We start from the raw sequence: 226,046 nt of genomic DNA on the forward strand, positions 1-226,046 counted from the left end.
TCCTAGCGGTGTTCTCGGAAAACCGCCTGGACGAGCCCGAGATGAAAGACATCCCCACGGCCAAGGAACAGGGCTACGACATTGTCTGGCCGGTGGTACGCGGTTTCTACCTGGGGCCAAAGGTGAGCGACGAGGACTACGCCTGGTGGAAAGCTTCGTTCGACAAGATGCTGGCCTCGGAAGACTTCGCCAAGCTGCGTGACCAGCGCGAGCTGTTCCCGTTCGCCATGACCGGCGAAGAGCTGGACGGCTATGTGAAGAAGCAAGTGGCTGACTACAAGGCATTGGCCAAGGAATTTGGCCTGATTCAGTAAGTCATCCACAACCTTTCTCAGATACCTGTGGGAGCGGGCTTGCCCGCGAAGCAAGCACCGCGGTGAATGGCACCGGCGTTGCCGGTGTTCGCGGGCAAGCCCGCTCCCACAGGGTCCGCGTTCAACGAGGACTCTGCAATGATCCTACAACGCATCTTCGCCCTGGCCCTGCTGGCGGTGTGCGCCGCCCTGGCCGTGATGGCCTTGCCCTACCAGGCGGCGTTTTCCTATGAGCCGGTCGGCCCACGCGCCTACCCGCTGCTGATGCTCGGCCTGATGAGCCTTGGCCTGCTGTACCTGGTGTTTCGCCCGACGCCCATCGTGCGCAAGGACGACGAACCGGAACTGGACCGCGAAACCCTGACCAAGATTGCCGCCTGCGTTGGCCTGCTGGTTGTTTTCGCCGCCACCTTCGAGCCTTTGGGCTTCATTCTCAGCGCCATGCTGGTCGGTGTGCCCATGGCCCGGTTGTACGGCGGTCGCTGGCTGCACAGTGCCATCGTGGTGGTCGGCATGAGCGTCTTTCTCTACTGGCTGTTCGACCGCGTAATGGACGTGCCCCTGCCCCTTGGCCTGCTGAGCGTACTGGAGAACTGACACATGGATACCTTGAGCTACCTGGGCCAGGGCTTCGGCGTCGCCCTGTCCCCCTACAATTTGGTCACCGCCCTCTCCGGCACCCTGATCGGCACCGTGGTCGGCCTGCTGCCAGGCCTGGGCCCGATCAACGGCGTGGCCCTGCTGATTCCCATCGCCTTCGCCCTGGGCCTGCCACCGGAGTCGGCGCTGATCCTGCTGGCAGCGGTGTACCTGGGGTGCGAGTACGGTGGGCGTATCAGCTCGATCCTGCTGAACATCCCGGGCGAGGCCTCGACCGTGATGACCACCCTCGACGGTTACCCGATGGCCCGCCAGGGCCTGGCCGGCGTGGCCCTGTCGCTGTCGGCCTGGAGTTCGTTCATCGGTGCCTTCATCGCCACCTGCGGCATGGTGCTGTTCGCGCCGTTGCTGGCGAAATGGGCCATTGCTTTCGGCCCGGCGGAGTACTTCGTGCTGATGGTGTTCGCCATCGTCGCCCTGGGCGGCATGGCCGGTGACAAACCCCTGAAAACGTTCATTGCCGCCCTGATCGGCCTGTTCCTGTCAGCGGTCGGCATCGACGCCAACAGCGGCGTCTACCGCTTCACCGGCGACAGCGTGCACCTGGCCGACGGCATCCAGTTCGTGGTGCTGGTGCTGGGCCTGTTCTCCATCAGCGAAATCCTCCTGCTGCTGGAAAAGACCCACCATGGCCACCAGGCGGTAAAAGCCACCGGCCGCATGCTGTTCAACTTCAAGGAAGCGGCTTCGGTGTTTGTGGTGAACATCCGTTGCGGTCTGCTTGGTTTCATCATGGGTGTTCTGCCTGGCGCCGGCGCAACGTTGGCCAGTGCCGTGGCCTACATGACCGAGAAGCGCCTGGCGGGTGAAAGCGGCAAGTTCGGCAAGGGCGATGCCCGTGGCCTGGCCGCGCCGGAAACCGCCATCGGTGCTTCGTGCTGTGGCGCCCTGGTGCCGATGCTGACCCTGGGTGTACCGGGCTCTGGCACCACCGCCGTGATGATCGGTGCCCTGACCCTGTACAACATCACCCCCGGCCCACTGCTGTTCGAACAGCAGCCAGACATCGTCTGGGGCCTGATCGCCTCGCTGTTCATCGCCAACATCATGCTGGTGATCCTCAACATTCCGATGATCCGCATTTTCACCCGCATCCTCGCCGTGCCGAACTGGGCGCTGGTGCCGGTGATCGCCATCATCACCGCCATCGGCGTGTACGCCGTGCATGCCACCACCTTCGACCTGTTCCTGATGGTCGGCATTGGCATCATGGGTTACATCCTGCGCAAGCTGGACTTCCCGCTGTCGCCGATCCTGCTCGGTTTCATCCTCGGCGGGCTGATGGAGCAGAACCTGCGCCGCGCACTGTCGATTTCCAACGGTGAGCTGGGCATCCTCTGGTCGAGCCCGATCAGCATGGCCGTATGGGCGCTGGTGGTGCTGATGCTCGCCTTGCCGCTGCTGCGCATCTGGCGCAAACGCAGCCAGCAGCGCCGGGCCCTGGCCGATGCCTGATCGCGCGTTGCCGTTGTTTGTCGCAACCGGGCTGGTCGGCCTTGCTGGCGGTTACATCGCCAGCAAGGTCGGCTGGCCTTTGCCGTGGATGGTCGGCTCGCTGCTGGCCATCATCCTGGTGCGCTGCCTGACGCCCTGGCAACTGTCAGAGATACCCAACGGCCGCAAGTGCGGGCAGTGCATCATCGGCATCGGCATTGGCCTGCACTTTACCCCGGCAGTGATCGAGCAGGTGGGCAGCCATTTTGCGCTGATTTTCTTCGGCGCCCTGTTCACGACCCTGTCCAGCGTGATCAGCGTGTGGCTGTTGCGAAAGACCGGTGAAGACCGCGCCACGGCGTTTTTCGCCAGCATGCCAGGAGGCTCGGGGGAGATGGTCAACCTCGGCGCACGTAACGGCGCGGTACTGAGCCAGGTGGCTGCGGCGCAGAGCCTGCGGGTGCTGGCGGTGGTGCTGTGCGTACCGGCACTGTTCAAGTTCTTGCTGGGTGATGGGGTACCGCTGAACCACGCGGGCAGCGTCAGCTGGAGCTGGCTGGCCTTGATCGCGCCGTTGGGCGTTGCCGTTGCGCTGCTCTGGCAACGCTTGCGCCAGCCCAATCCGTGGCTGTTCGGGCCATTGCTGGTAGCGGCCACGGTCAGCCTGGCCGGCAACCTGCAAATCGCACTGCCCAATGGTGCCAGCCAGATCGGCCAGTGGCTGATAGGCAGCGGCCTGGCTTGCCACTTCAACCGCGCCTTCTTCCGCCGCGCACCGTCGTTCCTGGGGCGCACGCTGTTAGCCACGGCGCTGTGCATGGCGATTGCCGGCAGTGCCGCGTGGGTGCTTAGCGTGATGACCGCGCTGGATTTGCGTTCGCTGACGCTGGGGATGATGCCGGGCGGGATTGCCGAAATGAGCCTGACAGCAGAGACCCTGCAACTGTCGGTACCGTTGGTCACGGCCTTGCAGGTGATGCGTTTGCTGTTTGTGCTGTTTCTGGCGGAGCCGTTGTTCAGGTATTGGGTAAGGGACCAGCACTAGGGGCCGCTGCACGGCCCCGGTAACCCTCAAAGCGGCGGCAATGCCCAGTTGATTGGTGCCATGCCACGCTGCTCAAGGAAGCTGTTGGTCCGGCTGAAATGCCCGCACCCCAGGAACCCACGGTAAGCCGACAACGGCGACGGGTGCACCGACTTCAGCACCAGGTGCTTGGTCCCATCGATCAGCTTCTGTTTGCTCTGCGCATGTGAGCCCCACAGCAGGAACACCACGTTCGGGCACTGCTCACTGACCACCTGGATAACCCGGTCGGTAAAGAACTCCCACCCCTTCTTGGCGTGCGATGCCGCATTGGCTCGCTCCACGGTCATGGTCGTGTTGAGCAGCAATACACCTTGCTCGGCCCAGCTTTGCAGGTAGCCATGGCTGGCAATCGGGATGTTCAGGTCGCGCTGCAGCTCCTTGTAGATGTTGACCAGCGACGGCGGCGTGGCCACGCCCGGTTGCACCGAGAAACACAGACCATGCGCCTGGCCCGGCCCGTGGTAAGGGTCCTGGCCAAGGATGACCACCTTCACCTGGTCCAGCGGTGTCGAGTTGAGTGCATTGAAGATCAGCGGCCCTGGCGGGTAGATCTCCTTGCCGGCGGCATATTCGCTGCGCAGGAACGCTCGCAGCTGATGCATGTAGGGCTGGTCGAATTCGGCGCGCAGTGCGGCCTTCCAGCCGGGTTCGAGTTTGATGCGATCGTCGTCAGTCATGGGGCCATCCGTAAACAATGGCGCGACACTAGGTAAGCCCTTCCCGCTTGTCAAACGATCCGACCGACAACCGGCATGTTCGGCCAGGCAGGCCATACTTGTGCGATGACTTGAGCGAGGTAGTCCATGGCCATTCATTGCGAGGTACTCACCGGCGCCGATGGCGCCCGCATCGGCATTGCCACCCTGGATGCACCCAAGGCACTCAATGCCCTGAACCTGCCCATGATCGAAGTATTGGGCGAACAACTGCATGCCTGGGCCCACGACCCGGGTGTTGTCTGCGTGCTGCTGCGCGGCAACGGCGCAAAAGCCTTCTGCGCCGGTGGCGATGTACGCGCACTGGTACAAGCCTGCCGCGACCACCCCGGCAGCGTGCCGCCCCTGGCTGCCACCTTCTTCGCCGCCGAGTACCGCCTGGACTTTGCCCTGCACACCTACCCCAAGCCGCTGCTGTGCTGGGGGCATGGCCATGTGCTAGGTGGCGGCATGGGGCTGTTGCAGGGGGCCAACGTGCGCATCGTCACACCCAGCAGCCGGCTGGCCATGCCGGAAATCAGCATTGGCCTGTACCCCGATGTGGGCGCGAGCTGGTTTCTGGCACGGCTGCCGGGCAAGCTGGGGTTGTTCCTGGGGCTGACGGGGGCACCGATCAACGCCCGCGATGCCCTTGACCTGGGCCTGGCCGACCGCTTTCTGGGCGAGCACCAGCAAGAGGCATTGATCGAAGAACTGCTGCAGTTGAACTGGCAAGAGCAGACCGCCCTGCAGCTGAACAGCCTGCTCAAGGCCGAACAGCACCGCGCCTGTGCCGAGTTGCCCGAAGCCCAGTGGTTGCCAAGGCGGCAGGTGATCGATGCGTTGCTCGACGTGGCCGATGCGGCGGCGGCCTGGCGTGCACTGGAAGGGCTCAAGCACCATGACGACCCGCTGCTGGCCGAGGCCGGCCAACGGCTGCATCAGGGTTGCCCACTGACGGCGCACCTGGTCTGGGAGCAAATCCGCAGGGCACGGCATCTGTCGCTGGCACAGGTGTTCCAGATGGAATACAGCATGAGCCTGAACTGTTGCCGTCACCCCGAGTTCAGCGAAGGCGTACGCGCCCGCCTGCTGGACAAGGACGACCAGCCGCGCTGGCACTGGCCCGATGTGGCGCAGGTGCCGGCGGCGGTGGTCGAGGCGCATTTTGCCAAGGTGTGGGAGGGGCGGCACCCATTGGCAGATCTGGGTTAGGCTTGCCGGCGATGGGGCGCAAAGCGCCCCCGCTTCACTTCACCTTACCGCTGCCAGTTGCCTCCTTGCCCCTGGCCACGCTGGCCATCCCAACGCCCGCCACCATTCCCCTGCCTGTTGGAATGCGAATCGCCACGCTGGTAGCGCTGGCTGCCATCACGATAGTCATGGCGATCCCGGTCTTGCCTGTAGTCTTGCCGTTGACGATTGCCATAGTCGTAGCGCGGGTTGCCATGCCACCGGTTCATCCCCGGCTGCGGATACGGCCGGTATTGCGGCGCGGGGGCTGGCCGGTAGTAATAGCGTGGCGCAGGCTGGTAGTAATAGCGCGGTTGCGGCGTGACGTAGTAACGGTCATAGCGATAATAGCCCGGCGAGACGTAACGGTCGGTGGAGTAGTAGTCCGAACGGTAATAGCCCCCGCTCTCGTAGTACGGGGCGCAGGCGGAAGTCATCAGCCCCAGCAGGGCGATCAACAGGATTCGATAGGACATGGCGGCCTCCTGGACCGCTGGAGTGCCCGAACAGCGGCGCTGGCGAGCATCGATGCGTGATGCGTTCATCGACACTGAATAAGACAGCGACGCCGAGGTGCAGTGCCATTTCTGCAACAATTTGATACAGGTGCGATAACCCCGAAAAACTTGCAGTCATTTATCGGTCATCTCACTAGAATGGGCGGCTCGGCACACATCATGGGAAGATCATGCCCTCACGTTCCGCTCTGTTCTCGCAGCGCTCGCTGATCGTTACCCTGCTGGTGCTGCTGGCCTGCGGCTTCCTTGCTACCTCGCTGCTCAGCTACTTCTCCTCGCGCAGCGCCATCCGCGACGGCATTATCAATACCGAATTGCCGCTGACCTCCGACACGGTCTACTCGGAAATCCAGAAAGACCTGATTCGCCCGGTGCTGATCGCCTCGATGATGGCCCAGGATACTTTTTTGCGTGACTGGGTACTGTCGGGCGAAAAGGACACCCAGCGCATGACACGCTACCTGGGCGAGGTCATGGGCAAGCAGGACACCTTCACCTCGTTCTTCGTCTCCGACCGCACCCTCACCTACTATCAAGCCAAGGGCGTGCTCAAGCATGTGCAAGCCGGCACATGGCGCGATGCCTGGTATTTCCGCCTGCGCGACCTCAAGGCCCCCTACGAGATCAACGTCGACCTGGACATGGCCAACCAGGACAGCCTGACCGTATTCATCAACTACCAGGTGCATGACTACCAGCACCGCTTCATTGGCGCTGCCGGGGTCGGGCTGAGTGTGTCCTCGGTGGTCAAGCTGATCGATCAGTACCAGCGTCGCTACCAGCGGTCGGTCTTGTTTGTCGATGCCAAAGGCAAAGTGTTGCTGACCGGTTCCGAAGGTGGCCCGCACGGTTTGCGGGTCGGCCAGCCACTGAGCGACAACCCCGAACTGAGCGATGTGCTGGCCGAACAGCGAGTGCCCGGCGAAGGCAGCCACGAGTACCACGACAGCGACAACCACAGCCACTTCCTCAACGTGCGTCACTTGCCCGAGCTGGACTGGTACCTGTTGGTGGACAAGCGCGAAACCGGCGCCCTCGACCGCATTCGCCACTCCCTGTACCTGAACCTGGCCATCTGCGCGATGATCACGTTGGTGGTGCTGGCGCTGGTGCATGCCATGGTGCGCCGCCATCAGGCCAGCACCGAGGCCCTGGCCACGCTCGACAGCCTTACCGGCCTGCCCAACCGGCGCAGCTTCGACTTGCTCGCCGCCCAGGCGTTGCACGAAGCCCAGCGCGACAGTGGGCCGCTGGTGGCGCTGCTGATCGACCTGGACCACTTCAAGGCGCTGAATGACACCCACGGCCACCTGGCAGGCGACGAAGTGCTGCGCCAGTTCGCCAATGTGCTGCAGGGCAGCCTGCGCCAATCGGATATACTCTGCCGCTGGGGCGGCGAGGAGTTCATCGTGCTGCTGCGTGAAGCCGAAGGTCGGCAGGCCATCGAGGTGGCGGAAAAGATCCGCCGCCGCACCGAACAGCTTACGTTCAGCTACGACGAACAACCCCTGCGCCTGACCACCAGCATCGGCCTGAGCAGCCTGCAACCGGGAGATACCCTGCACGCCCTGCTGACCCGCGCCGACCGAGCGCTCTATCGTGCCAAGCAGGCCGGCCGTAACCGCGTCTGCAGTGAAACCCAAGATGAATGACAGCCAACACTGCCCCGCTTGCGGTGCCCTCAACCAGTGCAGCCTGGCCGACCCACGCCGCGCCACCCAGGCCTGCTGGTGCTACAGCGTGAGTATCGACCCGGCCGTGCTCCAGGCCCTGCCCGCCGAATTACGCGACAAAGCCTGCCTGTGCCCACGCTGCGCGGCCGTTGAAGAACAACTTCGATCAACCACTTCTCACTGACCTGTTGCAATGCGCCTCGACCGCTTCCTTGCCAACCTGCCCAGCCTCAACCGCCAACAAACCCGCCTGATGCTGGTACAACGTCGTGTGCGGGTAGATGGACAGGTGGTCAGCGACCCGCTGACCGAGGTACGCGAATTCAGCCGCGTGGAGCTGGACGACCAGGTGCTGCAGGCTGGCCGACCGGCGCGCTACCTGATGCTGCACAAACCCACGGGCTGTGTCAGCGCCACCCAGGACCCGCAGCACCCTACCGTGCTCGACCTGCTGCCCGAAGCATTGCGAGGCGACCTGCACATAGCCGGGCGCCTGGACTTCAACACCACCGGGCTGATGATCCTGACCAACGATGGCCAATGGTCACGGCGCCTGACCCAACCTGCCACCAAGCTGCCCAAGCACTACCTGGTGGACACCGAGGACGAGATTGGCGAGCACTATGAGGCCAAGTTTCGTGAGGGTTTCTACTTCGCCTTTGAAGACCTCACCACCCTGCCCGCCCAGCTGGACATCCTCGGCCCGCGCCAGGCGCGACTGGCGATCGTCGAAGGGCGCTATCACCAGGTCAAGCGCATGTTCGGGTTCTTCGACAACAAGGTGGTGGGGTTGCACCGGGAAAGCATGGGCGCGATCCGCCTGGATCCTGATTTGGCTCCGGGGGCGTTTCGTGAACTGACGGCGGATGAAATCGCCACTGTCTAGGCTGCCCGTTCTGGCCCAAGGTGGTCATACGACCGCTCAGCGACAAAAGTCACAAAATCTCCCGAACGGCACTTGCAGGATCCCTGACCCACTGCTTGAATCCAAATCGTCAGTCTGCATGTGACTAACAAGTCACGCCCGCAGTCGAAGACGCCTTTTGCCGGCCACCCAGGGCCTCGATGCCTTGGGGCACGGCAAATTGCCCGCCAAAAACAATACCGTCGACGCATGTGCCAAGGATCGACACAGGGCCCCCCGGTTACTCTTCAGGCGAATGCCTACCTGTCATAAAGAACGTGCACCCTAGGTGACGCGAATACCCTTTTTGCGCCAGGAGTCGATGACATGAGGCCAGAAATCGCTGTACTTGATATCCAAGGTCAGTATCGGGTTTACACGGAGTTCTATCGCGCGGAAGCGGCCGAGAATACGATCATCCTGATCAATGGCTCGCTGGCCACCACGGCCTCGTTCGCCCAAACGGTACGTAACCTGCACCCGCAGTTCAACGTAGTGCTGTTCGACCAGCCGTATGCCGGCAAGTCCAAGCCGCATAACCGCCAGGAACGGCTGATCAGCAAGGAGACCGAGGCGCACATCCTCCTTGAGCTGATCGAGCACTTCCAGGCCGACCATGTGATGTCGTTCTCATGGGGTGGCGCAAGTACGCTGCTGGCGCTGGCGCACCAGCCGCGGTGCGTGAAGAAGGCCGTAGTGAGTTCCTTCTCGCCGGTGATCAACGAACCGATGCGCGACTACCTGGACCGTGGTTGCCAGTACCTGGCCGCCTGCGATCGCTACCAGGTCGGCAACCTGGTCAACGACACCATCGGCAAGCACCTGCCATCACTGTTCAAGCGCTTCAACTACCGCCACGTCAGCAGCCTGGACAGCCACGAGTACGCGCAGATGCACTTCCACATCAACGAGGTGCTGCAACACGACCTGGAGCGGGCGCTGGACGGCGCACGCAATATCAACATTCCGGTACTGTTCATCAACGGCGACCGCGACGAGTACACCACGGTCGAAGATGCGCGGCAGTTCGGCAAGCACGTGGGCCGAAGCCAGTTCAGCGTGATCCGCGATGCGGGCCACTTCCTGGATATGGAAACCAAGGCCGCCTGCGAGGACACCCGCAATGTCATGCTGGGGTTCCTCAAACCAACTGTGCGTGAAACCCGTCAACGCTACCAGCCGGTACAACAGGGGCAGCATGCATTGGCCATTTGAGCGCATCGGCGCCCTGTGGCTGATCCCGCAGGCTATAGGGTGCCGACAAGCTTTTTTATAACTTGGGCTTCTAATTCGTGGAGGGTTCTGGTAAAAAGTGCTGCGCAGACGCGGGTATAGTTTAGTGGTAAAACGAAAGCTTCCCAAGCTTTAGTTGAGGGTTCGATTCCCTCTACCCGCTCCACATTGCATCACCGCATGACGTTCCAGCAACGTCATCGCTGTCAAAAGGAGCCTCGGCTCCTTTTTTCGTTTCTGCCCTCCCGGTTTGATCTGGCCCATGGCCAATTGCCTGCCGATCCGCTTCAATGCGTAGATGGTTACGTGAAGCATTTCGAAAGGACGACGCATGTTTCTCTCCCGCTGGCTACCGGGCCTTGCCAACCTGCTGCACTACCGCCGCGAATGGTTCCATGCCGATTTGCAGGCAGGCCTCTCGGTCGCGGCGATTCAGATACCCATCGCCATCGCTTACGCACAAATTGTCGGTTTGCCGCCACAGTACGGCCTGTACGCCTGCGTCCTGCCAATGATGGTCTATGCCCTGATCGGCAGCTCGCGCCAGCTGATGGTAGGCCCTGACGCCGCCACCTGCGCGATGATCGCCGGTGCCGTGGCGCCGCTGGCCATGGGCGACCCGCAGCGCATTGCCGAACTGTCGGTGATCGTCACCGTGCTGGTCGGGGTGATGCTGATCGCTGCCGGCCTGGCACGGGCCGGGTTCATCGCCAGCTTCTTCTCGCGACCGATCCTGATCGGCTACCTCAACGGCATCGGCCTGAGCCTGATCGCAGGGCAGCTGTCCAAGGTGGTGGGGTTCAAGATCGAGGGTGACGGTTTTATCCTCAGCCTGATCAACTTTTTCCAGCGCCTGGGTGAGATCCACTGGATCACGTTGTTCATCGGCCTGGCCGCTCTGGGCCTGCTGATCTGGCTGCCACGGCGTTTCCCACGCCTGCCCGCCGCGCTGACCGTGGTGGCACTGTTCATGTTGCTGGTCGGCCTGTTTGGCCTCGACCGCTTCGGCGTCGCCATCCTCGGCCCGGTGCCCGCCGGCATCCCGCAGCTGGCCTGGCCGCACAGCAACCTGGCAGAAATGAAGAGCCTGCTGCGCGACGCCCTGGGTATCGCCACCGTCAGCTTCTGCAGCGCCATGCTCACCGCACGCAGCTTTGCCGCCCGCCACGGCTACGCGATCAACGCCAACCACGAATTCGTCGCCCTGGGCGTGAGCAACCTGGCGGCCGGGGTGTCCCAGGGCTTTGCCATCAGCGGCGCCGACTCGCGCACCGCCGTCAATGACATGGTGGGTGGCAAGAGCCAGCTGGTGGGCATCGTCGCCGCGCTGGTCATTGCCTTGATCCTGTTGTTCTTCACCGCGCCGATGGCGTGGATCCCGCAGGCAGCATTGGGCGCCGTGCTACTGATGGCCGGCTGGGGGCTGATCGACATCAAGTCGCTGGGGCTCATCCGCCGCCTGAGCCGCTTCGAGTTCTGGCTCTGCCTGCTGACCACGGCGGGCGTGCTGGGCCTGGGCGTGCTGCCCGGCATCGTGTTTGCCGTGACCCTGGCGATCCTGCGCCTGCTCTACAGCATCTACCAACCCACCGACGCCGTGCTCGGCTGGCTGCCGGGCACCGAAGGCCAGGTCGACATCCGCAAGCACAAGGACGCCCGCACCGTGCCGGGCCTGGTGGTGTACCGCTTCGACGACGCGATCCTGTTCTTCAACGCCGACTACTTCAAGATGCGCCTGCTCGAAGCGGTGCAGAGCCAGGACCAGCCCAAGGCCGTGCTGTTCGATGCCGAAGCCGTCACCAGCATCGACGTCAGCGGTATCGCCGCCTTGCGTGAAGTGCGCGACACCCTGGCCGCGCAAGGCATCTTCTTTGCCATCGCCCGCGCCCGGGGCACGTTCCTGCGCATGCTGGTGCGCTCGGGGATGGCACGGGAAATGGAAGACAAACTGCTGTTCGGCTCGGTGCGGGCGGGAATTCGGGCGTATCGGGTGTGGCGTAACCGCAACCGCAGCACGCTCATTACCGGAGAGGGCTGAACAGAACGCTATCGCAACCCATTCGGCCCCTACAGAGAAAAGGACTACCCGCCCCCCGGAAAAGGATGATCGCCCAGTGAAGAGCGGATTCGCTAGCCTCGCTGACCCGATCCTGAATACGGCCGGGCAATCCTTCTCTGTGGCGCTGGACCACCAGCAGCTACGCCAATGGCGTACAACCTGTTATGCTTTTTACCGAAACAGCCTTGTTCACCAAGCGAGTCAAGGAACTCCTTGATGAACAACGCAAGGCGCTGAGGTCGATCATTGAACACTGGAGGCACGCATGAACCGCTTTTTTGACGAACTGATGGAAAGCGTGCAACAAATGGACGACATCGTCCAAGGGAAGCAGGCGCCTTCTCGAGAGTTCGAGATCGATGCACTCCTGGTGCGTAACATCCGCAAGGCAACGGGACTCACGCAAGCACGCTTTGCCGAGATCATCGATGTTCAGGTAGCAACATTGAGGAATTGGGAACAAGGGCGGCGAGAACCTACCGGGCCTGCCAAGGCATTACTACGCGCAATACGTAATGATCCTGATCATGTATTAAAGGCCCTTGCGCACTGACAAGGGCCTGTAGGCGTCGCACACCCTGCACGACATGCTAAAGTCGCCCCCGCTCCCCGCTCCACCCAACGGACTCCAGCATGCCTGCACTTGACGCCATCCTCACCCCCTGGCCAGAACTCGCCGCCCGCCATCCCTGCGATGCCCTGCTACTGGGCAACGGCGCCAGCCGCGCAGTGTGGAAGCCTTTCGGCTATTTCTCGCTGTTCGAGGAAGCACAACGCGCAGGTCGCAAGAAAGGCCTGGCGGTCAGTGACCAGGCCCTGTTCAAGTCGTTGGGCACGGAACTGTTCGAGCCGGTGCTCAGCGCCCTCAACACCACCGTGCGTACCAACGCCGCGCTGGCCATCAACTCCACCGCACCGCTGAACCGCTATTACTCGATCAAGGAAGCGTTGATTCACGCCGTGCGCACGGTACACCTGCCATGGCCGCTGATGCCGTCAGCCACCCTCGCGACCCTCAACCAGGCCCTGCGTGGCTACCGCAGCGTCTACACCAGCAACTACGACCTGCTGCTACCGTGGGCTGTACAGCGCGCCCCATACGGCTTCGCCGAACTGTTCGACGAACAAGGCTTCTTCGACGTGCGTCGCACCCGCAGCGAAGGCACGCGGGTGATGCACCTGCACGGCGGCCTGCATCTGCTGAAGCTGCCAGACGGCACCACCCGCCAACGCAGTGCCGACAGCGCCGAACTGCTTGATGGCTTTGCCGTGAACATCCCGGGTGAAGTGCCACTGTTCGTCAACGAAGACCGCAGTGACGAAAAACTGCGCGCCATCCGCCATTCGGATTACCTCAGCTGGTGCCTGGGGCAGCTGGCCCAGGAAAGCCAAGGGTTATGCCTGTTCGGTCAGCACCTGGACAGCAGTGACCAGCACCTGCTCGAAGCCATCCGCCAGGCCCGACCGAAGCAGCTCTCGATTGCTATCCGGCCGGTGAGCGAAGCTTCGGTGATCAACCAGAAGCAGCATTTTGTTGATCGGTTTGGAGATTTGGCCGGGACGCAGGTGCATTTCTATGACGCCAGTACGCATCCGCTGGGGCTGTCGACATTAGCTATCGAAGTGCCGCTCCCCCGTAAATGAACGGGTCATGAAATACAGCTTCAATGCGCCAATGCAGCCCTGCCAAAGACCCGCTCATATGTACGCGTTACATTGACAGCCATCGCAGTGCGGGCAAGCTCCAAGGTACCCGGGCCTATCGAGTAACTACCTCGCTCCTGCAACCAGGCCAGAACGTCGGCAAGATGCCATAGAGAGGTAGTGCCATCGTGAGCAGGTGCTGGAAAACTGTTTGAATGTGCCAGCATGAGTTTGCGCATGTTTTGCCGAGATACGCCGATAATCTCCGCCACATCGGTAAGCCCTACCAGGTCAGGCGTCGCTTCAATGAGGCGGGCGCCTGGAACAACCCTGCCAACATCATTCAGTGCGCTCTCGATAGCCTGTTTCGCTGAGGCTGCCTCCCGGATGAATGCAAGTGCCTGTCGCCCCGGCTGGCCTACACCCACCAACACATCATCACACCCACCTTCGGCCAGACGCTCCAGTAGCGCATCGGGATCTTCGTTTTCACTCAATAAAAATCCAGCCATTAAATCAAAAATTTTCAGAAATTCGCTATATACAAGAAATTTCCTACGAGATTTTGAGACTTATCTGTAGTCCACTTTTTAAAATACAACACAAACTGCAGAAAACATTGACAAGCCATCAGAACCTCAGCTTTATTCAAGCACGGGAGCAGCTCAACTCCATCGCACTACGGGGAAGCACACCCATCACCTAGCACAAAAACAAAAACCCAGTCAGAGCATTAGTGAATGAAGATGATCATCATTGGTTACGGTGCAGTATCCTCAGCTTTTCTTCCCATTCTGATCAGCGAATTGAAAGAAGAAATAACATCACTAAAAATCATTGCCCCACACATTGAAAATAAATGTACGATAGAACATGGAATCACTATCAACTGGCACACTGAAACGCTGACAAGAGAAAATTATAAGAGCATTCTCAACGACCTGGATGAACAAACATTTCTCGTCAACCTGTCAGTGGATGTAGCCAGCCTCCAATTAATATCTCTTTGCCATGAAGCAGGGGCACTGTATCTAGACACTTGCATTGAACCATGGGCCGGACAATACACTGACAGCCGCATCGACCTCCAACACAGAACCAACTACTCATTACGAGACCGCGCACTCGCGAAAAAGCGACTTCTTCGAGATGGGCCTACCGCAGTCATCGCTCACGGGGCAAACCCCGGCCTGGTATCCCATTTCGTCAAGCAAGCACTACTCAACCTTCGACACGACGTGTACGGGACCAGCGACTATATCCCCGCTACGCGCCAAGAATGGGCGCGACTTGCGTGGCAATTGAATGTTAAAACCATACACATAGCCGAACATGATACTCAAACAGCCAACATCGCGAAAGAACCAGGCGAATTTATAAACACATGGTCTGTCGATGGGTTCATTGGAGAAGGCTGTCAACCTTCAGAGCTTGGCTGGGGAACTCATGAACTGACATTACCCATAGGCGCCTGCTTCCATGCGCCTGCCTATAGAAAGTCAATTTACTTTAACCGCCCAGGCGCCTCCGTTCGATTAAAAACCTGGACACCTGCTTGCGGGCCATGCCTAGGCTTTCTTATCACTCATAACGAATCGATTTCCTTAGCCGACTATTTTACATATGCAATAAACGACACGGATGATTATAGGCCCACCGTAACCTACGCCTATCACCCGTGCAATGATGCAGTTCTATCGCTCCATGAACTCAATGGAAATTCCTTGCAACCCCAGCAGCGTAAACGTGTATTGCAAGGGCATGAAATATGTGATGGAGCTGACTATCTCGGCGTACTTCTCATGGGGCACGAGAAAAATGCTTACTGGTACGGCTCCATACTTAATAACGCCACCGCCCAAAATTTGAACCCTGCAAGCTCAGCGACCACATTGCAAGTAGCAGCTGGCGTACTTGCCGGTGTGAAGTGGGCCATCAAACATCCAAGACAAGGCATTGTCGAGTCGGAGGAAATGGATTTTCAATTTGTACTGGACGTTGCTCGCTGCTACTTGGGCGACATGGTAGGCACTTACACGGACTGGACTCCGGTCGACAAAGATGGACGGCTTTTCCCACGAAGGTTCAATACCAGCGACATCTGGCAATTCGAAAACTTCTTAGAGTAAGTACAAGGAGTACCGACATGAGCTATACAAAAACAGCAATCGGCCTGAAATGCTATGATTGGTCATCTGTCGACCTGCTGAAAAATTTAAGCCCAAGAACAATTGTCGGCTGTAAGAAAAAAATCGAGGAGCGCCAACAACACTTCTGGCACGACATGAGCTCAGAATTCGACTCAAAGCACTTCCTTACCTACCTCATGAAACGAAGAGACTTGAGCTTCAGCGATGAATTCCTTGAGTTTGTTTGCTTATGGCATCTTGACGAGCAGAATCACTACCGGGGTCTTCGCAAAATAAATAGCGTACTTTACAGTCAAAGTGAAGAATTTATTGACCATGCAATAAAATCCAGAGAACCAGACTTTAGCTCAATATCACCATTCCTTCGCGATGAATTCACAATACTACTATCCATTGCGTTCGACGAGATCACCAGCACTAGAGCTTACAAGCAGGACTTTGATCTGTTTGACAGCCTTGGCCCCGACTGCTTGTCGACCTGGATAAGAAATGCAGCCCGCGACGAGGCAGCACATTATGGTAACGCCATGAAAATCTTGAAACTTCATCACACTTCAAGGTTCGGGGAAGCATCAAAATTTCTGGATGAAATCGTTAGCTTCGAGACCGCCCAGACGTTCCATTACCAAAACACCTTCATCTTCGACCATGACACCGACGACTTCTCAATCGATCTCTTGAATCGTAGTAGATGCACAATTCTTGAGATCCTGGGAAGACCATCATGACCTGGCTATACCTTTCACTCATGGCTCCATTATTGTGGAGCCTATCCAACATGATCGATAAATTCGCGATCAACAACATTACATCCAACTATATCTCATTCATATTCCTGCTCAGCATTGGGAATATTTTTTTCGCTGCCATAATTTATGCCGCAGTGCCACCAACTGATATAGCTCTGACAACGGCAACCCTAAACATCCTTTCAGGCCTCGCTATATTCATGCAATATTTTGCCTATAGCTATTCGCTAGAAAGCATGGACGTATCGATCGTGATCCCGATTCACCAATCGGAGCCACTGTTCGTCCTCATCGCGTCAGTATTTCTCTTCAATGCTATCCCTACGCTCTGGCAGGCAGGCGGCTTTTTCTTTATAACTGGTGGCATCCTGTTGCTATGTGTTTCGGGCAAGACCCTAAACGGGCTAGGCCAGAAAAAGCACATCTTGATGATTCTGGTTTCCGCCTTTTTCGGCGCAGCCTCAACAGTATTATCAGATGAAATACTTAGGCTAAAAAGCCTGGAATCCGTACTACTGTTCAACTTTCTTGGTTATGCACTCGGCGGTTTCTTACTACTTTTGATACCTCACTGCCGAAAGTTGATCGTACACGACCTAAAACAGCTGAATCTCAGACAATTTGGAGTATTTGGCGTCACCAACACCTTCGATGTTGGCGGTTATATATTTTTTATGGCTGCGCTGTCTGCTGGCGGTGGTGCTGCGCTGGTGTCCGTCGTCGTCAGCATACACCCATTATTTGTTCTACTGTTTGGGTTCATAGCCACACGCTATTTCCCATCCTTTTTGACCGAGGATATCGCGCCAACCAGCGTGTCACGCAAGATCACCTCCATCCTGGTGATCGTGGTTGGCGTTGTGGTCATATCCTTGCATGACGGCTGAAAAGAGAACTGGGACGAATCAAAGCAACCCATCCGCCCGCAACAACGTCTCCAGGCAATGCTCCTGCACCCCATAAAACGCTTTGAGCTGGCCAATCTTCTCCAGCAACTCGCCGTTAGCCACCGGCTGTCGCCGCTTCACCGCAAGAATCATCTTGTTCTTGTTGGTGTGCTCCAGCGAGATGAACTCGAACACCTTGGTTTCGTAACCGCAGGCTTCCAGGTACAACGCGCGCAGGCTGTCGGTGAGCATTTCGGCCTGCTGGCCCAGGTGCAAGCCGTATTGCAGCATGGGTTGCAGCAACCCCGGGCTGTGCAGTTGCGGGCGGATCTGCTTGTGGCAGCACGGCGAGCACATGATGATCGCGGCGTTGCAGCGGATACCGGTGTGAATGGCGTAGTCGGTGGCGATATCGCACGCATGCAGGGCGATCATCACTTCGATGGCCTCGGGCACCACGCTACGTACATCCCCGCACTGGAATTCCAGGCCCGGGTGCTCCAGGCGCGAAGCAGCGGCGTTGCACAGGTCGACCATGTCCTGGCGAAGCTCTACACCGGTGACCTGTGCCTCACGGCCCAGGCTGTTGCTCAGGTAGTCATGCATGGCAAAGGTCAGGTAGCCCTTGCCCGAGCCGAAGTCGGCCACCCGCAGTGCCTGTTTCGCAGGTACCGGCGCACTGGCCAGGGCGTGGTCGAAGACCTCGATGAACTTGTTGATCTGCTTCCACTTGCGCGACATGGACGGGATCAATGCACCTTGTGCGTCGGTCACGCCAAGGTCACGCAGGAACGGCCTCGACAAATCCAGATAGCGCTTCTTCTCGCGGTCATGGCCGCTGCTCGTCGTGGCCTCCCGTGGAGCCTGCGCGCCGTGACGTTGCAACATCGGCTTGCCCTTCTTGCTGAAGGTCAGTTGCACTTCGCCATCTGCGTCGAACAGGTGGGCATTGCGGAAGCTGTCCGGCAGCAGCTCGGCTACCAGCGCCTGCGCCTGTTCCAGCGACAGGTTGCGGGTAATGTCGCGGGTCTGGTGGCGGTAGACCAGCGACAGGCATGGCTGGCCCTTGACCTGCAGCGGCTTGGCGATGATCCGTTGCAAGGTCTGGTCGGCACCGACATGGCGCGCCAGCACCAGTTTGACCAAGGTGTTGCCGTGCAAGGCTGCATTCAGGAGGCCGAGAAACCGGGCGCGTGCATCTGACGCAGAGGGGGCGGAAGAACTGGCGGACATGGAGAAACGGTGCCTCGAATAGCGGGAACCGCATTCTACACCCTGCAGGTTCCAAGTCAGTCCAGGATCACCAACCGGTTGGGCAACTCGTTGCGCGCATGGGTAGGCGGCACATGCTCGCTCAGCAACTCGCCGCACGCATCGATGCACTCGACAAACCCCTGCAAGGTCCGCCCCTGACGCACCTGCTCGGCAAAGCGGGCGACAATGGCCGCCCGCGCATTGGTATCCAGATAATGCTCGATACCGCGGTCGACCAGGATCTCCACATGCCGTTCCGCCTCGCTGACGAAGATCAGCACGCCCGTGGCGCCTGCCGTGCGCTGCAAGTTCTGCTCGCGAAACTGCTGCCGAGCCAGCCGTGAAGCGCGCCAGCGACGCAAAGCACGAGGAATCAGCCAGCCGGCCAGAAGCGGGTTGCGCAGCAACAGGCACAACCCGACGAACAGCAACACGTTGGCCACCAGCAAGCCACGCACGCTGGGCCAACCCAGCAGCCAATGCAACAGCCCCGGCACAGCCAGCGCCAGCACGGCGGCCCACAACAGCGGCCAATACGCGTAATCGTCAGCACGGCGGGCCAGTACCGTCACCAGTTCGGCATCGGTTCGCTTTTCAGCACGGGCAATGGCTTCGGCAATCTGCCGTTGATGGTATTCGTCGAGGGGGGTCATGCCGTCGGTCTCTTGAGCGTTCTTATAGTTGTTGTCCCGGCATTCGGGGCTTCGTCCCCAAGCGACATATTCAGGCATAATCCGCCGCTGGAAAATGAGCGTGTCAATCGTACAACAATAGCCGCCTGAAAACTTCGGCCGCGCACGTATCACCGCTGGATACGGCAGAGGCCCCACAACGGAATTGATGATGAAATTGTCTTTGCTGGGCCTGGCCATGGGCCTTGCCAGTCAGGCGGCCCTCGCCGCCCCCACCGCCCCGCCCCTGCAGGACAAGCAGGCGTTCATCGACCATCTGATCAGCCAGATGACCGAAGCCGAAAAAATCGGCCAGTTGCGCCTGATCAGCATCGGCCCGGAAATGCCACACGAAAAGATCCGCGAGGAAATCGCCGCTGGCCGTATCGGTGGCACGTTCAACTCACGCACCGCGCCCGAAAACCGCCCGATGCAGGACGCGGCCATGCGCAGCCGCCTGAAGATCCCGATGTTCTTCGCCTACGACACCGTCCACGGCGAGCGCACCATCTTCCCGATCGGCCTGGGCATGGCCGCCACCTGGGACATGGACGCCGTGGCCAAGGTTGGCCGCACCGCCGCCATCGAAGCCTCGGCCGACGCCCTGGACATGACCTTCGCACCCATGGTCGATATTGCCCGCGACCCACGTTGGGGCCGCACCAGTGAAGGCTTTGGTGAAGACACCTACCTGACCTCGAAGATTGGCCAGGTGATGGTGCGCTCGTTCCAGGGCAGCAGCCCGTCCAACCCCGACAGCATCATGGCCATCGTCAAGCACTTCGCCCTGTATGGCGCCGTGGAAGGCGGGCGCGACTACAACACGGTCGATATGAGCCTGCCGAAGATGTACAACGACTACCTGCCGCCCTACCGCGCCGCCCTCGACGCCGGTGCTGGCGGGGTGATGGTGGCACTGAACTCGATCAACGGCGTGCCGGCCACCTCCAACACCTGGCTGATGAACGACCTGCTGCGCAAGGAGTGGGGCTTCAAGGGTGTGACCATCAGCGACCATGGCGCCATCCAGGAGCTGATCCGCCACGGTGTCGCCCGCGACGGTCGCGAAGCCGCCAAGCTGGCGATCAAGGCCGGCATCGACATGAGCATGAACGACACCCTGTACGGCGAAGAGCTGCCAGGCCTGCTGAAGTCCGGCGAAGTGACCCAGGGCGAGCTGGACCAGGCCGTGCGCGAAGTGCTTGGCGCCAAGTACGACATGGGCCTGTTCAAGGACCCGTACGTGCGCATCGGCAAGGCCGAAACCGACCTGAAAGACTACTACGGCAACGACCGCCTGCACCGCGAAGCCGCGCGTGATGTGGCCCGCCGCAGCCTGGTACTGCTGGAAAACCACAACCAGACCCTGCCGCTGAAAAAAGCCGGCACCATCGCTCTGGTCGGCCCGCTGGCCGATGCACCGATCGACATGATGGGCAGCTGGGCTGCCGACGGCAAACCCGTGCACTCGGTGACAGTGCGTGAAGGCTTGCGCCGCGCCGTAGAAGGCAAGGCCAAGCTGGTCTACGCCAAAGGCTCCAACGTCACCGGCGACAAGGCGATATTCGATTACCTGAACTTCCTCAACTTCGACGCACCGGAAATCGTCGACGACCCACGCCCGCCTGCGGTGCTGATCGACGAAGCCGTGAAGGCTGCCAAGCAGTCCGACGTGGTCGTAGCGGTTGTCGGCGAGTCGCGTGGCATGTCCCACGAGTCGTCCAGCCGTACCACCCTGGAAATTCCAGCCAGCCAGCGTGAGCTGATCAAGGCCCTGAAGGCGACCGGCAAGCCGCTGGTACTGGTGTTGATGAACGGCCGGCCGCTGTCGATCGGCTGGGAACGCGAGCAGGCCGACGCCATCCTCGAAACCTGGTTCGCCGGTACCGAGGGCGGCAATGCCATCGCCGACGTGCTGTTTGGCGACTACAACCCATCCGGCAAGCTGGCCATCACCTTCCCGCGTTCGGTCGGGCAGATCCCGATGTACTACAACCACACGCGCATTGGCCGGCCGTTCACGCCGGGTAAGCCGGGTAACTACACGTCGCAGTACTTCGAAGAGCCTAACGGCCCGCTGTACCCGTTCGGCTATGGCCTGAGCTACAGCAGCTTCGAGCTGTCCGGCCTGAAGCTGTCGCACAAGGACCTCAAGCGCGGTGACAACCTGGAGGCCAAGGTGACGGTGAAGAATACCGGCAAGGTGGCCGGCGAAACCGTCGTGCAGCTGTACCTGCAGGATGTGTCGGCCTCGATGAGCCGCCCGGTCAAGGAACTGAAGAACTTCCAGAAGCTGATGCTCAAGCCCGGTGAGTCGCGGACCTTGACCTTCCGCATCAACGAGGATGACCTGAAGTTCTACAATGGCCAGCTGCAGCGGGTTGCCGAGCCAGGTGAGTTCAATGTCCAGGTAGGCCTGGACTCCCAAGCGGTGCAACAGCAGAGCTTTGAACTGCTGTAACTGAAACCGGCCGCCTGTACCGGCCCTTTCGCAGGTAGACCTGCGCAAGGGCCGGCCCCGATCCCCAAATATTCCGGATCCGCCCCAATGCCCTTTTCCTTTCGCGCCCTGCGTCTGGGGCTGATCACCTTGCTCATCCTGCTGGGCACCGCCCTCAGTGCCGGCTGGGCCATGCACCAGGCCAAGCGCCAGGCCATGGAAGACGACGCCCGGCGTGCCAGTCAGCAACTGGGGCTGTACGCCAATGCCCTGCACACCCTGATCGACCGCTACCGTGCCCTGCCCGCCGTACTGGCGCTGGACCCGGAACTGATCGCCGCCCTGCGCGGCCCGGTCAATGAACAGGTGCAGGACGCCCTGAACCGCAAGCTGGAGCGCATCAATGGCGCGGCCAATTCCTCCACCCTCGAGCTGCTCGACCGCACCGGCCTGGCCATTGCCGCCAGCAACTGGCGGCTGCCCAGTAGCTACGTCGGCTCCAACTACGGTTTCCGCCCCTATTTCAAGCAAACCCGCAGCCAAGGCAGTGGCCGCTTTTACGCCGTGGGCGTAACCAGTGGCGTACCGGGCTACTTCCTCGCCAGCGCGGTAAATGACGAGCATGGCCGCTTTCTCGGTGCCATGGTGGTCAAGCTGGAATTCCCCGAGCTGGAACGCGAATGGCGCCAGGGCAGCGAAATCCTGCTGGTCAGCGACGCCCGTGGCATCACCTTCATCGCCAACCAGGACGGCTGGCGCTACCGCGAGCTCCAGCCGCTGAGTGGTGCCGACCGTGCCGAGCTGGCTGAAACACGCCAGTACGACAAACAGCCGCTGGTGCCCCTGCAGCACCAGGTGCTGACCCGTTTTGCCGAGTACAGCACCCTTAGCCGCGTGCAAGGCCCGCAGGGCAGTGCCGAGTACCTGTGGGAAAGCCTGCCGCTGGAAGGTGACCACTGGACCTTGCACCTGTTGCGCAAGCCACAGGTGGCCGCCGATGGCCGCAATGCCGCCCTGGGCGCCGCAGCCGTGTGGCTGAGCCTGGTGTTCGCCGCCCTGTTCGTCAGCCAGCGCCTGCGCCTGGCCCGCCTGCGCCAGCGCAGCCGACAAGAGCTCAAACGCCAGGTCGAAGAACGCACCCGTGAGTTGCGCACCGCCCAGGAGGGCCTGGTGCAGTCGGCCAAACTGGCCGCCCTCGGGCAGATGTCGGCGGCCATGGCCCACGAGATCAACCAGCCGCTGACCACCCAGCGCATGCAACTGGAAACCCTGCGGCTGCTGCTGGACCACGGCCGTTACGACGAAGCGCGCCAGGCCCTGGAACCGCTGGAGCAAATGCTCACACGCATGGCCGCACTGACCAGCCACCTGAAAACCTTTGCCCGCAACAGCCCGGTCGGCCTGCGCGAGCGCCTCGATCTGGCCACCGTGGTCGACCAGGCCTTGCACCTGCTGGAAACCCGCATCCGTAGTGAAGGGGTCGAGGTGGCCTTGTACCTGGCACGCCCGGCCTGGGTACGCGGCGATGCCATTCGCCTGGAGCAAGTGCTGATCAACCTGCTGCGCAATGCCCTCGACGCCATGGCCGACAAGCGCTACAAACGCCTGGAGGTGCGCATCGAGCCAGATGGCGAACTGTGGCGCCTGAGCGTGCTGGATTCGGGTGGCGGCATTGCCGAGGCCGACCTGGCCAAGGTGTTCGACCCGTTCTTCACCACCAAGCCGGTGGGTGAAGGGCTGGGCCTGGGCCTGGCCATTTCCTACGGCATCATCCACGAGGCCGGTGGCCAACTGCTGGCCGAAAACGTACCTGGTGGCGCACGCCTTAGCCTTACCCTGCCCCGTGACCTGGAGCCTGTATGTTGAATTCAGTGATCGTCGTCGATGATGAAGCCAGCATCCGTACTGCCGTCGAGCAATGGCTGAGCCTGTCCGGCTTCACTGTGCAGTTGTTCGCTCGCGCCGAAGAATGCCTGGCACACCTGCCACGGCACTTCCCGGGGGTGATCATCAGCGACGTGCGCATGCCAGGCATGGACGGCCTGCAATTGCTCGAGCGCCTGCAGGCGGACGACCCCGACCTGCCCGTGATCCTGCTGACCGGCCACGGTGATGTGCCCATGGCAGTAGAAGCCATGCGCAACGGGGCCTATGACTTCCTGGAAAAACCCTTCACCCCGCAGCACCTGCTGGGTAGCCTGCGCCGGGCACTGGAAAAGCGCCAGCTGGTCCTTGAAAACCGTCGGCTGCACGAACAGGCTGACCTCAAGTCACGCCTGGAAGGCACACTGCTGGGGATGTCCCAGGGCCTGCAGCAACTGCGCCGGCAGGTGCTGGACCTGGCCGGCCTGCCAGTCAACGTGCTGATTCGTGGTGAAACCGGCAGCGGCAAGGAGCGGGTCGCCCGCTGCCTGCACGATTTTGGCCCGCGCGCCGGCAAACCATTCGTTGCCCTCAACTGCGCGGCCATCCCCGAAGCGCTGTTCGAAGCCGAACTGTTCGGCCATGAAAGCGGTGCCTTCACCGGCGCCCAAGGCAAGCGCATCGGCAAACTGGAGTACGCCAACGGTGGCACGGTGTTCCTGGACGAAATCGAGAGCATGCCACTGGCGCAACAGGCCAAGCTGCTAAGGGTGATCCAGGAGCAGAAACTGGAGCGTTTGGGGGCTAACCAGAGCATCAGCATCGACTTGCGAATCATTGCCGCGACCAAGCCCGACCTGCTCGACGAGGCCCGTGCCGGGCGTTTTCGCGAAGACCTGGCCTACCGCCTGAACGTGGCCGAATTGCGCCTGGCGCCGTTGCGTGAGCGGCGCGAGGACATTCCGCTGCTGTTCGAACACTTTGCCCGTGCAGCAGGCGAAAAGCTTGGGCGCTGCGCACCGCCGCTGTCGGGGGCACAGCTGGCACAACTGCTGTCGCATGACTGGCCAGGTAATGTTCGCGAGCTGGCCAATGCGGCGGAGCGGCACGCGTTGGGGCTAGGTTCGCCGAACATCGAGGTAGCGCCTGCCGGGCAATCGCTGGGCGAGCAGATGGAGGCGTTCGAGGCGCAATGCCTGCGCGCAGCGTTGCGACAGCATGGGGGCGAGATCAAGGCGGTGATGGAGACCCTGCAGCTGCCGCGGCGCACGCTTAATGAAAAGATGCAGCGGCACGGGTTGGTGCGCGAGGATTTTGTCGAGCGAGAATGAGCGGATTTCCGCTTATGGATGACTGGAGATAGGCGGGTTTCCGCTTATTCCTGTGAGATTTTGGGGCTGCTTTGCAGCCCGTCGCGACACAAGGCCGCTCCTGTACGGGCCGTTCAAGGCCTTCTATTTCGGGGCTCAAGAAACTCGCAACGCCCTCAAATGAATCACCCTGCACCCATTTGGCACACCTTCTGCAATTGCCTTGGCAAGCTGCGCCACGGCGCACTCCACAAAAACAACGAGAAGGTATCCCTGATGGATAACGCCACCTCCCTGCCCGCCGGGGCGGCCACTGCGCCCGCCGCGGAAAAAACCACCGCCAGCCGCCTGAAGTCGATCTTCAGCGGGTCCATCGGCAACATGGTCGAATGGTACGACTGGTACGTCTACGCCGCATTCTCGCTGTACTTCGCCAAGGCCTTCTTCCCGGCCGGCGACTCCACCGCACAACTGCTCAACACCGCCGCGATCTTCGCCGTGGGCTTCCTGATGCGCCCGATCGGTGGCTGGTTGATGGGCCTGTACGCCGACCGCAAGGGCCGCAAAGCTGCATTGATGGCCTCGGTACTGCTGATGTGCGCAGGCTCGCTGGTCATCGCCCTGACCCCAGGCTACGAAACCATCGGTGTCGCCGCACCGATCCTGCTGGTGATTGCGCGCCTGATGCAGGGCCTGTCGGTGGGTGGTGAATACGGCACCTCGGCCACCTACCTCAGCGAGATGGCCAGCAAGGACCGCCGTGGGTTCTTCTCCAGCTTCCAGTACGTGACCCTGATCTCCGGCCAGCTCATCGCCCTGGCAGTACTGATCATCCTGCAGCAGACCCTGACCACCGAGCAGCTGTACGCCTGGGGCTGGCGCGTGCCGTTCGTGATCGGTGCGCTGTGCGCCGTGGTGGCCCTGTACCTGCGTCGCGGCATGGAAGAAACCGCCTCCTTCACCAAGAAGGAAAAAGCCAAGGAAAGCCTGATGCGCACCCTGATGCGCCACCCCAAAGAGCTGATGACCGTGGTCGGCCTGACCATGGGTGGCACCCTGGCCTTCTACACCTACACCACCTACATGCAGAAGTACCTGGTCAACACCGTGGGCATGAGCATCAGCGACTCGACCACCATCTCGGCCGCCACGCTGTTCCTGTTCATGTGCCTGCAGCCGGTGATTGGTGCGCTGTCCGACAAGATCGGCCGTCGCCCGATCCTGATCGCCTTCGGTGTGCTCGGCACCCTGTTCACCGTCCCTATCCTCAGCACCTTGCACACCATCCAGACCTGGTGGGGCGCGTTCTTCCTGATCATGGCCGCGCTGATCATCGTCAGCGGCTACACCTCGATCAATGCCGTGGTCAAGGCAGAGCTGTTCCCGACGGAAATCCGCGCCCTAGGCGTGGGCCTGCCATACGCCCTGACCGTGTCCATCTTCGGCGGCACCGCCGAGTATGTGGCCCTGTGGTTCAAGAGCGCTGGCATGGAAAGCGGCTTCTACTGGTACGTCACCGCCTGCATCGCCTGTTCGCTGCTGGTATACGCAACCATGAAGGACACCAAGCAGCACTCGCGGATTACTACTGAGTGAGTTTGAACCTGCCGCAATGAAGAAGGGCGCACCGTTTCGGGCGCCCTTTTTTCATGCATTGTGAATTCATTATGTGATTCGATGAGCCAATGAATAATCCTATTCGGCTCATCATGTGAGCCGAATAGCTCAATTAATCGGCTCACCAGCTCCTGAAACCTGGCTCAGGACATCTCCAACGCCTGACGCGGCTCACGGCGCTGGTACCAGCTGGCCATCAGCACCAGCACCAGCAACACCCCGCCCAGCACAGCCGAAGAGCCGACCGTGCCAAAGTCCAGGCCGCCCTTTTCATGGGGTTTGGTCAGGACATCGCCGAGCGTGGCGCCAAACGGACGGGTAAGCACGAACGCCACCCAGAACAGCACGACGCCTGGAATACGCGTCCAGTAGCGGGCCACCACTACCAAGGCAATGGCACTGCCGATCAGCAACGCGCCGCCAGCAAAACCGAGCCCCGAATCATCGGCCAGGTAATCGCCCAGGGCGGTGCCAAGCGTGTTGGAAAACAGGATCGCTACCCAGTAGAACAGCTCGCCTGTGCGGTTCTTGACGCGGGTGACATCCAGCGAGTTACCGCTCAGGCGCCACACCAGGAAGGTCAGCAGCAGGATGCCGATGAGCAAGGCCGACCCCGTGGCATAACCCAGGCCCAGGGTGCGGTCCATGAAGTCGGACATGGTGGTGCCGGCGGTACTGGTGGAGAGGATCACCAGCCAATACAGCATCGGGTGGTAGCGGCGCGAGTAGAGTTGGCCGAGCAAGGTCAGCAGGAACACGCTGATCAGCAGCAGCGAGCTGACGGCATAGCCAACGTTCAGCGTCATCGACAGTAAGTCGCCCGCCGTTTCGCCAAGGGTGGTAGCGCAGATCTTCATGACCCAGAAGGCCAAGGTGATTTGCGGGAGTTTGTTCATTGTTGTACCGCTCCAGTTTGAGGTGCGGCGATGGTGCTGATCAGCGTTTGAAAAATCGGTTGGTGATGCATGAAAAAAGCGTTGATAGATCTTTGAAACAAGATATTTCGTTCTTAACGTCCCATTAATTCCCACCCTTCAAGCTGAAATAGCTGACAGAACAACGACGCGAGGGCATGCGGCTCCTGAGTGATACCACAGCCTGATTCACGCGAAGCGTTTCTATATACATCGAATAATTAGATTTTTAATCGCTATTTTTTGCGCTTTTTAATCAAATTAATCGGCGTAGGATTAAACCCATAGAAACAAACAACCCCTGTAACCCTTGGAGCAACGACCATGAAAAACAAACTGATCCTTACCCTGGCCCTCTCGGTTTTCGCAGCTGGCGCTTACGCCGAAGATGGCTTCGACCGTACCAACGCCCACACGTTTGCAGCGGTACAGAGCCAGTCCGCTACCTACGCTGAAGACGGTTTCGACCGCACCGGTGGCCAACGCTTCGCCGAAGACGGCTTCGACCGCACCGGTGGCCAACGCTTCGCCGAAGACGGCTTCGACCGCACTGGCGGCCAACGCTTCGCCGAAGACGGCTTCGACCGCACCGGTGGCCAACGCTTCGCCGAAGACGGCTTCGACCGCACCAACGCCCACCGCATCAGCTGATCCCTGATGTGTGCACCCAGCCCGGCTTTGGCCGGGCTTGATCATTTGCAGACGGGCACAGGCTTGGCACACTAGGCACCTCGCAACCCAGGAGGTGGGCCAGCAAGCCCAGCACAGATGTATTACTACGAACCCGCCAAAGGCCACGGCCTGCCCCACGACCCGTTCAACGCCATCGTCGGCCCCCGCCCCATCGGCTGGATCTCCTCGCAAGACCGTGAAGGCCGCCTGAACCTGGCGCCCTACAGCTTTTTCAACGCGTTCAACTACATCCCGCCGATCATCGGTTTCTGCAGCGTCGGGCGCAAAGACAGCCTGAACAACATCGAACAGACCGGCGAATTTGTCTGGAACCTGGCCACCCGCCCGCTGGCTGAGCAGATGAACCAGAGCTGCGCACCGGTTGCGGCCGAAGTAAACGAATTTGAATTGAGCGGCCTCACTGCCACGCCGTCGAGCATCGTCAACGTACCGCGCGTGGGGGAAACACCCGTGGCCTTCGAGTGCAAGGTCAGCCAGATCGTGCAGCTCAAGCGGGCAGACCAGGCGCTGGTGCCCAGCTGGCTGATCCTGGGTGAAGTGGTGGCGGTGCACATTGCCGAGCACCTGTTGAAAAACGGCATCTACGACACCGCTGCCGCCGAACCGATCCTGCGTGGCGGTGGCCCGGCGGACTACTTCGAGCTGGGCAACCTGTTCAAGATGGCCCGCCCGCCGGCCTGATCACCAGATCAGCTCGCCCTCTTCGCTGACGCCTTGCAGGCGTTGCAGCTCGGCCGTAGCCGCCTCGTCGGCGGCCACGGCCCCCTTGAACACCTGCCCGTCCAGTACCTTGTGAAAACGCGGCGCGCCGCCCATGCCCAAGGCCTTGACCGCGATAGCCGCGTTGTAGCCGCCCCCCTCGACCGGGACCATTGCCGAAACCGCTTCGAAATGCGGGAATTCCCTACGTGCCATGTTGCTATCCACTTGGTTGAACAAGGCGGTCATTTTAACCCATCACTGATCAATCGAAGGTATGCAGGTCCAAGCTGCTGACCACCTGTGCCTGCACCAGCTCGCCAAACACCTCCAACGTTGGCGAAGCGAAGTAGCCACTCATCGCCTGCTGGTCCTGCCAGCTACCGCTGAGCAACCAAAGGTCGGCATCCGCCTGGGAGCGCTGTACCGTGAAACTCAGGCAACCCGGCGCACGTAGCGAGGGTTCGAGCAGGTCACGCAGTCGCGCACCCAACTCGGCCGAGCGCCCGCTGCTGGCACGGATGAAAGCAAGGTGGGTGACCGGTTGTTTTGAGGTCATTGCACAATCTCCTTGAAGCAGGCGGACGGAAAAGCCAGGCTGCCAAGGTTAGGGGCTACCTCGCGCGACGCGTTAGGCCATTACTGCATGCCGATTGCCTAATCCTGCAGCGCGGCAGGATCAGGCAATCGACGTGCAGCTTTCGACTAGCGCCCGCCATTGCCCAAACCTATGCTGCGTCGGTCAGCAGAGGAAATCCACCATGACCACACCGACACCCATCGACCCGCCCCTGGAATTGCAGCGCCAGGAGCTTGCGGAACTGATCCGCCGCCATGCCGGCGAGCCCCACGGCCCGGCCTCGGCCATCGATGGCTTGTTCCTGGTGCGCTACACCGAGAACGTGCGCTCGGTGCCGACCCTCGCTCAACCCGCGCTGTGCATCCTGGCCCAGGGGAGCAAAAGCCTGTTCCTCGGTGACGAACAATATGCCTACGACCCGCTGCACTACATGGTGGTTTCGGTAACCTTGCCACTGAGCGGTGTAAAGCTCGACGCCAGCCCCGAGCACCCTAGCCTAGGGTTGCGCATAGACCTGGACCCGGCAGAGATCAGCCAGCTGATTGCCGAGAGCGGGCCGATGCTGGTGCCCAACCGGCCTTCCGGCCGCGGTTTGTATGTGGACAAAACCGATGCGCCATTGCTTGATGCCCTGCTGAGACTGATCCGACTGCTGGACACGCCGCGCGATATCGCGATGCTGGCGCCGTTGTTCCGCCGTGAAATTCTCTACCGTTTGTTGCGCGGGCCGCAGGGTTATCGGCTGTACGAAATTGCCTTGGCCAACAGCCAGACGCACCGGGTTTGCCAGGCCATTACCTGGCTCAACAACAACTATCAACAGCCGCTGCGTATCGAGGACCTGGCCCGGGAGGTCAACCTCAGCACCTCGACCCTGCACCACCGCTTCAAGGCCGTGACGTCGATGAGCCCGTTGCAGTACCAGAAGCAGCTGCGCCTGCAGGAGGCGCGGCGGTTGATGCTCAATGACGGGCTGGAGGCGGCGGTGGCGGCTTATCGGGTGGGGTATGAGAGCCCGTCTCAGTTCAGCCGGGAGTACAGCAGGCTGTATGGAGCGCCGCCGATTCGGGATGTGGCCAGATTGAGAGCCACTGCTGTCTAGAACTTTTTGGTGGCTGTACCGGCCTCTTCGCGGGCTCGCCCGCTCCCACAGGTGCTGCACATACTCTGAAAGCTGTGCCGGATCTGGACTGCCCCCAAGAAGTTGGACACCAATCCAATTTCTTGGGGTGTCCACATGAGCAAGTATTCAGACCAATTCAAGCTTACTGCCGTTCAGGCTTACTTGGAGAGTGGTGAAGGCTTCCGAACAGTAGCCCGCCGATTTTCCGTGGATTTCAGCCTGCTGCGGCGCTGGGTCTCAAGCTTCCAGAAACATGGACAGTTCAGTCTGCGCAAAATAGGCCAGCGGTACAGTGCGACCTACAAGTGCTCAGTCCTTGAGTACATGCACAAGCATCAGCTTTCCTTGCGTCAGACCGCCGCCCATTTCGGTCTCGGCCAGTCCTCGCAGGTAGGCATTTGGGCGCGGCAACACTACAGTGGTGACCCTGCACTGCCTGCTCCCAAGAAAAGAAAACCTGCTGCCATGCCGAAAAAGCCTTATCCCATCAAACCTACGACTTCCGATGACACAGAGAAAAGCCGCGACCAGTTGCTGGCCGAGCTTGAGTGGCTGCGCATGGAGAACGCCTACCTAAAAAAGCTGGAAGAACTGAAGAAGCAGGAACGAAGGCAGCCCAAAAAGCCCTGATCGTCTCGGCGCTCAAGGACCGGTTTCCCTTGGCCGCCGTTCTACAGTTGGCGGATCTGCCACGCAGTACGTTTTATTACCAGCTTCAAGCGCAGGCCAAACCTGACAAGCATGCTGCTCTGAAGCAGATGATTCAGCGTGTCTATCACGAGGAAAAAGGGCTATACGGTTACCGGCGCGTTGCAATCGTGATCCGCAATGGCGGCACCTTGGTTAACAAGAAGGTGGTGGAGCGTTTGATGGTCGAGCTTGATCTTCGCTCACTAGTACGGCCAAAAAAGTACCGGTCGTACAAGGGGGTTGTCGGCACCATCGCGCCCAACCTGCTGGAGCGAAACTTCCTCGCGCAGCGCCCGAATCAGAAGTGGGTGACCGATGTTACCGAGTTCAAAGTGGCTCAGGAAAAGATCTATCTCTCCCCTGTGATGGACTTGTACAACGCCGAAATCGTGGCCTACGAAGTGGCCAGCAGGCCGTGCCTTGGGCTGGTTACCAACATGCTGGACAAGGCCTTCGAGCGCCTGGGAAACAAGCCGAAACTGGTGCTTCACTCAGATCAAGGCTGGCACTACCAACACTCGCAGTACCGCCACAAGCTGGCAGAGCAAGGGCTGAAGCAGAGCATGTCACGCAAAGGAAACTGCCTGGATAATGCGGCTATGGAGAGCTTTTTTGGTACGCTTAAGTCCGAGTTTTTCTACCCGAAGCGCTTCGAGAGCGTTGAAGAACTGAAAGCTGGTCTGGATGAGTACATCCACTACTACAACCATGACCGCATCAAGCTAAAGCTCAATGGCATGAGCCCTGTGAAATACAGGACCCATGCTGCGGCTGCTAGCTGAAACTGTCCAACTTTTCGGGGGCAGTCCAATCTGTGGGAGCGGGCGAGCCCGCGAAAGGGCCGGTAAAGGCAACAGCTTCAGTTCAACCCGAAACTGTCCCTTGCCACTGATTCTGGTCAACCTGAATCAAGGTCGGCCCCTTGCGTTCCACCGCCTGCCCCAGCGCCGCCTGCAACTGCGCCACATCCGCCACATTCTCCGCCGCCGCGCCCAACGCCCGCGCCACGCCGATGAAGTCCGGCGTATGAATGTCCACACCAACCGGCTCGATCGCCCGGTTGACCATGTACTTCTTGATTTCCTCGTACCCCTGGTTATTCCACAGCAGTACAATCAGCGGCACCTGCGCCTCCACCGCGCTGGCCAGCTCCGGCAGGGTGAATTGCATACCACCATCACCAATCAGGCACACCGCAGGCGCACGCTGGCCGATTTGCTCCGCACTCCCGAGCCAGGCGCCCATGGCCGCAGGTAGCGCATAACCCAGGGTGCCGTAGCCGGTCGAGGCATTGAACCAGCGACGTGGCTGATCCATGTCCAGGGTCAGGTTGCCGGTGTACACCGGCTGGGTCGAATCGCCCACCAGAATGGCGTTGGGCAGGCGCTCAAGAATGGCGCTCAGCAAGCGCGTCTGGCTCAGTGTCGGCTGGTCCCAGCCTGCCGCCAGAGCCTCGCGCAGGTTGGCCACCCGGGCCACACCCCAGGTGCTTTCATGCACGGGTTGCGGCTGAGTCTGCAAAGCACCGAGCAGCGCTTCGGCGGCCAATTCGGCATCAGCCACCAGCGCCAGCTCCGGCAGGTAATTGCGCACGGTCTGGTCCGGGTCGATATCGATGCGCAGCAGGCTTCCCGGGATCTCGAAGCCACCCTTGAAGGTCACGTCATAATCGGTTTCAGCCAGTTCGGTGCCGATCGCCAGCACCACGTCGGCCTCGGCGACGAGCGCCCGCGTGGCAGGCAACGACTGGGTCGAACCGATTTGCAGCGGGTGGCTGGCCGGCAGCAAACCCTTGGCATTGATGGTCAGCGCCACCGGTGCCTGAAGGTGTTCGGCCAGGCGTGCCAAGGCAACACCGGCTGCCAACGCGCCACCCCCTGCCAGAATCAACGGCCGCTTTGCACCGGCCAGGCGCTCGGCCATCTGTGTTACGGCTTGCGGGGCAGCCCCCGCACGGCTACCGCGCACGGGCCGGCCCGGCAGCAGGAAATCGGCCGGTTCGACCAGCACATCGAGCGGGATTTCGATATGCACCGGGCGTGGTCGGGCGCTGTCGAACACGGCAAATGCCCGGGCCAGCACCTGCGGCAGGTCTGCTGCACTCATCAAGGTGTGGGAAAACGCAGCCACACCCGACACCAGCGCTGCCTGGTTGGGCAGTTCGTGCAACTTGCCACGGCCACCGCCCAACTGGTCACGGGACTGCACGCTGGAAATCACCAGCATCGGGATCGAATCGGCATAGGCCTGGCCCATCGCCGTGGTGATGTTGGTCATGCCTGGGCCGGTGATGATGAAGCACACCCCGGGTTTACCACGGGTGCGCGCATAGCCGTCAGCCATGAACCCGGCACCCTGTTCATGGCGCGGGGTGATGTGGCGAATGGACGAACCCGCCAGGCCGCGATAGAGCTCCACGGTATGTACACCGGGAATGCCGAAGACATGGTCCACGCCATAGCCTTCAAGGAGTTTGACCAGTACTTCGCCGCACGTTGCCATCAGGGTTCACCATGAATCTGGTTGGGTTATGTGCTTATTGGACCCAACCCACGACTACCACCACAATGCAAAAAAACACATACTAGCCATGTCCTGTAATCATGGCTTATCGCAATGAAACGCCTACCGCCCTTACCCGCCCTGCACACCTTTCTGGTAACCGCCCAGCACTGCAACTTCACCCGTGCCGGGCAACAGCTGCACATCACGCAAGGCGCCGTCAGCCGCCAGATCGCGGCCCTTGAGGAGCACCTGGGGTATGCGCTGTTCCAGCGCCAGGCCCGTGGGCTGAGCCTGACCCGTGAAGGCCAGGACTGGCTGCCACGGGTACAGCAGGTGTTCGCACTGATCGAACAAGGCGTGAATGAGGTGGGCGGACGCAGCACGACCTTGCAGCTCAAGGCACCCACCTGCGTGATGCGTTGGTTACTGCCACGGCTGATGGAATGGCAAGCACTGCGCCCGGATGTGCCGGTGGAGCTGACGACCACGGTGCAGCACGGGGTGGACTTTCGCCGGGAGGGCTTCGATGCGGCAGTGGTCTATGGCGACACGCCGAACCACGGGTTACAGGTGCGCAAGTTGTTCGATGAACAGCTGACGCCGGTGTGTGCGCCGTCGCTATGCGACGGGCCAGTACCCTTGCGGCAGGTGGATGACCTGTCGCGGCACATGTTGCTGCACCCATCGAGGGACGAGCATGACTGGCGGTTGTGGTTGCAGGTGGCCGGGGTGACGTTGGCCGCTCATGGGCCCAAGCAGCACTTCGAGACACTGGACATGGCGATGGCCATGGCCTCGCAGGGGACCGGGGTGGCAATTGGCGACTGGTCGCTGATTGGTGATGACCTGCGCGGGGGGCGGCTGTGCATGCCGTTTGCGCTGAAGGTGATGACCGGTAAGGGGTACTACCTGGTGAGCCAGGCCAGGAGCTTGCCGCCGGGGTTGGTGGAATTGCTGGACTGGCTGGAGAGACAAGCCAGCCGGTGAGGGCCTTGTGGGAGCGGCCTTGCGCCCCTTTCGCGACACAAGGCCGCTCCCACAAAGAGCCGTACAGGTGACTCAGTAGCCGACGGTGAAGCGCTGGCGCGAATGTGCCGGCTTTTCCAGCTCATCGATCAAGGCAATCGCAAAGTCGGCGAAGGTGATCCAGCTTTTGCCGTCTGCACCAATCAGCAGATGATCCTTGCCCAGCGTGTACCGCCCACTGCGCTCACCTTCAACGAACTCCGCCGATGGCGACAGGAAGGTCCAGTCCAGGTTCGGCTCCCGCTGCAGCGCCTCCAAAAAGCGCACGCCAGCCGTGGCCTCGGCCTTGTAGGCTTCCGGGAAGTCCGGGCTGTCGATCACCCGGTGCCCCGACGGCAACAACAGGCTGCCCGCACCGCCTACCACCAGCAAGCGCTTGACCCCGGCCCGCTTGACCGGCTCGATGATCGCGTGCGGCTCGATGGTCGAGAAATGCGCAGCGCTCAGCACGGCATCCACGCCCGCGACCGCGGCTTGCAGGGCCGCGCTGTCCTTGGCATCCAGCGCCTTGACGGTCACTCCTTCCCGGCCCTCCAGTTTCGAAGGGTCACGGGCGATGGCCAATACACTGTGGCCACGGCGCAGGGCCTCTTCCAGCAACTGGCTGCCAGCACGGCCAGTGGCACCGATGATTGCGATCTTGCTCATGGGATACTCTCCATCAATTGAACGGAATTACCACTTCATCTCGCCCTTGGCGACCTTGGCACCCAGCTCCAGGGAGCTTTCATCGGCCAGGCCCGGGTAACGTTGCTTCATCGCCTCAATCAAGGCACCCGCGTCTTTTGCCTTGGCCGCTTCGGCATCGAAGTCACGAATGTAGTTCGCCGTGAAACGCACAGCCTCCAGCGAGCGGCTGCTGTCTCCCAGGTAATGGCCCGGGATGACCGTACGCGGCGCCAGCGCTTCGATGTGCGCCAGGGTGCCGAGCCAGTCGGCATGCGACTGGGCCGTCTGGGTATCGGCCATCCACACATGAATGTGCTCGGACACCACCACGCCGCCGACCACCGCCTTGATCGACGGGATCCACACAAAGCTGCGGTCTGGTTGCGGACCGTCAAGGCCAACCACTTCAAGGGCCTGCCCTTCCAGCGTCAATCGGTTGCCTTCCAGTACCTGTGGCAGCACCAGCCGTGCCGGTTTGTCCGCCCCCATCTGCGGGCCCCAGTACGCCAGCTTGGCGTCCATGGTCTGACGGATATGCGCGACAGTGGCAGCCGAGGCCAGCACCTTGGCGTCGGGGAAAGCGTTTGTCAGGGTGTCCAGGCCGAAGTAGTAATCCGGGTCACCGTGGCTGATATAGATGGTAGTCAGGTGCTTACCGCCAGCTCGCAGACGCTGCACCAGTTGCTGGGCCTGGGCCTTACCGAACTGGGCATCGACCAGCACGGCATCGTGCTCGCCACTGACAATCACCGAACTGACCGGGAAGATGGCCTCATGCCCAGGGTTGTAGACTTCCAGCTTCAAGGGTTCGGCGGCCAGCACCGGGCCGGCCAGGGTAACGCAGGCCAGCAGCAGGCCACGCAAGGGAGTGAACAGGGACATTGGCAACGCCTTCCAGATAACGATGGCCAACAGCTTAGTTGCCCGATCCATGACAAAAAATGCGATGCTCGAACATAGTTTGTTTCTGAAACCGGGCAAATCATGGACCGTCTCAACGCCATGCGCGTTTTCGTCACCGTCGTCGACCTGGGCAGCCAGTCGGCAGCGGCGGATCATTTGCAGCTATCGCGGCCGGTGGTGTCGCGCTACCTGGCAGAGCTGGAAGACTGGGTAGGCGCGCGCCTGATGCAGCGCACCACACGCAAGCTCAGCCTCACCGCCGCCGGTCAGGAAACCCTGCCACGCTGTCGGCAGTTGCTGGAGTTGGCCGGTGACCTGCAGGCGGCCGTGCAACAGCCGGATGACGCGCCCAAGGGCGCATTGCGCATCAGCGTCAGTACGTCCTTTGGCCAGGCGCAACTGGTGGATGCGGTGGCTGCCTATGTGCGGCGCTATCCAGCCGTGAAGGTGGAACTGCAGATGCTCGACCGTACCGTCAACCTGGTGGATGAGCGTATCGACCTGGCCATCCGCACCAGCAACGACCTGGACCCCAACCTGATCGCCCGGCGCCTGAGCATATGCCGCTCAGTGGTGTGTGCGTCCCCCGCTTACCTGCTTGAGCATGGCACGCCGCAGCGGGTCGAAGAACTGAGCCGGCATAACTGCCTGACCCATGCCTATTTCGGCCATAGCCTGTGGCATTTCGAGGTGGGCGGCCAACAGGTCGTCGTGCCGGTGACGGGGAACATCAGTGCCAACGAAGCCATGACATTGCAAAAGGCCGCGCTGGCTGGCGCGGGTATCGCCATGCTGCCAACCTACCAGGCCGCCGATGCCCTGCGCCGGGGCGAACTGGTGCGCCTGCTGCCCGAGGCAAAGCCCCGCGAACTGAACCTGAATGCGGTGTACACGTCACGCAAGCACATGCCGGCCACCTTGCGCAGCATGCTGGATTTTCTGGTGCAGCGGTTCAAGGACGAACCCGAGTGGGACCGGGATCTCTGATGTAGCGTGAGAAATGACCTACGATTAAAGGTATCACCTGTCGCTGTAACAGGAGGTGAGTACCATGGGCATCAAATCAAGAAGAGTCGCCCTTGTCATGGCCCTGACTGCTGTCGCAGGGCTGTACGGCTCAGCCTGTTGGCGCGCCGAGCTGCTACGCAGCCAGCCCAGTGCCGCCAACAGCTGCGAGCAGGCACATTGCGTGCCTCACACCGCCACCTTGAGCGCCGTTCGTTGAGTTGACGGCGCGCCGCCGGTCACTCTTCCACGCTCATGTATTCCTTGGCCCAGCGGATGTAGTCCTCGGGCTGGGTGTAGGTGTGCGAGAGTTCGGTCGCGCTGAGGTTTTCCGACTTGTTCTGCTGGCCGCGTTGCAGGCGCAGGCAGTCGTAGGTGGCCTTGATCGCGGCAAAGTAGGCCGCGTGGCCATCGACCACGATACGCACGCCCAGGCGCGCCAGGCGCTCGTCATCGCGCAGGTTCGGGTTGCCATAGGTGACCAGCATCAGCGGCACGGTCAGATGCTCGGCAATTTGCTCAAGCTGCTCGAAGTCCTTCACCCCCACCATGCAGATGCCATCGGCACCGGCTTTCTGGTAGCTCTGGGTGCGCACGATGATTTCTTCGGTGCTGAGCACGCCAGCGTTGGTGCGGGCAATGATCGACAACGACGAATCGACCCGTGCCTCCAGCGCCGCGCGAATCTTGCCAACGCCCTCTTCGACCGAGATCAGGTCGGTGGACTTGCGCCCGAACTGGGCGGGCAGCAGGGTGTCCTCGATGGTCAGCGCAGCCACGCCGGCGCGCTCCAGCTCGATCACCGTGCGCATCACGTTCAATGCGTTGCCATAGCCATGGTCGGCGTCAGCCAGGAACGGCAGCTGCGCTACCCGGCCAATACGGGTGGCCTGCTCGACGAACTCGCTGAGAGTAATGAGGGCAAAGTCCGGCGCGGCCAATACCTGCAACGAAGCAACGGAACCACCAAGGATACCGACCTCGAAGCCGAGGTCTGCGGCAATGCGCGCCGACATCGGGTCGAACACCGATGCAGTGTGGTAACAGGAACCTGAAGCGAGCAGCTCGCGGAAGGCAAAACGCAGATCTTGATGGGAAGCCTTGGGCATGATCACTCCGCAATTTAAGTTGAAATTTGAACGGTAACTACCGACCCCTGTAATCGGGTCTACCTGACCTGTTCCAACCGTCGCCATCTGGGCGGTCATGCTCGACATGCAGGCAGAGGAATAAAAGGTGTGGGAGACAGCACACTGAAAAACCTGCGGCAGAATGTTGCACCAAGCTGGTGCAGGCCGCGAATTTCAGCCTCTGTGGCATACCAACGATATCACGCAGCCATGCAGCACTGGATGAATGCGCCAATGCCGATTCGGCATAGGGGATGCAGATAGTACATAGGAAGCTACCTAACTCGGGTTACAATCCGACTTGCCCACAAAGAGGCCGTAACAGACAGACAAGGTATTCCCGTGACCGCCGCCCTGCCCCCCACCACCCTGCGCAACGTGCTCACCGCTCTCATGCTGGCCATTTTCCTCGGTGCACTGGACCAGACCATCGTCGCCGTCTCGCTGCCGGCAATCTCGGCCCAGTTCAACGATGTCGGCCTGCTGGCCTGGGTCATCTCCGGCTACATGGTGGCGATGACCGTGGCCGTGCCGATCTATGGCAAACTGGGCGATCTGTACGGGCGGCGGCGGATGATCCTGACCGGTATCAGCCTGTTCACCCTGGCCTCCATCGCGTGCGCCATGGCCCAGGACATGCAACAGCTGGTGCTGGCCCGTGTACTGCAGGGCATTGGCGCGGGCGGCATGGTCTCGGTCAGCCAGGCGATCATCGGCGATTTCGTGCCGCCGCGTGAGCGCGGTCGCTACCAGGGTTATTTCAGCAGCATGTACGCCGTGGCCAGCGTCGCCGGGCCAGTGCTGGGCGGCTGGCTGACCGAGTACCTGTCGTGGCGCTGGGTATTCTGGATCAACCTGCCACTGGGGCTGGTTGCCTTGTGGGCGATCCGCCGTGCCCTCGGTGGCATGCCGGCGCAACGCCGCGAGGCCCAGGTGGATTACCTCGGCGCCGTGCTGCTGATACTCGGCCTGGGCAGCTTGTTGCTGGGCATCACCTTGGTCGGTCAGGGCCATGCCTGGATTGATCCTGCCGTACTGGCCCTGTTCGCCTGCGCTGTACTGGGCCTGGCGTTGTTCATCGCACATGAGCGGCGCTGCCCGGAGCCGCTATTGCCCTTGGGCCTGTTCAGCAATCGGGTGGCGGTGCTGTGCTGGGGGGTGATCTTTTTCGCCAGCTTCCAGTCGATTTCCCTGACGATGCTCATGCCGTTGCGCTACCAGGGCATCACGGGTGCTGGCGCCGACAGCGCCGCGCTGCACCTGTTGCCACTGGCCATGGGCCTGCCCCTTGGCGCCTTCACCGGCGGTCGCATGACCAGCCGCACGGGGCGCTACAAGCCGCAGATCCTGGCCGGTGCGTTGTTGATGCCCGTGGCCATTTTCGCCATGGCGTTGACGCCGCCACAATCGGCTTTGCTCAGCGCGCTGTTCATGCTGCTGACCGGCATCGCCTGCGGGCTGCAGTTTCCGACATCGCTGGTGGGCACGCAAAGCGCGGTGGAAAGCAAAGACATTGGTGTGGCCACCAGCACCACCAACCTGTTCCGTTCGCTGGGCGGGGCCATGGGCGTGGCCTGCATGTCCAGCCTGTTGCTGGCGCTGCTGCATCAGGGCGGGTTTGAAATGCTGGGTAACCCGTTGCTGGGAAGCCTGAAGGCCGGTGAAGTGGACCTGGTGACACAGGCGCGCCTGACTGAAACATTCCGTCATTTACTGATGGGGAGTGCCCTGATTGCGGTGCTCGGGCTGGTAGCCGCCGTGGCATTGCCCGACCGGCAATTGCGGGGGCGCTGAGGCGCGGGGCCACCCGCCGCCCCGCCTTTAATCCCCGCTTAATACAAAGGGGAAACACTCCCTCACAATCCTTAACAAAGTGTCATTTGCGCAGCGCCGGGCTCAAGCGCAGCATATCCAACCCGGTGTCGACCCATTTTTCGACATCACCCAACAGATCGACACTGTCAGGCAGCAACAGCCAGCGCCCGATCAGGCCATCGACATAGGCAAACATGGCCACCGCCGCGCGCTCGACATCCAGCTCGCCAGGCAACTGGCCCCGGCGCACGGCATTGGCCAGCGCCAGGGTGATGCCCTTGTGGCAATCCAGCACCGCGCCCTGGCGCTGCTGGCGAATTTCACACATGTCATCGGTGAACTCGCACTTGTGATGCAGGATTTCATTGATACGCCGGGTTCGGGCATCGAGCACCAGCTCGTTGAACACCTGCAACAACAGCTTGCGCATGCAGCCAAGCGGGTCGACTTCGTCCTCGCTTTCGCTTGCCCGCGCCAAATGGTCATGGGTCTCGTGCAGGCTGTCGAGCAGCGCCTGCACCAGTTCGGCCTTGTTGTTGAAGTGCCAGTAGATCGCCCCGCGCGTCACACCCGCCAGTTCGGCGATGTCGGCCAGGGTGGTTCGCGCAACCCCGCGCTTGTAGAAGGCCTTTTCCGCCGCCTCGATGATCTGGGCGCGGGTTTCCTGGGCTTCCTCTTTGGTTCGACGGACCATGGCAGTACAACCTCATCTGGCCCGAACGCGCAGCGCGTACGGGGAACGCTCCGGGGGCACCTCTGCAGGGGGCCTCGCGGATGAGCTAATCAAGGGCTGTGGCGGTACCTAAGTACAACTCAGCGGTATTTACAAACAACCATGAATGTAAGTATATTCCTTAGCAAGCTATTTATCCACCGGATAGCAACTTTTCCAGATCAAGACACTTCCACTACTCTTGAGCGTCTCCCTGCTCCAGCGACCCGAGGATCCTCATGCAATTCAAGCCAGCCGTTACCGCTCTGGTTTCCGCCGTCGCCCTGGCAACCCTGCTCAGTGGCTGTAAGAAAGAAGAAGCAGCGCCAGCGGCGCAGGCTCCTCAGGTCGGCGTCGTGACCATCCAGCCCCAAGCCTTCACCCTGACCTCGGAATTGCCGGGGCGTACCAGTGCCTACCGCGTCGCCGAAGTGCGCCCGCAGGTCAACGGCATTATCCTCAAGCGCCTGTTCAAGGAAGGCAGTGAGGTCAAGGAAGGCCAGCAGCTCTACCAGATCGACCCTTCCGTGTACGAAGCCACCCTGGCCAATGCCCAGGCCAACCTGCAGGCTACCCGCTCGCTGGCCGAGCGCTACAAGCAACTGATCGACGAGCAAGCCGTTTCCAAACAGGAATACGACGACGCCAATGCCAAACGATTGCAGGCCGAGGCTTCGCTGAAAAGCGCCCAGATCGACCTGCGCTACACCAAGGTGCTGGCACCGATCAGTGGCCGTATCGGCCGTTCTTCGGTCACCGAAGGTGCGCTGGTGAGCAATGGCCAGAGCAACGCCATGGCCACCATCCAGCAGCTCGACCCGATCTACGTCGACGTCACCCAGTCCACCGCCGAGCTGCTCAAGCTGCGCCGTGACCTGGAAAGCGGCCAGTTGCAAAAAGCCGGCGACAACACCGCCTCGGTACAGCTGGTGCTGGAAGACGGCAGCCTGTTCAAGCAGGAAGGTCGCCTGGAGTTCTCCGAAGTCGCGGTCGACGAGACCACCGGCTCGGTCACCCTGCGCGCCATCTTCCCCAACCCCGACCACACCTTGCTGCCTGGCATGTTCGTGCATGCGCGGCTGAAGGCCGGTGTCAACGCCAACGCCATCCTGGCGCCGCAACAGGGCGTGACCCGCGACCTCAAAGGCGCGCCGACCGCGCTGGTGGTCAACCAGGAGAACAAGGTCGAGCTGCGCCAGCTCAAGGCCAACCGTACCCTGGGCAGCGACTGGCTGATCGAGGAAGGCCTCAACCCGGGTGACCGCCTGATCACCGAAGGGCTGCAGTACGTGCGCCCGGGCGTTGAAGTGAAGGTCAGCGAAGCCACCAACGTCAAGAAGCCGGCCAGCCCTGATCAGGCCAACGCGGCGAAAGCAGACGCCAAAGCGGAGTAAACCATGTCGAAGTTCTTTATCGATCGCCCGATCTTCGCCTGGGTGATCGCCTTGGTGATCATGCTGGTCGGCGCCTTGTCGATCCTGAAGTTGCCGATCAACCAGTACCCCAGCATCGCGCCGCCGGCCATCGCCATCGCCGTGACCTACCCGGGCGCCTCGGCGCAAACCGTGCAGGACACCGTGGTACAGGTGATCGAGCAGCAGCTCAACGGTATCGACAACCTGCGTTATGTGTCGTCGGAAAGTAACTCCGACGGCAGCATGACCATTACCGCTACCTTCGAGCAAGGCACCAACGCCGACACCGCGCAGGTGCAGGTACAGAACAAGCTGAACCTGGCCACCCCGCTGCTGCCGCAAGAAGTGCAGCAGCAAGGTATCCGCGTTACCAAGGCCGTTAAAAACTTCCTGCTGGTGATCGGCCTGGTGTCCGAAGACGGCAGCATGACCAAGGACGACCTGGCCAACTACATCGTCTCCAACATGCAGGACCCGATCTCGCGTACTGCGGGCGTGGGTGACTTCCAGGTGTTCGGTGCCCAGTACGCCATGCGTATCTGGCTCGATCCGGCCAAGCTGAACAAGTTCCAGCTGACCCCGGTCGACGTCAAGACCGCCGTGGCCGCGCAGAACGTGCAGGTGTCTTCCGGTCAGCTCGGCGGCCTGCCAGCGTTGCCGGGTACCCAGCTGAACGCCACCATCATCGGCAAGACCCGTCTGCAGACTGCCGAGCAGTTCGAAAAGATCCTGCTCAAGGTCAACAGCGACGGTTCGCAGGTACGTCTGGGTGATGTCGCCCAGGTAGGCCTGGGCGGTGAAAACTACGCGGTCAGCGCCCAGTTCAACGGCAAGCCGGCTTCCGGCCTGGCGGTAAAACTGGCAACCGGCGCCAACGCCCTGGACACCGCCAAGGCGCTGCGCCAGACCATCTCCGACCTGGAACCGTTCTTCCCGCCGGGGGTGAAAGCCGTATTCCCGTATGACACCACCCCGGTGGTCACCGAATCGATCAGCGGCGTGATCCACACCCTGATCGAAGCCGTGGTCCTGGTGTTCCTGGTGATGTACCTGTTCCTGCAGAACTTCCGCGCCACCATCATCACCACCATGACCGTACCGGTGGTGTTGCTGGGTACCTTCGGCATCCTGGCCGCTGCGGGCTTCAGCATCAACACCCTGACCATGTTCGCCATGGTCCTGGCCATCGGCTTGCTGGTGGACGACGCCATCGTCGTGGTGGAGAACGTCGAGCGGGTAATGTCCGAGGAAGGCCTGCCGCCCAAGGAAGCGACCAAGCGCTCGATGGAGCAGATCCAGGGTGCCCTGGTGGGTATTGCCCTTGTGCTGTCGGCGGTACTGCTGCCCATGGCGTTCTTCGGTGGTTCCACCGGTGTGATCTACCGGCAGTTCTCCATCACCATCGTCTCGGCCATGGGCCTGTCGGTGCTGGTGGCGCTTATCTTCACCCCGGCCCTGTGCGCCACCATGCTCAAGCCGCTGAAGAAGGGCGAGCACCATGTGGCCAAGCGTGGCTTCTTTGGCTGGTTCAACCGCAACTTCGACCGCAGCGTAACCGGCTACGAACGCAGCGTTGGTGCCATCCTGCGCAACAAGGTGCCGTTCCTGCTGGCCTATGCACTGATCGTGGTTGGCATGATCTGGCTGTTCGCCCGTATTCCTACCGCCTTCCTGCCTGAGGAAGACCAAGGCGTACTGTTCGCCCAGGTACAGACCCCGGCCGGTTCCAGTGCCGAGCGTACCCAGGTGGTGGTCGACCAGATGCGTGAGTATCTGCTGAAGGAAGAAGCCGACACCGTGGCCTCCGTGTTCACCGTCAACGGCTTCAACTTCGCCGGTCGCGGCCAGAGCTCGGGTATGGCGTTCATCATGCTCAAGCCTTGGGATGAGCGTTCCAAGGAGAACAGCGTGTTCGCCCTGGCCCAGCGTGCCCAGCAGCACTTCTTCACCTTCCGCGATGCCATGGTGTTCGCCTTCGCCCCGCCAGCAGTGCTCGAACTGGGTAACGCCACCGGCTTCGACGTGTTCCTGCAGGACCGCGGCGGTGTCGGCCATGAGAAGCTGATGGAAGCGCGCAACCAGTTCCTGGCCAAGGCTGCACAAAGCAAGATCCTCAGTGCCGTGCGCCCCAACGGCCTGAACGACGAGCCGCAGTACCAGCTGACCATCGATGACGAACGTGCCAGCGCCCTGGGCGTGACCATCGCCGACATCAACAACACCCTGTCGATTGCCTTGGGTGCCAGCTACGTCAACGACTTCATCGACCGTGGCCGGGTCAAGAAGGTGTACATCCAGGGCGAACCAAACTCCCGGATGAGCCCGGAAGACCTGCAGAAGTGGTACGTGCGCAATGGCGCTGGCGAGATGGTGCCGTTCTCTTCCTTCGCCAAGGGCGAGTGGACCTACGGTTCGCCGAAGCTGTCGCGCTACAACGGTGTCGAGGCAATGGAAATTCTGGGTGCGCCAGCACCGGGCTACAGTACCGGTGAAGCCATGGCCGAGGTCGAGCGCATTGCTGGCGAACTGCCAAGCGGCATTGGCTTCTCCTGGACCGGCATGTCCTACGAGGAAAAACTCTCCGGCTCGCAAATGCCGGCGCTGTTCGCCCTCTCGGTACTGTTCGTGTTCCTGTGCCTGGCAGCCCTGTACGAAAGCTGGTCGATCCCGATCGCCGTGGTGCTGGTAGTACCGCTGGGTATCATCGGTGCCCTGATCGCCACCAGCCTGCGCGGTTTGTCCAACGACGTGTACTTCCTGGTCGGCCTGTTGACCACCATCGGCCTGGCGGCGAAGAACGCCATCCTGATCGTCGAGTTCGCCAAGGAGCTGCACGAGCAAGGCCGCAGCCTGTACGACGCGGCGATCGAAGCGTGCCGCATGCGTCTGCGCCCGATCATCATGACCTCGCTGGCGTTCATCCTCGGCGTGGTACCGTTGACCATCGCCAGTGGCGCCGGCGCCGGCAGCCAGCACGCCATTGGTACCGGCGTGATCGGCGGCATGATCAGTGCGACCGTGCTGGCTATCTTCTGGGTACCGCTATTCTTCGTCGCAGTGTCGTCGCTGTTCGGCAGCAAAGAGCCGGAAAAAGACGTCACCCCTGAAACTCCACGTTATGAGGCTGGGCAATGACCAAGTCTTTGTTGTCCCTGGCGGTAACCGCTTTCATTCTTGGCGGCTGCTCGCTGATTCCCGACTACCAGACCCCGGAATCGCCGGTGGCAGCGCAGTGGCCGCAAGGCCCTGCGTACTCGCCGACCCAGTCGGCAGACGTTGCCGCCGCCGAACAGGGCTGGCGCCAGTTCTTCCACGACCCGGCACTGCAGCAGCTGATCCAGACCTCGCTGGTCAACAACCGCGACCTGCGCGTCGCCGCGTTGAACATCGACGCCTACCGCGCGCAATACCGCATCCAGCGTGCCGACCTGTTCCCGGCGGTTTCGGCCACCGGCAGCGGCAGCCGCCAGCGCTTGCCGGCGAACATGTCGACCTCCGGTGAGTCGAGCATCAGCAGCCAGTACTCGGCCACCCTGGGCGTCAGCGCCTATGAGCTGGACCTGTTCGGCCGTGTGCGCAGCCTGACCGAGCAGGCGTTGGAAACCTACCTGTCCAGTGAGCAGGCGCGCCGCTCCACGCAGATCGCCCTGGTGGCCAGCGTGGCCAACGCCTATTACACCTGGCAGGCCGACCAGGCGCTGTTCAAGCTGACCGAAGAAACGCTGAAGACCTACGAGGAAAGCTACAACCTCACCCGTCGCAGCAACGAAGTCGGCGTGGCTTCGGCACTGGATGTCAGCCAGGCGCGCACCGCCGTGGAAGGCGCCCGGGTCAAGTACTCGCAGTACCAGCGCCTGGTCGCCCAGGACGTCAACAGCCTGACCGTGTTGCTGGGCACCGGTATTCCGGCCGACCTGGCCAAGCCGCTGCAGCTCGATGCCGACCAACTGGCCGAAGTACCGGCCGGCCTGCCGTCGGATATCCTCCAGCGTCGCCCGGACATCCAGGAGGCCGAACACCTGCTCAAGGCCGCCAACGCCAATATTGGCGCCGCCCGCGCAGCGTTCTTCCCGAGCATCAGCCTGACGGCCAACGCTGGGAGCATCAGCCCCGACATGGGCCACCTGTTCTCGGGCGGCCAGGGCACCTGGCTGTTCCAGCCGCAGATCAACCTGCCGATCTTCAACGCCGGCAGCCTGAAGGCCAGCCTGGACTACTCGAAGATCCAGAAGGACATCAACGTCGCCAAGTACGAAAAAACCATCCAGACCGCCTTCCAGGAAGTCTCCGATGGCCTCGCGGCGCGAAAAACCTTTGAAGAGCAACTGCAGGCCCAGCGAGACCTGGTGCAGGCGAACCAGGACTACTACCGCCTGGCCGAACGCCGCTACCGCATCGGGATCGACAGTAACCTGACCTTCCTCGATGCTCAGCGCAACCTGTTCAGCGCCCAGCAATCGCTGATCACCGACCGCCTGTCGCAGCTGACCAGCGAGGTCAACCTGTACAAGGCGCTTGGTGGTGGCTGGTATGAGCAGACCGGGCAGGCCAACCAGCAGGCATCGGTAGACGTACCGAAAAGCTGACTCATGCTGTAACAGCATCAGGCCCACCCTTGCGGTGGGCCTTTTATTTGCCGGAGGAAATTAATTAACCAACCGGAACATTCCGTTCGATTATCGCCCCATTCCGTTTGCGGCGAATTGCCTCACCCCCGCACAACCCCGCACCATCCCCTCACGCAACGTTGCCCAAGTTCATCCAAAAGACCCGCACCTGCCGGCTCGATCTGGCAGTGCACCGGCTCGCCCCATAAAAACAAGAGATCCACGACAGATGAGCACTTTGCAACCCGCACGCCAGCTGCTGCCCGGCCTGTTGGCCATGTCCTGCGCCTTCCCGCTGTTCGCCGCCGAAGGCGGTTTCATGGAGGACGCCAAGGCCACCCTCAACCTGCGCAACTTCTACATCAACCGCAACTTCGTCGACCCCGCCCACCCGCAGGCCAAGGCCGAAGAATGGACACAAAGCTTCATTCTCGACGCCCGCTCCGGCTTCACCCAAGGCACCGTCGGTTTCGGCGTGGACGTACTGGGCATGTACTCGGTCAAGCTCGACGGCGGCAAAGGCACCACCAACACGCACCTGCTGCCCGTGCATGATGACGGCCGCCCGGCCGATGACTTCGGCCGACTGGGTGTCGCACTGAAAGCCAAACTGTCCGAAACCGAGCTGAAAGTCGGTGAGTGGATGCCGGTACTGCCCATCCTGCGCTCGGACGATGGGCGCTCGCTGCCACAGACCTTCCGCGGCGGCCAGCTGACCTCGAAGGAAATCGCCGGCCTGACCTTGTACGCCGGCCAGTTCCGCGGCAACAGCCCGCGTAACGACGCCAGCATGGAAGACATGTCGATGAACGGCAAAGGCGCGTTCACCTCCGACCGTTTCAACTTCGGCGGCGGTGAGTACACCTTCAACGACAAACGCACCATGATTGGCCTGTGGGATGCCCAGCTCAAGGACATCTACCGCCAGCAATACCTCAACCTGACGCACAGCCAACCGCTGGGCGACTGGACCCTGGGTGCCAACCTGGGCTACTTCATCGGCAAGGAAGACGGTGCCGAACGCGCCGGCAAGCTGGACAACCGCACCGCCTCGGCCATGCTCTCGGCACGCTACCAAGGCCACACCTTCTACGTCGGCCTGCAAAAGGTCAGCGGCGACGATGCCTGGATGCGGGTCAACGGCACCAGTGGTGGCACCTTGGCCAACGACAGCTACAACTCCAGCTTCGACAATGCCAAGGAACGCTCCTGGCAGGTGCGCCATGACTTCAACTTCGCCACCGTTGGCGTGCCTGGGTTGACGTTGATGAACCGCTACATCAAGGGTGACAACGTCACCGTGGGCAGCGTGGATGATGGCAAGGAGTGGGCACGGGAGACCGAACTGGCGTACGTGGTGCAGTCGGGCAGCTTCAAGGACCTGTCGGTGAAATGGCGCAACTCCACCATGCGCCGGGACTTCAGCACCAACGCGTTCGATGAGAACCGGTTGATTGTGAGTTACCCGCTGAATTTGTTGTGATCTGAACTGGCCTCATCGCGGGCAAGCCCGCTCCTACAGGGACCCACAATTCCCTGTAGGAGCGGGCTTGCCCGCGATGAGGCCAGATGCACCATCAAATAACTATAAGCTATAAATAAATCGATAAACCTTCTTTGACGACATAAGCTGCAACCGCTTGAATAGGCCCCTGATCCCCGCCCCAGAGCCGTGACATGGACCTCCGCCAGCTGCGCTACTTCATCGCCCTTACCGAATACCGCAGTTTCGTCCGTGCCGCCGAGGCCATGGGCATCACCCAGCCCGCCTTCAGCCGAGCCATCCAAGGCCTGGAACACACCTTCGGCTGCCCGCTGGTCGACCGCGCCAGCAAAGCCCTACCGCCTACCCCCGAAGGTCTGGTGGTACTGCAACATGCCCGCCGGTTGGTTCAAGGCGCTGCGCAGCTGAGCAACGAAGTGCTGCAAATGACCAAGCTCGACGCCGGCGAGTTGCACTTCGGCAGCGGCCCGGCCCTGGCCGTGCGCCTGGTGCCCGACGCCCTGCGCCACTTCATCGAGCGCCATCCCGGTATCCGCACTTCCCTGCTGGTGGACAACAGCGAACGCCTCGGTCAGGCCTTGCGCCGCGAACAGATCGAGTTTTTCGTCGATGATATCCGCCCGTTCGAAGCCGACCCCAACTTCCACACCGAGCCCCTGTCACCACGCCCAGGGCTGTTTTTCTGCCGCCCGGGCCATCCGCTGCTGGCCAAGGACAGCCTGTCGACCAACGACCTGTTCAGCTACCCACTGGCCAGCGCCCTGCTCGCCCCCGGCGTACGCAAGCGCCTGGCCAACCTCAGCGGGCGCAGCGATTTCACCCCGCATTTGCAAACCGAGCACCTGGCGGTGCTGCGCAGCGTTGTGCAGGCCAGCGATGCCATCGGTACCGCCAGCGAAGAGGCCGTGGCCGAAGACCTGGCCGCCGGCACACTGGTGCGCCTGCACTGGCGCAACTTACCGCCTGCGTTGGAAGTGTTGAGCGTGCGCTGTGGGGTAGTCAGCCGCAGTGGTTATCGACTGTCGCCAGCGGCACGGGCGATGATCGAGACGCTGGTGGGGCTGGATATGCCAGTGCGGGCTGCTGCCATTCGCTGAGCTGATGATGGTGGTGGCTGCGGGCTATCCTGTTCACTATCAGGCAAAACAACGCTGAACAGGGAGGCACAACAATGAAAAACCTCGTCGACCACCTGAGCCAGTACGCCAGCTACCACCGCGACCCACGCAACATCGCCACCCACTTCGTCGGCATCCCCATGATCGTGCTGGCCGTCACCATCTTGCTATCGCGCCCGGGCTGGGAAGTGGCCGGCATGTGGCTATCCCCCGCCCTGCTGGCCGCAGCGGCCTCGGTATGGTTCTACCTGCGCCTGGACCTGCGCTTCGGGCTGGTGATGGGGCTGCTGTTGGGGTTGTGCCTGTGGGTAGGCCAGGCGCTGGCAATGCAGACCACAATGCTGTGGCTAAGCGCCGGGCTGGGGGCATTCGTGGTGGGCTGGATCATCCAGTTCGTCGGCCATTACTACGAAGGCCGTAAACCGGCCTTTGTCGACGATGTCAGCGGCCTGATCATCGGGCCGCTGTTCGTGGTGGCAGAAGCTGCGTTCATGCTGGGCCTGTGCCCGGCCCTGAAGTCGGCCGTGGAAACCTCTGCAGGGCCGGTCAGGCTTCAGCAATAACGCTTACTGGCGCGATTCTACGCCCAGCTCATCCCACACCGACTCGGCCAGGTGGAAGGTGGCGTTTGCCGCCGGGATGCCGCAGTAGATCGCGCTTTGCATCAGCACTTCCTTGATCTCGTCGCGGGTCACGCCGTTGTTGGCCGCCGCACGCAGGTGCAGTTTCAGCTCGTCGTTGCGGTTCATGCCGATCAGCATGGCAATGGTGATCAGGCTGCGGGTATGGCGCGGCAGGCCCGGGCGGGTCCAGATATCACCCCAGGCATGGCGGGTGATCATCTCCTGGAACTCGCCGTTGAAGTCGTTGAGCTTTTCCAGGCTGCGGTCCACATGGGCATCGCCCAGCACCGCACGGCGCACTTGCATGCCGGCGTCGTAACGTTGTTTCTCGTCCATGGCGTTGTCCTCAGTGAGCCAGCAGGAAGTCGAGCACGCGGCGGCTGAAGGCCTCACCGATTTCGACGTTCGACAGGTGTGCGGCCGGGAAGTCGACGTACTCGGCACCGTTGATACCGGCCTGCATGAAGCGGCCATGCTCAGGGGTGGTCACCACGTCTTCGGTACCAGCAACGATCAGCGCCGGCACCTGGATACGGCCCAGTTGCTCACGGTAATCGGCATCACGCACGGCTGCGCAATTGCCGGCATAGCCTTGCGGGCTGGTTTGCGCCAGCATCTGGCAGATGCGCTGGGCCTGCGCGGGCTGGGCCTGGGCGAAGCCTGGGGTGAACCAACGGGCGATGGACGCATCGCGCAGGTCGACCATGGCCTGCTGGCCGCCTTTGAGCACGGTGTCGATACGGGTGTTCCACACCTCGTCGTTGGCGATCTTGGCGGCGGTGTTGCACAGGGTCAGGCTGTGCAGGCGATCACCGGCGTTGATGCCCAGCCACTGGCCGATCAAGCCGCCCATCGACAGGCCGACGAAGTGCGCTTTCTGGATGTCCAGGCCATCGAGCAGGGCCAGCACGTCCCGCCCCAGTTGCTCGATGCTGTAGGGGCCGTCAGTGACCAGCGAGGCACCGTGGCCACGGGTGTCGTAGCGCAGCACCCGGAAATGCTGGCTCCACAGCGGAATCTGGGTGTCCCACATGCCCAGGTCAGTGCCCAGCGAGTTGGACAGGACGAGTACCGGGGCGTTTTCCGGGCCATCGATCTGGTAGTTCAAAACGCCATCGGCCAGTTGCAAGTGCGCCACAGCGGTCTCCTTCAGGCAGTGAAATGTTGATGTTCGGTCACGGCGCGCGCCACCCAGACGCGCGCCTGGCCCAGGTAATGGGCAGGGTCGAGCAGGCGATCAAGTTCTTCGGCAGACAGCTCGGCACTGACCTGCGGTTCGTCACCCAGCACGGCACGCAAGTGGCGCTGTTCGGCCACGGCGCGCTGGCAGCATTGCTCCAGCAGGTGGTGGGCACGGTCGCGGCCCAGGCGCTGGGCCAGCACGATGCTCACCGCTTCGGCCAGCACCAGGCCTTGGGTAAGGTCGAGGTTACGGCGCATGCGCGCTGCATCCACTTCCATGCCTTCGGCGATGACCTGGGCCTGGCGCAGCGCGCCGGAAACCAGGCAGCAGATATCCGGCAGGGTTTCCCACTCGGCATGCCACAGGCCCAGGCTGCGCTCGTGTTCCTGAGGCATGGCGGCGAACAGCGTCGACACCAGGCCCGGCACACGGGTGGCGGCGCCGATCAGCACCGCAGCGCCCACCGGGTTGCGCTTGTGCGGCATGGTGGACGAACCGCCCTTACCCGGCGCGGAAGGCTCGAACACCTCCCCCGCCTCGGTCTGCATCAGCAAGCTGACATCGCGGCCGAACTTGCCCAGGCTGCCGGCCACCAGGCCCAGCACCGAGGCAAACTCCACCAGGCGGTCGCGCTGGGTGTGCCAGGGTTGCTCCGGCAACGTCAGCTTCAGCTGCTCCGCCAGGGCCTCGGCCACCGGCATCGCCTTGCTGCCCAGGGCCGCCAGGCTACCCGAGGCACCGCCGAACTGCAGCACCAGCAAGCGCGGGCGCAGTTCCTGCAGGCGCTGGCGGTGGCGGGTCAAGGCGCCCAACACGCCAGCCAGTTTCATGCCCAGGGTCACCGGGGTGGCATGCTGCAACCAAGTACGGCCTACCAGTGGGGTATCAGCATGCTTCAAGGCTTGCTGCGACAGGGTGTCGGCCAGCTTGCCAAGGTCGGCTTCGATCAGGTCGAGAGCATTGCGCAGCTGCAAGATCAGCCCGGTGTCCATCGCATCCTGGCTGGTCGCGCCCAGGTGCACATAGCGCTCGGCCTCGGGCACGCCGCTGGCAATCACCTTGCCCAACGCCTTCACCAGCGGGATTGCCGAGTTACCCGCGGTGGCGATGGCATTGGCCAGCGCGCCAACGTCATAGCGCTCGGCCTGGCAAGCTGCCTCGATGGCGGCCACGGCGCTATGCGGCACCAGCCCGGCAGCGGCTTCGGCACGGGCCAGCGCAGCTTCGAAATCGAGCATGCCCTGCAAGCGGCCATGGTCGGAGAAGATCTCGCGCATGGCCGGCGCGGTGAAATAGGCGTCGAACAGTTGGTTGGTCATGCCACGTCCTTAATCATCGTGGTGCAGGTACGCCGCCTGCTTCGGCAGGCGCAGGCTGAACAGGAAGGCAATCGCCATCATGGCCGTCACGTACCAGTAGAAAGTGTTTTCCATACCCAGGGTCTTCAGGCCCAGGGCCACGTACTCGGCAGAGCCGCCGAATGCCGCGTTGGCCACTGCATAGGCCAGGCCCACACCCAGCGCACGCACCTGCGGCGGGAACATCTCGGCCTTCACCAGGCCGCTGATCGAGGTGTAGAAACTGACGATACACAACGCCAGGCTGATCAGTACAAAGGCCATGAACGGGCTGGTCACCGTTTTCAGCGCCATCAGCAGCGGCACGGTGCACAGGGTACCGAGCGCCCCGAACAGCAGCATCGAATTACGCCGGCCGATGCGGTCGGACAGCATGCCGAAGAACGGCTGCAGCACCATGAACAGGAACAACGCACCGGTCATCACGTAGCTGGCGTTTTTTGCCGTCATGCCGGCCGTGTTCACCAGGTATTTCTGCATGTAAGTGGTGAAGGTGTAGAAGATCAGCGAGCCACCCGCGGTATAGCCGAGCACGGTCACAAAGGCCGCTGCGTGATTGCGGAACAGGCCCTTGATGGTGCCGGCGTCCTTGTCCTGGCGGGTCTCGGCGCTGCTGGTTTCGTGCAGCGAACGGCGCAGCATCAGCGAGATCAGCGCGGCAATGGCGCCAACCACGAACGGAATGCGCCAGCCCCAGGCACGCAGCTCATCTTCTGTGAGCAACTGCTGCAGGATCACCACCACCAGCACCGCCAGCAACTGGCCACCGATCAGGGTGACGTACTGGAACGAAGCAAAAAAGCCGCGCTGACCGCGCAACGCCACTTCACTCATGTAGGTAGCAGTGGTGCCGTATTCGCCGCCTACCGACAGGCCCTGGATCAGGCGGGCCAGCAACAGCAGCGCTGGCGCCCAGGTGCCGATGCTGGCGTATGTGGGCAGGCAGGCGATCATCAGGGAGCCGAAGCACATCATCAGCACCGAGATCATCAGGGAATTCTTGCGACCATGGCGGTCAGCGAGGCGGCCGAAGATCCAGCCACCGATGGGGCGCATCAAAAAGCCTGCGGCGAAAACACCTGCCGTGTTCAACAACTGCACGGTAGGGTCGTCGGAAGGGAAGAAGGCCGGGGCAAAGTAGATCGCGCAGAACGCGTAGACGTAGAAGTCGAACCATTCCACCAGGTTGCCTGATGAGGCACCGACAATAGCGAAGATGCGCTTGCTGCGTTCTTCGCCGGTGTAATAGGTTGAGGTCATGACGGTTTTACTCCAAGAGGGTCCCAGGTAAGTCTAGACATACCTGGTAACACACTCGTTCCGCTTGCTGGCTGGCAATTGGCCTTGTGTCTAACAAGACCGGCCTCTTCGCGGGCAAGCCCGCTCCCACGGGTTTTCGTTGTGCAGTGGGCAACAATCTTCCTGTGGGAGCGGGCTTGCCCGCGAAGAGGCCGGTACAGGTCAAACCCGCTCGATGGCCAAAGCCAGACCCTGACCAACCCCTACACACATGGTTGCCAGGCCCTTGCGCCCACCACTCTTCTCCAGCTGGTGCAGTGCCGTCAGCACCAGGCGCGCACCGCTCATGCCCAGCGGGTGGCCCAGGGCGATCGCACCGCCATTAGGGTTCACCTGCGGCGCATCATCGGCCACACCCAGCTCACGCAGCACCGCCAGGCCTTGGCTGGCAAAGGCTTCGTTCAGCTCGATCACATCGAAATCATTGACTGCCACACCCAGGCGCTCGGTCAGCTTGCGCACCGCCGGCACCGGGCCAACGCCCATTACCCGTGGGGCAACACCGCCACTGGCCATGCCCAGAACGCGGGCGCGTGGAGTCAGGCCGTGCTTCTTCACCGCTTCAGCCGACGCCAGGATCAGCGCCGCAGCACCATCGTTCACGCCCGAGGCATTGCCGGCGGTCACTGTCTTGTCCGGGCCGTTGACCGGCTTGAGCTTGGTCAGGGCTTCCAGTGTGGTGTCCGGGCGCAGGTGTTCGTCACGCTCGACGATGGTTTCGCCTTTCTTGTGCGCAATGCGCACCGGCACGATTTCTTCGGCGAAGAACCCGGCGGCCTGGGCGGCTGCCGCTTTCTGCTGGCTGCGCAGGGCGAACGCGTCCTGGTCAGCACGCGAAACCTGATAATCGTCGGCCACGTTGTCGGCGGTTTCCGGCATGGAGTCCACGCCGTACTGGCCCTTCATCAGCGGGTTGATGAAACGCCAGCCGATGGTGGTGTCTTCCAGCTTCATGTTCCGCGAATAGCCGCTTTCGGCCTTGCCCATGACGAACGGGGCACGCGACATCGACTCGACGCCACCGGCAATCGCCAGCTCCATTTCGCCGCTGGCGATGGCGCGGAAGGCAGTGCCGATGGCGTCCATGCCCGACGCGCACAGGCGGTTCAGGGTAACACCCGGGATGCTATCGGGCAGGCCGGCCAGCAGCAGCGCCATGCGCGCCACGTTACGGTTGTCTTCACCGGCCTGGTTGGCGCAGCCGAAGAACACTTCGTCGACTTGATCCCACTGTACGCTCGGGTTGCGTTCGATCAGCGCCTTCAGCGGCACGGCAGCCAGGTCGTCGGCACGCACGCCGGCCAGGGCGCCGCCGAAGCGGCCGATCGGGGTGCGGATGGCGTCACAGATAAATACGTCGCGCATTAAGCTTCTCCTGCGGTACGGGCTTCGAGGTCACGCAGGGCGGACGGCTCGACTTCAGTGGTTCGGGGGTGGTCTGCTGGAGGCTACTGGTCAGGGTGCTTCAGTGAGCTCAGATTAAGGAGACTGGCAGGTCGCTTACAATCCGATAATCGACTATTTGTGCGATTAACGAACCATTTGTTGCAAACCTACCGATCCCCTTCTTGCCCTTTACCGGCCTCAGGTCGCGTCTGCGTGGCTCACCAGCCCTTTCACGATCACGCCCACGGTCGCCAGCGCCGCCGGCACCAGCAATGCCGTCAGCACCTGCTCGAAGTTCCAGCCCAGGCCCAGCAGCGTTGCGCCACTCCAGGCCCCGAGAATGGCGCCAAAGCGGCCAATGCCCAGCATCCACGATACACCGGTGGCCCGGCCCTGGGTCGGGTAGAAGCGTGCCGCCAGCGAAGGCATTGCCGACTGCGCGCCGTTCACGCACATACCCGCAATCAGTACCAGCGTGGCCAACACGGTAATGTTGCCCAGGCTCTGCCCCACGGCGTAAGCAAACACCCCGGCCAGCAGGTAGAAAATGCCGATGACCTTGTGCGGGTTGAAACGGTCCATGGCCCAACCCACACCGACCGCACTGAGCACACCACCAAACTGGAACAGCGCACCGATGAACGCGGCCTGCTCCATGCTCGCACCGCTGTCTCGCATCAGGGTTGGCAGCCAGCTGGTCAGCAGGTAGACGATGACCAGGCCCATGAAGTAGGTCAGCCACAGCAGCATGGTGCCCAGGCCATAAGTGCCGGAGAAGATCACCGCAAACACGTTGCGTGCGGCCACGGCCTTTTGTTCCGGTACGGTGAAGCTGCCGGCCTCGGCCACTACTTGTGGCGCGATGGGCGACAGGGTCTTGCGCACCTTGTCGGTGCCTCGGTTGCGTACCACCAGGAACCGCGCCGACTCCGGCAGCCAGACCATCAGCACCAACGCCAGCAGCAGCGGCAGGACCCCACCGATAACCAGCAGGCTGTGCCAGCCGTAAGCCGGGATCATCTTGGCAGAAATGAAGCCACCACCCGCCATGCCCAGGTTGAAACCACAGAACATGCTGGTGACCAGCAACGACTTGAGGCGCTCAGGGGTGTATTCGGACAGCAGCGTGGTCGCGTTGGGCATACCGGCACCAAGGCCCAGGCCCGTCAGAAAGCGCAGTACCAGCAACTGGTCGACGTTGGTGGCATAGGCCGAAGCCAGGCTGAAACCGCCGAACACCAGCACCGCGCCCACCAGAACACCTTTACGGCCGAAGCGGTCAGCCAGCGGCCCGGAGCCCAGGGCGCCGAACACCATGCCGATCAATGCGGCACTCATGACCGGGCCGAGGCTGGCACGGTCGATCCCCCACTCCTGCGACAGGGCCGGGGCGATGAAACCCATGGCGGCAGTGTCCAGGCCATCGAGGAAGACGATCAGGAAGCACAACAGCACGACCCGCCACTGATAGCGGGACAGCGGCTGCTGATTGATGAACGACTGAACGTCGAGGCTTTTGCCGACGTTGTTTTGCGCTTGGTTCATTGTTGTTATCCAGAATGTAGGGCACAGCCAGACCACTGCACACGGGCAACCGGCACAGAGGGCGATGAGTGGGGAATATGGCCTGCGTCAGCCTGGATACAACGGTACTGCGCGCGGGTGCGGCCGCGGCAGCGAGGGGACAGTATTCATGTTATGTGCCTCTTATGTTTTTCTTGTTCGGTAGGCAGGGCCGACCGTTGCGAGAAACATTAATCAGCGGGCGCAGGTGAAGCAATTCACCCGGAACGACACTGTGCGTTTATCGCACAGGAAACGGTTTTGCCTGTTCTATTTTGGGGCCGCCTTGCGGCCCCGGCAATTTCAACCAAACAACTGATGGCAAAGGTCGCGGCTGGCAGCGAGCAAAATCGGCAAGAAGCGCTGCTCCAGCTCACTGCGCGTTACCCGCCCTACGTGGGTACTCACGTTCAACGCCGCCAACACCTGCCCCGAAGCGTCATACACCGGCACCGCAATCGATCGCAGCCCCTGCTCCAGTTCCTGGTCCACCACGCACCATCCCTGGGCGCGCACCTGCTGGATGCAGGCGAACAACGATTCAGGGTCATGCAGGGTACGGCTGGTGCGCGCTTTCAGGTCGGCACGCTCCAGGTACTCGCGCAGGCTGGTGTCGTCCAGGGCCGCCAGCAGAATGCGCCCCATCGACGTGCAGTAGGCCGGCAGGCGCCCTCCCACCGACAGGTCGACCGAAATCAGCCGCTCCACCGTGGCCGAACGGGCTATATAAAGGATGTCGTCACCTTCGAGCGTGGCCATGTTGGCCGCCTCGTGCAACTGGTCGCTGATGCGGTCCAGGTATGGCTGGGCAGAAATCGCCAGCGGTGTCGACGACAGGTAGGCATGCCCCAGGGTCAGCACTTTGGGCAGCAGCGAATAGGTACGCCCGTCGGTGGTGGCGTAACCCAGCTTGATCAACGTATGCAGGCAACGGCGCACCGCTGCACGAGGGATTTCCGTACGGTGGCTGATCTGGGCGATGGTCAGGTGGCGCTTGCGCTCCTGGAACGCCTGGATCACGGCCAGGCCACGTGCCAGGGAGGTCATGAAGTCCGGGTCACCGGTAAAGGCCTGGATGCGCTTGGCCGGAGAAGCCACGATCGGCGGCGCCATGGCAGCCGAAGCAGGCCGTGCCACCTCCGGATTGCCGGAATCGTTGCCCAGGGTTTCGTCACTCATCGCACACCTCAAAAAAAACGCCGGTTCGTGCGATTATCGAACAAACGGCCGATAATCGCAATTGACCGCCGACACTTTTGCTTATACCTTTCTCATGCCACTTGTGGCTTCTTTGGAGAGACTGGTCAGGTACCCACCGTAGAAGTCCCCAGGCAACGGCCTCGCCTTCTGGCGAGGCCGTTTTTCATTCGGGCCTCATCCCGGCGTTGCAGCGAACTTTTATCCGCCTTGCCTTTCAAACTTGTACGAAAGGTCCAAACTGTTTCCAGGCACATCCCACTACTTACGTCAGATGATGCCAGGGCCGGGTAAATAACGATGTTCGGCGAATTACCGGTTGCTATAATCGATTGCGCAGGCCGCCGACGCCAGCGTGGTCAAGGAACCTTCCGTTGTATCAAGCCTTGTATCAAGCCGTTGCGGCCCACATGGCCTGTGCATGCTGCACAGTGCATAACAACAGTCATTACTCTTAATTCAGGTACTGCATGTGACGAAAGATGAACTGCGCGCAGAACTCGAGCGCCAGGCTGAACGTTACAAGGATGTTTACGGCGGCGAAGTCACCACTTATGCCGCACAACCGGATCCGGAACGCAAACCTTGGCGCAAACGTGCCAGTGTGCGCGACCAGGCTTTCAGCCAGGAACTGGAACGAATGGAAAAGGAACTGCGCAGCGACACCCCCTGACCCCAGGACTACGCCAGCGCGTCGTCGCCCGGCCAGCCCGGGCGCGGTCAAAATTGCTTCGATCTTTACCGCCTGACCGATGATGAAATGGAATTACACAAATTTCATACGATCGTTTGAATGGTGGCAAACCAGCATTTTCTTGGCTTTTATGCCTGATTTCGCCAAGCTTTACGCTTTTTAGCCGATATTTCCCTGCGTGAAGGCCCCACCTTGCACGGCGCACCCACGCCATGAAGATTGCCATCGGTCTGTAGCAGGTGCATCGATTGCCAAGGTTTTCTGGCATAATCCCGCCCCCCTATGACCGCCAGACAACCTTCATGATCGATTTATTCAGCGGACTGGATGCCTGGGTGTTGGTGAGCCTGCTGCTCGCCTTGACCTTCGTACTCGCCTTCGAGTTCATCAATGGCTTTCATGACACCGCCAACGCGGTAGCTACCGTCATCTATACCAAAGCCATGCCGCCGCACCTCGCCGTGTTCTTCTCCGGCGTGTTCAACTTCCTTGGCGTTCTGCTCGGCGGTGTCGGGGTGGCCTATGCCATCGTGCACCTGCTGCCGGTAGAGCTGCTGATCAACGTGAACACCGGACACGGCCTGGCCATGGTCTTCTCGCTGCTGGCTGCGGCCATCACCTGGAACCTGGGCACCTGGTACTTTGGCATCCCCGCTTCCAGCTCGCACACGCTGATCGGCTCCATTCTCGGCGTCGGCCTGGCCAACGCCCTGATCAACGACATTCCGCTGGGTGACGGCGTCAACTGGCAGAAGGCGATCGACATCGCCATGTCGCTGGTGGTCTCGCCAATGGCCGGCTTCGCCGTTGCCGCCCTGGTGCTGATCGGCCTGAAGTGGTGGCGCCCGCTGTCGAAGATGCACAAAACCCCCGACCAGCGCCGCAAGCTCGACGACAAGAAGCACCCGCCGTTCTGGAACCGCATGGTGCTGGTGGTTTCCGCCATGGGCGTCAGCTTCGTGCACGGCTCGAACGACGGCCAGAAAGGCATCGGCCTGATCATGCTGGTGCTCATCGGTATCGTCCCGGCCAAGTTCGTCCTCGACCTGAACAGCACCACCTACCAGATCGAGCGTACCCGCGACGCCACCCTGCACATGAGCCAGTTCTATCAGCGCAACGCCGCCACCCTGGGCGAGTTCCTGGCGCTGGGCAAAGCCAAGTCCAGCGACCTGCCGGAGCAGTTCAGCTGCAACCCGCAGCAGACCGAGCCGACCATTGCCGCGCTGCAGGCCTCGCTGCAAGGCGTGACCGACTACCACAGCCTGAGTGCCGACAAGCGTGTCGAAGTGCGCCGCTACCTGCTGTGCCTGGATGACACGGCGAAGAAGGTTGGCAAGCTGCCAGGCCTGGAGGCCCGTGAAAAGGCCGACCTGGAAAAACTGCGCAAAGACCTCACTGCCACGACCGAATACGCCCCGTTCTGGGTAATCGTGGCCGTCGCCCTGGCCCTGGGCCTGGGCACCATGGTTGGCTGGAAGCGCGTGGTACTGACCGTCGGCGAGAAGATCGGCAAGCAAGGCATGACCTATGCACAGGGCATGTCGGCACAGATCACCGCGGCCTGCGCCATCGGCATGGCCAACGTGTTCGCCCTGCCGGTATCGACCACCCACGTGCTGTCGTCCGGCGTGGCCGGCACCATGGTCGCCAACAAAAGCGGCCTGCAAGGCGGCACCGTGAAAACCATCCTGCTGGCCTGGGTCCTCACCCTGCCGGCCTCGATGGGCCTGGCGGCCGGCCTGTTCTGGCTGGCGTCCAAAGCCATTGGCTGAGTGATACCGCAATGAATGAAGGCGCCCTCGTGGCGCCTTTTTCATGAGCGTCAGTCCTGTGCCGGCTACCTTTTCTTGCCCCCCAGCAGCGACCCCATCAACCCGCGCACCAGTTGCCGCCCCAGCTGATTGGCCGCCTGGCGCACCGCCGACTTGATCGCCTGCCCCGCCGCACTCTGCAAGAAGTCCCCCGCCTTGTCGGCAAAGCTCTCTTCATCCGCCTTCGGCTGCGGCGCCGGTTCCACGGCCTCGCCCTTGCGCTGGGTCAGCATTTCATAAGCCGACTCACGGTCCACCGGCTTGTCATAACGCCCCGCCAGCGGCGAGGCGGCAATCAGCGCACTGCGTTCAGTTGCAGACAATGGCCCGATGCGCGACTGCGGCGGCGCAACCAGCACCCGCTGCACCATGGCCGGCGTGCCCTTCTCTTCCAGCGTACCCACCAGCGCCTCGCCAATCCCCAGCTCGGTCAACACTGCCAGGGTGTCGAACGCCGGGTTGGGGCGAAAGCCATCGGCCACCGCTCGCAACGACTTCTGCTCCTTGGCGGTAAAGGCCCGCAAGCCATGCTGAATACGCAAGCCCAGCTGGGCCAACACCGCATCCGGCAGGTCGCCGGGCGACTGCGTAACGAAGTACACCCCCACGCCCTTGGATCGAATGAGCCGCACCACCTGCTCCAGCCGGTCCTGCAACGCCTTGGGCGTGCCGTTGAACAGCAAGTGCGCTTCATCGAAGAACAATGCCAGCACCGGTTTGTCGGCATCCCCACGTTCGGGCAACTGCTCGAACAACTCCGCCAGCAGCCACAAAAGGAAGGTGGCGTAAACCTTGGGCGCTTCGTGCACCAACCGGCTGGCATCGAGCAGGTGGATGCGCCCACGGCCATCCAGGTCCGGCCGTAGCAGGTCTTCAAGCTGTAATGCCGGCTCACCGAACAGTGCCTCGGCGCCCTGCTGCTCCAGGGTCGCCAGCCGCCGCAACAACGCCTGGGTAGAGGCAGTGGTCATCAGCGCGCTGTCTTCGCCCAGCAGTTGCGGGTTGTCCTTGAGGTGCGCGAGCAGCGCCTTGAGGTCATTCAGGTCCAGCAGCAACAGGCCCTCGCGGTCTGCAACCTTGAAGGCGGCGTACAGCGCGGCTTGCTGGCTGTCGGTCAGCTCCAGCAGGTTGCCCAGCAGCAGCGGCCCCATCTCACTGAGGGTGGTGCGCAAGGGGTGGCCGGACTGCCCCGCTATATCCCACAAGCTCACAGGATAGGCCCGAGGCGTATGCCCCAGCCAGGGCATGCCGGCGATGCGCTCGGCCACCTTGCCCTGTGGCGCACCGGCGGCCCCCAGGCCACAGAGGTCACCTTTGACGTCGGCCGCGAACACGGCCACCCCTGCGTCGCTGAACACTTCCGCCAGGTGCTGCAGGGTGACGGTCTTGCCCGTTCCCGTCGCGCCCGCCACCAGACCATGACGGTTAGCCAGCCGCATCGCTTGCCCTACTGGCTGGCCATCCGGGCCAGCGCCTACAACGATGGTCGAAGATTCCGACATCTCATTAATCCTCTGCTCAAGCTTTACCTTAATTCGGCCGATACCTTTGGGTGATATTCGCCTTAATAGAAAGGAACAACCGAAAAGGGATATTTCGGGATGTTGCACTGCCTTGCGCTCCCCCGGAGCGAACGCCTGATATAACACCTTAGCGGAACCGATTACGCCATGAACAAAAGCCTTCGTTTCAGCCACAAGATTCTTTTGGCCGCATCACTGATCGTGATGCTCGCCTTCAGCCTTTTCACCCTCTACAACGATTACCTCCAGCGTAATGCGATCCGCGAGGACCTGGAAAACTATCTGGCTGAAATGGGCGCCTCCACGTCGACCAACATTCGTAACCTGTTCGAAGGCCGTATCAAACTGGTAGAGAACCTGGCGCAGAACATTGCCCAGGACCCGGCCAACGCCGAAACACTGATGGGCCAGAATGCCCTGATTTCCAGCTTCCTTACCGTTTACCTGGGCAAAACCGACGGCGGCTTCAGCGTACGCCCGGACGCCAAGATGCCCGATGGCTACGACCCGCGCACCCGCCCTTGGTACAAGGACGGCATGAATGCGGCGGGCGCGACCCTGACCGAGCCGTACATCGACATGGCCACCAACAAGATGGTCATCGGCATCCTCAGCAAGGTGTCCAGCAGTGTCGGCGTGGTGGGTGGCGACCTGGCCCTGGACGGCCTGGTGCAGATCATCAACTCGCTGAACTTCGGCGGCATGGGCTACGCCTTCCTGGTCAACGATCAGGGCAAGATCCTGGTGCACCCGGACAAAGACCTGGTGATGAAGTCGCTGTCAGACCTGTTCCCGCAGCACACGCCAAAACTGACCGGTGAACTGACCGAAGTGCAGAGCGATGGCCAGGCCCGCCTGCTGACCTTCACCCCGATCACCGGCCTGCCGTCGGCCAACTGGTACATCGGCCTGTCGGTGGACAAGGACAAGGCTTTCTCGATGCTCAGCACCTTCCGCACCTCGGCGGTGATCGCCACGGTGGTAGCGGTGGTGATCATCATCGGCCTGCTGGGCCTGCTGATCCGCGTATTGATGCAGCCGCTGCACACCATGACGCGCGCCATGGAAGACATTGCCGAAGGTGAAGGCGACCTAACCAAGCGCTTGCGCATTCACAACCACGACGAGTTCGGCATCCTCGGTAACGCCTTCAACCGGTTCGTCGAGCGCATTCACAGCAGCATCCGCGAAGTGTCCTCGGCCACCGAGCAGGTCAACGAAGTGGCCCTGCGCGTGATCAGTGCTTCGAATTCGTCGATGACCAACTCTGACGAGCAGTCCAACCGTACCAACAGCGTGGCAGCCGCCATCAACGAACTGGGTGCCGCCGCCCAGGAAATTGCCGGCAATGCTGCCCAGGCTTCACAGCATGCAAGCTCCGCGCGCCTGCTGGCCGAGGAAGGCCAGCAAGTGGTCGAGCGCAACATAGCCGCGATGAACCGCCTGTCCAACCTGATCGTTACGTCCAGCGAGCATATCGAAACGCTGAACAGCAAGACCGTGAACATCGGCCAGATCCTCGAGGTGATCACCAGCATTTCCCAGCAGACCAACCTGTTGGCGCTGAACGCCGCTATCGAGGCGGCCCGCGCCGGTGAAGCCGGGCGTGGCTTTGCCGTGGTCGCCGATGAAGTGCGCAACCTGGCGCACCGCACCCAGGAGTCGGCGCAACAAGTGCAGACCATGATCGAAGAGCTGCAGGTCGGCGCCCGTGAGTCGGTCGAGACCATGGACCAGAGCCAGCGCCACAGCCAGGACAGCGTGCAGATCGCCAACCAGGCCGGTGAGCGGCTGGACAGCGTGACGGTGCGCATTGGCGAGATCGACGGCATGAACCAGTCCGTAGCCACGGCTACCGAAGAGCAGACCGCCGTGGTCGAGGCCATCAACATGGACATCAACGAGATCAACATGCTCAACCAGGAAGGCGTAGAGAACCTGCAGGCCACCCTGCGCGCCTGTTCGGACCTGGAGCAGCAGGCCGGCCGCCTCAAACATCTGGTGGGCAGTTTCCGCATCTGATCCCGCACCGCATCGCCTGCTTCGCGGGCGATGCGGCTCACCCGCCCAACCCCGATCGAACAAACTATCCTTCTGAAAGGTCAACCTTTAGGCGCGTCATCGCCGGCCCGTTACCGCCGGATGACAGACCCGAAGACGATCCCGGAGGGATGCTGATCGTGCACATCGCCGACATCACCATGTTCTACGCCCCGGCCAGCGGTGGCGTACGTACCTATCTTGATGCCAAACACCGCCGCCTCGACGCCATCCACGGCGTACGCCATAGCCTGTTGATTCCCGGCGCCAGCGCCCGGCATGCCGATGGCATCTTTCACGTACCCGCCCCACCCCTGCCGTTTGGCAAGGGCTACCGCTTTCCGGTACGCCTGGCCCCCTGGTGCAAGACGCTGCGCACGCTCAAACCCGACCTGATCGAAGTCGGCGACCCCTACCTGACCGCCTGGGCGGCACTGGAGGCAAGGCGCCAACTGGATGTGCCGGTGATCGGCTTCTACCATTCCGACCTGCCGTTGCTGGTCAGCAACCGCATGGGCAACTGGTTCACGCCCAATGTCGAGGCCTACGTGAGCAAGCTGTACGGCAATTTCGACCGGGTGCTGGCGCCGAGTCAGGTCATGGCCGACAAACTGCGCCGCCTGGGCATACGCGACGTGCATGTGCAACGCCTGGGCGTGGACCTGGCCACGTTCAACCCCAACCAGCGCGACCCGCACTTGCGTGCGCAGCTGGGCATTGCCGACACCAGCCGCCTGTTGATTTACGCCGGCCGCGGTTCGCGGGAAAAGAACCTGCCGGTGCTGCTCGACTGCATGCAGCAGCTCGGCGCCCCCTACCACCTGGTGTTGGTAGGTTCGAACATGCCCGCCAACGTGCCACACAATGTCAGCGTCATCGACCACTTCTGCCCGGCTGCAGAGGTGGCCCGGCTGATGGCCAGCGCCGACCTGCTGGTGCACGCGGGCGACCAGGAAACGTTCGGCCTGGTCATTCTCGAAGCCATGGCCAGCGCTACGCCGGTGGTGGCCGTGCGCGCGGGTGCCTTTGGTGAAATCATCAATGATCAGTGCGGCCTCCTGTGCCGCGCCAACGATGGCCGCGCCATGGCAACCGCTGTGCGCGAAGCGTTCGAGGCTGGCGTAGGCACGCTGGGGGCGCAGGCCCGTCTGCATGTAGAACAGCATTACTCGTGGGATAACGTGGTCGCGGGCCTGCTCCAGCACTACCAGGCCGTGCTCGGCTATCAGCCACAGGTGCGTGCCCATGCCTGAGCCTTCCTCCAGCCACCGCAGCCTCATGCTGGTACTGCATGATGTAGCCCCGGAAACCTGGCCGGACTACGAGCCGTTCGTAGAGGCCGTCGACGCGCTGGGCAATGTGCCCATGACATGGTTGGTGGTCCCGGACTTCCATCGGCGCAATCCGCTGCACCTGGCGCCCTCGTTCTGCCGTCTGCTGGACAAACGCCTGGCCAACGGGGACGAACTGGCGCTGCACGGCTACGCCCATGCTGACGAAGGGCCGCCACCGCGCAGGCCCATCGATTACTTCATGCGGCGCATTTATACCCATGAGGGCGAGTTCTACAGCCTTGATGAAGAAGAAGCACTTACCCGCCTGCAGGAGGGCCTGGCATTGTTCGAGGGCCAAGGTTGGCCTGTGGCAGGGTTTGTCGCACCGGCCTGGCTCATGAGCCAAGGCACTCGGCAAGCGTTGCGTCGCCTGCCGCTGAAGTACACCAGCACACCACAGCACCTGTACCGCTTGCCTGACTTCGTCCCCATCGATGCACCGGGCCTTGTCTGGAGCGCCCGCAGTGCATGGCGTCGCACGTTGTCCCGCGTGCTGTGCGACTGGCAATGCCGTCGCTGGAAAGGCGCGGCCACATTACGCCTGGGGCTGCACCCGGTAGACATGCGCCATCGCTCGTCCCGCGACTATTGGCTGCGAACACTGGAACAACTGCTGAAGGATGGCCGCGAACCGCTGACCAAATCGGCCTGGCTGGAGCGCCAGGTGGCAGCATGAACCGCTGGGCCTTGCTGATGCTGGCATTGCTGGGCGCAGCTCTGGTGCCAGCGCTGTTGGGAGGTAGCCAACTGCTTCCCAGACTAAGCCGGTTCGACCCGCAACTGCTGCTCATATTGTTTGGCATGATTCTGTCGTGCTGGGTCATCAACACGCTGCGCTTGCGCTTGTTGCTGGGTGAGCAGGCAAAACAGTTAAGCCATGCACGCAGCCTCGGCGTGGTCATGGCCACGGAGTTTGCCATCTGCACGACCCCCGGTGGCAGTGGTGGGCCATTGACCCTGATGGCCCTGCTGGCGCGTCATCGCATCGGCCCGGCACGCAGCGGCGCCGTGTTCGCCATGGACCAGCTGAACGATCTGGCGTTCTTCTTCTGCGCAATGCTCGCGATAGCCGGCTACGCCTTGTTCCACAGCCTGGGCCGCAGCCAGGAAAGCATGCTGCTGGGCAGCGCACTGCTGCTCTGCACGGCACTGGCCGGGGTGATCGGGCTGTTGCGCTACCGGCGCACGGTAATGCGCATGAACGGCAGGCTGCTGCAGCGCTTGGGCGTAGGCCAGCCGCGCCAGCGCCGCTGGGCGCGCAAACTGCTGCTCTTCATCGAAGCACTGGCGCAGACCTGGCGCCTGCCCAAACGCACCCTGAGCCTGGTATTCACCCTGACCTGCGCCCACTGGGGCCTGCGCTACAGCGTGCTGTACCTGGTATTGAGAGGGTTGGGTGTGGACCTGGCGTGGATCCCGAGCTTTCTGGTGCAGATGCTATCGCTCAGTGCCGGCCAGTTCAGCCTGTTGCCTGGAGGGGCGGGTGCCGCCGAGTTGACTTCAGCCAGCCTGCTGACGCCCTTGGTGGGCAGTTCGACCGCAGCGGCAGCGATCCTGATATGGCGGGCGGTTACTTACTACTTTTATCTGCTGGCGGGTGGGCCGGTGTTCGTGTGCCTGCTGGCGCGTCCGTTGCTGGAGCGCTGGCGGCGTCAGGCGGGTTGAGCTGCTGCCAGAGTTCGGCGGCGCCAGGGAAGTCGGTGCCGTCAGTGTCATCCAGGGCTTCGGGGTCGTAGCGGGCCAGGCAGCCTTCGCCGAGAGTGGGTGGAGGTGAAGCGGTGGGTTGGTTGCGTTGCTTGGCCATTGGCGTATGCCTCAAGTTTGCCGGGGGCGCTTTGCGCCCCATCGCGACACAAGGCCGCTCCTACAAGGGATCGCGTACCGACATTGCATCGCATATCTCCTGTAGGAGCGGCCTTGTGTCGCGATGGGCTGCAAAGCAGCCCCAAAATCCCACAGGCAACCAAGTAGTATCAGTCAAACACCACAGTCTTGTTGCCATGCACCAGCACCCGGTCTTCCAGGTGATAACGCAGGCCACGGGCCAATACCATCTTCTCCACATCACGGCCAAAGCGGACCATGTCTTCGATGCTGTCAGCATGGCTGACGCGTACCACGTCCTGCTCGATGATCGGGCCGGCGTCCAGCTCTTCGGTAACGTAGTGGCAGGTCGCACCGATCAGCTTCACGCCACGCAGAGCGGCCTGATGGTAAGGCTTGGCACCAACGAACGACGGCAGGAAGCTGTGGTGAATGTTGATCACCTTCTCGGCATAGTCCTGGCACAGTTGCGGCGGCAAGATTTGCATATAGCGGGCCAGCACTACCACGTCGGCAGCATGCTCATTGACCAGGCGCGACACTTCGGCAAAGGCCGGGGCCTTGTCCTTGGGGTCGACCGGTACATGGAAGAACGGAATACCGTGCCACTCGACCATGCTGCGCAGGTCGTTGTGGTTGGAGATCACGCAGGGGATCTCGCAGTCCAGCTCGTCTGTATGCCAGCGATGCAGCAGGTCGGCCAGGCAGTGCGACTCGCGGCTGGCCATCAGCACCACGCGCTTTTTCTGCGCCGAGTCGGTAATGCGCCAGGTCATGGAGAACTCTTCGGCAATGGGCGCAAACGCCTCGCGGAAGGCTTCGATACCGAACGGCAGCGATTCGGCGCGGATTTCATGGCGCATGAAGAACCAGCCACTGTGCTCATCAGAGTGGTGGCTGGCTTCGTTGATCCAGCCATTGTACAAGGCCAGGAAATTACTGACTTTCGCCACGATGCCTACGCGGTCGGGGCAGGCGATCACCAGACGATAGGTGCGCATGAATGAGACTCCAGAACTTCGCAAAGGCGCCTATTCTAGCGGTCCGACAGAAAAAACGCAGTATTGATCGCAGCCGCGTGGGTCAATGCTGGCCGGCAAACGCAGCAGCGCGCCTTGTCTGACAGACATGACGAAATAGCGGGCCTTTATGTAAATTTTTGTTCACGTGGAGAAATGTTGTCACAGCTTAATTAACAGTTAATTGCCCAATAGCATGTTTACTTGCGACTATCGCCTGTCTATTATTGCCCCACACATTTCTGAACACGCATTAAGGAACACTCCATGTCCCTGATCAACGAGTACCGCGCCACCGAAGAAGCCATCAAGGAACTTCAGGCCCGCCTGGCCAACCTGTCGCAGGATGACAAGCTGAAGAAAGAACTGGAGTTCGAAGGCAAACTGCGCGCACTGATGGGCGAGTACTCCAAGTCGCTGCGCGACGTGATTGCCCTGCTCGACCCAGAGTCGAAACTGAGCAAGGCACCTCGTGGTGCGGTCAAAGCTGTTGCCACCAAGCGTGCACGCAAGGTCAAGCAATACAAAAACCCGCACAACGGTGAAGTGATCGAAACCAAAGGCGGCAACCACAAAACCCTGAAAGAGTGGAAAGCCACTTGGGGTGGCGATGTGGTTGAAAGCTGGGCGACCCTGCTGGACTGATTGTCCATCTACGCCTTTTGCTTATCGCAACAAAAACGCCGGCACATCGCCGGCGTTTTTGTTTGTCTGGTCATCAGCCAACTGCAAATTGTGCCTGCAATTGCCGGGCATGCACTTGCCAAGCCTCCAGCACACGCCGGCCCGCTTCGTCAGCGCCCTCCCAGGCTTGCTGGCGTGCCTGCTCAAAGTCACCCAGCGTATTCGGTGCCCCCCATCGCGGGTCGCTCAGACGCTGCTGGCAGAAGCCATGCCAGCGCTGGCGTTCTTCGCTGTTCAAGGTGTCGGGGAAGTTACGCGCCCGATAGCGGAACAGCAGTTCGGGTAAGCGCGGGTCATCGAACATCCAGTGCCCATGGCTCAACTGCGCCGGTTCCAGCGCACGAACTTGCTCGCATAAGCGCCGGTCACGGTCGCCAATAAAACCATCGTACAATTGCTGTTCCGGGTCCTCACTCGGGGCAAACTCATCCTTGCCATAGATGTGCTCCAGCTTGTCTTGCCATTGCGCCTGTTGATTGGCCAACGCTTCACCGCGCAATTGTAACAACGTCAAGTCCAGGCCCAATCGTTGTTGATCGGCCGGGCGCAATACCGACAACGGCGCCAGTACCGGGCAGCGATTGATCTGCACCAGTTTGAGCGGTACCGGTAATTCACCCTCGGCCAATTCATCATGCCGGGTGTACAAACGCTGGCGCAAAACTTCAGCACTTTCCCGTAGTAACGGTAGGGTTTCCTGATGCAGGTCGCACACAATCAGTGCATTGCGATTACGCGGGTGCCAGGCCAGTGGCAATACGACACCCAGGTAATTACGCGCCGCCGAAAAGCGCCCGGATATATGCACCAGCGGCTGTAACAAACGGATTTGCTCCATCACTTTATGCTTACTGCGTAACTGGAACAGCCAGTCATACAATTTTGGCTGCTTCTGCCGAATCAGGCGGGCCAGTGCAATGGTTGCCCGTACGTCGGAAAGCGCTTCGTGGGCATGCCCGTGATCAATGCCATTGGCCTTGCTCAGCAGCTCCAGCCGCAGGCTGGTGCGGCCGTCCTGCTGCGGCCATTCAATACCGTCCGGGCGCAGGGCATAGGCAGTACGCACGATATCGATCAGGTCCCAGCGGCTGTTGCCGCCCTGCCACTCACGGGCATAAGGGTCGAAAAAGTTGCGGTACAGACTGTAGCGGGTCACTTCATCGTCAAAGCGCAGGGTGTTGTAGCCGGCACCACAGGTGCCCGGTTGAGCCAGCTGTGCATGTACCCGGGTCATGAACTCGGCTTCGCACAGCCCCTGCTCGGCCAGCAGCTGTGGCGTGATGCCGGTCACCAGGCAAGCGGCCGGATGCGGCAGGATATCGTCGGAGGGCCGGCAATAAAGGCTGATCGGCTCGTCAATCTCGTTGAGGTCAAAGTCAGTGCGCACACCGGCCACCTGCAGTGGGCGGTCGCAGCGCGGATTGATGCCGGTGGTTTCGTAGTCGTGCCAGAAAATGCTGGAGGTCACGGGGTCGTCCTGTATCGAGGTCGACCCGATTCTAGCGCAGCCTCAGACAGAAGCGTTGGCGGGGTGGAAACTGAAGTAATCACGCAACGAATGCACGAACTCGTCGTATTCGCGCGGGGCCTGCAGCAGCATGAAGCCCGAATCATAGTGCCCGGGCGTCTGGTCTTCGCGGCACCACAGGCAACTGGCGGTGAGGTTGACGAACTGATGCCCCCCGCCGACCAACGGCATGCGCAGTTGCAGCTCGTAATCCGGCCCGACCAGCACGGGCAGCTGGCTGATGACCATCAAGCCATCTTCGGAGGCATTGCCTAGCTGGCCGATTTCCTGGTTGGTAAACCGGTTGAACACCTTGAGGACACAAGGCAGCTGATGGCGTTCGATGTGGCGCTTGTTGAACATGATCGCAAGTGTATTCCGTACCTGATGCCAGGAATACAAGGAACTGGCGGTTGTTGTAACAGCTGAGTTACAGATTAGCGCAGCACGCGCTGCAAATCTCGTGAAATAAACCACACCTTGGTGTTAGCGCCAAGGTACGGTCGTCACCGGCTTGGCCACCGCCGTTTCACCGCCGCGCAAATGGCCCAGTTTCTCCAGCGTCTGCAGGCGGGCCTGGGCGCGATAGGCATACTCGTTGCCCGGGTACTGCTGGATCAGGTACTGATAGGTCTGCGCGGCATCCACATAAAGCGCCTGGCGCTCCAGGCACTGGCCGCGTAGCAGCGACACCTCGGGGTGGATGAATGGCCGCGCACGGCTGGTGCGGTCGACCTGCGACAGCTCCAGCATGACCCGGGCGCAATCGCCACGGTCGTAGGCACGGTAGGCATTGTTCAGGTGGTGGTCCATCGACCAGCGGGTACAGCCGACGACGCTGGCGGCCAGGGCTAAAACGATCAGGGCTCGCATGGGGATCTCCTTAGATGGGAAGTATATCGGCCGCTATCGGGTTTTCTTCAGCTGCAAGCTGCAAGCTGCAAGCTGCAAGAAAAAGCAGCGCCTGCGCCACTCGCGCTTTTACTTGTAGCTTGCCGCTTGTAGCTTGCAGCTGCCCTACCCGGAAGGTCGCAGGTAGTGCAACGGAACAATGACTACAGCGAGATTCAGGAGTAGCCTTTCGCTGCGCTTCACTATAGGAGTCTGTGCATGAGCATCCGCCGTACCAAAATCGTCGCCACCCTTGGCCCCGCCAGCAACTCGCCGGAAGTGATCGAACAGCTGATCCTCGCCGGCCTGGACGTGGCACGTCTGAACTTCTCCCACGGCACTCCGGACGAGCACAAGGCCCGCGCGCGCCTGATCCGTGACATCGCCGCCAAGAACGGCCGCCATGTAGCATTGCTGGGCGACCTGCAGGGTCCGAAGATCCGCATCGCCAAGTTCGCCAACAAGCGCATCGAATTGAAGATCGGTGACAAGTTCACCTTCTCTACCGCCCACCCGCTGACCGAAGGCAACCAGGACATCGTCGGTATCGACTACCCCGACCTGGTCAAGGACTGCGGCGTCGGTGACGAACTGCTGCTGGACGATGGCCGCGTGGTCATGCGCGTCGAAACCGCCACTGCAGATGCCCTGCACTGCGTGGTGATCATCGGTGGCCCGCTGTCGGACCACAAAGGCATCAACCGCAAAGGTGGCGGCCTGACCGCACCGGCCCTGACCGAAAAAGACAAGGCCGACATCAAGCTGGCTGCGGAAATGGACCTGGACTACCTGGCCGTGTCCTTCCCGCGTGACGCCAGCGACATGGAATACGCGCGCAAGCTGCGTGACGAAGCCGGTGGCAGCGCCTGGCTGGTGGCCAAGATCGAACGCGCCGAAGCGGTTGCCGACGACGAGACCCTCGACAAGCTGATCGCCGCCTCCGACGCGGTGATGGTTGCCCGTGGCGACCTGGGCGTGGAAATCGGCGATGCCGAGCTGATCGCCATCCAGAAGAAGATCATCCAGCACGCCCGCCGCAACAACAAAGCGGTGATCGTGGCGACCCAGATGATGGAGTCGATGATCCAGAACCCGATGCCGACCCGTGCCGAAGTGTCCGACGTGGCCAACGCCGTGCTGGACAATACCGACGCGGTGATGCTGTCGGCTGAAAGTGCTGCCGGTTCGTACCCGATCGAAGCCGTTCAGGCCATGGCCCGCATCTGCCTGGGCGCTGAAAAGCACCCGACCAGCCAGAAGTCCAGCCACCGCCTGCACACCACCTTCGAGCGTTGCGACGAAAGCATCGCCCTGGCGGCCATGTACACCGCCAACCACTTCCCGGGCGTGAAGGCGATCATCGCCCTGACCGAAAGCGGCTACACCCCGCTGATCATGTCGCGTCTGCGTTCGCACGTGCCGATCTTCGCCCTGTCGCCGCACCGCGCCACCCAGGCACGCGCCAACATGTTCCGTGGCGTGTACCCGATCGCCTTCGACCCGGCCTCGCTGCCGGCCGACAAGGTGAGCCAGGCCGCGGTCGACGAACTGCTCAAGCGTGGCTTGGTGGAGCAAGGTGACTGGGTGATCCTGACCAAGGGTGACAGCTACCACACCATCGGTGGCACCAATGGCATGAAGATTCTGCATGTCGGTGACCCGCTGGTAGGCTGATCCTGCTTTAGGGGGGCCGCTCCGCGGCCCTTCGCGGGTAAACCCGCTCCTACACTGTGGACTGCCCCCGAAAAGTTGGACAGTTTCAGCTAGCAGCCGCAGCATGGGTCCTGTATTTCACAGGGCTCATGCCATTGAGCTTTAGCTTGATGCGGTCATGGTTGTAGTAGTGGATGTACTCATCCAGACCAGCTTTCAGTTCTTCAACGCTCTCGAAGCGCTTCGGGTAGAAAAACTCGGACTTAAGCGTACCAAAAAAGCTCTCCATAGCCGCATTATCCAGGCAGTTTCCTTTGCGTGACATGCTCTGCTTCAGCCCTTGCTCTGCCAGCTTGTGGCGGTACTGCGAGTGTTGGTAGTGCCAGCCTTGATCTGAGTGAAGCACCAGTTTCGGCTTGTTTCCCAGGCGCTCGAAGGCCTTGTCCAGCATGTTGGTAACCAGCCCAAGGCACGGCCTGCTGGCCACTTCGTAGGCCACGATTTCGGCGTTGTACAAGTCCATCACAGGGGAGAGATAGATCTTTTCCTGAGCCACTTTGAACTCGGTAACATCGGTCACCCACTTCTGATTCGGGCGCTGCGCGAGGAAGTTTCGCTCCAGCAGGTTGGGCGCGATGGTGCCGACAACCCCCTTGTACGACCGGTACTTTTTTGGCCGTACTAGTGAGCGAAGATCAAGCTCGACCATCAAACGCTCCACCACCTTCTTGTTAACCAAGGTGCCGCCATTGCGGATCACGATTGCAACGCGCCGGTAACCGTATAGCCCTTTTTCCTCGTGATAGACACGCTGAATCATCTGCTTCAGAGCAGCATGCTTGTCAGGTTTGGCCTGCGCTTGAAGCTGGTAATAAAACGTACTGCGTGGCAGATCCGCCAACTGTAGAACGGCGGCCAAGGGAAACCGGTCCTTGAGCGCCGAGACGATCAGGGCTTTTTGGGCTGCCTTCGTTCCTGCTTCTTCAGTTCTTCCAGCTTTTTTAGGTAGGCGTTCTCCATGCGCAGCCACTCAAGCTCGGCCAGCAACTGGTCGCGGCTTTTCTCTGTGTCATCGGAAGTCGTAGGTTTGATGGGATAAGGCTTTTTCGGCATGGCAGCAGGTTTTCTTTTCTTGGGAGCAGGCAGTGCAGGGTCACCACTGTAGTGTTGCCGCGCCCAAATGCCTACCTGCGAGGACTGGCCGAGACCGAAATGGGCGGCGGTCTGACGCAAGGAAAGCTGATGCTTGTGCATGTACTCAAGGACTGAGCACTTGTAGGTCGCACTGTACCGCTGGCCTATTTTGCGCAGACTGAACTGTCCATGTTTCTGGAAGCTTGAGACCCAGCGCCGCAGCAGGCTGAAATCCACGGAAAATCGGCGGGCTACTGTTCGGAAGCCTTCACCACTCTCCAAGTAAGCCTGAACGGCAGTAAGCTTGAATTGGTCTGAATACTTGCTCATGTGGACACCCCAAGAAATTGGATTGGTGTCCAACTTCTTGGGGGCAGTCCACTGATCGGTGCAGCGGCACAGGCCGGTGTAGGAGCGGGTTTACCCGCGAATAGGCCAGCAGAATCAACACAAATGCCTCAGGCATGCTCTACAAACACATCCGCAAACACCTGCCCCCGCGGCACCCCGGCAATGAACAACCGCCGCGCAAACCGCTCGACACTCCCCGGCGCCCCACACACCAGTGCCACCGTCTGCCGTGACACCAGCCGCAGCCCGGCTAGCGCCTGCTCCATCTGCTCCGCCATCACCAACTCGACAGTCACACCTGCCATTTCCTGCAACGGCCCAGCCAGATAATGCCCGGCGCTGTCCCCCGCCACATGCAGCACCCGAATCTCGCCGCGATGCCCCTGTCGCACCGCCTCACGCAGGATGCCCCACAACGGCGCAAGCCCGGTGCCCGCTGCCAGCAGCCATAGAGGCCGATCCTGCCAGTCCGGATCGTAATGCAACGCCCCGCCTCTGAACTCCCCCAGGCGCAGCACATCACCCAGCCGCAAGCCACGGGCCTTGTCGCAGAAGGCACCAGGGCGCCGGCAATCGATGTGGAACTCCAGAAAGTCCTCTTCCCCCGGTAGACTGGCCAGCGAATACGGCCGTGCTACCGAACCATTCCACAACACCACATGCTGCCCCGCCTGGTAACGCACCGCCCGTTCAGGCCGCAGCCGCACGCGCAATACATCACCGAACCAATCCAGCGCACAGACATGGGCCGGCACGCCATCGCGCTGCGGGTCGAACAACGCCACCTGCAGGTCTTCGACCACCCGGCACTGGCAGGCCAGGCGCCAGCCCAAGGCATGCTTGTCCAGCGCCAGGGCCTCGGGCAAGGCATCCAGCGGTTGCCCGGCCAGGCAATGCACCAGGCAGGCATGGCAACTGCCGGCGCGGCAGCTGTAAGGCACGTTGAGCCCGGCATCGTTCAAGGCATCGAGCAGGTTGCTGCCGGTTGGCACCGCCCAGCGGCGCTCGCCCACGCAAAGTTCGGGCATGGTTGGTCGTTCTCCACAAATCACAGTCCACTGTAAGCCAAGCGCGCAACGGCAGCAAAAAGGATGCCCAACCACTGCCGACCATGGTCCAGACCGGCCGCAGGTGTGCCCGGCAAGGATGCGCGCTATACTGCCGCGCCTTTTTCCGTCGGCCTGACCTGCCGGCGCCTTGCAAGGCGCTTCGACATGCTGGTCGGCACCGTCGATGCGTCTTTTTGAATGTTCCCGTCTTTAAGAGGAGCGCGCTGCATGACCGTGATCAAGCAAGACGACCTGATTCAGAGCGTCGCCGACGCCCTGCAATTCATTTCGTACTACCACCCCGTCGATTTCATCCAGGCCATGCACGAGGCCTACCTGCGTGAAGAGTCGCCCGCTGCGCGCGATTCCATCGCCCAGATCCTGATCAACTCGCGCATGTGCGCCACCGGCCACCGCCCGATCTGCCAGGACACCGGTATCGTCACCGTGTTCGTGCGCGTGGGCATGGACGTGCGCTGGGACGGCGCCACCCTGAGCGTCGACGACATGATCAACGAAGGTGTGCGTCGCGCCTACAACCTGCCGGAAAACGTCCTGCGCGCTTCGATCCTGGCCGACCCGGCCGGTGCCCGCAAGAACACCAAGGACAACACCCCAGCGGTCATCCACTACTCGATCGTCCCGGGCGACAAAGTGGAAGTGGACGTGGCTGCCAAAGGCGGTGGTTCCGAGAACAAGTCGAAGATGGCCATGCTCAACCCGTCCGACTCGATCGTCGACTGGGTACTGAAGACCGTCCCGACCATGGGCGCTGGCTGGTGCCCGCCTGGCATGCTCGGCATCGGCATCGGCGGTACCGCCGAGAAAGCCGCCGTCATGGCCAAGGAAGTGTTGATGGAGTCCATCGACATCCATGAGCTCAAAGCCCGTGGCCCGCAGAACCGCCTGGAAGAAATCCGTCTGGAGCTGTTCGAGAAGGTCAACCAGCTGGGCATCGGCGCCCAGGGCCTGGGTGGCCTGACCACCGTGCTCGACGTCAAGATCATGGACTACCCGACTCACGCCGCCTCGCTGCCGGTGTGCATGATCCCCAACTGCGCCGCTACCCGCCACGCCCATTTCGTGCTCGATGGCTCCGGCCCGGCCGAGCTGGAAGCACCGTCGCTGGACGCTTACCCGGAAATCGTCTGGGAAGCCGGCCCGAGCGCCCGTCGCGTCAACCTCGACGACATCACCCCGGAAGAAGTCGCCAGCTGGAAGCCGGGCGAGACCATCCTGCTCAACGGCAAGATGCTGACCGGCCGCGATGCTGCGCACAAGCGCATGGTCGAGATGCTCAACCGTGGCGAAGAGCTGCCAGTAGACCTGAAAGGCCGCTTCATCTACTACGTAGGCCCGGTCGACCCGGTCGGTGACGAAGTGGTAGGCCCAGCCGGCCCGACCACCGCTACCCGCATGGACAAGTTCACCCGCCAGATCCTCGAGCAAACCGGCCTGCTGGGCATGATCGGCAAGTCCGAGCGTGGCCCGACCGCCATCGAAGCGATCAAGGACAACAAAGCCGTCTACCTGATGGCCGTGGGTGGCGCTGCCTACCTGGTGGCCCAGGCCATCCGCAAATCGAAGGTCCTGGCCTTCGCCGAGCTGGGCATGGAAGCGATCTACGAGTTCGAGGTCAAGGACATGCCGGTGACCGTTGCCGTAGACAGCAACGGTGAGTCGGTACACATCACTGGCCCTGCCCTGTGGCAGAGCAAGATTGCCGAGAGCCTAGCAGTCGAAGTGAAGTAAGCCTGATACAACTGCGGTGCGTTTTTCGCAATAAAGCGGCGAAGAGCGCACTGCAGCTTTTACCGGAAGCTACCAAACGGCTCCGGCCAGTCCCTGCAGGTAAGCACCTGCCCCTCCTACCCCTCCCTCTTCATATTGGCAGTTCCTTCAGCCAGTAGGACATCAGTTTGTCGGTGCTTTGCGTCTCATCCAGGTCTCGCCAGGCAAAGCTTGTGCGCAACGATGGGTCGTGCAGAAAACCACGGTTACGCCAGAAGCCGTGCAATGGTTTGTAGTCTGCTGGCCGTCTCGGGTGCACACCTGGCCGCTCGACCGCGCAGAATGCGCAGTAATCAAATTCGGCCAGCTTGTGCGCGTAAGATTCACGTTCAATGAAGAAGCGCACCCCCAGGCCCTGACCACGGTATTCCGGCAGTACCAGCGACCCACCGAAGTAGTACACGCTGGCCGGGTCACGCCCTTGGGCCAGGAACGGCTGCTGGAATTCGGGGGCGACATCTACCAGTGGCAGGCCAGTGGAAGCGCCGACCACTTTGCCGTCGTCCAGTGCCAGCACCGCCAAGCTGCGCCCGGAGCGGGCATAGGTAGCCAGGTAGTCGGCCTCGTACTCAGGGGTGCCATCGTAAAGGTAGGGGAACTCGCGGAACACGCTAAGGCGCAGGCGAGCGAGGTCATCGATGTAAGGCGCGATAGCGGCGCCGTGCAACAGGCGTATTTCCATGCTTGGCGGTCGTTTTGTCGATGTGGATGACGCGCTCGGCTAAGCCGGGCTTGAGGGGAAACCCTATCATCCGGGGCAACGACCGGCCTTTTCCCTACACGACAGGTATTGTTCCATGACCGCTACCGAACTGGTAAATGCTTACTATGCCGCCTTCAACGCCGGTGACATGCAAGGCTTTCTGGCGCTACTGAGCGAGGATGTGATCCACGACATCAACCAGGGCGAGCGGGAGATGGGCAAGGCCCGGTTTGCCGCGTTCATGGACAAGATGAACTGCTGCTACCGCGAGCGCCTGGCCGACATCGTGGTGATGCAGAACGCCGATGGCAGCTGTGCGGCGGCAGAGTTCACGGTGCACGGTGAATACCTGGCCGATGACGAAGGACTGCCAGCGGCCAACGGGCAGACCTATGTGCTGTCGGCGGGGGCTTTCTTCTATATCCACTGCGGCAAGATTGCCCGGGTGACCAACTACTACAACCTCAATGACTGGGTTGAGCAGGTTGCCTAAGCCTGTACCGGCCTCTTCGCGGGCAAGCCCGCGAAGAGGCCCGGTCAGGCAATACGAGTGCCTAACACCTTGAGGAATGCAGCCAGCCACGCAGGGTGCGCTGGCCATGCCGGTGCGGTCACCAGATTGCCATCCACATGGGCCTGGTCCACCGCAATATCAATGAATGTCCCACCCGCCAACCGCACCTCCGGCGCACACGCCGGGTACGCGCTGCATTCACGCCCTTCCAGCACACCCGCCGCCGCCAGCAATTGGGCGCCATGGCACACCGCTGCAATCGGCTTGCCGGCCTGGTCGAACGCCCGCACCAGCTCCAGCACTTTTTCATCCAGGCGCAGGTACTCTGGCGCACGGCCCCCGGGGATCAACAGCGCGTCATAACTCTCGGCCCGCACGCGCACGAAGTCATAATTCAGGGCAAAGTTGTGCCCCGGCTTTTCGCTGTAGGTCTGCTCACCCTCAAAATCATGAATGGCGGTGCGTACCGTCTGCCCCGCCAGTTTTTCCGGGCACACCGCATGCACCGTGTGGCCGACCATGCTCAAGGCCTGGAACGGCACCATCGCCTCGTAGTCCTCGACGTAATCGCCCACCAGCATCAGGATCTTCTTCGCCGTCATCGCACCCACTCCTTCGGTTAACAGATACTGCACGATAGCCCCTGTCAGTCACGGCGGTCGAGCAGGTTGACCACCAGCCGGTCGATCCATCCCCAGATCCGCTGCTTCACCCTGCGCCACAGCGGCCGGGCATGCCAGTGGTCGAGGTCGACTTCCTCGCTCAAGGCAAAGTCACGCTCGAAGCTGGCCACCACAGCCGCCGTCAGTGGCGGGTCCAGCGCCTCGATGTTGGCTTCAAGGTTGAAGCGCAGGTTCCAGTGGTCGAAGTTGCACGAACCGACGCTGACCCAGTCATCTACCACGGCCATCTTCAGGTGCAGGAAGCACGGCTGGTACTCGAAAATCCGCACCCCGGCACGCAGCAGCCGTGGGTAGTAGCGGTGCCCGGCGTAGCGTACCGACGGGTGGTCCGTACGTGGGCCGGTCAGCAACAGGCGCACATCAAGCCCTTTGCTGGCAGCACGGCGTAACGAACGGCGCACGCTCCAGGTCGGCAGAAAATACGGTGTGGCCAGCCATACCCGCTGCTTGCCACTGTTCAGCGCCCGCACCAACGAATGCAGAATGTCCTGGTGCTGGCGGGCGTCGGCATAGGCCACTCGCCCCATGCCTTGCCCTTGCGCTGGCAGTTTGGGCAGGCGCGGCAAGCCAAAGCCTTCGGCCGGGCGCCAAGCGGTGCGGCGGTTGTTGGCGGACCACTGGCGGTCGAACAGCAGTTGCCAGTCGGTAACTACCGGCCCCTGGATCTGCACCATCACCTCATGCCATTCGCTGGTCGCATCGCCCGGCGTCCAGAACTCGTCGGTAACACCCGTGCCGCCCACCACTGCCCAGCGTTCATCCACCAGCAGCAGTTTGCGGTGATCGCGGTACAGGTTGCGCAGGCCGCGCTTCCAGCGCAGGCGGTTATACCAACGCAGGTACACGCCGGCCTCCAGCAGGCGCTGGCGCAGGGCATTGTTGAAGGCCAGTGAGCCATAGTCATCGAACAGGCAGCGTACCCGCACGCCACGTCGGGCGGCCTGCTCCAGTGCTTCGACCACCGCCTCGGCACACGCGCCGGCTTCGACCAGATACAGCTCCAGGTCAACCTGGAACTCGGCACGCACGATCGCCGTGAGCATGCGCGGAAAGAACTCGGGGCCGTCGATCAGCAGTTCGAACTGGTTGCCATCCCGCCAGGGGAAGACCGGCCCCGGCATGTCAGCGGGCGGTGAAGATCAGCACCGCGCTAACCGGCACCGACGGGTTGATGGACTTGAGCCCCGCGAGCTTGCGCAGGGTTTGCAGCCCAGGCAGCAGGCCGAAATCCTCGGCACGTAACACCAGAGGTTCGAGGGTTACCACCTGAAAGCGTCGCTCATCCAGACGCGTGGCCAGCAGCAGGGCGTTGTAGCTGTGCGACTGGCCATGCAGGGTAACGGTAAGCGGCAGGCGCAGTTCGATCTGGGCACCGTTGGCCAGGTCGTTGATTGGCCGCAGGTCCAGTTGCGCCTGCACCTTGGCTTCGGCAAAACGCTCGACCTCGAACAGGTCGTCACGCATACGCTCGTCACGCAGCGGGATGCCGCTGCTGACCGAATCCATCTCGATACTCAACCCGGCCGCGCCCATGCGGTCGACCTTGCCATGCAGCACCAGAAAGCGATGCACCTCGGCCGTGTCACCGTTCTTGCCGGTAATGAACGACAGGCGCGACGATTCGCCATCGAGGTGCCAATTGGCGTGGGCGGGCAGGCACAAAGCCAGCAGCAGGGCGGGCAAAAGACGGGGCAGCTTGAACATGACAGATCTCGTGAAACCAGGCCGCCAACCTTACCCGCCCGCCTTCATGGCAGCAAGCGGCAGCCCTCGCGCGGGCCCAGCCAGGCAGCCTGGTTGCGCTGCCCCAGGCCCTCGGCAGTGATGTGCCGCTGCGGGGTGTTTTCTTCAAGCAGGCTCAGCGGCAGCCACTGCTTTACATAGCCTTGGCAATACGCCTGCTCGAAGCCCATGACGAAGCGGCACGAGCAGTATTCCTTGGCCGAGTAGGCCGAGAGGATGCCAGGAAAGTCTGCCAGAGCCTGACGCTCGTGCCAGGCCCAGAACACCAGCCCTGGCAACACCAGCAGCAGTACGCGCTTCATGCCCTCTCCCCGGCCAGTGCGGCCAGCACTCGCTTGAGCAGTTCGTCATGCTGGTAAGCGCCGTCCCGGTCATCGGCATAGCGCACGATCACCAGCTTTTGCGTGGGCAAGATGTACAGCGCCTGGCCCCAATGGCCCAGGGCGGCGAAGGTGTCTGCGGGCGCATTTGGCCAGGGCCGCGTAGCGCCGGCCAGCGGCTGGTTGAGCCACCAGTGGCCGCCTGGGTTGGCCTCTGCGGGGACAGGTTCGGCATGGGCAAACGGCGTACGGTTGAAGGCCACCCAGGCCTTGGGCAACAGTTGCCGGCCTTGCCAGCGCCCCTCGCGTTGCATCAGCAAGCCGATACGGGCCAGGTCACGGGCGCTGAGGTAGAGGTAGGAAGAGCCCACGTAGGTGCCCGCCTGGTCACGTTCCCACACCGCGCTGTCGATACCCAGCGGGGTGAATAATGCGTGCCAGGGGTAATCGGCGTACTGCCCGGCATCGAGCATGCCGCGCAGTGCGGCGGCCAGCAGGTTGCTGTCGCCACTGGAATAGAGGAACCGTTGGCCGGGGCTGGCCGTCGCCCCCCGTGCTGCCGTGTAGGCGGCCATGTCTTCGTGGCCACGGGTATACAGCATGGCCACCACCGAGGACTTGAGCGGGGCGTATTCGTAGTCTTCCTGCCAGTCCAGGCCACTGGCCCAGTGCAGCAGGTCGGTCATGCGCACGCCAGGGTGGGTGCGCATGGCGGGGTAGAAGCGCGAAACCGGATCTTGCAGTTGGAAACGCCCCTCTCCTTGGGCCACACCCATCAGCGTGGCAAGTACGCTTTTGCTGACCGACCAGGTCAGGTGTGCGGTGGCGGCAGTGGTGGGGGCGGCGTAGCGTTCGTGGAGGATGCGGCCGTCGCGGATGATCAGCAGGGCGTCGGTGCGGATGCCACTGCGGTCGGGAGTGCGGGTGGGAAAGGCGTAGGCGTCTACGGCTTGCCAGTTGAGGATGGCTGGCTCGGTCTGCCACTGCGGATCAGGCCAGTCCTCAGCCTTGGCGGGTGCCAGGGCCATGCAGAAAAGAAGCAGCAGACCTTTCAGCATCCGGTTCAAGGCTCGCAATTTTGGGGCTGCTGCGCAGCCCATCGCAGGCAAGCCAGCTCCTACAGGTACTGCGCAAGCCTTGGGCATAGTGCGGTCGATGTAGGAGCTGGCTTGCCTGCGATGGGCCGCAGAGCGGCCCCAGGATTCAGAAGTTCACACAACCCTATCAGGATTTCATGACAATCCCGCAGCAGCCCAGGCCTTGTTCAGCCGCTTCTCCCGGGCAGCCGCCGCCAGCGCCATCACCCCTTGGTCCCGCTGCCAGATCTGCGCCCAATGCGCCGGCCCCGCTGTCAGCGCCGCATCAATCTCCCCCCGCAACGCCTGGAACTGCGCAAACAACCCGCCCAGCAGCAAATGGCACCCCACACTGTCGGCACACTGCCGGCTGCCCTCGGCACACCCGGCCAGCAATCCAAGCAATTGCAGCCGCAACCCCTGCGGCCAGGCGCACGCCTGTCCGACGCCATATAACCAGGCCGTCAACGCCGCCAGCACATACAAGTCTTCCAGCGAGCGGAACGGTTTCACATAGGCATCCCAACCGTCACCGGCCAGCAACTCGCACGCGGCCTGCTCCAGCACCAGCCGACCATGGCCCACTTCCGGCATCAACGGCAGGGTTGGTAGCGGCTCCAGCGTTACCCCCGGCTCCCCGGGATAGACCACCGCCAGGTTCAACTGTGGCGCCGCGCCAGCCACCTCGCTACGCGCCGCCACCAGCAGCCACTCGGCATCCAGCCCGGCCGTGACGAAATCCTTGCTGCCCGTCAGCCGCAAGTGGTCGAGCCGCGTATGCATGTCCGCTGGCCGCACGCTGCGCCGCTCGGTGGCGCAGAGGGCGCCGAGGCTTGGCGGGGCACTGGGCCACAGCACGCGCAAGGCAGCCTGGTAACCCACCAGGAACGCCAGGCCCGGCGTGGCCATCGCACACCCGCCCAACACCGCCAGTTCAAAAGGGGCAACCGGGCCGAGGCGCTCAAGCAGCGCGGCGTAGGTTTCGCCCAGGGTGCCCGCCTGCGCTTGGCGAAGCGGGTCGTTCAGTCGTTGCAACCAGGCCATGTGACGGCTCCTTGCTGGGGCTTTCTGGTCAAGGTTTTAGGGGTGTCACGCAAGCATCACCAAAGATTCACAGGGGTGACACCGCGCCTACCTAGGCTGACTTTGCACAACAAAGCCGACCGGCCGCAACCCTTCATGGCTGGCTTATGGAGACTCGCAATGACTCGGATCGCTCTCTCTGGCGACAACAGCACTGAACGCCGTCTGCAAGCCGAACGCCTGGTTGGCGCCACGGCGCTGCAAGAGGCCCAGGCGCTGCGCTACAAAGTGTTCAGCGCAGAATTCAAGGCCAAGCTCAAGGGTGCCGAGCAAGGTTTGGACATGGACGACTACGACGTGCATTGCCGCCATATCGGTGTTCGCGACCTGAGCACCGGCGAGCTGGTCGCCACCACCCGTCTGCTCGACCACCAGGCCGCCAGCAGCCTGGGCCGCTTCTACAGTGAAGAAGAATTCCGCCTGCACGGTCTTTTGCAGCTGCAAGGGCCCATTCTCGAACTGGGCCGTACCTGCGTCGCCCCCGACTACCGCAATGGCGGCACCATTGCCGTGCTGTGGGGCGAACTGGCCGAAGTGCTCAACGAGGGCCGCTACAGCTACCTGATGGGCTGTGCCAGCATCCCCATGCAAGACGGCGGCGTGCAGGCCCATGCCGTGATGCAGCGCCTGCGTGACCGTTACCTGTGCACCGAGCACCTGCGCGCCGAGCCAAAGAACCCGCTGCCGAACCTGGCCCTTGCGGGTAACGTCATCGCCGAAATGCCACCGTTGCTCAAGGCCTACATGCGCCTGGGCGCAAAAATTTGCGGCGAGCCGTGCTGGGACGAAGACTTCCAGGTGGCTGACGTGTTCATCCTGCTCAAGCGCGACGAACTGTGCCCGCGCTACGCTCGCCACTTCAAGGCGGCAGTCTGATGCCGAAGCTGCGGGTAATGGCCCGCCTGGCTCGACTGCTGCTGGTGCTGTTGCTGGGCATGTTGATGGCCAGCCTGATCACCCTTGGCGAACGCCTGGGCTACAAGGCCCCCATCGAACGCCGCCAGCGCTGGACCTGCCTGTTCATGAAACGCCTGGTCGCCGCCCTGCCCTTCGACGTGCGTGTGGTGGGCGAACTGCCGCAGCGGCCGATGTTGTGGGTGAGTAACCATGTTTCCTGGACCGACATCCCCTTGCTGGGCATGCTGCTGCCACTGTCGTTCCTGTCCAAGGCCGAAGTGCGTCACTGGCCGGTGGCCGGCTGGCTGGCGGAAAAAGCCGGCACGCTGTTCATTCGACGTGGCGGTGGCGACAGCCAGCGCCTGCGCGAGCAGATCGCCGGGCAACTGGGCCTGGCCCGGCCGCTGCTGATCTTCCCCGAAGGCACCACCACCAGCGGTCGCGCCTTGCGCACCTTCCACGGCCGGCTGCTGGCAGGCGCCATCGACCGGGGTGTGGCGGTGCAGCCGGTGGCTATCCAGTACTTGCGCGATGGCCAGATCGACCCGATTGCGCCGTTCATTGGCGATGACGATTTGGTGTCACACCTGATGCGCCTGTTCGCCCAGCCACGGGGGGAGGTTTGCATTCACCTGCTGCAGCCGATTGGCAGTGTGGGCAAGGAACGGGCGGTGCTGGCGTTGCAGGCGCAGCAGGCGATTCACCTGGCGTTGTTTGGGGTTGAGGAAGTCGAGCTGGCGCCACGGCGGCAAGCGCGGGCTGCCTGAGCTTGGTGTAACGAGTGCGTCGCCTGTGAGATCGAGCGCCGCGCGGGCGGCGCTCGATCTCACAGACGCTGCAAATCCCCAGCCCTGCGCACCACCGCGAACGCTTGTAGTTGCGGGTAAAACTCCCGGAAGTCCGCCAGCAGCGGCTCATACAGCCGCTCCAGTTCCCCCATTACCCCGGCCATCCCCTCCGGCCGGGACAGTCTCCGGGCAATGCCGTTGAACACCTGCTCCAGCGTGGCAAACTCGCCATACGCCCCCAGCCAGTCATCTGCCGCCATGAACGGCGCAATCCGTGCCAGCCGCCCCGGCAGCTCGGGCTCCGCCAACAACACCCGATAAAAATCCCCGGTGAACTGCGCCAGCGGCTGCTCGGCATAGTCCTGCCAATGCCGCGCCAGGCAATGATCAAAAAACACGTCCAGCACAATGCCCGCAAAGCGCCGCCGCTCGCGCGGAAAGCGCGCCAGTGCCGCCAGCACCAACGGGTGCTGGTCGGTGTAGCTGTCGATATGCCGGTGCAACCGTATGGCCGCTTCCAGCGCAGGCGGGAAGCGCCCTTCCAGCGAACCTTTGACAAAGTCGCCATACAGGCTGCCAAGCAGTTGTTGCGGCGCCGGGCCGCCCAGGTGCAGGTGCGCAAGGTAGTTCATGCGCGCAGTCTAGCACCGCTCGCTCCTATATCGTCATAACGCGATATAGCGATTCGTGCTCAGCTCAGAACCTCTTCATATTTGTATATCGGGAACTGACGATTTACATTTCGTTCCATCGCGATATACCGCTACAACGAGCCTCAACCCATGCCTCTCGATCTCGACGAAATCATAAAAGCACTGGCCCATCCGGTCAGGCGAGAAATCCTCAGCTGGCTGAAAGACCCGGCAACGCAGTTCCCCGACCAGTACCACAGCACCGAAAACGGTGTGTGTGCCGGGCAGATCGACCAACGCTGCGGCCTGTCGCAGTCGACCGTCTCTGCCCACCTGGCCACCTTGCAGCGCGCCGGGCTGATCCGCAGCCAGAAGATCGGCCAATGGCACTTCTTCAAACGCGACGAAGCCACCATCGAGGCGTTCCTCGAACAACTGCGCCAAGCACTTTGACAAAGCAGGTAACCGCTATGACCACGCTTTTCGATCCGATCACCCTGGGCGACCTGCAACTGCCCAACCGCATCATCATGGCCCCACTCACCCGCTGCCGTGCCGACGAAGGCCGCGTACCCAATGCGCTGATGGCCGAATACTACGTGCAGCGCGCCAGCGCCGGGCTGATCCTCAGCGAAGCGACGTCGGTCAGTGCCATGGGTGTCGGCTACCCGGATACCCCCGGTATCTGGAACGATGAGCAGGTACGTGGCTGGAACAACGTCACCAAGGCCGTGCATGCCGCAGGCGGACGCATCTTCCTGCAACTGTGGCACGTTGGCCGTATCTCCCACCCCAGCTACCTGAACGGCGAGCTGCCGGTGGCCCCCAGCGCGATCCAGCCCAAGGGGCATGTAAGCCTGGTGCGCCCGTTGAGTGACTACCCCACCCCACGCGCGCTGGAAACCGAAGAAATCATCGACATCGTCGAGGCCTACCGCAGCGGTGCCGAGAATGCCAAGGCGGCTGGCTTTGATGGTGTAGAAATCCACGGCGCCAACGGTTACCTGCTCGACCAGTTCCTGCAAAGCAGCACCAACCAGCGCACCGACCGCTACGGCGGCTCGCTGGAAAACCGTGCGCGCCTGCTGCTGGAAGTGACCGATGCAGCCATCGAGGTGTGGGGCGCGAACCGCGTGGGCGTGCACCTGGCACCGCGCGCCGATGCGCACGACATGGGCGATGCCGACCGCGCCGAAACCTTTACCTACGTGGCCCGTGAACTGGGCAAGCGTGGCATTGCCTTTATCTGCTCGCGGGAGCGGGAAGCCGACGACAGCATTGGCCCGCTGATCAAGGACGCGTTTGGCGGCCCGTACATCGTCAATGAGCGGTTTGACAAGGCCAGTGCCAATGCGGCGTTGGCCAGCGGCAAGGCCGATGCGGTGGCGTTTGGCGTGCCGTTCATCGCCAACCCTGATTTGCCGGCGCGGCTGGCGGCGGATGCGCCACTGAACGAAGCGCGACCGGAGACCTTTTATGGCAGGGGGCCGGTGGGGTACATCGATTATCCGCGGTTGTAACTGAAATTGCCGGGGCCGCTTTGCGGCCCTATCGCGACACAAGGCCGCTCCTACAGGGGAACGCGATCTCCTGTAGGAGCGGCCTTGTGTCGCGATAGGAGGGCAAAGCCCTCCCATGCATTGTCACGGCCGAGCGTTAATCTGCTGTTGCAGGTTCTGTATCTGGCTTTGCAAGGTATTCAGGTTCCGCGTCATCTGCGCCCGGAAAGCATCGAATTCCTGCACCGAAGCACCACCGGACGCCGCCGCAGCCGGGCGGTTGTCGATCTGGCTCTTGAGCACCAGCATGTCCTGCTCCAGGCCTTGAATGGCAGCGCTCGGGTTCCCCTGCTTCTTCAGCGCCGCTATATCGCTGCCCAGGCTCTTGAGCTGCCCGTCCAGCTTGCCGCCATCCACCTGCGCGGCCTTCAGCGCGGCAACCTGCTCGTTCAACCCCTTGAATTGGGCATCCAGCTTGCCCCCATCCACCTGGCCCGAACGCAGCGCGGCCAGTTCGCCATTCACCAGCTTCAACTGCGCCTGCAACTGGCTTTGCAGCTCGGTCACAGCCTTCTGCTGCTCACGGGTATCAGCCAGCACCTGCTCCAGGCGTTTGCCCAGGTCGCCGGTCTGCCCGGCCACACCTTTCTGCAACTGGCGCAGTTGAAGCTTCAATGCCTCGCTGCTGGTGGTAGCGCCAGACTCACTGGCATCCACCTTGCCGCTGATCGCCTGCAGGCGCCCGGCCGCTTCTTCACTGATGCGGGCAAAACTTTCCTGGGTCGCCACCAGTTGCTGCTCCATCAACGAGATCTGCTGGAAGCTCCACCAACCCAGGCCTACCAAGGCGATGAACGAAGCACCGAGCAACGCCCACAACGGCGCCGTGCTTGGCCCGCGCGCGGCCTTCTGGCGGCTGCGCACGACGTGCGCCGGCATCAGTTCGTCATCATCAACAGTGCCCGCCCGCAAGGTAGGCACGTCATCGTAGTCATCGTGAGCATGGTTACGCATGGATACATTCAACCGCGGTAGTCGCAAAGAGGCACGAGTATAAACCGCCAGCGCGGCGCATTGATGACCATTGTCAGCCCTGCGGCTTCACTGCCCCGGCGGCAGGTGTTTCCACCAGCCACAGAATTCATCCAGCGCTGTCCACAGGCTGACCTTGGGCTGGTAGTCCAGATACTGCCGGGCGCGGCTGATATCCAGGGTGAAATCGCGGCTCATCACCTGCATCCCCAGGCGCGACAAGGTCGGTTGCGGGCGACCTGGCCACAGCATGCACGCCGCCTCGTTCAGCGCCGCCATGCTGTAGGCCAGGCCGTAGGAACGGTAGCGGGTAACCTGCGGCAGCTGCATCTGGCGCATCACGTAGTTGACCACATCCCACAGCGGCAGCGGCTGGCCGTTGCTGATGTTATAGGCCTGGCCCAGCGCCCTGTCGTCGGCGAACAAGGCGCTGAGCAGCGCCTCGTTAAGGTTGTGCACACTGGTGAAGTCAACTTTGTTCAGGCCATTGCCGATGATTGCCACGCGGCCTTTGCGCTGCATCTGCATCAGCTTCGGGAAAATGCTGCCATCACCGGCGCCCGTGACGAAGCGCGGGCGCAGCGCCAGCACTTCCAGGCCAAACTCCTGCGCGCCGAATACTTTCTGCTCGGCCAGGTGCTTGGTTTGCCCGTAGTGGTCGTGGAAGCGGCGCGGTACCTGGTCTTCACGGATATCCAGGCGCGAACGGCCATTGAAATAGATCGACGGCGACGACAGGTGCACCAGACGCCTTACATGCTCCTTCAGACAGCCCTCGACCACGTTCTCGGTAACCACCACGTTGCCTTGATAGAAGTCCTGGTAGCGCCCCCAGTTGCCCACCGCGCCAGCGCAGTGCACCACGGCCTCGACGCCCTGGCACAAACGACGGGCCAGCTCGGCATCGCTCAGGTCGCCAGGGATGAACTGGGCGCCGCGCTTGACCAGGTGCTCGACCCCTTCGGCGCGGCGGCCGCTGACCCGCACGTCCAGGCCCTGCTCCAGGGCAAAGCGCGCAAAGCGCCCGCCGATGAAGCCGCTCGCGCCGGTGACCAGAATTCGCATGTAAGACTCCGTCTTGCCAGATTTCAGATGCAACTGACGCCAGCCGTGGCTACAAGGGCACCAGCCATTGCCGTGCGGTGTACCGCAGGTGGTCGGTCAGTTGCGCGAGCAATTGCCCGCCATTGCGCCAATGATGCCAGTACAGCGGCACATCGATAGGGGTATCGCGGCAGATTTCCACCAACTGCCCGCTGGCCAGTTGCTCCCGGGCCTGCAATTCGGGCACCAGTCCCCAGCCCAGGCCGGCCTCGGTCATGCGCAGAAAGCCTTCGGAGGACGGGCACAGGTGATGCAGAAAACCGTCCTCGATGCCCAGCGATGCCAGGTAGCGATGCTGCAGGAAGTCGTCCGGGCCGTACACGATCGCCGGGGTACGGGCCAGACGGCTGGCGACAAAACCCTGGGGAAAATGCCGCGCCATGAACCCGGGGCTAGCCAGTGCCCGGTAGCGCATGGCGCCCAGTGGCTGGCTGCGTGCCCCGGCTACCGGGCGCTCACTGCCACACAGGCAGGCCGCCACTTCGCCGGCACGCATACGTTTGAGGCCCACTTCCTGGTCTTCTACCACCAAGTCGGTCAAAACGTTCTGCTGTGCGCAGAAATCCCCCACCGCGCCGGCCCACCAAGTGGCCAGGCTGTCGGCGTTGAGGGCGATGCGCAGGCGCTCCGGCATACCCTCTTCGTCCAGCGCCGGCACCTGGCGCTGCAAGTCACGTTCAAGCAGGCGCACCTGCTGCACATGGTTGAGCAACTGGCGGCCTACCTCGGTCGGGCCAGGCGGCGTGGCACGCACCAGCACGGGCTGGCCGACCCGCGCCTCCAACAACTTGATGCGCTGGGAAATGGCCGACTGCGACAAGCCCAGCACTTGCGCCGCACGCTCGAACCCCCCCTGTTCGATCACCGCAGCGAGGGCGGCCAGCAGCTTGTAGTCGAACATCGATTTCTCTAATGCCTTATCAGCTTTATTTGTTTTTCTTATACAGCGCCGGTCATCACAATAGCCAGCATCTTTTATGACCTTTCTGGAGAGCCCCACCATGTGGCAAAGCTATCTCAACGGCATGCTGGTGGCCTTCGGCCTGATCATGGCCATCGGCGCACAGAACGCCTTCGTCCTCGCCCAGAGCCTGCGCCGGGAACATCACTTGCCCGTGGCGGCGCTGTGCATCGTCTGTGACGCCATTCTGGTGGCTGCCGGTGTGTTTGGCCTGGCCACGGTACTGGCGCACAACCCGACCTTGCTGGCGGTCGCGCGCTGGGGTGGTGCGGTGTTCCTGATCTGGTACGGCGCCAAGGCACTGCGCAGCGCCTGCTCCAGACAGAGCCTGCAGCACCAGGAAGGCCAAGGCATGCGCTCACGCCGCGCAGTGCTGCTCAGCGCCCTGGCAGTGACGCTGCTGAACCCGCACGTGTACCTCGACACGGTGTTGCTGATCGGCTCGCTGGGCGCCCAGCAAACCGCCCCCGGCGCCTACGTGGCGGGCGCGGCCAGTGCTTCGCTGCTGTGGTTCTCTACCCTGGCCATCGGCGCAGCCTGGCTGGCACCGTGGCTGGCCCGCCCGGCAACCTGGCGCATGCTCGACCTGATGGTGGCGGTGATGATGTTCGCGGTGGCGGCGCAGTTGATCTTCAACTGATGTCAGGCCTGCAAGGACCGGCGTAACGCGCACCGCCTGAAAGCGACCACCATTGGTCGGCACCCGCCAAGCCGCTCTGGAACCTCTATTCCCTATGTTTGTTGCGTGGTTATGCGCCGGGGCTGGTGCTATGATCGGGCCCTTGCGTCGCAAAGAGTACAAACTCGCCGACGTACATAGGGCCGCCCGTGATCGGCCCTGCGCAAACCGCGAACTAGACCTGAATCAGGAGATCCACCATGGCTTTTGAATTGCCGCCGCTGCCGTACGCCCACGATGCCCTACAGCCGCACATCTCCAAGGAAACCCTGGAGTTTCACCACGACAAGCACCACAACACCTATGTCGTGAACCTGAACAACCTGGTCCCAGGCACCGAATTCGAAGGCAAGACCCTGGAAGAGATCGTCAAGACCTCTTCGGGCGGCATCTTCAACAACGCCGCTCAAGTCTGGAACCACACCTTCTACTGGAACTGCCTGGCGCCAAACGCTGGTGGCCAACCGACCGGTGCCCTGGCTGACGCCATCAACGCCGCTTTCGGTTCCTTCGACAAGTTCAAGGAAGAGTTCACCAAGACTTCGGTTGGCACCTTCGGTTCCGGCTGGGGCTGGCTGGTGAAGAAAGCTGACGGTTCCCTGGCCCTGGCCAGCACCATCGGCGCCGGTTGCCCGCTGACCAGCGGCGACACCCCGCTGCTGACCTGCGACGTCTGGGAACACGCCTACTACATCGACTACCGCAACCTGCGTCCGAAGTACGTCGAGGCGTTCTGGAACCTGGTCAACTGGGCCTTCGTTGCCGAACAGTTCGAAGGCAAAACCTTCAAGGCCTGAGTCATTCAGCCCTGAACATGAAGACCCGGCCCTGTGCCGGGTTTTTTTATGCCAGTACCGGCCTCCCGCACCCACGAAAGCCAACACGGTTTTGCTTGCTCAGCCCGCATAGCGCGCTAACATCAAACCTCTGGAAGATTGACACAGCGCATTCAAGTTGCGGGGTCAGGCAACCGATACACTGCTCATGATCGGCCGATAGTGTATCGTCATCGTTGATGGCAAAATGATGCCATGCGCATGGATTAAGGAAACCCCATTGAAGCTGGAATTGCGGAACAGCTTGTCGGTCAAGTTGCTCAGGGTCGTGCTGCTGTCGGCGCTGGCAGTCGGCGTGGTGCTCAGCTGTGCGCAAATCGTCTACGACACCTACAAGACCCGCCAGGCCGTTAACAACGATGCCCAGCGCATCCTCGACATGTTCCGCGACCCTTCCACCCAGGCGGTGTACAGCCTCGACCGCGAAATGGGCATGCAGGTGATGGAAGGCCTGTTCCAGGACGAGTCGGTGCGTATGGCCTCCATCGGGCACCCCAACGAAACCATGCTGGCCGAAAAGTCGCGCCCGCTGCAGGACATGTCCATGCGCTGGCTGACCGACCTTATCCTCGGCCAGGAACGCACCTACACCACACAACTGGTCGGCCGTGGCCCTTACAGCGAATACTACGGCGACCTCAGCATCACCCTCGACACGTCGTCCTACGGCGAAGACTTCCTGATCAATGCGGTAATCATCTTCATTTCCGGCGTGTTGCGGGCCTTGGCCATGGGCCTGGTGCTGTACCTGGTGTACCACTGGCTGCTGACCAAGCCGCTGTCCAAGATCATCGAGCACCTCACCCAGATCAACCCCGACCGCCCCAGTCAGCACCAGATACCGCTGCTCAAGGGCCACGAGAAGAACGAACTGGGCCTGTGGGTCAACACCGCCAACCAGTTGCTGGCCTCGATCGAGCGCAACACCCACCTGCGCCACGAGGCCGAAAACAGCCTGCAACGCATGGCCCAGTACGATTTTCTCACCGGCCTGCCCAACCGCCAGCAACTGCAGCAGCAACTGGACAAGATCCTCGTCGACGGCGGTCGCCTGCAGCACCGTGTGGCGGTGTTGTGCGTGGGCCTTGACGATTTCAAGGGCATCAACGAGCAATTCAGCTACCAGGTCGGCGACCAGTTGCTGCTGGCCCTGGCTGACCGCCTGCGCGCCCACAGTGGCCGGCTGGGGGCCCTGGCACGACTGGGCGGTGACCAGTTTGCCCTGGTGCAAGCCAATATCGAGCAGCCCTACGAGGCAGCCGAACTGGCGCAAAGCATCCTCGACGACCTGGAAGTGCCGTTCGACCTCGACCACCACCAGCAGATCCGCCTGCGCGCCACCATCGGCATTACCCTGTTCCCCGAAGACGGCGACAGCACCGAGAAACTGCTGCAAAAAGCCGAACAGACCATGACCTTGGCCAAGGCCCGTTCGCGCAACCGCTACCAGTTCTACATCGCCAGCGTCGACAGCGAGATGCGCCGCCGCCGCGAGCTGGAAAAAGACCTGCGCGAAGCCCTGCCACGCAACCAGCTGTACCTGGTTTACCAACCACAAATCAGCTACCGCGACCACCGTGTGGTCGGCGTGGAAGCGCTGCTGCGCTGGCAGCACCCGGAGCTGGGCATGGTGCCGCCAGACCAGTTCATCCCGTTGGCCGAGCAAAACGGCAGCATCATCAGCATCGGCGAATGGGTACTGGACCAGGCCTGCCGGCAACTGCGCGAATGGCACGACCAGGGCTTCAGCGAGCTGCGCATGGCGGTCAACCTGTCGACCGTACAGCTGCACCACAGCGAGCTGCCACGGGTGGTCAACAACCTGCTGCAGGCCTATCGCCTGCCGCCGCGCAGCCTGGAGCTGGAAGTCACCGAAACCGGCCTGATGGAAGACATCAGCACCGCTGCCCAGCACCTGCTGAGCCTGCGCCGTTCCGGGGCACTGATTGCCATCGACGACTTCGGCACCGGCTATTCGTCGCTCAGTTACCTGAAATCGCTGCCGCTGGACAAGATCAAGATCGACAAGAGCTTCGTCCAGGACCTGCTCGACGACGATGACGACGCGACCATCGTTCGCGCCATCATCCAGCTGGGCAAGAGCCTGGGCATGCAGGTGATCGCCGAAGGCGTGGAAACCGCCGAGCAGGAAACCTACATCGTTGCCCAGGGCTGCCACGAGGGCCAGGGCTACCACTACAGCAAGCCGCTGTCGGCCCGCGAGCTGACCAGTTTCCTGAAGCAGGCGCAGCGTAACCAGGTTTCGATGTTCTGAGGGTGCCTGCCCGGTTACACGCTGTGACCGGCATTTACATGAATTGCACGCCCGCCTCTTTACAGCAAATGCAAATCTTTCGCATGATGTTGCGGTTTCGCGTGCCACGGCGCACGGTCCACCCCTTGGTCCAACCACACGACGCAGGAAAACCAACAATGATTCGAATGCCTCTGGCCTCCGCCAGTCTGCTGGCCATTGCCATCGCTCTCGCCGGCTGCGGTGAAGGCAAGGACGACAAAGCCGCCGCGCCGCAAGCCCAGGCACCTGCTGCTGCCGCCACCACCGCTGCCGCGCCCGGGGCTGTCGACGAAGCCGCCGGCAAAGCCGTGGTCAAGCATTACGCCGAAATGGTCCATGCTGTGTACAGCGACTCGCTGAGCACCGCCAAAACCCTGCAGACCGCAGTGGACGCGTTCCTGGCCAAGCCCAACGACGAAACCCTGAAGGCCGCCAAGGAAGCCTGGTTCGCCGCGCGCGTTCCGTACCTGCAGTCCGAAGCCTTCCGCTTCGGCAACACCATCATCGACGACTGGGAAGGCCAGGTGAACGCCTGGCCCCTGGACGAAGGCCTGATCGACTATGTCGACAAGAGCTACGAGCATGCCCTGGGCAACCCGGCCGCCGGCGCCAACATCATCGCCAACACCGAGATCCAGGTGGGCGAAGAGAAGGTCGACGTCAAGGACATTACCCCAGAGAAACTGGCCAGCCTGAACGAACTGGCTGGCTCCGAGGCCAACGTTGCCACGGGCTATCACGCCATCGAATTCCTGCTCTGGGGCCAGGACCTGAACGGCACCGGCCCAGGCGCTGGCAACCGCCCGGCATCCGACTACCTGGAAGGCCAGGGCGCCACCGGTGGCCACAACGAGCGCCGCCGTGCCTACCTGAAAGCCGTTACCCAGCTGCTGGTTACCGACCTTGAAGAAATGGTCGGCAACTGGGCGCCGAACGTCGCCGACAACTACCGCGCCAAGCTGGAAGCGGAGCCTGTCAACGACGGCCTGCGCAAGATGCTGTTCGGCATGGGCAGCCTGTCGCTGGGCGAACTGGCGGGCGAGCGCATGAAGGTTTCGCTGGAAGCCAACTCGCCGGAAGACGAGCAGGACTGCTTCAGCGACAACACCCACTACTCGCACTTCTACGACGCCAAGGGTATCCGCAACGTCTACCTGGGCGAGTACACCCGCCCGGACGGTACCAAGGTGACCGGCCCAAGCCTGTCGTCGCTGGTAGCCAAGGTCGACCCGGCCGCCGACGCCACCCTCAAGGCCGACCTGGAAGCCACCGAAGCCAAGATCCAGGTAATGGTCGACCACGCCCTCAAAGGCGAGCACTACGACCAGCTGATCGCGGCCGACAACGCTGCCGGCAACCAGATCGTGCGTGACGCCATCGCCGCACTGGTCAAGCAGACCGGCGCGATCGAGCAGGCGGCTGGCAAGCTGGGTATTGCCAACCTGAACCCGGATACCGCGGATCACGAATTCTGATCTTGCTGTAGCGGTTCTGAAAAGAGGCGGCCTTCGGGTCGCCTTTTTTGCTTCTGGCCTCTTCGCGGGTAAACCCGCTCCCACAGGATCATGAAAGGGCTGGCGCCGAACATGAAAATGCTGGCATTTCACAACCTTTTCACCCAAGCAATTGCAAATTGCTCTTATTCAAAAAACGCTGGCCTGCTAAGCTTGCACGCCGGTTTTTCGTCCACGCCCAGGATTTTGCATGTCCTCGTCGCTGTCCCGACTCTCCCCGCTGCTGCTGGTCCTCGCCCTCTCTGCCTGTGACGACGCCCCGCGTTTCACCCAGGCCGAACCCGGCGAAGCATTGTCGGGCGGCAAGGCAACCGTGCAGCGGAGTGACCGCAACGCCTATTCCCTGCCCTCGGCCAACCTCGCAGCCGAACGTCGCGTGGATTTCGCCGTGGGCAACAGTTTCTTCCGCAACCCCTGGGTGATCGCCCCTTCCACCACCACCGCCCGCGACGGCCTGGGCCCGCTGTTCAACACCAACGCCTGCCAGAACTGCCATGTGCGCGATGGCCGCGGCCACCCGCCAGCGCCGGGCAACAGCAACGCGGTGGGCATGCTGGTGCGCCTGTCGATCCCCGACCAGCCCTATCTGGCCAAGGTCATCGAGCGCCTGGGCGTGGTGCCTGAGCCGGTGTACGGCACTCAGCTGCAGGACATGGCCATCCCCGGTGTGGCGCCGGAAGGCAAGGTCCGGGTGAGTTACACCCGCGAAACCGTGTCGTTCAAGGACGGCCATCAGGTCGAACTGCGCAAGCCGACCCTGCAGATCAGCCAGCTCGGCTACGGCGTCATGCACCCCGACACGCGCTTTTCTGCGCGGGTGGCACCGCCAATGATCGGCCTGGGCCTGCTCGAAGCCATCCCCGAAGCCGACTTGCTGGCCAACGAAGACCCCGATGACCGCAACCGCGACGGCATCCGCGGGCGGGCCAACCGCGTGTGGGACGACGCTTTGGGCAAGACCGTGGTCGGCCGCTTCGGCTGGAAAGCCGGGCAGCCCAACGTCAACCAGCAGAACGTGCACGCCTTTGCCGGCGACATGGGCCTGACCAGCACCCTGCAGCCCAAAGACGATTGCACCCCGGCACAAACCGACTGCCTCGCCGCGCCCAATGGCGACGGCGCCAATGGCGAAAAGGAAGTCAGCGACAACATCCTGCGCCTGGTCACCTTCTACACCCGCAACCTGGCGGTGCCGGCCCGCCGGGACGTCGGCTCGCCGCAGGTGCTGGCAGGCAAGAACCTGTTCTACCAGGCCGGCTGCCAGGGTTGCCATACACCGCAGTTCACCACCGCCGCCGATGCTGCCGAGCCAGAGTTGGCCAACCAGGTCATCCGCCCCTACAGCGACCTGCTGCTACACGACATGGGCCCAGGCCTGGCCGATGAGCGCACCGAGTTCGCCGCCAATGGCCAGGACTGGCGTACCCCACCACTGTGGGGCATCGGCCTGAGCGAAACGGTCAGCGGCCACAGCCAGTTCCTGCACGACGGTCGCGCCCGAAACCTGCTGGAAGCCGTGCTCTGGCACGGGGGCGAAGCCGAGGCGGCACGCAACTTCGTACTCACGTTCAATGCCGAGCAACGCACTGCGCTGCTGGCGTTCCTGAATTCACTTTAAAACGCGCAAAGGAGCCGGGCATGTTCCGACCCAAACTGTTGTTCACCAGCCTCGCTGCACTCGCCCTCGGCGCCTGCTCGCCGCAGGACCCGCAAGCCGTCACCTCCGCTGCCATCGCCAAGCAGGTCATCCTGCCCACTTACAGCCGTTGGGTCGAAGCCGACCGCACGCTGGCCGCCAGCGCCCTGGCCTACTGCGAAGGCAAGGAAGACCTGGAAAAGGCCCGTGCCGACTTCCTCAATGCGCAAAAGGCCTGGGCCGAGCTGCAGCCGCTGCTGGTCGGCCCGCTGGCCGAAGGCAACCGCGCCTGGCAGGTACAGTTCTGGCCCGACAAGAAGAACCTGGTCGGCCGCCAGGTCGAGCAGCTGGTCAACGGCGACAAGCCGGTAGACGTCGCTTCCCTGGGCAAGGCCAGCGTGGTGGTACGCGGCCTGTCGGCCTACGAGTACATCCTGTTCGACAGCAAACCGGACGTCGCCACTGCCGAGCAGAAAGCCCGCTACTGCCCGCTGCTGGTGGCCATTGGTGAACACCAGAAGGTCCTGGCCGAGGATATCCTCAAGAGCTGGAACAGCACCGACGGTATGCTGTCGCAGATGACCAAGTTCCCCAACCAGCGCTACGCCGACTCCCACGAGGCCATCGCCGACCTGCTGCGCTCCCAGGTCACCGCCCTGGATACCCTGAAGAAGAAGCTGGGTGCGCCGATGGGCCGCCAGAGCAAGGGCATCCCGCAGCCGTTGCAGGCCGAAGCCTGGCGCAGCCACTCCTCGCTGAAGAGCCTGGAAGCCACCCTCAAGGCGGCCGAAACCGTCTGGGTCGGGGTCGACAATCAGGGCCTGCGCGGCTTGCTGTCCAGCGATCAGAAAGCGCTGGCGGACAAGATCGACGCCGCCTACGCTACCTCGCTCAAACTGCTGGCCGACAACCAGAAGTCGCTGGGCGAGCTGCTGGCCGACGACGCTGGCCAGCAAACCCTGAACCAGATCTACGACAGCCTCAACGCTGTCCACCGCCTGCACGAAGGCGACCTGGCCAAGGCGTTGAACATTCAGCTGGGCTTCAATGCCAACGACGGTGACTGATCATGCTGCGACGCCAGGCCCTCAAACTCGGTAGCGTTTTGCTCAGTGCCCTGACCTTGGGCGGCTGGAGCCTGTTCCGCAACAAAAGCAGCGAACCCCTGCTGCTTTCGGCGCGTGACGATGGCGACGGCAAGCACTATGCCGTGGGTTTCCGCCTGGACGGCACCCAGGTGTTCAGCACCCAGGTCGCCCAGCGTTGCCACGCCATCATCCACCACCCCGAGCAGCCGATCGCCCTGTTCGTCGCCCGCCGCCCCGGTACCGAAAGCTACCTGGTCGACTTGCGCGACGGGCGCCTGCTGCAAACCGTGACCTCGCAGCCGAACCGGCACTTCTACGGCCACGCCGTGGTGCACAAAGAGGGTGAATGGCTGTATGCCACCGAGAACGACACGACCGACCCTGGGCGTGGCGTGCTGGGCGTGTACCGTTTTGAAGGCGAACGCCTGGTACACACCGGCGAGATCCCGACCCACGGCATCGGCCCGCACGAGGTCGCCTGGTTGCCCGACGGCGAGACGCTGATCGTGGCCAACGGCGGCATTCGTACCGAAGCCGAAAGCCGGGTAGAGATGAACCTCAATGCCATGGAACCGAGCCTGGTGCTGATGCAGCGCGACGGCACCTTGCTGAGCAAGGAAACCCTGGCCCAGCAGATGAACAGCGTGCGTCACCTGGCAGTGGGCAGCGATGGCACCATCGCCGCCTGCCAGCAGTTCATGGGTGATGCCGATGAAACGGCCGAGCTGCTGGCGATCAAGCGCCCGGGCGAGCCGTTCAAGGCCTTCCCGGTGCCGGAGCGGCAGTTGCAGGCCATGGCCCAGTACACCGCCAGTGTCGCGATCCACAGCGAGCTGCGGCTGGTGGCGCTGACTGCGCCACGGGCCAACCGGTTGTTTGTCTGGGACCTGGACACGGGTGCGGTGCGGCTGGATGCACCGATGCCCGATTGCGCGGGGGTTGGTGCGGTGAAGGATGGTTTTGTCGTTACTTCCGGGCAAGGCCGTTGCCGGTTCTACGATTGCCGCAAGGCCGAGCTGGTCGGGCAGCCGATGAACCTGCCGTCCGGTTTCTGGGACAACCACCTGCATCTCGTCTGATTTTTCTGTTGCCTGTACCGGCCTCTTCGCGGCTAAAGCCGCTCCTACACCGACCGCGCGAGCCTCTGACTACGCGGTCGGTGTAGGAGCGGCTTTAGCCGCGAAGAGGCCGGTACAGGCATTTCACCCCCCTCTCTGCGAAAAACAGTCAATACTTCCCCCATCCACACGTGGGCAGGATCGCCCGTTGTCGTGTCTGAACGAATAACAACCAAATCCAAGGAACCGGACTTATGCTGCGCCGCCGCATGCTCATCATGTTGGCCGTGGTTCTGCTGATCGTGCTGGCCCTGGGGGGCTACAAGGCGTTCTCGATCTACCAGCAGATCCAGGTGTTCACTGCCCCCAAGCCGCCCATCACCGTTGCGGCAGCCTTGGCCGAACAGCGCCAGTGGCAAGCGCGCCTGCCCGCCGTGGGCAGCCTCAAGGCACTGCAGGGTGTGGAGCTGAGCCTGGAGGTGGAAGGCATCGTCAAAACCCTGCACTTCGACTCGGGCCAGCAGGTCAAAGCCGGCCAGTTACTGCTGCAACTCAACGATGACCAGGAAACGGCCCTGCTTGGCACCGCCCAGGCCGACCTGGGTCTGGCCAAGGTCGATTTCGGCCGCGGCAGCCAGCTGGTCGGCGACTCGGCCATCTCGCGCGGCGAGTTCGACCGCCTCACCACTCAGTACCGCCGCAACCAGGCGGTGGTCGAGCAACTCAAGGCGCAGAAGATCAAAAAAAGCATCAACGCCCCGTTCAGCGGCACCATCGGCATCCGCCAGGTGGACATCGGCCAGTACCTGGCCGCCGGCACGGTGATTGCCACCCTGCAGGACACATCCAGCCTGTACGTCGACTTCAACGTACCGGAACAGGCCCTGCCGCAGTTGAGCCTGGGCCAGCAGGTACTGGTGCAGGTAGCTGCCTACCCAGGCCAGACCTTCCCCGCCAGCCTCAGCGCCATCAACCCCAAGGTCGAGGAAACCACACGCAACCTGCTGGTGCGCGCCACCCTGGCCAACCCCGACGGCAAACTGCTGCCGGGCATGTTCGCCAGCCTGCTGGTGCTGCTGCCTAATCCACAGCCACAAGTGGTGGTGCCGGAAAGCGCTATTACCTACACCCTGTATGGCAACTCGGTTTACGTCGCCACGCCGAAAAAGGACAAGGACGGCAAGCTGGAAAACGACGACAAGGGCCAACCCCAGCTAGTCGCTGAACAACGCACCGTACAGACCGGCGAGCGCCGCGACGGCGTGGTGGTGGTCAGCAAGGGCCTGCAAGCCGGGGAACAGGTGGTTACCGCCGGGCAACTCAAGCTCACCCCAGGCGCCGCGATCCGCATCGGCCAGGACAAAGCCCTCAAGCCCGAACAGGGCGCGCCGGGCAAGGACTGAGGAGGCAGGCATGGCGTTCACCGACCCGTTCATCCGCCGCCCGGTGCTGGCCAGTGTGGTCAGCCTGCTGATCCTGCTGCTGGGTTTCCAGGCCTGGAACAAACTGCAGATCCGCCAGTACCCACAAATGGAAAACGCCCTGATCACGGTGACTACCGCCTACCCCGGGGCCAACGCCGAAACCATCCAGGGCTACATTACCCAGCCGTTGCAGCAGAGCCTGGCCAGTGCCGAAGGCATCGACTACATGACCTCGGTGAGCCGGCAGAACTTCTCGATCATTTCCATCTACGCGCGCATCGGCGCCGACAGCGACCGGTTGTTCACCGAGCTGCTGGCCAAGGCCAACGAAGTGCGCAACAAACTGCCGCAGGACTCCGAAGACCCGGTACTCAGCAAGGAAGCCGCCGACGCCTCGGCGCTGATGTACGTCAGTTTCTACAGCAAGGAAATGAGCAACCCGCAGATCACTGACTACCTGTCGCGGGTCATCCAGCCCAAGCTGGCCACCTTGCCGGGCATGGCCGAAGCGGAGATTCTCGGCAACCAGGTGTTTGCCATGCGCCTGTGGCTGGACCCGATGAAACTGGCCGGTTTCGGCCTGTCGGCCACCGACGTGACCAACGCCGTGCGCCGCTACAACTTCCTCTCTGCTGCCGGCGAGGTAAAAGGCGAATACGTGGTCACCAGCATCAACGCCAGCACCGAGTTGAAGTCGGCCGAGGCGTTCGCCGCCCTGCCGGTCAAGACCAACGGCGACAGCCGGGTGCTGCTGGGCGATGTGGCGCGGGTCGAGATGGGAGCGGAAAACTACGACACGGTCAGCTCGTTCGACGGCACCCCGTCGGTGTACATCGGTATCAAGGCCACCCCCGCTGCCAACCCACTGGACGTGATCAAGGAAGTGCGACGCATCATGCCCGAGCTGGAGAGCCAGTTACCTTCGGCGTTGAAAGTGTCGATTGCCTATGACGCCACGCTGTTCATCCAGGCCTCGATCGACGAAGTGATCAAGACCCTTGGCGAGGCGGTGCTGATCGTCATCGTGGTGGTGTTCCTGTTTCTCGGTGCCTTGCGTTCGGTGCTGATCCCGGTGGTGACCATTCCGCTGTCGATGATCGGCGTGCTGTTCTTCATGCAGATGATGGGTTACTCGCTCAACCTGCTGACCCTGCTGGCCATGGTGCTGGCCATCGGCCTGGTGGTGGACGACGCCATTGTGGTGGTGGAAAACATCCACCGGCACATGGAAGAAGGCAAATCGCCATTCGATGCGGCCCTTGAAGGCGCCCGCGAAATCGCCCTGCCGGTGGTGTCGATGACCATCACCCTGGCTGCCGTGTATGCACCGATCGGCTTCCTCACCGGGCTTACCGGGGCCTTGTTCAAGGAGTTCGCCCTGACCTTGGCCGGGGCGGTAATCATCTCTGGCATCGTCGCCCTCACCCTGTCGCCGATGATGTGCGCCCTGCTGCTTCGCCAGGAGCAGAACCCCAGTGGCCTGGCCCACCGCCTGGACGTGCTGTTCGAACGCCTGAAGGTGCGCTACCAGCGCCTGCTGCATGCCACCCTCGACAGCCGCCCGGTGGTGCTGGTGTTTGCCGTGATCATCCTGTGCCTGATCCCGGTGCTGCTCACGTTCACCCAGAACGAACTCGCCCCCAACGAGGACCAGGGGGTGATTTTCATGATGAGCAGCTCGCCGCAGCCGGCCAACCTCGATTACCTCAACGCCTACACCGACGAATTCACCCCACTGTTCAAGGCCTTCCCCGAGTACTACTCATCGTTCCAGATCAACGGATTCAACGGCGTGCAAACCGGCATCGGCGGCTTCCTGCTCAAACCCTGGAACGAACGCGAGCGCACGCAGATGGAGCTGTTGCCGCTGGTGCAGGCCAAACTTGAGGAAATCGGCGGCTTGCAGATCTTCGGTTTCAACCTGCCCTCCCTGCCCGGCACCGGCGAGGGCCTGCCGTTCCAGTTCGTGATCAACACCGCGGGCGACTACCCGGCACTGCTGGACGTAGCACAGCGCATCAAGGCCCGCGCGCAGGCATCCGGCAAGTTCGCCTTCCTCGACATCGACCTGGCCTTCGACAAGCCCGAAGTGGTGGTGGACATCGACCGGGCCAAGGCCGCGCAGATGGGGGTATCGATGGACACCCTCGGCAGCACCCTGGCCACCCTGCTGGGCGAGGCGGAAATCAACCGCTTCACCCTCGAAGGCCGCAGCTACAAGGTGATTGCCCAGGTCGAACGGCCATACCGCGACAACCCCGGCTGGCTGAACAACTACTACGTGAAGAATGACCAGGGTCAGATGCTGCCGCTGTCGACCCTGATCACCCTCACCGACCGCGCCCGCCCGCGCCAGCTCAACCAGTTCCAGCAGCTGAACTCGGCGATCATCCAGGGCGTGCCCATGGTCAGCCTGGGCGAAGCGCTGAAAACCGTGCAGGACATCGCCCGCGAAGAGGCCCCGGAAGGCTTCGCCTTCGACTATGCCGGCGTGGCGCGCCAGTACGTGCAGGAAGGTAGCGCACTGTGGGTCACCTTTGGCCTGGCGCTGGCAATCATCTTCCTGGTGCTGGCGGCGCAGTTCGAAAGCTTCCGCGACCCGCTGGTGATCCTGGTAACGGTGCCGCTGTCGATCTGCGGGGCGTTACTGCCGCTGTTCCTGGGTATATCGAGCATGAACATCTACACCCAGGTCGGGCTGGTGACCTTGATCGGGCTGATCAGCAAGCACGGCATCCTGATCGTCGAATTCGCCAACCAGTTGCGTGAGGAGCGCGGCTTGAGCGTGCGTGAGGCCATCGAAGAAGCGGCGGCGATTCGACTGCGGCCGGTGCTGATGACCACGGCGGCGATGGTGTTCGGCATGGTGCCGCTGATTCTGGCGACCGGGGCCGGGGCGGTGAGCCGTTTTGACATCGGTACGGTGATTGCCACCGGGATGTCGATTGGTACGCTGTTTACCCTGTTTGTGCTGCCTTGTATCTATACCTTGCTGGCACACAAGGCGGTGGCCAAGCAGCCTGCTGTAGCCTGATCCGGCCTCTTCGCGGGCTCGCCCGCTCCCACAGGGACGGCACCGCTACTGAGACTGGTGCAGTACCTGTGGGAGCGGGCGAGCCCGCGAAGAAGCCAGCAAAGCAGACACAAAAATGCCAGAGGCCCCGCAATCGCGAGGCCTCTGGCTTTTCTAGCTAACGCAGGGTTCAACCAAATGGCCGCAACCCTTGACGCAGGCCGAACAGGAACAGCAACAGGTCCTGGTCCGGCGCGACCTGTGCCTGCTGCGGTTTCGCTTCCCGCGGCAGTGCACACTGGTCGGCCATCTCAGCCTTGCTGAACACTGTTGGCCTCGGCTCTTCCCAGGCAGCCACCGCCACGGTGGTCACCGCCAGGCCAGCTACCAGGAACAAAGCTCGAGCTATTTCTAGTTTCATTACTCTAACCCTTTGACAGCGCTGCCAAACGCCATCTTGTAAAAGTAGAGCAGCGTCTGCCATTCGGCGTCATTGATCGACGAATGGCGGCGCAGCTGGCGCAGGTCGTTACCGGCCGCACGCTGGCAGCTGATGCGCCGCCGGCACTTTTCCAGGTCGAGCAGTGCGACTTCGACCCGCGCCTGCTCGCCTTCGCCGATCACCTTGATGAATACGTGCTTGCCATACAGGCAGCCGTGCTGCCAGTGCCCCAGGTGCATACGCGCCAGGTTGTCCGCCAGGTCCTTGTACATGCGCTCATGCACCACCTGCGGGTAACGCTCACGGGCACCTTCGGCATGCCAGGTGTCGAGTTCGACAAAGCCGTCCAGCGCTTCGCTGACCAGCAGCGCACGCCATTGGTGGTCGGCATCGCGCTCGGCACCACAAAAGACGATGCGCGGGACGCGAACGCCCAGTTGCTCGAAGCTGTTCAGTGCATCGAGCTCACGCAATACGGTTGGTCGCCCAAAAGGGTGCATAAGGCTGCGGTAGATATGCCCGACCTGGCGCTTGGCATACAGCAGCTTGCCATTGGCATCGTTGAGGCGTTGCACGCCACTCTCGCCGCCACGGCGCTGGTTAGGCTCCTCGACCCACTCGCCCTGCTGGCGCCAGTAAAAATCGAACCGCGACTCCCCTTTCTGGGCTACAGCCATCAAACACTACCCCTTACGCAATACGTAGACCCGCCACATGGCATAGAACGGCAGGAAGTCGAGGCGTTCCTGGATTCTGAAGCCGGCGGCCCTGAATTCTTCTTCGACCGTTTCGGCTGGTAACACGAAACGGTTCTGGTAATTGTCCTGCTCGGCCTTGGCACTGCGGCGTTGCTCCAGTTTTTTCCGGCGCCAGGCCTTGAAGTTGCCATCCACCCACAACGACAGAATCACACTATCGCGGCTAACCCGTTGAAATTCCGAAAGTATGGTCTTTCTGTGCGCCGATTCGCCAATGTGGTGGAACAGGCGCATGCAGAAGATGCTGTCCACTGAATTATCCGGCAGGTCAATGGCGAACGCTGAAGTTTGCAAAGGGCGTACCCGCGCCACCACTTCTGGCGGTTGCGCGGCACAGGCTGTCTCGATCATCGCTTCGGAGTTGTCGGCACCGATGATCACCCGGTTGGGCTTTTCTGCCAGCAGTGGCCAGAAACGGCCGGCACCGCACGGCAGGTCCAGTACCAGGCCGGGCTCGCCGGCCAATGCCAGGGCGCGACGCGCCAGCTGCTCATCTCGCTTGTGGGAAAGGCGTCGCGCCAGGCCATCCTGGTGCTTGAGAAAGTACTCGCGGGCGTGGTCTTTGTCGTACTTCTCGGAAAATTCAAGCTTGATGGGGCTACGCATTGGGCATCTCCTGACTCCAGTGCCGCTCACCTTAGGTAAGCAAGCGTTGGAATCAGGTCATGCCAATGTGAAAAAAATGTTGCGCGTCCTTTAACCTGTTACAACAGATTACTCGGCCATGGCGTCCGGGCCGCCTTGGGCCTTGGTGTTGCTCAGGTCCACCTGGAAGCGGCAACCATGCGGCAGGGTCGATGTGAGGGTGACATGCCAGCCCTGGTCGTCGCAAATACGCTGCACCAGCGATAGACCCAGGCCCAAGCCTTCGCCACGCCGCTCGTCACCACGAACGAACGGCTTGAACATCGCCTCGCGCTGCTCTTCGGGAATGCCCACGCCACTGTCCTCCACACTGAAACCGTTGGCCTCCAGGCTCAGCCGGATGTAGCCGCTGTCGGTGTAGTGGGCAGCATTGCGCAACAGGTTACCCATCACCGACTGCAGGAAGGTAGCGTTGTACAGCACCGGGCTGGCGCTGACGCGGCCATCGAAATACAGGGTCAGGCCCTTCTGCTCGATGGTATCTCGCCACACACCGATGAGTTCGTCGGCCACTTCGCGCAAGGTCGCCCGCGACGCCACCGCGCCTTCGTCTCGTTGGGCGCGGGCCAGCATGAGGAAGGTCTTGACCAGTTCGCGCATCTCTTCCGTGGCACGCGCCACGCGCTCTACCTGGCTACGCGCGCGGGCGTCGAGGTTGGGGTTCTCCATCAGCAGCTCGCAGGAGGTGGCCAGCACCATCAACGGTGTGCGCAGCTCATGGCTGACGTCACTGGTGAACAGCCGTTCACGGGTCAGCGCATCGCGTAAGCGGCCCAGGGTATCGTCGAAGGCCACTGCCAGCTGGCCGACCTCGTCCGCCGCGTAGTCCGGTGCCAATGGTGGGGCCAGGCCCAACAGTTGATCGCGATGGCGCACCTGGCGTGCCAGACGGATCACCGGTGCCATGACCCGGCGCGCCACCAGCCAGCCGAGGATGACTGCCAGCACCAGGCTGAGCACGAAGCCCACCACCACCACCGCGAACAGCACGCGCTCGCGTTCTTCGAAGTCGCTCTGGTCCTGCAGCAGCACGTAACGGCGGCCATCGACGATCTCGACCATGGCGTGGTACGACAGCTGGTCGCGGAATACTTCGTGGAAACCCCGGTCAAGGTGGCGCAAGTCCTTGGGCAGTTCGAAGTCGTCACGCCCGCCACTGAAGTAGAACAGCTGGTCGGGGCGCGGCCGGTGGCTCCAGTCGCTGACGCTGTCCATGCGCAGCAGGCGCTGCAGGTCGCCACCCAGCACAGAGGAAATCAGCCGTTCTTCAACCAGGTGCACGGTGGCGACGATGCCGAAGGCGAAGGCCCCGGCCACCAGCGCACTCATCAACGCAAAGGCGATGATGATGCGCTGGGCAAGGCTTTGCTTAAACTCCATCGCGGCCCTCGGCGAGGCGATAGCCGACGCCATGGACGGTATGCAGCAAGGGTTTTTCGAACGGCTTGTCGATCACCTGGCGCAGCTGGTGTACATGGCTGCGCAGGCTGTCGCTGTCGGGGCAATCGTCGCCCCACAGGGCTTCTTCCAGTACTTCGCGGCGCAGTACGTGCGGGCTTTTCTGCATCAGCACGGCCAACAGCTTGAGGCCGACCGGGTTGAGCTTGAGCAGGCGGCCCTGGCGGGTAACTTCCAGGGTGTCGAGGTCGTAACTGAGGTCGGCCACCTGCAAGGTCCGGCGCCCTCCACCCTGGGCGCGGCGCAGCACTGCTTCGATGCGCGCCGCCAGCTCAGACAGGGCGAACGGTTTGAGCAGGTAGTCGTCGGCCCCGGAGCGGAAGCCTTGCAAGCGGTCATCCAGCTGGTCGCGGGCGGTGAGCATGATCACCGGTGTGTCGCGGCGGGCGTCTTCGCGCAGGCGCTTGCACAGGGTGTAGCCATCGATGCCGGGCAGCATGATGTCGAGCACGATCAGGTCGTAGTGTTCGGTGGCGGCCAGGTGCAGGCCGGACAGGCCATCCTGGGCGCAGTCGACGGTGTAGCCCTTCATGCCCAGGTAGTCGGCCAGGTTGGCCAGAATATCGCGGTTGTCTTCAACCAAAAGAATGCGCATCGGTTTCTCCTGTGCGGCGCTTCTCGCAGTGGTGCGCGGCAGGCGCAGCTTAAGGCCTATGCTTGCACGGTGCCAGCCCCCAGGAAAATTCACCCCACTTGACGGTTTTTTCACTGATCCTTCACGGACACAGGATAGCGGGCAGCCGACAATGCCCGATCTTTTTCGTGCCCTGGAGCCACCATGCAGCAACGAACCCGCCCTCGCCCGATCAATTTCTGGCTGTATCTGGGCATCCCCTTGGCGACCGCGCTGGCCTTGATTCTGCTGGAGCTGACGTCAGTCGACATGGACGTGGCCAACCTGTTTTTCGACCCCGCTGCCGGGCAGTTCATCGGCCGCCACAGCTATTGGCTGGAAAACATCCTGCACGACCGGGTCAAGCAGGTGGTGATCTTGCTGGGGGTGATCTCGCTGCTCACCTTTGCTGCCAGTTTCTTCTGCAAGCGCCTGTTCGGCTGGCGCCGCGAGCTGGGCTGCCTGGTGCTGGCACTGGGCCTGTCCACGGCGTTTGTCACGCCATTGAAGAAGGTGACCCAGGTACAGTGCCCGTGGAGCCTGACCCAGTTTGGCGGCACGGAAACCTACAGCAAGTTGCTGGAGCCACGGCCTGCTACCGACAAGCCAGGGCTGTGCTGGCCAGGCGGCCATGCAGCGACCGGGTTCTGCCTGTTCGGCCTGTTCTTCATGCTGCGTGATCGCAAACCACGGCTGGCGCGGGCGGCATTTGTGGTGGCGTTACTGGCCGGTTCGGTACTCGGCATAGGGAGGATGATGCAGGGGGCACACTTCCTGTCGCATAACGTGTGGACGGCGGTGTTCTGCTGGTTGATCGGGTTGGGGTCGTATTACCTGGTTCTGTATCGGCGGGGGGTGGCTGAGGTGCCCGCCGTCGAGCGCAGCGTCGCCTGATATAGGGGCCTGCCTTGAGTTTTGATGTGGTGCGTAAACCGAGCGCCGCCCGCGCGGCGCATCGCGAGCAAGCTCGCTCCTACATTTGTTTCGGGCCAATGTTTCCTGTGAGATTTTCGCGCGAATGCCTTGGAGTATGACTCGATATCGCGCCGTACAAACGAGGCCGTCGAGCGCGCCTGTCACAGGCATAACTGGCCCGAAACAAATGTAGGAGCGAGCTTGCTCGCGATGCGCCGCGCGGGCGGCGCTCGATCTCACAGGCGCCACATAACTCACGCCAAGCAAAAAGCCCCGGTTCTCACGAACCGGGGCTTTTTGATGGTGCAGGGGGTAAGGCTGGCTTACATCATGCCGCCCATGCCACCCATGCCGCCCATGTCAGGCATGCCAGCAGCTGGCTTGTCTTCTGGCAGGTCAGCAACCATGGCTTCGGTGGTGATCATCAGACCGCCGATCGAAGCAGCAGCTTGCAGGGCCGAACGGGTGACCTTGGCTGGGTCCAGGATGCCCATCTCGATCATGTCGCCGTATTCGCCGGTAGCAGCGTTGTAACCGAAGTTACCCGAACCTTGCTTGACCTTGTCGGCCACAACGCTTGGCTCGTCACCGGCGTTGGCAGTGATCTGACGCAGCGGGGCTTCAACAGCGCGACGCAGCAGGGCGATACCGACGTTCTGGTCTTCGTTGTCGCCTTTCAGGTCGGCAATGGCAGCCAGGGCGCGAACCAGGGCAACACCACCGCCAGGCACCACGCCTTCTTCAACGGCTGCACGGGTAGCGTGCAGGGCGTCTTCAACGCGGGCTTTCTTCTCTTTCATTTCAACTTCGGTGCCGGCACCGACCTTGATCACGGCAACACCGCCAGCCAGCTTGGCCAGACGCTCCTGCAGCTTCTCACGGTCGTAGTCCGACGAGGTTTCTTCGATCTGGGCACGGATCTGCTTGACGCGTGCTTCGATCTCGGTGTCGGCGCCAGCGCCGTCGATGATGGTGGTGTTTTCCTTGGACAGGATCACGCGCTTGGCGTTACCCAGGTGCTCCAGGGTAGCGGTCTCCAGGGACAGGCCGATTTCTTCGGAGATGACCTGGCCGCCAGTCAGGACAGCGATGTCCTGCAGCATGGCCTTGCGACGGTCGCCAAAGCCTGGGGCCTTGACCGCAGCAACCTTGACGATGCCGCGCATGTTGTTGACTACCAGGGTAGCCAGCGCTTCGCCTTCAACGTCTTCGGCAACGATCAGCAGTGGACGGCCGGCCTTGGCAACGGCTTCCAGCACTGGCAGCAGCTCACGGATGTTGGAGATCTTCTTGTCGACCAGCAGCAGCAGCGGGCCTTCCAGCTCGGCAACCATGGTGTCCGGCTTGTTGACGAAGTACGGCGACAGGTAGCCACGGTCGAACTGCATGCCTTCTACGACGGACAGTTCGTTTTCCAGGCCCGAGCCTTCTTCAACGGTGATCACGCCTTCTTTACCGACTTTTTCCATGGCTTCGGCAATGATGTTGCCGATGGAGTCGTCGGAGTTGGCGGAGATGGTGCCTACCTGGGCGATGGCCTTGGAGTCGGCGCATGGCTTGGACAGGTTCTTCAGCTCGGCAACAACAGCAGCAGTGGCCTTGTCGATACCGCGCTTCAGGTCCATCGGGTTCATGCCGGCAGCGACGGCTTTCAGGCCTTCGTTGACGATGGCCTGAGCCAGAACGGTAGCGGTGGTGGTGCCGTCACCGGCAGCATCGTTGGCCTTGGAAGCAACTTCCTTGACCAGCTGGGCGCCCATGTTTTCGAAGGCGTCTTTCAGCTCGATTTCTTTGGCGACGGAAACGCCGTCCTTGGTGATGGTTGGCGCGCCGAAGCTCTTGGCCAATACCACGTTACGGCCTTTCGGGCCCAGGGTCGCTTTTACCGCGTCAGCCAGAACGTTGACACCAACCAGCATTTTCTTACGAGCGGAATCGCCGAATTTTACGTCTTTAGCAGCCATGATCGTTTAATCCTTGGAATTCTTTGGAGTAACGGGAAGTCGGGGAAATCAGCCTTCGATAACGGCGAGGATTTCGTTCTCGGCCATGACCAGCAGGTCTTCGCCATCGACTTTCACGGTGTTGCTGCCCGAGTAAGGGCCGAAAACCACTTTGTCACCCACTTTCACGGCCAGCGCGCGAACTTCGCCGTTGTCCAGGATGCGACCGGTGCCGACGGCAACGACTTCGCCGCGGTTTGGTTTTTCAGCGGCCGAACCCGGCAGGACGATACCGCCAGCGGTTTTCGATTCTTCTTCGCTGCGACGGATAACGACGCGGTCATGCAGAGGACGAAGCTTCATTGTCGATCTCTCCCAAATTGTGGTTTTCATCGGCCGGTGTCGACACCGGCGGGTTGATGCTGTCCGGCGTTGCCGGGGGGTGGCCCGCATTGGGCGAACCACCTGAGTCATGTCTGGCGTTGCCACCAGAAACCTTGCGGTGACCACATACATGAGGCCGCCATATTCAATTACAAGGCTTGATATACAAAATTTTTCTTGAGGCTGAAAAACACCGGGGCCGCTTGTGCGGCCCCGGGCGTATTACTTGTCGCGGCGCTCGTACTCGCCTTCGATCACGTTCGGCCGATGGCCGCCGTCACGCGGCTGCGCCTGGAACGGGTCGTCCTGAAACGCACGCTGGCGCATGGCCTGGGCCTCGGCACGCTCGCGCATCTTGCGCGCAGCCAGATGGCGGGTGAACGGCAGCAGGCACAGCAGGCCCAGCACGTCGCTGATGAAACCCGGCAGCAGCAGCAGGCCACCACCAACGGCCAGCATCATGCCCTGGAACATGTCCTCGGCAGGCAGCTCGCCGCGTTGCAGGCTTTCACGGGCGCGCAGCGCGGTGGCCAGGCCGGCCACGCGCATTACCAGCACACCCAGGGCGGAGCCGGCGATGATCAGCAGCAGCGCCGGGAAGAACCCGATGGCCGCGCTGACCTTCACGAAGACGAACAGCTCCAGCACGGGAAACAGTAGAAGCAACAGTAGAAAAGCACGCATCAAAGCATTCCTCGTCGGAAGAGAACCTTCCTGTAGGACCTACAGATGGATGCGGGTGCTCGCTTTTTCAACCCTCTGCCTGCGCCACAGCCGGCCACTGGTCGGCGCGCGCCAGCAGCACCAAGGCTTCGCGGACTTGTGTCGGCGTGTTGCAAGTACTTGGGAACGGCAACCAGTGCACCGCTTGGCCGATGCGCAAGTGCATGCCTTCGCTGTCTACCCCCACCATCTGCGCCGGGGTATGGCGTGGCAGGTCGGTCAGTTCCACGTAGTGGGCGATGGCATTGGCGTGGTCACTGTTCATGTGCTCGACCATGCTTGCCTCGGCCTTGCCGGCGAACGGGTTGGCCAAGGTCACCTGATCGAGCCAATGGATCGCGCCAAAACCGCCAATGTAGCGATGGCGCACTGGCTGCAAGACCCAGAAGTCGAAATCGTGAGCCTTGTGATAGTTGGCAGCGTCCGGGAAATAGCGGTAATAGCGTTCGGCAGCCGCCTCGACAGCCGCTTCGTCGACCAGCTTGTGCGCCTCGGCCATCACGGTCAGGCGCCCTACGGCCTGCACATCTTCGGCCTCGCGCTCACCTACCAGCAGTGAGCACTTGGGGTCTTTCTGCAGATTGTGGGTGTGTTGGGCAATGCGGCTGATGAGGATCAATGGATTGCCGTGGGCATCCAGGCAGTACGGCACGACCGAGCCGAAAGGGAAACCGGGCATCGACTTGGAATGGGTCGAGAGCACGCCGCGGTACTCTTTGAGCAGCAGTTCCCGGGCGGGGCGGAGGGCGTTGGTACTCACTTGGGGATGGCTCCTGGCAGCGGACTGGATGGGGACAAGATAAGCATTATCAGTTCCAGTGCCAATGGGGCCGCTTTGCGGCCCCCAAAAAACTACCAGGTCACGCCGAAGCCTGCGGTATAGCGGGTCTTGTCCAGGTCACTGTCGCGCGTACCGGTGATGATGTCCTTCTCCGCCTTGAGGTTGAGCGAGGCCCATTCGGTAACTTTGTAGCGCAAGCCAACCTCGGCATCCAGCGAGTAATCGGCCACGCCCCCCAGCGGCTTGGCAAACTCGCCGTTGGTGAACAGTTGCACGTTCTTGCCGATCAGGTAGCGGGTGTAGTCCCACTTCACCGCCGCAGAGTAGAAGTTGTCCTTGGCGCCGTCCTGGTATTCGAAGTCGGTGCGGTTGATCAACGAACCCAGCGAGAATGCGCCCAGCTCGTCGTCCCAGAACTGGTAACCCGGGCCGGTACCGACCGTGCGCTGGCGCGCCAGGTCTTCGATACGGTCACGCTTGTACTCCGCACGCCCCTGCCAGAACCACTTCTCGGTCATGAAGCGGTCCAGGGCGTACTCGGCGCTCCAGTTGTCGGTGGTGGTGACGTCGTCCTTGGTCTCGCGGTTGTACTCGCCTTCGGCATTGTGCCGCCAGCGGCCGTGGCGGGCGGTGGTCTTGAAGCCGATATCGTAATCGTCGGTGTCGTTCTCGGCGCGCTTGTAGTCCAAGGCCACGTCCACGTTGCCCTTCCACACGAAGTCTTCGACCAGCGGCCTGGGCTTCATGATCTGCTCGATGCTGGCAAGCTCCACGGTCTTGGGCGCTTCGCCATTGGCCAAGGTGACTTTGCCAGGCTCGGCCGCTTTCAGCGACTTGGCCTTTTCCCCGGTGTAGGCGTCCTGCTTGACCAGCATCTCCTGGTCACTCTCCAGGGTCTGGACCTCTTTCCAGTCCAGCGCGATGGACCCGCCATAAGGGGTTTCCAGCAGCAGCTTGCCGCCGTCGAACACTTTGATCTTGCCGCTGAGCCGGTCACCGTTCTTCATCCACACGGTGTCGGCGAACACCGGGGCGGCGCACAAGGAAGCAGCTAGCAAGCACAACAGGGATCTAGAATACATAAGCGGACTACGGGTTCGATTTGACGAAAAAAGCCGGGCATTATCCAGATACCGACGACCAGAGCAAGGACAGACCGAGCGTATGCCGTTGAGTTCAACTCTCATTTGCCGGACCACCTGTCCGGTTTCATCTGCAGCCCAAGGGGGGCGTGATGTCTGATGGATATGAGCCTGCGCTCGAATCCGCCGAGGGCCGACGAACGGCGCTATATTCAGTACTGGGCCAGGTGCCTTCCGGCAAGGTGGTGAGCTATGGCCAACTGGCCGAGCTGGCGGGCCTTGGCCGTGCAGCGCGTTGGGTCGGGCGCACCCTCGGGCAGTTGCCCGCTGACACCCGCCTGCCCTGGCACCGGGTGCTCGGCGCAGGTGGCCGGCTGAGCCTGGCATTGGGTACCCCGTCGGGGGATGAACAACGGGCGCGATTACGCGCGGAAGGTGTGAATGTAACCAACAATCGTGTGGATATGACGCGCCATGGCTGGCGCCCAATGGAGCACAGCGGTTAGAGTGCGCGCTTTGTTTTCGCAAACTTGAGGCAGATGTTGGCCCATGCCCCGTAAAACCTGGCGCGCTGCGCTTGCTGCCTATGCCAGCCCGTCAACCTTGGTACTTTTGCTGCTCGGCTTTGCCGCCGGCCTGCCCTACATGCTGGTGTTCTCCACCCTGTCCGTGTGGTTGCGCGAAGCCGGTGTTGCCCGCGAGACCATCGGCTACGCCAGCCTGATCGGCCTGGCCTACGCCTTCAAGTGGGTGTGGTCGCCGCTGCTCGACCAATGGCGCCTGCCCCTGTTGGGTGGCCTGGGTCGGCGTCGTTCGTGGCTGCTGTTGTCGCAAGCGCTGGTGGTCATCGGCCTGGTCGGCATGAGCCTGTGCGACCCGCAACAGCACCTGTCGTGGCTGATCGCCATGGCCGTGCTGGTGGCCTTCGCTTCGGCTACCCAGGACATTGCTGTCGACGCCTACCGCCTGGAAATCGCTGACGATCAACGCCAGGCCGCGCTGGCTGCCAGTTACATGGCTGGCTACCGGGTGGCCGCCCTGCTCGCCACGGCCGGCGCCCTGTTCTTCGCCGAGTGGTTCGGCTCCACCGGTTTCAGCTACCTGCACAAGGCCTGGGCCGGCACCTATGTGATGTTCGGGGTCATGATGCTGCCCGCCCTGTTCACGACCCTGGTCATGCGCGAACCGCCGGTGCCCTTGCGCACCCAGCTGTCGGCAGCGCGCTACGGCCTGGTGCACCAGATGGCCTCGGTGTTCGTGCTGATCATCCTGCTGGTGTCGGTACCGGCCAGCTTTACCCAGATGTTCAATACCGGCTGGTCCAGCGTCATTTCCGGTGATGCCACGCCGCTTGACCTGCTGCTGGAAGACCGCGCGTTCCTGCGCCTGATCCTTTACGTACTGCTGACCTGGGCGTGCTTGTCGAGCCTTGGCCGTCGCGGCCTGGCCCCGGTGCTGACGCCAGTCAACGACTTCATCACCCGCTACCGCTGGCAGGCGCTGCTGCTGCTCGGCCTGATCGCCACCTATCGCATGTCGGACACGGTGATGGGGGTGATGGCCAACGTGTTCTACATCGACATGGGCTTCACCAAAGACCAGATCGCCAGCGTCAGCAAGATTTTCGGCCTGATCATGACCCTGGTCGGCGCCGGGGTTGGCGGGCTGCTGATCGTGCGCTTTGGCATCATGCCGATCCTGTTCATTGGCGGCGCGGCTTCGGCGGGTACCAACATCCTCTTCCTGATGCTGGCCGACATGGGCCCGAACCTGGAAATGCTGGTGGTGACCATCTCGCTGGACAACTTCAGCTCCGGCATGGCCACCTCGGCCTTCGTTGCCTACCTGTCGAGCCTGACCAACCTGAAATTCTCGGCGACCCAGTACGCGCTGCTCAGCTCGATCATGCTGTTGTTGCCAAGGTTGATCGGCGGGTATTCAGGGGTGATGGTGGAGAAGTTCGGTTACCACGACTTCTTCCTGATTACCGCATTGCTGGGTGTGCCTACGCTGATCCTGATTGCCCTGCAGTGGCGCCAGGAGGCTGGGCGGGGGACGCCGGTGGCAGAGGAAGGGTCAGCGGCCGAGCAGCCCTGAGAGACTGCTACAGCCTGTCCTGGCCTCATCGCGAGCAAGCTCGCTCCTACAAGGACTACGGTGATCCTGTAGGAGCGAGCTTGCTCGCGATGAGGCCAGGACAGGCACTTTAGATTACTGAGCGACAGCCCCTTCCCCAGGCCGCCCGCCTACGACAAACCACAGCGGCCACAGCGCCAGTGCCCCCGCCACACCCGCCGCCAAGGCAAAGTGCAACAAGCTGGCCCCGGCGCCAATCATCGCCAGCACTGCCCCGCCCAAGCCCAGCAAGGCGATGGTGATCATCCCCAGCATGGCCGACACCAGGCCCTTGCTCTGCTCGCTGGAGAACAGCGTCATGCGGTACAGCACTGCGTTGGCTACACCCAACCCCAGTGCGTACAGCGACATGCCCGCCACTACGCTGGTCACGCTCGGCCAGTACCAGGTCGCCAGCACCATCAGGCACAGGCCGGCCAGGTAGGGCCACAGTGCACCACGCACCAGGGCCGGCAGCGGGTAGCGGTCGGCGATGCGGTTGATGATCAGGTTGCCCAGGATCAGCCCGCCAAATACCGGCAGCTGCCACAAGGCGTATTCCATTGTGCTCAGCCCCTCATCGTGAATCAGCAGCACCGGCGACAGGCCGATCCAGCCGATCAGTGGCAAACCAACCAGGCCCAGGGCAGCGCTGCCGGCAACGAAGCGGCGATTGCTCAGTAACTGGCCGTAGCCTGCCAGCAGTGGCAACAGATGAATCGGTGTAAACGCCAGGCGTGAACCGTCACGGCGCTCCACGCCCAGCGTTTCCGGCATCAACCGGTACAACAGCACCCAGGCCAGCACCGCGCCGACGGCAAAGGCCACGAACAGCCAGCGCCAATCCAGCCACTGCAGCAGCAAGGTACCCACCAGCGGCCCGAGCAACGGCGACAGCAAGGCGATGTTGGCCAGCAGGGCCATCATGCGCACCGCATCAGCCTCGCTGAACGCTTCATTCAAGGCCGGGTAGCTGACCGTGACCACGAAGCCCAGGCCAATGCCCTGCAACAGGCGCAGCAGGTTGAACAGGCCGATGTCGTGGACCCAGAACGTGGCCAGGCAGGCCAGGCCGAAGAACGCGCAGCCAGCCAGCAACAGCGGGCGCCGGCCATAACGGTCGGCCAGCGGGCCGATCAGCCATTGCAGCACCACGCCCCCCAGCAGGTACAGGTTGAGTGCATGGGGGATGTATTCCGGGCTGGCGTTCAGGTCGCCCACCACCACCGGCATGGCCGGCATGACCGCGTCGCTGGCCAGGTAGGTCAGCAGCTCGAACAGGGCAAGGGTGAGGCCGAACAACAAGGCGCGTAGGGGGGTGATGTAAAGCAGTGGTTTCATGATGGCGTATCGGGTGTGGCAGGAGGGGTCAGGCTATATGCCAGAAATGGCGGGATATTGCTGTGAACAAGTGTAAAAACCGGGGCCTTGCGCCCCGGTTTCAACGCGGTGTTACTGCGTTGCAGCCTCTTGCACCACGCGAATCACTCGCTGTGGAAACGGGATGTCGATCCCTTCAGCCTTCAGCCGGTCACGCGCATGCTCGTTGAGCATGAACATTACATCCCAGTAATCGGCGGTCTTGACCCACAGGCGCAACGACACGGTGATCGAGCTGTCGCCCAGGGTCGAAATCACCGCTTGCGGTGCCGGGTCGGGCAGCACGCGTGGGTCCTGCGCCAGCTCCAACAAAACGTTGCGGGCCTTTTGCAGGTCGGCCTCGTAGTCCACGCCCACATCGAACACCACCTTGCGCGTCGGCTGGCGGTTGGTGTTGGTGATGATGCCGTTGGACAGGCTGCCGTTGGGCATGATCACCGTCTTGTTGTCACCGGTGCGCAGCACGGTGTGGAAGATCTGGATGCTGTCGACCGTACCGGCCACGCCCTGCGCCTCGATCCAGTCACCGATGCGGAACGGGCGGAACATCAGGATCAACACCCCACCCGCGAAGTTTGCCAGGCTACCCTGCAGCGCCAGGCCGATCGCCAGGCCTGCGGCACCGATAGCCGCGACGAACGAGGTGGTCTCGATGCCGATCATCGACGCCACGCTGACGAACAGCAGCACCTTCAGCACAATGTTCGACAAAGTGCTGATAAACCCTTGCAGGGCCGCATCGGCGCGCAACCCGGCCAGCTTGCCCAGGCGCGTGCTGACCCGGTTGATCAGCCACCAGCCAATGGCCAGTGTCAGCAGCGCCAACAGCAGGCGGCTGCCGTATTGCATGATCAACGGGATCCACGTCTGGGACTGGCGGACGAGCTGATCGACTTCAGCGTTCAAATCCATATTCATCTCCTGATGCCTGAAGGCATGTACACGGTAAAACCGGCCGCAACCCGCAACGCGGCCATGGAACCGATGGACATCATTTGGCCATCGGGGTTCCGGGCATTACCTGCATCAGTCGCGGAAGTTGTTGAACTGCAGCGGCATGTCGAATTCCTTGGTACGAAGCAGGGCGATGGCTTCCTGCAGGTCGTCACGCTTCTTGCCGGTCACACGCACTTGCTCGCCCTGGATGGCGGCCTGCACTTTCAGCTTGCCATCCTTGATGGTGGCGACGATCTTCTTGGCCAGGTCCTTGTCGATGCCTTCGCGGAACTTGGCTTCCTGTTTCTTTTCCTTGCCGGATGGATACGGGTCTTTGGTTTCCAGGCATTTCACGTCGATCTTGCGCTTGACCAGCGCCAGGCGCAGGATTTCCAGCATGGCTTCGAGCTGGAACTCTTCCTCGGCGGTGAGCATCACGGTCTGCTCTTTGTCCTTGAACTCGAAGGTGCCCTTGCCCTTGAGGTCGTAGCGGCGATCCAGTTCCTTGATGGCGTTGTCGACCGCGTTCTGCACTTCGTGCTTGTCCAGTTCCGATACCACGTCGAACGAAGGCATGGTTGTTCTCCCAAAATAAAAGCGCGCTCAGGCTGAAGATGGAGCGCGCTGGGTTTGACGGTTAAAATGCGGGCTCATTATAACGGGTTGCGAAACGCATATGAGCAGCACCTGGCATATTCTCGGCGCGGGTAGCCTAGGCAGCCTGTGGGCTTGTCGCCTGGCACGCGCGGGCAAGGCAGTGCGCCTGATCCTGCGCGACGAGCAACGGCTGCAGGCCTACCAGCAAGCCGGCGGCCTGACCTTGGTCGAACAGGACCAGCCCCACCACTACGCCATTCCCGCCGAAACCGCGCAGGCGCAAGGCCCCATCCACCGCCTGCTGGTGGCCTGCAAGGCCTACGATGCCGCTCCGGCCATTGCCGGTGTGGCACACCGGCTGGCCGAGGGTGCCGACGTGGTGTTGCTGCAGAACGGGCTGGGCAGCCAGGACGACGTGGCCGACCTGGTGCCCCATGCACGCTGCATCTTCGCGTCCAGCACCGAAGGGGCGTTCCGCGAAGGTGACTGGCAGGTGCGCTTTGCCGGCCACGGTTTCAACTGGCTGGGTGACCCGCGCAACCCGACCATCCCCGCCTGGTTCGATGACCTGCATGACGCAGGCATCCCCGCTGAATGGACCGTGGACATCCTCACCCGCCTGTGGCGCAAACTGGCGCTCAACTGCGCCATCAACCCACTGACCGTGCTGCACGACTGCCAGAACGGCGGGCTGCTGGGGCACCTGGGCGAAGTTGACGCGCTGTGCACCGAACTGGCCGAATTGCTGCGCCGCTGCGGCCAACCGCAAGCAGCAGTCGAGCTGGACGAAGAAGTGCAACGGGTGATCCTCGCCACCGCAGCCAACTACTCTTCCATGTACCAGGACGTGCGCGCCGGCCGACGCACCGAGGTGCATTACCTGCTCGGCCATGCCTGCCGCGCAGCCGGGCGCCATGGCCTGCAATTGCCGCAGCTTGAACACTTGCTGCAGCGCTTGGTCGATAACTTGCGCACACGTGGCTTGCCCTGCGACTGATGCGGCCCTTCAACCGGATACGGACATTGCCTAGCCCATGACCTTGCGCCAACGCCTGGAAAACCTCCCGGTCGGGCAGAAGCTGCTGGCGGCCCTGCTGGTATTGCTGGTGACCATCCTGCTGGTGGCCAACCTCACCTTCATCAGCGCCGCCTACTGGATCACCCAGGAGAGCATGGCCCCGCAGGCGCTGCAGACTATCGGGCGGCTGGTGGCCAACCCGCAGCTTGCGGCCCGCGCGGGTGACACCGCAGAAACCGCCAACGCCCTCCTCAAGGAGCTGGACAGCTACACGCCATTGCGTGCGGCCGCCGTCTACGGTGGCGATGGCCGCATGCTGGCGCAACTGCAGCATGGCGATCCGCTAACCCTGCCCAAGCGCTTTCGCAACATCGACGGCTGGCGCCTGATGGAGTTTCGTAGCACCCAGCTGATCCGCATCCCGCGCGACGCCAACCCGCCGGCGCACCTGCTGCTGGTGGCCAGCAGCGAGCTGCCCACCGCCTTCTACACCGGCACCCTCAGCGCCAGCCTGGGCATTCTGGTGTTCAGCATCCTGCTGTGGATCGTCATCGCCCGGCAGATAAAACGCCTGATTACCCAGCCGATCAACCAGCTTGAAGAGCTCAGCCGCCAGGTCACCCGCGAAGAAAGCTACGCCCTGCGCGCCCGGCGCGGCAACGACGATGAAATCGGCAGCCTGGCCGATGCCTTCAACACCATGCTGTCACGCATCGAAGCCCGCGAGCAGCAACTCAAGCGCGCCCGCGACGAGTTCCAGGATGCCTATGACCAGGCCCAGGGCCTGGCCGAGGAAACCCGCCACACCAACCGCAAGCTGGAGCTGGAAGTACAGGTACGCAGCAAGATCGAGAAAAAGCTCACGGGTTTCCAGAACTACCTCAACAGCATCATCGACTCGATGCCCTCGGCGCTGATCGCCCTCGACGAACAGCTTTACGTGACCCAGTGGAACCACGAAGCCACGGTACTCTCCGGCACACCACTGGACGAAGCACTGAACCAACCGGTATTCATCGCCTTCGAGCCGCTCAAACCGTTCCTTCCGCAGCTGAAGGAAACGGTGGAAAAGCATCGGGTGGCAAAAATCGAGCGGGTCACCTGGGCCAAGGACGACGACCTGCGTCACTACGCCCTGACCTTCTACCCGCTGACCGGCGGTGGCGGGCGCGGTGTGGTCATCCGCATCGACGACATTACCCAGCGCCTGTCACTGGAAGAGATGATGGTGCAATCGGAAAAAATGCTTTCGGTCGGCGGCCTGGCGGCCGGCATGGCGCACGAAATCAACAACCCGCTGGGCGCCATCCTGCACAACGTGCAGAACATCCGCCGACGCCTGTCACCAGAACTCCCGCGCAACCAGGAACAGGCCGAAGAGCTGGGTATCGACCTGCCGACGGTCAACCGTTACCTGGCCAGCCGCGAAGTGCCGCAATTGCTGGACGGTATCCAGCAGGCCGGCGCGCGGGCCGCCAAGATCGTCACGCACATGCTCAGTTTCAGCCGCCGCAGCAACCGCCAGCTGGTGCCGTGCGACCTGCCGGCCCTGATCGACCAGGCGGTGGAAATTGCCAGCAACGACTTCGACCTCACCATCGGTTTCGACTTCAAGGGCCAGGCCATCGTGCGTCAGTTCGACCCCACACTGGGCCCGGTGCCCTGCACGGCCAACGAACTGGAGCAGGTACTGCTCAACCTGCTGAAAAACGCCGCCCAGGCCATCCACCTGCGCCCTCAGCCGAGTGAACCCGGGCGTATAACCCTGCGCACGCGGCTGAACCCACCCTGGGCGGAAATTCAGGTCGAGGACAACGGCGTCGGCATGCCCGAGGCAGTGCGCAAGCGCACCTTCGAGCCGTTTTTCACCACCAAGGAAATTGGCCAGGGCACCGGGTTGGGCCTGTCGGTCTCGTACTTCATCATCACCAATAACCACAAGGGGCAGATGGAAGTGCAGTCCACGCCCGGCCAGGGCACCTGCTTTACCCTGCGCCTGCCCCTCGGCCAGCCGGCGGCGCCGGCCAATACGGAGAAGTGACATGGGCTACCGCCTGTCGAAGATCTACACCCGCACCGGCGACAAAGGCGAAACCGGCCTGGGCGACGGTCGCCGGGTACCCAAGGACCACCCGCGGATCGAGGCGATTGGCGAGGTGGACAGCCTGAACAGCCAGTTGGGCGTGCTGCTGGCAGGGCTGGCCGAGCAAGGGCTGGATGAGGTGAGCGCCGTGCTGGCGCCGTGTCAGCACCGCTTGTTCGACCTTGGGGGGGAGCTGGCAATGCCGAGTTACCAGGCGTTGAACCTGGCGGAGGTCGAGCGGCTGGAGGCGGCTATCGATGTGTGGAATGAAGAGCTGGGGCCGTTGAAGAACTTCATATTGCCCAGTGGTTCGGCGCTGGTGGCACAGGCGCATGTGTGCCGATGCTTGGCGCGTAGTGCGGAGCGGCGGTGCCAGCAGTTGAATGCAGTTGAGCCGCTGGAGGGGGTTGGGTTGGCGTATATCAACCGGCTATCTGATCTCCTGTTCGTGGCGGCGCGGATCATCGGGCGGCGGCAGGGCATTGCAGAGGTGCTGTGGCAGCCTGCTGAAAAGCCTCAGAGCTGATATTGCCGGGGCTGCTTTGCAGCCCGTCGCGACACAAGGCCGCTCCTACAAGAGAACCGTGCCATCATGAAGGAATCGCGCTTCCCTGTAGGAGCGGCCTTGTGTCGCGATCGGGCCGCAAAGCGGCCCCAATTGCAGGCGACTCAGATCTCGGGCCAGAACGCCCGGATCCCGGCCACACCTTGCGCACCGGCTTCCCAGGCCTGCTCGCGCTCACCCGGCCCTACCCCACCCAGCAGGTAAACCGGCTTGTTGAACCCGGCAATCAACCGCTGCGCCTCATCCCAGCCCAATGGCACCGCCTCGGGATGAGTCTGGGTCGCCTGCACGGGCGACAAGGTGACAAAGTCCACGCCCATCTGCTCCGCCAGCGCCAGCTCCTCAGCGCTGTGGCACGACGCTGCCAGCCAACGTTCCTTGGGGAATGGCCGGCCCTTGGCCGCGTACTTGCGCAACTGCGCCGCCGTCAGGTGCCAACCCGCCGAGGGGAAGTCACCCAGCCACTCGAGCGGCCCCTTGAGCATCAGCTGTGCCTTGCCCGCACACAGCCCGACCGCATCCACCGCCACATCGCGGTACTTGGGGTCGTACATGTCCGGGGCACGCAGCTGGATCAGCCGAATACCGCTGGCCACCGCCTTCTGGATGCCCTTGAGCATCTGCGGCACTTCCAGGCCATCCGGGGTAATCAGGTATTGGTCCGGCAGGCGCGCAGCGGCAACGATCGGCTTGTTGGCCTCAGGGAATTCGTACTGCGGCAAGTCGCGCGGGGCCACCCATTCCAGCGGCTGCCCCTCGGCGCCATGGGGTTCGCCGGTGAACGCGTCGACCTCGCGCACGTCCAGCAGCACCTGCTTGTCCGGGTAATCATGGCTGACCTTGATCAGCGCACGCGAACGGGTCACCTCGATGCCCAGCTCCTCGCGCAACTCACGGGCCAGCGCTGCCTCCACGCTTTCGCCCGCCTCCACCTTGCCACCGGGGAATTCCCACAGGCCACCCTGATGCTGGGTATCCGCCCGACGGGCAATCAGAATGCGGCCGTCATTGCCGCGAATGACGGCAGCTACTACATGAATCCGTTTCACCCTTCACGCTCCGCCAGGCCAGCCTGCTGCCAAGCCTTGAAGGCTGGCCACTGATAAATGGTCTCGATGTAGGCGGCCGCCTCTGGCGGCACCGCCACGCGGTAGGTGCGCAGGCGCACGGCCACCGGGGCGAAGAAGGCATCGGCCAGGCTCGGCTTGCCGAACAGGAACGGGCCGTTGTCCTTGGCCACCACGCGGCATTCGGACCACAGCGCGACGATACGGTCGATGTCGACTTGCACGTCCAGTGGCACTTCGTCCAGGGCCCTGTCACGCGACAAATCGAACGGCATGGCGCCGCGCAGGGCAAAGAAGCCGCTGTGCATCTGCGCGCAGGCAGAACGGGCCTGGGCACGGGCAGCGACATCGGCAGGCCACAGCTGCGCGTCAGGGTGCTGTTCGTTGAGGTATTCGCCAATCGCCAGGGAGTCGGCGATCACACCGTGCTCGGTCTTGAGCAGCGGTACCTTGCCAGTGGCGGAGAATGCGAGGATGCGCTGACGGGTGTCAGGCTGGTTGAGTTTGATCAGGGTTTCTTCGTAGGGCACGCCAGCCAGCTCGAGGGCCAGGGCGCCACGCAGCGACCAGGAGGAATACAGCTTGTCGCCGATGATCAGGTGATAGCTCATGGTTCGGCTCCATCAGGTTTGTATTGCAAAACCCGCAGGCTGCTACGCAGCCTTTCGCGGGCAAGCCCGCTCCTACAGGGACCGCACCGCCCCTACAGGCAGTGCAAAACCTGTGGGAGCGGGCTTGCCCGCGAAGAGGCCTTAGGATCAGTACATCAAGTACGGTACTCGGCGTTGATCTTCACGTATTCGTGGGACAGGTCGGTGGTCCAGATGGTTTCGCTGCACGCACCACGGCCCAGCTCGATACGAATGGTGATCTCTTCCTGGGCCATCACTGCCGAACCTTGCGCTTCGGTGTAGCTTGGGCTGCGGCCGCCTTGGCTGGCGATGCACACGCTGTCCAGGTACACGTCGATCAGGCTTACATCCAGCTCCGGCACGCCCGCACGGCCAACAGCTGCGAGGATACGGCCCCAGTTCGGGTCGGAGGCGAACAGTGCAGTCTTGATCAGCGGCGAGTGGGCCACGGCGTAGCCGACGTCCAGGCATTCCTGGTGATTGCCACCGCCGTTGACCTGCACGGTCACGAACTTGGTAGCACCTTCGCCGTCACGAACGATGGCCTGGGCCACTTCCATGCACACTTCGAACACCGCCTTTTTCAGCGCTTCGAACAGCGCGCCGCTGGCTTCGGTGACTTCCGGCAGGTTGGCCTTGCCGGTGGCGATCAGCATGCAGCAGTCGTTGGTCGAGGTGTCGCCGTCGATGGTGATGCGGTTGAACGACTTGTTGGCGCCGTCCAGCATCAGGTCCTTGAGTACCTTTGGTGCCACCTTGGCGTCAGTGGCGATGTAGCCGAGCATGGTGGCCATGTTCGGGCGGATCATGCCTGCACCCTTGCTGATGCCGGTGACGGTAACGGTTACGCCGTCGTGCTGGAACTGGCGGCTGGCGCCCTTGGGCAGGGTGTCGGTGGTCATGATGCCGGTGGCGGCTTCAGCCCAGTGGTTTTCCGACAGGTTGTCGAGGGCGGCCTGCAGTGCACCTTCGATCTTCTCGACCGGCAGTGGCTCACCGATCACGCCGGTGGAGAACGGCAGGACCGACTCGGCCGGCACGCCAGCCAGTTCGGCCAGCTTGGCGCAGGTACGCTCGGCAGCCACCAGGCCTGGCGCGCCGGTACCGGCGTTGGCATTACCGGTATTGGTCAGCAGGTAACGCACGGTGCCCTGCACACGCTGCTTGGACAGGATCACCGGCGCTGCGCAGAACGCGTTGAGGGTGAACACACCGGCCACGCTGGAGCCTTCGGCACAGCGCATCACCACCACGTCCTTGCGCCCAGGGCGCTTGATGCCGGCAGAAGCGATGCCGAGTTCAAAACCCGGAACCGGGTGCAGGGTGGGCAAAGGACCAAGACCAACAGCCATTAGAGCGCTCCTAGAAAACGGTGAATATGGAAAAAGGGGGCCGCAATGCGGCCCCCAGGGTTGTCACGATACAGCAATCAGGTCAGATCACTCGATCTGGCCATGGCAATGCTTGAACTTCTTGCCCGAACCACACCAGCATGGCTCGTTGCGGCCCAGCTTCTGGTCGTTGCGCACCGGCGCCGAGGCTACCGCCACTTCGGCACCTTCTTCGCTCAGTTGCTCGCTTTCCAGGCCCGGTGCAGCGGCATGCTGGAACTGCATGCGGCTGGCCAGTTCCTCGGCCTCGCGGCGCAGACGGGCTTCTTCCTCGGCCGGGTCTTCGCGGCGAACCTGAACGTGCGACAGCACGCGGATGGTGTCGCGCTTGATCGACTCGAGCAGCTCCTGGAACAGGGTGAACGACTCGCGCTTGTATTCCTGCTTCGGGTTCTTCTGCGCATAGCCACGCAGGTGAATACCGTGACGCAGGTGGTCCATGGTCGACAGGTGGTCTTTCCACAGGTCGTCCAGCACGCGCAGCAGGATCTGCTTCTCGAAGGTACGCAGGGCGTCGATACCGGCCTGGTCTTCCTTCTCGGTGTAGGCAGTGGTGATTTCGTTCAGCAGCTTCTCGCGCAGGGTCTCTTCGTAGAGGTGATCGTCCTCGTCGAGCCACTGCTGGATCGGCAACTTCATGGCGAAATCGCTGGCCAGCGACGCTTCCAGGCCGGCCACATCCCACTGCTCGGGCAGCGACTGCGGCGGGATGTGCTGGCTGATGGTAGCGTCCAGCACTTCCTTGCGGAATTCGACGATGGTGTCGCCGATGTTTTCGGCGGCCAGCAGGCTGTTGCGCATGTGGTAGATCACCTTGCGCTGCTCGTTGGCCACGTCATCGTATTCGAGCAATTGCTTACGGATGTCGAAGTTGCGGCCTTCGACCTTGCGCTGAGCCTTCTCGATGGCGTTGGTGACCATGCGGTGCTCGATGGCCTCGCCCGACTGCATGCCCAGTGCCTTCATGAAGTTCTTCACCCGGTCAGAGGCGAAGATGCGCATCAGGCTGTCTTCCAGCGACAGGTAGAAGCGGCTGGAACCCGGGTCGCCCTGGCGGCCGGAACGGCCCCGCAGCTGGTTGTCGATACGGCGCGATTCGTGGCGTTCGGAGGCAATCACATGCAGGCCACCGGCTTCGATCACCTGCTGGTGACGCTTCTGCCAGTCGGCCTTGATCTGCGCGATCTGCTCGGCGGTCGGGTTTTCCAGGGCGGCCACTTCGGCTTCCCAGTTACCACCCAACAGGATGTCGGTACCACGGCCGGCCATGTTGGTGGCGATGGTCAGCGCACCCGGGGCACCGGCTTGCGCGATGATCTCGGCTTCCTTCTCGTGGTACTTGGCGTTCAGTACCTTGTGGTCGATGCCTTCCTTCTTGAGCAGGTTCGACATGTGCTCGGACGTTTCGATGGTCGCGGTACCCACCAGGATCGGCCGGCCCTGCTTCATGCTTTCCTTGATGTCAGCGATGATCGCAGCGTATTTCTCGTCGGCGGTCAGGTACACCAGGTCGTTGAAGTCCTTACGCGCCAGTGGTTTGTTCGGCGGAATGACCATCACGTTGAGGGCGTAGATCGACTGGAACTCGAACGCTTCGGTGTCAGCGGTACCGGTCATGCCGGACAGCTTGGTGTACAGGCGGAAGTAGTTCTGGAACGTGGTCGAAGCCAGGGTCTGGCTCTCGGCCTGGATGTTCAGGTTCTCTTTGGCTTCGATGGCCTGGTGCAGGCCCTCGGACAGGCGACGACCCGGCATGGTACGACCGGTGTGTTCGTCGATCAGCAGTACCTGGCCGTCCTGGACGATGTACTCGACGTTGCGGTGGAACAGCTTGTGCGCGCGCAGGCCAGCGTAGACGTGGGTCAGCAGGCCCAGGTTGTGCGCGGAGTACAGGCTCTCGCCCTCGGCCAGCAGGCCGGCCTGGGTGAGCATTTCCTCGATGTACTGGTGACCGGCTTCGTTCAGCTCGACCTGGCGGCTCTTCTCGTCGATGGTGAAGTGGCCTTCCTGGGTAACCTGGCCTTCCACTTCCTCGATGTGCTGGGTCAGGCGCGGGATCAGGCGGTTGATCTCGATGTACAGCTTGGAGCTGTCTTCGGCCTGGCCGGAAATGATCAGCGGGGTACGCGCTTCGTCGATGAGGATGGAGTCGACTTCGTCGATCACGGCGAAGTTCAGTTCGCGCTGGAACTTCTCGTCCTGGCTGAACGCCATGTTGTCGCGCAGGTAGTCGAAACCGAATTCGTTGTTGGTGCCGTAGGTGATGTCGGACGCATAGGCCGCGCGCTTTTCTTCCGGCGGCTGGAACGCCGAGACGATACCGACCGACAGGCCGAGGAATTCGTACAGCGGGCGCATCCAGTTGGCATCACGGCGGGCCAGGTAGTCGTTGACGGTGACCACGTGCACGCCCTTGCCGGACAGTGCGTTGAGGTACACGGCCAGGGTACCGACCAAGGTCTTGCCTTCACCGGTGCGCATTTCTGCGATCATACCCTCGTGCAGGGTCATGCCGCCGATCAGCTGCACGTCGAAGTGGCGCATGCCCATCACGCGTTTGCCGGCCTCACGGGCCACGGCGAAGGCTTCAGGCAGCAATTGGTCCAGTGTCTCGCCTTTGGCCAAACGCTCCTTGAACTCTGCGGTCTTGCCCCGCAGCTGTTCGTCGGAGAGGGCCACCATCTTCTCTTCGAAGGCATTGACGATACTCACCGTCTTGAGCATGCGTTTCACTTCACGCTCGTTCTTGCTTCCAAAAAGTTTCTTTAACAAAGGCGCAAACATATCGGCAGGATCTTCCACACGTAGGGATGGAGGGCGGCCCCATGAGTCGCCCGTGCAGCCCTGAGGCCGCATGCGAACGAGCATTCTACCCGGAAACGATGGTGAGGAAAGTGGTGGATTTCCACGATGCTATTACAGCGTTTTGGCGGGGGCTTGTCTTAGATAGGGGCATTTTCCCTGAGTTCAAGGCTTGGCAACATGAAAGGTATCGAGAATTAGTCTTATCTTCTGCTGCCCGCGAAGAGGCCGGTGCAGGCTATAGAGGTGTTAAACTGCTGACCACGTAACCTCATGCATACCCCATGGCCTACAAACCCTCCCCCGCCCAGCCACCTTCCGCCCTGCTCCGCCAGGTGCGCCCGCTGCGCCTGCTGCTGAACCAGGCCGAGCGCCTGGAGCACCTGCAGCGCCTGCTGGAAAGCCAGCTGCAACCGGCCGCCCGCGAACACTGCCACGTCGCGTCCTGGCGCGATGGCACCTTGCTGCTGGTGGTAACAGACGGCCATTGGGCAACCCGCCTGCGCTACCAGCAAAAGCGCCTGCTGGCGGCATTGCAGGCCATGGAAGCCTTCGGCAACCTCCGGCGCATCCTGTACAAGGTCCAACCGCCGCTGGTGCCGGCCAAGCGCGGCGGGCATGCTGCCGAACTCTCGAACAGCGCCGCCGAGAGCCTGCGCGACACCGCCGAGGGCATCACCGACCCCAAGCTACGTGCAGCACTGGAACGGTTGGCCGCCCACGCCAACGGCAAGCCATAAAAAAGGCCACCCGAAGGTGGCCTTGATTACAACACTAGAGAGAGTGTTCGAACTTACACGGCCGCAACAGGGCGCATGTACGAGATCGGTGCCGTGCTGGCATCTTCGAAAGTGACCACTTCCCAGGCATCGGTTTCGGCAATCAGCTTGCGCAGCAGCTGGTTGTTCAGCGCGTGGCCGGACTTGTAGCCCTTGAACTCGCCGATCAGGCTGTTGCCCAGCAGATAGAGGTCGCCAATGGCGTCGAGGATCTTGTGCTTGACGAATTCGTCATCGGAACGAAGGCCGTCTTCGTTAAGCACACCCGTCTCGTCGACGACGATGGCGTTCTCGACACTGCCGCCCAGCGCAAGGTTGTGCTTGCGCAGGTACTCGATGTCACGCATGAAACCGAAGGTGCGGGCGCGGCTGACTTCCTTCACGAACGAGGTGCTGGAAAAGTCGACGACTGCACTCTGGGTCTGGCCCTTGAGGACCGGGTGATCGAAGTCGATCTCGAAGCTCACCTTGAACCCTTCGAAAGGCAGGAACGTGGCGCGCTTGTCGCCCTCTTCCACGGTTACCTCACGCAGGATGCGGATGAACTTCTTGGCTGCGTCCTGTTCTTCCAGGCCGGCAGACTGAATCAGGAATACAAAAGGACCGGCGCTGCCATCCATGATCGGCACTTCCGAGGCGGAGAGCTCGACGTAGGCGTTATCGATGCCCAGGCCCGCCATGGCGGAGAGCAGGTGCTCGACCGTATCGACCTTGACGTCACCGTTGACCAGCGTCGTCGACATGGTTGTCTCGCCGACGTTGGCCGCACGCGCAGGGATTTCGACCACAGGGTCGAGGTCGGCGCGGCGGAAGACGATGCCGGTGTCAACAGGTGCAGGCTTGAGGGTCAGGTAAACCTTCTCCCCGGAGTGCAGACCGACACCTGTGGCACGGATGGTATTCTTCAGGGTGCGTTGTTTAATCATGGCATTGGCCGCTTCAGCGCAAATTGCGAACAGGTATCAACAAAGGCTGGGGATGATAACAGACCCAACCTTTGATGAATACCAATCACCTTTATACCCCTGATAAATTCCATTAATCAGCCTGACGACGCAGGAAAGCCGGGATATCGAGGTAGTCCAGGTCGTCCTGAGGGTTCAGTTTAGCGGCTGCAGCAGCACCTGCATGGGCCTGGTTTCGCATCACGGTCGGGCGCTCCAGGTCACGGTAGTTGACCGCTGGCTGCTCCTGACGAACCGGTGCAGGGTTGGATGCTTCGTACGCCTGCTGAGCGGTCTGCAGGGTGTTGTCCACCACTTTGACCGGCTTCTCGATGCGCGCGCCCAGGCCAGTGGCCACAACGGTCACGTGCAGTTCGTCGCGCATGTCCGGGTCGATCACGGTGCCGACCTTGACCATGGCGTGGTCAGAGGCGAAGGCTTCGATGATGCTACCCACGTCGGAGTACTCACCCAGCGACAGGTCCGGGCCTGCGGTGATGTTCACCAGGATGCCGCGGGCGCCCTGCAGGTTGACGTCTTCCAGCAGCGGGTTGCGGATGGCAGCCTCGGTGGCTTCACGCGCACGGTTCGGGCCGCTGGCGCAGCCAGTACCCATCATGGCCATGCCCATTTCGCCCATCACGGTGCGCACGTCGGCGAAGTCGACGTTGATCATGCCCGGACGCTTGATGATGTCGGAGATACCGCGCACGGCACCGGCCAGTACATCGTCGGCCTTGGCGAAGGCGGACAGCAGGCTCGCATCCTTGCCCAGGATGGTCAGCAGCTTCTCGTTGGGGATGGTGATCAACGAGTCGACGCTTTCGGCCAGCATGCGGATGCCTTCATCGGCGATCTGCATACGTTTGCGGCCCTCGAACGGGAACGGACGGGTCACCACGGCTACGGTGAGGATGCCCATTTCCTTGGCCACTTCGGCAATGATCGGCGCTGCACCGGTACCGGTACCGCCGCCCATGCCAGTGGTGATGAACACCATGTTGGTGCCCTGCAGCACTTCAGCGATGCGCTCACGGTCTTCCAGCGCGGCCTGACGGCCGACTTCCGGATTGGCACCGGCACCCAGGCCCTTGGTCACGCCAGTGCCCAATTGCAGGATGGTACGCGCACCGATGTTTTTCAGCGCTTGAGCATCGGTGTTGGCGCAAATGAATTCCACGCCTTCGATGCTGCTCTTGACCATGTGGTTGACGGCGTTGCCGCCACCACCACCAACGCCGATCACCTTGATGACCGGGCTTTGCGGGACGTTGTCTACGAGCTCGAACATTTTCCCTCTCCTTACAGTTCTCTAGTTGTTGCGCCTACCACTACTGCTTTGAAACTTAGAAGTTGCCCTGGACCCACTTCTTGAAGCGCTCAAGTACTGGGGCCTTCGGTTCATCGCCATAGCTGTTGTTGCTGCTGTTGCTGTTACCGGTCAGGACCATGTCCTCGGACTGCTTCAGCAGACCGTAGGTGAGCAGGCCCACGCCGGTGGAATAGATCGGGTTGCGCACCACGTCGCTCAGCCCCCGAACGCTGTGCGGTACGCCCAGGCGTACCGGCATGTGGAAGATTTCCTCGGCCAGTTCCACGGCACCTTCCATCTTCGCGGTGCCGCCGGTGAGGACGATGCCAGCCGGCACCAGGTCCTCGTAGCCGCTGCGGCGCAGCTCGGCCTGGATCAGGGTGAAGAGCTCGTCGTAACGTGGCTCCACCACCTCGGCCAGGGCCTGACGCGACAGCTCGCGCGGTGGGCGGTCGCCCACGCTCGGCACCTTGATGGTTTCGCCGGCGCCGGCCAGTTTGGCCAGAGCGCAGGCGTAGCGGATCTTGATTTCTTCGGCGTACTGGGTCGGGGTACGCAGGGCCATGGCGATGTCGTTGGTCACCTGGTCGCCGGCAATCGGGATGACCGCGGTGTGACGGATGGCGCCTTCGGTGAAGATGGCGATGTCGGTGGTGCCACCACCGATGTCCACCAGGCACACGCCCAGTTCTTTTTCATCGTCGGTCAGCACCGAGTACGCCGAAGCCAGCTGCTCGAGGATGATGTCGTCGATTTCCAGGCCACAGCGGCGTACGCACTTCTCGATGTTCTGCGCCGCATTCACTGCGCAGGTGACCACGTGAACCTTGGCTTCCAGACGCACGCCCGACATGCCCAGTGGCTCGCGCACGCCTTCCTGGTTGTCGATCACGTAGTCCTGCGGCAGGGTGTGCAGCACACGCTGGTCGGCCGGAATGGCCACGGCCTGGGCGGCGTCGAGCACGCGCTCCAGGTCGGCCAGGCTGACCTCGCGGTCGCGGATGGCGACGATGCCGTGGGAGTTCAGGCTGCGGATGTGGTTGCCGGCCACGCCAACGAAGGCCGAGTGAATACGGCAGCCGGCCATCAGCTGGGCTTCTTCCACCGCGCGCTGGATCGACTGCACGGTGGACTCGATGTTCACCACCACGCCTTTCTTCAGGCCACGGGACGGATGGGTGCCGATCCCGACGATTTCCAGGGTGCCGTCTTCGCCCACTTCGCCCACCAGCGCCACCACCTTGGAGGTGCCAATGTCCAGCCCGACGATCATTTTGCCGCTATGCGCGTTTGCCATGGTCCTGCCTCTCTCTAATTCTTCGCAACGGCGGGTTGGGCCGTCGTCGGTGCAATCGGTTCCCGCCAGCCAACGGCAAGTCCGTTGGAATAACGCAGATCAATGCGGGCGATAGTGGTGATCTGGTCTTTGAGTGTCTTGTCGTAAATGGCAATGAAACGGCGCATCTTCTCCACCAGATGGTCGCGCCCCAACAGCAGTTCGATGCCTGGCCCGGCGCTGCTCGCGCCAGTGGTCAGGAACCAGCTGCCTCGCTCGCGCAGCTCCAGGCGAGCGATGGAAAAGCCCAGGGGGCGCAGCATCTGGCTCAATACCTGATACTGCTGCATGACTTGTTGCTGAGCACGTTGCGGCCCGGCCAGCTGCGGCAGGTGCTCGTAGTTGGCCAGTTCACGCGGGGTAAAGGCCTGGCCCTGGTTGTTGAGCAAGGCTTCGTCACCCCAGCGTGCCACCGGCAGCTGCTCTTCCAGGCGGATCACCACCTCGTCGGGCCACACCCGGCGCACCTCGGCGTGGGCGATCCATGGCATCTGTTCGAGTTCCGCACGCATCGCCGGCAGGTCGACGCTGAAGAAACTCGCCGCCACGTAGGGCGCGATACGCTGCTGCACCGACTGCTGGCTGATGTAGCTGAGGTCGCCCTGCACGTCGATCTTGGTGATCGGCCGGTCGGCATAGGGCATCAGGCGAATGGCACCCTCATAGGCACCAAAGCCGGCCGCCACCAGCAGCACCGGCCACAGCAGGCGTTTGAGGCCGCCCAGGCTTGGACGCGGCAGGCGCGCCGATACGGGCTCGTCGGCCACCAGCCGGCTGGCACCACGCGGCACCGGCTTACTACGGCCGGTAACGGGTTGCTGCTGACGTATCATCGCGCCTTGCATGGTTATTAACCTCGCGTCGCCACGCTTTCAGCCAGGATTGCCAGCACCAGTTGCTGGAAGTCCAGGCCAGCCGCGCGGGCCGCCATGGGCACCAGGCTATGATCAGTCATGCCAGGTGCGGTGTTGACTTCGAGCAGCCAGAACCGGCCCTGCTCGTCCTGCATCACGTCCAGACGCCCCCAGCCTTCGATGCCGATGGCATCGCAGGCGCGTGCGGTCAGGTCGATCAGTTCCTGTTCCTTGACACTGTCCAGGCCGCACGGGATGCGGTACTGGGTATCGTTGGCGATGTACTTGGCGTCGTAGTCGTAGAACACATGCGGCGTACCCAGGGCGATCGGCGGCAGCACCTGACCGCGCAAGACCGCGATGGTGAACTCCGGGCCGTGGATCCACTGCTCCACCAGTACCTGGGAATCGTATTTGGCGGCGTCCTGCCAGGCAGCGACCAGTTCCTGGGCGCTGTTCACCTTGGCCATGCCGATGCTAGAGCCTTCATGGGCGGGTTTGACGATAAGCGGGAAGCCCAGTTCCGTACTGGCCTGCAAACAATCGCTTTCGCTCGCCAACACGGCGTGGCGCGGGGTGGGAATACCCAGGCTCTGCCACACCTGCTTGGTGCGCAACTTGTCCATGGCCAGCGCCGAGGCAAGGATGCCACTGCCGGTGTAGGGGATGCCCAGGCACTCCAGCAGGCCTTGCATGCTGCCGTCTTCACCGCCACGGCCGTGGAGGATGATGAAGGCGCGGTCGATCTTCTCGCTTTGCAGGCGGTCGAGCAGGTCGTCGCCCACATCGATGGCGACCACGTCGACACCGGCGGTGGTCAGGGCATCGATCACCGCAGCGCCGGACTTCAGCGACACTTCACGCTCGGCGCTCTTGCCACCGTACAGCACGGCGACACGGCCGAACGCCTTGACGTCCAGGGTCGAGTGCAGCTTTTCGTAGGCGCTGGTCATTTCGACTTCTCCTGCTTGGCGCCAGCGAACAGCGGGCTTTTCATCAGTTGCGGGGCGAGGCCGCCGACATCACCGGCACCCTGGCAGATCAGGATGTCACCCGCGCGCAGCAGTGGTTTCACCAGCGGTGCCAGCTCGGCGCCACGTTCGATGTAGATCGGGTCCAGCTTGCCGCGCTGGCGGATGCTGTGGCACAGCTGGCGGCTGTCGGCACCGGGGATCGGCTCTTCGCCGGCCGGGTAGACCTCCATCAGCAGCAACACGTTGGCATCGCCCAGCACCTGGACGAAATCGTCGTACAGGTCGCGGGTGCGGCTGTAGCGGTGCGGCTGGTAGACGATCACCAGGCGGCGGCTTGGCCAACCACCGCGCACGGCCTTGATCACCGCAGCCACTTCGGTCGGGTGGTGGCCGTAGTCGTCGACCAGCATCACGCTGCCGCCTTCGACCGGCAGTTCGCCATACACCTGGAAGCGGCGGCCGACCCCCTGGAAGCCGGACAAGCCCTGGATGATGGCCTCGTCAGTGATGCCTTCGTCAGTGGCGATGGCAATGGTGGCCAAGGCGTTGAGCACGTTGTGGTTGCCGGGCATGTTCACCGACACCTCAAGCGGCTCGCGGTCGCGACGCAGCACGGTGAAGTGCGTTTGCATGCCCTGCTGGCGCACGTTGATGGCGCGGATGTCGGCCTCTTCGCTGAAGCCATAGGTCACGGTCGGGCGCTTCACCTGCGGCAGGATCTCGCGCACCACCGGGTCGTCCAGGCACATCACGGCCAGGCCGTAGAACGGCAGGTTGTGCAGGAACTCGACGAAGGTTTTCTTCAGCTTGTTGAAGTCCCCTTCATAGGTCGCCATGTGGTCGGCGTCGATGTTGGTGACCACGGCCACCATCGGCTGCAGGTGCAGGAAGCTCGCGTCGCTCTCGTCTGCTTCGGCGATCAGGTAGCGGCTGGTGCCCAGCTGGGCATTGGTACCGGCAGCGGTCAGGCGACCACCGATGACGAAGGTCGGGTCCAGGCCGCCGGCAGCGAACACCGAGGCCAGCAAGCTGGTGGTGGTGGTCTTGCCATGGGTACCGGCCACGGCCACACCATGGCGATAGCGCATCAGCTCGGCGAGCATCTCGGCGCGCGGCACTACCGGAATACGGCGTTCCAGGGCAGTGGCCACTTCCGGGTTGGCCGGGTTGATGGCGCTGGACACCACCAGCACATCGGCGGTGGCAGCGTTCTCGGCGCGGTGGCCGACGAAGATCTCGGCACCGAACGATTCCAGGCGTTCGGTCACCGGCGAGGCTTTCAGGTCGGAACCGGACACTTCATAGCCCAGGTTCAGCAACACTTCGGCAATGCCGCACATGCCCACGCCGCCGATACCGACGAAGTGGATACGGCGGATACGGCCCATCTTCGGTTGGGGCATGGCTTTCTGGCTCTCAACCATGGGCCACCTCCAGGCAGATATCGACCACGGTGCTGGTTGCGGCAGGTTTGGCCAGGCGCCGTGCGGTGCCTGCCATGACGTTGAGTTTTTCGGGTTGCATCAGCACCTCGTTCAGGCGTTCAGCGAGCTGCGCTGCGCCAGTTGTCGCTTGTGGCATCAGGAAGGCAGCGCCTTCTCGGGCCAGATATTGGGCGTTGTGGGTCTGGTGGTCGTCGATGGCGTGGGGCAAAGGCACCAGCATCGAAGGCAGGCCTGCTGCCGCCAGTTCGCTGACGGTCAGGGCACCGGCCCGGCACACCACCATGTCGGCCCAGCCATAGGCTTGGGCCATATCCTTGATAAAGGGCTCTACCTGAGCCTCGACGCCCGCCTCGTGATAACGCTCGGCGGTAATCGGCGCGTGTTGCTTGCCGGCCTGGTGGAACACCTCTGGCCGCAGGGTGGCGGGCACTTCGGACAGGGCCTTAGGCAACAATTTGTTCAATGGTTCCGCACCCAGGCTGCCACCGAGCACCAACAGGCGTGCACGGCGCTCGGCCAGGGGTGCGCGTTGCGCATCCATGAACAGCTCCGGGCGCACAGGGTTGCCGGTGGTACGACGTTTGTCGCTGGCCTCGAAGGTGTTCGGGAAAGCTTCGCAGACCCGCGCCGAGAGCGGCACCAGCAGCCGATTGGCGGTACCTGCACGCGCGTTCTGTTCGTGGATCACCAGCGGCACGCCACACAACCGCGCGGCCACACCGCCGGGGCCGGTCACGTAGCCACCAAAGCCCAGCACGCACACCGGCTTGAGCTGGCGAATGATGCGCCGAGCCTGCAGCACGGCCTTGACCAGGGTGAACGGCGCCTTGAGCAGCGACAGTTTGCTTTTGCCGCGCAGGCCGCTGACCTGAATCAGGTGCAGTGGCAAGCCAGCCTGTGGCACCAGCTCGTTTTCAATGCCACGCGGGGTGCCCAGCCAGTGCACGCTGTAACCGCGCGCCTGGAACTCCCGCGCGCAGGCCAGGGCCGGGAACACATGCCCGCCGGTGCCGCCAGCCATGATCAATACGTTCTTGCCGTCAGCGGCCATGACTGGTCTCCTCGGCAAAATCGCTTTCGCTGAATTCGTGTTCCTCGCTGCCCAGGTGCGTACGGCTTTCCCACTCGATGCGCAGCAACAAGCCCACGCAGGCGCAGCAGATCACCAGCGAGCTGCCCCCGTAACTGAGGAACGGCAGGGTCAGGCCTTTGGTCGGCAGCAGGCCGACGTTTACGCCGATGTTGATCAGGAACTGGCCAATCCACAGGAAGGCCAGGCCAAAGGCCACATACGCTGCAAAGAACTGCTTGGCCTTTTCGGCCCACAGGCCGATGTACAGGGCACGCACGGTGACGAACACGAACAGTGCGATGGTCACCAGCGAACCGACGACGCCCAGTTCTTCGGCCAATACCGAGAACACGAAGTCGGTGTGCGCCTCGGGCAGGTAGAACTGCTTCTGCACGCTGTTGCCCAGGCCAACGCCCAGCCACTCGCCACGGCCGAAGGCAATCAGCGCCTGGGTCAACTGGTAGCCCGAGCCGAACTGGTCGGACCACGGGTCGGTAAAGGTAATCAGCCGCGCCATCCGGTACGGCTGAGCCTGTACCAGTACGAACACCGCCAGCACCGCCAACACCACCATCAGACTGAAGCGGAACAGCCCCACCCCGCCCAGGAACAGCATGGCCGCCGCGGCGCCCATCATTACCACGGTGGCGCCGAAGTCCGGCTCCATCAGCAACAGGGCAGCCATGGGCAGCAGCACGATGAACGGTTTGAAGAAGCCCATCCAGGTCTCGCGTACCTCGGTTTGCCGACGCACCAGGTAACCGGCCAGGTAGACGACCACGAACACCTTGGCGATTTCCGAAGGCTGGACGTTGAAGAAGCTGAAACCGATCCAGCGCATCGAACCGTTCACCTCACGGCCGATACCCGGCACCAGCACCAGTACCAGCAGGCCGAAGGCGCCCAGCAGCATCATGAAGCCCATGCGCTGCCAGGTGGCGATCGGCACCAGCATGGTCGCGCCACAGGCCACCAGGCCCAGGAACACGTACACCAGGTGGCGGAACATGTGATAAAGCGGGTTGCCCGACTGCACCGCAGCCACTTCCGACGACGCCGAGGTGATCATCACCAGGCCCAGGCCCAGCAAAGCCAGGCAGCCGGCGAGCATCGGGAAGTCCAGGTCGATGCCACGGCCGCTGATCAGCGGCGACGGGTAGGGCTTGAAGATGCCGAAGATCATGCAAGGCCTCCCGCTGCCTGGGCGAACAGGCGCCCGCGTTCTTCGAAGTTCTTGAACATGTCGAGGCTGGCACATGCGGGCGACAGCAGCACGGCATCGCCGGCCTGAGCCAGTTCGGCACACTGTTGCACGGCGTCATCGAGGGTCTTGACCCGTACCAGCGGCACGTCGTCACCCAGGGCCTCGGCCAGGCGCTCGGCATCACGGCCAAGCAGTACCACGGCCCGGCAGAAGCGCTTGACCGGCTCACGCAAGGCCGCGAACTCGGCACCTTTGCCGTCGCCACCGGCGATCAATACCAGTTTGCCTTCGATATCGGCACCCAGGCCTTCGATGGCGGCCAAGGCTGCACCGACGTTGGTGGCCTTGGAATCGTCATACCAGTTCACGCCATTGCGCTCACGCACCCACTGGCAGCGATGGGCCAGGCCACCGAACTCGCGCAGGGCTTCGAGCATCGGCTCGAACGGCAGGCCTGCGGCATGCCCCAGGGCCAACGCCGCCAAGGCATTACTCTGGTTGTGCGCACCGCGAATCTTCAGTTCACGCGCTGGCATCAGCGCCTGGAACTCGAATGCCAGGTATTTCTCGCCATCCACTTCGCGCAGGCCGAAGGCCTTGAAGTCCGGCTGGTTGAGGCCGAAGGTCCAGCACGGGCGGCCTTCCACCGGCAGCGGCCGGCTCAGGGCGTCCTGGCGGTTGACCACGACCTGCTTCGCGCCGCGGAAAATCCGGTGCTTGGCCAGGTGGTAGGCCGGCAGGCCGCTGTAGCGGTCCATATGGTCTTCGCTGATGTTCAGCACGGTGGCCACTTCAGCATTGAGCTGGTCAGTGGTTTCCAGCTGGAAGCTGGACAGCTCCAGCACGTACAGCTCGACGTCATCGGCCAGCAGGTCCAGCGCCGGGGTACCGAGGTTGCCACCCACCGCTACACGCTTGCCCGCCTTGGCGGCCATTTCGCCGACCAGGGTAGTGACAGTGCTCTTGGCGTTGGAGCCGCTGATGGCAATGATCGGCGCTTTGGCGTTGCGGGCGAACAGTTCGATGTCACCGGACAGTGTCACGCCACGCGCAGCAGCCTGCTGCAGGGCTGGCGTGGCCAAGGCCAGGCCAGGGCTTACGTACAGTTCGTTGGCGCGGCACAGGAAGTCCACGTCCAGTTCACCACAGCGCACTTCCACCTGCGGGTAATCACGGCGCAGGGTGTCCAGTTCCGGCGGTTGCTCGCGGGTGTCGGCGACCGCAAAGGCAATGCCCCGGTTCGCCAGGAAGCGAACCAGGGACATGCCGCTCTTGCCGAGGCCGACAACGATGCGGAATTGGTCGGAAGCGATCAAAGACACGCTCATCTACCTCAGTTTCAGGGTTGCAAGGCCAATCAGCACCAGAATCACGGTGATGATCCAGAAGCGGACGATCACCCGAGGCTCTGGCCAGCCCTTGAGTTCAAAGTGGTGGTGGATCGGCGCCATGCGGAACACGCGCTTGCCGGTCAGCTTGAAGGAGGCGACCTGGATCACCACCGACAAGGTTTCCATGACGAAGATGCCGCCCATGATGAACAGGACGATTTCCTGGCGAACGATGACCGCGATGGTGCCCAGCGCCGCGCCCAGTGCCAGTGCACCGACGTCCCCCATGAACACTTGCGCCGGGTAGGTGTTGAACCACAGGAAGCCCAGGCCCGCACCGATCAGCGCGCCGCAGAACACGATGAGTTCACCCGAGCCCGGCACGTAAGGGATCAACAGGTATTCGGCGAACTTCACGTTACCCGACAGGTAGCAGAAGATGCCCAGGGCGCCGCCGACCATCACCGTTGGCATGATTGCCAGGCCGTCGAGGCCGTCTGTGAGGTTGACCGCGTTGCTGGAGCCGACGATGACGAAGTAGGTCAGCACCACGAAGCCGATGCCCAGCGGGATAGTGACGTCCTTGATGAACGGCAGGATCAACGTTGTCTCGACGCTGGTCGGCGCGGTCTTGTACAGGAACACGGCCGCAGCCAGGCCGAACACCGACTGCCAGAAGTACTTCCAGCGGCTTGGCAGACCACGCGAGTTCTTTTCGATCACCTTGCGGTAGTCATCGACCCAACCGATGGCACCGAACGCCAGGGTCACGATCAGCACCACCCACACGTAGCGGTTGGACAGATCAGCCCACAGCAGCGTGCTGATGGCGATGGCCGACAGGATCAATGCGCCACCCATGGTCGGGGTGCCGGACTTGGACAGGTGCGATTGCGGGCCGTCATTACGCACGGCCTGGCCGATCTGACGAATTTGCAGGGTACGAATCATCCACGGCCCCAGCCACAGCGCCAGGGACAACGCGGTCAGCACACCAAGAATCCCGCGCAGGGACAGGTACTGGAAGACCGCGAAGCCTTTGTGGAACTGTTGCAGATACTCGGCCAACAGCAGCAGCATTAATGTTTCTCCCCGCTGGCACCGCACAATGCCGCCACGACGTTTTCCATCGCAGCGCTGCGCGAGCCCTTGATCAAGATAGTGGTGTCGCTGGCACTTTCGGCGCTAACGGCGTCGATCAGCTCAGCTTGAGTAGCGAAATGACGGCCATTGGCGCCGAACGCCTTGACCGCATATGTCATGTTGGAACCCACTGCGTACAGGGCATCGACCTTGCCACGCGCGTAGTCACCCACCTGACGGTGGCCTTCTTCCGCCCATTGCCCCAGTTCGCCGATATCTCCAAGCACCAGGACGGTGCGCCCGGAAAAGCCGGCGAGTATATCAATGGCCGCGCACATGGAGGTGGGATTTGCGTTGTAACTGTCGTCGATTACACGCACACCGTTCGGCGCGATCTGCGCGACGGTGCGGCCCTTGACCGGTTGTACTGCAGCCAGGCCGGCGGCGATGCCGCTAAGGCTCAGACCAACGGCATGGGCGGCAGCCGCAGCGGCCAAGGCGTTGCTGACGTTGTGGGTACCCAGCAGGTTCAGCTGTACCGGCACGCTGCCATCAGGCCCATGCAGGGTGAACGACGGGCAGCCCCGGGCATCACGGCCAATATTACTGGCATGGAAGTCTGCCTGCGGGTTATCCAGTGCAAAGGTGAAAATGCGGTGGTTGCCGGCACGCTTGCGCCAGATGTCGAACGCCTTGTCAGCCAGGTTGAGGATGGCAGTACCGCCCTCGCCCAGGCCTTCGAGAATCTCGCCCTTGGCTTCAACGATCTTTTCCGGCCCGCCGAACTCGCCAACGTGGGCGGTACCGGCGTTGTTGATGATGACCACCTGAGGCTTCGTCAGGCCGACGGTGTAGCGGATTTCACCCATGCGCGAAGCGCCCAGCTCGATCACCGCCGCACTGTGCTCAGGGGCGATCTCCAGCAGGGTCAGCGGCGCGCCGAGGTCGTTGTTCAGGTTGCCACGGGTGGCATGCACCAGGCCACGGGTACGCAGGATGCTGGCGAGCATTTCCTTGACGGTGGTCTTGCCGCTGGAACCGGTAATGGCAACAACAGGCTTGTCGAAGGCAGCACGGTTCAAGGCGCCGAGTTGACCGAGCGCTACCCGGCAATCCTTGACCAGCAATTGCGGCAGGTCGACACCGGCCACTTCACGCTCGACCAGGGCAGCGACTGCGCCTTTGGCCTTCACATCGGCCAGGTAGTCATGGCCATCGAAACGCGGACCTGCCAAGGCGACGAACAGCTGCCCGGCGCTGACGCTGCGGCTGTCGATGCTGACACCGGTGAAGGTGGCGTCGCCACCGATTTGTTGACCACTCAGTGCTGTGGTCAGCTGGCTGAGTGACAGCGGCTTAAGCATGTGGAGCCTCCCAGGCTGCGAGTGCCTTCTCGGCTTCGGTCAGGTCGGAGAAGTCATGGCGCTCGCCATTGATCTCCTGGTAATCCTCGTGCCCCTTGCCGGCCAGCACGATCACGTCGTTGGCAGCAGCGGTGGCAATCAGGTGCGCGATGGCTTCACCACGGCCTGCGACGAACTCGACCTCGGCAGGCTTGGCGAAACCGGGGCGGATGTCGTCGAAAATGCGCAGCGGGTCTTCGGTGCGTGGGTTGTCATCGGTGACCAGTACGCGGTCGGCCAGGCGCTCGGCCACTTCGGCCATCAGCGGGCGCTTGCCGCGATCACGGTCGCCACCGCAGCCGAACAGGCACAGCAGCTTGCCGTGGGCGTGCGGGCGCAGGGCCTCGAGCACTTTCTCGAGGGCGTCCGGGGTGTGCGCGTAGTCGACCACCACCAGCGGCTTGTCTCCGCCACCCAGGCGCTGCATGCGGCCTACCGGCCCTTGCAGTTGCGGGGTGACCTTGAGAATTTCGTCCAGCGAATAGTCCAGCGCCAGCAGTGTCGCCACGGCGGCCAGCATGTTGCTCAGGTTGAAGCGGCCCAGCAACTGGCTGCGCAGGGCGCGCTCACCCTGGGCCGTGACCAGGGTGGCACGCACACCATCGTCATTGAATACGGCTTCGCGGCAGAACAGCGAAGCGTCCGGGTTTTCCAGGCTGTAGCTAAGCAACCGGGTCTCGATATGATCGACACTCGGGCGGCGTGCAAAGTCTTCGGCCAGGCGACGCCCGAAGGCGTCATCCAGGTTGACCACCTGGCGACGCAGGCTCGGCCAGGCGAACAGCCTGGCCTTGGCGGCCTCATAGGCCTCCATGCTGCCATGGTAATCGAGGTGGTCACGGGACAGGTTGGTCATCACCGCGATGTCGAATTCCAGTGCGGCAACCCGGCCTTGCTCCAGCGCATGGGAGGAAACCTCCATGGCCACAGCCTTGGCGCCACCTTTCTTGAGGTCGTTGAGGGTCGACTGCACGGCGATCGGGTCGGGCGTGGTCAGGCGGCCGCTCTGCAGCTCACCGTAGAAGCCGGTGCCCAGGGTGCCAATCAGGCCGCAGCGCTGGCCGAGCAGGTCCAATGCCTGGGCCACCAGTTGGGTAACGCTGGTCTTTCCGTTGGTGCCGGTCACCCCCACCAGGCTCAACTGGCGGCTGGGCTCGCCATAGAAGCGCCCGGCAATATCCGACAACTGAGCGATCAGGCCTTTGACCGGAATCAGCGGCACATCGGTCAGCGGCAGCACGTTGGCGCCCTGCTCTTCGTAGGCCACGGCAGCGGCGCCACGGGCCAGGGCATCGGCAATATGCTCGCGACCATCGACCTTGGCGCCCGGCACGGCCAGGAACAGATCGCCCGGGCGTACATTGCGGCTGTCCAGGGTCAGCTCACGAATCAGCGGGTCACGGCTGGCGTGGGCGAAAAGTTTGCTCAATGGCATTGTCATCATCCACGCCCTCCCTTGGCGGCTGCTGCGTTGACTTGCGATTGCACGGCGGGTGCCGCTGGCGCGGGTGGCGGCAGGTTATCTGGCGGCACGTTCATCAGGCGCAGGGTGCCGGACATGACCTTGCTGAACACGGGCGCCGAAACCAGACCACCGAAATAGCCGCCTTTGCCCGGTTCGTCGATGACCACGACGATGGCGTAGCGCGGGTCACTCATTGGCCCGAAGCCAGCGAACAGCGAGCGGTAGGCGTTTTCGGTGTAACCCTTGGAACCCACAGTGGCCTTACGCGCGGTACCGGACTTGCCGGCCACGTGATAGAACGGCACCTGGGCGCGGAACACGCCACGCGGCGCTTCGATCACCTGCTGCAACATGCCCTGAACGGTTTCGGCGGTTTCCTTTGGAATGGCCTGCACAGCGTCCGGGGCCTTGTCGACCTTGAGGATCGACAGCGGCACCATCTTGCCGTCGTTGGCCAGCGCCGCGTAGGCATGCACCAGCTGCAGGGCGGTCACCGAGACGCCATAGCCATAGGACAAGGTTGCGGTCTCGGCCTTGCGCCACTCGCGGTGGTTAGGCAGGTTACCGACGCGCTCACCCGGGAAACCCAGGCCGGTGTACTGACCCAGGCCGACCTGGGACATGACCCGGTAGATAGCCTCACCGCCAATGTCGAAGGCGATCTTGCTCATGCCGACGTTACTGGAGTTGATCAGGATGCCGGTCAGGTCGAGGATCGGGCCTTCACTGCGCGACACGTCCTTGATGGTGTAGCGGCCGATCTGCAGGCTGCCCGGGTAGACTTCGACCTTGTCGGTCGGCTTCCAGCGGCCGCTCTGCAGGGCCGCACTCATGGAAATCGGCTTGACCGTGGAACCCGGCTCGAACACGTCGATGATCGCCCGGTTACGCATGGCGGCCGGGAACATGCTGCGGCGGTTGTTGGGGTTGTAGGTCGGCTGGTTGACCATGGCCAGGACCTCACCGGTCTTGACGTCCATGATCACCAGGCTGCCGGCCTTGGCGTCCTGCTCGGCAATGGCGTTGCGCAGTTCGCGGGTGGCCAGGTACTGCAGGCGCAGGTCTATCGACAACGCCAAGGTCTTTCCGGCCTTGGCGTTCTTGGTTACCTGGATGTCTTTGATCAGCCTGCCGCGCCGGTCCTTGATCACCTGGCGCTTGCCAGGCACGCCGGCCAGCCATTCGTCATAGGCCAGTTCCACACCCTCGCGACCATGGTCGTCGAGGTCGGTGAAGCCAACCATGTGCGCGGTGACATCACCGGCCGGGTAGAAGCGACGGAATTCTTCCAGGCCGTACACACCTGGCACCTTCAGGTCGAGCACGTGCTGACCCTGTTCCGGGGTCAGGCCACGGACCAGGTAGATGAACTCTTTGCTAGCTTGCTGGGTCAGGCGCTCGGTCAACTGCTGCGGGTTTTGCCCAAGCGCTGCGGCCAACTGCGGCCAGCGGTCTTTGGACGCCTGCATTTCCTTGGGGTTTGCCCACAGGGTGGTAACCGGAGTGCTCACGGCCAGCGGTTCACCGTTGCGGTCGGTAATCAGGCCACGGTGCGCCGGAATAGGGATATGACGCAGGCTGCGCGCGTCGCCCTGCCCCTTGAGGAAGTCACGGTCAACGACCTGCAAATCGATGATGCGCCAGCAGATGGCACCGACCATGATGGCCAGCAAACCGATCACCACGCGGAAGCGCCACGGGTAGAGTGCGCCTTCGAGCTTCATCATGGCGCCACCATCCGCACTTCGTCAGCCGAAGGTACGCGCATCTTCAATTGCTCGGAAGCCAGGTTCTCGATACGGCTGGCAGCAGTCCAGGTGCTCTGTTCAAGAATCAGACGCCCCCACTCGGCCTGAGCCTTGTCACGCTCGTTCAGCTCACCGTACAAGGTGTTGAGCAACTGACGGTTCCAGTGCGCGCTGTAGGACACGGCGATGGCCGAAACCAGCACGGCAACGAACAGCAGAAGCATCAGGAAGCTTCCGCCTGGCAAGGGCTTGGCAAACAGCCTGCTCACCGCAGCTTCTCCGCCACACGCATCACGGCGCTACGCGACCGTGGGTTGGCCTTGAGCTCGGCTTCGGAGGCGAACTGGGCCTTGCCGATGAGCTTGATTTTCGGCTCGAAGGCCTTGTGCTGTACCGGCAGGTTGCGCGGCAGGTTGTCGGCCTCGCCCTTGACCAGCTTGCGCATGAACAGCTTGACGATACGGTCTTCCAGCGAGTGGAAGCTGATCACCGCCAGGCGGCCACCGACTTCGAGGGCATCGAGCGCGGCCTCGAGGCCGGCTTCCAGATCACCCAGTTCGTTGTTGACGTGAATGCGAAGGCCCTGGAAGGCACGGGTAGCCGGGTTCTTGCCTTTTTCCCAGGCAGGGTTGGCCACCTTGAGTACTTCCGCCAGGTCGGCGGTACGGGTGAAAGGCTCCTTTTCACGGCGCTCGACCACGGCACGCGCCATGCGGCCGGCGAAGCGCTCTTCACCGTATTCCTTGAAGACGCGGGCAATTTCTTCCACCGGCGCGGTGGCGATGAACTCGGCGGCACTGATGCCCTGGGCCGGGTTCATGCGCATGTCCAGCGGGCCGTCATTGAGGAAGCTGAAACCACGCTCGGGGTCATCCAGTTGCGGCGACGACACGCCAAGGTCCAGCAACACGCCGCTGACCTTGCCGTGCAGGCCGCGCTCGGCCACTTCCGCGCCCAGCTCGGCAAAGCTGCGCTGCACAATGACAAAGCGGCCGTCTTCGGCCGCCAGCGCTTGCCCCGTGGCAATCGCCTGTGGATCTTTATCGAAGCCCAGCAGCCGCCCTTGCGGCCCGAGCTTGCTGAGAATCAGCCGGCTGTGTCCGCCACGGCCAAAGGTGCCGTCCAGATAGCAACCGTCGGCGCGCAGGGCCAATGCCTCGACAGCTTCGTCGAGCAGGACGGTAATGTGGTTGAAGCCGCTATCTATGGTCACAGGATCAGGTCACGCAATTCGTCGGGCATGGCGCCCGGTTGTTGAATAGCTGCAAGGTCGGCTGCCGAAACCGCGTTCCAGGCATCTTCATCCCACAGCTGGAATTTGTTCAGCTGCCCCACCAGCATCGCCTTCTTGTCGAGCTTGGCGTACTCACGCAGGCGGGGCGGTACCAGGAAACGCCCACTGCCATCGAGCTCCAGGTCAACCGCATTACCGATCAGCAAACGCTGCAGGCGACGGTTTTCCTCACGCAACGACGGCAAGGCACGCAACTTGGCTTCTATCTGTTCCCACTCATCGAGGGGATAAACACACAAGCAGGGGTCCACGGCGTCGATGGTCACGATCAGCTGACCATTGCAACGCGAATCGAGCTCGTCACGGTACCGGCTCGGCATGGCGAGACGGCCCTTGGCATCGAGGCTGACGGCGTTGGCTCCGCGGAACACGGCTGCGATTCCCCACAATGTTAGCTTTTTTGTGCCAGAAAACCCACTTCATCCCACTTTCTGCCACTTGCGCACACTATAGGAATCCGCCCGCAGCACCGTCAAGGCACGTTCATAAGGAAAAGCCTTACAGGACCGAGATTTAGCGCGTTAAGAGAAGGTGGAAGCACTACCAAGGAGAAAAAAAGACGAGAAAAATCAAACCCACGCAAGCGAATGGAGTTCGAAGTTAAAGTGATTTATCAAGAGTAAGATTTTTTCGGTATTACCAGAGAGGATCTGCTATCGAATGAAGCAGAGAAGGAAAGGTGGAGAGTCGATCTGTAAGCCGGGTTTTGTCGAGGACAGTCATTCCTCTACGACGGCCATCACTGGACGCCTCTAGCAACCTACCCGGTTCCGACGCGGGCCACGCCTGATGGAACCCTATTTGGTCTTGCTCCGAGTGGGGTTTACCTAGCCACGCACTGTTGCCAGCCGTGCGGTGCGCTCTTACCGCACCTTTTCACCCTTACCGGCACCGAAGTGCTTAGGCGGTTATTTTCTGTGGCACTTTCCGTAGGCTCACGCCTCCCAGGCGTTACCTGGCACTCTGCCCTATGGAGCCCGGACTTTCCTCCCCCTGCTGCTCACACAACAAAAGTTGCGGAACAAAAACAGGCAGCGACTGTCCGATCGACTCTCCGCCGACAAGGTTACCGGCACGCGCGCCCAAGAACAAGCAATACCGGCATTTATATCAATTTGCCACTATTCGGTTTTCTGCTTTTCAAGGGCAAGTTGATACAACAGGTTCTTGCGCACCCCGGTAATTTCAGCCGCAAGTGCAGCCGCCCGCTTCAGCGGCAACTCGGCCAACAACAGGTCGAGCACCCGCTGGGCCTCGGCACTGATGGCCTGCTCGCCCTCCGGCGCACTCCAGCCACCCACCAATACCACGCACTCACCGCGCTGCTGGTTGCTGTCGCCAGCCACGAAGGCATGCAACTCAGCCAGCGGCAGGCCCTTGAGGGTCTCGAACGTCTTGGTCAGTTCGCGCGCCAGCAATGCCGGGCGGTCGCCACCAAAAACCGCCTCCATGTCTTCAAGGCACTCCAGGATTCGGTGCGGGGCTTCATAGAAGATCAGCGTGCGCGGCTCTTCCTTTACCTGCTCCAGGCGTGCACGGCGCCCCGCCTGCTTGGCTGGCAGGAAACCTTCGAAGATGAAGCGATCCGACGGCAAGCCGGCCGCCGACAGCGCAGCGATCAGCGCACAGGCACCCGGCACCGGCACCACATTCACCCCAGCGGCCCGCGCCTGGCGCACCAAGTGGTAACCCGGGTCGGAAATCAGCGGCGTGCCGGCATCAGAGACCAATGCCACGTTCTCGCCAGCCAGCAGCTTGGTGAGGAAACGCCCGCCTTCGTCGCGCTCGTTGTGCTCATGACAGGCCGCCAGTGGCGTGTCGATGCCAAAGTGTTGCAGCAGCCGGACCGAATGGCGGGTGTCCTCGGCGGCGATCAGCGCCACGTCCGCCAGCACCTTCAACGCCCGGGCGCTCATGTCATCGAGGTTGCCGATAGGGGTTGCCACCACATACAGCGTCCCCACCGTGGATTTCGAAGCCCCTGCCACATCAGTCACTGCGCACACCTGTCATTCGGATCAAAGGCGCCATTGTAGCCCGAGCGCCTGCAACAGGGCGCAAAGAACTTCACCAGCGACCGGCGGCAAGCCACCTATAGTGAAGGATCGACACGGCGACATCGCGCCCCGGCCAGTGCTTGGGTACAATTGCCGGCCAACTTGATCGAGTAACAGGACCTTTACATGATCGCTTGCCTGCGGCTGCTCACAGCCCTCTGCCTCGCTGCCCTGCTGGCAGCCTGCGCCAGCTCGCCCTCATCCAGCCTGGGCGAACTGCCACGCACCCCGGATGCCAGCATCGAGCAACTGCTCGAAAAGGCCGCTTCCAGCAAGTCTGCAGAAGACGCCGCCCTGCTGCGCCTGAGCGCAGCCGACCTGGCCTACAAGCAGAAGGACTTCCCACGCGCCGCACGCATCCTCGAGCAAGTGCCGCTGGACACGCTCAAGCCGGCCCAGCAAGTGTTCGCCAGCACCCTCGCTGCCGAACTGGCGATGAGCCGCAACCAACCCAAGGCCGCCCTGACTGCACTGGCTCACCCTAGCCTGCAGCGCGTCGCCGAGCTTCCGGCAGAGCAGCAAGCACGCACCTACAGCGTGCACGCCGCCGCCCTCGAAGCCGACGGCCAGGCCCTGGCTGCTGCGCAACAGCGTGTACTGCTGGCCCCGCTGCTCAGCGGCCAGGCCGCCAGTGCCAACAACGATGCCATCTGGGCACTGGTCGCCTCGCTGCCGGCAGAGCAACTGCAGCAGCCAGCCAACGACCGGACGCTAAGCGGCTGGACCAGCCTGGCCTTCGCCGTGAAAAGCGCCGGCACCCTGGAGCAGCAGCAAGCGGCTATCGAAGCCTGGGTCAAACAGCACCCGGACCACCCGGCAGCCCTGCAACTGCCGCAGGCACTGACCAAGCTCAAGGAACTGGCCAGCCAGCCGCTGACCAAGATTGCCCTGCTGCTGCCGCAGGAAGGCCCGCTGGCCGGTGTTGCCCGCGCGTTGCGCGACGGCTTCATGGCCGCCCACTTCCAGGCCCAGCAGGCCGGCCAGCCGGCGCCTGCAGTGCAGGTGTTCGACAGCTCGCGCATCGGCTCGCTCGATGATTTCTATCGCCAGGCCCAGGCCGCTGGTGTGCAACTGGTCATCGGCCCGCTGGAAAAACCGCTGGTGAAGCAACTGGCCGCCAAACCTCAGCTGCCCATCACCACCCTGGCCCTGAACTACGCCGACGCCGGTCAGAAGGCGCCGCCGCAGCTGTTCCAGTTCGGCCTGGCTGCCGAGGACGAGGCCCGCGAAGTTGCCCGCCGCGCACGTGCAGACGGCATGGTTCGCGCCGTGGCCCTGGTACCGAGTGGCGAATGGGGCGACCGCGTACTGGCCGCCTTCCGCCAGGATTGGGAAGGCAATGGCGGCACCCTGCTCGCCGCCGAGCGCATCGCCCAACCTGTCGCCCTGGCCCAGCAAATTGCCGACCTGTTCCAGCTGCGCCAGAGCGAGGGCCGCGCCAAGAGCCTGCAAAGCACGGTAGGCGGCAGCATCGCAGCACAACCGTCGCGCCGCCAGGACATCGACTTCATCTTCCTCGCCTCGACCCCACAGCAGGCACAGCAGATCAAGCCGACCCTGAACTTCCAGTACGCCGGTGACGTGCCTGTCTACGCGACCTCGAACCTGTACAGCGCCAGCGGCGACGTCAACCAGTACAATGACATGAACGGCATTCGCTTCTGCGAAACGCCGTGGTTGCTCGACTCCAGCAACAGCCTGCGCCAGCAAGTCGTGCAACAGTGGCCGCAAGCCGCTGGCAGCCTGGGCCGCCTGTATGCCATGGGCGTCGATGCCTACAGCCTGGCACCGCGCCTGGGCCAACTGAAAGCACTGCCGGACAACCGCGTCATGGGCCTTTCGGGCAGCCTGAGCATCAACGCCAACCAACGCGTCGAGCGCCAGTTGCCATGGGCCGAATTTGCCGGCGGCCAGATCAAGCGCCTGCCTGACACCGCACGTTGATGGCCGCAGCATCACCAACCCGCGCCGGGCAAGCGGCAGAAAACCAGGCCCTTGAGTACCTTCAAGGGCAAGGTCTGCAGCTGCTGGCGCGCAACTGGCGATGCAAAGGCGGTGAGCTTGATCTGGTCATGCTTGACGCCGATACAGTAGTATTCGTCGAAGTCCGCTACCGGTTGCACGCGGGCTTCGGAGGCGCCCTCGACAGTATCGACGGGCGCAAGCAGAAACGGCTGGTGCTTGCCGCCACCCTGTTCCTGCAGAAGGAGCCCCACTGGGGCAACCACCCCTGCCGCTTCGACGTAGTCGCCCTGCAGGGCAGCCACCATGCAGGCAGACCGCTTCAATGGCTGAAAAACGCCTTCGAATGCTGAACCCACTTCGTTTTTTTTGCTCTATGTATCGCGGGCCGGTCGTTGTTGCGCGTAGCAAAGGCCACCGCCCTACTTAAGGTCACCAGATGGACATGCAATCCCGAATTCGCCGGCTGTTCCAGGCCAGCATCGATACCAAGCAACAGGCAATGGACATCCTGGCACCGCACATCGAGCAGGCCAGCCTGGTCATGGTCAATGCGCTGCTCAACGAGGGCAAGATGCTCGCCTGCGGCAACGGCGGATCGGCTGGCGATGCCCAGCACTTTTCCTCCGAGCTGCTCAACCGCTTCGAACGTGAACGCCCGAGCCTGCCTGCCATCGCGCTGACCACCGACAGCTCGACCCTGACCTCGATCGCCAACGACTACAGCTACAACGAAGTCTTTTCCAAGCAGATCCGCGCCCTGGGCCAGCCCGGCGACGTTCTGCTGGCGATCTCCACCAGCGGCAACTCGGCCAACGTGATCCAGGCGATCCAGGCCGCACATGACCGCGAAATGATTGTCGTAGCATTGACTGGCCGCGACGGCGGCGGCATGGCTTCGCTGTTGCTGCCCGAGGACGTGGAAATCCGCGTACCTTCTGCCGTTACCGCGCGCATCCAGGAAGTCCACCTGCTGGCGATCCACTGCCTGTGCGACCTGATCGACAGCCAACTGTTCGGGAGTGAAGAATGACCCCAATGCGCCTCGGCCTGATGGCCCTGACCCTGTGCCTGAGCGTCACCGGTTGCAGCTCGGTACTTACCTCTACACGCAATTCGCCGATCGAGGACGATCGCGGCACGCGCACCATCGGCAGCAAGATCGACGACTCGCTGATCGAGACCAAGGCCGCCGTGAACATTTCCAAGGCCAGCCCTGACCTGGACAAAGGCTCGCACATCGTTGTCAGCAGCTACAACGGCATCGTCCTGCTGGCCGGGCAAACCCCGCGCGCCGACCTCAAGAGCCTTGCCGAGCAAACCGCCGGCCAGGTGCAGCGGGTCAAGAAAGTGCACAACGAACTGCAGGTCATGCAGCCCTCCTCCATCCTGGCACGCAACAACGACGCCTGGCTGACCACCAAGATCAAGACCCAGATGCTGACTGACAATACCGTGCCCAGCTCGCGCATCAAGGTGATTACCGAAAACGGTATCGTCTACTTGCTCGGCCTGGTAACCCAGCAGGAGGCCAACTCGGCCACTGCCGTGGTACAGGGCGTGTCGGGCGTGCAGAAGATCGTCAAGCTGTTCGAATACATCGACTGACTCACTGGCGTCTTCGCGACTAAAGCCGCTCCTACAGGGGTACGCGATACCTGTAGGAGCGGCTTTAGCCGCGAAGAGGCCGGCACAGACAACATCAATGCCCCACCTTCAAGAAACCCTGGAAACACTGCATGAAAAAGCTTCTGCTGCCTGCCCTGTTGATCGGCACCTTCGCCACCCTGGCCGGCTGCTCCACCCCAAGCCTGATCACCCTCAACGATGGCCGTGAAATCCAGGCTGTCGATGCACCAAAGTTCGACCGCGATGCCGGCTTCTACGAGTTCCAGCAACTCGATGGCAAGCGCACCCGCATCAACAAGGACCAGGTCCGCACCATCCGCGACCTGTAATCCCGCGCTGCAACAAAGAAAAAGGCGATCCGGTTGGATCGCCTTTTTTTGTTACTTGACCACTTTCAGGCTCGGTCGGCCACTTGGGCGTGGCGGCTGCCCACCACCCTCTGGCGGCCCGTCGTCGTCCGGCTGCACGTCATCGTCTTCCGGCTCGTCGCCATCCATTGGCGACTCCAGCTCGAAGACCATGCCCTGGCCATTTTCGCGGGCATAGATGCCCAGAATGGCGCCAACGGGCACGAACAGCGAGTGGGCCACTCCACTGAAACGGCCCTCGAAGCTGACCGCTTCATTGTCCATGTGCAGGTGGCGCACAGCACTTGGCGAGATATTCAGGACAATCTGGCCATCACTGGCGAAACCATCCGGCACCTGAACTTTCGGGAATTCGGCATTGACCAGCATATGGGGCGTGCAATCGTTGTCGACGATCCATTCGTACAGTGCTCGAACCAGATAGGGGCGACTGGAGTTCATCAACGGCTCCTTAAAGCTTGCGCATTTCACGTTCTACGGAGGACAGGCTCGCCTGGAAAGGCTCGCGGGCGAACTGACGCTCCATGTAATCCAGCAGCGGCTTGGCTTGCCGCGGCAACTCGATACCCAACACCGGCAAACGCCAGAGTATGGGCAGTAGACAGCAATCGACCAGGCTTTGCTCATCGCTCATGAAACAGGCGAATTCATTGAACAGCGGCGAAACGCCGGTCAGGCTTTCGCGCAAGGCCTTGCGCGCTTCGGTTCTGGCAACCTCACTGCTGCGTGAATCGAGCACGGTATCGGCCAGGGCACACCAGTCGCGCTGAATGCGGTGCATCAGCAAGCGGCTGTTGCCGCGCGCAACCGGGTATACCGGCATCAGCGGCGGGTGCGGGTAACGCTCCTCCAGGTACTCCATCACCACGGTCGACTCATACAACGCCAGGTCACGGTCGACCAGGGTCGGCACGCTGCCGTAAGGGTTCACCTCGGCCAGCTTGGGCGGCAGGCGGGCGGGGTCGACATCGATGACCTGTACGGTGACGCCCTTCTCGGCCAGCACCAGGCGTACCCGATGAGAATAGTGATCAGCGGGATCGGAATAGCAGGCTAACCTGTTGGTTGCGCCCATGTAGCGGCTCCTCGCACGGGATGCTTGTGCAACTGTAAATGAAAACGCGCCCGGGGCGCCCCCGGCATTTCTGCTGGGGGCGCCCCGGGCGCGTTCAACAACCAGAAACTACTGCGTGATCAGTGCACGTCCTTCCAGTATTCACGCTTGAGCAAGTAGGCGAATACGAAGAAGAAAGCCAGGTACAGCAACACATAGGTACCGATGCGCTGGCTTTCCAGTTTGACCGGGTTGGCCGAATAGGCCAGGAAGGTCACCAGGTTCTTGACCTTCTCGTCGAACTGCTCGGTCGTCAGGGTACCGGATTTCGGCGTAATGGTCAGCTGGTCGCAGGCTTCATGGGTGATCGGGCTACCGGTCAATGGGTCGAACTGCTTCTTGCCATCGGTTACGGTCTGCACCTGCTTGCAACCAACCACCTGATTGCCTTGCAGACCAACCAGCACGTTGGGCATGCCGACGTTCGGGAACACCTTGTTGTTCACCCCGTAAGGCCGCGACGGGTCCTCATAGAAGCTACGCAGGTAGGTGTACAGCCAGTCGGTACCGCGTACCCGAGCCACCAGCGTCAGGTCGGGCGGCGCGGCGCCAAACCAGGTCTTGGCGTCACTGGGCTTCATGCCGATCTGCATGTGGTCACCAATCTTGGCACCGGTGAACACCAGCTTCTCCAGCATCAGTTCGTGAGGGATGCCGAGGTCATCGGCCACACGCTCGTAACGCTGGAACTTGGCACTGTGGCAACCCATGCAATAGTTGGCAAAGGTGCGCGCACCGTCCTGCATGGCGGCCTTGTCGGTCAGGTCGATATCGACCTTGTCCAGCTCCAGGCCGTGTTCGGCAGCGAAGGAAAAGGCAGGCATCACTGCCAGCAAAAATACTGCAATCAACTTTTTCATCAGCCAGTCACCCTTTCCGGAACCGGTTTGGTCTTCTCGAGCCTTGTGTAGAACGGCATCAGCAGGAAGTAGGCGAAGTACAACACCGTGCATACCTGCGACAGCAAGGTGCGCCCAGGTGTCGGCGCCAGTACGCCCAGCACGCCGAGAATGACGAAGGCCACGCAGAACACCAGCAGGAAGACCTTGCTGATCCAGCCCTTGTAACGCATGGAACGCACCGGGCTGCGGTCGAGCCAGGGCAGTACGAACAGCACGGCGATGGCCGCACCCATGGCGATGACGCCCATCAGCTTGTCAGGCACCGCACGCAAAATGGCGTAGAACGGTGTGAAGTACCACACAGGCGCAATGTGCTCAGGCGTCTTGAAGGCGTTGGCCTGCTCGAAGTTCGGTTTCTCCAGGAAGTAACCGCCCATTTCAGGGAAGAAGAACACCACGGCGCAGAACACGAACAGGAACACCACCACGCCGACGATGTCCTTGACGGTGTAGTACGGGTGGAACGGAATGCCGTCCAGCGGAATGCCGTTTTCGTCCTTTTTCTTCTTGATGTCGACGCCATCGGGGTTGTTCGAACCCACTTCGTGCAGGGCGAGGATGTGCAGCACTACCAGGCCGAGAATGACGATGGGCAGTGCGACCACATGCAGGGCGAAGAAGCGGTTCAGGGTGATACCCGAGATCAGGTAGTCGCCGCGGATCCACTGAGTGAGGTCGTCGCCAATCACCGGAATGGCGCCAAACAGCGAGATGATCACCTGGGCACCCCAGTACGACATCTGCCCCCACGGCAGCAGGTAGCCCATGAAGGCTTCAGCCATCAGCGCCAGGTAGATCAGCATGCCGAACAGCCAGACCAGTTCGCGTGGCTTCTGGTAGGAGCCGTACAGCAGGCCACGGAACATGTGCAGGTAGACCACGATGAAGAACGCCGACGCACCGGTGGAGTGCAAATAGCGCAGGATCCAGCCGTATTCCACGTCACGCATGATGTACTCGACCGAGGCGAATGCCTCTTCCGCCGAAGGCGTAAAGCTCATGGTCAGCCATACGCCGGTGACGATCTGGTTGACCAGCACCAGCAGCGCCAGGGAGCCGAAGAAGTACAGGAAGTTGAAGTTCTTGGGCGCGTAATACTTGCTCAGGTGGTCTTCCCACATCTTGGTGGCGGGGAAGCGAGCATCAATCCAGTCCATGAACTTGCTCATCATGCGTTCTCCTGGTCGACGCCGATGACGATGATCTCGTCCGACTCGTAAGAGTGCGGTGGCACTGGCAGGTTGAGAGGTGCCGGCTGCGACTTGTAGACGCGACCAGCGAGGTCGTAGTGGGAGCCGTGGCACGGGCAGAAGTAGCCACCTACCCACTTTGGACCGAGATCGGCAGGCGCCACTTCCGGGCGGAAGGTGGGCGAACACCCCAGGTGCGTGCACAGGCCGACGAGAATGAGGATTTCCGGCTTGATCGAGCGAACCTCAGGGTCGACGTAGGCCGGCTGCACCGAGGCCTTGGACTCTGGATCAGACAGGTCGCCGGTGATTTTTTTCAGGTTACCGAGGATTTCCTCCGTTCGCCGCACAATGAACACCGGCTGGCCACGCCACTCGGCCACCATCTGCTGCCCGGCCTCGACCTTGGCGATATTGACCTTCACCGGTGCACCCGCGGCTTTCGCCTTGGCACTGGGAAACCATGACCCCACGAACGGTACCGCAGCCCCCACTGCTCCCGCTGCCCCGACCACGGATGTCGCGGCTACGAGGAAGCGGCGCCGGCCTGCGTTGACGCCGTCATTGCTCATTCAGTCCTCTCCCATCAGCTTGCTTGGCCTGTTGAACCAGGCTTGTACTTAGGTTGTGTCAATGGCACTAAAAATTGGCCGCCATGGTAAGAAACAAATCCACACACTGACAAGGTGATTACCCCGGCAAGGGGCGACAACCCGCGCTTTGCTTGATCTGCGTCTATGCGACAAGTGGCCACTGACATGCTGACAGGTTAGTCCAAGCCAAAAAAAAAGCCCGGTTCCAAGGAACCGGGCTTTTCTCGACTGCCGAAGCGGTATTAACGCTTGGAGTACTGAGGACGCTTACGCGCTTTACGCAGACCCACTTTCTTACGCTCGACTTCACGAGCATCGCGGGTGACGTAGCCAGCACGACGCAGAGCGCCACGCAGGGTTTCGTCGTATTCCATCAGAGCGCGGGTGATACCGTGACGGATCGCACCGGCCTGACCGCTGACACCACCACCAGAAACGGTGACGTAGATGTCGAACTTCTCAACGGTTTCGGTCAGCTCGAGTGGCTGGCGAACAACCATGCGAGCGGTTTCGCGACCGAAGAACACGTCCAGAGAACGGTTGTTGATGGAAATGTTACCAGTACCCGGACGCAGGAATACGCGAGCGGTTGCGGTCTTGCGACGGCCAGTGCCGTAGTTTTGAGTCGCCGACATAATGAACCTTCCCGTTAGATCTTCAGTTCTTGAGGCTGCTGAGCAGTGTGTGGGTGAGCAGCACCCGCGTACACTTTCAGCTTGCGGTACATGTCGCGACCCAGCGGGTTCTTAGGCAGCATGCCTTTGACCGCGGTTTCGATAACACGCTCAGGGGCTTTGGCGATCAACTTCTCGAAGTTGATTTCCTTGATACCGCCTGGGAAACCGGAGTGGGAGTAGTACATTTTGTCGGAAGACTTGGCACCAGTCACACGAACCTGCTCGGCGTTGATAACGACGATGTAGTCGCCGGTGTCAACGTGAGGGGTGTATTCTGGTTTGTGTTTGCCACGCAGACGGGTAGCGATTTCGGTAGCCAGACGACCCAGGGTCTGGCCAGCGGCGTCAACTACGAACCACTCGCGCTTTACTGTTTCCGGTTTAGCAGTAAAAGTTTTCATTCTCTAAAGCCTCAGAGGCCGCCCAGCGAAAAATAGACGGCGAATCTTACTGGATAGTGCACAGCTTGCCAAGGGCAAACGCGCAGCCGAACGCTGACGCTTTTGGGGGCTCGGGTCGGGCACGCCAATGTTCGACGGGGTTCTTCCTGCGTGGTGGTGCATCACTTCCGCCACGCGGAGAGGGGCCGAATTATCCAGATTGCGCGAAAAATTTCAACCTGCTTTGATGGGCTTCTTTGCCAAGGAGTGTCTACCTGATGGAATACCGCCAGCTCGGCCGTACCGACCTCAACGTCAGCGCCCTGTGCCTGGGCACCATGACCTGGGGCGAACAGAACGTTCAGGCCGACGCCTTCGAACAGATAGCCCGGGCCAAGGCCGCCGGGGTCAACTTCATCGACACCGCCGAGATGTACCCGGTGCCGCCCCGCCCGGAAACCTACGCAGCCACAGAGCGCATCATCGGCAACTGGTTCCGTGAGCAGGGAGACCGCGACGAGTGGATCCTGGCCAGCAAGGTCGCAGGCCCCGGCAACGGCATCAGCCACATTCGCGACGGCCAGCTCAAACACAACCGTCAGCACATCGTCGCAGCACTGGACGAGAGCCTGAAGCGCCTGCAGACCGACCGCATCGACTTGTACCAGTTGCACTGGCCGGAGCGCAGCACCAACTTCTTCGGCAAGCTGGGCTACCAGCACCTGCCACAGGACCACTTCACCCCGCTGGAGGAAACCCTCGGAGTACTGGACGAACAGGTGCGTGCGGGCAAGATCCGTCACGTCGGCCTGTCCAACGAAACGCCGTGGGGCACCATGAAGTTTCTGCAACTGGCCGAAAGCCGTGGCTGGCCACGGGCGGTATCGATCCAGAACCCTTACAACCTGCTCAACCGCAGTTTCGAGGTAGGCCTGGCGGAAGTGGCCATCCGCGAGCAGTGCGGCCTGCTGGCCTACTCGCCGCTGGCCTTCGGCATGCTCTCGGGCAAATACGAGAACGGTGCCCGGCCGGAAAATGCCCGCCTGACCCTCTTCAGCCGCTTTGCCCGCTATTCCAACCCGCAGACCGTGGCGGCCTGCAGCCGCTACGTGCAACTGGCCCGCGAGCATGGCCTGGACCCGGCGCAGATGGCCCTGGCATTCGTGACCCGGCAGCCTTTCGTGACCAGCAACATCATTGGCGCGACCAGCCTCGAGCAACTGGAGAGCAACCTGGCCAGCATCGAGTTGAGCCTGAGCGACGAGCTGCTGGCAGGGATCGAGGCGATTCACCAGGAGCAGCCCAACCCTGCGCCTTGATCAAAGCCACAAGCGGCAAGCTTCAAGTTGCAAGACAGAGCGGGCGAGTACCGACCTGCTTTTTTCTTGCAGCTTGTAGCTCGAAGCTTGCAGCTGGGCAAAAAACATAAGACGATCCAGCCGGTGATTGACCACTCTACCCTATAAGAACAATGACAATGATGTTTACCCAACCCTCCGCGTCGCTGCGGCGCGTCAGCATCCTGGCCATTGACAAGGTGTTCGCTTCGACCTTGATGCAAGCCAAGGATTTCTTCCACCTCGCCAGCCTGCGCTACAGCAAGCAGCTGGGCCTGGGCCTGCAGCCCATGTTCGAAATCCGCCTGGTGAGCCCCGACGGCCAGCCTGTGGACAGTTTCAGCAATGTGCAGCTACCGGTCGACGGTGGCCTGGACGACGCCGATGTGATCATCCTCCCGGCCTACTGGGACGACTTCGACAACCTGCTGCAACGCTACCCACAGGTGCTGCCGTGGCTGCGTGACCAGCATGCGCGCGGCGCGGTGCTGTGCGCCGAGGCCAGTGGTGTGTTCTGGCTGGCCGAGTCCGGCCTGCTCGATGGCAAGGAGGCGACCACTTACTGGCGCTTCTTCAATAGCTTTGCCGAGCGTTTTCCGAAGATCCGGCTGAACCAGGACAAGCACCTGACCGACGCCGACAATATCTATTGCGCGGGCGGCGCTACCTCGGCCTGCGACCTGTACATCTACCTGATCGAACGTTTCTGCGGCGCCAACGTGGCCCGCGCCGTGGCCCGCGACATCCTCTACGAAGTCCAGCGCAACTACACCCCGGGGCGCATGGGCTTTGGCGGCCAGAAGCTGCACCAGGACCTGATCATCCTGCAGATCCAGCACTGGCTGGAAGAGCACTTCGCCGACAAGTTCCGCTTCGAGGATGTGGCCCGCAACCACGGCATGAGCATCCGCAACTTCATGCGCCGTTTCCAGGGCGCGACGGGCGACAAGCCGCTGCACTACCTGCAAAGGCTACGGATCGAGACGGCCAAGGGGTTGTTGTCGAGTACGCGCAAGAGCATCAAGACCATCAGCTATGAGGTCGGTTATGACGATGCCAGCTTCTTTGCGCGGCTGTTCCGTCAGCACACCGAGTTGTCGCCGAACCAGTATCGGCAACAGTTCATGCAGGAAGCCTGAAAGGCTTCCTGTGCGGCAAGCTACAAGCTTCAAGCGGCAAGAAAAAGCCAGAGCAAACCGCATGTTGCTCTGGCTTTTTCTTGCCGCTTGAAGCTTGTAGCTTGCCGCTGCCTTTAGGGCTTGTGCGCGCGCGACAGGAATTCGTGCGACTGCATCTCCAGCAACCGGCTCAGGGTGCGCTGGAACTCGAAGCTCAGACGCCCACCGGTATACAGGTCCTTCAGCTCTACCTCGGCCGAAATGATCAGCTTGACGTTACGGTCGTAGAACTCGTCCACCATGTTGATGAAACGGCGGGCGATGTCGTCGGTGGTCACGCCCATCTGCTCCACGTTGCTCAGCAGCACGGCATGGAAAATCTTGCCCAGCTCGATGTAGTCGTTCTGGCTGCGCGGCCCGTCGCACAGGGCGCGGAAGTCGAACCAGGCAACGTCATCGCAAGTACGCAGCGCATTGATCGGGCGGTTCTCGATCATCAGCACGTCATTCTCGACCGCCTGGGTGCACTCAGGGGTCAGCGCCTTGAAGCTGGCGCGCATGCTCTGGTGCGCCGCATCGTTGAGCGGGAAGTGGAACAGCTCGGCCTGCTCCAAGTGACGCAGGCGGTAGTCGACGCCGCTGTCGACGTTCACCACGTCGGTGTACTGCTTGATCATGGCGATGGCCGGCAGGAAGCGCGCACGTTGCAGGCCGTCCTTGTACAGGCCGTCCGGCACGATGTTGGAGGTGGCCACCAGCGACACGCCGTTCTTGAACAGCTCTTCCATCAAGGTGCCGAGGATCATGGCGTCGGTAATGTCCGACACGAAGAATTCGTCGAAGCAGATTACCTTGGCTTCTTCGCTGAAGCGCTTGGCAATGATGGTCAGCGGGTTCTTCTCGCCCTTGAGGGTTTTCATTTCCTCGTGCACACGCTTCATGAAGCGATGGAAGTGCGTACGCATCTTCTGCTTGAACGGCAGCGCTTCGTAGAAGGTATCGACCAGGTAGGTCTTGCCTCGCCCTACCCCACCCCAGAAGTACAGGCCCTTGACCGGGGTCTGCTCCTTCTTGCCGAACAGCTTGCCGAACACGCCCGGCTTGTTGTTCTGCGCGTGCACCAGGTCGTCGTACAGGCGCTGCAGGTGACGCACCGCAGTTTCCTGCGCCGCGTCATGGAAGAAGTCGGGACGTTTCAGATCTGCTTGATAGCGTTCTAAGGGAGTCATGATTCGTTAGCGAGGCAACAAAAAACGGGCCGTCACTGTAGCGACAGGCCCGCTTAATGGCAATGAGACTTGCGTCAATATGCCTCATATACGCTGTATGGCACCGGCTTTGCCGGTGTTCGCGAGTAAACTCGCGCCTACAGGTGAAATGCCTCAGTCCTGCTGGGGTGCCAGGGCATCACGCAGGCTTTGAATGGCCACATCACGGGCCTCGGCGCTGTCGAACTGCGGGCCGTCGGCAACGTGCTCGTCGTTCAGCCACAGGCCGAAGCCCAGGCCTTCGACGCGCACATCCGCCTCGCCACCTTGTTGCAGTTGCTTGCTTACGGCACCGGCGCTCTTACCGTCGGCGAAACTGCGCGACAGCAGCAGTTGCTCGCCATCAGCGGCCAGCAGGCGGAAGCGGAAGCTGCCATCTTCATCACGGAAGCTGACGAAACGCGCGCTCTTGGCGGCTTTCTTCTTCACTTCGGTATTGGCCTGCACGCCACTGCGGAACGAACGCAGGCCTACAGACTCGCGCAGTTGTTCGAGGAATGGCGTGGCGATCTTGCGGGCCTTGGCGGCGCCGGCCAGCAGGATGTCTTCCAGGTCCGCCGGACGGGCGATCAACTGGTGGTAGTACTCGCGCTTTTCGGCCAACTGACCGTCCAGCAGCTGGAACAGGCGTTGCTTGGCATCACCCCAGCCCAGGCCCTGCAACAGCTCTTCGCGGAACCCGGCACATTGTTCAGGCGTCGAGAAGGCCTGGAACAGGGTGAACAGGTGCGAGTTGTCCGGGTCTTTCGCTTCGCCTGGGGCGCGCGAGTCGGTGACGATGCGCGAGATGGCGTCTTTCATGTCCTTGGCGCTGGTGAACAGCGGGATGGTGTTGTCATAGCTCTTGGACATCTTGCGCCCGTCCAGGCCCGGCAGGGTTGCCACACTTTCCTCGATCACCGCTTCCGGCAGGGCGAAGAAGTCCTTGCCCTGGCCGAACAGGTGGTTGAAGCGCTGGCCGATATCGCGGGCCATTTCCACGTGCTGGATCTGGTCACGGCCGACCGGCACCTTGTTGGCGTTGAACATCAGGATGTCGGCAGCCATCAGCACCGGGTAGCTGAACAGGCCCATGGTCACGCCAGCGTCCGGGTCTTCGCCGGCCTCGACGTTCTTGTCCACCGAGGCCTTGTAGGCATGGGCACGGTTCAGCAGGCCCTTGGCAGCAACGCAGGTCAGCAGCCAGGTCAGCTCGGGGATTTCCGGGATGTCCGACTGGCGGTAGAAGGTCACTTTGTCCGGGTCCAGGCCACCGGCCAGCCAGGTCGCGGCGATTTCCAGACGCGAACGCTGGATGCGCAGCGGGTCGTCGCACTTGATCAGGGCGTGGTAGTCGGCCAGGAAGTAGAACGAGTCGACACCGGGCTGCTGGCTGGCACGGATCGCCGGGCGGATGGCGCCGGCGTAGTTGCCCAGGTGCGGTGTGCCGGTGGTGGTGATACCGGTAAGAATGCGCGTGGTCATGGGTGTTCGCTTATTCAGGCTTGGCTCAGTTCGAAAGGCGCGGCAGCAGCAGATCCTTCAGATCGGTCAGCTTGCCATGGAAGAAGTGTCCGCATTCTGCCACTTTCAGCAGCTCATGGGGGCGCGACAGGCTGTCGGACCATTCGTAAACCAGCTGCGGCGCAACGACTTCGTCGGCATCCGGCTGCACCACGGTGATCGGGCAGCGCTGCGGCAGCGGGAATTCGGCCGTCAGGCGCATGACTGCCGGGGCGATCATGAACAGGTGCTGCAACTCGGTGCCTGCAGCCTCCAGGCGGCCGGCCAGGCTGGTGGCGACGAAGCCGCCGAACGAGAAGCCCATCAGCACCAGCGGCAGTTCAGGATGTCTGGCCCGCAGCCAGGCTGCGGCAGCCTCGGCATCGGCCACTTCGCCTGCGCCCATGTCATGGCTGCCGGCGCTTTGGCCAACGCCACGGTAATTGAAACGCAGGGTCACGTAACCGGCATCGCGGGCGGTGCGTTGCAGGGTCGAGACCACCTTGTTGAGCATGGTGCCGCCCTGGACCGGGTTGGGGTGGCAGATCAGCACTGCGCCACGGGCATCGGCCACATCAAGGTACAAGGCTTCCAGCTGGCCACTGGGGCCATCGATGAACAAGGGGGTTTCGCGGACAAGCAAGGCACTACTCCGTGACCTCGGGAGGGGTCGATTCGTCTAGGTGAGGAATTCTGTTCTGATTTGCGATCGCTCGCGGTATACAGCGCAGGTCTGAGCCGTTAACGTAAAGCAAAGCCGTTTATAGAGGAAGGACTCGTGGAACTCTCGCTCCTTGTTTGGTTGTTGCCAACCCTGGCCCTGGTCATTGGCGTGGTCGTCGGTTTCGTCGTGGCCCGCCTGCTGCCCAATGCCGCGCCCAGCAGCACACAGCGTCAGCTGGATGACATCCAGAAGCGTTTCGACAGCTACCAGAACGAAGTGGTCACCCACTTCAACAGCACCGCCGTGCTGGTCAAGAAACTGACCCAAAGCTACCAGGACGTGCAGGATCACCTGGCCGAAGGCGCCAACAGCCTGGCCCTGGATGAAGTCACTCGCCAACGCCTGCTGGCTGCACTGCACTCCGAAGCGCCGCAAGGCCCACGTGACCGCCTGACCCCGCCGAAAGACACCGCCGAAGTGCCACGCGACTATGCGCCAAAAGCGCCGAACTCGCCGGGCATGCTGGATGAGAGCTACGGGCTCAAGCGTTAATCCGCTGAACATGAAAAAGGCCTCGCAAGAGGCCTTTTTTCGGTTTACCTATTTGCAAGCCTGCAATGCCTGCTCGACATCCGCCAATAGATCCTCCACATCCTCCAGACCCACCGATAACCTCACCAGCCCCTCCGATATCCCGTGATGTGCCCGCTCTTGCGGCGTGTAACTGGAGTGCGTCATGCTCGCCGGGTGCTGTGCCAACGACTCGGCATCCCCCAGGCTCACCGCCCGTGCAAACAGCTGTAGCGCATTCATGAAGCGCCGCCCCGCCTCGATACCGCCCTTGAGCTCGAAAGCGATCATGCCGCCCGGCAAACGCATCTGCCGTTGCGCCAGTTCGTACTGTGCGAACGACGGCAAACCCGGGTAATGAATCAGCTCCACCTGCGGCTGCCGGGCCAGAAACTCGGCCACCTGCCCGGCATTGCTGCAATGCCGGTCCATGCGCAGCGCCAGGGTCTTGATCCCGCGCATCAGCAACGCCGCATCGTGTGGCGACATTACCGCACCGGTCATGTCTTTCAGCCCTTCCAGGCGAATACGGTCGACCAGCGCCTTGCGCCCCACTACCAGGCCGGCGGTGATATCGCCATGGCCACTGAGGTACTTGGTTGCCGAATGCACCACCAGGTCCGCACCCAGCTCGAGTGGCCGCTGCAAGTAAGGCGTGCAGTAAGTGTTATCCACCACGACATGCACATCATGCCCCTGCACGGCCTGGGCAACCGCCGCGATGTCCACCAGTTGCATGTTGGGGTTAGCCGGCGTTTCGAAGTAGATCATCCGTGTTTTACTGTTGATCGCCGCTTTCAATGCCTTGGCATCGTTCAGGTCGACATGGCGGACCTTCACCCCGAACTCACCAATACCGTGGTGCAGAAAGGCGAAGGTGCAGCCATACAAGGTGCGCCCGACAATCAGTTCATCACCCGGCCGCAACAGGGTCCAGATGGTCGAGGTAATAGCGCCCATACCCGACGCCAACGCCAACCCCGCCTCACCGCCCTCCAGTGAAGCCATGCGTTGTTCCAGCAGTGCCAGGGTGGGGTTGGAGATGCGGCTGTAGAAATGCCCCGCCTCCTCCCCAGCAAAGCACGCAGCGCCGTATTCAACAGTGGGGAAGGCATAGGTGGCGGTCTGGTACACCGGCGGCACCAACGCGCCACAATGGGAAAGCGGGTCGTAGCCATGGTGAATGGCCCGTGTGGAAAAACCGGTGTTGTTATGGGAGTCGCGCATGGCAACATGCCTCTTGTGGTTTGCTATAAGCTTATGCCACCGAGCTGCCCGATTTTTTCCAAAGTAGCCCACGCATCTGCGTGCATGCTGGAACAAAAACAATAAATAACGGACCAGGAGGGCAAAATATGCCTTCAAGCCTCGACCGCACCGACCGCGCCCTGCTAGCCGCTCTGCAGGACAACGCCCGCCTCACAGTCGCCGAACTCGCCGACCAGGTGGCGCTCACCACCTCGCCCTGCTGGCGACGGGTCAAATTGCTGGAAGACAACGGCTACATCACCGGCTACCAGGCCATCCTCTCGCCCAAGTCGCTGGGGTTTGGCGTGACCGCGTTCGTCAGCATCATGATGGACTCGCACACCAAGGACATGGCACTGGCGTTCGAGCAGCGGCTGATGGAAATTCCCGAAATCGTGGCCTGCCATAACATTTCCGGACGCTATGACTTTTTGCTGGAGATCCTGGCAAGGGACCTGGAGTCGTTCGGGGAATTCACCCGGGAAGTGCTGCAGCGGTTGCCGGGAGTGAAGGAGATCTATTCGAGTTTTTCCTACAAGGCGGTGAAGGAAAGACGGGTGATACCTGTTTCGGAGAAACACATCTAAGACCGCTCTTTCCAATCAGCAGGAACGTTCCTACTGACCTACGACCTGCCTCTGACATACAGAAAGCGCGTCCCCGGGCACACTTTCCCTGCCTTTCACCAGGGACGACTCCATGGCCAGCCTTCTTTCAGAATTCATCATCCGTAAGCTCGAAGGCCGAACATTCCGCAGCCTCGACCATTTCTCCCTGTCCTTTTGGCTGGCGATCGCAGAAGGCCCATGAACGAGCTAACTGATCAAGTACTCAAAGCGCTGCACAAGTACCCGGAACTGTTGAAACAGGTACCCGCGGGTTCACTTCTGCACAGGGTTCAAGCGTCTCGCTACGATACCAACCCCGTGAACTACCGCGCCGATTCCGATACCCGCTACGCCGACCCTTCCAAACAGGTTGGCGTCTACTACCTGGGCTGTTCTGCAGAAGTTGCCGTCGCCGAGTCGTTCCAGCCAGGCCAAGGCATTGATGATCAACCGGTACGTCTTTCGCGACTGGAACAGACGTCGCTACATTTACTCAGGACGGCACGTGAATTGTACGTGGTCGACGTTGCTGCTCTGGCGAACCGAGCGACTCATCACAAAATACGGGATATCGTTCAGGCTAAGGGCCAAGGCAAAGAAGGTTATGCCTTCACACGAAAGCTCAGCCAAGTGTGCATGAGCCAAGCCCAGGTTGATGGCATGCTCTATCCGTCAGCGGTCTATACCGTTACCGGGTCTATGGACGGTTGCAACATCGTGCTGTTCGAAGGTCGCTCAACTCAGATCGAAGCGATACGCCATCAGGCTGTGAGCTTGGCAGTTCTGCAAAGTGGTGAAACGGTAGTAGAGTTTTTGTACAGCCTGGGCGTAGCGCTGGAGTAAACGCGAAGCCAAACTTTCCTTGAAAGATCAGACTTCACTGCCCTGCTTCAAATGCGTTCACAAAATCGCGTTTGATGACTTCCACAGCCGCAGTGTCATCCAGCAAATGGAAGCGTGGCAATACGTTGCTCGGTTCACCGGGCGCTGAATAATCCATGTTGCCGACCAGGTGCTGAACCAGAAAATTCATAGCTTCGGTATCAACAGGGTCCACTTCGAGTGACTGAATCAACGCGTCGACTATTGGTCTCGGCTTGTTCTTGGTGAACTGGAAGGACGGGTAGTATTTTCTGCGATTGCCAGTGTTTGTGTAAACGAGCAGTTTCCCGGCTTTTGTCTTCTGGCTGAGCGCCTGCTTGGAGATGCCCAGTATTTCGCAGGCCGTTCTGGCATCCAGCAATTCGCAACGGCTGAACACACGCTCGAACGCGCGAGCCTTCATCTTGGCCATGGCTTCTTGGTTGCGCGTTGCAACACTGCGCTTCGCCTCGACGTCCACCTTGGCGAGGGCAGCAAAAGCTTTTTCGTCGGCGAGGGCCACGGCTTTCAGCACTACAGCTTCCGACGCACGTGCAAGGTGCTCCTCAAAGCGCTGTCTTAGTGCGTCTTTGGCAGCCTCTAGGCAAGCGAATGCAGGGTGAGTCGCTGTGTGGGTAGCGGTTGTCATCGGGCCTCCTCCAGCCTGAGCAGCCTTCTTGCACACAAAGTATGCTTACAGTCACGCACTGTCAACTTGTCAACAAGTCAATATGTAAATAGATCGCTACGCGTCGCGATGCAACGCCGCTACAAGGGACCGAGCAGACCTTTGGGACAAGAAATAAAAAACCCCGCCGAAGCGGGGTTTTTATTGCAGGCCAGCGCTTAGATCGCGCCACGCTGACGCAGCACGTCCAGCACCAGCTTCACACCTTCATCCACGCTGGTGGACTGGGTGTCGATCACCAGATCCGCATCCAGCGGCACATCGAACGGGAAGCTTTCGCCCGGGATGTTGTCGCCACCGGCAGCGTACAGGCCTTGCGGGTCACGCTCGCGGCAGGCCAGTGGCGAAGCCTGGACGTAGACGGTTACCAGACGGTCTTTGCCGATCAAGGCCTTGGCCTGCTCGCGGCCTTCGGCATCCGGGGCCACGAACGCGGCCAGGGTCAGCAGGCCAGCTTCGTTGAACTGGCGCGCCACATGGGCGGCGCGGCGCCAGTTCTCGGTGCGGCCGGCGCGGTCCTGTGGTAGGCCCTTGTTCAGGTCGTGGCGCAGGTTCTGGCCGTCGAGCACGTACACCGCACGGCCCATGTCGAACAGCTTGCGCTCCACGGCGTAGGCCAGGGTGCTCTTGCCAGCGCCGGACAGGCCGCTAAACAGCACGGTGGCTGGCTGCTGGCCGAAGCGCAGTGCGCGCTCTTCAGTCGACACGTGAGCCTGCTTGCCATGCTGACCAGTGCTGCCGTGCGGCAGAACTGGCGGAGCGATGATCATGCCGGCGCCGACGGTGCCGTTGGTCAGGCGGTCGATGACGATGAACGCACCGGTGGTGCGGTTGCTGTCGTAACCGTCCAGCGCGATCGAAGCGTCCAGGGCAACCTTGACGCGGCCGATCTCGTTCAGTTGCAGCGCGCTGGCAGCGCCCTGCTCCAGAGTATTCACATCAACCTTGTGGGTGATGCTGGCAATCGAGCCCGGCACGTAGCTGGTGGCGCGCTTGATGTCGTATTTCTTGCCCGGCAGCATCGGCTCTTCGGCCATCCACACCAGCATGGCGTCGAACTGGTCGGTTACCGGCGGAACGTTGTCGGCATGTACCAGCAGGTCGCCACGGGAGATGTCGATCTCGTCTTCCATGGTCAGGGTCACGGCCTGGCCTGGGCCGGCGTTTTCCAGTTCACCCTCATAGGTGACGATGGACTTGACGCGGCTGCTCTTGCCCGACGGCAGCACGACGATTTCGTCGCCCTTGTGTACCACGCCGCTGGCGATGGTGCCGGCAAAGCCGCGGAAGTTCAGGTTCGGGCGGTTCACGTACTGCACCGGGAAGCGCAGGTCGGTGAAGTTGCGGTCGGCCGACACTTCGACGGTTTCGAGGATTTCCATCAGCGTCGGGCCGGCGTACCACGGCGAACGCTCGCTGTGGTTGACCACGTTGTCGCCCTTGAGCGCCGACATCGGCACGAAGTGCAGGCTGCTTGGGGTCAGGTTGATGGCGTCGGCAAACTTCAGGTAATCCGCCTTGATCGACTCGAAGACGTCCTGATCGAAGCCTTTGAGGTCCATCTTGTTGACCGCGACCACGATGTGCTTGATGCCCAGCAACGAAGCAATGTAGCTGTGGCGGCGGGTCTGGGTCTGCACGCCATAGCGGGCGTCGACCAGGATGATCGCCAGGTCGCAGGTGGACGCACCGGTGGCCATGTTGCGGGTGTACTGCTCGTGGCCCGGGGTGTCGGCAATGATGAACTTGCGCTTGGCGGTGGAGAAGTAGCGGTAGGCGACATCGATGGTGATGCCCTGCTCGCGCTCGGCCTGCAGGCCATCGACCAGCAGCGCCAGGTCGACTTCTTCGCCGGTGGTGCCGACTTTCTTCGAATCACGGGTGATGGCCTCGAGGTGGTCCTCGTAGATCATCTTCGAGTCGTGCAGCAGGCGCCCGATCAGGGTGCTCTTGCCGTCGTCAACGTTGCCGCAGGTCAGGAAGCGCAGCAGTTCCTTGCGCTCGTGCTGGGCCAGGTAGGCGAGGATGTCCTCGCTGATCAGATCAGATTGGTGACTCATCGAATTCAAGCTCCAAGCTGTAAGCTTCAAGCAGCAAGCTTGTCGGCGTACAGCTAGTTAGAAATTTTGTTGATCAACCCTGCAAGCATCCTGGAAAGCTCACGGGTTTCAGTAATCCAGAGGTTGGCCAAATCAGAAGGCAAGTAACCAATTTCACTGGCGATGATCAGTTGAGTCCGCAACTCTGCGCAGGATGCCTTCGCCACGCTAAGAAACCATACCTTCTCTCGCGATCCACTGCGCTCCATCCCCTCAGCAATATTGGACGGGACAGAAACTGCTGCGCGGGTGATCTGGGACTTGAATCCGAAATCTCGGCAGCCAGCAAATGCCTGATACATCTCAACAGCTAGATTCTTACTTCTCTTCCAAACCAGCAACTTCTCAAAATCCACTGCAGGCACTCCCTGTGCGCCCGCACTGCAGGCGGCAATCCACAAAAATCAGAAGCTACTCGTTCCGCTTCTGGCTTGCAGCTTGCCGCTTGTAACTTGAAGCTTAGAAGTAGCCTTGGCGTTTCTTGTCTTCCATGGAACCGGCGCCATCGTGGTCGATGACACGGCCCTGGCGCTCGGACGTACGGGTCAGGAGCATTTCCTGAATGATGTCCGTCAGGGTCTCGGCTTCCGACTCGACAGCACCCGTCAACGGGTAGCAACCGAGGGTACGGAAACGCACCTTCTTCTTGACGATGCGCGCTTTCTCTTCATCGGTGAGATGCTCGAGGATGCGCTCGTCGTCGATCATGATCAGGGTGCCGTTCTTCTCGATCACTTCGCGCTCAGCGGCGAAGTACAGCGGCACGATCGGGATGCCTTCGAGGTAGATGTACTGCCAGATGTCCAGCTCGGTCCAGTTCGACAGTGGGAAGACGCGGATCGACTCGCCCTTGTTGACCTTGCCGTTGTACACGTTCCACAGCTCGGGGCGCTGGTTTTTCGGGTCCCAGCGGTGCTTGCTGTCCCGGAACGAATACACACGCTCCTTGGCCCGCGACTTCTCTTCGTCGCGGCGCGCGCCACCGAAGGCCGCGTCGAAACCATGCTTGTCCAGTGCCTGCTTCAGGCCCTGGGTTTTCATGATGTCGGTGTGCTTGGAGCTGCCATGGGTGAACGGGTTGATGCCCTGCGCCACACCCTCGGGGTTGACGTGGGTGATCAGTTCCAGGCCCATTTCCTCGACCATCTTGTCGCGGAAGCTGTACATCTCCTGGAATTTCCACTGGGTGTCGACGTGCATCACCGGGAACGGCAGCTTGCCCGGGAAGAAGGCCTTGCGCGCCAGGTGCAGCATCACGGCGGAATCCTTGCCGATCGAGTACAGCATCACCGGGTTATCGAACTCGGCGGCCACCTCGCGGATAATGTGGATGCTCTCCGCCTCCAGCTGTTTCAAGTGCGTCAGTTTGTCGACCATGGCTACTCACGAAAAACGATCTTATGGACGGCCTGCGGGCCGTGTTCGAGCGAGCCACTTTATCACAGCGGCTTCTTCTATTTAGGAGGCGGACTAGATCGAAAAGGTCTAACGATATGACTGGGGGTTTGGCTGAAATGGGGCCGCTTTGCGGCCCAATCGCCGGCAAGCCAGCTCCCACAAGGTGGACTGCCCCCAAGAAGTTGGACACCAATCCAATTTCTTGGGGTGTCCACATGAGCAAGTATTCAGACCAATTCAAGCTTACTGCCGTTCAGGCTTACTTGGAGAGTGGTGAAGGCTTCCGAACAGTAGCCCGCCGATTTTCCGTGGATTTCAGCCTGCTGCGGCGCTGGGTCTCAAGCTTCCAGAAACATGGACAGTTCAGTCTGCGCAAAATAGGCCAGCGGTACAGTGCGACCTACAAGTGCTCAGTCCTTGAGTACATGCACAAGCATCAGCTTTCCTTGCGTCAGACCGCCGCCCATTTCGGTCTCGGCCAGTCCTCGCAGGTAGGCATTTGGGCGCGGCAACACTACAGTGGTGACCCTGCACTGCCTGCTCCCAAGAAAAGAAAACCTGCTGCCATGCCGAAAAAGCCTTATCCCATCAAACCTACGACTTCCGATGACACAGAGAAAAGCCGCGACCAGTTGCTGGCCGAGCTTGAGTGGCTGCGCATGGAGAACGCCTACCTAAAAAAGCTGGAAGAACTGAAGAAGCAGGAACGAAGGCAGCCCAAAAAGCCCTGATCGTCTCGGCGCTCAAGGACCGGTTTCCCTTGGCCGCCGTTCTACAGTTGGCGGATCTGCCACGCAGTACGTTTTATTACCAGCTTCAAGCGCAGGCCAAACCTGACAAGCATGCTGCTCTGAAGCAGATGATTCAGCGTGTCTATCACGAGGAAAAAGGGCTATACGGTTACCGGCGCGTTGCAATCGTGATCCGCAATGGCGGCACCTTGGTTAACAAGAAGGTGGTGGAGCGTTTGATGGTCGAGCTTGATCTTCGCTCACTAGTACGGCCAAAAAAGTACCGGTCGTACAAGGGGGTTGTCGGCACCATCGCGCCCAACCTGCTGGAGCGAAACTTCCTCGCGCAGCGCCCGAATCAGAAGTGGGTGACCGATGTTACCGAGTTCAAAGTGGCTCAGGAAAAGATCTATCTCTCCCCTGTGATGGACTTGTACAACGCCGAAATCGTGGCCTACGAAGTGGCCAGCAGGCCGTGCCTTGGGCTGGTTACCAACATGCTGGACAAGGCCTTCGAGCGCCTGGGAAACAAGCCGAAACTGGTGCTTCACTCAGATCAAGGCTGGCACTACCAACACTCGCAGTACCGCCACAAGCTGGCAGAGCAAGGGCTGAAGCAGAGCATGTCACGCAAAGGAAACTGCCTGGATAATGCGGCTATGGAGAGCTTTTTTGGTACGCTTAAGTCCGAGTTTTTCTACCCGAAGCGCTTCGAGAGCGTTGAAGAACTGAAAGCTGGTCTGGATGAGTACATCCACTACTACAACCATGACCGCATCAAGCTAAAGCTCAATGGCATGAGCCCTGTGAAATACAGGACCCATGCTGCGGCTGCTAGCTGAAACTGTCCAACTTTTCGGGGGCAGTCCAAGGACCCCATAGGCCTCCAGACCAGCGCAGTACCTGTGGGAGCTGGCTTGCCGGCGATGAGGCCAGTAAGGTCAGATAGGATTGGGGCAATCGATAAACAGGTGCTCCACGGCAAAGCGCCGCGCCAGGTAATCGCCCAGTGCCTGCACCCCGTAACGCTCGGTGGCATGGTGCCCGGCCGCGATGAAGCTGACGCCGTTCTCGCGTGCACTGTGGTAGGTCTGCTCGGATGCCTCCCCCGTCAGGTACAGGTCCACTCCGGCCGCAATCGCCGTGTCGATGTACCCCTGCCCGCCACCGGTGCACCAACCGACCCGACGGATCATCTCGTCGCCTTCGATCAGCAACGGCTCACGTCCCAGCACTTCCTGCACCCGCCGGGCAAAGTCGCGGGCCGTCATCGGCTCGACCAGCGAACCGACCAGGCCGACTACTTTAGGGTTTTCCGGGTCCAGCGGCCCTTCGACAGTGATGTCCAGCTGTCGCGCCAACTGCACGTTGTTGCCGACGTCGGGGTGCACATCCAGCGGCAGGTGAAAGGCCAGCAGGCTGATATCGTTGTTCAGCAGGGTCTTCAGCCGACGCTGACGAATGCCTGTGATGCACGGGTTCTCACCCTTCCAGAAGTAACCATGGTGCACCAGTACCAGGTCGGCCTCGGCCTCGACTGCGGCATCCAGCAACGCCTGGCTGGCGGTAACACCGCTGACGATGCGGCTGACCTGTGGCCGGCCTTCGACCTGCAGGCCATTGGGGCAATAATCCTGGATCTTCGCGCTGCCCAGGTAGCGTTCGGCTTCCTCGACCAGGGTGTTGAGAGCGACGGCCATGAAAATCTCCTCGAAAACTGCGCTTTTCTCGGGCGCAACGCCCGTATAATGCCGGCCATTATGGGCCGTCGCCGGCACTGGGGGAACCGGTGTATGATCGCGCGCGCTCATGCCCCACTGCGCGGCCAATGGCCCCTGCTCTTTCCAGGATTCGTTCATGTTCAAGGCGTTTCGTTACTTTGGCTGGCCCCTGCTCACCGGCGTGCTGATCGCCATGCTGATCATCCAGCGCTTCCCGGAGTGGGTCGGCCTGCCCAGCCAGGACGTCAACCTGCAACAGGCGCCGCAAACCACGCGCATCATGCAGGGCCCGGTGTCTTACGCCGACGCGGTGACGCTGGCCGCGCCTGCGGTGGTCAACCTGTACACCACCAAAGTGGTGAACAAAAGCGCCCACCCATTGTTCGAAGACCCACAGTTCCGCCGCTTCTTCGGCGACAACCTGCCCAAGCAGCGCCGCTGGGAGTCGAGCCTGGGCTCGGCAGTGATCATGAGCCCCGAGGGCTACCTGCTGACCAATAACCATGTCACCAGCGGGGCCGACCAGATCGTCGTGGCCTTGAAGGATGGCCGCGAAACCCTGGCCCGAGTGATCGGCAGCGACCCGGAAACCGACCTGGCAGTGCTGAAGATCGACCTGAAGAACCTGCCGGCGATCACCATCGGCCGTTCCGACACCATTCACATCGGCGACGTGTCGCTGGCCATCGGCAACCCGTTCGGCGTCGGCCAGACCGTCACCATGGGTATCATCAGCGCCACCGGCCGTAACCAGCTGGGCCTGAACAACTACGAAGACTTCATCCAGACCGACGCCGCAATCAACCCAGGTAACTCGGGCGGCGCCTTGGTCGATGCCAATGGCAACCTGGTCGGCATCAATACCGCGATCTTCTCCAAGTCGGGCGGTTCGCAGGGCATCGGCTTCGCCATCCCGGTAAAGCTGGCATTGGAGGTAATGAAGTCGATCGTCGAGCATGGCCAGGTGATCCGTGGCTGGCTGGGCATCGAAGTACAGCCGCTGAGCCAGGAGCTGGCCGAGTCGTTCGGCATGAAGGACCGCCCGGGTATCGTGGTGGCGGGCATATTCCGCGAAGGGCCGGCGGCCAAGGCCGGACTGCAACTGGGTGATGTGATTCTGAGCATCAACGGCGAACCGGCCGGCGACGGGCGCAAGTCGATGAACCAGGTGGCGCGGATCAAGCCTAACGAGAAGATCACCATCGAGGTGATGCGCAATGGGCAGCAATTGAAGCTGATTGCCGAGGTGGGGCTGCGGCCACCACCTGCTCCGGCAGCCACACAAGAAGAGAAGTAAAAAATGGGGCCGCTTAGCGGCCCCATTTGCATCAGTGCAGGATCTGGCTGAGGAACAACTTGGTCCGGTCACTGCGCGGCCGGTCGAAGAAGTCATCCGGCGCCGCCTGCTCCACGATCTCCCCCTTGTCCATGAAGATCACCCGGTTCGCCACGGTGCGGGCAAAGCCCATTTCGTGGGTTACACAGAGCATGGTCATGCCATCCTCGGCCAGGCCCACCATGGTATCGAGCACTTCCTTGACCATTTCCGGGTCCAGCGCCGAGGTCGGTTCGTCGAACAGCATGATCTTCGGCTTCATGCACAGCGCACGGGCAATCGCCACACGCTGCTGCTGGCCACCGGACAACTGCCCCGGGTACTTGTGCGCCTGCTCTGGAATGCGCACGCGCTCCAGGTAGTGCATGGCAATTTCCTCGGCCTTGCGCCGGGGCATCTTGCGCACCCACATCGGTGCCAGGGTGCAGTTTTCCAGAATGCTCAGGTGCGGGAACAGGTTGAAGTGCTGGAACACCATGCCCACCTCGCGGCGGATGGCCTCGATCTGCTTGAGGTCGTTGGTCAGCTCCACGCCATCCACCACGATGCGCCCCTGCTGGTGTTCTTCCAGGCGGTTGAGGCAACGGATGGTGGTGGACTTGCCCGAACCGGACGGCCCGCACAGTACGATACGCTCGCCCTGGCGCACGTTCAGGTTGATGTCCTTGAGCACATGGAACTGGCCATACCACTTGTTCACACCCTGCATCTGGATGATGCCTTCGGGGCCAGCAGGCTGCTTGATCGCTTCACTCATTTCGAAACTCCTAACGCTTGTGGCCAGTGTCCAGCTTGCGCTCCAGGTGCATGGAGTAGCGGGACATACCGAAACAGAAAATCCAGAACACCAGGGCGGCGAACACATAGCCCTCGGTGGCCATGCCCAGCCAGGCCGGGTCGGCGGCGGCTTGCTTGACGCTGTTCAGCAGGTCGAACAGGCCGATGATGATCACCAGGCTTGTGTCCTTGAACAGGGCAATGAAGGTATTGACGATGCCGGGAATAACCAGCTTGAGCGCCTGCGGCAGAATCACCAGGCCCATCGCGCGCCAGTAGCCCAGGCCCATGGCCGCAGCGGCTTCGTACTGGCCCTTGGGAATGGCTTGCAGGCCCCCGCGTACCACTTCGGCGATGTACGCCGACTGGAACAGGATCACGCCGATCATCGCCCGCAGCAGCTTGTCGAAGCTCATGCCTTCAGGCAGGAACAACGGCAGCATCACCGATGACATGAACAGCACGGTGATCAACGGCACGCCGCGCCAGAACTCGATGAAGGTCACGCACACCACCTTCACGGCTGGCATCCGCGAACGCCGGCCCAGGGCCAGCAGGATGCCCAGCGGCAAGGCGCCAACGATACCCACGGTGGCGATCACCAGGGTCAGCATCAGCCCGCCCCACTGGCTGGTGGCCACGGTTTCCAGGCCAAGCACGCCGCCATGCAGCAGGGTGTAGGCCAGGATCGGGTACAGCACCAGGAACCCCAGGCCATAGAAGGCCTTGCGCGGGAAGCGCTTGATGAACAGCGGTGCAGCGCCGAGCACGGCAAGCCACACGGTCAGGTCCACGCGCCAGCGCAACTCAGCCGGGTAATAGCCGTACATGAACTGGCCGAAGCGCTGCTGCACGAACACCCAGCAGGCGCCTTCCTTGGTGCAGTCGGCACGGGTGGTGCCGACCCAGTTGGCGTCGATCAACGCCCACTGGATAAGCGGCGGCACGATCAACCACACCAGGTAGATGGCAAACAGGGTCAGCAGCGTGTTGAGCCAGCTGGAAAACAGATTGGCACGCATCCATGCGAGCACGCCGACGGTTTTCACCGGTGGCGGCATGTCGGGTTTGAAAACATGGGCATTCACGGGCGTATCCTCACCGCTCGATCAGCGCAATGCGCTTGTTGTACCAGTTCATCAGCAGCGAAATGCTGATGCTGATGGCGAGATAGACACTCATGGTGATCGCAATCACCTCGATGGCCTGGCCGGTCTGGTTGAGCACGGTACCGGCGAACAGCGAGACCATCTCCGGGTAGCCGATACCGGCCGCCAGCGACGAGTTCTTCGCCAGGTTCAGGTATTGGCTGGTCAGCGGCGGAATGATCACCCGCAGTGCCTGGGGGATGATCACCTTGCGCAGGGTCGGCCCCTCGCGCAGGCCCAGCGAGCGTGCGGCTTCGGTCTGGCCGTGGCTGACCGAACGGATGCCGGAACGCACGATTTCGGCAATGAAAGCGGCCGTATAGATCGTCAGGGCCAGGGTCAGTGCCAGCAGTTCGGGGATCAATACCCAGCCACCGACGAAGTTGAAGCCTTTCAGTTGCGGCACTTCCCAGGTCACCGGGCTACCGAACAGCAGCACGCTCAAGCCCGGAATGGCGACGAACAACGCCAGCCCCACCCAGAACTTGTGAAACGGCACGCCGGTCTCGTCGAAGCGCTTGTTGGCGTAACGCACCATCACCACGATCGCCACCACCGCCACGGCCAAGGCAACGACGAACGGCCAGAAGCCGTCGGCCATCGAAGCGCCGGGCATGTTCAGGCCACGGTTACTGATAAAGAAGGTGTCGTCGATGTTGATGCTACCCCGCGGTCCCGGCAGGGTCAGAAACACGGCGAAGTACCAGAACAGGATCTGCAACAACGGCGGAATGTTGCGGAAGGTTTCCACATACACGGTCGCCAGCTTGTTGATCATCCAGTTAGGCGACAGCCGTGCCACACCGATGATGAACCCCAGGATCGTCGCCAGAATGACACCGATGAAGGTCACCAGCAGGGTATTGAGCAGGCCGATGACGAACACCCGCGCGTAGCTGTCGGATTCCACATAGGGAATCAGGTGCTGGGCGATGCCGAAGCCGGCACTGCGGTCGAGAAAGTCGAAGCCCGAGGTAATCCCCCGGTGTTGCAGGTTGGTTTGCGTGTTGTGGAACAGGTACCAGCCCAGGCCGACCACGAAAACGATCGTGAGGATCTGGAACAGCCACGCGCGCACACGCGGATCGTTAAGGGACAAGCCCTTGGGTGCGCCGATTTGATTTTGCATGAAGTGCCCCGGACAGTAGGGATTCGAACAGCCTGCGGCGGCGGGATGCCGCCGCAGGGTGCAGCCATCAGCGCACAGGTGGCGCGTACTGGATGCCGCCGTTGTTCCACAGGGCGTTCATGCCACGGTCGATCTTCAGGTCGGTGCTCTGGCCCAGGTTCTTCTCGAACACTTCGCCGTAGTTGCCGACTTGCTTCACGATTTGCACTACCCAGTCTTTGGGCAGCTTGAGGTCCTTGCCGTACTCACCATCCGCGCCCAGCAGGCGGGCGACGTCCGGGTTCTTGGTACCTTTGGCTTCAGCCTCGACATTCTTCGAGGTGATGCCCGCCTCTTCGGCGTTGAGCATGGCGAACAGGGTCCACTTGACGATGCTGAACCATTCTTCGTCGCCTTTACGCACCACCGGGCCCAGTGGCTCCTTGGAGATGGTCTCCGGCAGCACCACGTACTCGGTCGGCGCGGCCAGCTTGGAGCGCTGGGCGAACAGCTGCGACTTGTCCGAGGTCAGCACGTCGCAACGGCCCGATTCCAGGGACTTGGCGCTTTCGTCCGAGGTGTCGAAGGTGATCGGCGTGTACTTGAGGTTATTGGCGCGGAAGAAGTCCGACACGTTCAGCTCGGTGGTGGTACCGGCCTGGATACAGATGGTCGCGCCATCGAGTTCCTTGGCGCTGGAAACACCCAGCTTCTTGTTGACCAGGAAGCCAACGCCGTCATAGTAGGTAACACCGGCAAACACCAGGCCCATGCCGGCATCGCGCGAGCTGGTCCAGGTGGTGTTGCGCGACAGCACGTCCACTTCGCCCGACTGCAGGGCGGTGAAGCGTTCCTTGGCGTTGAGCTGGCTGAACTTGACCTTGGTCGCGTCGCCGAACACGGCGGCGGCCACGGCGCGGCACACGTCGGCGTCGATACCGACGATCTTGCCCTGCGCATCAGGGACCGAGAAGCCCGGAAGACCGTCGCTCACGCCACACTGGACGAAGCCCTTCTTCTTTACCGCATCGAGGGTGGCGCCAGCCTGGGCGTTGCTCACGGCGCCCAGCGCGGCGGCAGCGGTCAGGACTGCCAGGGTGGTTTTCAACATCTTCATTCACAACCTCCAAATCGCTCTTGTTGTATCGAGCCGGAATTGCACCGCACCCTTTTGAGGCGTATCCGACCCGTATTGGCTTGTTATTGGGTCAATTGGCGCAATGGGCTGTTCTATGACAGCCTTCGCGTGCAAAGGGTGTTACCGTCACGGCCTGCCCTTTGCATCACAGGTTGAATTGCAAAGCGCGTACCAAAATTTCTGGCTGTAGCGTTTAAGCGCTCGTCAAGTAGGGAAAGTTGTATCGTTGCGACATTCTTTTTCCGACAATCATTTCCAGTGCCTTCTTTTCACGCACGCCATAACAAGACCCGCACACTTTCGGAGCAGTCATGACCAACCCGCTGATTCTCGAACCGCAGAAAACCGCTGACGCCTGTGTGATCTGGTTGCACGGTCTGGGTGCAGACCGTTACGACTTCCTACCTGTGGCCGAATTCATGCAGGAGCGCCTGGCCACCACCCGCTTCATCATGCCCCAGGCCCCAACCCGCCCGGTGACCATCAATGGCGGCTACGCCATGCCCAGCTGGTACGACATCAAGGCCATGACCCCGGCCCGCGCCATTGACGAAGCGCAGCTGGAGGAATCGGCCGATCAGGTGATTGCCCTGATCAAGGCCGAGCAGGCCAAAGGCATCAACCTGTCGCGTATCTTCCTGGCCGGTTTCTCCCAGGGTGGCGCGGTGGTGCTGCACACTGCCTATATAAAGTGGCAAGAAGCACTGGGCGGGGTGATTGCCCTGTCCACTTATGCCCCCACCTTCAACGACCAGCACCAGTTGAGTGCGTGCCAGCAACGCACCCCGGCTCTGTGCCTGCACGGCGTGCACGACCCGGTGGTAATCCCGTCCATGGGCCGCACCGCCTTCGAGTACCTGAACACCTGGGGCGTGGCCGCCCGCTGGCACGAGTACCCGATGGAGCACGAGGTGGTGGTCGAGGAGCTGAACGACATCCACGAATGGCTGGCCAAGCAACTGCAATAAGCCAGCACCGCCTGTAGTTGTAGGGCTATTCCACTACGCCGCGCCCGGTTCTTGCTTTACACTGCCCGGCGTACATTCCTTAACCAGTTGATGAGACGATCGTGCTCAAGGCACTCAAGAAAATATTCGGCAAGGGAGACGCCGCGCCACAGGCCGCCGCTCCTGCTGCCAGTGTGACGCCGCCTGCGCCCGCCCCTGCTGCAGAGGCCCGGCCCGCGCCCAAACCGGCCGCCCCACGCGCCAAACCTGCCCCAAAGGCCGAACAGCCCACCGCCGCTATGCCAGCCGCCGACACCCCGGCCAAGGAAAAACCACGTCGCGAGCGCAAGCCCAAGCCGCAGGCCAGCCTGTGGAAGCCGGAAGACTTCGTGGTCGAGCCGCAGGAAGGCAAAACCCGCTTCCACGACTTCAAGCTGTCCAACGAGCTGATGCACGCCATCCACGACCTGGGCTTCCCGTACTGCACGCCGATCCAGGCGCAGGTGCTGGGTTACACCCTGCGTGGCCAGGACGCCATCGGCCGGGCGCAGACCGGTACCGGCAAAACCGCCGCGTTCCTGATTTCGATCATTTCCCAGCTGCAGCAGACGCCGCCGCCCAAAGAGCGTTACATGGGTGAACCGCGCGCGCTGATCATCGCGCCCACCCGCGAGCTCGTGGTGCAAATCGCCAAGGACGCCATCGCCCTGACCAAGTACACCGGTCTGAACGTGATGAGCTTCGTCGGCGGCATGGACTTCGACAAGCAGCTCAAGGCCCTGGAAGCGCGCCACTGCGACATTCTGGTCGCCACCCCGGGTCGCCTGCTGGACTTCAACCAGCGCGGCGAAGTGCACCTGGACATGGTCGAGGTGATGGTGCTGGACGAAGCCGACCGCATGCTCGACATGGGCTTCATCCCGCAGGTACGCCAGATCATTCGCCAGACGCCGCCGAAAAGCGAGCGCCAGACCCTGCTGTTCTCGGCCACCTTCACCGACGACGTGATGAACCTGGCCAAGCAGTGGACCACCAACCCGGCCATCGTCGAGATCGAGCCGGAGAACGTGGCCAGCGAAACGGTCGAGCAGCACGTGTATGCCGTGGCTGGCAGCGACAAGTACAAGCTGCTGTACAACCTGGTGACCCAGAACAAATGGGAACGGGTGATGGTGTTTGCCAACCGCAAGGACGAAGTGCGGCGCATCGAGGAAAAACTGGTACGCGACGGCATCAATGCCGCCCAGCTGTCGGGCGACGTGCCGCAGCACAAGCGCATTCGTACCCTGGAAAGCTTCCGCGAAGGGCGCATTACCGTGTTGGTCGCCACCGATGTGGCCGGGCGTGGTATTCACATTGATGGCATCAGCCACGTGATCAACTTCACCCTGCCGGAAGACCCGGATGACTACGTGCACCGCATTGGCCGCACAGGGCGTGCGGGGACCAGCGGCGTGTCGATCAGCTTTGCCGGGGAGGATGACTCCTACCAGCTGCCAGCGATCGAAGAACTGCTGGGGCGCAAGATCAAGTGCGAGATGCCGCCGGATGAGCTGCTGAAGCCGGTGCCGCGCAAACATCACTGATTGCCCGAATGCTGGCGCCGCCCCTGTAGGAGCGGCCTTGTGTCGCGATCGGGCCGCGCAGCGGCCCCAGCAATCTCTGCATCAAAGCTGAAATTTTGGGGCCGCTGCGCGGCCCGATCGCGACACAAGGCCGCTCCTACAGGAAATCGGCGCAGCCTTGACTACCAGCGCTCAGCGGCATCCAGGTCACTCTGCTTCCCTTCCACCCACCTTGGCCCTTCCTGGGTATTCTCTTTCTTCCAGAACGGCGCCCGGGTCTTCAGGTAGTCCATGATGAAATTGCAGGCATCAAACGCCGCCTGCCGATGAGCACTGGCCACCCCCACGAACACAATCGGCTCGCCCGGCTCCAATGCCCCTATGCGGTGCAACACTTCCACCTTGAGCAACGGCCAGCGCTGCTCGGCTTCTACCACGATCTTGGCCAAGGCCTTCTCGGTCATGCCTGGGTAGTGCTCCAGGAACATCCCCGCCACCTCGCGGCCATCGTTGAAATCCCGCACATAGCCGACAAAACCGACCACCGCGCCCACGCCCACGTTGGCCGCATGCATGGCATTGACCTCGGCCCCCGGGTCAAACGCGCCTTCCTGCACTCGCACTGCCATGTTCAGCCTCCGGTCACCGGCGGGAAGAATGCCACTTCATCGCCCTCTTCCAGCGGCTCATCCAGCCTGCATAGCTCTTCGTTGCGCGCACACATCAGGTTCTGCTCGGCCAGCAGCTCATAGTGACCACCTTTGGCCACCAATGCCTTGCGCACATCGTCAACCACCTTGAACGCACCCTCGACACGCTCGACATCAACACCCAGCAGTTCGCGGTAACGGGCGAAGTACATCACCTTGACCTTCATCATGCCTCCACCTTGTAGTGACCGCTCTTGCCGCCGAGTTTTTCCAGCAGACGCACCTGCTCGATGACCATGCCCTTGTCCACCGCCTTGCACATGTCGTAGATCGTCAGCGCGGCAACGCTGGCAGCAGTCAGCGCCTCCATCTCCACGCCGGTCTGCCCGGCGAGCTTGCAGCGGGCGACGATACGCACGGCCTCCTGCCCTTCGGCACTGAGTTCGACTTTGACGCTGGTCAGCATCAGTGGGTGGCACAGCGGGATGAGGTCGCTGGTTTTCTTCGCCGCCTGGATCCCGGCAATGCGCGCCACGGCGAACACATCGCCCTTGGGATGCTCACCGTCGACGATCATCTGCAGGGTCTGCGGCAACATGCGCACCCGCGCCTCGGCGGTGGCCTCGCGCTCGGTCACGGCCTTTTCAGTGACGTCGACCATGTTGGCCCGCCCCTGAGAATCAAGATGTGTCAGCACTGCTCTGCTCCTGTGAAGGGAACAGCCAGTGTAAACCTGTGGGTCAGGTTTGAGCAGTGGGTTCAAGCGTGAAGAGGCCGGGCGGCGAACCGCCCGGCGGTGAGGGTTACAGATGCGACTCGGCGTACTCGGCCAGCACCGAACGTGGCACACCCTGCAGGGTGATGTGCACGCCATGGGGGAAGTCCTTGAAGCGCTCGGTCAGGTAGGTCAGGCCCGAGCTGGTCGCGGACAGGTAGGGGGTGTCGATCTGCGCCAGGTTGCCCAGGCAGACCACTTTGGAACCGGAGCCGGCACGGGTGATGATGGTTTTCATCTGGTGCGGCGTGAGGTTCTGGCACTCGTCGATCAGGATCAGGCTCTGCTGGAAGCTGCGACCCCGAATGTAGTTAAGCGACTTGAACTGCAACGGCACGCGTTCGAGGATGTACTCCACACTGCCATGGGTACTTTCGTCATCCATGTGCAAGGCTTCGAGGTTGTCGGTGATGGCACCGAGCCAAGGCTCCATCTTCTCGGCCTCGGTGCCCGGCAGGAAGCCGATTTCCTGGTCCAGCCCCTGCACGCTGCGGGTGGCGATGATGCGCCGGTAGCGCTTGCTGACCATGGTCTGCTCGATGGCCGCGGCCAAGGCCAGGATGGTCTTGCCGGAACCGGCGGCGCCGGTCAGGTTGACCAGGTGGATATCCGGGTCGAGCAGGGCGAACAGCGCCAGGCTTTGGTGGATGTCACGCGGTTTCAGGCCCCAGGCCTCCTGGTGCAACAGCGGTTCCTGGTGCAGGTCGAGCAGCAGCAGTTCGTCGTTGCGGATGCCTTTTATCCAGCCGACGAAGCCCTGCTCATCAATGATGAACTCGTTGATGTGCACGGCTGGCAGGTTGTCGATCATCTGCACCCGATGCCAGGTACGGCCGCGCTCCTGGCGGGTATCGACCTTGCTCACACGGTCCCAGAACGAGCCAGTAACCGAATGGTAGCCCTTGGACAGCAAGGACACGTCATCGACCAGCTGGTCAGTGCTGTAGTCCTCGGCCGCAATGCCGCAGGCGCGCGCCTTCAGGCGCATGTTGATGTCTTTGGTGACCAGCACCACGTCCAGGTCGGTGCGCCGGCTGCGTACTTCAAGCAGGGTGTTGATGATGATGTTGTCGTTGAGGTTTTCCGGCAGCAACTTGCTCGGTTCGTTGCGCGGGCTCATCAGGATCGACAGGAAGCCCTTGGGCCCACTCTTGTTACGCTGGATCGGCACACCCTGCTCGACATCGCTGGGTGAAGCGTCACCGAGGGTCTGGTCGATCAGGCGGATGGCCTGGCGGCATTCTGCGGCGATGGTCTGCTTGCCGGTCTTGAGCTTGTCGAGTTCCTCCAGCACCGTCATCGGGATGGCGACGTGGTGCTCCTCGAAGTTCAGTAACGCGTTGGGGTCGTGAATCAGGACGTTGGTATCGAGCACATAGAGGATTGGCTTGCTGGAGGAAGGGTTGCGTCCTTGGTCATCCATACTCGGTCACCTTATGTCGAAGCCATACGGCGCGGTCTGTTGCGCCGCAAAGTGACTACCGCTCTCCCCGTATCCGCGTTGTTACGGGCGGGAAGCGAACCTGGCTAGGTGGGCCTGGATGACGCCACCTGTGCTGCAGGAATCGGCTGTCTGGTTTCTTCATACCGCAAAAGCCATGACCGAAAAAAGCATTTTTACGTCTTTTTGAAGTTTATTTTTCCGATTGACGAAGAGGCCTTGGCGGCGAGGCCAGAGGGGACTACGCTCAGAAGTCATACCCCTTGTTCGCTATATCCATATTCCCGGCAATCTTCCCAGCCAATCCCGCTTTGGGCGGTGTTGCGCAGCAACCATTCCACCGCCGGCTGGGCCTTGGGCAGGCTGTCGTGGAACTGGATTACCCCTTTGCGCCACAACAGCATCAGGGTCAGTACCCGCTGCGCCGAGGCCTCGGCGCTCAAAGCGCCATCGTCCTGGGCATCGATATCCCACAGCGATACCCGCAACTGCTGGCTAGCCATGAACGCCTCGCCATCGGCACGGCGTTGGCCATAAGGCGGGCGGAACAGCGGCACATATTGTTCTGGCAGGTCAGCCTGCACCCGCGCCTGGCTACGTCGCAGCGAGTCCTGCCAATCCGTCCACTGGGCATGGGAGCGGTATTCCCAGCCTTGAATACCCACGCACTGTCCGCGATACAGTTGGCGCACGGCATTCGCCGCCCCCGCATCACGGCGTTGTTGCAGGCGGTTACCCAGCACGAAGAAGGTGCCCTGAAGCTTCTGCCGACGCAGGTAATCCGTCAGCATGTCGGTATTCCCGTCGTCCGGCCCAGGCCCGCCAACGAAGGTCAGCAGGAACATGCGGTCGTTCAGCTCATCACCATTGCGCTCGCGCGAAGACAGCCGCTCGACCTCACTGCTGGTTTGCGGCAGCAGTGCCGCCTTGCGCAGTTGTTCGTCCAGGTAGCGCACATGGAACTGATGGCTCGGTTCGATCCAACCGGTATAGAACGTGCCGACATCAGCAGCGAACGTTGCCGCCTGAGTACGCAAATCCGCCATGGAAGTTACCGGATAGCAAAACGATGCATCCTGCTCGCAACTGCGCTGCGCCTGTTGATAACCCTCCGATAACCGCTGCCACATGCGCGCCCGCACCTGGCGCACCTTCTGCAGATTGATCTGCCGCAACCCCAGCCGCGCCGCCAGCGCCGCATCGTCCAACTGTTCGCTTTCATACAGCACCTGGGCGAACGACAGGATCTCGGCCCGCGAGGCCACATCGAACAGCGCGGGGCTATCCAGCTGTTCGGGCCACAGGCTGCGGTCCAGGCTGACCTGGGGCGAAGGGGCGGCTTGCACGGCACAGCTCAACAGAGCGGCCAGCAAGGCAAAGGCGATGCGCACGGTGGAAGGCTCCGCAACGGCAAAACGCGAACTATAGCGCCTGCACCGCCCCATGGTCTGTGACTATCGTCGCCATAGTTTGGACTTGCACCGCCCACCCCGTAGAATCCACGGCCAACGATGCCAGGAGCCGACCCGATGCTGACGGTGATTTCCCCCGCCAAGACCCTCGATTACGACACCCCACCGGTGACCGAGCGTTTCACCCTGCCCCAGTACCTGGACGACTCTCAGGAACTGATCCAGCAGCTGCGCGAACTGTCGCCAGCGCAGATCAGTGACCTGATGCACCTGTCCGACAAACTCGCCGGCCTGAATGCCGCCCGCTTCGGCAGCTGGACGCCGGACTTCACCCCCGCCAATGCCAAGCAGGCGCTGCTGGCGTTCAAGGGTGACGTGTACACCGGCCTCGACGCCGAGAGCCTAGGTGAAGACGACTTCAGCTATGCGCAAGACCATCTGCGCATGCTCTCGGGCCTGTACGGCCTGCTGCGGCCGCTCGACCTGATGCAGCCCTATCGTCTGGAAATGGGCACCAAGCTGGCCAACGCCCGCGGCAAGGACCTGTATGCCTTCTGGGGCACGCGCATCAGCGAGTGGCTGAACCAGGCCCTGGCCGAGCAGGGTGATGACGTGCTGCTGAACCTGGCCAGCAACGAGTACTTCAGTGCGGTGAAACGCAGCGCATTGAAGGCCCGGGTGATCAACGTCGACTTCAAGGACCTGAAGAACGGCCAGTACAAGATCATCAGCTTCTACGCCAAGAAAGCTCGCGGCATGATGAGCCGCTTTGTCATCGAGCAACGCATCAGCGACCCGGAGCAGCTCAAGCAGTTTGACGTGCAGGGGTACTACTACAATGCCGAGCAGTCCAAGGCTGATCATCTGGTGTTTTTGCGGGATCACCCGGGCGATTGATCCGGCATTTGCGCTGCTCTTGAGATCGAGCGCCGCCCGCGCGGCGCATCGCGAGCAAGCTCGCTCCTACATCTGTTTCGGGCCAATTTCTCCTGCGGGATTTGCGCGCGAACGCTCTGGCGCATGGCTCGATATCGCGTCGTACAAACAAGGCGGTCGCACGCATTGGCACAGGCGACACTGGCCCGAAACAAATGTAGGAGCGAGCTTGCTCGCGATGCGCCGCGTGGGCGGCGCTCGATTTCATGGGCGAAGACCCTCTCAAGGCCTACCCCTCTACCTCCCTCCTTGAATGACCTGCGAACCCACCACAAAAAAGACCATTTTTTGACGCCAAAAAATCACCACGCCTACCCTTATCGCAAAACGCCATAAGACCGTTCATAGCTTTTTTGACGTTTTTTGAAAAATATTTTTCGATACTGGCATAAAAACATCTAGCAACAGTTTCGTCCTTTATATACGGGGACCAAACACTTGCGTGCTATCAAATTGAAACTGTCCGCCACTGAAAAAATATTTAGAAATCTTTCATCCGGCTGAAACCCACTCAGGAACTTCTCCTGCGACCTGCCGCTCATAGTGCCGTAACGAATTTCCTGCCTCCGGGTTGTGCGAGATGACTTACAGATGACACGGGCAGGTATCCACTACCCGCCTTGATAACTTCGACAGGTATCACGGAAACCCCGCAACCCTGTCCATGCAGGAGAGACGCGCCCCTTACGAATCGTCCTAGTGGTTGATTTCAAAGGATTTTTCCACTTGAAAAAACAAGCACAGCAACGCGCCAAGTAGCGTATTGCAATAAAGACGGCTGCATTTCAGGGCACGTTTTTTACTTGATGGCTTTTTACTGCCAACTTTGAGTGCATAACTTTTTGCGCTCTGGATTTATTTTGCCTGCGCTCGGCGAAGTGTGCATTCGCCATGGATCCGTGCGCCCGAAAACTGTTGTTAATCAACCCGGCCGGCACTTCTGGTAAGCGTCGGCGTGATAAACACATGAGGTGATAGCGATGCGTATCAGCATCTTTGGTTTGGGTTATGTGGGTGCAGTCTGTGCAGGCTGCCTGACGGCGCGTGGCCATGAAGTGATCGGTGTGGACGTGTCCAGCACCAAGATCGACCTGATCAACCAGGGCAAGTCGCCCATCGTCGAACCTGGCCTGGAAGCACTGCTGCAACAGGGCATCGCCAATGGCCGCCTGCGCGGTACCACCGACTTCGCCGAAGCCATCCGTGCCAGCGACGTGTCGATGATTTGCGTGGGTACCCCCAGCAAGAAAAACGGCGACCTGGGCCTGGAGTACATCGAGTCGGTGTGCCGCGAAATCGGCTACGTGCTACGTGACACCACCCGCCGCCACACCATCGTGGTGCGCAGCACCGTGCTGCCAGGCACCGTCAAGAACGTGGTCATTCCGATTCTCGAAGACTGCTCGGGCAAAAAGGCCGGCGTCGACTTCGGCGTGGCGGTCAACCCGGAATTCCTGCGTGAAAGCACCGCGATCAAGGACTACGACCAGCCACCGATGACCGTCATCGGCGAACTGGACAGCGCCAGCGGCGACATCCTGCAGGCCCTGTACGAAGAACTCGATGCCCCGGTGATCCGCAAGCCGATCGAAGTGGCCGAGATGATCAAGTACACCTGCAACGTGTGGCACGCCACCAAGGTCACCTTCGCCAACGAAATCGGCAACATCGCCAAGGCCGTAGGTGTGGATGGCCGCGAAGTGATGGACGTGGTCTGCCAGGACACCGTACTGAACCTGTCCCAGTACTACATGCGCCCTGGTTTCGCCTTCGGTGGCTCGTGCCTGCCCAAGGACGTACGCGCCCTCACCTACCGTGCCGCCAGCCTCGACGTACGTGCACCGCTGCTCGACTCGCTGATGCGCAGCAACGAATCGCAGGTACAGAACGCCTTCGAACTGATCGAAGCCCACGACAAGCGCAAGGTCGCCCTGCTGGGCCTGAGCTTCAAGGCCGGCACCGACGACCTGCGCGAAAGCCCGCTGGTAGAGCTGGCCGAGCGCCTGATCGGCAAGGGCTACCAGCTGGACATCTACGACGAGAACGTCCAGTACGCCCGCGTCCACGGCGCCAACAAGGACTACATCGAGTCGAAGATCCCCCATGTGTCGTCGCTGCTCAACGCCGACTTCCAGCAGGTGATCGACAACGCCGACATCATCGTGCTCGGCAACCGTGACGAGCAGTTCCGTGCGCTGGCCCAGCAAGCGCCAGCCGGCAAGCAGGTGATCGACCTGGTCGGTTTCATGAGCAAACCGACCTGCACCACCAGCCGTACCGAAGGCATCTGCTGGTAAGCCCTCGGCCAGGCGACGCAGGCCTCCCCGCCTGCGTCGCCCCCCTTTCCCGAATTCTCGACGGATGCTGAACATGCAAAGGCTCCAGACCGTGCTGTTGCAGTGCGCCGGGTGGCTGCTCTACATGAGCCTGCTCATGCTGATCGCCCTGGCCCTGCCAGCCGATATCTTCGACTCGCAGTCGAAGCACTTCATCTTCCTGGTCGGCGCAGTCGGCATCTGGCGCTATTCCATGGGCGCCACCCATTTCATCCGCGGCATGATCTTCCTCTACGGCGTGTACCCGTACCTGCGCCGCAAAGTGCAGAAGATGGGCGATGCCACCGACCCGTCGCATGTGTACCTGATGGTGACCAGCTTTCGCATCGAAGCGCTGACTACTGCCCAGGTGTACAGCTCGGTGATCCGCGAGGCGATCAACTGCGGCTTCCCCACCACCGTGGTCTGCTCGCTGGTGGAAATGTCGGATGAACTGCTGGTGAAAAGCCTGTGGGCCAAATACAACCCGCCAGCCCATGTGAAGCTGGACATCGTGCGCATTGCCGGCACCGGCAAGCGCGATGGCCTGGCCTACGGCTTCCGTGCCATTTCGCGCATGCTGCCGGATGAAAACGCCGTGGTGGCGGTGATCGACGGCGACACCGTGCTGGCCGATGGCGTGGTCCGCAAGACCGTGCCGTGGTTCAAGCTGTTCCCCAACGTCGGCGGCCTGACCACCAACGAGTTCTGCGAAGTCCGCGGCGGCTACATCATGAGCGAGTGGCACAAGCTGCGCTTCGCTCAGCGCCACATCAACATGTGCTCCATGGCGCTGAGCAAGCGCGTGCTGACCATGACCGGGCGCATGTCGATGTTCCGCGCCAGCGTGGTGACCAACCCCGAGTTCATTGCCGACGTCGAAAGCGACTCGCTGATGCACTGGCGCCTGGGCCGCTTCAAGTTCCTCACCGGTGACGACAAGTCCAGCTGGTTCAGCCTGATGCGCCTGGGCTACGACACCTTCTACGTGCCGGACGCCGCCATCAACACGGTCGAGCACCCGCCAGAAAAAAGCTTCTTCAAGGCGAGCCGCAAGCTGATGTACCGCTGGTACGGCAACAACCTGCGGCAGAACTCCCGTGCGCTGGGCCTGGGCCTTGGCCGCCTCGGGCTGTTCACCAGCATCGTGCTGTTCGACCAGCGCGTGTCGATGTGGACCAGCCTGCTGGGGCTGACCGTGGCGGTGATCGCCAGCCTCAAGTTCGGCCTGGCCTTCCTGCTGGTGTACCTGCTGTGGATCGGCATCACCCGCCTGATCCTCACCGTCATGCTGCTGTGCTCCGGCCACAACGTGGGCCCGGCCTATCCGCTGATTCTCTATTACAACCAGATCATCGGCGCGCTGATGAAGATCTACGTGTTCTTCCGCCTCGACAAGCAGTCGTGGACGCGTCAGCCCACTGCCCTCAAGCGTGACCTCGCCAGCTTTCAACAATGGTTCAACACCTGGTCCTCGCGGACCATGACCTTCTCGGCGGCCAGCATCTTCGTTGCTGTGCTGTTCATGGTCGTGTGAGCCCAACCCGGATCGGATCTAACAGGAACAAACCACCATGAATACCGCCGTGAACGTCAATGTCGTGCATGAGTCCGAAGCCCAGCGCCAACACGCCCGGGTGCGCATTCCCGCCAAGCTGCGTTTCCTGGACGCCCAGCGCCAGACCCACGAAGTGAAGGTCGACGACCTGTCTGCCGGTGGCCTGAGCTTCCACACCAAGCAGCCGCTGTCGGTGGGCGATGTGCTGCGCGGGCGCCTGCAGTTCGTGGTCGACAACCTGGGCCTTTCGATCGACATCGAGTTCCAGGTGCGCTCGTACAACCCGAGCAGCGGCCGTACCGGTGCGCAGTTCCAGAACCTCGAACCCCGCGACATCGCCACGCTGCGGCACATCATCACCAGTCACTTGTCGGGTGAGCTGATCAGCATCGGCGACGTGCTCAGCACCCTGCAGCGCGACAACTTCACCAAGGCCCGTAAGCAGAAGGACGGCGGCTCCGGCCTGAGCGCCTTTGGCCGGCTCAAGGCAGTCACCGTTACCCTCGGCGTATTCGTGGTCGGCGTCGCGGCTTTCGGCTTTGTCGCCAAGTCGCTGTACGGCATGTACTTCGTCAGCCATGCCGAAGCGGGCGTGGTCGCCGTGCCCACCACCACCGTCACCATGCCGCGCGACGGCACCGTGAGCAGCCTGGTCGAGGGCGGTGGGCAGATCGCCAAGGGTGCGCCACTGGCCAGCTTCACCACCAGCATGCTGGACATGCTCAAAGGCAACCTGGACGACTCGCAGCTGGAGCCGTCGAAGATCGAAGAGCTGTTCGGCAAGCAGCTGTCCGGCACCCTGACCAGCCCCTGCGATTGCGTGGTCGCCCGCCAGCTGGTGGACGACGGCCAGTATGCCGCCAAGGGCCAGCCGATTTTCCAGCTGATCCCGCGCACCACCACCCCAATGGTCGAAGCCCGCTTCAGCTACCGCCAGTTCGACGAGGTCAAGCCAGGTACCCAGGTCAACTTCCAGGTGGCCGGCGAAGACGAAGTGCGCACCGGCCAGATCGTCAGCAGCGCCAGTCTCAATAGCGAAGACCTGGCCTCCGACATTCGCGTACAGATCAAGCCCGACAGCGGCCTGCCTGCGGAACTGGCCGGTCGCCCGGCGGCGGTCAACAGCGACCGTGGCCCATCGCTGAACTGGCTGATCGACAAAGCCGTGGCCCGTGGGCTGTAAGAGGATCACCGCATGATTCCCTACAAGAAGAGCGCAAGCCTGGGCCTGTGTGCCCTGGCTGCCGCCATCACCCTGGCCGGCTGTGCCGGCCTGCCCGACCAGCGCCTGGCCAACGAAGCCATGAAGCGCGGTGACACGGCACTGGCCGAGCGCAACTACAAGGCCCTGGCCGACCTGGGCTACAGTGACGCGCAAGTGGGCCTGGCCGACATCAAGATTTCCACTGGCGACCCCGACCAATTCAAGGAAGCCGAGGCGACTTACCGCGCTGCCGCCGCCACCTCGCCGCGCGCCCAGGTACGCCTTGGCCGCCTGCTGGTGGCAAAGCCCAACAGCACGCAGGCCGAGCGCGAAGAAGCCGAAACCTTGCTCAAGCTGGCAGCGAAGCAGGGCGAGCAAAAAACCCTGATCCCTCTGGCCATGCTCTACCTGCTGTACCCGCAGAGTTTCCCCAAGGTCAACGCCCAGCAACAGATTGACCAATGGCGCGCCGCCGGTTACCCGGAAGCAGGGCTTGCGCAGATTTTGCTCTACCGCACCCAGGGCACCTATGACCAGAATCTCGACAACGTCGAGAAGCTGTGCAAAGAAGCCCTCAGCAGCATGGATGTTTGCTATGCGGAACTGGCCACCGTCTACCAGAAGCGCGGCCAGGCCGACCAGCAGGCCACCCTGCTGCAACAGCTGAAATCCGCTTATGCCCGTGGCGCCGTGCCGGCCACCCGGGTCGACAGCGTTGCCCGTGTGCTGGCTGACCGCAGCCTCGGCCAGACCGACGAGAAAACCGCCAAAGAGCTGCTTGAGCAGGTGGCCCCGGTGAACCCGGCATCCTGGGTCAGCCTGGCGCAGCTGGTGTACGACTTCCCCGAACTGGGCGACACCGACCAGTTGATGGCCTACATCGACAAGGGCCGCGAAGCCGAGCAGCCACGCGCCGAACTGCTGCTGGGCCGCCTTTACTACGAAGGCAAAGCCGTACCGGCCGATGCCGAAAAAGCCCAGCAGCACCTGCAAGCTGCCGCAGATGCCGGCGAAATCAGCGCCCACTACTACCTTGGCCAGCTGTACCGCCGTGGTTATTTGGGCGACGTCGAGCCACAGAAAGCCGTCGACCACCTGCTCACCGCCGCTCGTGGCGGCCAGAACAGCGCCGACTATGCCCTGGCCCAGCTGTTCAGCGAAGGCCACGGCATCCGCCCGCAACCGGGCAACGCCTGGGTGTTCGCCCAGTTGTCGCAGGTCAATCCGACGCCGCAGTCCACCGAACTGCTGCAACAGCTCGACCAGCAACTTACGCCTGACCAGCGCAGCCAAGCACAGAACCTGCTCGCGCAGGAAAAGCAGGCCCGCGGCAGCATGGCCCAGGGCAACACCAGCATTCTGGCCATCGAAGCCCTGCAAGACGACGAAAAAGAAGTAGACGGTGAGGACTCGCTATGACGCTCAATCCCTTCGTGAAAGCTGGCATCGGCCTGAGCTTCGCCCTGCTGTGGTCCTGCCCGACCCTGGCGGAAATGACCGCTGAGAAAAACTTTGGCCTGGACGTGAAAATCACCGGCCAGTCGGAAGACGACCGCGACCTGGGCACCCGCCCTGGCGGCGACGTCAACGGCCTGGGCCTGGACCTGCGCCCATGGGTATACGGCGAACGCGGCAACTGGAGCGCCTACGCCATGGGCCAGGCCGTCGCCGCCACCGACACCATCGAAACCGACACCCTGCGCCAGAACGACGACGGCACCACCACCGACACCGGCGATCACGGCCGTACGCCCGACAAGAGCTACCTGGCCATGCGCGAGTTCTGGGTGGGTTACAGTGGCCTCACCGCCTACCCGGGCGAGCAACTTCGCCTCGGTCGCCAGCGCCTGCGCAGCGACGATGGCATGTGGCGCGACACCAACATCGAAGCGCTGAACTGGACCTTCGACACCACCCTGCTCAAGGCCGACCTGGGCGTGGCCCAGCGCTTCAGCGAATACCGCACCGACCTCACCGAGCTGGCCCCGGAAGACAAGGACCGCACCCACATCTACGGCAACGTCGCCACGCAGTGGACGCCTGGTCACTGGGTAGGCGTACGTGCCCACCACACCCACGACAGCGGCAGCCTGAAAAACCCGGGCGAAACCGTCGACGCACTGGACAAGACCCGCACCGGCGACCTGACCTGGCTGGGCCTTGAAGCCAACAGCGACGCCTACAACTGGCGCAACGACCACACCGTCAACTACTGGGGCAGCGTCACCTGGCTGACCGGTGACCGCGACACCCTCAGCAGCCAGGCCGTCGGCGACGAGCAGGTTGCCACCGGCAAGCAGAGCGGCGACGTCAACGCCTGGGCCACCGACCTCGGCATCCGCCTGCGCCTGGACCCGCAATGGCAGGTCGGCGCGGCCTATGCCCGAGGCAGCGGCGGCGGTGGCGACGACGGTTCGAACAACTTCGAGCAAACCGGCCTTGAGAGCAACCGCTCCAACTTCACCGGCACCCGCTCGCGCGTGCACCGCTTCGGTGAGGCATTCCGTGGCGAGCTGGGCAACCTGCAGGCCGCCACCCTGTTCGCCTCCTGGCAACTGCGCGACGACTACGACGCCAGCCTGATCTACCACAAGTTCTGGCGTGTCGACGGCAACCAGAACATCGGCTCCAGCGGCATCAATGCCGCCGTCGACGACAACGGCGTCAACCGCCAGCTGGTCGACGGTGAAAAAGACCTTGGCCAGGAAATGGACGTGGTCGTGACCAAGTACTTCAAGCAAGGCCTGCTGCCAGCCTCCATGAGCCAGGCCATCGACGAGCCATCCGCCCTGGTGCGCCTGCGCGCCGGTGTGTTCAAGCCGGGTGATGCCTATGGCAAGGAAGCGGATTCGTACATGCACCGCGCCTTCGTCGACGTGATCTGGCGATTCTGAGGCCGGGAGAAACCTGATGAACCTTCACCCGCACTTACGTCACAGCCTGTTGGCCAGCGCCTTGCTGTTGGCAAGCGGCCTGGTCGCCGCCGCAGAACCTCAGGTGATTGCCAAGGAACTGCAACAGGCCAAGACCTACACCGTGGCCAGCGCGCCGATCGAGCCGCTGCAGATGGACCCGCCCAAGCTGCCCGACCTGACCGGCTTCACCGCCGAGGCGGTGCAGAAGAAAATCGACCGCAGCCACAAGGGCAAAGTCAGCCTGCGCCGCATGTTCCAGGAGGACACCCTCAAGGAATTCGTCGGCGGCGACAACAAGGCGGCCGAGTGGGTGCAGCGTCAGCACGGCATCCCACAGGCGATTTTCGTCGATGACGGCCATGTCGACCTGGTGGAGCTGAGCAAGAAGGTGCCCAAACAGTACCTCAGCGAAGTCAAGCCGGGCGTGTACCTGGCGCGCCTGCCGATTGTGGTCGGGCAAAAGGGCATCCTCGAGATCGACGGCAAGGTCAAGCAGCTGCGCCTGTCCCAGGAAGGCGGTTCGTTCCTGGTCAACGACGGCAAACTGTTCGTCACCGACACCCAGGTGACCGGCTGGCGCGAGAAGGACAACGGCCCGGCGACCTTCCGCTCGCCCAAGGAGTTCCGCCCGTTCCTGCTGTCGTGGGGCGGTACCGAGACCTACATCGTCAACACGAAAATGGCCAGCTTCGGCTACGCCAAGTCCAAGTCGTATGGCGTGAGCATCTCGCAGTACACGCCGAACATGGCCAAGCGCATGGGCCGCCCGGAACCCACCGGCTGGATCATTGGCTCGGAGTTCAGCGACATGTGGTACGGCTTCTACTGCTACGAGACCCAGGACTTCGTGGTGAAGGACAGCACCTACCGCGACAACATCGTATACGGCATCGACCCGCACGACCGCTCGCACCGCCTGATCATCGCCGGCAACACGGTGTACGGCACCAAGAAGAAGCACGGCATCATCGTTTCGCGTGAGGTGAACGACAGCTGGATCATCAACAACAAGAGCTACGACAACAAGCTCTCGGGCGTGGTGATCGACCGTAACAGCGTCAACAACCTGATCGCCTACAACGAGATCTACCGCAACCACACCGACGGCATCACCCTGTACGAAAGCGGCGACAACCTGATCTGGGGCAACAAGCTGATCAACAACCGCCGCCACGGCATCCGTGTGCGTAACAGCGTGAACATCCGCCTGTACGAAAACGTCGCCATGGCCAACGGCCTGGTGGGCGTGTACGGCCACATCAAGGATCTGTCCGACACCGACCGCGACATCGCCCTGGACCCGTTCGACACCAAAGTGTCGCTGATCCTGGTGGGCGGTGAGCTGACGGCCAACGGCTCCGGCCCACTGTCGATCGACTCGCCGCTGTCGGTCGAGCTGTACAAGGTTTCGATGCTCGCCCCGCGCAAGGCCAGCGGTATCAGCCTCAACGGCATCCTGGGCGAACGCCAGGACGAAATCCTCGACCTGCTGGTACGCCAGCAAAAGGCTGTGCTGATCGACCCGGTCGAACGCCAGACCGAAATGATCGATTAAGGAAGCCCAGACCATGACCCCACACCTGATGAAACTGCTGGGCCTGTCCGCCGCCCTTCTGGCGATCAGCCAGGGCGTGCGCGCCGACGATGTGAAGGCCCCCACCTTCAGCGCCGAGCCGTGCTGCCAGCTGTGCCCTGAAGCGCATGACGCCAGCCGCTACACCACCCGTTACCAGCAGAACTTCACCACGCTGGTGCAAGCCAAGGGTGACTGGCTGTTCCGTACCCGCGAAGACCTGCGCACCGAGTTCAATACCACCCCGGCCGGCTACAAGCGCCTGCAGCAAGTTCACGACGCGTTCAAGAAGCGCGGCGTGGAACTGGTGGTGGTGTACCAGCCGACCCGTGGCCTGGTGAACCGCAACATGCTCAACCCGGCCGAGAAAGCCGCCTTCGATTACCAGAAGGCGCTGGGCAACTACCAGGCCATGCTCAAGCGCTTTGCGAGCATGGGCTACAACGTGCCCGACCTGTCGCCGCTGACCAACGAACAGCTGGCCGCCGCCGACCAGGGCAAGGACTTCTACTTCCGTGGCGACCAGCACTGGACACCTTACGGCGCCGAGCGCGCCGCCAGGATCGTGGCCGACACCGTGCACCACATGCCGGCCTTCGAAGGCATTCCCCGCAAGGAATTCGAAACGAAAAAATCCGGGCGCATGGGCAAGACCGGTACCCTGCACAACGTTGCCGGTCAACTGTGCGGCACCAGCTACGCGGTGCAGTACATGGACCAGTTCGCCACCGAGCCGAAAGGCGCCAGCGGCGGTGGCGACGACCTGTTCGGTGACGGCGGCAACGCGCAGATCACCCTGGTCGGCACCAGCCACAGTGGCAAAAACTACAACTTCTCGGGCTTCCTCGAACAGTACATCGGCGCCGACGTGCTCAACGTCGCCTTCCCTGGCGGCGGCCTGGAAGGCTCGATGATCCAGTACCTGGGCAGTGAGGAATTCCAGAAGAACCCGCCGAAGATCCTGATCTGGGAATTCTCCCCGCTGTACCGCCTGGACCAGGAAACCATCTGGCGGCAAATCCTTGGCCTGCTCGACGACGGTTGCGACGACCGCCCGGCGCTGATGAGCGCCAGCACCACCCTCAAGCCCGGGAAGAACGAACTGATGGTCAATGGCAAGGGCGGCGTGATCAAAGACCTGATCAACCGCAACCTGCAGATGGACGTGAAGTTCGAAGACCCGTCGGTGAAGGTGTTGCAGGCCACCCTGTGGTACCTCAACGGCCGCCACGAAGACATCAAGCTGGAAAAACCGGAAACCTCCGACACCGACGGCCGCTTTGTCTTCCAGATGCGTGAAGACGAGGACTGGGCCAGCCAGAGCCTGCTGGCGTTCGAGGTACAAGGCCCGGAAAGCGGCACCCAGAAAGTCGAAGCCAAGCTCTGCAAACGCAACAACTTCGCCGCGCCCGCGCAAACCGCGCAGGCCGGCCAGTGAGGCGACCCATGACCAACTTCAAGCGAATCTTCCGCCCCGCCCTGCTCGCACTGGCCCTGTTTGGCGGTGCCGCGCACGCTGCGCTGGTGCCACCGCAGGGGTACTACGAGGGGATCGAAAAGCTCAAGACCGGCAACGGTAACTTCCGCTGCGAAGCAACGCCCAAGCCGTACACCGGTGCGCTGCAGTTCCGCAGCAAGTACGAAGGTTCGGACAGTGCCCGGGCAACCCTCAACGAGGATTCCGAGCAGGCCTTCCGCGATTCCACCAAGGACATCACCACCCTGGAGCGTGGCGTGGCCAAGATGGTCAACCAGTACATGCGCGACGGCCGCCCGGCACAACTCGACTGCGCCCTGACCTGGTTGGGCACCTGGGCGCGTGCCGATGCGCTGATGTCGACCAACTACAACCACACCGGCAAGTCCATGCGCAAATGGGCGCTGGGGAGCATGAGTGGTTCGTGGTTGCGCCTGAAGTTCTCCAATTCGCAGCCGCTGGCGGCACACCAGGCCGAAGCCGAACTGATCGAAAAATGGTTCGCCCGCCTGGCCGAACAGACCGTGCGCGACTGGAGCAACCTGCCGCTGGCGAAGATCAACAACCACAGCTACTGGGCCGCCTGGTCGGTCATGGCCACCTCGGTGGCGACCAACCGCCGCGACCTGTTCGACTGGGCCGTGAAGGAATACAAGATCGGCGCCAACCAGGTCGACGAGCAGGGCTTCTTGCCCAACGAGATCAAGCGCAAGCAGCGCGCCCTGGCCTACCACAACTACGCCCTGCCACCGCTGGCGATGATCGCCAGCTTTGCCAAGGCCAATGGTGTGGACCTGCGCAGCGAAAACAACTTTGCCCTGCAGCGCCTGGGTGAAGGCGTGCTGTACGGCGCTCGCGATCCTAAGCACTTCGCGGAACGCGCAGGCGAAAAGCAAGACATGAAAGACCTCAAGGTCGACAGCAAATACGCCTGGCTCGAACCCTGGTGCGCGCTGTACCAGTGCGTGGGCGACACGCTCGAGCGCAAGCACGGCATGCAGCCGTTCGACAGTTTCAGGCTCGGCGGCAACCTGACTCGGGTCTATGACCCGAGCGCAGAGAGCAAGAAATGAAGTGAACCCCGTGTGGGGTCGGAACCTGTGGGAGCGGGCATGCCCGCGAACAAGGGCGAAGCCCTTGCCATGCACCGCGGTGCCTTCTTCGCGGGCTCACCCGCTCCCACAGGGACCTAAGTTGCCTTCCGGTTATGCACTGGGGGGTTTGGGGGGCGCTTTGCCCTGGATGCTGTGAACAAAAAGGAGAACCGGGATGGTCTTCTCGTCCAACGTGTTCCTGTTCCTGTTCTTGCCGATATTCCTCGGCCTGTACTACTTGAGCGGGCAACGCTATCGCAACCTGCTGCTGCTGGTCGCCAGCTACATCTTCTATGCCTGGTGGCGGGTGGACTTCCTGGCGCTGTTCGCCGGGGTCACCCTGTGGAACTACTGGATCGGCCTTAAAGTCGGTGCCGCCGGCGTGCGCACCAAGCCGGCCCAGCGCTGGCTGCTGCTGGGCGTGGGCGTCGACCTGGCGATTCTCGGCTACTTCAAGTACGCCAACTTCGGTGTCGACAGCCTGAACGCGATCATCAGCTCGTTCGGCCTGGAGCCGTTCATCCTCACCCACGTGCTGCTGCCGATCGGTATCTCGTTCTATATCTTCGAGTCGATCAGCTACATCATCGACGTGTACCGCGGCGACACCCCGGCCACCCGCAACCTGATCGACTTCGCAGCGTTCGTGGCGATCTTCCCGCACCTGATCGCCGGCCCCGTGCTGCGCTTCAAAGACCTGGTCGACCAGTTCAACAACCGCACCCACACCCTGGACAAGTTCTCCGAAGGCTGCACCCGCTTCATGCAGGGGTTCATCAAGAAAGTGTTCATCGCCGACACCCTGGCGGTGGTGGCCGACCACTGCTTCGCCCTGCAAAACCCGACCACAGGCGACGCCTGGCTGGGCGCGCTGGCCTACACCGCGCAGCTGTACTTCGACTTCTCCGGCTACAGCGACATGGCCATCGGCCTGGGCCTGATGATGGGCTTCCGCTTCATGGAGAACTTCAAGCAGCCCTACATCAGCCAGTCGATCACCGAGTTCTGGCGCCGCTGGCACATCAGCCTGTCGACCTGGCTGCGCGACTACCTGTACATCACCTTGGGCGGGAACCGCAAAGGTACCTTCAACACCTACCGCAACCTGTTCCTGACAATGCTGCTGGGCGGCCTGTGGCACGGTGCCAACTTCACCTACATCATCTGGGGCGCCTGGCACGGCATGTGGCTGGCCATCGAGCGTGCGCTGGGCATCGACACCAACCCGCAGCGCTTCAACCCGGTCAAGTGGGCCTTCACCTTCCTGCTGGTGGTGGTCGGCTGGGTGATCTTCCGCGCCGAAAACCTGCACGTGGCCGGCCGCATGTACGGCGCCATGTTCAGCTTTGGCGACTGGCAGCTGTCGGAACTCAACCGCGCCAACCTCACCGGCCTGCAAGTGGCCACCCTGATCATTGCCTACATCACCTTGGCGTACTTCGGTCTGCGCGACTTCTACCGCAATGCCAAGCCAGCGCCCAAGGCGACCCCGGTGCAAGTCAACGCGGATGGCTCGATCGGCCTGGACTGGGCCCGGGTGATGACCCGCGCCCTGGTGCTGCTGCTGTTCGTGGCCTCGATCCTCAAGCTTTCGGCGCAGAGCTACTCGCCGTTCCTGTACTTCCAGTTCTGAGGCCGATGAGATGAACCGTACTTTACGCATCACGTATTCACTGTCGTTCCTCGGCCTGCTGGTGGGCATGGGCGTGTGGTCTACCGGCGGCCTGCAAAGCTTCCAGCGCACCGAGCAGATGACCGTGCTCAACGGCAAGCTGGCCAAGGCCGCCGAAACCCACTACGACGCCGAATTCCCGATCAAGCGCCTGGGCACCAACCTCTGGGCCGCGCTGGACTTCAAGCTGTTCAACGAAGGCCGCCCCGGTGTGGTGCTGGGCCGCGACCAGTGGCTGTTCAGCGATGAAGAGTTCAAGCCCACCGCCGGTGCCGAGCAACTTATGCAGGAAAACCTGGCGCTGATCCGCGGCGTGCGCGACACCCTGCAGCAGCACGGCAGCCAGCTGGTACTGGCCATCGTGCCGGCCAAGGCGCGTATCTATTCGGAATACCTGGGCAAGGAGCAACCGGCTAGCCTGCACGACGACCTGTACAACCAGTTCCATGCTCAGGTGCGCCAGGCCAACGTGTTCGCCCCCGACCTGCAGGCGGCCATGGAACAAGCCAAGGCCCGTGGCCAGGTGTTCCTGCGCACCGACACCCACTGGACGCCGATGGGCGCCGAAGTGGCAGCGCAGGCGCTGGCCGAGGCCGTGAGCCGACAAAACCTGCTCAACGGCGACCCGCAAACCTTCGTCACCGAAGCCGGCAACACCGCCCCCTACAAAGGCGACCTGACCAACTTCCTGCCGCTCGACCCGCTGTTCAGCAACCTGCTGCCAACCCCGGACAACCTGCAACAACGCACCACCCGCCCGGCAGAAGCAGCGGCTGAAGGCGACGACGCGCTATTTGCCAACAACGAGATCCCGGTAGCGCTGGTGGGCACCAGCTACAGCGCCAACCCGCACTGGAACTTCCTCGGTGCGCTGCAACAAGCGCTGCGCAGCGACGTGGCCAACTACGCCGAAGACGGCCACGGCCCACTGTTGCCAATGCTCAAGTACCTGCAAAGCGACGCCTTCAAAAACGCCGCACCGCAAGTGGTGGTGTGGGAATTCCCCGAACGTTATCTGCCCATGAAAAACGACCTCAGCAGCTTCGACCCGCAGTGGATCGCGCAGCTGAAGAACACCCGTAAATCCGAAGAAAACCTGGCCTTGTCGTCCACCCGGACGAACCACTGAACGATAGAGAGGAAATGCACATGACTACCAAGACTTCCATTGCCAAAGCCCTCACCCTCGCGGCCGGCCTTTCCCTTGCTTCGATGCAGGCCTTCGCCGGTGCCGACGCCGCCCTGTATGGCCCAAGCGCGCCGAAAGGTTCGACCTTCGTGCGCCTGTACAACGCCGCCAGCGCACCCGCTGCCGCCAGCGTCGGCAACACCCAGATCAAACAGGTTGGCGCCCAGGCCAGCAGCGACTTCAGCTTCCTGCCAGGCGGCGACTACACCGCCCAGATCGGCGGCAAGAGCGTGCCGGTGAAGCTGGCCTCGGACAAGTACTACACCCTGGTCAACAGCAGCAGCGGCAACCCGCAACTGATCGAAGAACCGCCGTTCAAGAACAAGCAGAAAGCCCTGGTGCGCGTGCAGAACCTGAGCGACCAGCAGCTGACCCTGAAAACCGCCGACGGCAAGACCGAAGTGGTCAAGCCGGTAGCCGCCAACGGCCGTGGCGAACGTGAAATCAACCCGGTGAAGGTCAACCTGGCGTTGTTCCAAGGCGACAAGAAAGTGGGCGACGTGAAACCCGTCGCCCTGGAGCGCGGCGAAGCCGCAGTGCTGTACGTAACGGGTTCCGGCAACGCCTTGTCGCCGGTGTGGGTAACTCGCCCCGTGGCTAGCAACTGATCCCTCTGCCTATTAACGACTATTGGAGAAACATGATGATCCCGGTAATTCTTTCTGGTGGTAGCGGTTCGCGTCTGTGGCCTCTGTCGCGCAAGCAGTTCCCTAAACAGTTCCTGGCCCTGACCGGCGAACACACCCTGTTCCAGCAGACTATCGAACGCCTGGTGTTCGAAGGCATGGACACACCCATCGTGGTCTGCAACAAAGACCACAAGTTCATCGTCCAGGAGCAACTGGCGGCGCTGAAGCTGGAAACCCAAGGCATCCTGATGGAGCCGTTCGGCCGCAACACTGCACCCGCCGTGGCCATGGCCGCCATGAAACTGGTCAACGAAGGCCGCGACGAGCTGATGCTGGTGCTGCCCGCCGACCACGTGATCGACGACCAGAAGGCCCTGCAACGCGCCCTGGCTTTGGCCACCGTGGCCGCCGAGCGTGGCGAAATGGTGCTGTTCGGCGTGCCGGCAACCAAGCCGGAAACCGGATACGGCTACATCCGCTCCAGCCAGGACGCCCTGCTGCCCGAAGGCGTGGCGCGGGTGGCACAGTTCGTTGAAAAACCCGATGAAAAACGCGCCGCCGAGTTCGTCCAGGCCGGTGGCTACTTCTGGAACAGCGGCATGTTCCTGTTCCGTGCCAGCCGCTTCCTCGAAGAGCTGAAAAAGCACGACGGCGATATCTACGACACCTGCGTGCTGGCCCTTGAGCGCAGCCAGGAAGACGGCGATGTGCTGAGCATCGACGAAGCCACCTTCGCCTGCTGCCCGGACAACTCCATCGACTACGCGGTGATGGAAAAAACCCAGCGCGCCTGCGTAGTGCCGATGTCGGCCGGCTGGAGCGACGTGGGCTGCTGGTCGTCGCTGTGGGAGGTGCACGAGAAGGACGAGGACGGCAACGTCACCAAAGGCGACGTGGTGGTGCAGGACAGCCGCAACTGCATGATCCATGGCAACGGCAAGCTGGTGTCGGTGATCGGCCTGGAAAACATCGTGGTGGTCGAGACCAAGGACGCCATGATGATTGCCCACAAGGACAAGGTCCAGGGCGTGAAGCAGATGGTCAAGACCCTGGACGAACAGGGCCGCACGGAAACCCAGAACCACCTGGAAGTGTATCGCCCGTGGGGCTCGTACGACTCGGTGGACATGGGCGGCCGCTTCCAGGTCAAGCACATCACCGTAAAGCCAGGTGCCAGCCTGTCGCTGCAGATGCACCACCACCGTGCCGAGCACTGGATCGTGGTGTCTGGCACTGCCGAGGTGACGTGTGACGAGAACGTGTTCCTGCTGACCGAGAACCAGTCGACGTACATTCCGATTGCCTCGATCCACCGCCTGCGCAACCCGGGCAAGATCCCGCTGGAGATCATCGAAGTGCAGTCCGGTAGCTACCTGGGCGAAGATGACATCGAGCGCTTCGAGGATGTGTATGGGCGGACATCGACGCCGGTCGAGCGAGGTGTTTCGGTGAAGACCATCGCGCAATAAGTAACACCTTGGGGCCGCTTTGCGGCCCTTTCCCATTTCAGGCTACGATGGTCAGACCCGCGCAACCAAGGTCTGCCCGTCCCATGATCATCGGTGCCTTCCTCATCCTCACCTGGCTGGTGCTGCTGCTGCGCTACCCGGCCAAGGCCTTGCCGATCTCGCTGGCCGCCGTTTGTGGCCTGGGCTTGGTGGCGTTGTTTGTCGTTTGGCAGGACAACCGCGAAACCTCACGACTGGCCCGTCTGGACCTACGCCTTGCCTATGCCCCCGAACAATGCCCTGCCGACCGCGCATTGCAGGTACACATGAAGAACGGCAACAAAGTGCCGCTCACCGAACTGCGCTGGCGGGTGGCGGCGTATGCGCCGGGCGATACCGTGAACCTGGCCGAGAACACCTACAACGCCCCACGCTATCGAGGGCCGGGTGAATTGCAACCGGGGGCCGAGTGGAAAGACTGCCTGCCATTGCCACCGCTGCGGTCCGGGTACCGGCCGCAAACGCTGCAATTCCGTGCCGAACACCTGCAAGGTACCTTCGCCAATTAATCAAAGGCCTCCCCCATGCCCACCGTTCTGATCACCGGTTGTTCCAGCGGCATCGGCCGCGCCTTGGCCGACGCCTTCCGCGATGCCGGCCTCCACGTCTGGGCCACTGCGCGCAAGGCAGAAGATGTTGAAGTGTTAAGCGCTGCCGGTTTCACCGCGCGGCAGCTGGACGTGAATGACAGCGAGGCCCTGGCCCGCCTGGCCGAGGAGCTCGAAACCCTCGACATCCTGATCAACAACGCCGGCTATGGCGCCATGGGCCCGTTGCTCGACGGTGGCGTGGACGCCCTGCGCCAGCAGTTCGAAACCAACGTGTTCGCCGTGGTGGGCGTAACCCGCGCGCTGTTCCCGTTGCTACGCCGCTCACGAGGAACAGTGGTTAACATCGGCAGTGTTTCCGGCGTGCTGGTCACACCGTTCGCCGGTGCCTACTGCGCCTCGAAAGCCGCTGTACATGCCTTGAGCGATGCCTTGCGCCTGGAACTTGCTCCATTCGGTGTGCAGGTGATGGAAGTGCAGCCTGGCGCGATTGCCTCGCAATTTGCCAACAATGCCCAACGCCAGGCGGAGCAGGTGCTGGCGGCGGACTCAGCGTGGTGGCCGTTGCGTGAGCATGTACAGGCACGGGCGCGGGCTTCGCAGGACAAGCCGACTTCGGCGGCGGTGTTTGCCCAAGGGGTGTTGGCAGCCGTTGGCAAGTCACCCGTACCCGCAGTGGTGCGGTTGGGGAATGGCAGTACGGCGCTGCCGCTGATGGCGTGCTTGCTGCCAAGGCGGTTGCTGGATTGGGCACTGCGCAAGCGCTTTGGGCTGCTACGTCCGCTCTGAGATTTCGGCTGCCCCGGGGCCGCTTTGCGGCCCCGGCCTTTAGGCTTTTCTTGCCGGCTGTTCGTCGAACGCCTGCCAGCCACCACCCAAAGCCTTGTACAGGCCCACCAATGCTTGCGAAACAGCCGCCGAGCTGTCGATCCACTGCTCTTCGCTGGCCAGCAATGCACCCTGCACCGTCAGCACATTGAGAAAGTCCACTGCCCCTTCCACATACTGGCGCTGGGCGGTTTCCAGGGCGATGCGGTTCTGCCTCACAGCCTCGGCCAGGTGGTCACGGCGCAACTGGCTGGCGTTGTACAGGCGAAGCACATCGTCGATCTCATGCCAGGCACCGAGTACCACCTTGCGGTAGTTCAGCGCCGCTTCCTGTTGCTGCGCCTCGCGCAGTTCCAGGGTGCCCTTGAGCCGGCCACCCTCGAAGATCGGCAACGACAACTGTGGCCCGAAGGCAAAGCGGCGCGAATCCCAGCCGCCGAAATCAGACAACTGCATGGCCTGGAAACCGACGCTGCCCGACAAGCGGATGCTCGGATAGAAATCAGCTTTGGCCACACCAATGCTGGCCGTGGCGGCATGCAGGCGGGCTTCGGCCTGGAGAATGTCCGGGCGGCGCTCGGCCAGTTCGGACGGCAAACCGATGGCGAACGTTTGCTGCGGCGCAGGCAGTTCACCGCCTTGCAGCAATTCAGCCTGCAGACTGCGTGGCGGTTCTGCGGCGAGCAGGCTGAGGGCGTTGATCAGGTCATCACGCCGGGCTTCGAGGCTTGGCAGGCGGGCCTCGATCGACGCCACCTGGGCACTGGCCTGAGCCACGTCGAGCCGAGTGGCAACACCTTCGACCTGACGGTCTTCGGACAATTTCAGGCTGTGTCGGGCAACCTTGAGGTTGTCCTGTGTCACATCAATCGTGTGCTGCACCGCTCGCAGCTGAATGTAGTTGCCAGCGGTTTCCGACAGCAAGGCCAGCAGCACCCCACGGCGGTCGTTCTCGGCCACTTCGACCGTTGCATCGGCAGCCTCGACCTGGCGCCGCACGCGGCCCCACAGGTCCAGTTCCCAACCAGCCACCAGGTCGCCTTGCCAAAGGTTGTACGCCTCTTTACCCGCCTTACCGGAAGGGTCGCTCAAGCCTTCGGCGCTGTTACGCGCGCGGCTGTAACCGGCGTTGGCGTCTACCGATGGCACCTCATCGGCGGCCACGGTGCTGCGCAAGGCGCGGCTTTGCAGCAGGCGGGCGCTGGCCATCTGCAGGTCGAGGTTGCGCTCGGCAACGCGCTGGATCAACGCGCTGAGCTGTCCGTCATGAAAGGTTTCCCACCAGCGCAGCTCCAGCGGTTCGGCTTGCGGCTGGCTGGGTGCTGCCTGGCCTTGAAGCGGCGCCCACTGTTGCGGTGCCTGGCTGTCGGGGCGCAGGAAGTCCGGGCCCATCGTGCAACCGGCCATCAACACGGCCAGCAGCAAGGGGCTCAAGCGTAATGCAGGTTTCATCGTGCACTTACCTCTTTGCCATCCAGCTTGTCGCCACGGGTATCGATGGTCGCCTCCACCGACATGCCCACCCGCAAGCGGGAGAGCAACGGCTGCCCGTCATCGAACACGATCTTCACCGGGATACGCTGCACCACCTTGGTGAAGTTGCCGGTGGCGTTGTCTGGCTTCACGGCAGCGAAGGTTACGCCGGTGGCCGGGGCGATGCTTTCCACATGGCCTTGCAGCTTTTCACCAGAGAAGGTGTCGACGCTGATGCTTACCGGCTGCCCCGGCTGCACATGGGTCAGCTGGGTTTCCTGGAAGTTGCCGACCACATAGGCCTGCTGCAACGGCACCACCGACAGCAGGCGGGCGCCCGGGTTGACGTAGGCGCCGACACGCAAGGCACGCTCGCCAACCATGCCGTCCACCGGCGCAGTGATGCGTGTATAGGACAGGTCGAGCTGAGCCTTCTCCACACCCGCTTCAGCGCGCTTGAGCTGGCCATCGGCGCTGGCGACCTGGGCAGTAAGGATGTCTACCTGCTTGCGGGTCGCCACCAGCGCTGCCTGAACATTCGCCAAGCGGGCACGGGCCTGGTCGACACCACTGCGCGCCTGCTGGGCGTTCTGCACGGTGCCGGCGCCCTGCTCGGCCAGGCGGCTGTAGCGGTTAACCTCATGGTCAGCGAACGCCGCTTCGGCCTGGGCTGCTTTTACCGCAGCCTCGGCCTGGGCGATCAGCGATGCCTGGCGCTCAAGCGTGGCGCGGGCATCGGCGCTTTGCGCCTGGGCTACCAGCAATTGGGCCTGCGCGGCGTCCAGCGCAGCCTGGTAGTCGCGGGCATCGATAGTCGCCAGCAACTGGCCGGCCGTGACCTGCTGGTTATCTTCCACCAGCACTTCCTTGATGAAGCCTGCGACCTTGGGCGCGACCACGGTGTAGTCGGCGATTACGTAAGCATCATTGGTGCTCTGGCGGTTGTCGCTGCCGAACATCCAGGGGCCGACAATGCCAGCCAGAACGGCCACGGCCAGCACCGAGCCAATGAACAGGGTTTTGCGGTTGTTAGTCATTTCAGCGGTTCTCGAATTCATCCAGGGTTCAGGCCACCGCACGCGGCGGGTAGACCCGGGTAGGCACGAAAGGAATCAGGCAGATCAGGGCCACGGCGATGCCAGCCATGACCAGGTAGAGGTCGGCGGAGGTCAGCACCAGCGCTTGGTCGTGAATACGCCGGGCCAGGCCCGCAGCGCTGTCGTCGACCAGCGGGGCGTTGCCCAGGCTGTCCACCAGGTGGTTGGAATGGAAGTGCCGGCGCAGGGTGCCAAGTGCATCCAGCAAGCCACCCGCGATGACTGCAGCCAGGCCTTTGACAGTGTTGAACCAACTGGAGGCGAACGGGCCTTCCTGTGGGGTCATCCCGTTGGTGGACAGCATCAGCAGTGGCAGCACCGCCATGGGCTGGCCGAACACCTGCAACAGGTAGAACGGGTAGAAGTCGCCACGGATCCACTCGCTGGTCAGCAGGCTGCTGCCGACACACGACACCGCCAGCATCGCCAGGCCGATGCCCAGCACCCAGCGGCAGTCCACTGCGCGGATGTTGCACAGGGCTGCCGTCAGCGGCAGGGCGATCAGTTGCGGCATCGCCACCAGCATCATCAGCGGGCTGGTCTGTGCCGGGCGATAGCCCTGGATCTGCGCAAGGTACGCCGACGGGATACTGCCCACGCCCGAGAGCACGATCAGCACGCCGGCCAGGGTCACCAAGGCGAAACTCAGGTTGCGCCGCTGCAGCATGCGCAACTGGAAAAACGGCAGCGGCTCGGACCACTCGTTGAACATGAACAGCACCAACAGCAGCAGGCCACCACCCAGCAGCCAGCAGATCAGCGGCGAATCGAACCAGCCCCAACGGTCACCCAGCGACAGGCCCAGCACGATGCAACTGATGGCGGGCAGGCCCAGCAACACACCGCGCCAGTCGAACTGCTTGAAACGCTCCAGGCGCAGCGGGTCTTGCGGCAGGCCCCAACCCACGCAGACGATGGCCAGCGCCGAGGGCAGGATGATCTGCCAGAAGGCCCATTGCCAACCGACGTACTCGGTCCACAGCCCCGCGAGCGGCGTGCCAAGGTTGGGGCCGAAAGTGGCGGTCAGTGCATAGCAGGCCAGGCCATAGACCTTGATGCCCGGCGGCAGAAAGCGCAGGGCCACGCTCATCAGCATCGGCGGCAAGGCACCCGAGGCAAAGCCCTGGAGTACACGCAGCAGCATCAGGCTATGCAGGTTGGGGGCGAACGGTTGCAGCAGGCCAAGCACGGCGAACAGGCCAATGGCGCTCATGGTGAAGCGCCGCAGTGAGAAGGTGGTGGCCAGCCACGGCGCAAAGGCCATGGCCGAGACCGAAGCGGCGCTGTACACCGCCAGCAGCCAGGCGCCTTCATCGGCACCAATGCCCATGGCACCGCGGATATCGGCCAGGGAAATCTTGGTGACTGACTCGTTCAGGCCCGCGCACAGCACGGCCAGCAATACACCGAACAGCCCCACCACCACCTGCACGCCGAACGCCGTCTGCGCAGGTGCAGCCGGCGCGGGGGCGGCGGCCAACGCCGCAGAGGGTGCGGTCAGGGAACTCATGAAATTACATCTCCAGCAACAATTTCGAGGCTGGAGCAAGTTTAAGAAGGTCGAATGCTGACGAAAACTGACTTGTTGGCAGCTTTACATTGCGTCAGACGCAATTGTCAGCAGCATCACGGATCAATACTGCCGCATGCTTTCAACGTCTGGCGCAGCCAACGATGCGCGGGATCGTTGTCGAACCGCGGGTGCCATGCCTGCTTCACATTGACCTTTTCCAACGGCACCGGGATCTCGAACGAGCGCAGTGGCAACTTCAGGCGCTGCACACTGTTGAGGATATTGGCCGGTATCGGCAGGATCAGGTCTGAGTCGGGCAACGAAAACATGGCCGAGTGGAAGCTGGTGGTGATCAGCGCTACCCGACGCTCCACCTTGTGGTTGGCCAGCGCCACATCGATCGGCCCATTGGCGCGGCCACGCCGGGATACGCTGATCTGCGGGTAGGCGGCGAAGCGCTCAGGGGTGATAGGGGCGTCGAAGATCGGATGCCCTACGCGCGCCAGGCCCACGAAATAGGTGTTGAACAGGCTCTGAACCTTGATTTCCGGGCCCAGCTCGACGGCCGAGCTGATGATCAGGTCGATGTGCCCATTGCGCAGCACCGCATCATCATCGCCACTGCCCTCCGGGACGAACCGCAACACCGTACGCGGTGCCTGGGCCAGCATCATGCGCAGCAGTTGGGCGCCGTACAAGGCGATGAACAAATCATTGGTGCGGATATTGAAGGCACGGTCCAGGTTAACCAGATCGACATCGTCTCGGCTGCGGAACACCTGCCCGGCCTGCTCCACCAACCCATGCACCTGTTCGCGCAGGGCCAACGCCCGTGGCGTCGGTACCAGGCCACGGCCGGCACGCACAAGAATCGGGTCGCCCATGGCCTCGCGAATGCGCCCCAGGGTTCGGCTCATGGCCGCCGGGCTCAGGTTCATGCGCTGTGCTGCGCCGACCACGCTGCCCTCGTCGAGCAGGGCGTCGAGGGCGACGAGCAGGTTCATGTCCGGGAGTTGCATGGCCGTTTTCCGTGGCAGCTGTGGGAATGGCGATGGTAGCAGGTTGGTGGATTGCACCAGACGCAATGCGCTCTTGCGTGGTGGGGCATTTATTCGATGGTCGTGTTCGGCCTTAAATGCAGCATTGGCAGGCCCGGCCTCTTCGCGGGCACGCCCGTTCCCACAGGTCCCTCACAATGCCTAGGCTTGTGCGGTACCTGTGGGAACGGGCGCGCCCGCGAAGAGGCCGATCCTGTAGACACATCAGCCAAGGATCCAGCATGCCCTCCCCAGTCCTGATCGCCATCGACGCCTCCCCCGCTTCCAGCGCCCTGCTCACCCTCGCCCGCCGCTACTGCCGCCCCGTCGAACACGAACTGCACGTGCTGCTGGCCATCGACTCCACCTTCGCTGTCCACGACCAACCCGCGCCCTACACCGCTGAAGAACTGGAGGAATACCCCGCCGCCTGCGAAGAACAGCAACATGCCGACCACGCCGTTGCTGAGGCCGTGCGCGAGTTGCAGCAAGCCGGCTTCGCCAGCCAGGGCTGCATGGTGGCCGGGCAACCGGTCGAAGTGATCGTGGCCAAGGCGCAGGAATTGAGCTGCGAACTGATCATCATGGGCCACCGCCACCTGTCGCGGCTGGGGCGGATGCTGGATCCGTCGATCAGCGCGAAGGTGATTGATCGGGTGAAGGTTCCGGTGTTGGTAGAGGCGACGGGTTAGAAATCACAGATGATTGAGCGTTCGTCTCTGAGGCACATTTGCTCGTGCAGGTGCTCGCCATGATTTTTATAGCGCCTAGGAGATCGAGCGCCGCCCGCGCGGCGCATCGCGAGCAAGCTCGCCCCTACATTTGTTTCGGGACAGATTCATCTGAAGAACGTGTGACCGCCTTGTCTGTACGACACGATATCTAGCGAAGTGTAAAGGTGGTCGGGCGGCGCTAGGCCGCATAAACGACAAACTGGTCAAGAAAGGCACTCACAGCCCTGCCCCCTTCGTAGTCCGTTTCCCAAATTTGAAGGTCGGCCACCTCTTGCGTTGTTCCTTGACGAGATAAGCAGTCAAACTGGGTAAGAATCGCCTTGCCCAACCGGAGCGCTGAGTATGGACACAGATGTCAAAAACATCTTGGATTGGCTAGATCTGACAATAGCCACCCATCCCGAATGCCTCAGATTGGTTGATGAAGAATTGATTAAGAAAATTGACGAGCTTGTTGGTGATGCTGAGGTCGATCTTCAGGCAAGACTCTTACCAGACGGCACCTGATAACGCTAAGCACTCGTTACCTTCCCTGTAGTGGCCTCATCACTGTCGGTCCCAGGATGAGGCCACAGTCTATTGTCACCCCTCGCTCGGCTTCACCACCACCGTACAGGTCGTCCCCGCCGCAAGCAAAAACCCTTCCGGCACTTCATCAATGTGAATCCGCACAGGCACGCGCTGCGCCAGCCGCACCCAGTTGAACGTCGGGTTTACATCGGCAATCAGCTCACGGCTTTGCGGGTTGTCGCGGTCGTAGATGCCGCGGGCGATGCTCTCCACATGGCCCTTGATGCGCTCGCCGCTCATCATCTGCAGCTCGGCCTGGTCGCCCACTTTCACGTGTGGCAACTTGGTCTCTTCGAAGAACCCGTACACCCAGAACGAGTTCTCGTCGACCACCGCCATCACCGCTTCACCGGTACGCGCATAGTCGCCCTTGTGAATATTCAGGTTGGTCACATAACCGTCCACCGTGGCCACAATGTGGGTGCGCTTGAGGTTCAGTTCGGCGGCAGCCAGTTCAGCCAGCGCCTGCTGGTAATCGGCCTGGGCGGAGTTGGCGATGTTGCTGGCGTCGTCGCGGTTTTCTTTGGAGATCACCAGGTTGTCCATGTCGGCCCGGCGCTTGGCGTTGACCTTGCGCATTTCCCAGGTCGCCTTGCGCGAGGCGACCAGTGCCTTGGCCTGGTCGACCGCCAGTTGGTAATGCTCGGGGTCGATCTGGATCAGCAGGTCGCCCTTCTTCACCCGCTGGTTGTCCTTGACCGGGACGTCCACCACATAGCCAGGCACGTCGGCGGCGACGTTGATGATATCGGCACGCACGCGGCCGTCGCGGGTCCAGGGCGTGGTCATGTAGTGCAGCCACAACTGGCGACCGATGGCCACGGCAGCGACCAGCACCAGCAGGGTGGCGATCAGGCTGAAGAACTTTTTCATCGAAGGATTCTCACCAGTAGACAGTAAGCGCCATGGCGCCGAACAGGCAGACGAACAGGCTCAGACGCAGCAGCGCCGGGTGCCAGAAGAAGCGGTAGCCATCATGGCTGGCGATGAACCGGTCCAGGCCCCAGGCCAGGCCCAGGGCGAACAGGAACATCAAGGTCATGGTGGGCATGTACACGCCATGGAAGGCGATTTCACGGGGCATGGTGCAGTCCTTTCGCCGGTGCCAGTGGCGACTGTGGGTCAAGCAGGGAAGAACGGATGAAATGCAGGTAGCTTTGCGCACGGCGCAGCACCGAGGTATCGAAGTGCCGGGCGAATGGCTCGTCGGTGGCTTGCACGCGGGCGATGGCGTGGTCCACCGCCACCAGTGCGCGTTCGTGGTTGCTGGCGCTGGGCTGCAAGAACAGCCTTGCCAGCGCGCGGCCCATCACGCGGATGGCCTGGCGCCACGGTTGTGACTCGGCGTAGGCCGGGTGCACCGGCGCACGGGCCTGCTCTTTGCGCAGCTCGATGACGGCGTGACCGATTTCCAGCACGGTGAACATCCACCCCATCAGCTGGCTTTGCACCTGCGGCTTGCCGGCCGCCAGACCATAGGCCTGGTGCAACAGGTCGCGGGTGCGGCTTTCGAAGGCCGACCCCAGGCCGCGCAGGCGGCCGCTGATGGCGAACAGCACTTGCTCACGCAGTTCCTGCTCCAGCCGGCTCCACAGCCAGCGGCTGTTGGGCGGCAGGATGATCGCGCCAGCAGCAGCGCAGACGAACATGCCGATGACCATGCCGATGTAGTCGTTGATGAACGTGTAAGGGTCATACACCGTCAGGTTGTTCGGCACCGAACCGATGGCGAAGAACACCAGCAGGCCCAGGCCATAACCGGCGTACGCCGGGCGCGAGGCAAGGAACGCGCCGAGCACGAACACCGGCGCCAGCACCATGCACAGCAGCGGGAAACCGTCGATCCAGGGGAACACGAAGAAGGTTTCGAAGAAGCCGACAAAAGCGCCGATAGCCGTGCCGCAAGCCATCTGGAACGACATGCGTTTGGGGTTGGGCGAGGCCGCCGAAAGGCCCACGGTGACGGTGGCGATCAAGGTCATCATGGCGCCGCTGGGCCAGTCGCTGAGCAGCCAGTAACTGCCCAGCAGCAACAGCACCGCCGAGGCACGCACGCCGGCGGCCAACGACACCAGCCAGCTGGTCTGCGCCACATAGGGCTCGTCCCACTGTTCACGCTCGTGCCTGTGCGCCGCCAACGAAGCGTGGGTTTCAGCATAACTGAACATTTCGTCGACAAAGCGGTACAGCAGCTCGAACGCCGTATGGAAGTCGAGCAGGTCGGCCTCGCTGGGCTCGGTCGCCAGGTACTCGGCTCGCAGCCCGCGTACCTGGGCTTGCAGGCCTTCCTTGTAGGCGGCCAGCTCCAGGGTCAGGCGCAGTGCATCGGCATCGGTCAACGCCCGGCCCACGTAAGGCTGTAACAGCTCCACCAAGGTGTTCAGGCCCGGTTCGATGGCACTGACGATCTGCAGGGGGCCACGAGCACGCAGGCGTTCGAGCAAACGGTGCAGGGCATTGAAACGTGTGGTGATGGCCATGAACTCGCTGTTCATGCGCACCAGCCGGCCACTGCGGCGGCGCATGTGCGGGTCTTCGAAGGCAGTGACGTTGCGCAGGCTCTCAAGGCCCACGGCCTCGGCGACAAAGCGCACGTTGCTGCTTTCGAAACGGTCTTTCTGGCTGTCACCGCGCAGGGCCTCCACCACCACCCCGGCGAATACGCCAAAGCGCTGATACAGGGCGTTGCGCATGGCCGCACTGGCCGACTGCGGCAGGATCGCGGCACTGACGAAGGTCGATACCAGAATGCCCAAGGCAATTTCCAGCACCCGCCATACCGCCGCCATGAATGCCTGGTCGGGGTGCTGCAACACCGGCAGGCCGATCATCGCAGCGGTGTAGCCCGCCAGCACGAAGCCATAAGCGCGGAAGGTGCGGTAGCGCATGGCGCCAGCCGAGCACAGGCCCACCCACAGGGCCAGGCTAGGCAGAAACAGCTCGGTGTTTTGCGGGAAGATGGCGATCAGCGCCACCATCATCGCCGAGCCGGCCAGGGTGCCGAGCACCCGGTAGAAGCTCTTGGCGAACACATGCCCGCTTTGCGGCTGCATGACGATGAACACCGTGATCATGGCCGTGCGCGGTTGCGGCAGCTCCAGGCGCATGGCCAGCCACAGGGTGATGAACGCGGCAGCCAGCACCTTGAAGATGTACACCCAGGTCACACCGTCGGTGCGCGCCCAGGCAAAGAAGCCCCGGCGCCATTCCAGGCTTTGCAGCCAGCGCACGGGCAAACTGGAAGTGCTCATTCGGCGTTATCCGGCTTCTTGTCGAAAATGGCCAGGGTGGCCGGGGTGGCCGGCGCGGCCTGGCGTTCCTCTTTCGGCACATCCTGGCCGGCCTGCAGGCCGCCACCCAGCGCAGTGACCAGTTCGGCATGGGCGATCAGGCGGGCGGCCTGCACCTGCTGTTGCACCTGCTGCTGGCGGAACAGCAAGGTTTGCGCATTCAGCACGTTCAGGTAATCGGTAAGGCCACGCTGGAAGGCGATCATGGCGATGTCGTAGGTTTTCTGCGCGGCGGCGACGGACTCGGCGGCGAAGTGCGACTGTTCTTTCATCGACTCGCGGCGGATCAGTTGGTCGGAGATGTTCTTCAGTGCGCCCACCACAGTCTGGTTGTAACGCGCCACCGCCACGTCATAGCCCGCCGAGGCCACGCCCAGCTCCGAGCGCAGGCGGCCACCGTCGAAGATCGGCAGGCTGATGGCCGGGCCGACGTTGTAGTTGAACTTGCGCCCGGTGAGGAACTCCAGCGGGCCACCGCCGGTGGCCATGAAGCCCAGGCTGCCGACCAGGTCGACGTTGGGGAAGAAGCCGGCATAAGCAACGTCGATGCCACGCGCCTGCGCGGCCACCTGCCAGCGGCTGGCAACCACGTCAGGGCGCTGGCCGACCAGTTGGGCAGGCAGGTTGGAGGGCAGTTTCAGTGGCGCAGCCAGGGCCAAGGTCGGGCGCTGCAACTGTGCACCCTCCCCCGGCCCCTTGCCGGCCAGCGCGGCCAGTTGGTTACGGGTCAGGGCGATTTCTTCGTTGAGGCTGTCGAGCTGGCGGTGGGTTTCCGGCAGCGGCGCTTCGGCCTGACTGACTTCGAAATGGGTGCCGATGCCCGCGTCCAGGCGGCGCTTGGCCAAGGCCAGGATCTGCTCTTGCTGCTCCAGTTCGGCCTTGACGATATCGCGCTGGGCAAAGTGCAGGCTCAGCTGGATATAGGCACGCACCACGTTGTTCTGCAGTTCCAGCTGCGCCTGGCGGGCTTCGGCCACGCTCATGTGCGCCTGGTCCACCGCCTGCTCGCTGGCATTGCGTTCGCGGCCCCACAGGTCGAGGGCGTAGCTGAAACCGAAGGCGGCGTTGTTGTCCCAGGTGTTGGCGCCAGACAGCGCGCCAGGGCCGTAGAACTGGTCTTCAGGCCAGTTGTGGCGCTTGAGCGTGGCCTGGCCATTGACCTGCAGTTTTTCTGCCGACTCGACCACACCCGCCATGGCCTTGGCTTCGCGCACCCGCGCGGCAGCCATGGCCAGGCTTGGGCTGCCGGCCACGGCCAGGGCCACCCAGCGGTCCAGCTGGGGGTCGCCATAGGCGTGCCACCACTGCTGGTCGGGCCAGTGGGCATCGGTCGCGGCTTCGCGTATGGCCGCGTCGGTGGTCAAGGTATTGGCTTGCAGCGTCTTGCTTTGCGGGGCGATGCCCCAGGTTCCGATACAGCCACTCAAGGTGAGGGCAAGGGCACAGGCACTGAACGCATTGAGCGTTCTGATGATGCGACGCGGCACAGCTGCGATTTCCCGAGGAAGAGGTGAAGGGGCCGGGCAATTCTAGGGGGCGGCAGCACTGGCGATAAGCGCAGATTCCTGCGAATCTTTGTTACCAAAACAGCGATAATCCGCCTTTGGTCGAAGGCAACTTTTCAGCTTTTTATCGTTACTTCGTGACACAATTTTGTCCTCTACATCGAGAGTGACCCATGGACACCCTGCAAAACATGCGTGCTTTCAGTTGCGTAGCCCAGCTAGGCAGCTTTACCGCTGCCGCGGCGCAACTGGATACGACCACCGCGAACGTGTCGCGGGCGGTCTCCAACCTGGAAGCCCATCTGCAAACAAGGCTGCTCAACCGTACCACCCGCCGCATTGCGTTGACCGAGGCCGGCAAGCGCTACCTGATGCGTTGCGAACAGATTCTTACCTATGTGGAAGAAGCCGAGGCCGAGGCCAGTGACGCCCATGCGCGCCCCGCAGGGCAGCTGAAGGTGCACTCGATGACCGGGGTGGGCCAGCACTTCGTGGTCGATGCCATCGCCCGCTACCGCGAATCGCACCCGGACGTGACCTTCGACCTGACCATGGCCAACCGCGTACCCGACCTGCTCGACGAAGGCTACGACGTGTCCATCGTGCTGGCCACCGAACTGCCCGACTCGGGGTTCGTGTCCCAACGCCTGGGCATCACCTACAGCATCGTCTGCGCTTCGCCCGGCTATATCGCCCGCCACGGCAGTGCGCAAAAGCCCGCTGACCTGCTCAAGCACGCCTGCCTGCGCATGGTCAGCCCGGTGATCCCCCTGGAAAAGTGGCTGTTCGACGGGCCGGAAGGCCAGGAGATGGTCAACATCACCAGCTCGCCGTTCATGGTGAACACCGCCGACGCCATGAAGACCGCGATCCGCAGCGGTATGGGCGTGGGCGTGCTGCCGATCTACTCGGCCATCGACGGCCTGCGTGATGGCAGCCTGGTACGGGTGCTGCCCGAGTACCGCCTGCAGGAGCTGAACCTGTACGCCATCTACCCGTCGCGGCAGTACCTGGATGCCAAGATCAAGACTTGGGTCGAGTACCTGCGCAACTCGCTGCCGGAGATTCTCGCCGCCCATGAGGCGGACCTGAAAACCCATCAGGTGCTGATCGCCAACTAAAAAGCTGCTGCATGGCGGGGGTGGACAATGGTAGGTTGCTAACCAATATCTACCACCGCCTTGCAGAGAAGTTGCCCGATGAAAAAGACCGTCCTGGCCTTCAGCCGTATCACCCCGGCCATGGCCGAGCGCCTGCAGCAAGACTTCAACGTGATTTTGCCGAACCCCAAACTCGGCGACATCAATGCCCAGTTCAACGAAGCCCTGCCCGAGGCCCATGGCCTGATCGGCGTTGGCCGCAAGCTCGGCCGCGCCCAGCTTGAAGGCGCAGGCAAGCTGGAGGTGGTGTCCAGCGTGTCGGTCGGCTACGACAACTACGACCTGGACTACTTCAACGAACGCGGCATCGCCCTGACCAATACCCCGGATGTGCTGACCGAAAGCACCGCCGACTTGGGCTTCTCGCTGATCATGGGCTGCGCCCGCCGCACCGCCGAACTGGATGCCTGGACCAAGGCCGGCAACTGGCAGGCCACCGTAGGCCCGGCGCACTTTGGCAGCGATGTACATGGCAAGACACTGGGTATCGTTGGCATGGGCAACATCGGCGCAGCCGTTGCCCGTCGTGGTCGCTTTGGCTTCAACATGTCGGTCATCTACGCGGGCAACAGCCGTAAAAACGCGCTGGAGCAAGAGCTGGGGGCGCAGTTCCGCAGCCTGGAGCAGTTGCTGGCAGAAGCGGACTTCGTCGTGATCGTGGTGCCGTTGTCCGAGGCCACCCGCAAGTTGATCGGTGCGCGAGAGCTGAAGCTGATGAAGCCGAACGCCTTCCTGATCAACATCGCGCGTGGGCCGGTGGTGGACGAAGCGGCACTGATCGAAGCGCTGCAGAACGGCACCATTCGTGGCGCCGGGCTGGATGTGTACGAGAAGGAGCCACTGAGCGATTCGCCATTGTTCAAGCTGCCGAACGCGCTGACCTTGCCGCACATTGGTTCGGCCACTGCCGAAACCCGTGAGGCCATGGCCAACCGGGCGATGGACAACCTGCGTGCGGCACTGCTGGGTGAGCGGCCGCGGGATCTGGTGAATCCGCAGGTGTGGAAAGGCTGACAGATATTCGTTGCCTGCACCGGCCCTTTCGCGGGTTCACCCGCGAAAGGGCCGGTGCAGGCAGCACATTACCTACTTGGCCAGCACAATTTTCTCAGCCACCCGAGCCTTGGGCTTGCGAAACACCAGCACATTCCCCGCCATCACCGCCACCAGCCCCAACAAAGCCGGCGCAGTCCACTGATACCCCTCGGCCACCGCCGACACATTCAACGCCACCAACGGGAACAGCACCGTGCAATAGGCCGCCCGTTCCGGCCCCATGCGTCCGACCAAGGTCAGGTAGGCAGTAAAGGCAATCACCGACCCCGGCACCACCAAATACAGCAACGAGCCGATGTAGCGCACATTCCACTCCATGCTGAACGGCACGCCGCTGACCACACAGAACACCGCCAGCATCGCCGCCCCGTAGACCATGCCCCAGGCGTTGGTAGTCATGGGTTTGAGCCCGGCCTTCTGCTGCATGCTCGACAGCATGTTGCCTGCCGAGAAGCACAGCGTGCCGAGCAAGGCCAGGCCGAGGCCGTACAAGGTCTCGCGGCTGGCGCTGTGGTGCGACAGCTCGGGCCAGAACAGCAGGCCCAGGCCGAGCAAGCCCAAGGCGCCGCCACCAAATACGTTACTGGCGATTTTATGACCAAAGAAGATCCGCGCATTAAGGGCGTTCCACAGGGTAGCGGTGGAAAACACCACAGCGATCAAGCCACTGGCGACCCACTGGCTGGCACTGAGGAAGCAGATGAAATTGACGCAAAACAGGCACAAGCCCTGAGCCAGGCAGATCTGGTGGCCACGGCGGTTCATGGGTTGCAGGCGGCGGGTGAGCAGCAGGAAGGCGAACAGGATAAGCCCGGCCAAGGCGAAGCGGTAAACGATCGAAACCGGGATGGCGACCACACCCAACTGGAGTTTCAGGGCGATCCAGGTGGTACCCCAGATCAGGACGGTGAGCAGGTACAGTGACAGGTTCATGGCGGTGGTTCCTTGGGCCTTTCAAGATCGGTGCCCGGCGCTTCGCGGGCAAGCCCGCTCCTACAGGGATCGCCAGTGTTCTTCCGATCAGCGTTTGCCTGCTTGCACAAACTTGCGCTTTTCTTGCCCCGGTAGATGTCACTCGACCACAGCCGCAGTAGGATGGCTGGCAAGAGGACTCGCCCATGACCCCACTCACCCAGCTGCAAGTGTTCAACGCCATGCACGCCTCGCCCCACGCCCGGCTGGAGCTGAGCGCGCACCTGGGCGATGGGCTGGCGGCGGCGTTGTGGAGCAACCGGGATGATGCCCGCGATTATCAGGCACCGACCCATCACACCCTGTCGTGCTACATCGCCGACGGCACCGGCACCTTCCGCCGCCAGCGCCCGGCCGACAAGGGCGCGCCGGGCAAGCTGTGCGTGATGCCGGCCGGGCAGGAATCGAACTGGGTGGTCAATGGTGCAATCCGCCTGGCGCACCTGTACGTCAGCGAGGCGCAATTCGCCTTGGGCTGCGTGCGCCTGCTCGACCGGGAACCGCGTGAGCTGCAGTTGCAGGAAGCGACCTTTCTCGACGACCCGCAACAGGCTGCGCGCTTTCGCCAACTGATTACTCTGGACTGGGACGAGCCCGGCGAGCGCCTGCTGGCCAGCAGCCTGGCGCACGAGATTGTCGACCATGCGCTGCTCAGCCAGGTCGGGCTGCGCCAAGGCCTGCGCCTGAAGGGCGGGCTGGCGCCAAACCTGCGCCGGCAGATGGTCGAGTACATCGAAGCACACCTGGATCAGCCAATTACCCTGGGTGAACTGGCCTTGCGCTGCAACCTGTCCGAATACCACTTCGCGCGCATGTTCCGCAGCAGTTTCGGGCTACCGCCGCACCAGTACCTGCTGGCCCGGCGGCTGCACCGGGCTTGTGGGCTGTTGCGGCTGGGGGAAATGCCGCTGGGGGAAATTGCCTTGATGTGCGGGTTTGCCAGTGCCAGCCATTTCAGCAACCGGTTCAGACAGGCTATTGGCTCAACGCCGGGAGAGTACCGTTCGGCCTTCAACCTGTGAATTGGGGCCGCTATGCGGCCCCAATTACTTAGAACTCAAAGGTACTCGACAAACTCACCTGCCGCGCATCCCCAATCGCCACAAAGTACTGGTTCACCGCCGAGCTGTAGTAAACCTTGTCGAACAGGTTCTTAACATTCAGCTGCAAGCGCACGTTGTGCTCATCCAGCTTGGTCTCGTAGCTGGCAAACGCATCCGCCACAGTGTAAGACGGCAAATCGAAGGTGTTGGTCGAGTTGCCCGCCCGCTCCCCCACATAACGCGCACCTGCACCTAGCCGCAGCTTGTCGCCACCGAACAGGCTGCCGAAGTCGTACACGGCCGACAACGAACCGCTGTGCTTGGCCACGTTCTGCAAGCGGTTGCCTTGCAGGTCCGGGTCCTTGGTGACCTTGGCGTCCGTGTAGGCGTAGCTGCCAATCAGGCTCCAGTGCTCGCTCAGCTGCCCCGTCAGGTCGAGCTCCACGCCACGCGAGCTGACCTCGCCGGCGTTGCTGTACACCGTCTCTTTGGTGGTGGCATCAAAGTTGGAAACCAGCACATTGCGCTTGGTGATGTCGAACAGTGCCAGGGTGCCCGTGACACGGCCCGGCATGTCGAGCTTGGCCCCCAACTCCCATGACTTGCCTTCTTCCGGTGCCACCGACGAGTCGAGCACAACATTGCCGGTCAACGGCGCGATGCTGGAGTTGGGCTTGAACGACTCGCTGTAGCTGCCATAGAACGACAGTTGGTCGTCAACCTTGTAGACGATTCCGGCATGCGGTACCCAAGCCTGGCCACTGATGTCGGTGTTGACATGGAACGGGCGGCCGCGCCCGGCGTACTGGTCGAACTGCTGGAAGCGGGCACCCGCCACAAGGATCCAGTGCTCATCCAGGTGCAGCGCATCCTGCACGAACAGTGCGTCGGTGCGCAGCTTGTCGGTCTGGTCACTCTCTTTGGCACCTACGCTGGTGCCTTCCACTTCCTGGCCGTACACCGGGTTTACATAGCTGAACGTGGATTGCGCAGTCTGGCGGATCAGGTCACCGCGATAAATCTTGCGGTCTTCATGGTCGACGCCGAACAGCAGGTCGTGCTGCATACCGGCCAACTCCACGTTGCCCGCCAGGCTCAAGGTGGCGAACTGGTCACGGCTCATGGCGTTGTGGGTACCATCGATGCTTCGCGACAGTGTGCCGGTCTCTTCATTCACACCCGTCACGCGTACCTGGCTGGCATCGTAGGTCTCGCGGTTGAAGCTGTAGCCAAAGTGCAGCTTCCAGTCATCGGCCAGTTGGTGGTCGACTTCCAGGCGGTACAGGTCAGACCGCCCTTCCATGTCGTTGAACGGCTCGTCGAGGCGCCGCGTGGCGGGGATGTTCAGCGGGTGGCCGTTGTTGCCGAACGCGGTGCCGCGGTCGAACGGAGAGAGAAATTCGCGGTGCTCGTAGGCCAGCACCACCTGGGTGTCTTCGCCTAGCCAGGCCAGCGACGGCGCTACCAATGACTCGCGGTGCACGCCGTAGTTGCGCCAGTAGTCTTCGTCTTCGTGGTCGACGATCAGGCGGTAGGCGAAGTTGCTGTCACCCAGCGCGCCGGTGCTGTCGAACCCGCCGCCACTGCCGTTCTTGCCGCTGCCGTAGGTGGAGCCACGCACGGTCAGGGCGTTGTACTGCTGCAACTGCGGGCGCTTGCTGACCACGTTGATCACCCCGCCCGGGTCCTGGATGCCGTACAGCAGCGAGGCCGGGCCCTTGAGCACTTCGACCCGCTCGGTGCTGGCGTTGAGGCTGCGGCCCTGCACGATGGGCATGCCATCGCGCATGATCGAGCCGTCGCGGTTGTCGCCAAAACCGCGCTTCATCACCGTGTCGGAGGTGCCGCCGAAGTTGTTGCCCTGGGTGATGCCACTGACGTTGTAAAGGGCATCGTCGAGGTTGCGCGGGGCCTGGTCGCGGATGACCTGGGCCGGCACCACGTTGATAGCCTGGGGAATGTCCTGGTTCGGGCCTTGCCCGCGCATGATCGAGGCGGTGGCCGGCGGTTGATAGCTGTACACGTCCATTTGCGAGGTCACGGTGGTGGCCTGCAGGTTGAGGGCGCCGGAAGTGTCTGCGGTTTCGAGGGTCAGGGTACGTGCGTCGACGCGGCGCCAGGCCAACCCGGTGCTGCCCAGCAGCTGTTGCAGGGCCTGTTCGGCGCTGAATCGGCCGTTCAGTGCCGGCGCCTGCACGCCCGGCAGTTCCAGGGTGTAGACCACGCTCTGGCCGGTGGTGCGGCTGAAGGCGTTGAGCGCCTGGGCCAGGGGCTGGGCCGGCTGGGCGAAGGCATAGGTCTGCTGTTGCTCGGCGGCACTGGCCAGGGGAGCGACAGCAACGGCCGGGAGCATGGCAAGGCCGAACCAGAGAGGGACGCAACGCGGAGAGAACTTCATGGACGCTGACCTGTGAGAGGGTGATGACTGCGAATGAATCGCACTTCCACTCATTACACGGATGCCACGTCCTGTTACCTCACCCGCTTTTTGAAAAATATTTTGCCTGTGCCCGCGAAGAGGCCAGTACAGGCAACTACCGAATCAGGGTCAACCGCCCCAGCACGGTCTGCCGCGAAAAGCCCATCACCTTGCCCAGCGAATCCAGCGCCAGCAACGGTTCATCCACCGGGAAACTGCCGCTGACCTTGCGCTGCCCCAGTTCACCATCCAGCAACAGAATGCGCCCCGGGTAATAGCGCCCGAGGTCTTCCACCACCTGCGCCAGTGGCACCTGGTAGTAATTCAACCAGCCCTGGCGCCAGGCCAGGCGGTTGTCACTGTCCACCGCCTGGGTGTCGCCTACCCTGCCGGCGCTGTAGACCACCTGCTGGTTGGCCGTCAGCTCACGCGCCAAAACGCCCTGCGCGGGGCTAACGCCCACACGCCCACTGCGCACTGTCACCTGGGCGCCCTCGCCCTGCTCGCGCACTTCGAACTGGGTACCCAGCACCCGTACCTCGCCACCGGCAGCTTCAACCAGGAACGGCTCGCCGGTATGCGTCACCTGGAAAAACGCCGCGCCATGCAGCAACCGCACACGGCGCTCCCCCTTGGCGAAATCGACCGCAATGGCGCTACCGGCATCCAGCGTGACCTGCGACTGGTCAGCCAAGGTCACCTGGCGAATCTGCCCGGCACTGCTGTAGTCAGCCTGCAGGTCCTGCAACCAGTAGCCCGGGTGCCAGCCACCGGCAATACCCACGGCCAGCACCAGGCAGGCCGCCATCGCCAGCGCCGCCACACTTCGCCATGGAGCACGGACCGGCGGCTTGGCCATGGCATCAAGGTAACGTTGCAAGGCTTGCTGTTCTTCGCCGGCCAACCGCTGCGCCGGGGCGGCGCTTTTCTGCCACAACAACTGAGCCTGTTCGTAGGCGGCGCGGTGAGCAGGGTCGGCCAGCAACCAGCGCTTGAACGCCGCCCCCTCGGCTTGCGCGGGCTGCTCGTTGATGTGGCTGAGCCACTGCAGGGCGGCCTGGGACTGCGCCTCGGTAATGGGGGGCATGCTGCTCATCGACGGGCGCTCCCTGGCCGGCGTGGAATGGGCGCGGGCTCGGCAACACTGGCCTTGCACGCTTCAAGGGCGCGCATCATATGCTTTTCCACGGCACTCTGGGACAGTTGCATGGCCTTGGCGATTTCGCCGTACTTGCAGCCGTGAATGCGGTTGAGCAAAAAGATCTGCCGGGTGCGCTCGGGCAAGGCGCGCAACGCGGCTTCGATGCGTTGCAGGTCGTGGTCCACTTCCAGGGCCTGCTCTGGCGCCTGGGCCGTGGCCACTTCGTCCACCGGCAACGCGGCTTCGGCCACGCGCTCGCGGCTGCCTTCACTGCGCAGGTGGTCGATGGCGAGATTACCAGCGCATCGCAGCAGGTAGGTGTCCAGCGCCTCGACCTTCACTTCGGGGCGCCGCCAGAAGCGCAGAAATAGCTCCTGAACCAGGTCCGATGCCGTGGCGCGGCAGCCGACGCGCCGGCTGACCAGGGCTTCCATGCGTGCCCGTTGGGCCTGGAACACCTGGACGAAACGGGCACGCCCGCCAGCACTGTCGGCGTCGGGCTCGATGATGTCCCCCTGCTCGCTCACGGCTTCACACGGCAAACACGGCCAGCAACGGGCCGAGCACCACGCTGGCGGCGGCCAGGCCCAGCAGCAGGCGCGGCTGGTAAGGCAGGCCGAACACCCACAAGGTCACCCCAGCCATCATCACCGCCGTCCACTCCACCAGGCCGTGGGCCCAGCCACGCGCGTGCACGCTGAGGACCAGCGACAACAGCAGCAGCAGCCATCCAGCACTCCGTAACAGCCGCAATTGCCCAGGGCGCGGCTTGCGCCCGAGCAGGTCGCTGAAGTGTTTTTCCATGGCCAGGCACAGGGCGACAAAACCTGCGAATGCGATCAGTGCGTTACCCAGCATCAGCTCGCCTCCGCCGTTTCAGTGCCCGGCTTTTTTACTGCGCGTGGGCGCTTGGCAACCGGCTTGGGGCTGCGCAGCATCTTGCCGGCCAGCCAGGCCAGGAACAGCCCGGTGGCCAGGGCAGTCAGGTCGAAGCCGGCCATGGCCCAGTCACCCTCCGGCAGCGAATGGTTCAGCCCGCGGTGGGTACTCAGGCCGTTGAGCAGCGGCAGCAAGGCAAAGGCCAGCGCACCCAACGCCAGTTGCTCGCCCCAAGCCCTGCGCCCGCTGCGCAGTACCGCATGCACCAGCGACAGGCCCCAGGCGATGAAGAAGGCATTGACCTCCCAGTCGCCCCGGCCTTCGACGCCTATCGGGACCAGGCGGTTGGCCCAGAAGAAGCCCGCCACCGCCAGCAGCAAGCCGCTCATGCTGGCGATATTGAGTACCTCGACCAGGCGCAACTCACCCGGTATGCGCTCGCTCTTGGCGTGCTTGAGCTGGCGCTTGCCCAACCACATCACCAGGCCGGTGCCGATCACCGCAGTACCGGCCACACCAAAGAAGAAGTACAGCCAGCGCAACCAAGGCCCGGCGAAGTTACCCATGTGCAGCCCGGCAAAACTGAAGGCGGTCATCATTGCCCCGCTCTCTGGCTTGCCCTGGCTCAGCAGCTCGCCACTGGCGCCATCGAAGGTCCAGTTGGCGCTGCGCCGATAAGCCACATGGTCGGCAGACGATTGCGTGAAGGTGACGCGGGCATTGCTGTCGCCCGGGTTCTGCACCTGGATATTGCCAATACGCGCGCCGGGTTGCAGTGCCTGCACCTGGGCATACAGGCTGGGCAACGGCACCAGCGGTGCAGCCACATGGGCCGCCTTGGGCGCATCGTCGCGGCCGAACAGGTCGTTGAAGTACTTGTCGGTGTCATTGCCATAGCTGGCCATGATGCCGGCCGGCATCACCATGTACATGAACAGCACCAGGCTGCTGTAGCTGATCATCAGGTGAAATGGCAGCACCAGCACACCGATCGCGTTGTGCCCGTCCAGCCAGGAGCGCTGGCCCTTGCCGGGGCGGAAGGTGAAGAACTCCTTGAAGATCTTCTTATGGGTGATGATGCCGGTGACCAGCCCCAACAGCATGATGAACGCGCAGAAGGTCGACAGCCATCGGCCGAACGGGTACGGCATCTGTAGCTGGAAGTGGAAGCGGTAG

General features: G+C 62.2%; 208 protein-coding genes, 1 tRNA gene, 1 other RNA gene and 2 pseudogenes (2 of these 212 cut by a window edge). 99 read left to right on the forward strand and 113 right to left on the reverse strand.

The window, feature by feature from the left end; genetic code table 11:
* The 4 genes from QQ992_RS22700 to QQ992_RS22715 form a co-directional block, all read left to right on the forward strand.
* On the forward strand, window positions 1-314 hold the 3' end of the coding sequence (locus tag QQ992_RS22700) for a Bug family tripartite tricarboxylate transporter substrate binding protein (RefSeq protein ID WP_003252023.1). 667 nt of this gene lie to the left of the window's left edge; only the last 314 of its 981 coding nucleotides appear in the window; its start codon lies off the left edge, out of view; the stop codon is at window positions 312-314.
* Window positions 315-452: 138 nt separating this feature from the next.
* A complete protein-coding gene (locus QQ992_RS22705) occupies window positions 453-911 on the forward strand; it encodes a tripartite tricarboxylate transporter TctB family protein (protein ID WP_060497932.1) in 459 nt (152 codons plus the stop codon).
* Between the two features lie 3 nt (window positions 912-914).
* Complete coding sequence (locus tag QQ992_RS22710; RefSeq protein ID WP_286111124.1) at window positions 915-2,429, forward strand: tripartite tricarboxylate transporter permease; 1,515 nt, start codon at window positions 915-917, stop codon at window positions 2,427-2,429.
* The gene (locus tag QQ992_RS22715) at window positions 2,422-3,453 is read left to right on the forward strand and encodes an AbrB family transcriptional regulator (protein WP_286111125.1); all 1,032 of its coding nucleotides are present in this window, start codon (window positions 2,422-2,424) and stop codon (window positions 3,451-3,453) included. Before QQ992_RS22710 ends, QQ992_RS22715 begins: the two co-directional genes overlap by 8 nt.
* A gap of 26 nt (window positions 3,454-3,479) precedes the next feature.
* On the opposite strand, the gene ung is transcribed toward QQ992_RS22715, so the two are convergent.
* Window positions 3,480-4,172, reverse strand: a complete 693-nt coding sequence (gene ung, locus QQ992_RS22720) for a uracil-DNA glycosylase (RefSeq protein WP_286111126.1) — start codon at window positions 4,170-4,172, stop codon at window positions 3,480-3,482.
* Between the two features lie 126 nt (window positions 4,173-4,298).
* On the opposite strand from ung, the gene dspII reads away from it, so the two are divergent.
* Window positions 4,299-5,405 (forward strand): enoyl-CoA hydratase/isomerase DspII, encoded by a 1,107-nt coding sequence (dspII, locus tag QQ992_RS22725; protein ID WP_286111127.1) that lies wholly within the window; start codon window positions 4,299-4,301, stop codon window positions 5,403-5,405.
* A 44-nt stretch (window positions 5,406-5,449) separates the two neighbouring features.
* Here the strand turns inward: dspII and QQ992_RS22730 are convergent, their stop codons facing one another.
* Window positions 5,450-5,899 carry a hypothetical protein gene (locus tag QQ992_RS22730; protein WP_105945808.1) on the reverse strand — a complete coding sequence of 150 codons (450 nt, stop codon included), beginning with the start codon at window positions 5,897-5,899 and terminating at the stop codon, window positions 5,450-5,452.
* A 212-nt stretch (window positions 5,900-6,111) separates the two neighbouring features.
* Here QQ992_RS22730 and QQ992_RS22735 point away from each other — a divergent pair, with 212 nt between their 5' ends.
* The 5 genes from QQ992_RS22735 (at window position 6,112) to QQ992_RS22755 (ending at window position 9,917) form a co-directional block, all read left to right on the forward strand.
* Entirely contained in the window at window positions 6,112-7,593 is a 1,482-nt protein-coding gene (locus tag QQ992_RS22735) for a sensor domain-containing diguanylate cyclase (RefSeq protein WP_286111128.1), read from the forward strand.
* A complete protein-coding gene (locus QQ992_RS22740) occupies window positions 7,586-7,798 on the forward strand; it encodes a cysteine-rich CWC family protein (RefSeq protein WP_060497939.1) in 213 nt (70 codons plus the stop codon). The genes QQ992_RS22735 and QQ992_RS22740 overlap by 8 nt, the downstream gene beginning before the upstream one ends.
* 9 nt (window positions 7,799-7,807) lie before the next feature.
* Entirely contained in the window at window positions 7,808-8,500 is a 693-nt protein-coding gene (locus tag QQ992_RS22745; RefSeq protein WP_016713678.1) for a pseudouridine synthase, read from the forward strand.
* A gap of 345 nt (window positions 8,501-8,845) precedes the next feature.
* Complete coding sequence (gene phaG / locus QQ992_RS22750) at window positions 8,846-9,733, forward strand: (R)-3-hydroxydecanoyl-ACP:CoA transacylase (protein WP_105945805.1); 888 nt, start codon at window positions 8,846-8,848, stop codon at window positions 9,731-9,733.
* A gap of 110 nt (window positions 9,734-9,843) precedes the next feature.
* Window positions 9,844-9,917 (forward strand) — tRNA-Gly (locus tag QQ992_RS22755).
* Here QQ992_RS22755 and QQ992_RS22760 read toward each other — a convergent pair.
* Window positions 9,884-10,084, reverse strand: coding sequence for a hypothetical protein (locus QQ992_RS22760; protein WP_119371292.1), 201 nt, complete (start codon window positions 10,082-10,084; stop codon window positions 9,884-9,886). The genes QQ992_RS22755 and QQ992_RS22760 overlap by 34 nt on opposite strands.
* Here QQ992_RS22760 and QQ992_RS22765 point away from each other — a divergent pair.
* The 3 genes from QQ992_RS22765 (at window position 10,083) to QQ992_RS22775 (ending at window position 13,454) form a co-directional block, all read left to right on the forward strand.
* Entirely contained in the window at window positions 10,083-11,789 is a 1,707-nt protein-coding gene (locus tag QQ992_RS22765) for a SulP family inorganic anion transporter (protein WP_286111129.1), read from the forward strand. The two genes, QQ992_RS22760 and QQ992_RS22765, sit on opposite strands and share 2 nt — an antisense overlap.
* Window positions 11,790-12,075: 286 nt before the next feature.
* Window positions 12,076-12,363, forward strand: a complete 288-nt coding sequence (nadS, locus tag QQ992_RS22770) for a NadS family protein (protein ID WP_286111130.1) — start codon at window positions 12,076-12,078, stop codon at window positions 12,361-12,363.
* Window positions 12,364-12,443: 80 nt separating this feature from the next.
* The gene (locus QQ992_RS22775) at window positions 12,444-13,454 is read left to right on the forward strand and encodes a DUF4917 family protein (protein WP_286111132.1); all 1,011 of its coding nucleotides are present in this window, start codon (window positions 12,444-12,446) and stop codon (window positions 13,452-13,454) included.
* Between the two features lie 20 nt (window positions 13,455-13,474).
* On the opposite strand, the gene QQ992_RS22780 is transcribed toward QQ992_RS22775, so the two are convergent.
* Window positions 13,475-13,966, reverse strand: coding sequence for a helix-turn-helix transcriptional regulator (locus tag QQ992_RS22780; RefSeq protein ID WP_286111133.1), 492 nt, complete (start codon window positions 13,964-13,966; stop codon window positions 13,475-13,477).
* A gap of 228 nt (window positions 13,967-14,194) precedes the next feature.
* Between QQ992_RS22780 and QQ992_RS22785 the strand changes: the two genes are divergently transcribed.
* Genes QQ992_RS22785 through QQ992_RS22795 form a run of 3 tightly spaced genes read left to right on the forward strand, consistent with a single transcriptional unit; the run spans window position 14,195 to window position 17,240 of the window.
* Window positions 14,195-15,583: a saccharopine dehydrogenase C-terminal domain-containing protein gene (locus tag QQ992_RS22785; protein ID WP_286111134.1), complete on the forward strand. Its 1,389-nt coding sequence runs from the start codon at window positions 14,195-14,197 to the stop codon at window positions 15,581-15,583.
* 17 nt (window positions 15,584-15,600) lie between these two features.
* Window positions 15,601-16,332, forward strand: a complete 732-nt coding sequence (locus tag QQ992_RS22790; RefSeq protein ID WP_286111135.1) for a hypothetical protein — start codon at window positions 15,601-15,603, stop codon at window positions 16,330-16,332.
* Window positions 16,333-16,382: 50 nt separating this feature from the next.
* Entirely contained in the window at window positions 16,383-17,240 is an 858-nt protein-coding gene (locus QQ992_RS22795; RefSeq protein ID WP_433963098.1) for an EamA family transporter, read from the forward strand.
* A gap of 18 nt (window positions 17,241-17,258) precedes the next feature.
* Here QQ992_RS22795 and QQ992_RS22800 read toward each other — a convergent pair whose 3' ends face one another.
* The gene (locus tag QQ992_RS22800) at window positions 17,259-18,473 is read right to left on the reverse strand and encodes a class I SAM-dependent methyltransferase (protein ID WP_119371296.1); all 1,215 of its coding nucleotides are present in this window, start codon (window positions 18,471-18,473) and stop codon (window positions 17,259-17,261) included.
* Between the two features lie 56 nt (window positions 18,474-18,529).
* Window positions 18,530-19,147: a TPM domain-containing protein gene (locus QQ992_RS22805; protein WP_286111139.1), complete on the reverse strand. Its 618-nt coding sequence runs from the start codon at window positions 19,145-19,147 to the stop codon at window positions 18,530-18,532.
* A gap of 187 nt (window positions 19,148-19,334) precedes the next feature.
* Between QQ992_RS22805 and bglX the strand changes: the two genes are divergently transcribed.
* From bglX to QQ992_RS22825, 4 genes are all read left to right on the forward strand, one after another.
* Window positions 19,335-21,626: a beta-glucosidase BglX gene (bglX, locus tag QQ992_RS22810; RefSeq protein ID WP_286111141.1), complete on the forward strand. Its 2,292-nt coding sequence runs from the start codon at window positions 19,335-19,337 to the stop codon at window positions 21,624-21,626.
* 87 nt (window positions 21,627-21,713) lie between these two features.
* Window positions 21,714-23,471: a sensor histidine kinase gene (locus tag QQ992_RS22815; RefSeq protein ID WP_286111142.1), complete on the forward strand. Its 1,758-nt coding sequence runs from the start codon at window positions 21,714-21,716 to the stop codon at window positions 23,469-23,471.
* Window positions 23,465-24,799 carry a sigma-54-dependent transcriptional regulator gene (locus QQ992_RS22820; RefSeq protein WP_019097250.1) on the forward strand — a complete coding sequence of 445 codons (1,335 nt, stop codon included), beginning with the start codon at window positions 23,465-23,467 and terminating at the stop codon, window positions 24,797-24,799. The genes QQ992_RS22815 and QQ992_RS22820 overlap by 7 nt, the downstream gene beginning before the upstream one ends.
* 255 nt (window positions 24,800-25,054) lie before the next feature.
* Window positions 25,055-26,374 (forward strand): MFS transporter, encoded by a 1,320-nt coding sequence (locus QQ992_RS22825; protein WP_286111143.1) that lies wholly within the window; start codon window positions 25,055-25,057, stop codon window positions 26,372-26,374.
* A 164-nt stretch (window positions 26,375-26,538) separates the two neighbouring features.
* Here the strand turns inward: QQ992_RS22825 and QQ992_RS22830 are convergent, their stop codons facing one another.
* On the reverse strand, window positions 26,539-27,291 hold the full coding sequence (locus QQ992_RS22830) for a COG4705 family protein (protein ID WP_286111145.1): 753 nt from the start codon (window positions 27,289-27,291) through the stop codon (window positions 26,539-26,541).
* Between the two features lie 342 nt (window positions 27,292-27,633).
* Between QQ992_RS22830 and QQ992_RS22835 the strand changes: the two genes are divergently transcribed.
* On the forward strand, window positions 27,634-27,960 hold the full coding sequence (locus tag QQ992_RS22835) for a hypothetical protein (RefSeq protein ID WP_019097252.1): 327 nt from the start codon (window positions 27,634-27,636) through the stop codon (window positions 27,958-27,960).
* Between the two features lie 117 nt (window positions 27,961-28,077).
* The gene (locus tag QQ992_RS22840) at window positions 28,078-28,683 is read left to right on the forward strand and encodes a flavin reductase family protein (RefSeq protein WP_016713656.1); all 606 of its coding nucleotides are present in this window, start codon (window positions 28,078-28,080) and stop codon (window positions 28,681-28,683) included.
* Here QQ992_RS22840 and QQ992_RS22845 read toward each other — a convergent pair whose 3' ends face one another.
* Entirely contained in the window at window positions 28,684-28,950 is a 267-nt protein-coding gene (locus tag QQ992_RS22845; protein WP_016713655.1) for a hypothetical protein, read from the reverse strand.
* A 16-nt stretch (window positions 28,951-28,966) separates the two neighbouring features.
* On the reverse strand, window positions 28,967-29,260 hold the full coding sequence (locus tag QQ992_RS22850) for a putative quinol monooxygenase (protein ID WP_016713654.1): 294 nt from the start codon (window positions 29,258-29,260) through the stop codon (window positions 28,967-28,969).
* Window positions 29,261-29,462: 202 nt separating this feature from the next.
* On the opposite strand from QQ992_RS22850, the gene QQ992_RS22855 reads away from it, so the two are divergent.
* Complete coding sequence (locus QQ992_RS22855; protein ID WP_110740464.1) at window positions 29,463-30,383, forward strand: AraC family transcriptional regulator; 921 nt, start codon at window positions 29,463-29,465, stop codon at window positions 30,381-30,383.
* Between the two features lie 135 nt (window positions 30,384-30,518).
* Window positions 30,519-31,876 (forward strand): IS3 family transposase gene (locus QQ992_RS22860; RefSeq protein ID WP_433963099.1). Its coding sequence is split into 2 segments (ribosomal slippage): window positions 30,519-30,999 and window positions 30,999-31,876, totalling 1,359 coding nucleotides; the frame shifts between segments, so codons are not numbered across the junction.
* 82 nt (window positions 31,877-31,958) lie between these two features.
* Here QQ992_RS22860 and QQ992_RS22865 read toward each other — a convergent pair.
* Window positions 31,959-33,596: a 5-guanidino-2-oxopentanoate decarboxylase gene (locus QQ992_RS22865; protein WP_286111147.1), complete on the reverse strand. Its 1,638-nt coding sequence runs from the start codon at window positions 33,594-33,596 to the stop codon at window positions 31,959-31,961.
* Between the two features lie 114 nt (window positions 33,597-33,710).
* Here QQ992_RS22865 and QQ992_RS22870 point away from each other — a divergent pair, with 114 nt between their 5' ends.
* Window positions 33,711-34,586: a LysR substrate-binding domain-containing protein gene (locus QQ992_RS22870; protein ID WP_119371301.1), complete on the forward strand. Its 876-nt coding sequence runs from the start codon at window positions 33,711-33,713 to the stop codon at window positions 34,584-34,586.
* A gap of 72 nt (window positions 34,587-34,658) precedes the next feature.
* Here QQ992_RS22870 and QQ992_RS22875 read toward each other — a convergent pair whose 3' ends face one another.
* Both QQ992_RS22875 and QQ992_RS22880 read right to left on the reverse strand, forming a co-directional pair.
* Window positions 34,659-35,273: an NAD(P)-dependent oxidoreductase gene (locus QQ992_RS22875; protein WP_119371302.1), complete on the reverse strand. Its 615-nt coding sequence runs from the start codon at window positions 35,271-35,273 to the stop codon at window positions 34,659-34,661.
* A 27-nt stretch (window positions 35,274-35,300) separates the two neighbouring features.
* Window positions 35,301-36,176, reverse strand: a complete 876-nt coding sequence (locus tag QQ992_RS22880) for an MBL fold metallo-hydrolase (protein ID WP_286111148.1) — start codon at window positions 36,174-36,176, stop codon at window positions 35,301-35,303.
* Window positions 36,177-36,278: 102 nt separating this feature from the next.
* On the opposite strand from QQ992_RS22880, the gene QQ992_RS22885 reads away from it, so the two are divergent.
* Both QQ992_RS22885 and QQ992_RS22890 read left to right on the forward strand, forming a co-directional pair.
* Window positions 36,279-37,184, forward strand: coding sequence for a LysR family transcriptional regulator (locus tag QQ992_RS22885; protein WP_286111149.1), 906 nt, complete (start codon window positions 36,279-36,281; stop codon window positions 37,182-37,184).
* Window positions 37,185-37,281: 97 nt separating this feature from the next.
* Window positions 37,282-37,422, forward strand: a complete 141-nt coding sequence (locus QQ992_RS22890) for a hypothetical protein (protein WP_286111150.1) — start codon at window positions 37,282-37,284, stop codon at window positions 37,420-37,422.
* 19 nt (window positions 37,423-37,441) lie between these two features.
* Here QQ992_RS22890 and QQ992_RS22895 read toward each other — a convergent pair whose 3' ends face one another.
* The gene (locus QQ992_RS22895) at window positions 37,442-38,311 is read right to left on the reverse strand and encodes an isocitrate lyase/PEP mutase family protein (RefSeq protein WP_286111152.1); all 870 of its coding nucleotides are present in this window, start codon (window positions 38,309-38,311) and stop codon (window positions 37,442-37,444) included.
* Between the two features lie 363 nt (window positions 38,312-38,674).
* On the opposite strand from QQ992_RS22895, the gene QQ992_RS22900 reads away from it, so the two are divergent.
* A complete protein-coding gene (locus QQ992_RS22900; RefSeq protein WP_060497963.1) occupies window positions 38,675-40,126 on the forward strand; it encodes an MDR family MFS transporter in 1,452 nt (483 codons plus the stop codon).
* Between the two features lie 82 nt (window positions 40,127-40,208).
* Here the strand turns inward: QQ992_RS22900 and ttgR are convergent, their stop codons facing one another.
* Window positions 40,209-40,841, reverse strand: coding sequence for an efflux transport transcriptional regulator TtgR (gene ttgR / locus QQ992_RS22905; protein WP_021785779.1), 633 nt, complete (start codon window positions 40,839-40,841; stop codon window positions 40,209-40,211).
* Window positions 40,842-41,098: 257 nt separating this feature from the next.
* Between ttgR and ttgA the strand changes: the two genes are divergently transcribed.
* From ttgA to QQ992_RS22935, 6 genes are all read left to right on the forward strand, one after another.
* A complete protein-coding gene (ttgA, locus tag QQ992_RS22910) occupies window positions 41,099-42,253 on the forward strand; it encodes a toluene efflux RND transporter periplasmic adaptor subunit TtgA (protein WP_105945788.1) in 1,155 nt (384 codons plus the stop codon).
* A gap of 3 nt (window positions 42,254-42,256) precedes the next feature.
* Complete coding sequence (gene ttgB, locus QQ992_RS22915) at window positions 42,257-45,409, forward strand: multidrug efflux RND transporter permease subunit TtgB (RefSeq protein WP_286111153.1); 3,153 nt, start codon at window positions 42,257-42,259, stop codon at window positions 45,407-45,409.
* A complete protein-coding gene (locus QQ992_RS22920) occupies window positions 45,406-46,860 on the forward strand; it encodes an AdeC/AdeK/OprM family multidrug efflux complex outer membrane factor (protein WP_286111154.1) in 1,455 nt (484 codons plus the stop codon). The genes ttgB and QQ992_RS22920 overlap by 4 nt, the downstream gene beginning before the upstream one ends.
* A gap of 250 nt (window positions 46,861-47,110) precedes the next feature.
* The gene (locus QQ992_RS22925; RefSeq protein WP_019097260.1) at window positions 47,111-48,364 is read left to right on the forward strand and encodes an OprD family porin; all 1,254 of its coding nucleotides are present in this window, start codon (window positions 47,111-47,113) and stop codon (window positions 48,362-48,364) included.
* Between the two features lie 194 nt (window positions 48,365-48,558).
* On the forward strand, window positions 48,559-49,482 hold the full coding sequence (locus tag QQ992_RS22930) for a LysR family transcriptional regulator (protein ID WP_105945785.1): 924 nt from the start codon (window positions 48,559-48,561) through the stop codon (window positions 49,480-49,482).
* A gap of 74 nt (window positions 49,483-49,556) precedes the next feature.
* Entirely contained in the window at window positions 49,557-50,066 is a 510-nt protein-coding gene (locus QQ992_RS22935) for an Mpo1 family 2-hydroxy fatty acid dioxygenase (RefSeq protein WP_286111157.1), read from the forward strand.
* Between the two features lie 3 nt (window positions 50,067-50,069).
* Here QQ992_RS22935 and pcaC read toward each other — a convergent pair whose 3' ends face one another.
* From pcaC to pcaR, 7 genes are all read right to left on the reverse strand, one after another.
* A complete protein-coding gene (gene pcaC / locus QQ992_RS22940; protein ID WP_010952489.1) occupies window positions 50,070-50,462 on the reverse strand; it encodes a 4-carboxymuconolactone decarboxylase in 393 nt (130 codons plus the stop codon).
* A 10-nt stretch (window positions 50,463-50,472) separates the two neighbouring features.
* The gene (pcaD, locus tag QQ992_RS22945; RefSeq protein ID WP_119371309.1) at window positions 50,473-51,264 is read right to left on the reverse strand and encodes a 3-oxoadipate enol-lactonase; all 792 of its coding nucleotides are present in this window, start codon (window positions 51,262-51,264) and stop codon (window positions 50,473-50,475) included.
* A gap of 11 nt (window positions 51,265-51,275) precedes the next feature.
* Window positions 51,276-52,628, reverse strand: coding sequence for a 3-carboxy-cis,cis-muconate cycloisomerase (locus QQ992_RS22950; RefSeq protein ID WP_286111158.1), 1,353 nt, complete (start codon window positions 52,626-52,628; stop codon window positions 51,276-51,278).
* A gap of 9 nt (window positions 52,629-52,637) precedes the next feature.
* On the reverse strand, window positions 52,638-53,927 hold the full coding sequence (locus tag QQ992_RS22955) for an MFS family transporter (protein ID WP_025753926.1): 1,290 nt from the start codon (window positions 53,925-53,927) through the stop codon (window positions 52,638-52,640).
* A gap of 201 nt (window positions 53,928-54,128) precedes the next feature.
* Window positions 54,129-55,331, reverse strand: coding sequence for a 3-oxoadipyl-CoA thiolase (gene pcaF / locus QQ992_RS22960; protein ID WP_286111160.1), 1,203 nt, complete (start codon window positions 55,329-55,331; stop codon window positions 54,129-54,131).
* A 219-nt stretch (window positions 55,332-55,550) separates the two neighbouring features.
* Window positions 55,551-56,897: a 4-hydroxybenzoate transporter PcaK gene (pcaK, locus tag QQ992_RS22965; RefSeq protein ID WP_105945782.1), complete on the reverse strand. Its 1,347-nt coding sequence runs from the start codon at window positions 56,895-56,897 to the stop codon at window positions 55,551-55,553.
* A gap of 321 nt (window positions 56,898-57,218) precedes the next feature.
* Entirely contained in the window at window positions 57,219-58,094 is an 876-nt protein-coding gene (pcaR, locus tag QQ992_RS22970) for a pca regulon transcriptional regulator PcaR (protein WP_016713633.1), read from the reverse strand.
* 490 nt (window positions 58,095-58,584) lie between these two features.
* Between pcaR and QQ992_RS22975 the strand changes: the two genes are divergently transcribed.
* Together QQ992_RS22975 and QQ992_RS22980 are read left to right on the forward strand one after the other, a co-directional pair.
* On the forward strand, window positions 58,585-58,785 hold the full coding sequence (locus QQ992_RS22975) for a hypothetical protein (RefSeq protein ID WP_003259583.1): 201 nt from the start codon (window positions 58,585-58,587) through the stop codon (window positions 58,783-58,785).
* A gap of 323 nt (window positions 58,786-59,108) precedes the next feature.
* Window positions 59,109-60,581 carry an inorganic phosphate transporter gene (locus tag QQ992_RS22980; RefSeq protein ID WP_060497972.1) on the forward strand — a complete coding sequence of 491 codons (1,473 nt, stop codon included), beginning with the start codon at window positions 59,109-59,111 and terminating at the stop codon, window positions 60,579-60,581.
* A gap of 65 nt (window positions 60,582-60,646) precedes the next feature.
* On the opposite strand, the gene QQ992_RS22985 is transcribed toward QQ992_RS22980, so the two are convergent.
* The gene (locus QQ992_RS22985) at window positions 60,647-62,122 is read right to left on the reverse strand and encodes a helicase HerA-like domain-containing protein (RefSeq protein WP_286111161.1); all 1,476 of its coding nucleotides are present in this window, start codon (window positions 62,120-62,122) and stop codon (window positions 60,647-60,649) included.
* A gap of 312 nt (window positions 62,123-62,434) precedes the next feature.
* Between QQ992_RS22985 and QQ992_RS28175 the strand changes: the two are divergent.
* The 5 genes and pseudogenes from QQ992_RS28175 to gpgF form a co-directional block, all read left to right on the forward strand.
* Window positions 62,435-63,259: pseudogene (locus QQ992_RS28175) on the forward strand (PDC sensor domain-containing protein); the annotation flags it as partial.
* Between the two features lie 309 nt (window positions 63,260-63,568).
* Window positions 63,569-64,165, forward strand: a pseudogene (locus tag QQ992_RS28180) (methyl-accepting chemotaxis protein); the annotation flags it as partial.
* A 149-nt stretch (window positions 64,166-64,314) separates the two neighbouring features.
* The gene (gpgS, locus tag QQ992_RS22995) at window positions 64,315-65,436 is read left to right on the forward strand and encodes an N-acetylglucosaminyl phosphatidylglycerol synthase (RefSeq protein ID WP_286111164.1); all 1,122 of its coding nucleotides are present in this window, start codon (window positions 64,315-64,317) and stop codon (window positions 65,434-65,436) included.
* Entirely contained in the window at window positions 65,429-66,193 is a 765-nt protein-coding gene (gene gpgD, locus QQ992_RS23000) for an N-acetylglucosaminyl phosphatidylglycerol deacetylase (RefSeq protein WP_286111165.1), read from the forward strand. The genes gpgS and gpgD overlap by 8 nt, the downstream gene beginning before the upstream one ends.
* Window positions 66,190-67,182, forward strand: coding sequence for a glucosaminyl phosphatidylglycerol flippase (gene gpgF / locus QQ992_RS23005; RefSeq protein WP_286111166.1), 993 nt, complete (start codon window positions 66,190-66,192; stop codon window positions 67,180-67,182). Before gpgD ends, gpgF begins: the two co-directional genes overlap by 4 nt.
* Before the next feature lie 308 nt (window positions 67,183-67,490).
* Here gpgF and purU read toward each other — a convergent pair whose 3' ends face one another.
* The gene (gene purU / locus QQ992_RS23015) at window positions 67,491-68,342 is read right to left on the reverse strand and encodes a formyltetrahydrofolate deformylase (protein WP_016713625.1); all 852 of its coding nucleotides are present in this window, start codon (window positions 68,340-68,342) and stop codon (window positions 67,491-67,493) included.
* A gap of 285 nt (window positions 68,343-68,627) precedes the next feature.
* On the opposite strand from purU, the gene mvaT reads away from it, so the two are divergent.
* A complete protein-coding gene (gene mvaT, locus QQ992_RS23020; protein ID WP_016713624.1) occupies window positions 68,628-69,005 on the forward strand; it encodes a histone-like nucleoid-structuring protein MvaT in 378 nt (125 codons plus the stop codon).
* Window positions 69,006-69,078: 73 nt separating this feature from the next.
* Here the strand turns inward: mvaT and sbcB are convergent, their stop codons facing one another.
* The 3 genes from sbcB to QQ992_RS23035 form a co-directional block, all read right to left on the reverse strand.
* Window positions 69,079-70,512, reverse strand: coding sequence for an exodeoxyribonuclease I (sbcB, locus tag QQ992_RS23025; RefSeq protein WP_286111170.1), 1,434 nt, complete (start codon window positions 70,510-70,512; stop codon window positions 69,079-69,081).
* Between the two features lie 42 nt (window positions 70,513-70,554).
* The gene (locus QQ992_RS23030; RefSeq protein WP_060497981.1) at window positions 70,555-70,914 is read right to left on the reverse strand and encodes a PilZ domain-containing protein; all 360 of its coding nucleotides are present in this window, start codon (window positions 70,912-70,914) and stop codon (window positions 70,555-70,557) included.
* Window positions 70,915-71,037: 123 nt separating this feature from the next.
* Window positions 71,038-71,424 (reverse strand): tol-pal system YbgF family protein, encoded by a 387-nt coding sequence (locus tag QQ992_RS23035; RefSeq protein WP_016713621.1) that lies wholly within the window; start codon window positions 71,422-71,424, stop codon window positions 71,038-71,040.
* A 237-nt stretch (window positions 71,425-71,661) separates the two neighbouring features.
* Between QQ992_RS23035 and pyk the strand changes: the two genes are divergently transcribed.
* Window positions 71,662-73,116 (forward strand): pyruvate kinase, encoded by a 1,455-nt coding sequence (gene pyk / locus QQ992_RS23040; protein ID WP_016713620.1) that lies wholly within the window; start codon window positions 71,662-71,664, stop codon window positions 73,114-73,116.
* An 85-nt stretch (window positions 73,117-73,201) separates the two neighbouring features.
* Here the strand turns inward: pyk and QQ992_RS23045 are convergent.
* Window positions 73,202-74,559 (reverse strand): IS3 family transposase gene (locus tag QQ992_RS23045; RefSeq protein WP_286110417.1). Its coding sequence is split into 2 segments (ribosomal slippage): window positions 73,202-74,091 and window positions 74,091-74,559, totalling 1,359 coding nucleotides; the frame shifts between segments, so codons are not numbered across the junction.
* 128 nt (window positions 74,560-74,687) lie between these two features.
* The gene (locus QQ992_RS23050; protein WP_286111171.1) at window positions 74,688-75,608 is read right to left on the reverse strand and encodes an iron-sulfur-binding ferredoxin reductase; all 921 of its coding nucleotides are present in this window, start codon (window positions 75,606-75,608) and stop codon (window positions 74,688-74,690) included.
* 249 nt (window positions 75,609-75,857) lie between these two features.
* Between QQ992_RS23050 and QQ992_RS23055 the strand changes: the two genes are divergently transcribed.
* Window positions 75,858-77,381 carry a fumarate hydratase gene (locus tag QQ992_RS23055; RefSeq protein WP_051098439.1) on the forward strand — a complete coding sequence of 508 codons (1,524 nt, stop codon included), beginning with the start codon at window positions 75,858-75,860 and terminating at the stop codon, window positions 77,379-77,381.
* Between the two features lie 130 nt (window positions 77,382-77,511).
* Here the strand turns inward: QQ992_RS23055 and QQ992_RS23060 are convergent, their stop codons facing one another.
* The gene (locus tag QQ992_RS23060; RefSeq protein ID WP_119368929.1) at window positions 77,512-78,102 is read right to left on the reverse strand and encodes a GNAT family N-acetyltransferase; all 591 of its coding nucleotides are present in this window, start codon (window positions 78,100-78,102) and stop codon (window positions 77,512-77,514) included.
* 115 nt (window positions 78,103-78,217) lie between these two features.
* Between QQ992_RS23060 and QQ992_RS23065 the strand changes: the two genes are divergently transcribed.
* Window positions 78,218-78,616 carry a nuclear transport factor 2 family protein gene (locus QQ992_RS23065; protein WP_286111172.1) on the forward strand — a complete coding sequence of 133 codons (399 nt, stop codon included), beginning with the start codon at window positions 78,218-78,220 and terminating at the stop codon, window positions 78,614-78,616.
* A 44-nt stretch (window positions 78,617-78,660) separates the two neighbouring features.
* Here the strand turns inward: QQ992_RS23065 and QQ992_RS23070 are convergent, their stop codons facing one another.
* The 6 genes from QQ992_RS23070 to QQ992_RS23095 all read right to left on the reverse strand — a co-directional run bounded on the left by QQ992_RS23070 (window position 78,661) and on the right by QQ992_RS23095 (window position 83,503).
* Complete coding sequence (locus QQ992_RS23070) at window positions 78,661-79,239, reverse strand: DJ-1/PfpI family protein (RefSeq protein WP_060497985.1); 579 nt, start codon at window positions 79,237-79,239, stop codon at window positions 78,661-78,663.
* A 44-nt stretch (window positions 79,240-79,283) separates the two neighbouring features.
* Window positions 79,284-80,441, reverse strand: a complete 1,158-nt coding sequence (locus tag QQ992_RS23075; RefSeq protein WP_286111173.1) for a phospholipase D-like domain-containing protein — start codon at window positions 80,439-80,441, stop codon at window positions 79,284-79,286.
* A gap of 1 nt (window position 80,442) precedes the next feature.
* Entirely contained in the window at window positions 80,443-81,024 is a 582-nt protein-coding gene (locus QQ992_RS23080; RefSeq protein ID WP_286111174.1) for a YceI family protein, read from the reverse strand.
* A gap of 44 nt (window positions 81,025-81,068) precedes the next feature.
* Window positions 81,069-81,365 carry an amidase gene (locus QQ992_RS23085; RefSeq protein WP_286111175.1) on the reverse strand — a complete coding sequence of 99 codons (297 nt, stop codon included), beginning with the start codon at window positions 81,363-81,365 and terminating at the stop codon, window positions 81,069-81,071.
* Window positions 81,362-82,441 (reverse strand): serine hydrolase domain-containing protein, encoded by a 1,080-nt coding sequence (locus tag QQ992_RS23090; protein WP_286111176.1) that lies wholly within the window; start codon window positions 82,439-82,441, stop codon window positions 81,362-81,364. The genes QQ992_RS23085 and QQ992_RS23090 overlap by 4 nt, the downstream gene beginning before the upstream one ends.
* Before the next feature lie 174 nt (window positions 82,442-82,615).
* Complete coding sequence (locus tag QQ992_RS23095; protein WP_286111177.1) at window positions 82,616-83,503, reverse strand: acyl-CoA dehydrogenase middle domain-containing protein; 888 nt, start codon at window positions 83,501-83,503, stop codon at window positions 82,616-82,618.
* 159 nt (window positions 83,504-83,662) lie between these two features.
* On the opposite strand from QQ992_RS23095, the gene olsB reads away from it, so the two are divergent.
* Window positions 83,663-84,418: an L-ornithine N(alpha)-acyltransferase gene (gene olsB, locus QQ992_RS23100; RefSeq protein ID WP_119368923.1), complete on the forward strand. Its 756-nt coding sequence runs from the start codon at window positions 83,663-83,665 to the stop codon at window positions 84,416-84,418.
* Window positions 84,418-85,206, forward strand: coding sequence for a lysophospholipid acyltransferase family protein (locus QQ992_RS23105; RefSeq protein ID WP_286111178.1), 789 nt, complete (start codon window positions 84,418-84,420; stop codon window positions 85,204-85,206). The genes olsB and QQ992_RS23105 overlap by 1 nt, the downstream gene beginning before the upstream one ends.
* A 59-nt stretch (window positions 85,207-85,265) precedes the next feature.
* Here QQ992_RS23105 and QQ992_RS23110 read toward each other — a convergent pair whose 3' ends face one another.
* Window positions 85,266-85,859 (reverse strand): acyl carrier protein phosphodiesterase, encoded by a 594-nt coding sequence (locus QQ992_RS23110; RefSeq protein WP_286111179.1) that lies wholly within the window; start codon window positions 85,857-85,859, stop codon window positions 85,266-85,268.
* Between the two features lie 150 nt (window positions 85,860-86,009).
* Here QQ992_RS23110 and QQ992_RS23115 point away from each other — a divergent pair, with 150 nt between their 5' ends.
* Together QQ992_RS23115 and QQ992_RS23120 are read left to right on the forward strand one after the other, a co-directional pair.
* Window positions 86,010-86,312 (forward strand): ArsR/SmtB family transcription factor, encoded by a 303-nt coding sequence (locus QQ992_RS23115; RefSeq protein WP_016713607.1) that lies wholly within the window; start codon window positions 86,010-86,012, stop codon window positions 86,310-86,312.
* Window positions 86,313-86,329: 17 nt separating this feature from the next.
* On the forward strand, window positions 86,330-87,379 hold the full coding sequence (locus tag QQ992_RS23120) for an alkene reductase (RefSeq protein WP_119368919.1): 1,050 nt from the start codon (window positions 86,330-86,332) through the stop codon (window positions 87,377-87,379).
* 123 nt (window positions 87,380-87,502) lie between these two features.
* Here QQ992_RS23120 and QQ992_RS23125 read toward each other — a convergent pair whose 3' ends face one another.
* The 3 genes from QQ992_RS23125 to QQ992_RS23135 form a co-directional block, all read right to left on the reverse strand.
* Window positions 87,503-88,372, reverse strand: a complete 870-nt coding sequence (locus QQ992_RS23125; RefSeq protein ID WP_110740485.1) for an ATPase — start codon at window positions 88,370-88,372, stop codon at window positions 87,503-87,505.
* 87 nt (window positions 88,373-88,459) lie between these two features.
* Window positions 88,460-89,455 carry an NAD-dependent epimerase/dehydratase family protein gene (locus QQ992_RS23130; protein WP_286111181.1) on the reverse strand — a complete coding sequence of 332 codons (996 nt, stop codon included), beginning with the start codon at window positions 89,453-89,455 and terminating at the stop codon, window positions 88,460-88,462.
* 49 nt (window positions 89,456-89,504) lie between these two features.
* Window positions 89,505-90,395: a LysR family transcriptional regulator ArgP gene (locus QQ992_RS23135; RefSeq protein WP_025753946.1), complete on the reverse strand. Its 891-nt coding sequence runs from the start codon at window positions 90,393-90,395 to the stop codon at window positions 89,505-89,507.
* A gap of 100 nt (window positions 90,396-90,495) precedes the next feature.
* Between QQ992_RS23135 and QQ992_RS23140 the strand changes: the two genes are divergently transcribed.
* The 9 genes from QQ992_RS23140 (at window position 90,496) to QQ992_RS23180 (ending at window position 104,020) form a co-directional block, all read left to right on the forward strand.
* A complete protein-coding gene (locus tag QQ992_RS23140) occupies window positions 90,496-91,095 on the forward strand; it encodes a LysE/ArgO family amino acid transporter (RefSeq protein WP_016713602.1) in 600 nt (199 codons plus the stop codon).
* Between the two features lie 239 nt (window positions 91,096-91,334).
* Entirely contained in the window at window positions 91,335-91,931 is a 597-nt protein-coding gene (locus tag QQ992_RS23145; RefSeq protein ID WP_012274023.1) for a superoxide dismutase, read from the forward strand.
* Window positions 91,932-92,190: 259 nt separating this feature from the next.
* On the forward strand, window positions 92,191-94,245 hold the full coding sequence (locus QQ992_RS23150) for a putative bifunctional diguanylate cyclase/phosphodiesterase (RefSeq protein WP_105945762.1): 2,055 nt from the start codon (window positions 92,191-92,193) through the stop codon (window positions 94,243-94,245).
* 158 nt (window positions 94,246-94,403) lie between these two features.
* Window positions 94,404-95,741, forward strand: coding sequence for an imelysin family protein (locus tag QQ992_RS23155; RefSeq protein WP_119368915.1), 1,338 nt, complete (start codon window positions 94,404-94,406; stop codon window positions 95,739-95,741).
* A gap of 229 nt (window positions 95,742-95,970) precedes the next feature.
* Window positions 95,971-97,398, forward strand: a complete 1,428-nt coding sequence (locus tag QQ992_RS23160; RefSeq protein ID WP_286111183.1) for a di-heme oxidoreductase family protein — start codon at window positions 95,971-95,973, stop codon at window positions 97,396-97,398.
* Between the two features lie 20 nt (window positions 97,399-97,418).
* The gene (locus QQ992_RS23165) at window positions 97,419-98,483 is read left to right on the forward strand and encodes an imelysin family protein (RefSeq protein ID WP_105945760.1); all 1,065 of its coding nucleotides are present in this window, start codon (window positions 97,419-97,421) and stop codon (window positions 98,481-98,483) included.
* Between the two features lie 2 nt (window positions 98,484-98,485).
* A complete protein-coding gene (locus QQ992_RS23170) occupies window positions 98,486-99,583 on the forward strand; it encodes a DUF1513 domain-containing protein (protein WP_286111186.1) in 1,098 nt (365 codons plus the stop codon).
* 233 nt (window positions 99,584-99,816) lie between these two features.
* On the forward strand, window positions 99,817-100,965 hold the full coding sequence (locus QQ992_RS23175) for an efflux RND transporter periplasmic adaptor subunit (protein WP_286111187.1): 1,149 nt from the start codon (window positions 99,817-99,819) through the stop codon (window positions 100,963-100,965).
* Window positions 100,966-100,975: 10 nt separating this feature from the next.
* Window positions 100,976-104,020, forward strand: a complete 3,045-nt coding sequence (locus QQ992_RS23180) for a multidrug efflux RND transporter permease subunit (RefSeq protein ID WP_286111188.1) — start codon at window positions 100,976-100,978, stop codon at window positions 104,018-104,020.
* A gap of 169 nt (window positions 104,021-104,189) precedes the next feature.
* On the opposite strand, the gene QQ992_RS23185 is transcribed toward QQ992_RS23180, so the two are convergent.
* From QQ992_RS23185 to colR, 5 genes are all read right to left on the reverse strand, one after another.
* Window positions 104,190-104,420 carry a hypothetical protein gene (locus QQ992_RS23185; RefSeq protein WP_019098317.1) on the reverse strand — a complete coding sequence of 77 codons (231 nt, stop codon included), beginning with the start codon at window positions 104,418-104,420 and terminating at the stop codon, window positions 104,190-104,192.
* Window positions 104,420-105,118 carry a lipopolysaccharide kinase InaA family protein gene (locus tag QQ992_RS23190; RefSeq protein WP_286111190.1) on the reverse strand — a complete coding sequence of 233 codons (699 nt, stop codon included), beginning with the start codon at window positions 105,116-105,118 and terminating at the stop codon, window positions 104,420-104,422. Before QQ992_RS23190 ends, QQ992_RS23185 begins: the two co-directional genes overlap by 1 nt.
* Window positions 105,119-105,124: 6 nt before the next feature.
* Window positions 105,125-105,805, reverse strand: coding sequence for a class I SAM-dependent methyltransferase (locus QQ992_RS23195; RefSeq protein WP_019098319.1), 681 nt, complete (start codon window positions 105,803-105,805; stop codon window positions 105,125-105,127).
* Between the two features lie 108 nt (window positions 105,806-105,913).
* Entirely contained in the window at window positions 105,914-107,224 is a 1,311-nt protein-coding gene (locus tag QQ992_RS23200; protein ID WP_019098320.1) for a sensor histidine kinase, read from the reverse strand.
* On the reverse strand, window positions 107,214-107,897 hold the full coding sequence (gene colR, locus QQ992_RS23205) for a two-component system response regulator ColR (RefSeq protein WP_003255215.1): 684 nt from the start codon (window positions 107,895-107,897) through the stop codon (window positions 107,214-107,216). The genes QQ992_RS23200 and colR overlap by 11 nt, the downstream gene beginning before the upstream one ends.
* Window positions 107,898-108,080: 183 nt before the next feature.
* On the opposite strand from colR, the gene QQ992_RS23210 reads away from it, so the two are divergent.
* Window positions 108,081-108,809: a phosphatase PAP2 family protein gene (locus tag QQ992_RS23210; protein WP_286111191.1), complete on the forward strand. Its 729-nt coding sequence runs from the start codon at window positions 108,081-108,083 to the stop codon at window positions 108,807-108,809.
* 344 nt (window positions 108,810-109,153) lie between these two features.
* On the opposite strand, the gene groL is transcribed toward QQ992_RS23210, so the two are convergent.
* The 5 genes from groL to QQ992_RS23235 all read right to left on the reverse strand — a co-directional run bounded on the left by groL (window position 109,154) and on the right by QQ992_RS23235 (window position 113,743).
* Entirely contained in the window at window positions 109,154-110,794 is a 1,641-nt protein-coding gene (groL, locus tag QQ992_RS23215) for a chaperonin GroEL (RefSeq protein WP_286111192.1), read from the reverse strand.
* Between the two features lie 48 nt (window positions 110,795-110,842).
* Window positions 110,843-111,136, reverse strand: coding sequence for a co-chaperone GroES (locus QQ992_RS23220; protein WP_003260750.1), 294 nt, complete (start codon window positions 111,134-111,136; stop codon window positions 110,843-110,845).
* 243 nt (window positions 111,137-111,379) lie between these two features.
* Window positions 111,380-111,841, reverse strand: a complete 462-nt coding sequence (locus QQ992_RS23225) for an FxsA family protein (protein WP_060498009.1) — start codon at window positions 111,839-111,841, stop codon at window positions 111,380-111,382.
* A gap of 67 nt (window positions 111,842-111,908) precedes the next feature.
* Entirely contained in the window at window positions 111,909-112,640 is a 732-nt protein-coding gene (locus QQ992_RS23230) for a HugZ family pyridoxamine 5'-phosphate oxidase (protein ID WP_274080689.1), read from the reverse strand.
* A 92-nt stretch (window positions 112,641-112,732) separates the two neighbouring features.
* Entirely contained in the window at window positions 112,733-113,743 is a 1,011-nt protein-coding gene (locus tag QQ992_RS23235) for a DUF481 domain-containing protein (protein WP_286111193.1), read from the reverse strand.
* 152 nt (window positions 113,744-113,895) lie between these two features.
* On the opposite strand from QQ992_RS23235, the gene QQ992_RS23240 reads away from it, so the two are divergent.
* Both QQ992_RS23240 and QQ992_RS23245 read left to right on the forward strand, forming a co-directional pair.
* Window positions 113,896-114,249 carry an MGMT family protein gene (locus QQ992_RS23240; RefSeq protein ID WP_105945753.1) on the forward strand — a complete coding sequence of 118 codons (354 nt, stop codon included), beginning with the start codon at window positions 113,896-113,898 and terminating at the stop codon, window positions 114,247-114,249.
* Window positions 114,250-114,292: 43 nt separating this feature from the next.
* A complete protein-coding gene (locus QQ992_RS23245) occupies window positions 114,293-115,840 on the forward strand; it encodes an AmpG family muropeptide MFS transporter (protein WP_286111194.1) in 1,548 nt (515 codons plus the stop codon).
* Between the two features lie 114 nt (window positions 115,841-115,954).
* Here QQ992_RS23245 and QQ992_RS23250 read toward each other — a convergent pair whose 3' ends face one another.
* From QQ992_RS23250 to QQ992_RS23260, 3 genes are all read right to left on the reverse strand, one after another.
* Window positions 115,955-117,199, reverse strand: a complete 1,245-nt coding sequence (locus tag QQ992_RS23250) for an MFS transporter (RefSeq protein ID WP_286111195.1) — start codon at window positions 117,197-117,199, stop codon at window positions 115,955-115,957.
* Window positions 117,200-117,310: 111 nt separating this feature from the next.
* Window positions 117,311-118,150: a mechanosensitive ion channel family protein gene (locus tag QQ992_RS23255; protein ID WP_286111196.1), complete on the reverse strand. Its 840-nt coding sequence runs from the start codon at window positions 118,148-118,150 to the stop codon at window positions 117,311-117,313.
* Between the two features lie 114 nt (window positions 118,151-118,264).
* The gene (locus QQ992_RS23260; RefSeq protein ID WP_286111197.1) at window positions 118,265-118,750 is read right to left on the reverse strand and encodes a YajQ family cyclic di-GMP-binding protein; all 486 of its coding nucleotides are present in this window, start codon (window positions 118,748-118,750) and stop codon (window positions 118,265-118,267) included.
* Between the two features lie 100 nt (window positions 118,751-118,850).
* Here QQ992_RS23260 and QQ992_RS23265 point away from each other — a divergent pair, with 100 nt between their 5' ends.
* From QQ992_RS23265 to QQ992_RS23275, 3 genes are read left to right on the forward strand one after another with little or no spacing between them, the layout of a single operon-like run.
* On the forward strand, window positions 118,851-119,768 hold the full coding sequence (locus QQ992_RS23265; RefSeq protein ID WP_286111198.1) for a putative 2-dehydropantoate 2-reductase: 918 nt from the start codon (window positions 118,851-118,853) through the stop codon (window positions 119,766-119,768).
* Between the two features lie 37 nt (window positions 119,769-119,805).
* Complete coding sequence (locus QQ992_RS23270) at window positions 119,806-121,830, forward strand: sensor histidine kinase (RefSeq protein WP_286111199.1); 2,025 nt, start codon at window positions 119,806-119,808, stop codon at window positions 121,828-121,830.
* Between the two features lies 1 nt (window position 121,831).
* Complete coding sequence (locus QQ992_RS23275) at window positions 121,832-122,398, forward strand: cob(I)yrinic acid a,c-diamide adenosyltransferase (RefSeq protein WP_286111200.1); 567 nt, start codon at window positions 121,832-121,834, stop codon at window positions 122,396-122,398.
* A 143-nt stretch (window positions 122,399-122,541) separates the two neighbouring features.
* On the opposite strand, the gene QQ992_RS23280 is transcribed toward QQ992_RS23275, so the two are convergent.
* The 4 genes from QQ992_RS23280 to secA all read right to left on the reverse strand — a co-directional run bounded on the left by QQ992_RS23280 (window position 122,542) and on the right by secA (window position 128,311).
* Window positions 122,542-123,486: a Nudix family hydrolase gene (locus QQ992_RS23280; RefSeq protein WP_105945746.1), complete on the reverse strand. Its 945-nt coding sequence runs from the start codon at window positions 123,484-123,486 to the stop codon at window positions 122,542-122,544.
* Window positions 123,483-124,115, reverse strand: coding sequence for a glutathione S-transferase family protein (locus tag QQ992_RS23285; protein ID WP_110740493.1), 633 nt, complete (start codon window positions 124,113-124,115; stop codon window positions 123,483-123,485). The genes QQ992_RS23280 and QQ992_RS23285 overlap by 4 nt, the downstream gene beginning before the upstream one ends.
* Window positions 124,116-124,270: 155 nt before the next feature.
* Window positions 124,271-125,488 (reverse strand): bifunctional glutamate N-acetyltransferase/amino-acid acetyltransferase ArgJ, encoded by a 1,218-nt coding sequence (argJ, locus tag QQ992_RS23290; RefSeq protein ID WP_286111201.1) that lies wholly within the window; start codon window positions 125,486-125,488, stop codon window positions 124,271-124,273.
* Between the two features lie 87 nt (window positions 125,489-125,575).
* Window positions 125,576-128,311, reverse strand: coding sequence for a preprotein translocase subunit SecA (secA, locus tag QQ992_RS23295; protein ID WP_016713569.1), 2,736 nt, complete (start codon window positions 128,309-128,311; stop codon window positions 125,576-125,578).
* Between the two features lie 302 nt (window positions 128,312-128,613).
* Here secA and QQ992_RS23300 point away from each other — a divergent pair, with 302 nt between their 5' ends.
* Complete coding sequence (locus QQ992_RS23300) at window positions 128,614-129,069, forward strand: DUF721 domain-containing protein (protein ID WP_286111202.1); 456 nt, start codon at window positions 128,614-128,616, stop codon at window positions 129,067-129,069.
* Window positions 129,070-129,122: 53 nt separating this feature from the next.
* On the opposite strand, the gene lpxC is transcribed toward QQ992_RS23300, so the two are convergent.
* The 18 genes from lpxC to rsmI all read right to left on the reverse strand — a co-directional run bounded on the left by lpxC (window position 129,123) and on the right by rsmI (window position 148,489).
* The gene (lpxC, locus tag QQ992_RS23305; RefSeq protein WP_016713567.1) at window positions 129,123-130,034 is read right to left on the reverse strand and encodes a UDP-3-O-acyl-N-acetylglucosamine deacetylase; all 912 of its coding nucleotides are present in this window, start codon (window positions 130,032-130,034) and stop codon (window positions 129,123-129,125) included.
* 112 nt (window positions 130,035-130,146) lie between these two features.
* Window positions 130,147-131,343, reverse strand: a complete 1,197-nt coding sequence (ftsZ, locus tag QQ992_RS23310) for a cell division protein FtsZ (RefSeq protein WP_003251871.1) — start codon at window positions 131,341-131,343, stop codon at window positions 130,147-130,149.
* 55 nt (window positions 131,344-131,398) lie between these two features.
* Window positions 131,399-132,661: a cell division protein FtsA gene (gene ftsA, locus QQ992_RS23315; RefSeq protein WP_016713566.1), complete on the reverse strand. Its 1,263-nt coding sequence runs from the start codon at window positions 132,659-132,661 to the stop codon at window positions 131,399-131,401.
* A 14-nt stretch (window positions 132,662-132,675) separates the two neighbouring features.
* A complete protein-coding gene (locus tag QQ992_RS23320; RefSeq protein WP_012274056.1) occupies window positions 132,676-133,545 on the reverse strand; it encodes a cell division protein FtsQ/DivIB in 870 nt (289 codons plus the stop codon).
* 5 nt (window positions 133,546-133,550) lie between these two features.
* The gene (locus QQ992_RS23325; protein ID WP_028698610.1) at window positions 133,551-134,507 is read right to left on the reverse strand and encodes a D-alanine--D-alanine ligase; all 957 of its coding nucleotides are present in this window, start codon (window positions 134,505-134,507) and stop codon (window positions 133,551-133,553) included.
* Entirely contained in the window at window positions 134,504-135,952 is a 1,449-nt protein-coding gene (gene murC, locus QQ992_RS23330) for a UDP-N-acetylmuramate--L-alanine ligase (protein WP_016713564.1), read from the reverse strand. Before murC ends, QQ992_RS23325 begins: the two co-directional genes overlap by 4 nt.
* On the reverse strand, window positions 135,945-137,024 hold the full coding sequence (murG, locus tag QQ992_RS23335) for an undecaprenyldiphospho-muramoylpentapeptide beta-N-acetylglucosaminyltransferase (RefSeq protein ID WP_019097342.1): 1,080 nt from the start codon (window positions 137,022-137,024) through the stop codon (window positions 135,945-135,947). Before murG ends, murC begins: the two co-directional genes overlap by 8 nt.
* The gene (gene ftsW, locus QQ992_RS23340) at window positions 137,014-138,228 is read right to left on the reverse strand and encodes a putative lipid II flippase FtsW (protein ID WP_060499795.1); all 1,215 of its coding nucleotides are present in this window, start codon (window positions 138,226-138,228) and stop codon (window positions 137,014-137,016) included. The genes murG and ftsW overlap by 11 nt, the downstream gene beginning before the upstream one ends.
* Window positions 138,225-139,571, reverse strand: a complete 1,347-nt coding sequence (gene murD, locus QQ992_RS23345; RefSeq protein ID WP_286111203.1) for a UDP-N-acetylmuramoyl-L-alanine--D-glutamate ligase — start codon at window positions 139,569-139,571, stop codon at window positions 138,225-138,227. Before murD ends, ftsW begins: the two co-directional genes overlap by 4 nt.
* Window positions 139,572-139,577: 6 nt before the next feature.
* Window positions 139,578-140,660, reverse strand: coding sequence for a phospho-N-acetylmuramoyl-pentapeptide-transferase (gene mraY, locus QQ992_RS23350; protein ID WP_016713560.1), 1,083 nt, complete (start codon window positions 140,658-140,660; stop codon window positions 139,578-139,580).
* Window positions 140,660-142,027, reverse strand: coding sequence for a UDP-N-acetylmuramoyl-tripeptide--D-alanyl-D-alanine ligase (locus QQ992_RS23355; protein WP_286111204.1), 1,368 nt, complete (start codon window positions 142,025-142,027; stop codon window positions 140,660-140,662). The genes mraY and QQ992_RS23355 overlap by 1 nt, the downstream gene beginning before the upstream one ends.
* Window positions 142,020-143,510: a UDP-N-acetylmuramoyl-L-alanyl-D-glutamate--2,6-diaminopimelate ligase gene (gene murE, locus QQ992_RS23360; RefSeq protein ID WP_286111205.1), complete on the reverse strand. Its 1,491-nt coding sequence runs from the start codon at window positions 143,508-143,510 to the stop codon at window positions 142,020-142,022. Before murE ends, QQ992_RS23355 begins: the two co-directional genes overlap by 8 nt.
* Window positions 143,507-145,255 carry a peptidoglycan D,D-transpeptidase FtsI family protein gene (locus tag QQ992_RS23365; RefSeq protein WP_286113994.1) on the reverse strand — a complete coding sequence of 583 codons (1,749 nt, stop codon included), beginning with the start codon at window positions 145,253-145,255 and terminating at the stop codon, window positions 143,507-143,509. The genes murE and QQ992_RS23365 overlap by 4 nt, the downstream gene beginning before the upstream one ends.
* Entirely contained in the window at window positions 145,255-145,548 is a 294-nt protein-coding gene (gene ftsL / locus QQ992_RS23370) for a cell division protein FtsL (RefSeq protein ID WP_003260787.1), read from the reverse strand. The genes QQ992_RS23365 and ftsL overlap by 1 nt, the downstream gene beginning before the upstream one ends.
* Window positions 145,545-146,492, reverse strand: coding sequence for a 16S rRNA (cytosine(1402)-N(4))-methyltransferase RsmH (rsmH, locus tag QQ992_RS23375; protein ID WP_019097348.1), 948 nt, complete (start codon window positions 146,490-146,492; stop codon window positions 145,545-145,547). Before rsmH ends, ftsL begins: the two co-directional genes overlap by 4 nt.
* Complete coding sequence (gene mraZ / locus QQ992_RS23380; protein WP_004575120.1) at window positions 146,489-146,944, reverse strand: division/cell wall cluster transcriptional repressor MraZ; 456 nt, start codon at window positions 146,942-146,944, stop codon at window positions 146,489-146,491. Before mraZ ends, rsmH begins: the two co-directional genes overlap by 4 nt.
* Before the next feature lie 308 nt (window positions 146,945-147,252).
* An RNA gene (rnpB, locus tag QQ992_RS23385) (RNase P RNA component class A) lies at window positions 147,253-147,627 on the reverse strand.
* 67 nt (window positions 147,628-147,694) lie between these two features.
* Window positions 147,695-148,489, reverse strand: a complete 795-nt coding sequence (rsmI, locus tag QQ992_RS23390; RefSeq protein ID WP_433963125.1) for a 16S rRNA (cytidine(1402)-2'-O)-methyltransferase — start codon at window positions 148,487-148,489, stop codon at window positions 147,695-147,697.
* Between the two features lie 267 nt (window positions 148,490-148,756).
* On the opposite strand from rsmI, the gene QQ992_RS23395 reads away from it, so the two are divergent.
* The 5 genes from QQ992_RS23395 (at window position 148,757) to QQ992_RS23415 (ending at window position 152,550) form a co-directional block, all read left to right on the forward strand.
* On the forward strand, window positions 148,757-150,574 hold the full coding sequence (locus tag QQ992_RS23395) for a penicillin-binding protein activator (RefSeq protein ID WP_286111208.1): 1,818 nt from the start codon (window positions 148,757-148,759) through the stop codon (window positions 150,572-150,574).
* Entirely contained in the window at window positions 150,574-150,945 is a 372-nt protein-coding gene (locus QQ992_RS23400) for a YraN family protein (RefSeq protein ID WP_019098045.1), read from the forward strand. The genes QQ992_RS23395 and QQ992_RS23400 overlap by 1 nt, the downstream gene beginning before the upstream one ends.
* Before the next feature lie 86 nt (window positions 150,946-151,031).
* Entirely contained in the window at window positions 151,032-151,625 is a 594-nt protein-coding gene (locus QQ992_RS23405) for a phosphoheptose isomerase (RefSeq protein ID WP_016713550.1), read from the forward strand.
* Window positions 151,622-152,200 (forward strand): BON domain-containing protein, encoded by a 579-nt coding sequence (locus tag QQ992_RS23410; protein ID WP_286111209.1) that lies wholly within the window; start codon window positions 151,622-151,624, stop codon window positions 152,198-152,200. Before QQ992_RS23405 ends, QQ992_RS23410 begins: the two co-directional genes overlap by 4 nt.
* A 131-nt stretch (window positions 152,201-152,331) precedes the next feature.
* Window positions 152,332-152,550: a YgdI/YgdR family lipoprotein gene (locus tag QQ992_RS23415; RefSeq protein WP_286111211.1), complete on the forward strand. Its 219-nt coding sequence runs from the start codon at window positions 152,332-152,334 to the stop codon at window positions 152,548-152,550.
* Window positions 152,551-152,601: 51 nt separating this feature from the next.
* On the opposite strand, the gene QQ992_RS23420 is transcribed toward QQ992_RS23415, so the two are convergent.
* The 7 genes from QQ992_RS23420 to rplM form a co-directional block, all read right to left on the reverse strand.
* Window positions 152,602-153,030: a ClpXP protease specificity-enhancing factor gene (locus tag QQ992_RS23420; RefSeq protein ID WP_082426418.1), complete on the reverse strand. Its 429-nt coding sequence runs from the start codon at window positions 153,028-153,030 to the stop codon at window positions 152,602-152,604.
* Window positions 153,031-153,040: 10 nt separating this feature from the next.
* The gene (locus tag QQ992_RS23425) at window positions 153,041-153,664 is read right to left on the reverse strand and encodes a glutathione S-transferase N-terminal domain-containing protein (protein ID WP_286111213.1); all 624 of its coding nucleotides are present in this window, start codon (window positions 153,662-153,664) and stop codon (window positions 153,041-153,043) included.
* Between the two features lie 119 nt (window positions 153,665-153,783).
* On the reverse strand, window positions 153,784-154,563 hold the full coding sequence (locus QQ992_RS23430; protein WP_060499788.1) for a cytochrome c1: 780 nt from the start codon (window positions 154,561-154,563) through the stop codon (window positions 153,784-153,786).
* Window positions 154,563-155,774: a cytochrome b gene (locus QQ992_RS23435; protein WP_003251825.1), complete on the reverse strand. Its 1,212-nt coding sequence runs from the start codon at window positions 155,772-155,774 to the stop codon at window positions 154,563-154,565. The genes QQ992_RS23430 and QQ992_RS23435 overlap by 1 nt, the downstream gene beginning before the upstream one ends.
* On the reverse strand, window positions 155,774-156,367 hold the full coding sequence (gene petA / locus QQ992_RS23440; protein ID WP_003251823.1) for a ubiquinol-cytochrome c reductase iron-sulfur subunit: 594 nt from the start codon (window positions 156,365-156,367) through the stop codon (window positions 155,774-155,776). The genes QQ992_RS23435 and petA overlap by 1 nt, the downstream gene beginning before the upstream one ends.
* 263 nt (window positions 156,368-156,630) lie before the next feature.
* On the reverse strand, window positions 156,631-157,023 hold the full coding sequence (gene rpsI, locus QQ992_RS23445; protein ID WP_003260797.1) for a 30S ribosomal protein S9: 393 nt from the start codon (window positions 157,021-157,023) through the stop codon (window positions 156,631-156,633).
* A 14-nt stretch (window positions 157,024-157,037) separates the two neighbouring features.
* The gene (gene rplM, locus QQ992_RS23450) at window positions 157,038-157,466 is read right to left on the reverse strand and encodes a 50S ribosomal protein L13 (protein ID WP_003251819.1); all 429 of its coding nucleotides are present in this window, start codon (window positions 157,464-157,466) and stop codon (window positions 157,038-157,040) included.
* A gap of 257 nt (window positions 157,467-157,723) precedes the next feature.
* On the opposite strand from rplM, the gene QQ992_RS23455 reads away from it, so the two are divergent.
* On the forward strand, window positions 157,724-158,764 hold the full coding sequence (locus QQ992_RS23455) for an NADP(H)-dependent aldo-keto reductase (RefSeq protein ID WP_286111215.1): 1,041 nt from the start codon (window positions 157,724-157,726) through the stop codon (window positions 158,762-158,764).
* Window positions 158,765-159,000: 236 nt separating this feature from the next.
* Entirely contained in the window at window positions 159,001-159,921 is a 921-nt protein-coding gene (locus tag QQ992_RS23460; protein ID WP_174442268.1) for a GlxA family transcriptional regulator, read from the forward strand.
* Between the two features lie 113 nt (window positions 159,922-160,034).
* Here the strand turns inward: QQ992_RS23460 and zapE are convergent, their stop codons facing one another.
* The 3 genes from zapE to QQ992_RS23475 form a co-directional block, all read right to left on the reverse strand.
* Window positions 160,035-161,129 carry a cell division protein ZapE gene (gene zapE, locus QQ992_RS23465; protein WP_060499786.1) on the reverse strand — a complete coding sequence of 365 codons (1,095 nt, stop codon included), beginning with the start codon at window positions 161,127-161,129 and terminating at the stop codon, window positions 160,035-160,037.
* 153 nt (window positions 161,130-161,282) lie between these two features.
* The gene (locus QQ992_RS23470; RefSeq protein WP_286111216.1) at window positions 161,283-162,632 is read right to left on the reverse strand and encodes a tryptophan--tRNA ligase; all 1,350 of its coding nucleotides are present in this window, start codon (window positions 162,630-162,632) and stop codon (window positions 161,283-161,285) included.
* Window positions 162,633-162,657: 25 nt separating this feature from the next.
* Window positions 162,658-163,293, reverse strand: a complete 636-nt coding sequence (locus tag QQ992_RS23475) for an alpha/beta hydrolase (RefSeq protein ID WP_105945734.1) — start codon at window positions 163,291-163,293, stop codon at window positions 162,658-162,660.
* A gap of 135 nt (window positions 163,294-163,428) precedes the next feature.
* Here QQ992_RS23475 and QQ992_RS23480 point away from each other — a divergent pair, with 135 nt between their 5' ends.
* Window positions 163,429-163,866, forward strand: coding sequence for a Z-ring associated ZapG family protein (locus QQ992_RS23480; protein ID WP_016713539.1), 438 nt, complete (start codon window positions 163,429-163,431; stop codon window positions 163,864-163,866).
* 48 nt (window positions 163,867-163,914) lie between these two features.
* Here the strand turns inward: QQ992_RS23480 and QQ992_RS23485 are convergent, their stop codons facing one another.
* On the reverse strand, window positions 163,915-165,111 hold the full coding sequence (locus tag QQ992_RS23485; protein ID WP_286111218.1) for a methionine gamma-lyase: 1,197 nt from the start codon (window positions 165,109-165,111) through the stop codon (window positions 163,915-163,917).
* 128 nt (window positions 165,112-165,239) lie between these two features.
* Between QQ992_RS23485 and QQ992_RS23490 the strand changes: the two genes are divergently transcribed.
* Together QQ992_RS23490 and QQ992_RS23495 are read left to right on the forward strand one after the other, a co-directional pair.
* Window positions 165,240-165,719 carry an Lrp/AsnC family transcriptional regulator gene (locus QQ992_RS23490; protein ID WP_016498026.1) on the forward strand — a complete coding sequence of 160 codons (480 nt, stop codon included), beginning with the start codon at window positions 165,240-165,242 and terminating at the stop codon, window positions 165,717-165,719.
* 219 nt (window positions 165,720-165,938) lie between these two features.
* Window positions 165,939-166,583, forward strand: coding sequence for an RES family NAD+ phosphorylase (locus QQ992_RS23495; protein WP_286111219.1), 645 nt, complete (start codon window positions 165,939-165,941; stop codon window positions 166,581-166,583).
* 34 nt (window positions 166,584-166,617) lie between these two features.
* On the opposite strand, the gene QQ992_RS23500 is transcribed toward QQ992_RS23495, so the two are convergent.
* From QQ992_RS23500 to cysD, 4 genes are all read right to left on the reverse strand, one after another.
* Complete coding sequence (locus tag QQ992_RS23500; protein ID WP_286111220.1) at window positions 166,618-167,250, reverse strand: MerR family transcriptional regulator; 633 nt, start codon at window positions 167,248-167,250, stop codon at window positions 166,618-166,620.
* Between the two features lie 197 nt (window positions 167,251-167,447).
* Window positions 167,448-169,349, reverse strand: a complete 1,902-nt coding sequence (gene cysN, locus QQ992_RS23505) for a sulfate adenylyltransferase subunit CysN (RefSeq protein ID WP_016713536.1) — start codon at window positions 169,347-169,349, stop codon at window positions 167,448-167,450.
* Window positions 169,350-169,402: 53 nt separating this feature from the next.
* Entirely contained in the window at window positions 169,403-169,744 is a 342-nt protein-coding gene (locus tag QQ992_RS23510) for a four helix bundle protein (RefSeq protein ID WP_286111222.1), read from the reverse strand.
* Between the two features lie 103 nt (window positions 169,745-169,847).
* A complete protein-coding gene (gene cysD, locus QQ992_RS23515) occupies window positions 169,848-170,765 on the reverse strand; it encodes a sulfate adenylyltransferase subunit CysD (protein ID WP_013974136.1) in 918 nt (305 codons plus the stop codon).
* A gap of 236 nt (window positions 170,766-171,001) precedes the next feature.
* On the opposite strand from cysD, the gene QQ992_RS23520 reads away from it, so the two are divergent.
* Window positions 171,002-172,359 (forward strand): IS3 family transposase gene (locus QQ992_RS23520; RefSeq protein WP_286110417.1). Its coding sequence is split into 2 segments (ribosomal slippage): window positions 171,002-171,470 and window positions 171,470-172,359, totalling 1,359 coding nucleotides; the frame shifts between segments, so codons are not numbered across the junction.
* Window positions 172,360-172,458: 99 nt separating this feature from the next.
* On the opposite strand, the gene QQ992_RS23525 is transcribed toward QQ992_RS23520, so the two are convergent.
* Window positions 172,459-173,217, reverse strand: coding sequence for a Nif3-like dinuclear metal center hexameric protein (locus QQ992_RS23525; RefSeq protein WP_105945726.1), 759 nt, complete (start codon window positions 173,215-173,217; stop codon window positions 172,459-172,461).
* 157 nt (window positions 173,218-173,374) lie between these two features.
* Between QQ992_RS23525 and algW the strand changes: the two genes are divergently transcribed.
* Window positions 173,375-174,535, forward strand: a complete 1,161-nt coding sequence (algW, locus tag QQ992_RS23530) for a Do family serine endopeptidase AlgW (RefSeq protein ID WP_019098030.1) — start codon at window positions 173,375-173,377, stop codon at window positions 174,533-174,535.
* Between the two features lie 31 nt (window positions 174,536-174,566).
* On the opposite strand, the gene QQ992_RS23535 is transcribed toward algW, so the two are convergent.
* The 4 genes from QQ992_RS23535 to QQ992_RS23550 form a co-directional block, all read right to left on the reverse strand.
* Entirely contained in the window at window positions 174,567-175,331 is a 765-nt protein-coding gene (locus QQ992_RS23535) for an amino acid ABC transporter ATP-binding protein (protein ID WP_003251792.1), read from the reverse strand.
* A gap of 10 nt (window positions 175,332-175,341) precedes the next feature.
* On the reverse strand, window positions 175,342-176,439 hold the full coding sequence (locus QQ992_RS23540; RefSeq protein ID WP_016713533.1) for an amino acid ABC transporter permease: 1,098 nt from the start codon (window positions 176,437-176,439) through the stop codon (window positions 175,342-175,344).
* A gap of 10 nt (window positions 176,440-176,449) precedes the next feature.
* On the reverse strand, window positions 176,450-177,628 hold the full coding sequence (locus QQ992_RS23545; protein WP_027615376.1) for an amino acid ABC transporter permease: 1,179 nt from the start codon (window positions 177,626-177,628) through the stop codon (window positions 176,450-176,452).
* 67 nt (window positions 177,629-177,695) lie between these two features.
* Window positions 177,696-178,724, reverse strand: a complete 1,029-nt coding sequence (locus tag QQ992_RS23550; RefSeq protein WP_286111225.1) for an amino acid ABC transporter substrate-binding protein — start codon at window positions 178,722-178,724, stop codon at window positions 177,696-177,698.
* 332 nt (window positions 178,725-179,056) lie between these two features.
* On the opposite strand from QQ992_RS23550, the gene QQ992_RS23555 reads away from it, so the two are divergent.
* Together QQ992_RS23555 and rhlB are read left to right on the forward strand one after the other, a co-directional pair.
* Window positions 179,057-179,713 (forward strand): alpha/beta hydrolase, encoded by a 657-nt coding sequence (locus QQ992_RS23555; RefSeq protein WP_286111226.1) that lies wholly within the window; start codon window positions 179,057-179,059, stop codon window positions 179,711-179,713.
* Between the two features lie 101 nt (window positions 179,714-179,814).
* The gene (gene rhlB / locus QQ992_RS23560; RefSeq protein ID WP_286111227.1) at window positions 179,815-181,278 is read left to right on the forward strand and encodes an ATP-dependent RNA helicase RhlB; all 1,464 of its coding nucleotides are present in this window, start codon (window positions 179,815-179,817) and stop codon (window positions 181,276-181,278) included.
* Window positions 181,279-181,439: 161 nt separating this feature from the next.
* On the opposite strand, the gene moaE is transcribed toward rhlB, so the two are convergent.
* From moaE to QQ992_RS23585, 5 genes are all read right to left on the reverse strand, one after another.
* Window positions 181,440-181,886 carry a molybdopterin synthase catalytic subunit MoaE gene (moaE, locus tag QQ992_RS23565; RefSeq protein WP_286111228.1) on the reverse strand — a complete coding sequence of 149 codons (447 nt, stop codon included), beginning with the start codon at window positions 181,884-181,886 and terminating at the stop codon, window positions 181,440-181,442.
* 2 nt (window positions 181,887-181,888) lie between these two features.
* Complete coding sequence (moaD, locus tag QQ992_RS23570) at window positions 181,889-182,134, reverse strand: molybdopterin converting factor subunit 1 (protein ID WP_286113996.1); 246 nt, start codon at window positions 182,132-182,134, stop codon at window positions 181,889-181,891.
* Window positions 182,134-182,604: a cyclic pyranopterin monophosphate synthase MoaC gene (moaC, locus tag QQ992_RS23575; RefSeq protein ID WP_286111229.1), complete on the reverse strand. Its 471-nt coding sequence runs from the start codon at window positions 182,602-182,604 to the stop codon at window positions 182,134-182,136. The genes moaD and moaC overlap by 1 nt, the downstream gene beginning before the upstream one ends.
* Before the next feature lie 106 nt (window positions 182,605-182,710).
* Window positions 182,711-184,105 (reverse strand): PhoH family protein, encoded by a 1,395-nt coding sequence (locus QQ992_RS23580; protein ID WP_051098608.1) that lies wholly within the window; start codon window positions 184,103-184,105, stop codon window positions 182,711-182,713.
* 272 nt (window positions 184,106-184,377) lie between these two features.
* Window positions 184,378-185,514 (reverse strand): polysaccharide deacetylase family protein, encoded by a 1,137-nt coding sequence (locus QQ992_RS23585; protein ID WP_286111231.1) that lies wholly within the window; start codon window positions 185,512-185,514, stop codon window positions 184,378-184,380.
* Window positions 185,515-185,652: 138 nt separating this feature from the next.
* On the opposite strand from QQ992_RS23585, the gene yaaA reads away from it, so the two are divergent.
* From yaaA to QQ992_RS23660, 15 genes are all read left to right on the forward strand, one after another.
* The gene (gene yaaA, locus QQ992_RS23590; RefSeq protein WP_286111233.1) at window positions 185,653-186,432 is read left to right on the forward strand and encodes a peroxide stress protein YaaA; all 780 of its coding nucleotides are present in this window, start codon (window positions 185,653-185,655) and stop codon (window positions 186,430-186,432) included.
* A 1,019-nt stretch (window positions 186,433-187,451) separates the two neighbouring features.
* On the forward strand, window positions 187,452-188,768 hold the full coding sequence (locus QQ992_RS23595) for a nucleotide sugar dehydrogenase (RefSeq protein ID WP_016713524.1): 1,317 nt from the start codon (window positions 187,452-187,454) through the stop codon (window positions 188,766-188,768).
* 73 nt (window positions 188,769-188,841) lie between these two features.
* Window positions 188,842-190,323 (forward strand): glycosyltransferase family 2 protein, encoded by a 1,482-nt coding sequence (locus QQ992_RS23600; RefSeq protein WP_033724073.1) that lies wholly within the window; start codon window positions 188,842-188,844, stop codon window positions 190,321-190,323.
* A 37-nt stretch (window positions 190,324-190,360) separates the two neighbouring features.
* Window positions 190,361-191,527 (forward strand): alginate biosynthesis protein Alg44, encoded by a 1,167-nt coding sequence (locus QQ992_RS23605; protein ID WP_286111235.1) that lies wholly within the window; start codon window positions 190,361-190,363, stop codon window positions 191,525-191,527.
* Window positions 191,528-191,539: 12 nt separating this feature from the next.
* Entirely contained in the window at window positions 191,540-192,967 is a 1,428-nt protein-coding gene (gene algK, locus QQ992_RS23610; RefSeq protein WP_286111236.1) for an alginate biosynthesis TPR repeat lipoprotein AlgK, read from the forward strand.
* Complete coding sequence (locus QQ992_RS23615) at window positions 192,964-194,442, forward strand: alginate export family protein (protein ID WP_286111237.1); 1,479 nt, start codon at window positions 192,964-192,966, stop codon at window positions 194,440-194,442. The genes algK and QQ992_RS23615 overlap by 4 nt, the downstream gene beginning before the upstream one ends.
* Window positions 194,443-194,458: 16 nt before the next feature.
* On the forward strand, window positions 194,459-196,018 hold the full coding sequence (gene algG / locus QQ992_RS23620) for a mannuronan 5-epimerase AlgG (RefSeq protein WP_286111238.1): 1,560 nt from the start codon (window positions 194,459-194,461) through the stop codon (window positions 196,016-196,018).
* A gap of 13 nt (window positions 196,019-196,031) precedes the next feature.
* Window positions 196,032-197,474 (forward strand): alginate O-acetyltransferase, encoded by a 1,443-nt coding sequence (locus QQ992_RS23625; RefSeq protein WP_286111240.1) that lies wholly within the window; start codon window positions 196,032-196,034, stop codon window positions 197,472-197,474.
* Window positions 197,475-197,482: 8 nt separating this feature from the next.
* Complete coding sequence (locus tag QQ992_RS23630) at window positions 197,483-198,586, forward strand: mannuronate-specific alginate lyase (protein ID WP_286111241.1); 1,104 nt, start codon at window positions 197,483-197,485, stop codon at window positions 198,584-198,586.
* 196 nt (window positions 198,587-198,782) lie between these two features.
* Window positions 198,783-200,240, forward strand: coding sequence for an MBOAT family O-acyltransferase (locus tag QQ992_RS23635; protein WP_286111243.1), 1,458 nt, complete (start codon window positions 198,783-198,785; stop codon window positions 200,238-200,240).
* A 10-nt stretch (window positions 200,241-200,250) separates the two neighbouring features.
* Window positions 200,251-201,408, forward strand: coding sequence for an alginate O-acetyltransferase (locus QQ992_RS23640; protein ID WP_286111244.1), 1,158 nt, complete (start codon window positions 200,251-200,253; stop codon window positions 201,406-201,408).
* A 20-nt stretch (window positions 201,409-201,428) separates the two neighbouring features.
* Window positions 201,429-202,076, forward strand: a complete 648-nt coding sequence (locus tag QQ992_RS23645) for an alginate O-acetyltransferase AlgF (protein WP_286111245.1) — start codon at window positions 201,429-201,431, stop codon at window positions 202,074-202,076.
* 35 nt (window positions 202,077-202,111) lie between these two features.
* Complete coding sequence (locus tag QQ992_RS23650; protein ID WP_028698625.1) at window positions 202,112-203,566, forward strand: mannose-1-phosphate guanylyltransferase/mannose-6-phosphate isomerase; 1,455 nt, start codon at window positions 202,112-202,114, stop codon at window positions 203,564-203,566.
* 83 nt (window positions 203,567-203,649) lie between these two features.
* Window positions 203,650-204,114: a multidrug transporter gene (locus tag QQ992_RS23655; protein ID WP_286111246.1), complete on the forward strand. Its 465-nt coding sequence runs from the start codon at window positions 203,650-203,652 to the stop codon at window positions 204,112-204,114.
* A gap of 15 nt (window positions 204,115-204,129) precedes the next feature.
* Window positions 204,130-204,942 carry an SDR family oxidoreductase gene (locus QQ992_RS23660; RefSeq protein ID WP_286111247.1) on the forward strand — a complete coding sequence of 271 codons (813 nt, stop codon included), beginning with the start codon at window positions 204,130-204,132 and terminating at the stop codon, window positions 204,940-204,942.
* Between the two features lie 39 nt (window positions 204,943-204,981).
* Here QQ992_RS23660 and QQ992_RS23665 read toward each other — a convergent pair whose 3' ends face one another.
* The 4 genes from QQ992_RS23665 to QQ992_RS23680 all read right to left on the reverse strand — a co-directional run bounded on the left by QQ992_RS23665 (window position 204,982) and on the right by QQ992_RS23680 (window position 210,083).
* A complete protein-coding gene (locus QQ992_RS23665) occupies window positions 204,982-206,433 on the reverse strand; it encodes an efflux transporter outer membrane subunit (protein ID WP_286111249.1) in 1,452 nt (483 codons plus the stop codon).
* Window positions 206,430-207,491: an HlyD family secretion protein gene (locus tag QQ992_RS23670; protein ID WP_286111250.1), complete on the reverse strand. Its 1,062-nt coding sequence runs from the start codon at window positions 207,489-207,491 to the stop codon at window positions 206,430-206,432. The genes QQ992_RS23665 and QQ992_RS23670 overlap by 4 nt, the downstream gene beginning before the upstream one ends.
* A gap of 28 nt (window positions 207,492-207,519) precedes the next feature.
* Complete coding sequence (locus tag QQ992_RS23675; protein WP_119371382.1) at window positions 207,520-209,061, reverse strand: MFS transporter; 1,542 nt, start codon at window positions 209,059-209,061, stop codon at window positions 207,520-207,522.
* A gap of 116 nt (window positions 209,062-209,177) precedes the next feature.
* On the reverse strand, window positions 209,178-210,083 hold the full coding sequence (locus tag QQ992_RS23680; protein WP_019098852.1) for a LysR family transcriptional regulator: 906 nt from the start codon (window positions 210,081-210,083) through the stop codon (window positions 209,178-209,180).
* 260 nt (window positions 210,084-210,343) lie between these two features.
* Here QQ992_RS23680 and QQ992_RS23685 point away from each other — a divergent pair, with 260 nt between their 5' ends.
* Window positions 210,344-210,793 (forward strand): universal stress protein, encoded by a 450-nt coding sequence (locus tag QQ992_RS23685; RefSeq protein WP_286111251.1) that lies wholly within the window; start codon window positions 210,344-210,346, stop codon window positions 210,791-210,793.
* Window positions 210,794-211,177: 384 nt separating this feature from the next.
* Window positions 211,178-211,342, forward strand: a complete 165-nt coding sequence (locus QQ992_RS23690; RefSeq protein ID WP_286111252.1) for an AbrB/MazE/SpoVT family DNA-binding domain-containing protein — start codon at window positions 211,178-211,180, stop codon at window positions 211,340-211,342.
* Between the two features lie 75 nt (window positions 211,343-211,417).
* Here the strand turns inward: QQ992_RS23690 and QQ992_RS23695 are convergent, their stop codons facing one another.
* From QQ992_RS23695 to QQ992_RS23710, 4 genes are read right to left on the reverse strand one after another with little or no spacing between them, the layout of a single operon-like run.
* Window positions 211,418-212,278 (reverse strand): efflux RND transporter periplasmic adaptor subunit, encoded by an 861-nt coding sequence (locus QQ992_RS23695; protein ID WP_016713502.1) that lies wholly within the window; start codon window positions 212,276-212,278, stop codon window positions 211,418-211,420.
* Between the two features lie 10 nt (window positions 212,279-212,288).
* Window positions 212,289-212,489: a DUF1656 domain-containing protein gene (locus tag QQ992_RS23700; RefSeq protein WP_009685040.1), complete on the reverse strand. Its 201-nt coding sequence runs from the start codon at window positions 212,487-212,489 to the stop codon at window positions 212,289-212,291.
* A complete protein-coding gene (locus tag QQ992_RS23705) occupies window positions 212,479-214,656 on the reverse strand; it encodes an FUSC family protein (protein WP_016713501.1) in 2,178 nt (725 codons plus the stop codon). Before QQ992_RS23705 ends, QQ992_RS23700 begins: the two co-directional genes overlap by 11 nt.
* On the reverse strand, window positions 214,653-216,182 hold the full coding sequence (locus QQ992_RS23710; protein WP_286111253.1) for an efflux transporter outer membrane subunit: 1,530 nt from the start codon (window positions 216,180-216,182) through the stop codon (window positions 214,653-214,655). The genes QQ992_RS23705 and QQ992_RS23710 overlap by 4 nt, the downstream gene beginning before the upstream one ends.
* Window positions 216,183-216,373: 191 nt before the next feature.
* On the opposite strand from QQ992_RS23710, the gene QQ992_RS23715 reads away from it, so the two are divergent.
* Window positions 216,374-217,321 carry a LysR family transcriptional regulator gene (locus tag QQ992_RS23715; RefSeq protein WP_016713499.1) on the forward strand — a complete coding sequence of 316 codons (948 nt, stop codon included), beginning with the start codon at window positions 216,374-216,376 and terminating at the stop codon, window positions 217,319-217,321.
* Between the two features lie 78 nt (window positions 217,322-217,399).
* Window positions 217,400-218,374 carry a 2-hydroxyacid dehydrogenase gene (locus tag QQ992_RS23720; RefSeq protein WP_286111254.1) on the forward strand — a complete coding sequence of 325 codons (975 nt, stop codon included), beginning with the start codon at window positions 217,400-217,402 and terminating at the stop codon, window positions 218,372-218,374.
* 72 nt (window positions 218,375-218,446) lie between these two features.
* Here QQ992_RS23720 and QQ992_RS23725 read toward each other — a convergent pair whose 3' ends face one another.
* Window positions 218,447-219,349: a DMT family transporter gene (locus QQ992_RS23725; protein ID WP_286111255.1), complete on the reverse strand. Its 903-nt coding sequence runs from the start codon at window positions 219,347-219,349 to the stop codon at window positions 218,447-218,449.
* A 185-nt stretch (window positions 219,350-219,534) separates the two neighbouring features.
* On the opposite strand from QQ992_RS23725, the gene QQ992_RS23730 reads away from it, so the two are divergent.
* Window positions 219,535-220,410 carry a helix-turn-helix transcriptional regulator gene (locus QQ992_RS23730; RefSeq protein ID WP_286111257.1) on the forward strand — a complete coding sequence of 292 codons (876 nt, stop codon included), beginning with the start codon at window positions 219,535-219,537 and terminating at the stop codon, window positions 220,408-220,410.
* 28 nt (window positions 220,411-220,438) lie between these two features.
* Here QQ992_RS23730 and QQ992_RS23735 read toward each other — a convergent pair whose 3' ends face one another.
* From QQ992_RS23735 to QQ992_RS23755, 5 genes are all read right to left on the reverse strand, one after another.
* Complete coding sequence (locus QQ992_RS23735; RefSeq protein WP_286111258.1) at window positions 220,439-222,829, reverse strand: TonB-dependent siderophore receptor; 2,391 nt, start codon at window positions 222,827-222,829, stop codon at window positions 220,439-220,441.
* 136 nt (window positions 222,830-222,965) lie between these two features.
* Window positions 222,966-223,946: a FecR family protein gene (locus QQ992_RS23740; RefSeq protein ID WP_286111259.1), complete on the reverse strand. Its 981-nt coding sequence runs from the start codon at window positions 223,944-223,946 to the stop codon at window positions 222,966-222,968.
* The gene (locus QQ992_RS23745; RefSeq protein ID WP_060499754.1) at window positions 223,943-224,518 is read right to left on the reverse strand and encodes an RNA polymerase sigma factor; all 576 of its coding nucleotides are present in this window, start codon (window positions 224,516-224,518) and stop codon (window positions 223,943-223,945) included. Before QQ992_RS23745 ends, QQ992_RS23740 begins: the two co-directional genes overlap by 4 nt.
* A gap of 4 nt (window positions 224,519-224,522) precedes the next feature.
* Window positions 224,523-224,849, reverse strand: a complete 327-nt coding sequence (locus QQ992_RS23750; RefSeq protein WP_286111260.1) for a DUF3325 domain-containing protein — start codon at window positions 224,847-224,849, stop codon at window positions 224,523-224,525.
* Window positions 224,849-226,046 carry the 3' portion of a PepSY-associated TM helix domain-containing protein gene (locus QQ992_RS23755; RefSeq protein ID WP_286111261.1) on the reverse strand. 377 nt of this gene lie beyond the right edge of the window, so 1,198 of the gene's 1,575 nt are visible here — the last part of the coding sequence; its start codon lies off the right edge, out of view; its stop codon occupies window positions 224,849-224,851. The genes QQ992_RS23750 and QQ992_RS23755 overlap by 1 nt, the downstream gene beginning before the upstream one ends.

Source organism: Pseudomonas kurunegalensis, from assembly GCF_030291635.1.
GTDB lineage: Bacteria > Pseudomonadota > Gammaproteobacteria > Pseudomonadales > Pseudomonadaceae > Aquipseudomonas > Aquipseudomonas monteilii.

Excerpts from the sequence above, each read along its gene's own strand:
- QQ992_RS22705 (WP_060497932.1), top strand. The coding sequence starts at position 453 with ATGATCCTACAACGCATCTTCGCCCTGGCCCTGCTGGCGGTGTGCGCC.
- QQ992_RS22710 (WP_286111124.1), top strand. The coding sequence starts at position 915 with ATGGATACCTTGAGCTACCTGGGCCAGGGCTTCGGCGTCGCCCTGTCC.
- QQ992_RS22715 (WP_286111125.1), top strand. The coding sequence starts at position 2,422 with ATGCCTGATCGCGCGTTGCCGTTGTTTGTCGCAACCGGGCTGGTCGGC.
- ung (WP_286111126.1), bottom strand. The coding sequence starts at position 4,172 with ATGACTGACGACGATCGCATCAAACTCGAACCCGGCTGGAAGGCCGCA.
- dspII (WP_286111127.1), top strand. The coding sequence starts at position 4,299 with ATGGCCATTCATTGCGAGGTACTCACCGGCGCCGATGGCGCCCGCATC.
- QQ992_RS22730 (WP_105945808.1), bottom strand. The coding sequence starts at position 5,899 with ATGTCCTATCGAATCCTGTTGATCGCCCTGCTGGGGCTGATGACTTCC.
- QQ992_RS22735 (WP_286111128.1), top strand. The coding sequence starts at position 6,112 with ATGCCCTCACGTTCCGCTCTGTTCTCGCAGCGCTCGCTGATCGTTACC.
- QQ992_RS22740 (WP_060497939.1), top strand. The coding sequence starts at position 7,586 with ATGAATGACAGCCAACACTGCCCCGCTTGCGGTGCCCTCAACCAGTGC.
- QQ992_RS22745 (WP_016713678.1), top strand. The coding sequence starts at position 7,808 with ATGCGCCTCGACCGCTTCCTTGCCAACCTGCCCAGCCTCAACCGCCAA.
- phaG (WP_105945805.1), top strand. The coding sequence starts at position 8,846 with ATGAGGCCAGAAATCGCTGTACTTGATATCCAAGGTCAGTATCGGGTT.
- QQ992_RS22765 (WP_286111129.1), top strand. The coding sequence starts at position 10,083 with ATGTTTCTCTCCCGCTGGCTACCGGGCCTTGCCAACCTGCTGCACTAC.
- QQ992_RS22760 (WP_119371292.1), bottom strand. The coding sequence starts at position 10,084 with ATGCGTCGTCCTTTCGAAATGCTTCACGTAACCATCTACGCATTGAAG.
- nadS (WP_286111130.1), top strand. The coding sequence starts at position 12,076 with ATGAACCGCTTTTTTGACGAACTGATGGAAAGCGTGCAACAAATGGAC.
- QQ992_RS22775 (WP_286111132.1), top strand. The coding sequence starts at position 12,444 with ATGCCTGCACTTGACGCCATCCTCACCCCCTGGCCAGAACTCGCCGCC.
- QQ992_RS22780 (WP_286111133.1), bottom strand. The coding sequence starts at position 13,966 with ATGGCTGGATTTTTATTGAGTGAAAACGAAGATCCCGATGCGCTACTG.
- QQ992_RS22785 (WP_286111134.1), top strand. The coding sequence starts at position 14,195 with ATGAAGATGATCATCATTGGTTACGGTGCAGTATCCTCAGCTTTTCTT.
- QQ992_RS22790 (WP_286111135.1), top strand. The coding sequence starts at position 15,601 with ATGAGCTATACAAAAACAGCAATCGGCCTGAAATGCTATGATTGGTCA.
- QQ992_RS22795 (WP_433963098.1), top strand. The coding sequence starts at position 16,383 with ATGATCGATAAATTCGCGATCAACAACATTACATCCAACTATATCTCA.
- QQ992_RS22800 (WP_119371296.1), bottom strand. The coding sequence starts at position 18,473 with ATGTCCGCCAGTTCTTCCGCCCCCTCTGCGTCAGATGCACGCGCCCGG.
- QQ992_RS22805 (WP_286111139.1), bottom strand. The coding sequence starts at position 19,147 with ATGACCCCCCTCGACGAATACCATCAACGGCAGATTGCCGAAGCCATT.
- bglX (WP_286111141.1), top strand. The coding sequence starts at position 19,335 with ATGATGAAATTGTCTTTGCTGGGCCTGGCCATGGGCCTTGCCAGTCAG.
- QQ992_RS22815 (WP_286111142.1), top strand. The coding sequence starts at position 21,714 with ATGCCCTTTTCCTTTCGCGCCCTGCGTCTGGGGCTGATCACCTTGCTC.
- QQ992_RS22820 (WP_019097250.1), top strand. The coding sequence starts at position 23,465 with ATGTTGAATTCAGTGATCGTCGTCGATGATGAAGCCAGCATCCGTACT.
- QQ992_RS22825 (WP_286111143.1), top strand. The coding sequence starts at position 25,055 with ATGGATAACGCCACCTCCCTGCCCGCCGGGGCGGCCACTGCGCCCGCC.
- QQ992_RS22830 (WP_286111145.1), bottom strand. The coding sequence starts at position 27,291 with ATGAACAAACTCCCGCAAATCACCTTGGCCTTCTGGGTCATGAAGATC.
- QQ992_RS22835 (WP_019097252.1), top strand. The coding sequence starts at position 27,634 with ATGAAAAACAAACTGATCCTTACCCTGGCCCTCTCGGTTTTCGCAGCT.
- QQ992_RS22840 (WP_016713656.1), top strand. The coding sequence starts at position 28,078 with ATGTATTACTACGAACCCGCCAAAGGCCACGGCCTGCCCCACGACCCG.
- QQ992_RS22845 (WP_016713655.1), bottom strand. The coding sequence starts at position 28,950 with ATGACCGCCTTGTTCAACCAAGTGGATAGCAACATGGCACGTAGGGAA.
- QQ992_RS22850 (WP_016713654.1), bottom strand. The coding sequence starts at position 29,260 with ATGACCTCAAAACAACCGGTCACCCACCTTGCTTTCATCCGTGCCAGC.
- QQ992_RS22855 (WP_110740464.1), top strand. The coding sequence starts at position 29,463 with ATGACCACACCGACACCCATCGACCCGCCCCTGGAATTGCAGCGCCAG.
- QQ992_RS22865 (WP_286111147.1), bottom strand. The coding sequence starts at position 33,596 with ATGGCAACGTGCGGCGAAGTACTGGTCAAACTCCTTGAAGGCTATGGC.
- QQ992_RS22870 (WP_119371301.1), top strand. The coding sequence starts at position 33,711 with ATGAAACGCCTACCGCCCTTACCCGCCCTGCACACCTTTCTGGTAACC.
- QQ992_RS22875 (WP_119371302.1), bottom strand. The coding sequence starts at position 35,273 with ATGAGCAAGATCGCAATCATCGGTGCCACTGGCCGTGCTGGCAGCCAG.
- QQ992_RS22880 (WP_286111148.1), bottom strand. The coding sequence starts at position 36,176 with ATGTCCCTGTTCACTCCCTTGCGTGGCCTGCTGCTGGCCTGCGTTACC.
- QQ992_RS22885 (WP_286111149.1), top strand. The coding sequence starts at position 36,279 with ATGGACCGTCTCAACGCCATGCGCGTTTTCGTCACCGTCGTCGACCTG.
- QQ992_RS22890 (WP_286111150.1), top strand. The coding sequence starts at position 37,282 with ATGGCCCTGACTGCTGTCGCAGGGCTGTACGGCTCAGCCTGTTGGCGC.
- QQ992_RS22895 (WP_286111152.1), bottom strand. The coding sequence starts at position 38,311 with ATGCCCAAGGCTTCCCATCAAGATCTGCGTTTTGCCTTCCGCGAGCTG.
- ttgR (WP_021785779.1), bottom strand. The coding sequence starts at position 40,841 with ATGGTCCGTCGAACCAAAGAGGAAGCCCAGGAAACCCGCGCCCAGATC.
- ttgA (WP_105945788.1), top strand. The coding sequence starts at position 41,099 with ATGCAATTCAAGCCAGCCGTTACCGCTCTGGTTTCCGCCGTCGCCCTG.
- ttgB (WP_286111153.1), top strand. The coding sequence starts at position 42,257 with ATGTCGAAGTTCTTTATCGATCGCCCGATCTTCGCCTGGGTGATCGCC.
- QQ992_RS22920 (WP_286111154.1), top strand. The coding sequence starts at position 45,406 with ATGACCAAGTCTTTGTTGTCCCTGGCGGTAACCGCTTTCATTCTTGGC.
- QQ992_RS22925 (WP_019097260.1), top strand. The coding sequence starts at position 47,111 with ATGAGCACTTTGCAACCCGCACGCCAGCTGCTGCCCGGCCTGTTGGCC.
- QQ992_RS22930 (WP_105945785.1), top strand. The coding sequence starts at position 48,559 with ATGGACCTCCGCCAGCTGCGCTACTTCATCGCCCTTACCGAATACCGC.
- QQ992_RS22935 (WP_286111157.1), top strand. The coding sequence starts at position 49,557 with ATGAAAAACCTCGTCGACCACCTGAGCCAGTACGCCAGCTACCACCGC.
- pcaC (WP_010952489.1), bottom strand. The coding sequence starts at position 50,462 with ATGGACGAGAAACAACGTTACGACGCCGGCATGCAAGTGCGCCGTGCG.
- QQ992_RS22950 (WP_286111158.1), bottom strand. The coding sequence starts at position 52,628 with ATGACCAACCAACTGTTCGACGCCTATTTCACCGCGCCGGCCATGCGC.
- QQ992_RS22955 (WP_025753926.1), bottom strand. The coding sequence starts at position 53,927 with ATGACCTCAACCTATTACACCGGCGAAGAACGCAGCAAGCGCATCTTC.
- pcaF (WP_286111160.1), bottom strand. The coding sequence starts at position 55,331 with ATGCGCGACGTATTTATCTGTGACGCCATCCGCACCCCGATCGGCCGC.
- pcaK (WP_105945782.1), bottom strand. The coding sequence starts at position 56,897 with ATGAACCAAGCGCAAAACAACGTCGGCAAAAGCCTCGACGTTCAGTCG.
- pcaR (WP_016713633.1), bottom strand. The coding sequence starts at position 58,094 with ATGAGTGACGAAACCCTGGGCAACGATTCCGGCAATCCGGAGGTGGCA.
- QQ992_RS22980 (WP_060497972.1), top strand. The coding sequence starts at position 59,109 with ATGATCGATTTATTCAGCGGACTGGATGCCTGGGTGTTGGTGAGCCTG.
- QQ992_RS22985 (WP_286111161.1), bottom strand. The coding sequence starts at position 62,122 with ATGTCGGAATCTTCGACCATCGTTGTAGGCGCTGGCCCGGATGGCCAG.
- gpgS (WP_286111164.1), top strand. The coding sequence starts at position 64,315 with ATGCTGATCGTGCACATCGCCGACATCACCATGTTCTACGCCCCGGCC.
- gpgD (WP_286111165.1), top strand. The coding sequence starts at position 65,429 with ATGCCTGAGCCTTCCTCCAGCCACCGCAGCCTCATGCTGGTACTGCAT.
- gpgF (WP_286111166.1), top strand. The coding sequence starts at position 66,190 with ATGAACCGCTGGGCCTTGCTGATGCTGGCATTGCTGGGCGCAGCTCTG.
- purU (WP_016713625.1), bottom strand. The coding sequence starts at position 68,342 with ATGCGCACCTATCGTCTGGTGATCGCCTGCCCCGACCGCGTAGGCATC.
- mvaT (WP_016713624.1), top strand. The coding sequence starts at position 68,628 with ATGTCCCTGATCAACGAGTACCGCGCCACCGAAGAAGCCATCAAGGAA.
- QQ992_RS23030 (WP_060497981.1), bottom strand. The coding sequence starts at position 70,914 with ATGTTCAACAAGCGCCACATCGAACGCCATCAGCTGCCTTGTGTCCTC.
- QQ992_RS23035 (WP_016713621.1), bottom strand. The coding sequence starts at position 71,424 with ATGCGAGCCCTGATCGTTTTAGCCCTGGCCGCCAGCGTCGTCGGCTGT.
- pyk (WP_016713620.1), top strand. The coding sequence starts at position 71,662 with ATGAGCATCCGCCGTACCAAAATCGTCGCCACCCTTGGCCCCGCCAGC.
- QQ992_RS23050 (WP_286111171.1), bottom strand. The coding sequence starts at position 75,608 with ATGCCCGAACTTTGCGTGGGCGAGCGCCGCTGGGCGGTGCCAACCGGC.
- QQ992_RS23055 (WP_051098439.1), top strand. The coding sequence starts at position 75,858 with ATGACCGTGATCAAGCAAGACGACCTGATTCAGAGCGTCGCCGACGCC.
- QQ992_RS23060 (WP_119368929.1), bottom strand. The coding sequence starts at position 78,102 with ATGGAAATACGCCTGTTGCACGGCGCCGCTATCGCGCCTTACATCGAT.
- QQ992_RS23065 (WP_286111172.1), top strand. The coding sequence starts at position 78,218 with ATGACCGCTACCGAACTGGTAAATGCTTACTATGCCGCCTTCAACGCC.
- QQ992_RS23070 (WP_060497985.1), bottom strand. The coding sequence starts at position 79,239 with ATGACGGCGAAGAAGATCCTGATGCTGGTGGGCGATTACGTCGAGGAC.
- QQ992_RS23075 (WP_286111173.1), bottom strand. The coding sequence starts at position 80,441 with ATGCCGGGGCCGGTCTTCCCCTGGCGGGATGGCAACCAGTTCGAACTG.
- QQ992_RS23080 (WP_286111174.1), bottom strand. The coding sequence starts at position 81,024 with ATGTTCAAGCTGCCCCGTCTTTTGCCCGCCCTGCTGCTGGCTTTGTGC.
- QQ992_RS23085 (WP_286111175.1), bottom strand. The coding sequence starts at position 81,365 with ATGAAGCGCGTACTGCTGCTGGTGTTGCCAGGGCTGGTGTTCTGGGCC.
- QQ992_RS23090 (WP_286111176.1), bottom strand. The coding sequence starts at position 82,441 with ATGCTGAAAGGTCTGCTGCTTCTTTTCTGCATGGCCCTGGCACCCGCC.
- QQ992_RS23095 (WP_286111177.1), bottom strand. The coding sequence starts at position 83,503 with ATGGCCTGGTTGCAACGACTGAACGACCCGCTTCGCCAAGCGCAGGCG.
- olsB (WP_119368923.1), top strand. The coding sequence starts at position 83,663 with ATGACTCGGATCGCTCTCTCTGGCGACAACAGCACTGAACGCCGTCTG.
- QQ992_RS23105 (WP_286111178.1), top strand. The coding sequence starts at position 84,418 with ATGCCGAAGCTGCGGGTAATGGCCCGCCTGGCTCGACTGCTGCTGGTG.
- QQ992_RS23110 (WP_286111179.1), bottom strand. The coding sequence starts at position 85,859 with ATGAACTACCTTGCGCACCTGCACCTGGGCGGCCCGGCGCCGCAACAA.
- QQ992_RS23115 (WP_016713607.1), top strand. The coding sequence starts at position 86,010 with ATGCCTCTCGATCTCGACGAAATCATAAAAGCACTGGCCCATCCGGTC.
- QQ992_RS23120 (WP_119368919.1), top strand. The coding sequence starts at position 86,330 with ATGACCACGCTTTTCGATCCGATCACCCTGGGCGACCTGCAACTGCCC.
- QQ992_RS23125 (WP_110740485.1), bottom strand. The coding sequence starts at position 88,372 with ATGCGTAACCATGCTCACGATGACTACGATGACGTGCCTACCTTGCGG.
- QQ992_RS23130 (WP_286111181.1), bottom strand. The coding sequence starts at position 89,455 with ATGCGAATTCTGGTCACCGGCGCGAGCGGCTTCATCGGCGGGCGCTTT.
- QQ992_RS23135 (WP_025753946.1), bottom strand. The coding sequence starts at position 90,395 with ATGTTCGACTACAAGCTGCTGGCCGCCCTCGCTGCGGTGATCGAACAG.
- QQ992_RS23140 (WP_016713602.1), top strand. The coding sequence starts at position 90,496 with ATGTGGCAAAGCTATCTCAACGGCATGCTGGTGGCCTTCGGCCTGATC.
- QQ992_RS23145 (WP_012274023.1), top strand. The coding sequence starts at position 91,335 with ATGGCTTTTGAATTGCCGCCGCTGCCGTACGCCCACGATGCCCTACAG.
- QQ992_RS23155 (WP_119368915.1), top strand. The coding sequence starts at position 94,404 with ATGATTCGAATGCCTCTGGCCTCCGCCAGTCTGCTGGCCATTGCCATC.
- QQ992_RS23160 (WP_286111183.1), top strand. The coding sequence starts at position 95,971 with ATGTCCTCGTCGCTGTCCCGACTCTCCCCGCTGCTGCTGGTCCTCGCC.
- QQ992_RS23165 (WP_105945760.1), top strand. The coding sequence starts at position 97,419 with ATGTTCCGACCCAAACTGTTGTTCACCAGCCTCGCTGCACTCGCCCTC.
- QQ992_RS23170 (WP_286111186.1), top strand. The coding sequence starts at position 98,486 with ATGCTGCGACGCCAGGCCCTCAAACTCGGTAGCGTTTTGCTCAGTGCC.
- QQ992_RS23175 (WP_286111187.1), top strand. The coding sequence starts at position 99,817 with ATGCTGCGCCGCCGCATGCTCATCATGTTGGCCGTGGTTCTGCTGATC.
- QQ992_RS23180 (WP_286111188.1), top strand. The coding sequence starts at position 100,976 with ATGGCGTTCACCGACCCGTTCATCCGCCGCCCGGTGCTGGCCAGTGTG.
- QQ992_RS23185 (WP_019098317.1), bottom strand. The coding sequence starts at position 104,420 with ATGAAACTAGAAATAGCTCGAGCTTTGTTCCTGGTAGCTGGCCTGGCG.
- QQ992_RS23190 (WP_286111190.1), bottom strand. The coding sequence starts at position 105,118 with ATGGCTGTAGCCCAGAAAGGGGAGTCGCGGTTCGATTTTTACTGGCGC.
- QQ992_RS23195 (WP_019098319.1), bottom strand. The coding sequence starts at position 105,805 with ATGCGTAGCCCCATCAAGCTTGAATTTTCCGAGAAGTACGACAAAGAC.
- QQ992_RS23200 (WP_019098320.1), bottom strand. The coding sequence starts at position 107,224 with ATGGAGTTTAAGCAAAGCCTTGCCCAGCGCATCATCATCGCCTTTGCG.
- colR (WP_003255215.1), bottom strand. The coding sequence starts at position 107,897 with ATGCGCATTCTTTTGGTTGAAGACAACCGCGATATTCTGGCCAACCTG.
- QQ992_RS23210 (WP_286111191.1), top strand. The coding sequence starts at position 108,081 with ATGCAGCAACGAACCCGCCCTCGCCCGATCAATTTCTGGCTGTATCTG.
- groL (WP_286111192.1), bottom strand. The coding sequence starts at position 110,794 with ATGGCTGCTAAAGACGTAAAATTCGGCGATTCCGCTCGTAAGAAAATG.
- QQ992_RS23220 (WP_003260750.1), bottom strand. The coding sequence starts at position 111,136 with ATGAAGCTTCGTCCTCTGCATGACCGCGTCGTTATCCGTCGCAGCGAA.
- QQ992_RS23225 (WP_060498009.1), bottom strand. The coding sequence starts at position 111,841 with ATGCGTGCTTTTCTACTGTTGCTTCTACTGTTTCCCGTGCTGGAGCTG.
- QQ992_RS23235 (WP_286111193.1), bottom strand. The coding sequence starts at position 113,743 with ATGTATTCTAGATCCCTGTTGTGCTTGCTAGCTGCTTCCTTGTGCGCC.
- QQ992_RS23240 (WP_105945753.1), top strand. The coding sequence starts at position 113,896 with ATGTCTGATGGATATGAGCCTGCGCTCGAATCCGCCGAGGGCCGACGA.
- QQ992_RS23245 (WP_286111194.1), top strand. The coding sequence starts at position 114,293 with ATGCCCCGTAAAACCTGGCGCGCTGCGCTTGCTGCCTATGCCAGCCCG.
- QQ992_RS23250 (WP_286111195.1), bottom strand. The coding sequence starts at position 117,199 with ATGAAACCACTGCTTTACATCACCCCCCTACGCGCCTTGTTGTTCGGC.
- QQ992_RS23255 (WP_286111196.1), bottom strand. The coding sequence starts at position 118,150 with ATGGATTTGAACGCTGAAGTCGATCAGCTCGTCCGCCAGTCCCAGACG.
- QQ992_RS23260 (WP_286111197.1), bottom strand. The coding sequence starts at position 118,750 with ATGCCTTCGTTCGACGTGGTATCGGAACTGGACAAGCACGAAGTGCAG.
- QQ992_RS23265 (WP_286111198.1), top strand. The coding sequence starts at position 118,851 with ATGAGCAGCACCTGGCATATTCTCGGCGCGGGTAGCCTAGGCAGCCTG.
- QQ992_RS23270 (WP_286111199.1), top strand. The coding sequence starts at position 119,806 with ATGACCTTGCGCCAACGCCTGGAAAACCTCCCGGTCGGGCAGAAGCTG.
- QQ992_RS23275 (WP_286111200.1), top strand. The coding sequence starts at position 121,832 with ATGGGCTACCGCCTGTCGAAGATCTACACCCGCACCGGCGACAAAGGC.
- QQ992_RS23285 (WP_110740493.1), bottom strand. The coding sequence starts at position 124,115 with ATGAGCTATCACCTGATCATCGGCGACAAGCTGTATTCCTCCTGGTCG.
- argJ (WP_286111201.1), bottom strand. The coding sequence starts at position 125,488 with ATGGCTGTTGGTCTTGGTCCTTTGCCCACCCTGCACCCGGTTCCGGGT.
- secA (WP_016713569.1), bottom strand. The coding sequence starts at position 128,311 with ATGTTTGCGCCTTTGTTAAAGAAACTTTTTGGAAGCAAGAACGAGCGT.
- QQ992_RS23300 (WP_286111202.1), top strand. The coding sequence starts at position 128,614 with ATGGCCTACAAACCCTCCCCCGCCCAGCCACCTTCCGCCCTGCTCCGC.
- lpxC (WP_016713567.1), bottom strand. The coding sequence starts at position 130,034 with ATGATTAAACAACGCACCCTGAAGAATACCATCCGTGCCACAGGTGTC.
- ftsZ (WP_003251871.1), bottom strand. The coding sequence starts at position 131,343 with ATGTTCGAGCTCGTAGACAACGTCCCGCAAAGCCCGGTCATCAAGGTG.
- ftsA (WP_016713566.1), bottom strand. The coding sequence starts at position 132,661 with ATGGCAAACGCGCATAGCGGCAAAATGATCGTCGGGCTGGACATTGGC.
- QQ992_RS23320 (WP_012274056.1), bottom strand. The coding sequence starts at position 133,545 with ATGCAAGGCGCGATGATACGTCAGCAGCAACCCGTTACCGGCCGTAGT.
- QQ992_RS23325 (WP_028698610.1), bottom strand. The coding sequence starts at position 134,507 with ATGACCAGCGCCTACGAAAAGCTGCACTCGACCCTGGACGTCAAGGCG.
- murC (WP_016713564.1), bottom strand. The coding sequence starts at position 135,952 with ATGGTTGAGAGCCAGAAAGCCATGCCCCAACCGAAGATGGGCCGTATC.
- murG (WP_019097342.1), bottom strand. The coding sequence starts at position 137,024 with ATGGCCGCTGACGGCAAGAACGTATTGATCATGGCTGGCGGCACCGGC.
- ftsW (WP_060499795.1), bottom strand. The coding sequence starts at position 138,228 with ATGATCTTCGGCATCTTCAAGCCCTACCCGTCGCCGCTGATCAGCGGC.
- mraY (WP_016713560.1), bottom strand. The coding sequence starts at position 140,660 with ATGCTGCTGCTGTTGGCCGAGTATCTGCAACAGTTCCACAAAGGCTTC.
- QQ992_RS23355 (WP_286111204.1), bottom strand. The coding sequence starts at position 142,027 with ATGCTTAAGCCGCTGTCACTCAGCCAGCTGACCACAGCACTGAGTGGT.
- murE (WP_286111205.1), bottom strand. The coding sequence starts at position 143,510 with ATGATGACAATGCCATTGAGCAAACTTTTCGCCCACGCCAGCCGTGAC.
- QQ992_RS23365 (WP_286113994.1), bottom strand. The coding sequence starts at position 145,255 with ATGAAGCTCGAAGGCGCACTCTACCCGTGGCGCTTCCGCGTGGTGATC.
- rsmI (WP_433963125.1), bottom strand. The coding sequence starts at position 148,489 with ATGAGCGCCCGGGCGTTGAAGGTGCTGGCGGACGTGGCGCTGATCGCC.
- QQ992_RS23395 (WP_286111208.1), top strand. The coding sequence starts at position 148,757 with ATGATCGCTTGCCTGCGGCTGCTCACAGCCCTCTGCCTCGCTGCCCTG.
- QQ992_RS23400 (WP_019098045.1), top strand. The coding sequence starts at position 150,574 with ATGGCCGCAGCATCACCAACCCGCGCCGGGCAAGCGGCAGAAAACCAG.
- QQ992_RS23405 (WP_016713550.1), top strand. The coding sequence starts at position 151,032 with ATGGACATGCAATCCCGAATTCGCCGGCTGTTCCAGGCCAGCATCGAT.
- QQ992_RS23410 (WP_286111209.1), top strand. The coding sequence starts at position 151,622 with ATGACCCCAATGCGCCTCGGCCTGATGGCCCTGACCCTGTGCCTGAGC.
- QQ992_RS23415 (WP_286111211.1), top strand. The coding sequence starts at position 152,332 with ATGAAAAAGCTTCTGCTGCCTGCCCTGTTGATCGGCACCTTCGCCACC.
- QQ992_RS23420 (WP_082426418.1), bottom strand. The coding sequence starts at position 153,030 with ATGAACTCCAGTCGCCCCTATCTGGTTCGAGCACTGTACGAATGGATC.
- QQ992_RS23425 (WP_286111213.1), bottom strand. The coding sequence starts at position 153,664 with ATGGGCGCAACCAACAGGTTAGCCTGCTATTCCGATCCCGCTGATCAC.
- QQ992_RS23430 (WP_060499788.1), bottom strand. The coding sequence starts at position 154,563 with ATGAAAAAGTTGATTGCAGTATTTTTGCTGGCAGTGATGCCTGCCTTT.
- QQ992_RS23435 (WP_003251825.1), bottom strand. The coding sequence starts at position 155,774 with ATGAGCAAGTTCATGGACTGGATTGATGCTCGCTTCCCCGCCACCAAG.
- petA (WP_003251823.1), bottom strand. The coding sequence starts at position 156,367 with ATGAGCAATGACGGCGTCAACGCAGGCCGGCGCCGCTTCCTCGTAGCC.
- rpsI (WP_003260797.1), bottom strand. The coding sequence starts at position 157,023 with ATGTCGGCGACTCAAAACTACGGCACTGGCCGTCGCAAGACCGCAACC.
- rplM (WP_003251819.1), bottom strand. The coding sequence starts at position 157,466 with ATGAAAACTTTTACTGCTAAACCGGAAACAGTAAAGCGCGAGTGGTTC.
- QQ992_RS23455 (WP_286111215.1), top strand. The coding sequence starts at position 157,724 with ATGGAATACCGCCAGCTCGGCCGTACCGACCTCAACGTCAGCGCCCTG.
- QQ992_RS23460 (WP_174442268.1), top strand. The coding sequence starts at position 159,001 with ATGCAAGCCAAGGATTTCTTCCACCTCGCCAGCCTGCGCTACAGCAAG.
- zapE (WP_060499786.1), bottom strand. The coding sequence starts at position 161,129 with ATGACTCCCTTAGAACGCTATCAAGCAGATCTGAAACGTCCCGACTTC.
- QQ992_RS23470 (WP_286111216.1), bottom strand. The coding sequence starts at position 162,632 with ATGACCACGCGCATTCTTACCGGTATCACCACCACCGGCACACCGCAC.
- QQ992_RS23485 (WP_286111218.1), bottom strand. The coding sequence starts at position 165,111 with ATGCGCGACTCCCATAACAACACCGGTTTTTCCACACGGGCCATTCAC.
- QQ992_RS23490 (WP_016498026.1), top strand. The coding sequence starts at position 165,240 with ATGCCTTCAAGCCTCGACCGCACCGACCGCGCCCTGCTAGCCGCTCTG.
- QQ992_RS23495 (WP_286111219.1), top strand. The coding sequence starts at position 165,939 with ATGAACGAGCTAACTGATCAAGTACTCAAAGCGCTGCACAAGTACCCG.
- QQ992_RS23500 (WP_286111220.1), bottom strand. The coding sequence starts at position 167,250 with ATGACAACCGCTACCCACACAGCGACTCACCCTGCATTCGCTTGCCTA.
- cysN (WP_016713536.1), bottom strand. The coding sequence starts at position 169,349 with ATGAGTCACCAATCTGATCTGATCAGCGAGGACATCCTCGCCTACCTG.
- cysD (WP_013974136.1), bottom strand. The coding sequence starts at position 170,765 with ATGGTCGACAAACTGACGCACTTGAAACAGCTGGAGGCGGAGAGCATC.
- QQ992_RS23525 (WP_105945726.1), bottom strand. The coding sequence starts at position 173,217 with ATGGCCGTCGCTCTCAACACCCTGGTCGAGGAAGCCGAACGCTACCTG.
- algW (WP_019098030.1), top strand. The coding sequence starts at position 173,375 with ATGTTCAAGGCGTTTCGTTACTTTGGCTGGCCCCTGCTCACCGGCGTG.
- QQ992_RS23535 (WP_003251792.1), bottom strand. The coding sequence starts at position 175,331 with ATGAGTGAAGCGATCAAGCAGCCTGCTGGCCCCGAAGGCATCATCCAG.
- QQ992_RS23545 (WP_027615376.1), bottom strand. The coding sequence starts at position 177,628 with ATGCAAAATCAAATCGGCGCACCCAAGGGCTTGTCCCTTAACGATCCG.
- QQ992_RS23550 (WP_286111225.1), bottom strand. The coding sequence starts at position 178,724 with ATGAAGATGTTGAAAACCACCCTGGCAGTCCTGACCGCTGCCGCCGCG.
- QQ992_RS23555 (WP_286111226.1), top strand. The coding sequence starts at position 179,057 with ATGACCAACCCGCTGATTCTCGAACCGCAGAAAACCGCTGACGCCTGT.
- moaE (WP_286111228.1), bottom strand. The coding sequence starts at position 181,886 with ATGGCAGTGCGAGTGCAGGAAGGCGCGTTTGACCCGGGGGCCGAGGTC.
- moaD (WP_286113996.1), bottom strand. The coding sequence starts at position 182,134 with ATGAAGGTCAAGGTGATGTACTTCGCCCGTTACCGCGAACTGCTGGGT.
- QQ992_RS23580 (WP_051098608.1), bottom strand. The coding sequence starts at position 184,105 with ATGGATGACCAAGGACGCAACCCTTCCTCCAGCAAGCCAATCCTCTAT.
- yaaA (WP_286111233.1), top strand. The coding sequence starts at position 185,653 with ATGCTGACGGTGATTTCCCCCGCCAAGACCCTCGATTACGACACCCCA.
- QQ992_RS23595 (WP_016713524.1), top strand. The coding sequence starts at position 187,452 with ATGCGTATCAGCATCTTTGGTTTGGGTTATGTGGGTGCAGTCTGTGCA.
- QQ992_RS23600 (WP_033724073.1), top strand. The coding sequence starts at position 188,842 with ATGCAAAGGCTCCAGACCGTGCTGTTGCAGTGCGCCGGGTGGCTGCTC.
- QQ992_RS23605 (WP_286111235.1), top strand. The coding sequence starts at position 190,361 with ATGAATACCGCCGTGAACGTCAATGTCGTGCATGAGTCCGAAGCCCAG.
- algK (WP_286111236.1), top strand. The coding sequence starts at position 191,540 with ATGATTCCCTACAAGAAGAGCGCAAGCCTGGGCCTGTGTGCCCTGGCT.
- QQ992_RS23615 (WP_286111237.1), top strand. The coding sequence starts at position 192,964 with ATGACGCTCAATCCCTTCGTGAAAGCTGGCATCGGCCTGAGCTTCGCC.
- algG (WP_286111238.1), top strand. The coding sequence starts at position 194,459 with ATGAACCTTCACCCGCACTTACGTCACAGCCTGTTGGCCAGCGCCTTG.
- QQ992_RS23625 (WP_286111240.1), top strand. The coding sequence starts at position 196,032 with ATGACCCCACACCTGATGAAACTGCTGGGCCTGTCCGCCGCCCTTCTG.
- QQ992_RS23630 (WP_286111241.1), top strand. The coding sequence starts at position 197,483 with ATGACCAACTTCAAGCGAATCTTCCGCCCCGCCCTGCTCGCACTGGCC.
- QQ992_RS23635 (WP_286111243.1), top strand. The coding sequence starts at position 198,783 with ATGGTCTTCTCGTCCAACGTGTTCCTGTTCCTGTTCTTGCCGATATTC.
- QQ992_RS23640 (WP_286111244.1), top strand. The coding sequence starts at position 200,251 with ATGAACCGTACTTTACGCATCACGTATTCACTGTCGTTCCTCGGCCTG.
- QQ992_RS23645 (WP_286111245.1), top strand. The coding sequence starts at position 201,429 with ATGACTACCAAGACTTCCATTGCCAAAGCCCTCACCCTCGCGGCCGGC.
- QQ992_RS23650 (WP_028698625.1), top strand. The coding sequence starts at position 202,112 with ATGATCCCGGTAATTCTTTCTGGTGGTAGCGGTTCGCGTCTGTGGCCT.
- QQ992_RS23655 (WP_286111246.1), top strand. The coding sequence starts at position 203,650 with ATGATCATCGGTGCCTTCCTCATCCTCACCTGGCTGGTGCTGCTGCTG.
- QQ992_RS23660 (WP_286111247.1), top strand. The coding sequence starts at position 204,130 with ATGCCCACCGTTCTGATCACCGGTTGTTCCAGCGGCATCGGCCGCGCC.
- QQ992_RS23665 (WP_286111249.1), bottom strand. The coding sequence starts at position 206,433 with ATGAAACCTGCATTACGCTTGAGCCCCTTGCTGCTGGCCGTGTTGATG.
- QQ992_RS23670 (WP_286111250.1), bottom strand. The coding sequence starts at position 207,491 with ATGACTAACAACCGCAAAACCCTGTTCATTGGCTCGGTGCTGGCCGTG.
- QQ992_RS23675 (WP_119371382.1), bottom strand. The coding sequence starts at position 209,061 with ATGAGTTCCCTGACCGCACCCTCTGCGGCGTTGGCCGCCGCCCCCGCG.
- QQ992_RS23680 (WP_019098852.1), bottom strand. The coding sequence starts at position 210,083 with ATGCAACTCCCGGACATGAACCTGCTCGTCGCCCTCGACGCCCTGCTC.
- QQ992_RS23685 (WP_286111251.1), top strand. The coding sequence starts at position 210,344 with ATGCCCTCCCCAGTCCTGATCGCCATCGACGCCTCCCCCGCTTCCAGC.
- QQ992_RS23690 (WP_286111252.1), top strand. The coding sequence starts at position 211,178 with ATGGACACAGATGTCAAAAACATCTTGGATTGGCTAGATCTGACAATA.
- QQ992_RS23695 (WP_016713502.1), bottom strand. The coding sequence starts at position 212,278 with ATGAAAAAGTTCTTCAGCCTGATCGCCACCCTGCTGGTGCTGGTCGCT.
- QQ992_RS23700 (WP_009685040.1), bottom strand. The coding sequence starts at position 212,489 with ATGCCCCGTGAAATCGCCTTCCATGGCGTGTACATGCCCACCATGACC.
- QQ992_RS23705 (WP_016713501.1), bottom strand. The coding sequence starts at position 214,656 with ATGAGCACTTCCAGTTTGCCCGTGCGCTGGCTGCAAAGCCTGGAATGG.
- QQ992_RS23715 (WP_016713499.1), top strand. The coding sequence starts at position 216,374 with ATGGACACCCTGCAAAACATGCGTGCTTTCAGTTGCGTAGCCCAGCTA.
- QQ992_RS23720 (WP_286111254.1), top strand. The coding sequence starts at position 217,400 with ATGAAAAAGACCGTCCTGGCCTTCAGCCGTATCACCCCGGCCATGGCC.
- QQ992_RS23725 (WP_286111255.1), bottom strand. The coding sequence starts at position 219,349 with ATGAACCTGTCACTGTACCTGCTCACCGTCCTGATCTGGGGTACCACC.
- QQ992_RS23730 (WP_286111257.1), top strand. The coding sequence starts at position 219,535 with ATGACCCCACTCACCCAGCTGCAAGTGTTCAACGCCATGCACGCCTCG.
- QQ992_RS23735 (WP_286111258.1), bottom strand. The coding sequence starts at position 222,829 with ATGAAGTTCTCTCCGCGTTGCGTCCCTCTCTGGTTCGGCCTTGCCATG.
- QQ992_RS23740 (WP_286111259.1), bottom strand. The coding sequence starts at position 223,946 with ATGAGCAGCATGCCCCCCATTACCGAGGCGCAGTCCCAGGCCGCCCTG.
- QQ992_RS23750 (WP_286111260.1), bottom strand. The coding sequence starts at position 224,849 with ATGCTGGGTAACGCACTGATCGCATTCGCAGGTTTTGTCGCCCTGTGC.